Annotated in this window: 204 protein-coding genes, 1 tRNA gene, 4 pseudogenes and 1 riboswitch (1 of these 210 cut by a window edge); of the genes and pseudogenes, 152 read left to right on the forward strand and 57 right to left on the reverse strand. The window is 40.6% G+C overall.

From position 1 onward, the window contains the following. From C0213_00005 to C0213_00060, 12 genes are all read left to right on the forward strand, one after another. Positions 1-1,347 carry a chromosomal replication initiator protein DnaA gene (locus C0213_00005; protein ID AUX10891.1) on the forward strand — a complete coding sequence of 449 codons (1,347 nt, stop codon included), beginning with the start codon at positions 1-3 and terminating at the stop codon, positions 1,345-1,347. Positions 1,348-1,526: 179 nt separating this feature from the next. Beyond that, the gene (locus C0213_00010; GenBank protein ID AUX10892.1) at positions 1,527-2,666 is read left to right on the forward strand and encodes a DNA polymerase III subunit beta; all 1,140 of its coding nucleotides are present in this window, start codon (positions 1,527-1,529) and stop codon (positions 2,664-2,666) included. A gap of 242 nt (positions 2,667-2,908) precedes the next feature. Further along, positions 2,909-3,136 carry a S4 domain-containing protein YaaA gene (gene yaaA, locus C0213_00015; protein ID AUX10893.1) on the forward strand — a complete coding sequence of 76 codons (228 nt, stop codon included), beginning with the start codon at positions 2,909-2,911 and terminating at the stop codon, positions 3,134-3,136. Positions 3,137-3,142: 6 nt separating this feature from the next. Beyond that, entirely contained in the window at positions 3,143-4,270 is a 1,128-nt protein-coding gene (locus C0213_00020; GenBank protein AUX10894.1) for a DNA replication/repair protein RecF, read from the forward strand. Between the two features lie 51 nt (positions 4,271-4,321). Next, positions 4,322-6,283, forward strand: a complete 1,962-nt coding sequence (gene gyrB / locus C0213_00025) for a DNA topoisomerase (ATP-hydrolyzing) subunit B (GenBank protein ID AUX12776.1) — start codon at positions 4,322-4,324, stop codon at positions 6,281-6,283. Between the two features lie 47 nt (positions 6,284-6,330). Further along, complete coding sequence (locus tag C0213_00030) at positions 6,331-8,904, forward strand: DNA gyrase subunit A (protein ID AUX10895.1); 2,574 nt, start codon at positions 6,331-6,333, stop codon at positions 8,902-8,904. A 235-nt stretch (positions 8,905-9,139) separates the two neighbouring features. After that, positions 9,140-9,436 carry a 30S ribosomal protein S6 gene (locus C0213_00035; protein AUX10896.1) on the forward strand — a complete coding sequence of 99 codons (297 nt, stop codon included), beginning with the start codon at positions 9,140-9,142 and terminating at the stop codon, positions 9,434-9,436. Between the two features lie 38 nt (positions 9,437-9,474). Beyond that, positions 9,475-9,987 (forward strand): single-stranded DNA-binding protein, encoded by a 513-nt coding sequence (locus tag C0213_00040; GenBank protein ID AUX10897.1) that lies wholly within the window; start codon positions 9,475-9,477, stop codon positions 9,985-9,987. A 30-nt stretch (positions 9,988-10,017) separates the two neighbouring features. Next, positions 10,018-10,257 carry a 30S ribosomal protein S18 gene (gene rpsR, locus C0213_00045; GenBank protein AUX10898.1) on the forward strand — a complete coding sequence of 80 codons (240 nt, stop codon included), beginning with the start codon at positions 10,018-10,020 and terminating at the stop codon, positions 10,255-10,257. Between the two features lie 217 nt (positions 10,258-10,474). After that, positions 10,475-12,508: a hypothetical protein gene (locus tag C0213_00050; GenBank protein ID AUX10899.1), complete on the forward strand. Its 2,034-nt coding sequence runs from the start codon at positions 10,475-10,477 to the stop codon at positions 12,506-12,508. Positions 12,509-12,528: 20 nt separating this feature from the next. Continuing rightward, positions 12,529-12,981, forward strand: a complete 453-nt coding sequence (locus tag C0213_00055; protein AUX10900.1) for a 50S ribosomal protein L9 — start codon at positions 12,529-12,531, stop codon at positions 12,979-12,981. A gap of 129 nt (positions 12,982-13,110) precedes the next feature. Further along, positions 13,111-14,508 (forward strand): replicative DNA helicase, encoded by a 1,398-nt coding sequence (locus C0213_00060; GenBank protein ID AUX10901.1) that lies wholly within the window; start codon positions 13,111-13,113, stop codon positions 14,506-14,508. 232 nt (positions 14,509-14,740) lie between these two features. Here the strand turns inward: C0213_00060 and C0213_00065 are convergent, their stop codons facing one another. Further along, a complete protein-coding gene (locus C0213_00065; protein ID AUX10902.1) occupies positions 14,741-16,081 on the reverse strand; it encodes a Uric acid permease PucJ in 1,341 nt (446 codons plus the stop codon). 368 nt (positions 16,082-16,449) lie between these two features. Between C0213_00065 and C0213_00070 the strand changes: the two genes are divergently transcribed. The 9 genes from C0213_00070 to C0213_00110 all read left to right on the forward strand — a co-directional run bounded on the left by C0213_00070 (position 16,450) and on the right by C0213_00110 (position 23,664). Further along, entirely contained in the window at positions 16,450-17,190 is a 741-nt protein-coding gene (locus tag C0213_00070; protein AUX10903.1) for a 16S rRNA (guanine(527)-N(7))-methyltransferase RsmG, read from the forward strand. After that, positions 17,190-18,089, forward strand: a complete 900-nt coding sequence (gene noc, locus C0213_00075; GenBank protein AUX10904.1) for a nucleoid occlusion protein — start codon at positions 17,190-17,192, stop codon at positions 18,087-18,089. Before C0213_00070 ends, noc begins: the two co-directional genes overlap by 1 nt. 11 nt (positions 18,090-18,100) lie before the next feature. Then, positions 18,101-18,868, forward strand: coding sequence for a sporulation initiation inhibitor Soj (locus C0213_00080; protein AUX10905.1), 768 nt, complete (start codon positions 18,101-18,103; stop codon positions 18,866-18,868). After that, positions 18,858-19,733 carry a chromosome partitioning protein ParB gene (locus tag C0213_00085; protein AUX10906.1) on the forward strand — a complete coding sequence of 292 codons (876 nt, stop codon included), beginning with the start codon at positions 18,858-18,860 and terminating at the stop codon, positions 19,731-19,733. The genes C0213_00080 and C0213_00085 overlap by 11 nt, the downstream gene beginning before the upstream one ends. Before the next feature lie 18 nt (positions 19,734-19,751). Further along, entirely contained in the window at positions 19,752-20,000 is a 249-nt protein-coding gene (locus C0213_00090) for a DUF951 domain-containing protein (protein ID AUX10907.1), read from the forward strand. A 23-nt stretch (positions 20,001-20,023) separates the two neighbouring features. After that, a complete protein-coding gene (locus C0213_00095; GenBank protein ID AUX10908.1) occupies positions 20,024-21,124 on the forward strand; it encodes a redox-regulated ATPase YchF in 1,101 nt (366 codons plus the stop codon). Between the two features lie 17 nt (positions 21,125-21,141). Beyond that, positions 21,142-21,816 (forward strand): DUF1129 domain-containing protein, encoded by a 675-nt coding sequence (locus C0213_00100; GenBank protein AUX10909.1) that lies wholly within the window; start codon positions 21,142-21,144, stop codon positions 21,814-21,816. A 36-nt stretch (positions 21,817-21,852) separates the two neighbouring features. Beyond that, on the forward strand, positions 21,853-22,617 hold the full coding sequence (locus tag C0213_00105) for a lipase (GenBank protein AUX10910.1): 765 nt from the start codon (positions 21,853-21,855) through the stop codon (positions 22,615-22,617). A 378-nt stretch (positions 22,618-22,995) separates the two neighbouring features. Beyond that, complete coding sequence (locus tag C0213_00110; GenBank protein ID AUX10911.1) at positions 22,996-23,664, forward strand: haloacid dehalogenase; 669 nt, start codon at positions 22,996-22,998, stop codon at positions 23,662-23,664. On the opposite strand, the gene C0213_00115 is transcribed toward C0213_00110, so the two are convergent. Beyond that, the gene (locus tag C0213_00115; protein AUX10912.1) at positions 23,661-24,128 is read right to left on the reverse strand and encodes a ribonucleotide reductase assembly protein NrdI; all 468 of its coding nucleotides are present in this window, start codon (positions 24,126-24,128) and stop codon (positions 23,661-23,663) included. The genes C0213_00110 and C0213_00115 overlap by 4 nt on opposite strands. Positions 24,129-24,234: 106 nt before the next feature. Between C0213_00115 and C0213_00120 the strand changes: the two genes are divergently transcribed. Further along, positions 24,235-25,092: a hypothetical protein gene (locus C0213_00120; protein ID AUX10913.1), complete on the forward strand. Its 858-nt coding sequence runs from the start codon at positions 24,235-24,237 to the stop codon at positions 25,090-25,092. Between the two features lie 53 nt (positions 25,093-25,145). On the opposite strand, the gene C0213_00125 is transcribed toward C0213_00120, so the two are convergent. Together C0213_00125 and C0213_00130 are read right to left on the reverse strand one after the other, a co-directional pair. Then, positions 25,146-25,772 (reverse strand): hypothetical protein, encoded by a 627-nt coding sequence (locus C0213_00125; GenBank protein AUX10914.1) that lies wholly within the window; start codon positions 25,770-25,772, stop codon positions 25,146-25,148. An 11-nt stretch (positions 25,773-25,783) separates the two neighbouring features. After that, entirely contained in the window at positions 25,784-26,227 is a 444-nt protein-coding gene (locus tag C0213_00130) for a hypothetical protein (protein AUX10915.1), read from the reverse strand. Positions 26,228-26,341: 114 nt separating this feature from the next. Between C0213_00130 and C0213_00135 the strand changes: the two genes are divergently transcribed. Together C0213_00135 and C0213_00140 are read left to right on the forward strand one after the other, a co-directional pair. After that, the gene (locus C0213_00135) at positions 26,342-26,707 is read left to right on the forward strand and encodes an iron-sulfur cluster biosynthesis family protein (protein ID AUX12777.1); all 366 of its coding nucleotides are present in this window, start codon (positions 26,342-26,344) and stop codon (positions 26,705-26,707) included. Positions 26,708-26,816: 109 nt separating this feature from the next. Beyond that, entirely contained in the window at positions 26,817-27,677 is an 861-nt protein-coding gene (locus C0213_00140) for a DegV family protein (protein ID AUX10916.1), read from the forward strand. A gap of 48 nt (positions 27,678-27,725) precedes the next feature. Here the strand turns inward: C0213_00140 and C0213_00145 are convergent, their stop codons facing one another. The 7 genes from C0213_00145 to C0213_00175 form a co-directional block, all read right to left on the reverse strand. Further along, on the reverse strand, positions 27,726-29,069 hold the full coding sequence (locus tag C0213_00145) for a hemolysin (protein AUX10917.1): 1,344 nt from the start codon (positions 29,067-29,069) through the stop codon (positions 27,726-27,728). 230 nt (positions 29,070-29,299) lie between these two features. Next, on the reverse strand, positions 29,300-30,151 hold the full coding sequence (locus tag C0213_00150; GenBank protein ID AUX10918.1) for a 2,5-diketo-D-gluconic acid reductase: 852 nt from the start codon (positions 30,149-30,151) through the stop codon (positions 29,300-29,302). Positions 30,152-30,234: 83 nt separating this feature from the next. Then, positions 30,235-31,467 carry a DNA replication initiation protein gene (locus C0213_00155; GenBank protein ID AUX10919.1) on the reverse strand — a complete coding sequence of 411 codons (1,233 nt, stop codon included), beginning with the start codon at positions 31,465-31,467 and terminating at the stop codon, positions 30,235-30,237. A gap of 73 nt (positions 31,468-31,540) precedes the next feature. Then, complete coding sequence (locus C0213_00160; protein AUX10920.1) at positions 31,541-31,906, reverse strand: hypothetical protein; 366 nt, start codon at positions 31,904-31,906, stop codon at positions 31,541-31,543. Between the two features lie 93 nt (positions 31,907-31,999). Further along, positions 32,000-33,139: an MFS transporter gene (locus C0213_00165; protein ID AUX12778.1), complete on the reverse strand. Its 1,140-nt coding sequence runs from the start codon at positions 33,137-33,139 to the stop codon at positions 32,000-32,002. 63 nt (positions 33,140-33,202) lie between these two features. Further along, the gene (gene queG, locus C0213_00170; GenBank protein ID AUX10921.1) at positions 33,203-34,360 is read right to left on the reverse strand and encodes a tRNA epoxyqueuosine(34) reductase QueG; all 1,158 of its coding nucleotides are present in this window, start codon (positions 34,358-34,360) and stop codon (positions 33,203-33,205) included. Between the two features lie 24 nt (positions 34,361-34,384). Beyond that, positions 34,385-35,173, reverse strand: a complete 789-nt coding sequence (locus C0213_00175) for a protein-tyrosine-phosphatase (GenBank protein ID AUX10922.1) — start codon at positions 35,171-35,173, stop codon at positions 34,385-34,387. Positions 35,174-35,299: 126 nt separating this feature from the next. Between C0213_00175 and C0213_00180 the strand changes: the two genes are divergently transcribed. From C0213_00180 to C0213_00210, 7 genes are all read left to right on the forward strand, one after another. Then, positions 35,300-36,244 (forward strand): ion transporter, encoded by a 945-nt coding sequence (locus C0213_00180; GenBank protein AUX10923.1) that lies wholly within the window; start codon positions 35,300-35,302, stop codon positions 36,242-36,244. A gap of 115 nt (positions 36,245-36,359) precedes the next feature. Further along, a complete protein-coding gene (locus C0213_00185) occupies positions 36,360-36,833 on the forward strand; it encodes a universal stress protein UspA (protein ID AUX12779.1) in 474 nt (157 codons plus the stop codon). A 233-nt stretch (positions 36,834-37,066) separates the two neighbouring features. Beyond that, complete coding sequence (locus C0213_00190) at positions 37,067-37,561, forward strand: hypothetical protein (GenBank protein ID AUX10924.1); 495 nt, start codon at positions 37,067-37,069, stop codon at positions 37,559-37,561. Positions 37,562-37,790: 229 nt separating this feature from the next. Next, the gene (locus tag C0213_00195) at positions 37,791-38,729 is read left to right on the forward strand and encodes a 2-dehydropantoate 2-reductase (protein AUX10925.1); all 939 of its coding nucleotides are present in this window, start codon (positions 37,791-37,793) and stop codon (positions 38,727-38,729) included. A gap of 13 nt (positions 38,730-38,742) precedes the next feature. Then, on the forward strand, positions 38,743-39,210 hold the full coding sequence (locus C0213_00200; GenBank protein ID AUX10926.1) for a universal stress protein: 468 nt from the start codon (positions 38,743-38,745) through the stop codon (positions 39,208-39,210). 80 nt (positions 39,211-39,290) lie between these two features. Continuing rightward, positions 39,291-40,019 carry a hypothetical protein gene (locus C0213_00205; protein ID AUX10927.1) on the forward strand — a complete coding sequence of 243 codons (729 nt, stop codon included), beginning with the start codon at positions 39,291-39,293 and terminating at the stop codon, positions 40,017-40,019. Positions 40,020-40,104: 85 nt separating this feature from the next. Next, positions 40,105-40,320, forward strand: coding sequence for a hypothetical protein (locus C0213_00210; protein ID AUX10928.1), 216 nt, complete (start codon positions 40,105-40,107; stop codon positions 40,318-40,320). A gap of 89 nt (positions 40,321-40,409) precedes the next feature. Here C0213_00210 and C0213_00215 read toward each other — a convergent pair whose 3' ends face one another. Further along, complete coding sequence (locus C0213_00215; protein AUX10929.1) at positions 40,410-41,597, reverse strand: cyclopropane-fatty-acyl-phospholipid synthase; 1,188 nt, start codon at positions 41,595-41,597, stop codon at positions 40,410-40,412. Positions 41,598-41,761: 164 nt separating this feature from the next. Here C0213_00215 and C0213_00220 point away from each other — a divergent pair, with 164 nt between their 5' ends. Then, the gene (locus tag C0213_00220) at positions 41,762-42,775 is read left to right on the forward strand and encodes an AI-2E family transporter (GenBank protein AUX10930.1); all 1,014 of its coding nucleotides are present in this window, start codon (positions 41,762-41,764) and stop codon (positions 42,773-42,775) included. A 59-nt stretch (positions 42,776-42,834) separates the two neighbouring features. Here C0213_00220 and C0213_00225 read toward each other — a convergent pair whose 3' ends face one another. Next, complete coding sequence (locus C0213_00225) at positions 42,835-43,080, reverse strand: XRE family transcriptional regulator (GenBank protein ID AUX10931.1); 246 nt, start codon at positions 43,078-43,080, stop codon at positions 42,835-42,837. A gap of 169 nt (positions 43,081-43,249) precedes the next feature. On the opposite strand from C0213_00225, the gene C0213_00230 reads away from it, so the two are divergent. Then, on the forward strand, positions 43,250-43,447 hold the full coding sequence (locus C0213_00230) for a hypothetical protein (GenBank protein ID AUX10932.1): 198 nt from the start codon (positions 43,250-43,252) through the stop codon (positions 43,445-43,447). A gap of 103 nt (positions 43,448-43,550) precedes the next feature. Here the strand turns inward: C0213_00230 and C0213_00235 are convergent, their stop codons facing one another. After that, positions 43,551-44,603, reverse strand: a complete 1,053-nt coding sequence (locus tag C0213_00235; protein AUX10933.1) for a D-alanine--D-alanine ligase — start codon at positions 44,601-44,603, stop codon at positions 43,551-43,553. A 194-nt stretch (positions 44,604-44,797) separates the two neighbouring features. Here C0213_00235 and C0213_00240 point away from each other — a divergent pair, with 194 nt between their 5' ends. From C0213_00240 to C0213_00250, 3 genes are all read left to right on the forward strand, one after another. Further along, complete coding sequence (locus C0213_00240; GenBank protein AUX10934.1) at positions 44,798-45,238, forward strand: Hsp20/alpha crystallin family protein; 441 nt, start codon at positions 44,798-44,800, stop codon at positions 45,236-45,238. 123 nt (positions 45,239-45,361) lie between these two features. After that, positions 45,362-46,258, forward strand: coding sequence for a sodium ABC transporter ATP-binding protein (locus C0213_00245; GenBank protein ID AUX10935.1), 897 nt, complete (start codon positions 45,362-45,364; stop codon positions 46,256-46,258). Further along, positions 46,251-47,495, forward strand: a complete 1,245-nt coding sequence (locus C0213_00250; GenBank protein ID AUX10936.1) for an ABC transporter permease — start codon at positions 46,251-46,253, stop codon at positions 47,493-47,495. Before C0213_00245 ends, C0213_00250 begins: the two co-directional genes overlap by 8 nt. A gap of 103 nt (positions 47,496-47,598) precedes the next feature. On the opposite strand, the gene C0213_00255 is transcribed toward C0213_00250, so the two are convergent. Together C0213_00255 and C0213_00260 are read right to left on the reverse strand one after the other, a co-directional pair. After that, positions 47,599-47,961, reverse strand: a complete 363-nt coding sequence (locus C0213_00255; protein ID AUX10937.1) for a hypothetical protein — start codon at positions 47,959-47,961, stop codon at positions 47,599-47,601. Next, a complete protein-coding gene (locus C0213_00260; GenBank protein ID AUX12780.1) occupies positions 47,961-48,278 on the reverse strand; it encodes a PadR family transcriptional regulator in 318 nt (105 codons plus the stop codon). Before C0213_00260 ends, C0213_00255 begins: the two co-directional genes overlap by 1 nt. Positions 48,279-48,474: 196 nt before the next feature. On the opposite strand from C0213_00260, the gene C0213_00265 reads away from it, so the two are divergent. Beyond that, positions 48,475-50,370 carry a peptidase M13 gene (locus C0213_00265; protein AUX10938.1) on the forward strand — a complete coding sequence of 632 codons (1,896 nt, stop codon included), beginning with the start codon at positions 48,475-48,477 and terminating at the stop codon, positions 50,368-50,370. Between the two features lie 193 nt (positions 50,371-50,563). Next, a complete protein-coding gene (locus tag C0213_00270) occupies positions 50,564-51,181 on the forward strand; it encodes a maltose acetyltransferase (GenBank protein AUX10939.1) in 618 nt (205 codons plus the stop codon). Here the strand turns inward: C0213_00270 and C0213_00275 are convergent. Genes C0213_00275 through C0213_00290 form a run of 4 tightly spaced genes read right to left on the reverse strand, consistent with a single transcriptional unit; the run spans position 51,171 to position 54,608 of the window. After that, positions 51,171-52,337, reverse strand: a complete 1,167-nt coding sequence (locus tag C0213_00275) for a putative hydroxymethylpyrimidine transporter CytX (GenBank protein ID AUX10940.1) — start codon at positions 52,335-52,337, stop codon at positions 51,171-51,173. The genes C0213_00270 and C0213_00275 overlap by 11 nt on opposite strands. Continuing rightward, positions 52,327-53,001, reverse strand: coding sequence for a thiamine phosphate synthase (locus tag C0213_00280; GenBank protein ID AUX10941.1), 675 nt, complete (start codon positions 52,999-53,001; stop codon positions 52,327-52,329). Before C0213_00280 ends, C0213_00275 begins: the two co-directional genes overlap by 11 nt. Next, the gene (thiD, locus tag C0213_00285) at positions 52,994-53,806 is read right to left on the reverse strand and encodes a bifunctional hydroxymethylpyrimidine kinase/phosphomethylpyrimidine kinase (protein AUX10942.1); all 813 of its coding nucleotides are present in this window, start codon (positions 53,804-53,806) and stop codon (positions 52,994-52,996) included. The genes C0213_00280 and thiD overlap by 8 nt, the downstream gene beginning before the upstream one ends. Next, the gene (locus C0213_00290) at positions 53,799-54,608 is read right to left on the reverse strand and encodes a hydroxyethylthiazole kinase (GenBank protein ID AUX10943.1); all 810 of its coding nucleotides are present in this window, start codon (positions 54,606-54,608) and stop codon (positions 53,799-53,801) included. The genes thiD and C0213_00290 overlap by 8 nt, the downstream gene beginning before the upstream one ends. Positions 54,609-54,679: 71 nt before the next feature. Further along, positions 54,680-54,785, reverse strand: a riboswitch (TPP riboswitch). A gap of 228 nt (positions 54,786-55,013) precedes the next feature. On the opposite strand from C0213_00290, the gene C0213_00295 reads away from it, so the two are divergent. Continuing rightward, a complete protein-coding gene (locus C0213_00295) occupies positions 55,014-57,032 on the forward strand; it encodes a PTS N-acetylglucosamine transporter subunit IIABC (protein ID AUX10944.1) in 2,019 nt (672 codons plus the stop codon). A gap of 58 nt (positions 57,033-57,090) precedes the next feature. Here C0213_00295 and C0213_00300 read toward each other — a convergent pair whose 3' ends face one another. Together C0213_00300 and C0213_00305 are read right to left on the reverse strand one after the other, a co-directional pair. Further along, the gene (locus C0213_00300; GenBank protein AUX10945.1) at positions 57,091-58,035 is read right to left on the reverse strand and encodes a DUF1002 domain-containing protein; all 945 of its coding nucleotides are present in this window, start codon (positions 58,033-58,035) and stop codon (positions 57,091-57,093) included. Between the two features lie 99 nt (positions 58,036-58,134). Next, positions 58,135-59,283 (reverse strand): RDD family protein, encoded by a 1,149-nt coding sequence (locus C0213_00305; protein ID AUX10946.1) that lies wholly within the window; start codon positions 59,281-59,283, stop codon positions 58,135-58,137. A gap of 267 nt (positions 59,284-59,550) precedes the next feature. On the opposite strand from C0213_00305, the gene C0213_00310 reads away from it, so the two are divergent. The 10 genes from C0213_00310 (at position 59,551) to C0213_00355 (ending at position 70,311) form a co-directional block, all read left to right on the forward strand. Continuing rightward, complete coding sequence (locus C0213_00310) at positions 59,551-60,831, forward strand: adenylosuccinate synthetase (protein AUX10947.1); 1,281 nt, start codon at positions 59,551-59,553, stop codon at positions 60,829-60,831. A 169-nt stretch (positions 60,832-61,000) separates the two neighbouring features. Further along, entirely contained in the window at positions 61,001-62,311 is a 1,311-nt protein-coding gene (locus C0213_00315) for a guanine permease (protein ID AUX10948.1), read from the forward strand. Positions 62,312-62,434: 123 nt separating this feature from the next. Next, the gene (locus C0213_00320) at positions 62,435-62,893 is read left to right on the forward strand and encodes a hypothetical protein (GenBank protein AUX10949.1); all 459 of its coding nucleotides are present in this window, start codon (positions 62,435-62,437) and stop codon (positions 62,891-62,893) included. Positions 62,894-62,967: 74 nt separating this feature from the next. Continuing rightward, positions 62,968-63,630: a class A sortase gene (locus tag C0213_00325; GenBank protein ID AUX10950.1), complete on the forward strand. Its 663-nt coding sequence runs from the start codon at positions 62,968-62,970 to the stop codon at positions 63,628-63,630. A gap of 205 nt (positions 63,631-63,835) precedes the next feature. Beyond that, entirely contained in the window at positions 63,836-64,867 is a 1,032-nt protein-coding gene (locus C0213_00330) for a putrescine carbamoyltransferase (GenBank protein AUX10951.1), read from the forward strand. A gap of 39 nt (positions 64,868-64,906) precedes the next feature. After that, positions 64,907-66,268, forward strand: a complete 1,362-nt coding sequence (locus C0213_00335; GenBank protein ID AUX10952.1) for an amino acid:proton antiporter — start codon at positions 64,907-64,909, stop codon at positions 66,266-66,268. 16 nt (positions 66,269-66,284) lie between these two features. Further along, entirely contained in the window at positions 66,285-67,382 is a 1,098-nt protein-coding gene (gene aguA / locus C0213_00340; GenBank protein AUX10953.1) for an agmatine deiminase, read from the forward strand. A 15-nt stretch (positions 67,383-67,397) separates the two neighbouring features. Next, positions 67,398-68,333 (forward strand): carbamate kinase, encoded by a 936-nt coding sequence (arcC, locus tag C0213_00345; GenBank protein AUX10954.1) that lies wholly within the window; start codon positions 67,398-67,400, stop codon positions 68,331-68,333. 84 nt (positions 68,334-68,417) lie between these two features. Continuing rightward, on the forward strand, positions 68,418-69,521 hold the full coding sequence (aguA, locus tag C0213_00350) for an agmatine deiminase (GenBank protein AUX10955.1): 1,104 nt from the start codon (positions 68,418-68,420) through the stop codon (positions 69,519-69,521). A 1-nt stretch (position 69,522) separates the two neighbouring features. Then, positions 69,523-70,311, forward strand: coding sequence for a MurR/RpiR family transcriptional regulator (locus C0213_00355; GenBank protein AUX10956.1), 789 nt, complete (start codon positions 69,523-69,525; stop codon positions 70,309-70,311). A gap of 83 nt (positions 70,312-70,394) precedes the next feature. Here the strand turns inward: C0213_00355 and C0213_00360 are convergent, their stop codons facing one another. Beyond that, positions 70,395-70,964 carry an XRE family transcriptional regulator gene (locus C0213_00360; protein AUX10957.1) on the reverse strand — a complete coding sequence of 190 codons (570 nt, stop codon included), beginning with the start codon at positions 70,962-70,964 and terminating at the stop codon, positions 70,395-70,397. A 509-nt stretch (positions 70,965-71,473) separates the two neighbouring features. On the opposite strand from C0213_00360, the gene C0213_00365 reads away from it, so the two are divergent. Next, a complete protein-coding gene (locus C0213_00365) occupies positions 71,474-72,028 on the forward strand; it encodes a resolvase (protein AUX10958.1) in 555 nt (184 codons plus the stop codon). 142 nt (positions 72,029-72,170) lie between these two features. Here C0213_00365 and C0213_00370 read toward each other — a convergent pair whose 3' ends face one another. Both C0213_00370 and C0213_00375 read right to left on the reverse strand, forming a co-directional pair. Continuing rightward, a complete protein-coding gene (locus C0213_00370; protein AUX10959.1) occupies positions 72,171-72,692 on the reverse strand; it encodes a hypothetical protein in 522 nt (173 codons plus the stop codon). A gap of 110 nt (positions 72,693-72,802) precedes the next feature. Beyond that, a tRNA-Lys gene (locus C0213_00375) sits at positions 72,803-72,878 on the reverse strand. Between the two features lie 240 nt (positions 72,879-73,118). Between C0213_00375 and C0213_00380 the strand changes: the two genes are divergently transcribed. From C0213_00380 to C0213_00415, 8 genes are all read left to right on the forward strand, one after another. Further along, positions 73,119-73,832 (forward strand): DNA-binding response regulator, encoded by a 714-nt coding sequence (locus tag C0213_00380; GenBank protein ID AUX10960.1) that lies wholly within the window; start codon positions 73,119-73,121, stop codon positions 73,830-73,832. Positions 73,833-73,841: 9 nt separating this feature from the next. After that, positions 73,842-75,740, forward strand: coding sequence for a cell wall metabolism sensor histidine kinase WalK (walK, locus tag C0213_00385; protein AUX10961.1), 1,899 nt, complete (start codon positions 73,842-73,844; stop codon positions 75,738-75,740). Further along, complete coding sequence (locus tag C0213_00390; protein AUX10962.1) at positions 75,730-77,061, forward strand: hypothetical protein; 1,332 nt, start codon at positions 75,730-75,732, stop codon at positions 77,059-77,061. The genes walK and C0213_00390 overlap by 11 nt, the downstream gene beginning before the upstream one ends. Before the next feature lie 4 nt (positions 77,062-77,065). Next, the gene (locus C0213_00395; protein ID AUX10963.1) at positions 77,066-77,887 is read left to right on the forward strand and encodes a hypothetical protein; all 822 of its coding nucleotides are present in this window, start codon (positions 77,066-77,068) and stop codon (positions 77,885-77,887) included. A 34-nt stretch (positions 77,888-77,921) separates the two neighbouring features. Beyond that, positions 77,922-78,728 carry an MBL fold metallo-hydrolase gene (locus tag C0213_00400; GenBank protein ID AUX10964.1) on the forward strand — a complete coding sequence of 269 codons (807 nt, stop codon included), beginning with the start codon at positions 77,922-77,924 and terminating at the stop codon, positions 78,726-78,728. Between the two features lie 133 nt (positions 78,729-78,861). Next, positions 78,862-80,127, forward strand: a complete 1,266-nt coding sequence (locus C0213_00405; GenBank protein ID AUX10965.1) for a serine protease — start codon at positions 78,862-78,864, stop codon at positions 80,125-80,127. A gap of 530 nt (positions 80,128-80,657) precedes the next feature. Beyond that, positions 80,658-81,137, forward strand: coding sequence for a 23S rRNA (pseudouridine(1915)-N(3))-methyltransferase RlmH (locus tag C0213_00410; GenBank protein ID AUX10966.1), 480 nt, complete (start codon positions 80,658-80,660; stop codon positions 81,135-81,137). A gap of 139 nt (positions 81,138-81,276) precedes the next feature. Continuing rightward, the gene (locus tag C0213_00415) at positions 81,277-81,936 is read left to right on the forward strand and encodes a hypothetical protein (protein AUX10967.1); all 660 of its coding nucleotides are present in this window, start codon (positions 81,277-81,279) and stop codon (positions 81,934-81,936) included. A gap of 56 nt (positions 81,937-81,992) precedes the next feature. On the opposite strand, the gene add is transcribed toward C0213_00415, so the two are convergent. Further along, on the reverse strand, positions 81,993-83,018 hold the full coding sequence (add, locus tag C0213_00420; protein ID AUX10968.1) for an adenosine deaminase: 1,026 nt from the start codon (positions 83,016-83,018) through the stop codon (positions 81,993-81,995). A gap of 178 nt (positions 83,019-83,196) precedes the next feature. Here add and C0213_00425 point away from each other — a divergent pair, with 178 nt between their 5' ends. Together C0213_00425 and C0213_00430 are read left to right on the forward strand one after the other, a co-directional pair. Next, positions 83,197-84,531, forward strand: a complete 1,335-nt coding sequence (locus tag C0213_00425) for a guanine permease (GenBank protein ID AUX12781.1) — start codon at positions 83,197-83,199, stop codon at positions 84,529-84,531. Between the two features lie 9 nt (positions 84,532-84,540). After that, positions 84,541-86,325 carry an adenine deaminase gene (locus tag C0213_00430; protein AUX10969.1) on the forward strand — a complete coding sequence of 595 codons (1,785 nt, stop codon included), beginning with the start codon at positions 84,541-84,543 and terminating at the stop codon, positions 86,323-86,325. A gap of 193 nt (positions 86,326-86,518) precedes the next feature. Here the strand turns inward: C0213_00430 and C0213_00435 are convergent, their stop codons facing one another. Next, entirely contained in the window at positions 86,519-87,445 is a 927-nt protein-coding gene (locus C0213_00435) for an EamA family transporter (GenBank protein ID AUX10970.1), read from the reverse strand. 176 nt (positions 87,446-87,621) lie between these two features. Between C0213_00435 and C0213_00440 the strand changes: the two genes are divergently transcribed. The 3 genes from C0213_00440 to C0213_00450 all read left to right on the forward strand — a co-directional run bounded on the left by C0213_00440 (position 87,622) and on the right by C0213_00450 (position 90,788). After that, on the forward strand, positions 87,622-89,298 hold the full coding sequence (locus tag C0213_00440; protein ID AUX10971.1) for an aryl-sulfate sulfotransferase: 1,677 nt from the start codon (positions 87,622-87,624) through the stop codon (positions 89,296-89,298). A 33-nt stretch (positions 89,299-89,331) separates the two neighbouring features. Further along, on the forward strand, positions 89,332-89,874 hold the full coding sequence (locus C0213_00445) for a hypothetical protein (GenBank protein ID AUX10972.1): 543 nt from the start codon (positions 89,332-89,334) through the stop codon (positions 89,872-89,874). A 77-nt stretch (positions 89,875-89,951) separates the two neighbouring features. After that, on the forward strand, positions 89,952-90,788 hold the full coding sequence (locus C0213_00450; protein ID AUX10973.1) for a YitT family protein: 837 nt from the start codon (positions 89,952-89,954) through the stop codon (positions 90,786-90,788). Between the two features lie 216 nt (positions 90,789-91,004). On the opposite strand, the gene C0213_00455 is transcribed toward C0213_00450, so the two are convergent. Beyond that, a complete protein-coding gene (locus C0213_00455; GenBank protein AUX10974.1) occupies positions 91,005-92,228 on the reverse strand; it encodes an MFS transporter in 1,224 nt (407 codons plus the stop codon). A gap of 193 nt (positions 92,229-92,421) precedes the next feature. On the opposite strand from C0213_00455, the gene C0213_00460 reads away from it, so the two are divergent. Next, on the forward strand, positions 92,422-93,951 hold the full coding sequence (locus tag C0213_00460) for a hypothetical protein (protein AUX10975.1): 1,530 nt from the start codon (positions 92,422-92,424) through the stop codon (positions 93,949-93,951). Positions 93,952-94,132: 181 nt separating this feature from the next. Here the strand turns inward: C0213_00460 and lepB are convergent, their stop codons facing one another. Next, entirely contained in the window at positions 94,133-94,744 is a 612-nt protein-coding gene (gene lepB, locus C0213_00465) for a signal peptidase I (GenBank protein AUX10976.1), read from the reverse strand. Between the two features lie 412 nt (positions 94,745-95,156). On the opposite strand from lepB, the gene C0213_00470 reads away from it, so the two are divergent. Genes C0213_00470 through C0213_00485 form a run of 4 tightly spaced genes read left to right on the forward strand, consistent with a single transcriptional unit; the run spans position 95,157 to position 98,972 of the window. Continuing rightward, positions 95,157-96,410: a carboxylate--amine ligase gene (locus C0213_00470; GenBank protein AUX10977.1), complete on the forward strand. Its 1,254-nt coding sequence runs from the start codon at positions 95,157-95,159 to the stop codon at positions 96,408-96,410. Positions 96,411-96,418: 8 nt separating this feature from the next. Next, on the forward strand, positions 96,419-97,123 hold the full coding sequence (locus tag C0213_00475; GenBank protein ID AUX10978.1) for an aspartate racemase: 705 nt from the start codon (positions 96,419-96,421) through the stop codon (positions 97,121-97,123). Positions 97,124-97,132: 9 nt separating this feature from the next. Further along, on the forward strand, positions 97,133-97,840 hold the full coding sequence (locus tag C0213_00480) for a phosphoglycerate mutase (protein AUX10979.1): 708 nt from the start codon (positions 97,133-97,135) through the stop codon (positions 97,838-97,840). After that, positions 97,821-98,972, forward strand: coding sequence for a penicillin-binding protein (locus tag C0213_00485; GenBank protein AUX10980.1), 1,152 nt, complete (start codon positions 97,821-97,823; stop codon positions 98,970-98,972). The genes C0213_00480 and C0213_00485 overlap by 20 nt, the downstream gene beginning before the upstream one ends. Before the next feature lie 43 nt (positions 98,973-99,015). Here the strand turns inward: C0213_00485 and C0213_00490 are convergent, their stop codons facing one another. The 3 genes from C0213_00490 to C0213_00500 form a co-directional block, all read right to left on the reverse strand. Beyond that, positions 99,016-99,612, reverse strand: coding sequence for a hypothetical protein (locus C0213_00490; GenBank protein ID AUX10981.1), 597 nt, complete (start codon positions 99,610-99,612; stop codon positions 99,016-99,018). Positions 99,613-99,633: 21 nt separating this feature from the next. Next, entirely contained in the window at positions 99,634-100,116 is a 483-nt protein-coding gene (locus C0213_00495) for a MarR family transcriptional regulator (protein ID AUX10982.1), read from the reverse strand. A 171-nt stretch (positions 100,117-100,287) separates the two neighbouring features. Next, positions 100,288-100,782 carry a 2-Cys peroxiredoxin gene (locus C0213_00500; protein AUX10983.1) on the reverse strand — a complete coding sequence of 165 codons (495 nt, stop codon included), beginning with the start codon at positions 100,780-100,782 and terminating at the stop codon, positions 100,288-100,290. Between the two features lie 121 nt (positions 100,783-100,903). Between C0213_00500 and C0213_00505 the strand changes: the two genes are divergently transcribed. The 3 genes from C0213_00505 (at position 100,904) to C0213_00515 (ending at position 103,150) form a co-directional block, all read left to right on the forward strand. After that, positions 100,904-101,107: a hypothetical protein gene (locus tag C0213_00505; protein ID AUX12782.1), complete on the forward strand. Its 204-nt coding sequence runs from the start codon at positions 100,904-100,906 to the stop codon at positions 101,105-101,107. 110 nt (positions 101,108-101,217) lie between these two features. After that, positions 101,218-102,492, forward strand: a complete 1,275-nt coding sequence (locus C0213_00510) for a hypothetical protein (GenBank protein ID AUX10984.1) — start codon at positions 101,218-101,220, stop codon at positions 102,490-102,492. 94 nt (positions 102,493-102,586) lie between these two features. Next, entirely contained in the window at positions 102,587-103,150 is a 564-nt protein-coding gene (locus tag C0213_00515; protein AUX10985.1) for a guanylate kinase, read from the forward strand. Between the two features lie 52 nt (positions 103,151-103,202). On the opposite strand, the gene C0213_00520 is transcribed toward C0213_00515, so the two are convergent. Then, complete coding sequence (locus C0213_00520) at positions 103,203-103,391, reverse strand: hypothetical protein (GenBank protein AUX10986.1); 189 nt, start codon at positions 103,389-103,391, stop codon at positions 103,203-103,205. 289 nt (positions 103,392-103,680) lie between these two features. On the opposite strand from C0213_00520, the gene C0213_00525 reads away from it, so the two are divergent. The 7 genes and pseudogenes from C0213_00525 to C0213_00555 all read left to right on the forward strand — a co-directional run bounded on the left by C0213_00525 (position 103,681) and on the right by C0213_00555 (position 111,728). After that, the gene (locus tag C0213_00525) at positions 103,681-104,109 is read left to right on the forward strand and encodes a transcriptional repressor (protein ID AUX10987.1); all 429 of its coding nucleotides are present in this window, start codon (positions 103,681-103,683) and stop codon (positions 104,107-104,109) included. An 18-nt stretch (positions 104,110-104,127) separates the two neighbouring features. After that, a complete protein-coding gene (locus C0213_00530) occupies positions 104,128-104,604 on the forward strand; it encodes a cell surface protein (GenBank protein AUX10988.1) in 477 nt (158 codons plus the stop codon). Between the two features lie 35 nt (positions 104,605-104,639). Beyond that, complete coding sequence (locus C0213_00535; GenBank protein ID AUX10989.1) at positions 104,640-105,464, forward strand: hypothetical protein; 825 nt, start codon at positions 104,640-104,642, stop codon at positions 105,462-105,464. 15 nt (positions 105,465-105,479) lie between these two features. Then, positions 105,480-105,953 (forward strand): annotated as a pseudogene (locus C0213_00540) (hypothetical protein). A gap of 977 nt (positions 105,954-106,930) precedes the next feature. Next, positions 106,931-107,662: a hypothetical protein gene (locus C0213_00545; protein AUX10990.1), complete on the forward strand. Its 732-nt coding sequence runs from the start codon at positions 106,931-106,933 to the stop codon at positions 107,660-107,662. A gap of 10 nt (positions 107,663-107,672) precedes the next feature. Beyond that, positions 107,673-111,125 carry a hypothetical protein gene (locus C0213_00550; protein ID AUX10991.1) on the forward strand — a complete coding sequence of 1,151 codons (3,453 nt, stop codon included), beginning with the start codon at positions 107,673-107,675 and terminating at the stop codon, positions 111,123-111,125. A gap of 165 nt (positions 111,126-111,290) precedes the next feature. Beyond that, complete coding sequence (locus C0213_00555) at positions 111,291-111,728, forward strand: hypothetical protein (protein ID AUX10992.1); 438 nt, start codon at positions 111,291-111,293, stop codon at positions 111,726-111,728. A gap of 50 nt (positions 111,729-111,778) precedes the next feature. Here the strand turns inward: C0213_00555 and hflX are convergent, their stop codons facing one another. Next, a complete protein-coding gene (gene hflX, locus C0213_00560) occupies positions 111,779-113,050 on the reverse strand; it encodes a GTPase HflX (GenBank protein AUX10993.1) in 1,272 nt (423 codons plus the stop codon). 316 nt (positions 113,051-113,366) lie between these two features. After that, positions 113,367-114,536 (reverse strand): 1,3-propanediol dehydrogenase, encoded by a 1,170-nt coding sequence (locus C0213_00565; protein AUX10994.1) that lies wholly within the window; start codon positions 114,534-114,536, stop codon positions 113,367-113,369. A 225-nt stretch (positions 114,537-114,761) separates the two neighbouring features. On the opposite strand from C0213_00565, the gene C0213_00570 reads away from it, so the two are divergent. Continuing rightward, positions 114,762-115,649 carry an ROK family protein gene (locus C0213_00570; protein ID AUX10995.1) on the forward strand — a complete coding sequence of 296 codons (888 nt, stop codon included), beginning with the start codon at positions 114,762-114,764 and terminating at the stop codon, positions 115,647-115,649. 58 nt (positions 115,650-115,707) lie between these two features. Then, entirely contained in the window at positions 115,708-117,060 is a 1,353-nt protein-coding gene (locus tag C0213_00575; GenBank protein AUX10996.1) for an amino acid permease, read from the forward strand. Positions 117,061-117,111: 51 nt separating this feature from the next. On the opposite strand, the gene C0213_00580 is transcribed toward C0213_00575, so the two are convergent. Beyond that, positions 117,112-118,548 carry an amino acid permease gene (locus C0213_00580; GenBank protein AUX10997.1) on the reverse strand — a complete coding sequence of 479 codons (1,437 nt, stop codon included), beginning with the start codon at positions 118,546-118,548 and terminating at the stop codon, positions 117,112-117,114. A 215-nt stretch (positions 118,549-118,763) separates the two neighbouring features. Between C0213_00580 and C0213_00585 the strand changes: the two genes are divergently transcribed. The 4 genes from C0213_00585 to C0213_00600 all read left to right on the forward strand — a co-directional run bounded on the left by C0213_00585 (position 118,764) and on the right by C0213_00600 (position 124,097). Continuing rightward, positions 118,764-119,522, forward strand: coding sequence for a bacitracin ABC transporter ATP-binding protein (locus C0213_00585; GenBank protein ID AUX10998.1), 759 nt, complete (start codon positions 118,764-118,766; stop codon positions 119,520-119,522). Between the two features lie 14 nt (positions 119,523-119,536). After that, complete coding sequence (locus C0213_00590; protein AUX10999.1) at positions 119,537-121,357, forward strand: ABC transporter permease; 1,821 nt, start codon at positions 119,537-119,539, stop codon at positions 121,355-121,357. A 183-nt stretch (positions 121,358-121,540) separates the two neighbouring features. Beyond that, positions 121,541-122,956, forward strand: coding sequence for a glucuronate isomerase (locus C0213_00595; protein ID AUX11000.1), 1,416 nt, complete (start codon positions 121,541-121,543; stop codon positions 122,954-122,956). A 112-nt stretch (positions 122,957-123,068) separates the two neighbouring features. After that, positions 123,069-124,097, forward strand: coding sequence for a LacI family transcriptional regulator (locus tag C0213_00600; GenBank protein AUX11001.1), 1,029 nt, complete (start codon positions 123,069-123,071; stop codon positions 124,095-124,097). Positions 124,098-124,245: 148 nt separating this feature from the next. On the opposite strand, the gene C0213_00605 is transcribed toward C0213_00600, so the two are convergent. Then, positions 124,246-124,902: a histidine phosphatase family protein gene (locus tag C0213_00605; GenBank protein ID AUX11002.1), complete on the reverse strand. Its 657-nt coding sequence runs from the start codon at positions 124,900-124,902 to the stop codon at positions 124,246-124,248. 214 nt (positions 124,903-125,116) lie between these two features. On the opposite strand from C0213_00605, the gene C0213_00610 reads away from it, so the two are divergent. Next, positions 125,117-125,575, forward strand: a complete 459-nt coding sequence (locus C0213_00610) for a MarR family transcriptional regulator (protein AUX11003.1) — start codon at positions 125,117-125,119, stop codon at positions 125,573-125,575. A gap of 250 nt (positions 125,576-125,825) precedes the next feature. On the opposite strand, the gene C0213_00615 is transcribed toward C0213_00610, so the two are convergent. Together C0213_00615 and C0213_00620 are read right to left on the reverse strand one after the other, a co-directional pair. After that, positions 125,826-126,728 (reverse strand): prolyl aminopeptidase, encoded by a 903-nt coding sequence (locus C0213_00615; GenBank protein AUX11004.1) that lies wholly within the window; start codon positions 126,726-126,728, stop codon positions 125,826-125,828. Between the two features lie 73 nt (positions 126,729-126,801). Then, positions 126,802-128,640 (reverse strand): potassium transporter, encoded by a 1,839-nt coding sequence (locus tag C0213_00620; protein ID AUX11005.1) that lies wholly within the window; start codon positions 128,638-128,640, stop codon positions 126,802-126,804. 136 nt (positions 128,641-128,776) lie between these two features. On the opposite strand from C0213_00620, the gene crcB reads away from it, so the two are divergent. The 6 genes from crcB (at position 128,777) to C0213_00650 (ending at position 136,259) form a co-directional block, all read left to right on the forward strand. After that, a complete protein-coding gene (gene crcB, locus C0213_00625) occupies positions 128,777-129,184 on the forward strand; it encodes a fluoride efflux transporter CrcB (GenBank protein AUX11006.1) in 408 nt (135 codons plus the stop codon). Next, positions 129,181-129,528, forward strand: coding sequence for a chromosome condensation protein CrcB (locus tag C0213_00630; GenBank protein AUX11007.1), 348 nt, complete (start codon positions 129,181-129,183; stop codon positions 129,526-129,528). The genes crcB and C0213_00630 overlap by 4 nt, the downstream gene beginning before the upstream one ends. A 103-nt stretch (positions 129,529-129,631) precedes the next feature. Continuing rightward, positions 129,632-131,923: an ATP-dependent DNA helicase gene (locus C0213_00635; protein ID AUX11008.1), complete on the forward strand. Its 2,292-nt coding sequence runs from the start codon at positions 129,632-129,634 to the stop codon at positions 131,921-131,923. Positions 131,924-132,038: 115 nt separating this feature from the next. Then, the gene (locus tag C0213_00640; GenBank protein AUX11009.1) at positions 132,039-132,968 is read left to right on the forward strand and encodes a type I pantothenate kinase; all 930 of its coding nucleotides are present in this window, start codon (positions 132,039-132,041) and stop codon (positions 132,966-132,968) included. A gap of 230 nt (positions 132,969-133,198) precedes the next feature. Beyond that, positions 133,199-134,752: a glutamine-hydrolyzing GMP synthase gene (locus C0213_00645; GenBank protein ID AUX11010.1), complete on the forward strand. Its 1,554-nt coding sequence runs from the start codon at positions 133,199-133,201 to the stop codon at positions 134,750-134,752. Between the two features lie 139 nt (positions 134,753-134,891). Next, complete coding sequence (locus tag C0213_00650; GenBank protein ID AUX11011.1) at positions 134,892-136,259, forward strand: hypothetical protein; 1,368 nt, start codon at positions 134,892-134,894, stop codon at positions 136,257-136,259. Between the two features lie 46 nt (positions 136,260-136,305). Here C0213_00650 and C0213_00655 read toward each other — a convergent pair whose 3' ends face one another. Continuing rightward, positions 136,306-137,805 (reverse strand): hypothetical protein, encoded by a 1,500-nt coding sequence (locus tag C0213_00655; GenBank protein AUX11012.1) that lies wholly within the window; start codon positions 137,803-137,805, stop codon positions 136,306-136,308. A 59-nt stretch (positions 137,806-137,864) separates the two neighbouring features. Next, positions 137,865-139,829 carry a hypothetical protein gene (locus C0213_00660; protein AUX11013.1) on the reverse strand — a complete coding sequence of 655 codons (1,965 nt, stop codon included), beginning with the start codon at positions 139,827-139,829 and terminating at the stop codon, positions 137,865-137,867. Positions 139,830-139,992: 163 nt separating this feature from the next. On the opposite strand from C0213_00660, the gene C0213_00665 reads away from it, so the two are divergent. From C0213_00665 to C0213_00680, 4 genes are all read left to right on the forward strand, one after another. Beyond that, positions 139,993-140,403: a (deoxy)nucleoside triphosphate pyrophosphohydrolase gene (locus C0213_00665; protein AUX11014.1), complete on the forward strand. Its 411-nt coding sequence runs from the start codon at positions 139,993-139,995 to the stop codon at positions 140,401-140,403. A gap of 9 nt (positions 140,404-140,412) precedes the next feature. After that, the gene (locus tag C0213_00670) at positions 140,413-143,292 is read left to right on the forward strand and encodes a DUF3427 domain-containing protein (protein AUX11015.1); all 2,880 of its coding nucleotides are present in this window, start codon (positions 140,413-140,415) and stop codon (positions 143,290-143,292) included. 96 nt (positions 143,293-143,388) lie between these two features. After that, on the forward strand, positions 143,389-144,240 hold the full coding sequence (locus C0213_00675) for an acetylxylan esterase (GenBank protein AUX11016.1): 852 nt from the start codon (positions 143,389-143,391) through the stop codon (positions 144,238-144,240). Next, entirely contained in the window at positions 144,237-144,749 is a 513-nt protein-coding gene (locus tag C0213_00680; protein AUX11017.1) for a PadR family transcriptional regulator, read from the forward strand. Before C0213_00675 ends, C0213_00680 begins: the two co-directional genes overlap by 4 nt. A gap of 43 nt (positions 144,750-144,792) precedes the next feature. Here C0213_00680 and C0213_00685 read toward each other — a convergent pair whose 3' ends face one another. From C0213_00685 to C0213_00695, 3 genes are read right to left on the reverse strand one after another with little or no spacing between them, the layout of a single operon-like run. Next, the gene (locus C0213_00685; GenBank protein ID AUX11018.1) at positions 144,793-145,539 is read right to left on the reverse strand and encodes a sulfite exporter TauE/SafE family protein; all 747 of its coding nucleotides are present in this window, start codon (positions 145,537-145,539) and stop codon (positions 144,793-144,795) included. A 41-nt stretch (positions 145,540-145,580) separates the two neighbouring features. After that, positions 145,581-145,904 (reverse strand): hypothetical protein, encoded by a 324-nt coding sequence (locus C0213_00690; protein AUX11019.1) that lies wholly within the window; start codon positions 145,902-145,904, stop codon positions 145,581-145,583. Further along, positions 145,901-146,107, reverse strand: coding sequence for a transcriptional regulator (locus C0213_00695; GenBank protein AUX11020.1), 207 nt, complete (start codon positions 146,105-146,107; stop codon positions 145,901-145,903). Before C0213_00695 ends, C0213_00690 begins: the two co-directional genes overlap by 4 nt. A 118-nt stretch (positions 146,108-146,225) precedes the next feature. Between C0213_00695 and C0213_00700 the strand changes: the two genes are divergently transcribed. After that, on the forward strand, positions 146,226-146,930 hold the full coding sequence (locus C0213_00700; GenBank protein ID AUX11021.1) for a GntR family transcriptional regulator: 705 nt from the start codon (positions 146,226-146,228) through the stop codon (positions 146,928-146,930). A gap of 23 nt (positions 146,931-146,953) precedes the next feature. Here C0213_00700 and C0213_00705 read toward each other — a convergent pair whose 3' ends face one another. After that, on the reverse strand, positions 146,954-148,153 hold the full coding sequence (locus C0213_00705) for a starvation-sensing protein RspA (GenBank protein ID AUX11022.1): 1,200 nt from the start codon (positions 148,151-148,153) through the stop codon (positions 146,954-146,956). 271 nt (positions 148,154-148,424) lie between these two features. Here C0213_00705 and C0213_00710 point away from each other — a divergent pair, with 271 nt between their 5' ends. Together C0213_00710 and C0213_00715 are read left to right on the forward strand one after the other, a co-directional pair. Continuing rightward, positions 148,425-150,272, forward strand: a complete 1,848-nt coding sequence (locus C0213_00710) for a PTS beta-glucoside transporter subunit EIIBCA (GenBank protein ID AUX11023.1) — start codon at positions 148,425-148,427, stop codon at positions 150,270-150,272. Between the two features lie 181 nt (positions 150,273-150,453). Then, positions 150,454-151,409 (forward strand): annotated as a pseudogene (locus C0213_00715) (C4-dicarboxylate ABC transporter). Positions 151,410-151,461: 52 nt separating this feature from the next. Here the strand turns inward: C0213_00715 and C0213_00720 are convergent. Next, complete coding sequence (locus tag C0213_00720; GenBank protein AUX11024.1) at positions 151,462-152,757, reverse strand: serine dehydratase subunit alpha family protein; 1,296 nt, start codon at positions 152,755-152,757, stop codon at positions 151,462-151,464. Positions 152,758-152,777: 20 nt separating this feature from the next. Beyond that, positions 152,778-154,037: a hypothetical protein gene (locus C0213_00725; GenBank protein AUX12783.1), complete on the reverse strand. Its 1,260-nt coding sequence runs from the start codon at positions 154,035-154,037 to the stop codon at positions 152,778-152,780. A gap of 353 nt (positions 154,038-154,390) precedes the next feature. Between C0213_00725 and C0213_00730 the strand changes: the two genes are divergently transcribed. Next, positions 154,391-155,077 (forward strand): hypothetical protein, encoded by a 687-nt coding sequence (locus tag C0213_00730; GenBank protein ID AUX11025.1) that lies wholly within the window; start codon positions 154,391-154,393, stop codon positions 155,075-155,077. A 41-nt stretch (positions 155,078-155,118) separates the two neighbouring features. Here the strand turns inward: C0213_00730 and C0213_00735 are convergent. The 3 genes and pseudogenes from C0213_00735 to C0213_00745 form a co-directional block, all read right to left on the reverse strand. After that, positions 155,119-155,473, reverse strand: a pseudogene (locus C0213_00735) (hypothetical protein). Between the two features lie 62 nt (positions 155,474-155,535). After that, positions 155,536-155,865 (reverse strand): annotated as a pseudogene (locus C0213_00740) (transcriptional regulator). 76 nt (positions 155,866-155,941) lie between these two features. Continuing rightward, complete coding sequence (locus C0213_00745; protein AUX11026.1) at positions 155,942-157,636, reverse strand: glycosyltransferase family 8 protein; 1,695 nt, start codon at positions 157,634-157,636, stop codon at positions 155,942-155,944. A gap of 170 nt (positions 157,637-157,806) precedes the next feature. Between C0213_00745 and C0213_00750 the strand changes: the two genes are divergently transcribed. The 8 genes from C0213_00750 to C0213_00785 all read left to right on the forward strand — a co-directional run bounded on the left by C0213_00750 (position 157,807) and on the right by C0213_00785 (position 161,919). Next, the gene (locus C0213_00750; protein AUX11027.1) at positions 157,807-158,055 is read left to right on the forward strand and encodes a hypothetical protein; all 249 of its coding nucleotides are present in this window, start codon (positions 157,807-157,809) and stop codon (positions 158,053-158,055) included. Between the two features lie 58 nt (positions 158,056-158,113). Then, entirely contained in the window at positions 158,114-158,902 is a 789-nt protein-coding gene (locus C0213_00755) for a protein-tyrosine-phosphatase (GenBank protein ID AUX11028.1), read from the forward strand. 19 nt (positions 158,903-158,921) lie between these two features. Continuing rightward, positions 158,922-159,812: a KR domain-containing protein gene (locus C0213_00760; protein AUX11029.1), complete on the forward strand. Its 891-nt coding sequence runs from the start codon at positions 158,922-158,924 to the stop codon at positions 159,810-159,812. Between the two features lie 142 nt (positions 159,813-159,954). Continuing rightward, complete coding sequence (locus C0213_00765; protein AUX11030.1) at positions 159,955-160,206, forward strand: GlsB/YeaQ/YmgE family stress response membrane protein; 252 nt, start codon at positions 159,955-159,957, stop codon at positions 160,204-160,206. A gap of 18 nt (positions 160,207-160,224) precedes the next feature. Continuing rightward, complete coding sequence (locus C0213_00770; protein AUX11031.1) at positions 160,225-160,782, forward strand: alkaline shock response membrane anchor protein AmaP; 558 nt, start codon at positions 160,225-160,227, stop codon at positions 160,780-160,782. Positions 160,783-160,792: 10 nt separating this feature from the next. Beyond that, positions 160,793-160,987 (forward strand): hypothetical protein, encoded by a 195-nt coding sequence (locus tag C0213_00775; protein AUX11032.1) that lies wholly within the window; start codon positions 160,793-160,795, stop codon positions 160,985-160,987. A gap of 15 nt (positions 160,988-161,002) precedes the next feature. Beyond that, positions 161,003-161,431 carry an Asp23/Gls24 family envelope stress response protein gene (locus C0213_00780; protein ID AUX11033.1) on the forward strand — a complete coding sequence of 143 codons (429 nt, stop codon included), beginning with the start codon at positions 161,003-161,005 and terminating at the stop codon, positions 161,429-161,431. A 17-nt stretch (positions 161,432-161,448) separates the two neighbouring features. Further along, positions 161,449-161,919, forward strand: a complete 471-nt coding sequence (locus C0213_00785) for an Asp23/Gls24 family envelope stress response protein (GenBank protein ID AUX11034.1) — start codon at positions 161,449-161,451, stop codon at positions 161,917-161,919. A gap of 47 nt (positions 161,920-161,966) precedes the next feature. Here C0213_00785 and C0213_00790 read toward each other — a convergent pair whose 3' ends face one another. Beyond that, positions 161,967-163,406: a catalase gene (locus tag C0213_00790; protein ID AUX11035.1), complete on the reverse strand. Its 1,440-nt coding sequence runs from the start codon at positions 163,404-163,406 to the stop codon at positions 161,967-161,969. Positions 163,407-164,239: 833 nt separating this feature from the next. On the opposite strand from C0213_00790, the gene C0213_00795 reads away from it, so the two are divergent. From C0213_00795 to C0213_00820, 6 genes are all read left to right on the forward strand, one after another. Beyond that, positions 164,240-168,151, forward strand: a complete 3,912-nt coding sequence (locus C0213_00795) for a hypothetical protein (protein ID AUX11036.1) — start codon at positions 164,240-164,242, stop codon at positions 168,149-168,151. After that, positions 168,141-169,199, forward strand: coding sequence for a cell surface protein (locus C0213_00800; GenBank protein AUX11037.1), 1,059 nt, complete (start codon positions 168,141-168,143; stop codon positions 169,197-169,199). The genes C0213_00795 and C0213_00800 overlap by 11 nt, the downstream gene beginning before the upstream one ends. Further along, entirely contained in the window at positions 169,196-170,227 is a 1,032-nt protein-coding gene (locus tag C0213_00805; protein AUX11038.1) for a hypothetical protein, read from the forward strand. The genes C0213_00800 and C0213_00805 overlap by 4 nt, the downstream gene beginning before the upstream one ends. A gap of 323 nt (positions 170,228-170,550) precedes the next feature. Continuing rightward, on the forward strand, positions 170,551-171,408 hold the full coding sequence (locus C0213_00810; GenBank protein AUX11039.1) for a cell surface protein: 858 nt from the start codon (positions 170,551-170,553) through the stop codon (positions 171,406-171,408). Positions 171,409-171,513: 105 nt separating this feature from the next. Then, positions 171,514-171,927, forward strand: a complete 414-nt coding sequence (locus C0213_00815) for a hypothetical protein (protein AUX11040.1) — start codon at positions 171,514-171,516, stop codon at positions 171,925-171,927. A 737-nt stretch (positions 171,928-172,664) separates the two neighbouring features. Then, positions 172,665-173,669: a hypothetical protein gene (locus C0213_00820; GenBank protein AUX11041.1), complete on the forward strand. Its 1,005-nt coding sequence runs from the start codon at positions 172,665-172,667 to the stop codon at positions 173,667-173,669. A 115-nt stretch (positions 173,670-173,784) separates the two neighbouring features. On the opposite strand, the gene C0213_00825 is transcribed toward C0213_00820, so the two are convergent. Next, entirely contained in the window at positions 173,785-175,278 is a 1,494-nt protein-coding gene (locus tag C0213_00825) for a hypothetical protein (protein ID AUX11042.1), read from the reverse strand. A 364-nt stretch (positions 175,279-175,642) separates the two neighbouring features. Here C0213_00825 and C0213_00830 point away from each other — a divergent pair, with 364 nt between their 5' ends. The 5 genes from C0213_00830 to C0213_00850 all read left to right on the forward strand — a co-directional run bounded on the left by C0213_00830 (position 175,643) and on the right by C0213_00850 (position 182,868). Beyond that, positions 175,643-179,068: a hypothetical protein gene (locus C0213_00830; GenBank protein AUX11043.1), complete on the forward strand. Its 3,426-nt coding sequence runs from the start codon at positions 175,643-175,645 to the stop codon at positions 179,066-179,068. Between the two features lie 19 nt (positions 179,069-179,087). Then, a complete protein-coding gene (locus C0213_00835) occupies positions 179,088-180,116 on the forward strand; it encodes a cell surface protein (GenBank protein AUX11044.1) in 1,029 nt (342 codons plus the stop codon). Continuing rightward, the gene (locus C0213_00840) at positions 180,113-181,141 is read left to right on the forward strand and encodes a hypothetical protein (protein AUX11045.1); all 1,029 of its coding nucleotides are present in this window, start codon (positions 180,113-180,115) and stop codon (positions 181,139-181,141) included. Before C0213_00835 ends, C0213_00840 begins: the two co-directional genes overlap by 4 nt. 318 nt (positions 181,142-181,459) lie before the next feature. Next, a complete protein-coding gene (locus C0213_00845; GenBank protein AUX11046.1) occupies positions 181,460-182,344 on the forward strand; it encodes a cell surface protein in 885 nt (294 codons plus the stop codon). Positions 182,345-182,451: 107 nt separating this feature from the next. Next, positions 182,452-182,868 carry a hypothetical protein gene (locus tag C0213_00850; protein AUX11047.1) on the forward strand — a complete coding sequence of 139 codons (417 nt, stop codon included), beginning with the start codon at positions 182,452-182,454 and terminating at the stop codon, positions 182,866-182,868. 51 nt (positions 182,869-182,919) lie between these two features. Here C0213_00850 and C0213_00855 read toward each other — a convergent pair whose 3' ends face one another. Continuing rightward, complete coding sequence (locus C0213_00855; GenBank protein ID AUX11048.1) at positions 182,920-184,326, reverse strand: dipeptidase; 1,407 nt, start codon at positions 184,324-184,326, stop codon at positions 182,920-182,922. Positions 184,327-184,542: 216 nt separating this feature from the next. Between C0213_00855 and C0213_00860 the strand changes: the two genes are divergently transcribed. The 7 genes from C0213_00860 to C0213_00890 all read left to right on the forward strand — a co-directional run bounded on the left by C0213_00860 (position 184,543) and on the right by C0213_00890 (position 190,983). Continuing rightward, a complete protein-coding gene (locus C0213_00860; GenBank protein ID AUX11049.1) occupies positions 184,543-185,283 on the forward strand; it encodes a manganese ABC transporter ATP-binding protein in 741 nt (246 codons plus the stop codon). Further along, positions 185,280-186,134, forward strand: a complete 855-nt coding sequence (locus C0213_00865; GenBank protein AUX11050.1) for a hypothetical protein — start codon at positions 185,280-185,282, stop codon at positions 186,132-186,134. Before C0213_00860 ends, C0213_00865 begins: the two co-directional genes overlap by 4 nt. Positions 186,135-186,136: 2 nt before the next feature. Further along, positions 186,137-187,078 (forward strand): metal ABC transporter substrate-binding protein, encoded by a 942-nt coding sequence (locus C0213_00870; protein ID AUX11051.1) that lies wholly within the window; start codon positions 186,137-186,139, stop codon positions 187,076-187,078. 89 nt (positions 187,079-187,167) lie between these two features. Next, entirely contained in the window at positions 187,168-187,674 is a 507-nt protein-coding gene (locus C0213_00875; protein AUX11052.1) for a cysteine hydrolase, read from the forward strand. Between the two features lie 208 nt (positions 187,675-187,882). Beyond that, entirely contained in the window at positions 187,883-188,122 is a 240-nt protein-coding gene (locus C0213_00880) for a hypothetical protein (protein AUX11053.1), read from the forward strand. Between the two features lie 28 nt (positions 188,123-188,150). Further along, positions 188,151-189,566 (forward strand): MFS transporter, encoded by a 1,416-nt coding sequence (locus C0213_00885; protein ID AUX11054.1) that lies wholly within the window; start codon positions 188,151-188,153, stop codon positions 189,564-189,566. 403 nt (positions 189,567-189,969) lie between these two features. Beyond that, a complete protein-coding gene (locus C0213_00890; protein AUX11055.1) occupies positions 189,970-190,983 on the forward strand; it encodes a LytR family transcriptional regulator in 1,014 nt (337 codons plus the stop codon). A gap of 4 nt (positions 190,984-190,987) precedes the next feature. Here the strand turns inward: C0213_00890 and C0213_00895 are convergent, their stop codons facing one another. Next, positions 190,988-192,499, reverse strand: coding sequence for an ABC-F type ribosomal protection protein (locus tag C0213_00895; protein AUX11056.1), 1,512 nt, complete (start codon positions 192,497-192,499; stop codon positions 190,988-190,990). Positions 192,500-193,296: 797 nt separating this feature from the next. On the opposite strand from C0213_00895, the gene C0213_00900 reads away from it, so the two are divergent. From C0213_00900 to C0213_00920, 5 genes are all read left to right on the forward strand, one after another. Beyond that, entirely contained in the window at positions 193,297-194,688 is a 1,392-nt protein-coding gene (locus C0213_00900) for an amino acid permease (protein ID AUX11057.1), read from the forward strand. A 67-nt stretch (positions 194,689-194,755) separates the two neighbouring features. Continuing rightward, the gene (locus C0213_00905; GenBank protein AUX11058.1) at positions 194,756-195,841 is read left to right on the forward strand and encodes a YibE/F family protein; all 1,086 of its coding nucleotides are present in this window, start codon (positions 194,756-194,758) and stop codon (positions 195,839-195,841) included. Positions 195,842-195,843: 2 nt separating this feature from the next. Next, positions 195,844-196,620: a YibE/F family protein gene (locus C0213_00910; GenBank protein AUX12784.1), complete on the forward strand. Its 777-nt coding sequence runs from the start codon at positions 195,844-195,846 to the stop codon at positions 196,618-196,620. 331 nt (positions 196,621-196,951) lie between these two features. Next, positions 196,952-197,740 carry a hypothetical protein gene (locus tag C0213_00915; GenBank protein ID AUX11059.1) on the forward strand — a complete coding sequence of 263 codons (789 nt, stop codon included), beginning with the start codon at positions 196,952-196,954 and terminating at the stop codon, positions 197,738-197,740. 1 nt (position 197,741) lies between these two features. Next, complete coding sequence (locus C0213_00920; GenBank protein AUX11060.1) at positions 197,742-198,095, forward strand: hypothetical protein; 354 nt, start codon at positions 197,742-197,744, stop codon at positions 198,093-198,095. A gap of 60 nt (positions 198,096-198,155) precedes the next feature. Here the strand turns inward: C0213_00920 and C0213_00925 are convergent, their stop codons facing one another. Together C0213_00925 and C0213_00930 are read right to left on the reverse strand one after the other, a co-directional pair. After that, entirely contained in the window at positions 198,156-199,499 is a 1,344-nt protein-coding gene (locus C0213_00925) for a peptidoglycan endopeptidase (protein ID AUX11061.1), read from the reverse strand. Positions 199,500-199,784: 285 nt separating this feature from the next. Next, complete coding sequence (locus C0213_00930; protein ID AUX11062.1) at positions 199,785-200,792, reverse strand: hypothetical protein; 1,008 nt, start codon at positions 200,790-200,792, stop codon at positions 199,785-199,787. A 218-nt stretch (positions 200,793-201,010) separates the two neighbouring features. On the opposite strand from C0213_00930, the gene C0213_00935 reads away from it, so the two are divergent. The 13 genes from C0213_00935 (at position 201,011) to C0213_00995 (ending at position 214,639) form a co-directional block, all read left to right on the forward strand. Beyond that, on the forward strand, positions 201,011-202,429 hold the full coding sequence (locus C0213_00935; GenBank protein ID AUX11063.1) for a dipeptidase: 1,419 nt from the start codon (positions 201,011-201,013) through the stop codon (positions 202,427-202,429). Positions 202,430-202,713: 284 nt separating this feature from the next. After that, positions 202,714-203,256: an HTH domain-containing protein gene (locus tag C0213_00940; GenBank protein AUX11064.1), complete on the forward strand. Its 543-nt coding sequence runs from the start codon at positions 202,714-202,716 to the stop codon at positions 203,254-203,256. 144 nt (positions 203,257-203,400) lie between these two features. Next, positions 203,401-204,585: an acetate kinase gene (locus C0213_00945; GenBank protein ID AUX11065.1), complete on the forward strand. Its 1,185-nt coding sequence runs from the start codon at positions 203,401-203,403 to the stop codon at positions 204,583-204,585. Between the two features lie 14 nt (positions 204,586-204,599). Then, positions 204,600-204,845, forward strand: a complete 246-nt coding sequence (locus C0213_00950) for a hypothetical protein (protein ID AUX11066.1) — start codon at positions 204,600-204,602, stop codon at positions 204,843-204,845. A 174-nt stretch (positions 204,846-205,019) separates the two neighbouring features. Continuing rightward, positions 205,020-205,904 (forward strand): ribose uptake protein RbsU, encoded by an 885-nt coding sequence (locus tag C0213_00955; protein ID AUX11067.1) that lies wholly within the window; start codon positions 205,020-205,022, stop codon positions 205,902-205,904. A gap of 20 nt (positions 205,905-205,924) precedes the next feature. Beyond that, the gene (locus C0213_00960; GenBank protein ID AUX11068.1) at positions 205,925-206,320 is read left to right on the forward strand and encodes a D-ribose pyranase; all 396 of its coding nucleotides are present in this window, start codon (positions 205,925-205,927) and stop codon (positions 206,318-206,320) included. Between the two features lie 19 nt (positions 206,321-206,339). Then, positions 206,340-207,248, forward strand: coding sequence for a ribokinase (gene rbsK, locus C0213_00965; protein ID AUX11069.1), 909 nt, complete (start codon positions 206,340-206,342; stop codon positions 207,246-207,248). A 64-nt stretch (positions 207,249-207,312) separates the two neighbouring features. Further along, positions 207,313-208,335, forward strand: a complete 1,023-nt coding sequence (locus tag C0213_00970) for a LacI family transcriptional regulator (GenBank protein AUX11070.1) — start codon at positions 207,313-207,315, stop codon at positions 208,333-208,335. A 180-nt stretch (positions 208,336-208,515) separates the two neighbouring features. Then, the gene (locus C0213_00975) at positions 208,516-209,070 is read left to right on the forward strand and encodes a PadR family transcriptional regulator (protein ID AUX11071.1); all 555 of its coding nucleotides are present in this window, start codon (positions 208,516-208,518) and stop codon (positions 209,068-209,070) included. Further along, positions 209,067-210,626, forward strand: coding sequence for an MFS transporter (locus C0213_00980; protein AUX11072.1), 1,560 nt, complete (start codon positions 209,067-209,069; stop codon positions 210,624-210,626). The genes C0213_00975 and C0213_00980 overlap by 4 nt, the downstream gene beginning before the upstream one ends. Positions 210,627-210,721: 95 nt before the next feature. Further along, positions 210,722-211,411: a 2,3-diphosphoglycerate-dependent phosphoglycerate mutase gene (locus tag C0213_00985; GenBank protein ID AUX11073.1), complete on the forward strand. Its 690-nt coding sequence runs from the start codon at positions 210,722-210,724 to the stop codon at positions 211,409-211,411. Positions 211,412-211,938: 527 nt separating this feature from the next. Next, positions 211,939-214,062: an ATP-dependent Clp protease ATP-binding subunit gene (locus tag C0213_00990; protein AUX11074.1), complete on the forward strand. Its 2,124-nt coding sequence runs from the start codon at positions 211,939-211,941 to the stop codon at positions 214,060-214,062. A 40-nt stretch (positions 214,063-214,102) separates the two neighbouring features. Next, positions 214,103-214,639: a hypothetical protein gene (locus tag C0213_00995; GenBank protein ID AUX11075.1), complete on the forward strand. Its 537-nt coding sequence runs from the start codon at positions 214,103-214,105 to the stop codon at positions 214,637-214,639. Positions 214,640-214,710: 71 nt separating this feature from the next. On the opposite strand, the gene C0213_01000 is transcribed toward C0213_00995, so the two are convergent. Further along, positions 214,711-215,328: a DUF1361 domain-containing protein gene (locus tag C0213_01000; protein AUX11076.1), complete on the reverse strand. Its 618-nt coding sequence runs from the start codon at positions 215,326-215,328 to the stop codon at positions 214,711-214,713. A 466-nt stretch (positions 215,329-215,794) separates the two neighbouring features. Here C0213_01000 and C0213_01005 point away from each other — a divergent pair, with 466 nt between their 5' ends. From C0213_01005 to C0213_01045, 9 genes are all read left to right on the forward strand, one after another. Further along, the gene (locus C0213_01005) at positions 215,795-218,425 is read left to right on the forward strand and encodes a hypothetical protein (GenBank protein ID AUX11077.1); all 2,631 of its coding nucleotides are present in this window, start codon (positions 215,795-215,797) and stop codon (positions 218,423-218,425) included. Positions 218,426-218,808: 383 nt separating this feature from the next. Further along, positions 218,809-221,817 (forward strand): hypothetical protein, encoded by a 3,009-nt coding sequence (locus tag C0213_01010; GenBank protein AUX11078.1) that lies wholly within the window; start codon positions 218,809-218,811, stop codon positions 221,815-221,817. A 189-nt stretch (positions 221,818-222,006) separates the two neighbouring features. Then, positions 222,007-222,999: a choloylglycine hydrolase gene (locus C0213_01015; protein ID AUX11079.1), complete on the forward strand. Its 993-nt coding sequence runs from the start codon at positions 222,007-222,009 to the stop codon at positions 222,997-222,999. Positions 223,000-223,225: 226 nt separating this feature from the next. Beyond that, on the forward strand, positions 223,226-226,663 hold the full coding sequence (locus C0213_01020) for a hypothetical protein (protein AUX11080.1): 3,438 nt from the start codon (positions 223,226-223,228) through the stop codon (positions 226,661-226,663). A gap of 73 nt (positions 226,664-226,736) precedes the next feature. Next, the gene (locus tag C0213_01025) at positions 226,737-227,774 is read left to right on the forward strand and encodes a cell surface protein (GenBank protein AUX11081.1); all 1,038 of its coding nucleotides are present in this window, start codon (positions 226,737-226,739) and stop codon (positions 227,772-227,774) included. A 217-nt stretch (positions 227,775-227,991) separates the two neighbouring features. Next, the gene (locus C0213_01030) at positions 227,992-228,849 is read left to right on the forward strand and encodes a cell surface protein (protein AUX11082.1); all 858 of its coding nucleotides are present in this window, start codon (positions 227,992-227,994) and stop codon (positions 228,847-228,849) included. Positions 228,850-228,939: 90 nt separating this feature from the next. Next, positions 228,940-229,989, forward strand: coding sequence for a hypothetical protein (locus tag C0213_01035; protein ID AUX11083.1), 1,050 nt, complete (start codon positions 228,940-228,942; stop codon positions 229,987-229,989). Continuing rightward, on the forward strand, positions 229,982-230,401 hold the full coding sequence (locus C0213_01040; protein ID AUX11084.1) for a hypothetical protein: 420 nt from the start codon (positions 229,982-229,984) through the stop codon (positions 230,399-230,401). The genes C0213_01035 and C0213_01040 overlap by 8 nt, the downstream gene beginning before the upstream one ends. Positions 230,402-230,498: 97 nt before the next feature. Continuing rightward, positions 230,499-230,686, forward strand: the start of a protein-coding gene (locus C0213_01045) for a hypothetical protein (GenBank protein AUX11085.1). The gene runs 2,734 nt beyond the window's last position; the window shows 188 of its 2,922 coding nt (coding positions 1-188); it begins with the start codon at positions 230,499-230,501; the stop codon falls past the right edge of the window.

The following is a 230,686-nucleotide window of genomic DNA, read 5'->3' on the forward strand; positions in this document are numbered from 1 at the left end:
ATGCCTGATCTTCAGGAACTTTGGAATTATCTGCAAGAAAAATTCCAAACCGATCTAACCACGGTTGGCTTTAACGCTTGGATTAAAACCGCTAAGCCGCTTGCTTTTAGAGCTAACGAACTACTAATTGAAGTGCCTTCTGTCTTGCACAAAGAATACTGGGAAAATAATTTGGCGACTAAAGTCGTTGAAGGGGCCTATGAGTTTGCGGAAATCGAGCTGACCCCTATTTTTGTGTTACCTGGTGAATCTGACAACCTAACACCGCTTGAACCAGAAGAAGAACACGTCTTAACGAAGGCTGAAACGCCAACCTTTTTACGCGAAACGCATTTAAATAGTAAATATACATTTGATACGTTTGTCACTGGGAAAGGTAATCAAATGGCCCATGCTGCGGCCTTGGTGGTTTCCGAAGAACCTGGTGTCTTATACAATCCCCTCTTCTTATATGGTGGGGTCGGTTTAGGTAAAACCCATTTGATGCAGGCAATTGGTCACCAATTACTCGAATCAAAACCCGAAACAAACGTTAAATACGTGACGAGTGAGGCTTTTGCCAACGATTTTATCAATTCGATTCAAACAAAGAATCAAGAGAAATTTAGACAAGAATACCGCAATGTCGACCTTTTATTAGTGGATGATATTCAATTTTTCGCTGATAAAGAAGGGACACAGGAAGAATTCTTCCATACGTTTAATGATCTCTATAATGATAAAAAACAAATTGTGTTGACCTCTGATCGCCTCCCAAACGAGATTCCCAAGCTGCAAGAACGCTTAGTTTCTCGGTTTAAATGGGGGTTACCAGTCGATATCACGCCACCTGATCTTGAGACACGAATTGCGATTTTAAGAAATAAAGCCGATGCAGAACATCTGGAAATTCCAGAAGATACGCTCAGTTATATTGCTGGCCAAATCGATTCCAACGTCCGGGAATTAGAAGGGGCACTCGTCCGGGTCCAAGCCTACGCAACAATGCAAAACGCCGAGATTACCACCAGTCTAGCCGCTGATGCACTCAAAGGCTTGAAACTCAACGGTAAATCTAGTCAGCTTTCGATTGCCAAGATTCAATCGGTCGTTGCTAAGTATTACAGTTTAACCGTTGCCGATCTTAAGGGCCGTAAGCGGGTCAAAGAGATTGTCTTACCGCGCCAAATCGCAATGTACCTTGCCCGCGAGATGACCGACAGCTCTTTACCTAAAATCGGCCAAGAATTTGGTGGAAAAGATCATACAACCGTTATGCACGCTCATGAACGAATTAGTCAAAGTTTGACAACCGATCAAAATCTAAAAGATGCTATTTTGGATTTAAAGAACACGATGAAATCTTAAAAATGGGTTGTGGATAAAGCCAGCAGTTATCCTAAGGATTCCCCACATTTTATCCACAGGTGGAAAACTATGAGATTCTTAGCTTTTATTACTTATCCACAGGTTCCACAGGCCCTACTACTATTACTTTAAAATCTTTTAATATATATATATAATATTCATCCTCGGAGGTAGCACCTATGAAATTTTCAATTAACCGCGCCCTATTTATCAAAACACTCAACGATGTGCAACGGGCCATTTCAGCTAAAACAACGATTCCAATCCTAACCGGTCTTAAACTGGTCCTATCGCAAGAAGGCTTGACGTTAACCGGTAGTGATGCCGATATCTCCATTGAAGCCACTTTGTCAGCCACAGATGAAAAAAATCAATTAGTTGTCGAAGAAGTTGGCGAAATTGTATTACCAGCACGTTTCTTTAGTGAAATTGTTAAAAAATTACCTGAAGATCAAATGCGAATTACAGTTGGAAATAATTTCCAAACAACGATTCGCTCCGGTAAATCAGAATTTACCATCAATGGTTTAGATGCTAATAGTTATCCACACCTTCCTGAAATTGCAGGTCAAAATACCTTTAGTATCAGCACCGATGTTTTGAAACAACTCATTCACCAAACCGTCATTGCGGTTTCTAATCAAGAAAGTCGCCCAATCTTGACTGGGGTGCACTTGGTCTTAGCCAATGGCGAAATGTTAGCTGTTGCGACAGATAGCCATCGTTTAGCCCAACGGAAACTAACAGTTGCCCTTCCAAGCGATGCCAATTACGACGTCATCATTCCTGGTAAGAGTTTGGTAGAACTTTCAAGAACGCTTGCAGATGATGCTGAAGACGTTGAAATTCGGATTGCTGAAAACCAAGTCCTCTTCAAAGCTGGCAACTTAGCCTTTTATTCACGCTTGTTAGAAGGTAACTATCCTGATACAGCGCGCTTAATTCCAACTTCATCAAGTACCCAAATCGAATTCAACGCGCCAGTCTTATTGGCCGCTATCGAACGGGCGTCATTGTTATCCCACGAAAGTCGCAACAACGTTGTCCGTTTAACGCTCGATACAGAGGCGAACACCGCGATTATCTATGGTAATTCACCAGATGTGGGGAATGTTGAAGAAGCGCTTCAATTTGAAAACCTCACGGGTGAATCGCTTGAAATTTCATTTAACCCAGATTATATGAAGGATGCTTTACGGTCATTTGGCCAAACAACAATCGTGATTAACTTTACGGCTGCTTTACGACCATTTACCTTGGTCCCAAGTGAAGATCAAGAACACTACATTCAATTGATCACACCGGTCCGGACATTCTAAAATTAAATAACAATTCAAAAACGCCTCGATGAGAGGCGTTTTTTTGTGGACTAGAATTAAAATAAATTCGGTTACAGCGGTTTAAGATATTTCTAGTAGGAGAGGGGTAATTTTGTTAAAAACGCTGAGAAAGCATTTTAACCATGTTTATTTGTTTTTAGCGCTAAAAAAGTCTATAATTACTAGGTATAACGGATCGTTATTTTACCAGTAATTAATATCGTTAAGAATGGTGGGTTAATATGACACAAGAAATTAAACTTGAGGCTGAATTCGTCACATTAGGACAACTCCTAAAAGAAGCCGGCATTATTGAAACAGGTGGCAAAGCCAAATGGTTCCTAAGAGAAAATACGGTTTTAGTCAACGGCGAACCTGATGACCGACGTGGCCGGAAGTTATATCCAGAGGATGTCATTGAAGTCCCCGATAACGGCCAATTCATCGTTAAACAACAAGAAAGATTGTAGGTAGCCATGTATCTAAGCGAACTGCAGCTGAATCATTATCGTAATTATGAATCAGTTGATGTGCACTTTTCACCGGATACGAACGTCTTGATTGGTGAAAATGCGCAGGGGAAAACGAACTTACTAGAAGCAATCTACGTTTTAGCCTTGGCCCGCTCACATCGCACGAATACGGATCGTGAATTAATTCAATGGCATGAAGACTTCGCTAAAATTACCGGGCTGGTCCAGCGTGCGGCAGGGAAAACCCCGCTAGAGCTTGTTTTAAGCCAAAAAGGTAAAAAGGCGAAGGTCAATCATTTAGAACAGGCCAAATTATCACAATATATTGGTCAGCTAAACGTTGTGTTATTTGCACCGGAGGATTTAAACATCGTTAAAGGGTCGCCTGCTGTGAGACGGCATTTCATTGATATGGAATTTGGGCAGATGAGTAGCAAGTATCTCTATAATATTTCGCAATACAAATCAATTCTGAAACAACGTAATCAATATCTAAAACAGCTCCAACGGCGCCAAGCCAAGGACCTTGTTTATTTAGGTGTTTTATCTGATCAATTAGCGGCTTACGGGGCGGAAGTGACCGTGGCCCGGCGCCAGTTTCTCCAACAAATGGAAAAATGGGCCCAAAAATTGCACCAGGAGATTACCAAGGATCGGGAAGTCTTGACGTTTAAATATCAAAGTCAAATTCCAGAAGAGCAGTTAGATCAAAGTGTCGAAGAACTCTATCAACAATTTCAAACCTTGTATGAGAAACAACAAACCCGTGAGGTTGAACAAGGCACGACGTTGATTGGACCCCACCGCGATGATGTTCAATTTTTGGTCAACGATAAGGATGTGCAGGCCTTTGGTTCCCAAGGGCAACAACGGACAACCGCGTTGAGTGTCAAATTGGCTGAAATTGACTTGATGAAGGCCCAAACCGGGGAATACCCGATTTTATTACTGGACGATGTGTTGTCGGAATTAGACGATTTACGCCAAACACATTTGTTGAAGACGTTCCAAAATAAAGTCCAAACATTTCTCACGACAACTAGTTTAGAGAATGTAAAAAAAGAAATAATTGCGACGCCGCGCGTGTTTACAGTTACTAACGGGGTCGTTACAGAAGAACAGGCAGAATAGTTGGCATAATAAGACGATCAAATGGAGGTATTTTTCTTGGCAGATGATCAATTGAACAAAGAAACACAAGCCCAAATTGAGGCAAAAGAAGAACGGGCCAAATCTTATGATGCGAGCCAAATTCAAGTCTTAGAAGGACTCGAAGCGGTTCGTAAACGACCAGGGATGTACATTGGGACCACTAGTTCTCAAGGGTTACATCATTTGGTTTGGGAAATTATTGATAACGGGATTGATGAAGCACTCGCTGGATTTGCGACAGAAATTAACGTCGTCGTTGAACCTGATAATAGTATTACGGTGACTGATGATGGCCGGGGGATTCCAGTTGGGATTCAAGCCAAAACGGGTAAATCAGCGTTAGAAACCGTCTTTACGATTTTGCATGCCGGTGGTAAATTTGGCGGCGGCGGCTACAAAGTTTCTGGTGGGTTGCATGGTGTTGGGGCCTCAGTCGTGAATGCCTTGTCAACCGAATTAGACGCCGTGGTTACACAAGGCGGCAAGCGTTATTACATCGATTTCAAACGTGGGAAAGTTCAAACACCAATGAAAATGATTGGCGACGCACCTGAACATGAACATGGGACTAAAGTCCATTTCGTGCCAGATCCTGATATTTTCACGGAAACGACAATCTATGACGATAAAATTTTAACGACCCGGATTCGCGAATTAGCATTCTTGAATAAGGGCTTAAAACTAACGTTTACTGACAAACGGGCTGATACCCATGAAAAACTTGAATTCCACTATGAAGGTGGGATTAAGAGTTACGTTGAATTCTTAGACGAAAAGAAGGAAACCCTTCTTGATGAACCGATCTATGTTGAAGGCGAACAAAACGGGATTACCGTTGAAGTGGCGCTTCAATATACGAATGATTATCGGACCAATTTGTTAACCTTTGCCAACAATATCCATACCTATGAAGGTGGGACGCATGAATCCGGCTTTAAGACGGCCTTAACGCGGGTCATTAACGACTACGCAACAAAGCAAAATATCTTCAAAGCAAATGATGCGAACCTTTCAGGGGAAGACGTTCGTGAAGGGTTAACGGCTGTTGTCTCGGTTAAACATCCAGATCCTCAATTCGAAGGGCAAACTAAGACGAAGTTAGGGAATGCAGATGCGCGTTCAGTCACTGATCGGATGTTCTCAGATCACTTCACGAAGTTCTTGATGGAAAACCCATCAATTGCCCGTCAAATCGTTGATAAAGGCTCCTTGGCTGCCAGAGCACGTTTAGCAGCTAAACGTGCGCGGGAAGTTACCCGCAAGAAAAATGGTCTTGAAATCTCTAATTTACCTGGTAAGTTAGCTGATAATAGTAGTAAAGATCCTGAAATCTCAGAATTATTCATCGTCGAAGGGGATTCTGCCGGCGGTTCAGCAAAATCAGGTCGTTCACGTTTAACGCAAGCCATCTTGCCAATTCGTGGGAAAATCTTGAACGTTGAAAAAGCTAGCATGGAAAAAATCTTAGCGAATGAAGAAATTCGGACGCTCTTTACGGCCATGGGAACAGGTTTTGGACAAGAATTTGATGTCGAAAAAGCCCGTTATCATAAATTGATTATCATGACCGATGCCGATGTCGATGGCGCCCATATCCGGACGTTATTATTGACGTTATTCTATCGTTACATGCGCCCAATCGTTGAAGCTGGCTACGTCTATATTGCGCAACCACCTTTGTACCGAGTTAAACAAGGTAAGATGATGCGCTATATCGATTCTGATGAAGAATTGCAAGATGTCTTAGGCACCTTACAACCAAGTCCTAAACCAGAAGTCCAACGTTACAAAGGGTTAGGTGAAATGGATGCCAGCCAATTATGGGAAACAACGATGGATCCTGAAAACAGACGGATGCTCCGCGTTAACGTGGAAGATGCTGAAGAAGCAGACCAAATTTTCGAAATGTTAATGGGCGATCGCGTTGAACCACGACGTCTCTTCATTGAAGAAAATGCCGTATATATGGATCCAAAGAGTATTGATGCGTAGAAATCTACTGATCAATGAAGACTGACTGAGAGGGGTTTAATAGATTAATGGCAAACGAAAATGGCCAAGATGGTCGGATTGAAAACGTCAATTTATCTAAAACAATGCGTAAATCATTCCTTGAATACGCAATGAGTGTCATTGTTGCCCGTGCTTTACCAGACGTTCGTGATGGTTTAAAGCCCGTACAACGCCGTATTTTATACGGGATGAGTGAATTAGGGGTTACCCCTGAAAAACCTTATAAGAAGTCCGCCAGAATCGTTGGGGACGTTATGGGGAAGTACCATCCACATGGTGATTCAGCGATTTATGAAGCAATGGTGCGGATGGCGCAAGAATTTAGTTATCGTTACATGTTAGTTGATGGTCATGGGAACTTCGGGTCTGTCGATGGTGATGGCGCGGCTGCGATGCGTTATACCGAAGCCCGGATGAGTAAAATGGCTGTTGAAATGTTACGCGATATCAATAAAAATACAATCGATTATGTGCCTAACTATGATGAATCAGAACGCGAACCCGCTGTCTTACCAGCGCGCTTCCCGAACCTGTTAGTCAATGGGGCCACCGGGATTGCGGTCGGGATGACGACCAATATTCCACCGCATAACTTGGCTGAAGTGATCAGTGCCATCCATATTTTGATGGATAATCCTGATGCCACAACCGCTGACTTGATGGATGCTCTACCAGGACCTGACTTCCCAACTGGCGGGTTAGTAATGGGTAAATCTGGCATTCGCCATGCGTATGAATCCGGTAAAGGTACGATTACGTTGCGGGCCAAAGTCGATGTTGAAGTTAAGAAAAACGGCCGCGAACGGATTATCGTGACTGAAATTCCTTACATGGTCAACAAAGCAAAATTGGTCGAAAGAATTGCCGAATTAGCACGGGACAAGCGTCTTGAAGGGATCACCGATTTAAACGATGAATCCGATCGTGATGGGATGCGGATTGTGATTGATGTTCGCCGTGATATGAGTGCTTCAGTGATTTTAAATAATCTCTACAAACTCACACCATTACAAACCTCATTCTCATTCAACATGGTGGCCATCGTTAACGGTGCACCAAAAGTCTTAAGCTTAAAATCAATTCTTGAACACTACTTAGTGCATCAAGAAGAAGTGATTCGTCGTCGGACTGAATTTGATTTGAAAAAGGCTGAAGCAAGAGCCCATATCTTGGCTGGTTTGCGAATTGCATTAGATCATATCGATGCTATTATTCAAATCATTCGGAGTTCAAAGACAGGCGATACTGCGAAAGTCTTGTTAATGGAACGCTATGAGTTATCAGACAAACAAGCCCAAGCTATTTTGGATATGCGCCTCGTTCGTTTAACCGGTTTGGAACGTGACAAAGTTGAAAATGAATACAATAATTTGATGGCGTTGATCACTGATTTGAAAGATATCTTAGCCAAACCAGAACGGATTAAGAAAATTATTTATGATGAATTGTTAGAAATTCAAAGTAAATTTGGCGACAAACGTCGGACTGAATTATTGGTCGGCGAAGTCCTCAGTATCGAAGATGAAGACTTAATCGAAGAAGAAGACGTCGTGATTGCCTTAACGCATAATGGCTACATCAAACGCTTGCCAGCGAGTGAATTTAAAGTTCAAAATCGTGGCGGCCGTGGGATTCAAGGGATGGGTGTCCACGATGATGATTTCATCGAACATTTAATCTCAACTTCAACGCATGAAGTGCTGCTCTTCTTTACCAACACTGGGAAAGTCTACCGCGCTAAAGGGTATGAAATTCCCGAATACGGTCGCACAGCTAAAGGGATTCCAATTATTAATCTCTTAGGGATTAATTCGGATGAACGTGTTCAAACCGTGGTTAATATCGGTAAGGAAGTCAAGCCTGAACAAGCCTTGTTCTTCATTACCCGCTTAGGGACGGTTAAACGGACGGCCGTTGGCGAATTCGCCAATATCCGGAGCAATGGTCTAAAAGCATTGACCTTGCATGAAGATGATGAGTTGAGCAACGTCTTAATGACTGATGGGCAACAAAACATCTTTATCGGGACGCATAATGGTTACGCTGTTTCCTTCAGCGAAACAGCCGTGCGTTCAATGGGCCGGACAGCAGCCGGCGTTCGTGGGATTCGTTTACGCGAAGGCGACTATGTGGTTGGTTCTGACTTATTGATTCCGGGCCAAGAAATTTTAGTGATTTCTGAAAAAGGTTACGGGAAACGAACAGCCGTTAGCGATTACCCAATCAAGGGTCGTGGTGGTAAAGGGATTAAGACTGCCAATATCACTGAAAAGAATGGCCCATTAGCCGGGATTGCAGCAGTAACCGGTGAAGAAGACATTCTCTTGATTACTGATACCGGCGTCTTGATTCGTTTCAAGGTGGCTAACGTGTCACAAACTGGTCGGGCAACACTTGGTGTGCGCTTGATCCGCGTGGATGATGAAGCCAAGGTGGCAACCATGGCCAAAGTCGAAGCTGAACCAGATGAACCTGACACACAAAATGCAACGACTGAACCAACAGTGCCAACTGAAAACGTGACGGACGCTGGCTTAGCACAAGTTGATGATTTATTAGCCCGTGCTGAAGCGGATCAAAACGAACCAAATAACGACTAATTTAAAAAAATAAAAATCGTTTTTGCGTAATTACACTTGTAAGGATTAACAAGCGTGTTAGCAAAAACGATTTTTTTAAGTTTGTATTTACGTGCTATTTATGATAGACTTTTATCTTGTGAGTATCTGTGATTTAGGCACAGGGTCTAAATCGTGAGGCTAATAGTCATATTAGTCAGTTACTCCTTGTTCTTACACAGGTAAGAACCTAAAGTCCATAAGGAGGTGAACAGTCATGGCTCAATCAAAATACGAAGTTACTTATATCATCTCAACAACACTTGATGAAGAAAGTAAAACAGCCCTTGTCAACCGTTTCGACGGCATCTTAAAAGACAACGGTGCTGAAGTGGTTGATTCAAAAGACTGGTCAAAACGTCGTTTAGCTTATGAAATCAACAATCAACACGAAGGCATTTACCATATCGTAAATGTTTTAGCTGATAATGATGAAGCTTTAAACGAATTTGATCGTCTAGCTAAGATTGATGGCGCAATTTTACGTCATATGATCGTTAAACGCGAAGACTAATTTTGAATTGTAATATTGAATAGAGGGGAGCTGACAGAATGATTAATCGAGTTGTACTCGTTGGTCGGCTAACACGCGATGTTGACTTACGTTACACTTCTAGTGGTGCTGCAGTTGGGACTTTCTCAATGGCAGTTAACCGGCAATTCACGAACGCTAATGGTGATCGTGAAGCGGACTTTATTAATTGTGTCATTTGGCGTAAATCAGCGGAAAATTTCGCTAACTTTACTAAAAAGGGCTCATTAGTAGGGGTTGATGGCCGTCTACAAACTAGAAATTATGAAAATCAACAAGGTCAACGGGTTTACGTGACTGAAGTGGTTGTCGATAATTTCTCATTGTTAGAATCACGGACAACAACAGAGCAACGGCAAGGTGATGGCGCAAGTCAGAACTTTAATAGTAATCAAAGCAATGGTAGCCAACAATCTGGATTTACCAGCCCTCAACAAACGGGTAACGCACCAGCTGCAAATAACACTCAAGCCGATCCATTTGCAAATAATGGTCAAGCGATTGATATTTCGGATGATGACTTACCTTTCTAAAATAAACTGTTTTGGAAGGAGGAACTTTCAATGGCTCAACAAAGAAGAGGCGGCAACCGTCGTCGTCGTAAGGTTGATTTTATCGCTGCTAACCACATCGAATATATCGACTACAAAGACACTGATTTATTGAAACGTTTTATCTCAGAACGTGGTAAGATTTTACCTCGTCGGGTATCTGGTACAAGTGCTAAGAACCAACGTCGTTTGACAATTGCAATCAAACGCGCACGGATCATGGGCTTATTACCATTCGTTACAGAAGACTAAAAATTAATTTTAGAGTCATCAACCAAGTTCACTTGGTTGGTGGCTTTTTTAGTTTCCAAGAGGCGAACATGGGATTAAATTGCGGGCTGAGAGCGGTTTTTAATCGGCATTTGTGCTAGAATGAAGTATGATTCTTTAAGATTTAGTAAAGAACCAAGTTGTTCAAATCAAGATGTACTGCCTAAAATACTTGTTTCTTTAGAGTTAAGGAGTTTACATGAAAAATAAAATTAAGCAATTAAAATTACCGCAGTTTTTAGATGATGCGCGCTTGCGGACAGTAGCCCTAGTCTTGTTGGGACTCACTGTTGTCAGCCTGATTTTTGCAGCGATGTTAAATTGGCTGATCGCTTTGATTTTGTTCGTACTCTTAATTGGGACTTTAATCACCGTCTTATACGCGATTGAGACGGTCACGGAAAATACTGCCAAGTATGTCTCAGATTTGTCCTACCGGATTAAACGGGGCGAACAAGAGGCTTTAATTAAGATGCCCATCGGAATTTTGCTTTATAATGAAAAAGGTGAAATTCAATGGACTAATCCATTTTTGCAACAGTATTTAGGTAATAAGGAAGTACTGGGCAAGACAATTAAAGAAGTCGATCCAGAATTGGCTGAGTTAGTTGTTCAAAATGAAGATTCCAATGAAACCAAGCTGGTTCATTGGGGCGATAACCAATTCCAGATTATCATCCAAGAAAGTATCGGGGTGGTTTACCTCCTCGATATCACGCGTTATGCAGCGATTGAAGATCGTTATGAAGACGAACAAGTTGCAATCGGCCAAGTCTTTTTAGATAATTATGACGAAATCACTCAAACAATGGATGATCAGGCTATTTCTAATCTGAATAATTATGTTACTAACGAACTATCTCGTTGGGCTAATCAGTTCCAGATGTTCTTAAAACGGGTTGATGACGATCATTTCTTCGTCCTCGCCTACGCCAAGTCGCTCCACGCGGCTGAAAAAGAGAAGTTTAAGATTCTCGATGAGATCCGTGAAGAAACTTCAAAACAAAACTTCCCGTTAACCTTGAGTGTTGGCTTTGCCTATGGGGAATCTGATTTAGCCGTTTTAGCAACGACTTCTCAGAGTAATCTAGACTTAGCCCTGGGCCGTGGCGGTGATCAGGTGGTCGTTAAGGCCAACGATGGTCAAGCCCGGTTCTACGGTGGTAAAACCAACCCGATGGAAAAACGGACCCGCGTGCGTGCACGCATGATTTCGCAAGCCTTGCAGGAAGTTTTCAAGCAGGTCGATTCAATCTTTGTCATGGGGCATATTCGGCCTGATATGGATGCACTCGGTGCGTCCTTTGGGATTCGCCGGATTGCTGAAATGAATGGCAAGAAGTGTTATGTCGTGGTTGATCAAAATAATATTCACACCGATATTCAACGCTTGTTGGAAGAAGTTAAAGGCTATCCGGAAATTGCGGTCGAAGTGCTTTCTCCTGAAGAAGCAGTGGAAAAAGCAACAGCTAATAGCTTATTAGTAATGGTCGATCATTCTAAACCATCAATTACGATGGCACCTAAATTGTATGAGAAATTAGCGCAGCGGACGATTGTGCTTGATCACCATCGTCGTGGCGAAGAGTTCCCAGAAAACCCAATGTTGGTTTATATCGAACCCTACGCTTCTTCAACGTGTGAGTTAGTGACGGAAATGTTTGAATACCAACCACAAAACGTGGCCAATATTAATAAGTTTGAAGCAACCACGATGTTAGCCGGGATTACGGTTGATACGCAGTCGTTTTCAATGCGGACCGGGACGCGGACGTTTGATGCCGCTAGTTATTTGCGGTCTGTCGGGGCGGACGCATCAATGGTCCAACATCTGTTAAAAGAAAACGTCGATAATTATATTCAAAAGAATCATTTGATTGAAACCATTGAAATGGTTGAGGACAATATGGCATTATGTATGGGGGAAGACAATCGCAGTTATGATCCCGTTATTGCAGCCCAAGCAGCCGATACCCTCTTGTCGTTATCCGGCATTGAAGCGGCCTTCGTTATTGTGAAACGCCCAGACGGCATGATTGCCATCTCGGCCCGTAGTTTAGGGGACGTCAATGTTCAAGTGATTATGGAAAAATTGGGTGGCGGTGGTCATTTATCTAACGCAGCAACCCAATTGAAGGATGCGACGGTTTCAGAAGCCAAAGCTAAGTTATTAGCCGTTCTGGCCGAATTATTCGATCCAGAAGAAGCGGAAGAAAACGCAACTAACGATTAATTAAAAAGGTGGTAAACGTAATGAAAGTTATTTTTTTAGAAGACGTACGCGGTAAAGGTAAAAAAGGCCAAGTGAAAGACGTGCCAGATGGTTACGCACAAAACTTCTTAATTAAAAATGGTAAGGCTAAACCAGCCACCACAGCTGCTGTCAGTGCTTTAAAAGGCCAACAACACGCTGAAGCTAAGAATGCCGCTGCTGAATTAGCAGAAGCTAAAGTTTTAAAGACGAAGATTGAAGACGATAAAACAATTGTTGAAGTGAAGTCTAAAGCTGGCGAAGACAGCCGTTTATTCGGTTCAATCCCAAGCAAACAAATCGCACAAGCCTTAGAACAACAATACAAAATCAAAGTTGATAAACGTAAAATTGATTTACCAGAACCAATCAAAGCACTTGGTTATCGCAATGTTGACGTGCGGATTCACCCAGATGTAACAGCGACAATTCGGGTGCACATCGTCGCAGAATAAATTTTTCAATTGTCCAAAAGACCGTGATTGCAATCAAAGTCACGGTCTTTTATTATGGTGATAGTTGTATCCTGAGCAAAATTTAAGTAAACTAGATGCAATAACGCAAACGATCTAAAAGGAGATAAAATGGTGAATAATGAACTAATCGAACATACGCCACCGCAGAATAATGAAGCGGAACAGGCGGTTTTAGGCGCGGTTTTCATTAGTAGCGACGCATTAGTTGAAGCGATGGAATACGTGACTGCCGATGATTTCTATCGTAAGGCGCACCGCCTAATCTTCGAAACGATGGTCGAACTGAATGAACGGGGCGAAGGCATTGATGCGGTGACGATTAAGAGTGAACTTGACGCCCGCAACCAATTGGAAGATATTGGTGGGATTGGTTATTTGGCTGAATTAGCCGACGCAGTTCCCACCGCCGCTAACGTGGTTTATTACGCGAAGATTGTCTCTGAAAAAGCGATGCTTAGACGCTTAATTCAAACGGCACAAAATATTGTCGCCAAGGGTTACGCGCAAGATGAAGACGTAACCGATATCTTGGATACGGCTGAACAAGAAATCATGGCGGTTTCTGAACAGCAAAACAAAGCCGGTTTTAAATCGATTTCAGACGTTTTAACCACGTCGATCGAACATATCGATAAGCTCTATCAAGAAGAAGAAAGTATTACCGGCCTTTCAACCGGCTATCCCGATCTCGATAAGATTACAGCTGGTTTACATGAAGATGAATTGATTATCTTAGCAGCCCGTCCCGGGGTTGGGAAGACCGCCTTTGTCTTGAATATCGCACAAAATATCGGCAAAATGACCAACGAAAACGTCGCTATTTTTAGTTTGGAAATGGGTGCCGAACAATTGGTTAACCGGATGTTGTGTGCAGAAGGTAGTATTGATGCCAACCATTTAAGAACTGGTCAACTTGAAGAATCAGAATGGCAAAATCTGATTATTGCGATGGGCAGTTTGTCAAAAGCCAATATTTATATCGATGATACACCCGGCGTGAAAATGGCTGAAATTCGGGCTAAATGTCGGCGCTTAGCAAAAGAAAAAGATGGCATCGGCCTGATTGTCATTGATTATTTGCAGCTGATTGAAGGTTCTGGTCAAGAAAATCGGCAACAAGAAGTCTCAGCAATCTCACGGCAATTGAAAAAGTTAGCGAAGGAATTACGGGTTCCCGTGATTGCCTTATCTCAACTTTCTCGTGGCGTGGAACAACGTCAGGATAAACGACCAGTATTATCGGATATTCGTGAATCAGGTTCAATCGAACAAGATGCCGATATCGTGGCTTTCTTGTATCGTGATGATTATTATCGCGATGAACCAGGTGAAGACGGCGAAGATGGTGGCAGTCAACCAGCACCAGATCCGGAAAACGCGGATGTCGGTGAGGTTGAAGTGATTATCGAAAAAAACCGGGCCGGCGCGCGGGGCACGGTTAAGCTGTTATTTGTTAAAACCTATAATAAGTTCTCGTCGATATCGTACTCGCAAGGTGAATATTAAAAAGAGAGAGTATGTTTGAAACGGTTTGACTTTGAGCATTAGTACAGCTCGGTGAATAAGCGACGCAGTCGATTGTTTGCGGGACGTAGTTAACCGCAACAATATGCCTGAAAAAGCACGTTTAGATCAAGAGTGCGTCGTAACCTTCAGGATATGGGTTACAGAACACATTTTAAATAGGACGAAAAAAGCGTCAGACAAAAATTAATTTGTCTGACGCTTTTTTATGTGCTTATTGTTGCTGTTTTGCTGCAATTAATGAGCGATAGTTAACGAGGAGGTTTAAGATCACTGCTGTTAAACTACCGACAACTAAGCCGTTACCCAGAATGGTTTGCACACTAGCTGGTAAAGCTTGTAGTAAGGTTGGGTGAATAGCAATCCCAAGGCCCATACCGATTGAAAGGGTTGCAACTAAGAGGTTACGGTTGTCTTCAAGATCAACCTTGTGGAGCATTTTAATCCCTTGAATCCCAACAATCCCAAACATAACGACCATTGCGCCCCCTAAAACTGAGGTTGGAATAATCGTGGCAACCGCACCAATCTTAGGCAAGAGCCCTAAGAAGATGAGGAAGAAAGCTGAATAGTAAACAGGTTTCTTTGTTTTGATGCCTGATAATTGCACAATCCCAACGTTTTGAGAGAAGGTTGAATAAGGGAAGGTATTGAACAAGCCACCTAAGATTGCGGCTAACCCTTCAGCGCGGAAGCCGCGCTTTAAGTCATTACTTGTGATGTTACGACCGACGATTTCGCCAAGCGCGAAGAACACACCGATTGATTCGATCATCGTGGTTAAAGCTGCCAATGACATTGATGCGATTGACGTCCATTCAAACCGTGGCGTACCGAAGTAGAAGAGTTCTGGTAGTTTAAACCAGCTAGCTTGCCCAACTGGATCAAGTGAAACTAAGCCGACAGCAGCGCCGACTAATGTCCCACCGATAATCCCAATTAAAATCGCAATTTGTTGAATAAAGCCGCGGCCCCAGATACTAAAAATTAAAATCAGGACAATCGTTGAAAAGCCAGCGATTAAGTTTGGGACGCTCCCGAATGACTTAGCAGTAATATCGCCACCACCAAGATTTTGGAAGGCAACGGGAATTAAGGTGAAGCCGATTAAAGTAATCAATGAACCAGTAACGATTGGTGGGAATAGCCAGCGTAAGCGGGCAACCACCCCAGAGATTAAGAGGATGAAGACCCCCGCACCAATGATACTACCGTACATCACGTCAATCCCTAATTGACTGTTAGTCCCAATAGCCGTTAGTGGCCCGACGTATTCGACCGCACAGCCTAAGACGACGGGTAAAGCAATCCCGGTTAAAGGTGTTCGTTTTAATTGGAGTAACGTGGCAATCCCACACATGAAAATATCGACAGAGACAAGGTAAGTCATCTGTGCGGCGTTAAAGTGAAGTGCTGCGCCGACTAATAATGGAATTAGGACGTCACCAGAATACATTGCTAGAAGATGTTGCAGGCCTAAGATGGCCGCTTTAATATGAGAAAGCTTTGGAGCTGGTTCAATAGTACGTGCTGAGTCGGACTGGAAATCTGCCACAGGTGTCCCTCCATATCTATAGGTTAAAATTTATTTAATATCCAGTTTAGCACACGCTTTGGGTGACTTCAATTAGAATATGACTAAAAAACGAATATAATAATCGCATAAACTGGCGATAGTTCGCCTTTAATCAATATGGTAGGCGCCACATTTTGATAAAACTGCTTACTTACTGAATGTTAAAACGAATAACGCTATAAAATGTTCTTAATATTCGGAAAAAAGTTGTTCCACATGAAACGGAATCGATTGGTAGCCGTCCCTTGTTTTTTAGACTTACTTACGTTAAACTGAATTGTATACGTGAAACAATGAATGTTCCACGGATTCAGCACATAATTAGGTTAGTAATAAGAGGAGAAGCAATGACACCAAAGACATTTGTCGCGACATTGAAAGAACATCAAATTGATGTTTCACAAAAACAATTAGACCAGTTTGAAATTTATTTCGAACGGTTAGTGGCTACCAATCAAAACGTTAATCTAACGGCGATTACAGAAAAAGAAGCCGTTTATTTAAAACACTTCTTTGATTCGATTGCCCCAACCTTATATTTGGAATCATTGAGAACGATGCCCCTCAATATTTGTGATATCGGTGCCGGTGCCGGGTTCCCATCATTACCGATGAAAATTCTGTTCCCTCAATTAAAGGTGACGATTGTTGATTCATTAAATAAACGGATTCACTTCCTAGAAGAATTAGTGGCCGAATTAGGGTTAACTGATGTGACACTCGTGCATGATCGGGCTGAATTATTCAGCCAAGTCAAGCGGCCATATCGCGAACAATTTGATATGGTGACAGCTCGGGCGGTCGCACCGATGAATGTTTTAGCGGAATTCTGTTTACCAGCTGTTAAAGTGGGCGGCCAGTTTGTCGCTTTAAAGGCGAGTCAAAGTGATACCGAATTAGCGGAAGCTGCTTTTGCAATTGAGGCGTTAGGTGGTCAGTTAAAAGAAGATATCGCGTTTAACTTACCCGAAACTAACGATCCCAGACATTTAGTGATTATCGACAAGGTTCAATCAACCCCCGATAAATATCCACGGCGCGCGGGTGTGCCGGTTAAAAAACCATTAAGGGCTAAGGAGGAAAAATAATGGCAATTTCATTTTTTGGTAAGAAAAAAGAAGAGACAAGTACAAGTATTAATCAGGTGGTAATGGTGCCAGTTGCTGCGATTGTACCGAACCGGTTCCAACCACGGAAGGTTTTCAATACCGATCATATTAGTGAATTGGCAAGTACCATTGAACAACACGGCTTATTACAACCAATTGTTTTAAGAGAATATGAAGATCAAAAGTTTGAAATCATCGCTGGTGAACGGCGTTTTAGAGCTATTCAAACCTTAAAATGGGCGGAATTACCAGCAATCGTTCAAAAGATGGATGATCACGAAACAGCTTCAATGGCCTTGATTGAAAACCTCCAACGGGAAGAATTAACGGCAGTTGAAGAAGCAGATGCTTACCAAAACCTCATGAAGTTAAATGGCTTCACCCAAGCTAGTTTGGCTGAAAAAATGGGTAAGAGCCAATCATTTGTCGCTAATAAATTACGACTATTGAAACTCTCACAACCAGTTCAAGAAGCCATCATGAATCATGAAATTTCAGAACGTCATGGTCGGAGTTTGTTGAAATTAGATGAATTCAACCAACAAATGGTCCTACACCAAATCCTAGCGGAACAATTAACGGTTAAGGATACAGAAGCGCTAGTCGCTTCAATCATTAACCCAGAACCAGCCGTTGAAGAAGAAGCGACGGTTGTCGAAGAAGAAACAGCAACCACTGAAGAATCAACAGAAACACCTAAGAAGGCTGGCAAGAAGAAGGCGCCTAAGAAAGAAATGACGACAGGTGACACGAAAGTGGCTGTTAATACCATCAAAAAATCAATTGAATTGATTGAACAAAGTGGGATTCCAGTTTCAGCAGTCGAAGACGATCAAAAAGACGTTTATCGGATTACAATCGAAATTCCTAAGAAATAGGGAGGCACATTATGGCGCATGTTATTTCAATTGCAAACCAAAAAGGCGGGGTTGGTAAAACAACAACGACTATTAATTTAGCGGTTTGTTTAGCAGATGCGGGTCACCGAGTGTTAATCATTGATTCTGATGCACAAGGTAACGCAACGAGCGGTATCGGGATTCAAAAGTCACAAGTTGAAAAAGATATTTATGATGTTTTAGTCGATGAAATTCCCATTAAAGAAGCGATTTTGAAAACAAATCATCAGCACGTTGATATTGTACCGGCGACGATTCAATTAGCCGGTGCAGAAATTGAACTAACGGCCCAAATGGCCCGTGAAATGCGTTTAAAACTTGGTTTAGAAGCCGTTTTAAATGACTACGATTACGTTTTGATTGATTGTCCGCCTTCATTAGGACAACTATCAATCAACGCCTTTACGGCTAGCAATTCAATTTTGATTCCAGTCCAAAGCGAATACTATGCGCTAGAAGGCTTGAGCCAATTATTAAATACGGTCCGGTTAGTACAGAAGCATTTTAATCCGAACCTTGCAATTGAAGGGGTCTTATTAACGATGTATGATGCCCGAACAAACTTAGGGGCCCAAGTGATTGAAGAAGTGCGCAAGTACTTTGGCGATCGCGTTTACGATACAATTATTCCACGCAATACACGATTAGCGGAAGCACCCAGTCATGGGGTTTCAATCATTGATTATGATCCTAAATCTCGTGGGGCTGAAGTTTATCAAGAATTAGCCAAGGAGGTGTTAGCAGCTAATGGTCAATAAAAATGGTAAAGGACTCGGTCGAGGACTCGAAGCTGTTTTTTCAGCATTCGAGGGACCCAATAAGAATCGTGCGGATGAACTCGTTGAAGAGCTTGCCCTCGAGGATATTCGTCCCAATCCTTATCAACCACGTAAAACGTTTGATGAAGCAGCACTAGCAGAACTTGCTGCTTCCATTAAAAAATCTGGCGTTTTCCAACCGATTATTGTGCGTAAAAGCATTAATGGTTACGAATTAATCGCTGGTGAACGCCGTTTCCGCGCTTCTAAATTAGCTGGTAAAACTACGATCCCAGCCATTACCCGTCAATTCGATGAAGAAGCGATGATGGAAATTGCGGTCTTAGAAAATCTTCAACGGGAAGATTTAACACCGCTGGAAGAAGCACAAGCCTACGACACCCTTTTGAAGAAGTTAAACTTAACGCAAGCTGAAGTGTCAGAACGCTTAGGTAAGAGTCGCCCTTACATTGCCAACTACTTACGTCTATTGGGCTTACCAGCAGATGTTAAGCAATTGTTGCAAGAAGGCCAACTCTCAATGGGACAAGCGCGGACGCTTTTATCATTGAAGAAAAAGAGTCAAATTAGCGCCCTCGCTAAGCGGACGATTGCCGAAGGCTTAACGGTGCGCCAATTAGAACAACTCGTCAACCAAATGAATCAAACCAAAGCGGCTAAAGTCGCTAAGACTAAGATTAAATCACCTTACATTCAAGCGAGTGAAAACCAATTAGTCGATAAATTCGATACCAAAGTCAATATTGCGATGAACAGTAAAGGCCGGGGTAAAATTGAAATTGACTACGGCACGGTAGAAGATTTAAACCGAATCTTGGCTTTACTAGATGTCAATATTGATTAGATTAAGGAGACATTTGTAATGTATGCATTAGGCGATCTCGTTCAGATGAAAAAACAGCATGCCTGTGGGACCAATCGTTTCGAAGTGGTCCGTTTAGGGATGGATATTCGAATTAAATGTATGGGCTGCGGGCACGCGGTCTTATTGCCCCGCCGGGAATTTGAAAAGAAGCAAAAGAAAGTGTTGGTAGTAGCAGCCGATGTTGATGTAACAACGGAACCACATTATCAATTGTTGTCAAAAGGTCCCAATCAAACTAATTTTTAACGTAAAGGAAAGTGTAAAAAACTATGTCATTAACTGCAGGAATTGTTGGGTTACCCAACGTCGGAAAATCAACTTTATTTAACGCCATTACTAAGGCCGGTGCCGAAATGGCGAACTACCCATTTGCGACTATCGATCCTAACGTTGGGATGGTTGAAGTACCCGACAAACGTTTAGACCGGATTCAAGAAATTATTCCCGCTAAGAAGATTGTTCCAACGACTTTTGAATTTACCGATATCGCCGGAATTGTTAAAGGCGCTAGCAAGGGTGAAGGTTTAGGAAATAAATTCTTGGAAAATATTCGTCAAGTGGATGCCATCGTACATGTTGTCCGGGCTTTTGACGATGATAATATCACGTCGGTAACAGGGACTGTGGATCCGTTAGATGATATCGATACAATTAACCTAGAACTTAGTTTAGCTGACTTAGAAAGCGTCACAAAGCGTTATGCGCGGGTTGAAAAGATTGCTCGTACTAAGGACAAAGAAGCTTTGGCTGAATTCGAAGTTTTAAAGAAAATCAAACCCGTTCTTGAAGAAGGCGGCTCAGTTCGTTCAATCGAATTTAACGAAGACGAAGCTAAGATCGTTAAAGGTTTCTTCCTATTAACATCAAAACCCGTCCTATACGTTGCCAACATCGCTGAAGATGCGATGGCCGATCCTGATAGTGTTGATTACGTTAAACAAATTCAAGATTTTGCAGCTAAAGAAGGCGCAGAAGTAATTGCGATTTCAGCAAGAACTGAAGAAGAAATCGCCTCATTAGATGACGCTGATAAAGCTGAATTCCTAGAAGCAGAAGGCGTTACTGAATCAGGTTTGGATAAATTAATCCGTGCTTCATACCACTTATTAGGTCTTGCAACTTTCTTTACCGCTGGTGGCAAGGAAACCCGTGCTTGGACTTTCCGTCAAGGCATGAAAGCCCCACAAACAGCCGGTGTGATTCATTCCGACTTCGAACGGGGCTTCATCCGGGCCGAAACAGTCTCATTTGCTGACCTTGATCAATACGGTTCAATGCAAGCTGTTAAAGAAGCTGGTCGTTTACGGCTTGAAGGTAAAGAATACATGGTCGAAGACGGCGATATTATCGAATTCAGATTCAACGTTTAATTTGAGGAGGAGAACAATTGGCTAAGACAGAACCAGCAGTAGAAACAGAGCAAGTCGATGTTGATGCGCTCAGCAAACAATTAAGTAAGAAAAACGCGGACTATTTATTTAAATTCAAGCGTGCTTTAAAAGAAGAAGATGTTTCAGCCGAAAAACAAGCCGAAATGCTTGCTGAGATGTTACCGGAAATGCTTGAAGCACAGCACAAAGGACAACCCGCAACGCAAATTTACGGGCCAGTTAGCACAAAGATTAATCAACTGTTACATGCCCCAAAAGCACCCGTTAAAACGAGTTTAAAATTACAAATGCTGGATAATGCGTTGATTTTCTTAATTATGTATTTAGCTTTCAACGGGATTGCCGCGCAATTTTCAAGTAAGAACTCAAATGCAATGATTGGGATTACCTCAATCGTGATTACCGCTGCGATGGCCGGCGTTATCATGACCTATCCAATGCGCTATACACAAATGCCTAAAGAACAACGCCCACCATTTTGGAAGATGGCATTAATCGTTGTCGGTTTAACCTTGGCCTTTGTCGCTGCTTATGGGGTGACAATCTTAATTCCGGCCTTCATGAACCCCGTCTTACCAGCCTGGATTCAAATCGTGATTGCGGCATTATTAATCGTAGTCCGGATCTATATCAAACGTCGTTATAAGATTACCGGCACTTTCTTTGGGTAGTATTGCCCGGGAAATTAAAAAGAGGGAGACAGATGAATGATTAGTATCGAAGAACGCCAATTTGGCGCCGTTAGCACATTAATTGTGACGCCAAGTGGGCAAGAACAAACCTTGTTACCAACGGTATTTGTCTATCACGGTTGGACGCATCGTAAGGAATCTGAATTGATGTTGGCTAACTTTCTCGCTAAAGCAGGTTTTCGGGTTGTTTTACCAGATGCCAAATGTCATGGTAAACGCCACGGTAGCCAAATGTTTTCAGAGTTGATGTTTGAATTCTGGCAGATTGTGATGCAATCAGTCGATGAATTCGGGCCATTAGTTACCGCCTTACAAGCAGAAGGCTTAGTTGACCCAGAACGCCTGGGCGTCACTGGCACATCAATGGGGGGGATTACAACGGATGCCATTTTAGCCCGTTATCCCAACGTTAAAGTCGGTGTTGACAAGATTGGCTCACCAATGCCAGTAGCGTTTGCTAAATGGCAAACCAGTCAACTACCACAATCGATTCAAGAACGGTACCAAGATCAAATTGAAACGACACTCGCAGATTTGGCAGATTATGATTTAGCATTGAATGCCAGTCGTTTAGCGGGTCGCCCACTCCATTTTTATCACGGAACAGCTGATCCAATGGTGCCTTATCAATTTACTGCTGATTTCATCACGCAGATTACAGAAGATGAAACCCCAGCAACAAAACAAGTTACATTAACGACTGAAAATAACGGTCAACATAAAGTATCTGACGAGGCACAACTGGACACCGTCACATTTATGCAGGCTCATCTGAAATAAAAAATAGCTAGCGATTGAACCGATATTGGTCAACTGCTAGCTATTTTTATGCAAACAAAAAGCCGGTCTTGGGGGGACCGACTTTTTGCAGATCCGAAGATCTAAAAAGGAGTAAGGGTTCTACAGATTATTTTGGGGGGATAATCTGTACGGTGAAGCGCGCTTCACCAGTATTTTACTTTGGAGGAGTAAAATGAAAAAGTTAAGTAGTATGAAATAGAAAAGTATCGCTTTTCTATACTTGTAACTATAAGGGGTAAATGTGAAGATTTTGTGAAGCGCGCTTTATAGATTTATGAAAAAAAGGATAAGGAAAGTTTAAGGCTAAAATAGTATGCTAAAATAAAGTATATTCAAAGAGATTGAGGATGAAAACTGATGACAAAAGGAACCGTTTTATTTGATTTAGATGGTACGATTGCTGACTCACAAAAAGGGATTATTAATGCCTTAGAGTATATGATTGAGGAACTGGCTTTGCCAACGCAAACGACAGCCCAATTAATTAGTTTTATTGGGCCACCCCTTAACGAAACGATTATGAAGGTCTTTGGTTTGGATGAAGCGGCCACACAACAGGCGATTAAAACGTTCCAAGCATATTATGCGCCTAAAGGCTTATATGAAAATGAGCTTTATCCAGGGATGCACGAAACATTAGCCGCCTTGCAAGCCCAAGATTTACAATTAGCGATTGCAACGTCTAAACCGGAACCCTTTGCTAAGAAGATTATCGATCACTTAGAATTAACGCCTTATTTTAGCGGTGTTTACGGTGCCAGTGTTGATGAAACAACGCGGGTTAAAAAAGCGGACGTCATTACTTATGCGTTGGCAGAACTCGGTTTATCAACGAAGACCGAACCACTCTTGATGGTTGGTGATCGCCAAAATGATATCCTTGGTGCCAAACAAAATGAAATGGCAGCTGTTGGTGTCAGTTATGGTTTCGGGAGTATCGCTGAACTAAAAAAAGCCGGTGCGGTCCAAATTGTGACCCAACCGACTGATTTAATTACGACGTTACCCGCTAATTTGAAACTTTAGGCGTGTTTTTGCGCATTAGCGACTAATAACATGTAGATCCGACCAACATCGCGTGAGTTACCACGAAGTTCGTAATCCGCGATGAAGGGTGCGTTAAATTGTTCGGCATAGCGTTTGGCGGTTAAGCAGTATTGTTCGTTGAAATTACGATTACCGCTGCCAATCACGCCGTAACATAAATCAGCATTATGCCCATAAGCGATATATTCGCCTAAGCTGTTGGTCATCAATTCTTTGACGCCGTTGTCGATACCGTTACCACCATCCAAATAGGTGGGCACAAAAGCATAAAAGGGTGCTGTTTCATCTTTAAGAGGTGTGGCGTCTGAAATTTCGGTCAACTTAATCGTTGGTAGGGCCGGATTAGTGGTATGTTGTTGTTGGGCGTAGTCTTGCAAATCGGTAACAAATGAACGGGTATTACCGGCCAGCGAAATATATAAAATGGATAGATTAGTGATCATTGAAGTGCCTCCTGTGAACGATACTATATACTCACTGTAGCATTTAATAATTGATATGCCTAGTCTTAAAATTTAAGGATAACTGTAAAATCGAAAGGAAAATATAATGACCAATATGAGTCGACTGGACCAAACAACAAGGACGACAAGACCGAATAAGGGTCTTAGTCGCTTTCTGACTTTTTTAATTTTTTGCTGCGCTTTCTTTGGGATTGGCGGCATTATTTTAAATCAAACCGTCTTAAAAGAATCGTTTACCCAAGAACAACTTAATCAGCCGAAGACCTTGAAACTCGTGACAAACGAATTCAATACAGTTTTATTAGATGCGGCGCAAAAAAATGGTTTACCGCAATCGGTTCAAGTCCAATTGCTCTCAACCGCGGATGTTAAAACGGATATGACCAAGACCGTTAAGAATATCTATGCATTCAAGGATCGGCCATTAGACAGTGATCAAATGGTTGAACAAATGGCCGGGAATTTAACGGCAGCTATTCCTAGCAACCCCATTGAACAAGCGTTAGTCAAAACGGCGGTCGCCGCGGTTCAACCACCATTGAAGACGTATTTAAATGATCAAATTCAAACGCCGTATCTAACCCCAATGGTTTCTGAACTGGCCGTTATGACGAGTGTTGTTAACATCGGGATGTGGATTGCGATTATTATGGGAATCGTCTTATTAATCGTCCAATACGCGGTCAGTGGGAAGTTCCGCTACCTATTCGGGAGTTTAGGCGCAGCACTTGCTTGGAGTGGCTTATTCCTCCTCTTAGGGACTGAAACAGCTAAATTCAGTGGTTTGATTGAAGAAGTTGCCCAACGTGCCGGTGAGTTCAATACAGTGATTATTAACTACGCCACAAGCGTCTTGGATTATGCTTGGCAAGTCAGTTTGATCGCTTTGATTAGCGGCGTTGTTTTGTGGATTCTAGCGAAGATTTTCCAAAAGGTTCGTTAACCAAAAAGGGTGTGAGGACGAAAGTGACTTTCGTTCCCACATCCTTTTTTGCTTTAATAAGCCGTAATGATAATTTGGTGGTTGAGATAATTGGCCATGTAGATTTGTTGTAGTTCGTACCCTTGTTGGGCAATATCAGCGAGTAGCCAGTCTTCATCTTTGTCGATTAAACTTAATGCATCGGCGTTGATTTGCCCATCCATAATTAGTGGGTATTTAATCGTCGCGTCGCCTTTTTGAGTAATGGTCAGTTGGCCGTTTTGCTCTAGAATCGCCCGTTGAACGGTTCGAATATCACTAATCCCGGCAATTCTGAGTTTAAAAGCAAGGTCTTGGGCTGACAGGCTATTTTTGGCGGCGGTGCGGGCATCGATGCGGCCGTTAGTGATAATCGTTTGGGGCACACCAATCACCCAGCGTTTAATCCATTGATTGTGGGTGGTTAAAAATTTCATGGTGAAAACAATTAGTGTCCAGATTAAGAGTACCAAGAAAAATTGGATAAACGAGATATCGGCGTTATAAATCATACCGCCGACGATGCCGCCGAGGACGTAATTTTGAAGTTGATCGATGCCGCTAGAAGGGGCTAAGTTGCCCTTACCAGAGAGGTTAATTTGTAAAACGAGGCAAAAAAAGCCGAAGATTAATTTGATGGTAATATCTAAATAAGATGGCATGTGCTGACTCCTTATTGTTGGTAGGTTATTTTCGGGTTGATGAGCTGTGCTTTTTGGAGTTGATAACTGGTGAAGTTATTGTCGAAGACTACTTGATAGTAGTGCTGATGGACTTTGACGACCATGTTTTGTTGGAGCGAAGTGGCATTGACGGAGACCGATTTGACCGGGACTTTTTGTGCCTGAGCGATACTCTTCATAAACTGTGTCATCTGTGCTTGTTGCGAGCGCGCCGTATTGAGCTGCTCAACCCGCGTATATTGAATACCACCGAGCAAGACGCCGACTAAGACGAAGATAATCAAGAGATCTCGATATTTTGAATCGGATCGGTGTCGAAGGTATTGGACGAAGAAAATGAGAATTAGACTCCCAACGAGTAGTGAGAGTAAAATTTTAAAATAGAATTCGAAATCGTTTTGATTGATGAAATAAGAATAACGATAAAAAAGCATTCAAAGTGCCTCCTGGATAAATTTACTGACTTTAATTGTAGCATAGTCCTCAAGCATATAAATTGTGTAAAATCTAAATGGTGGTAAGCTAAATATATGAAAGGGATGATTAATATGGTATTAAAAATAACAGCAGCAGCTCAAGAGAAGATTCAAAAACAAATGACGACTAATCAAACATTATTACTTGATTTAAATGATGGCGTCGGTCCATTCTCAAAGGTTGGTTTTTGTTCATTAGATACTGATTTCCGGTTATTAATTGTACCAAATGATGCGGACTTAAAGAGCTATCCAGAAACGTTTGATTCAGAGATGGGCCCGATTCACTACAAAGCTTATACAGCTGACTATTTTGATGGTCATGAGGTTCTCGATTTAGATGAAAAACGCCAAGTATTAACCTTAGTTAATAATAGCGGTGTGGTTGATAACCGTGTGCCAATTATCGTTTTTGATCATGAAAAAATAACAGAATAAGGGTCATTTTAAAAAGCAGTGTCCAGAGGCGACACTGCTTTTTGCTTGCTTGTTATTTCAGGATTAAGGTGGGATAATGGCAAGAAATAGTGTTACAAAGGAGTCCTACATGAAAACGGCAATTGTAACGGATAGTGCTGCTTACCTTGATCCTGAGGTTGCGCAGGCCAACAAAATCATCGTTGTGCCAATCACAGTGATTTTTGGGCAACAAACTTATTTAGAAAATATTGAAATTTCAACCACTGAATTTTATGAAAAGATGCGCACGACCGATAAATTACCGACTACTTCTCAAATTACGATGGGTCAAATGCAGATGGTCTTTGATCAACTGATTGCAGATGGTTTCGACGAAGTCATCTGTATTCATTTATCGAGCGGAATTACGAGTTTTATCGATAATCTGCAAGCCTATGCTTGCCAAGTCGAAGGGATTACGGTTTATCCGTTTGATTCGAAAGTCACGAGTGCCGGCGAAGCTTTCCTAGCATTAGAAGCAGCGCGGCTAGTGGCCCAAGGCGAACACGCTGAAACCATCATGCCTAAATTAGCTACTTTACGAGAGACAATCGGTGTTTACTTCGTCGTTGATGATTTGAGTCATTTGATGCGGACTGGGCGGATTTCTAACGGGGCCGCTTTTGTCGGAAACTTATTACGAATCAAACCAATTTTAAGTTTCGACACAGCTGGTAAAATTGTGGCGTTGACCAAGGAACGAACGAAAAAACGGGCCTTTCAAAAAGTGTTAACCGATTTTGAAGCAGCCGTGGCCGCCGCTGATTATCCGATTCGCGCGTGCGTGATCGACGGGAATAACCCAGAAGAAAGTGCACAGTGGGTTGAAACCCTGACGGCTAAATTTCCCGGGATGCCAATTGAAACCAGTCATATCGGACCAGTTGTGGGGGTTCATACTGGTGAAAAGGTGATGGGCATTATATGGGGCCGCGATTATCTAATTTAAAGCGATTAAAAAGGCGTCGACAATTATGTCGACGCCTTTTTTTGACTTTTAAAGTGTTGTATCTGCACGTTGTGGATTGACGGAAACTTCAAACCAATCAATGTAGCCGCGGTTAAATTCGGCGACTGTTAAATCGAAGCGGTCAATTGAAACAACGAAATCTTGATGTAAGTCAGTGAAGTTTTCTAAGACATAACCGGCAACAGTTACGCTATCTGAGGCTTCAAAGGCTTCAATGTCTGCCTTGAAAAAGCGTTCAAAATCGTAAAGCGTGGTTTTACCACTAACGCGATAACGGTTGTCATCTTCTTTGATGATATATTCATCCGAAACGTCGTCGATTTCATCTTTGACAGTCCCGAATAATTCTTCGTAAATATCTTTATCGGTGACAATCCCACTCGTCCCACCGTATTCATCAACAACGACCACAATCGGTGTTTGTTTATTAATCATTTGGGTTAATAAACTATGAATGGGTGTTGTTTCAGGAACAGAGATGATTGAACGGAGTAATTTGCTAACGCGGATTGAATCATCAACTTGTGCTTGGCGCACCAGGTCGTAAGCGTAGACGTAACCGAGAATTTTATCTTTATCATTTTCAGCAACGACTGGAAAGCGACTAAAGCCTTGTTGGAGATAGTCTTTAACAACGTCTTTGACAGTATCGGTAATGTCGACGACGTATAAACTAGTTCGATCAACCATGACGTCTTTGGCAATTCGATCGTTAAAATCAAAGGCCCGTTGCATGTAAACTAAATCATTGCGATCCAATTCACCACCGCTGACGGCATTTTTAGAAAGGCTGATGATTTCAGCTTGTGATAAAACATCACTACTTTCGTCGGCAGGTGCAAAGCCAATTAATTTAACCACCCCGTTTGCCGAAACATTTAATAACCAGACGAATGGGTAGAAAATGATGTGACAGTAATGAAGCGGCTTAGCCACGGCCATTAGCATCTGCATTGGGATATCGATACTGATGTTCTTCGGTACAATTTCAGTGAAGACAACTTCTAAATAGGTTAGGACTAAAACCCCGGCGACTGCGCCGATAATGTGCAAGCCGCTCTCAGAGACAAGATGCGTCAAGCCCAATAAGTCAACTAACACTGTTTCGACAGTTGATTCACCAATCCACCCTAAGATAATCCCGGCAACACTGACCCCAACTTGCGTGGTTGAAAGATACTCATTGAGATTTTGAGTCATCTTAAGGGCGAGCTTCAATTTTTTAGGACTACCATTTCCGGAATGAATCGCATCTTCGAGGGCACTGGGACGTGTTTGAACGAGTGCGAATTCAGCAGCCACGAAAAAGGCTGCTAGAAAGAAGGTAACGAACATCACGAACAGATTGGTAAATATCTGACCACTTGACAATATAATTCCCCATTTCTTAAATCATTAATGCTATCTTACCATTTTCAGACCTGCAACGGTAAATAACGTCGGTCATAAGTCTGATTTTCTGATATATCATAATGAAAATACCATAATTAATGGTGGAGGTAAACTAAATTTTGTAAACTACTTTTTAAATTCGTTGTTGTTCATACAAAAAGAGCAAACAGCGTGTTGATTCACGCAGCTGCTCTTGAGCGAGGTTATCTTTAGAATGTTGTTGTATCAGGGTCTTTAGCTTTACCAACCACCCCATCGAGCTGATCAATGGTTTGCATGTCAGCGGGTGTTAGTTCAAAGTCAAATAGGTGCGTATTTTCTTGAATATAGTTGGCGTGAACTGATTTTGGTAATGGTAAGAAGCCATGTTGCAATGACCAACGCAGTGCGATTTGTGGAATTGAGCGTTGGTATTTAGCAGCGAGCGTCTTCATTTCTGGCACATCAAAAATCTTACCAGTCCCAAGAGGACTATAAGCTTCTAATAACAGACCGTTATCGCGCGAATATTGAACCGTTTCAGCTTCTAATTCACCAGGCGCTAAGAAGATTTGGTTGACCATTGGTTGCACTTTAGCAGTCTTTTTCAAGGCTTCTAAGTGGTGGGGCCGGAAGTTGCTGACACCAATCGCCTTGGCCTTACCAGCCTGATAAAGTTCTTCCATTGCTCGCCAAGTTTCAGCGTTAGCTGCTTCCCAGTTATCACGGAAATCAATTGGGTTGGGCCAGTGAATTAATAATAAATCAACATAATCAGTTTGCAATTTTTGGAGTGATTCTTCAAAAGATTGCATTGTTAAATCATAACTGTGATTAGCATTCCAAATTTTAGTTGTTAGAAAGAGGTCTTGCCGGGCAACACCACTTTCTTGGATAGCAGTACCGACACTGGCTTCGTTTTGGTAAGCTTGGGCCGTATCGATGTGGCGGTAACCCGCGTCAAGTGCGGCCTTAACGGCTTTAATGGCTGTATCGCCATCTGGTGTTTGCCAAGTTCCAAAACCAAGTACGGGAATCTGAACGCCGTTTGTTAACGTATAAGTCGTTGTTAATGTCGTCATTTAAAAGACACTCCTTTTTGAACTGAATTGATTACAAGGTCAATTTTACACTTTTGGCTTGTTTTTGAGTAGGAAAGTGTCTTTTATTGCCCGGGAAATGTGGCCGTTTGTAATGCTAATAATCGTTTTTGCAAGGCTGGGTCGAGCGCGTAGAGGTAAAGCCCGTTGCGCGCCCGGCTCATCAAGACGTAGAGACTATTGAGAATGATTTGGGTCTTAATCTGGTTTGGATTATCAAAGCGATTGGCCCCGGCAAAAGCCGCTTGATCCTCGTAGTATTCTGGTTTAATCAGTAGGCAATCTTGCGCTGGGTCATAACCAATTGAAGGGCCTAAAATGACGCCGGCATAGTTTAAATCGAAGCCCTGAATCGTATAAACCGAACCAACTTCATCAATGCTGTCTTCACGTTCCGCCCAGTAAGTCTTGGCGGTGGGTTGATACCGATCCCAGCGTAATTTGAAATGGGGAGCGGTCACGTAATGGTCGTGCGGATCATTGAGGGTGGCTGGAAAATCATAGGTCGCCAGTAACCGGGCCAAACCACTGTCTTGATTACGTTGACGAATAGCGGCATATAGTTGGGCTGCGTCTGCAAAAATTTTGAATTCAAAATGCGGATCTTGGGGTAAGGGCTTGATTTGCCGTTTGTGAAAGGCTTGTAACCACTGTTCGACCGAAGAGGTTGCCTGTATCCGAAACTGATGGTGCAGCTGTGCTAGTTGATAAGGCCCAGCTTGGAGTTTAGCGAGTAGCTGTTGTTGTTGCCAATAACTTTTGACCTTGAGGACTTGTTGTTCATCAAAAATGAGAATCGTAATCCGACTGTGCTTGCGAATCTCGTCTAACTGATTATCCTGTCTGAAGTGGTTATAAGGATCACTATGCGTCAACAAGAGGTGCGCTTCATCCACTAAAACGATATCGGCGCGGGTCGCTTGTTTGCTGGTTTGGTTGATAAAAGTTGTCGGCCGTTGAAAATCTTTTTTCAAGAGTGCGTTAGTTGGTTGAACGTTATTTTGGTAGAGTTTCAACATTTCTGGATGATTAACCAATAATTTGTTGTTGGTTTGGTACAACGGGGAAGTCGGTGTTTTGCGTGCAAGTTCTTGGAGCGTCGAGAAGACGCTGTTTAAAATCACACTTTTACCGGTTCCGGCGGCACCTTGAATCAAGAAAGTGGCATGATCTGCATTACGATTTTGTTCGCAAAAATTAATAATCGCGGTTTTGAGTTGCTGTTGCTCGGCAGTGAGTTGATTATCCGGGCGTGTCAATTTGTAGAGGGCGCTGTTTTGGCGCTGAGCATTAGGCAAAAATAGGACTTCTTTCTAAATAGCGTGCTAAAAGAACCCCTGACAATGTATGCCAGAGGTTCTTTAGTAGTGATTAATCGACAAAGACTAATTGGAATTCGTGTTTTGCTAAGTCGATATTGACTGAGACGTGGCGGTTTAAATCGGCCACAATTTGGTGGGCAAGGGTGACGCGTTCTTCGAAGCTCTGGGCATAGGCTTCAAAAACGGTGCCTTTAAAATTAAAGTTTTCAGTGATAAAAATCGCATCGGTCACAAATAGCAGATTATTTTCATCGTGGCGTGAACCAGCTTTTAAGGTCGTGTCGATGTAATGATACAAGTCGGTTGGATCGAAGTTTAATGGTTTTTTCAAGATTGGTTGGATTTGAAAGTCAGGTAAATCGTCAACCATCTGGGCATTGAGCGTCACTTGAGTTAGCGCTTGATATAATTTCATAATAGACACCTTCCTTAATGTGAATTAATAAGCCAAAACGAATTGGTTAACTCTAGTATAACATCTTGGGAAACGCTAGCGTGAATCATAACCTTAGCGTGTTGCTTTGGGCCGGTAGAGCACAAAATGAACGAGTAGAGCGGCGATTTGACAGCCAAGTGCTAGGTAACAAACAGCGGCCCATCCGCCGAGACTCCAAGCAAGGGCGCCAAAAAATGAGCCGGAAGCCCCACCAATGAAGTAAGCAAACATAAAGACTGTGTTATTACGACTGCTGGTGGCCTCACCTAAGGCTTGGACCCGGGTTTGGTTGGATACCTGACCACATTGATTACCGACGTCTAATAAAACGATCCCGAGCATCAGAACTGGTAGGTACTGACCCCAGAAAAGGAATAAGAGGTAGCTGACAGTCATCATTAAGAGGCCCACCGCGATGATAAACCGCGGCGTTTTTTGATCGGCAAAGCGGCCAATCACAGGAGCTGCAAGCGCACCAGCCGCACCGAGAATGGCTAATAAACCAACGGTGCCACTACCCAGATGATAAGCAGGACTCGCCATGTAAAAGACGAGCGTTGACCAAAAGATGCTGAGGGTTCCAAACATGAAGAAGCCGTTAATGGCCGCTTCGCGTAAAAGTGGCTGGGCGCGTACTAAACCAGGTAAAGAACTGATGGTTTGCCAGTAGCTAGGGCCATTTTTAGGGCGTGTATCTTTAGGTAATTTGATGGCTGCTAAGATAATCAGACAGCCAATCGCAATGACGGCTAAAAGGTAAACCCAACGCCAATTGACATAACTACTGATAATGCCACTAAAACTCCGAGAGAGTAAAACGCCCATTAAGAGGCCACTTAAAATCGTCCCGAGGACGGCGCCACGTTTTTGGGGAGCCGCTAGAACGGCCGCATAGGGAATGATAATTTGTGGGACGACTGAGGTTAAGCCAATCAGTAAGCCGGAAAGGGCGAATAAGATGAAGTTCGGCGCTAAAAAGGCGACTAACAAGGATAGCAACGATAAAATCAGCATCCGAAGGATTAAATGGTAACGACTCATGACATCGCCAAAAGGGACGATTAATAATAAGCCGAGGGCATAACCGACTTGGGTTAACATCGCGACCGTGCCAATGGCGCCAGTGTTAACGTGGAAAGTTTGGGCTACCAGGGATTGAATCGGTTGAATATAATATAAATTAGAAACGGCAACACCCGTGATAAAAGCCATCAAAAGAATCAATGGTTGTGTAAGTTGCGTCTGTTGTTGCTTATTTTGCATGTGTGATAGTGCCTACCTCTCTTCAAAACGTTCATTGAGAATTAATAATGCTTTGTGAAACTCGACTTGGGCTTCAGGTTCTTCTTCTTTATCAGCCGCTTGTTGCAAGAAATCTAACATCTCCGGCGTAACATCTCTGACCAATTGGCCCAATGCCCATGCTGCGGTTCCGCGAATAACCGGTCGGGGATCGTTATCGATTAACTGCAACAACTGTGGAATTGCGGTTCGGTCTTTGACGTTGGCCAGCGCGATAATGGCGTTGCGCTGAATTGGCTTTTTGCCCCGCCATGAACCAGATAAGTGGCCGAATTTAACTTTGAATTCTTTATTGCTGATTGTTAGCAATGGTTGTAACTCCGGCATTACTGCTTCTGGATCGGGTTCCATATCGGGATGGAAATGGAAGTCTTTGCCTTTATTAAAAGGACAAACTTGTTGGCAAATATCGCAGCCATAAATCACACTCCGAATTTTAGGCCGGTATTCTTCCGGCATAAAGCCTTTTGTTTGGGTTTGATAAGAAAGGCAGCGGGTCGCATTTAAGCGCCCGTCACCTAATAGGGCCTTAGGCGGACAATAATCGATACAGCGGGTACAGCTGCCACATTGATTGGCCATAGGGGTATCAGGTTCAAATGGAATGTTGGTGATGATTTCGCCGAGATAGACGAAGGACCCGAATTCAGGGGTAATCAATAGCCCATTAAGACCGATAAAGCCAAGACCAGCACGTTGTGCAACGGCGACGTCACTCAATTCACCCGTATCGACCATTGGTTTGAAAGTGACTTCATCATCCTCATCGGCAAGTGCTTTGATCGCGTCGATTAATTGAGCCATCTTATCGCGTAAGATATCGTGGTAATCAATACCCCAAGAAGCCCGGGCAAAACTACCGCGTTTGGCACCTGTTCTGGCGGGTTTGTTGTGAATCTTGGTTGGATAAGCCAGCGCGATGGCAATAATTGATTTGGGTTGGTCGAAAATCAGGTCAGGATAGAGGCGTTCTGCCAGCACTTTGTGTTCAAAACCGCTGGAATGGCCGTTTTTCTTTTGTTCGATTAAGCTGGCCTCTAAATAGTCAAAAGGCGCCGCTGAGGTAAAGCCAATTTTATCGATACCAATTTCTCGGCTGGCCGCGATGACTTGTTCTTTTAAAGTGGGCATAGTGGGACTCCTTATTTGTTTCGGTTACATTAAGTAAATTTTTTGTAAGTCGGTTAAATCGTGATCGGTTAATTGTAATTCGGTCTTGAGATAATTTTGAATTGTGCCGGATTCTTGGCGAATCGCCATTTGCGCGGTTTGGAGATAATCCAAGTGAACGGTCAGTAAGGATTGAACGCTTTGGTAAATACCTTGATCGGCTGTCTTTTGTTGGAGGCGTTGTAAGGACTTCTGCACAAAATCAGCCGATGCGAGGTTAGTGAGTAGGTAATCGGCTTGAATCGTCTCTGCGGGCACGTTAAGGGCGCTGAGCAAAAAGACAGCGGCCATGCCGGTCCGATCCTTACCAGCGGTACAGTGGAAAAGAGTTGTTTGATGATCTTGATCGTTGGCGAGTAGCAATTCAAAAAAGCGGCGGTAAGCTTGCTTGGAATGGGGTTGATTGATCAAGTTATCATAAACCTTTTGCATCCGCGTGTGGCCGCTGAGTGGGTCCTTGCTGAAGAGTTGGTAGAGTTCATCCTGACTCGCTGAATTGGCAGTTTCATCGACGGCAAAAACAGGGAGGAATTCGTAAGTCGCATTAGCGGGCAATCGATCCGGTGCTTTGGCTTGTTCATCTTCAGAACGCAAGTCAATATCATAGCGCAAACCGTATTGATCAAGATAATTTAAATCCGCATCGGTCAGGTGGGCTAAGTTGGCTGAGCGCAGTAATTTATGCCATTTAAGCGTGCGGCCATCAGTCGTTTGATAGCCACCTAATTCTCTAAAGTTATGGCCTTTTTCGAGTGGTAAAATCCGTTGTGTCATCTCTAAAACCTCCCTATTTTCTCATAGATTTATTGTAGCATATTTAATGCTTGGCCGACTTAAACGTGGCAAGCTAGTCGTTAAAACAGTATGATTAAACTGAAAAGTAATTGAGGGGGATAATGCATGATTGCTTATTACGAAATGACACCGGATGGCCAATTAAAACAAGGCTATTCTGAAAAAAATGCAGATTGGGTTCACTTTGAAACCCCAACTAAGCATGAAATGCACCACTTTGCAAAGAAGTATCATTTGCCAACGATGTTATTTGAAGTCGCTCAAGATATCGATGAGGTTGCCCGCTATGAAACGTTTACGACTGATACCGGGGAGCAACTGACCCATATTTGCTTATTAGTGCCGGTTAAGACGCAAGATTCTGAGTCACATACGGAATATATCACCAGACCATTTTCAATGATTGTGAATCAAGATAAGATTTTGACGGTCGGGCATCAGCAAGAAGATTTTTTTAATACCGTATTAAAAATGAAATGGCCAGATACTAAAATTGGAACGGTTGTTTTGAAAAGTATATCGATGATATATCATCAATATCTACTAGCTTTAGGTATTGTTAAACAACAAATTAATCAGTTAGAAGAAAATGTTCATTTTTCAATGCGCAATCAATTTTTGTATGCACTCAAAGCCCTGAAGAAGAGTGTGGTTTATTTGGATCTTGGTTTGAAGAGTAACCAGCAAATTTTTCCACAATTGGAAAAGAGTCCCCTATTTGATGAGGTGCCAGAAGAAGCAACGTTACTTTATCGAATTAACTTACAATTTGCTAAGTCAGATAAGGCGATTACGACTTATAAAGAATTATTAGAACAGTTGAGTGATTTATTATCGGATATTATTTCGAATCGCTTAAATTTAATCATGAAAACACTGACGTCAATTTCAATTGTGTTGACCATTCCAACCATTATTGGTGGTTTCTGGGGGATGAATGTCCCCGTACCGCTAGCCAATAGTAATAAAGGCTTTCTTTTGTTATTGGGGCTTTCAGGAATTGTGAGTGGCTTAGTCGGTTGGTGGCTAAAGAAAAAGGATTATTTCTGATATTACCGCTTAAGAAAACGCTATTCTTTTTGCTTGAATTGTCTGCGAAAGCGGTATATTCTTAAAGTAGTAACATTGCAACATTTGTGCATAAAGAGAAAGTGAGATGAACAGCATGGTTCAAGAATATAAGAGAATATTAGTACCAGTTGATGGTTCCGAAGAAGCTGAATTAGCCCTTAACAAAGCAGTCCAAGTGGCTAAGATGAATCACGCTCAAGTAGATATTTTAAATGTATTAGATACGAAACAATATGCAGGGAGTTATAGTGGCATGCTTTCTGGAGATGCTATTTTCCAAATCTCAGAAGACGCACAAAACTATCTCAATAGTTTGAAATACGATATTCAAACCAATGATAATTTGATGGACGTTGAAATCCACGTCCGTTTTGGCAATCCGAAGAATGTCATTGCACGTGATTTCCCATCAGAATACCAAACCGATTTAATTATGATGGGCTCAACCGGCTTGAACGCTGTTGAACGGATGTTAATGGGTTCTGTTACAGAATACGTTAACCGGACAGCGGTTTGTGACGTGTTGATTGTGAAGACTGACGTTAATAACAATCCCTACAAAAAATAATTTTTAAGTAATCAAAAAGCCATGACAGCACAAGTTGTCGTGGCTTTTTAACGTACTTTGGTAAAAAGGGGTTGTTGGTCTAGTCCCGGTTTATTCTTACTTGCAAGGTGCGGGCTTAATTGACGATCATCCCTAGCATCTGCAGGGAGAGACTGTCCCTTAAATCGCGGATGGTGTATGATGATAAGGAAGATTAAAAGTCTATTTTAGATAATTTAAAGGAGTACACAAAAATGGCACAAGATAACGTTCGCCAATTAGCGGATTGGTTAGAAGAAAACATGACGGCAATTATTGACCGTAAAGTAAGCCTGAATGTTTCAGAAATTTTTGCAGTATTAGATGGTTTTGGTGTTTTGAATAATCCAGTTGAAAAATACTTGGATATTACAGAAGAAACTTACTATCAATCCGAATCAGACCATAAATTAACCTTATCAGATGACCGTAAATTATTGATTGATGTTACTGACCGAATTATGGTGACTCACGTTGACGGCATTTTAGCCGATAACAAAGTTAACTTTGAATACAGTCACGAAGCAGTTTATGAAGATCAATATTTAGTGAAACGCGACCTAGAAGTCCTTACTTACGGTTTAGCCGTGATTGGCGCGGTTGCGGCGACTGTTAAACATAACTTAATTCAAGCGGACCTTTCTAAGGATGCTGTCTTGAGTCTGGCACTTGCTGCTCAAAATATTGCGAACTGGCAAGCAAATCAATAGTATATAAACGGAGTTGGGCCCAAAGTCACTTTTGGCCCAACTTTTTTAATACCCGCTAGTTGCTAAAAGTTTGCTGGGGCGATCATTCACCACTCTTTGTTAACCCTCAGGATATACTCGGATGGCACACTCTTTTTTATTTACCATCAATTAAGCGGTTTCTAGTGAAAAAAAACAAAAAATATGGCATGATTAAACAGTAAATAAGAGTTGAGGAGCTGTTGAATAAATGACAAAAATTGCAATTGCCGGTTCTGGTGCAATGGGCAGCCGTTTTGGCTACATGCTACAAGCAGCCGGGAACGATGTCGTCTTACTAGACAACTGGGGCGAACATGTTCAGGCAATTAATACCAAGGGTTTAACGGTGGCGATTGCGGGGCAAGACGTGCAACACGTTCAGATTCCAGCAGCCTTACCCACAGCGATTAAAGACGTTCAAGATGTGATCATCATCTTTACGAAATCGATGCAACTAGGGGCGATGCTCCAATCAATTAAACCGTTGATTGGTGAAAAGACCAAGGTCGTTTGTTTATTAAATGGCTTGGGCCATCCCGAAACGATTGAACGCTACTTACCCAAACATAATATCTTCGTCGGGATTACGTTGTGGACTGCTGGGTTAACCGGTCCCGGTGAAATTAGCCTCAGTGGTTCCGGTAGTGTTGAACTGCAAAATGTGGCGCCAGAAGCTAAGGGGGCGGCTGAAGAATTAGTCGCCATGTTGAGTGCCGCTGGGTTACAGGCCACTTATAGTGCTGATGTACTATTTTCAATCTGGCGCAAAGCTTGTGTAAATGGGACCTTGAATAGCCTTTGTGCCTTATTGGATTGCAATATTGCCCAACTTGGTCGGACGAGTCAGGTCAACGCACTATTAACTTCCATTGTGACTGAATTTTCAACAGTCGCAGCGACTGAAGCGGTTGATTTAGATGTGCCAACGACGATTGCGCATATCGATCAATTATTTGATCCGACCCAAGCTGGCGAACATTATCCATCGATGCACCAAGATTTAATCCAGCACCATCGTTTAACTGAAATTGACTACTTAAACGGCTACGTTGCGCGCAAGGGCCAAGAACGTGGCATCCCAACGCCCGTCAACCAATTGATTACGCAACTCGTGCATACTAAAGAAGCACTAGTTATCGAAAAATAAAGGAGACCTTAAAATGACCGAAAAACAACCTTTAAACATTGAAGTTACTTCAATGCACTACCAAAAACTATTAATCGCGATTGATGATGATGATCCAACGTCATCAAAACGCGCTTTTAACTATGCTTGTACCGTCGCTAAGATGTACCAAATTCCAATGGGGATTGTCAGCATCTTAGAAACGGGCGATTTAAATATCTATCAATCACTCTCACCAAACGTGGTCGCTAAACGACGGGAAGAAATTGCCGCGGACCTAGATATCTTCGTTCAAAAGGCCCAAGAATTCGGGGTGCAAGAAGTGACCCCAATTCTTGGTGAAGGGAATCCAGGTCACGTGATTGTTGAAGAAATCATTCCTGAATTTAAACCGGATCTTGTCATCTGTGGTTCAAAAACAAAACCTTCAAAACACCTAATCGGTACGCATGCGAGCTACTTATCTAAATATGCCCCTAGCTCAGTGATGGTTGTCCGTTAAAATTTTAAAAGCACCCAAACAATTTTTATTTTGTTTTGGGTGCTTTTTCAATTAGAATAGGATTATCAGGAGGCAAGACTATGGTAGAATGTCCACAATGTCATATTAAATACGGTCGTAAACTGCACCAGTGTCCAAATTGCGGTGCGGCTGCAATCAATCACGAGACGACCCAAACAGAAACAACCCAACTCAAGTATCACCAATTTTTACAGGCGAGTTGGCGCCAACCACTACAAACACCTTGGCGGTGGGTTAATCCGCAATTTGGCTGGATAACCTTTATCATCTTATTGTTACTTAATACGGCGACGATTAGTTTATTGATGGCGGGCTGGTCTGAACAAGTGGGGGCCGTGGCCGGTGTTACTGGGACCCAAGTGATTTTACGGCAACCAGTAGCACTATGGCCGCTTGAATTACGTTTGTTCTTGATTCAATTGGGTGGATTATTGGTTTTAGTGGGGACTGGGTACTTATTAAAACGGTATCTTTTAAAACAAAAAAATTTGCGCTTTGACCGCTATTTAACTGAAATCAGTGCTTACGGGAGCTTCGTCTTACTGCTAACGATGGCGGCCTTGTTGGTTACTTTTATGGCTGGTTTGATGGCGCTGTGGTTAGTTGTCATCTTACTGGTGTTGAGTTATCTCTGGTTGAACATGGCAATTGTTGTCAGTTTAATCCGGCAACCAATGGCGGGCTTTGATCAATTTTACACGGTCATCTTATTTGAAATTATCGTGCACTTGTTATTACTTGTGATGAGTAGTCAAGTGATTATGATGGGCCTTGCGAACCTTCTCTAAAAATAAAAGTGCGTATTTTGGTACACTTTTTGAAAAAGGGACTAATATAGAAAGTGTAATAAGAAATATTTAGGAGGCTTTTGCAATGGCAGTAGGTACAGCAACATTGGTTTTAGATATGAAGATGTCAGAGGCATTTGACTGGAGCGACGATGCAACAATCGTGAGAGACGCATTATGGGACCACTATATGGAATCAAATGGTCACAATACGGATCAAACCGTTGCCGCAATGAAACCTTACCTCAGCATGAGCGATTCAGAAGTTCGGACTAAAGCTGAAGCACTTTTAAAAAAATAACTGAAGACTAAAAAAGTCGCTATGAACAAGCAATTGTTCATAGCGACTTTTTGATTAAGTAAAGCGTGCTTATAGCACACACTTTTATTTTAGATATTATACATATAAGCGCGGGTCATTGGTAAGTCACGGGCACTAGCACCTTTAGAAACGAGGTATTGAATGACATCGATATTACCAGATTCAAAAGATGAGGCACAAGCTTGGAGATAAAGATCCCACATTCTCACGAATTCAAGACTCGTTTGTTGTTGGATTTCATCACGGTGTGCGTTGAAATTGGCATCCCAAATTTCCAACGTCTTTTGATAGTGGCGACGTAAAGGTTCCATGTCAGCAATTTGTAAGCCGGCATCGACAATGTGTTGCGTATTTTCAACCAAGCCTGGCACATAACCACCGGGGAAGATATACTTGTTGATCCAGGCGTTTTTGGCGCCCCCTTGTTGACGCGTAATGCCGTGAATCAGGGCGACGCCATCGTCTGTTAAGTAGTCGGCAACATCTTTGAAGTATTCAGCCAAGTTTTCTTGACCAACATGTTCAAACATACCGACACTTGTAATGTAATCAAATGGGGCGTGTTTTAATTCACGATAATCGACGAGTTCAACAGACGCAACGTCACCGAGCCCTTCTTCATTAATTCGTTGTTGAACAAAATTATATTGTTCTTGGCTTAAAGTAATGCCGACCACTTTTAAGTGATACTCCTTAGCAGCGGTTAACATCAATGTCCCCCAGCCACAGCCAATATCGAGCAATGTCCGATTAGGTTGTGGGTTGAGCTTTTGTAAAATATGGTGAACCTTATTGATTTGAGCAGTTTCCAAATCATCGGTTGGTTGTTCAAAATAAGCACAAGAATAAGTCATGGTTTTATCTAGCCAAAGTTGGTAGAAATCATTACCCAAGTCGTAGTGACTTTGGATATCTTTTTTGCTAGCTTTTTCTGAATGTGATTGTTTAGGTAAGAAGTGAATGTAACTGTGATTGCGCATAAAACTCTCTGAGCTATTGTAAGCAGCCGTTAGTAGTTTTTGAAGGGGGGCGTCACCTTTGCCTGTGACCTCGATATCGCCTGCCATATAGGCTTCCCCTAAGGCTAATGAAGCGTTGCTGGTTAATGATTTGATGGGGATGAGTTTTTTAAAAGTAATTGCTATTTCAGGCTCTCCGGTTCCGTAGACGTCAGTACTACCATCCCAAAAGTGGACAGCGACTGGAAAATCAAAAGAGTGTTGTAGTAGTTTCTTATAAAAAGTTTTTTCTAACATTCCGAAAATCCTTTCTAGGAAAAATTTTTTAATACCAAACCAGTATACGTTTATTTTAAAAATTATGTAAGTCATAACACTTATGTAAGGTTAGGTTTTTCATTATTCAATTGACGTGAAGTGTTGTAAAATGATGATATGTTTTTAAACAGGGAGGAAAACGAGTGACTTTATACCAACGCTTTGTAGCGAATCAACAATTACGGCGCCTAGTCGTTTTAATGGGCATGATTGGCGTTATTTTCGCAGTACGTTCGATGATGAATATTATTTTATTAACGTTCATTTTCACTTTTTTAGTAACCCAATTGGTGCGCCACATCCAACGTTATGTGCGGATACCGCCAGCAGCGGTGGTCGTACCGCTGTATATTTTAGTAATTTTACTGGTGTATTTAGGGGTGACCATTTACGTTCCCCAAATTGCGAAACAAACGATTAAATTAGGTGAAAGTGTCTATAATTTTTACCAGAGTCCATCGTTTGATGCCAATAAATTTATGCAGCTAATCAGCCAATACATGAAGCAATTTAATTTGACCGATCAGTTAAAACACGGTGTTTCAACCTTGGTTAACTATATTACTGGGATTGGTACGATGGGCGTCACGATTGTCTTGTCATTTATCCTCAGTTTCTTCTACACGATTGAACTAGATAAGCTACCACAATTTGGGCATCTCTTTTTGAAGAGTACGTATGGCTGGCTTTTCCAGGATATTGCTTATTTTGCTAAAAAATTTGTGAATACTTTTGGGGTGGTCATTGAGGCTCAAATTTTTATCGCAGTTGTCAACACGCTTTTAACGACAGTGACGTTAACGGTGATGAAGATGCCTAATATTCCGAGTTTGGCCATTATGATATTCCTATTGTCGATGGTACCAGTCGCGGGCGTCATTTTATCATGTATTCCGTTATGTATCATTGCCTTTTCAGTGGGTGGCGTGCAGTATGTGGTTTACATTCTGGTGATGATTACCGTCATTCACGCCTTGGAAGCTTACGTCTTGAATCCGCGTTTTATGTCGAGCAAGACACAACTACCAATTTTCTTCACTTTTGTCGTCCTCTTTGTGGCGGAACGGTTCTTAGGTACGTGGGGCTTAATTGTTGGGTTACCAATTTTCACGTTCTTCTTGGATGTCTTAGGGGTTAAAACGATTAAAACGAAATAACGAAAAAAGGACGCGGTATTAAGCCGGGTCCTTTTTGATTAGTTTAGCGTACTACTGATTTATGAAAGAGATTCGGGGCGGGTTAAGTTACTGTCGGCAATGATGACAGCGAGTTGATTGAGATCAACTTGTAATTCAGTCGCGATGATGAACAACGCTTTTAATGAAGGGGCAGCGCCTTTTTCCCAGCGGAAAATCATGGAGCTACTGACCTTAATATTGTATTTTTGCGTTAATAAATCGGCTAGCTGCCGCATCGTAAGATTCCGTGAAACCCGCTTATCATGTAATAGTTGTCCAAACATTAAATTCACCTTCTTACTCGCAATAAAAACTATAGTATTAAGTATATGACAAAATACGCTAAAAAGTTAACACTTTCGTACAAAATCGTTAATTGACAAGTTTATCTAGATGACGTAATATTCCTAATGTGGAGCAAAGTTTGAGAATATTCATTTGGGGGTGCCAAATTTGGCAGAAAAACTTTTTGTGTTATCAGGGTATTTAAAGAGTCATGACATCAAACAACAGGAAGTCGCTGATGTTTTAAATAAAACGTTAACAACTGCTAACCGTAAGATTCGCGGTAAAATTCCGTTTACCGTCAAGGAAATTCAGTTGCTACACGATCAGCTAGACGTACCGATTCTAATCTTCTTTGAGTCGTAGTTCCTAAAGAGGAATGATTAGTATTAAGTGGGGGTACTGTTAGTGCTTAAGGATATAAAAAAAACGATAAGCCTTTGGGATTATCGTTTTTTTTGTACACTGATTATTTTTCATTAAGTAAAGCTAATTTACCATTCACAATCATTTCACATAAATCAGGGTAGCTAATACCGAGGACTTCAGCTTCTTGTGGAATCAATGACAATGGGGTCATACCAGGTAATGTATTACCTTCGATGACGTGTAAGCCATTTTCAGGACTCCAGAAGAAGTCGATACGCGCATAGTTGGTTAAACCAAGTGCGTGCATAGCATCGAGGGCCATTTGTTTCATGGCTTCGTGAACGTCGTCTGGTAAGTTATTAGGTGGTGTGACGAATTTCGTTGTATTACCGGTTACGAATTTGTGTTCAAAGTCATACCAACCGTCATTAACTTCAATTTCAATGGCCGGTAATGGCTGGCCATTAATCACACCAAGTGAAAATTCGCGGCCCTTGATGAATTCTTCAATCAAGGCTTCATTGTCAAAACGTAAGGCATCTTCAACCGCTGGTTTTAATTCAGCTTCGTTGTGGACGATATGTGTTCCGACACTCGAACCGCCATTACTTGGTTTAACGACTACTGGGTAATCAAATGGGACTTCTGGCATTGGTTGCTGGCGATAAGCAGCCACGAAACGAGCTGTTGGGATATTGTTGAAAAGTAAGATTTCTTTAGAAACCTTTTTGCTCATCGTAATACCAGCGGCTAATGTATCACTACCAGTATAAGGAATTTCAAAGACATCGAGAACCGCTTGGACTTTACCGTTTTCACCATCGCCACCATGTAGTGCGAGGAACACGATATCAGCAGTTTTACAAATCTCTAAGACATTCGGACCAAATAGTTGGGTTGAACCGTCTTGGCGAAGTTTATTGATGGCATCATCTGTTAAGACTTCATCATCAATATCGTAATCTTTTTCAACTGGGTCAGATGAATAAAGCGAGTCAATTGTGGCACCGTCTTTTAATTCATTCCCTAAGAAAAGATCAACAAAGGCTACTTCATGGCCCTTGGTTTGTAGTGCGTGGGTAATCTTGTGTCCGGACGTTAGTGAAACGTTACGTTCAGTACTACGACCGCCCGCTAAGACAACAATTTTCATATGAATCGACCTCCGAATATTTTTGGAACCTTAAGTATAGCATAAAACGCTTAAGGCGGGAATTAAAATACTAAACGAGGGTGATTAATTATCCGTTTTTGGCACTCGCTACAATTGAGTGCTAAATACTTGCAATAAGCGACTAACACGTTAAAATAGAATTGTAATCAAGATAAAGAAAGGAAGTTTTAGAGATGGCAAACGAATTAATGGATCGTCGTCAAGATTGGTTAGATAGCTTGGTAGGGGATGACTTTTTCAAGAACTTCGGCAAACAATTCTTTGCAATGTCACCTGAAACTGACAACCTGTTGAAGACCGATGTGAAGGAAACTGACAAGGATTATCAATTAACAGTTGACTTACCTGGACTTGAAAAACAAGACATTCACGTTGATTATCAAAATAATACGTTAAAAATTAGTGCAAAACGAGATAGCTTTAACGATCATAGTGACTCAGAAGGAAACTTAATTCAAAGTGAACGTCACTACGGTCGCTTCAGCCGTCAATATTATTTACCAGAAGTTGATCGCCAAGCGATTAGCGCAAAATACGATAACGGTGTTTTACAATTAGTTTTACCAAAAATGGCGGAAGATACACAAGCTACCAGCCAAATTGAAATTCAATAATGAGTATTTCAGAGTCACCGATTTTAGTTGGTGACTCTTTTTTTGTGGTCAATAATAATAATGCGTTTTCGTGAGGGATATTGTATAGTTAAAGTAGTTAATAAATGTTGAGGAGGCATTAATATGCTAACGTTAACGCATCTTGAAAAAAGTTTTGGGGCGATGAAAGCTGTTGATGATGTATCGTTTACCGTTCAACCTGGCGAAATATTGGGGCTTATTGGGCAAAACGGGGCTGGCAAGACGACCACTTTTAGAATGATATTGAATTTTTTAACACCAGATAGCGGGACGATTTTGTGGCAGGGCCATGCATTTACCAGTCGTGATTACGATCAATTAGGTTACTTGCCAGAAGAACGGGGTCTTTATCCTAAGATGACCGTGGAACAGCAAATTTTATATTTTGCACAATTGCGCGGCCGAACTGCGGCGGAAATTAAACCACAGATTGACGAGTGGTTAGCACGCTTTGCTGTTAAGGGCCAACGTACCGATAAGATTAAGGATTTATCTAAGGGTAATCAACAAAAGGTACAACTGATTGCGACCTTAATTCATAAACCAGCGCTCATTATTTTGGATGAACCATTCAGTGGATTGGATCCTGTAAATGCAGGTTTATTAGAAGATGGTATTTTATGGTTGAAGTCGCAAGGCTCGGCAATCATTTTTTCAAGTCATGATATGACCAATGTTGCCAAGATTAGTGATCGAATTGTCATGTTGCGTAACGGGCAAGTCGTGTTATCCGGAAGTGTCGACGAAGTACGGGCGCAGTTCGGCCGCACCAAACTTTTCTTAGAGTCCCCCCTAACACAATCTGAATTGGAACAAATTGATGGTGTTTCACGTGTAACACGTCACGGACATCAGTTTGAATTAACCCTAGCTGACGAAGCGGTTGGCAAAGTGATTTTCGAGCGTGCGACACAAGCGGGCTACATACCGGAATTTAGTCAACAAGCCCCTAGTTTAGACGAAATATTTAGATTGAAAGTGGGGGAGCAACATGACTAAATTTAAAATTATTTTTAAACAGGTTTTCTTTAAAAATATTAAAAGCCCGGCCTATATCATCATGATTATCATGCCAATTATTCTATTGGGGGTCATCTTAGGGGTTGGCAAACTGATGGATCAATCTGCTGAACCAGCCAAGATTGCGGTGCTCAGTCAACAACCGGCTGAACAAGCAGCCTTGCAACAAATGAGAGGGCAAGATTATGTCATCGATCCGCAAATTAAGACGCAACCGCAAGCCGCTCAGGCATTAAAACAAGAAAAAATCGATGGTTATTTAGTTATTCAACAAGGTAATAGTCAATATTTCGAACGACAGGATAGCCGTGATTTTGATCCGAGTGGGATTCAAAATCAACTCAATGAAATGAATATTGTAACCCTTGCGCGGCAAGCGAATGTCCCAGCGGACCAAATTCAAAAGTTAACGACACCGATGACCATTAAATCGGTGACCGTTCAGTTTGAAGCGGGCCAACCAAAAATTGATCAGGCCAATCAAAAACAAGTTGGTGAAGGGATTTCATTAGCGATTACCGTCTTAATGTTTGTCTTCATCGTTAATTACGCGGGGATTATCGCACAAGAAATTGCGACTGAAAAAGGCTCGCGCATTATGGAAATCATTCTCTCGAGTGTCTCGGCGACCACCCAATTCTTTGCTAAAATTGCCGCAGTCTTAGCATTAGTTTTAACCCAGATTGTCTTTTACATCCTAATTGGAGTGGCGGGTTATCACTATTTAAAACAACAATTACCATTATCGGCAATTTTAAAACAAGTCGGGCCCAACCTCTGGACGCCACCGGTTTGGTATGCGATTAGTTTTCTAATTGTCGGGGTTTTACTCTATACGGTGATTGCAGCAATGCTCGGATCGGTTGTTTCGCGAATGGATCAAGTCCAACAAGCCATTTCACCGCTGTTGATTCTCAGTACGATTAGTTACATGTGCGGGTTCATCTTAACGACGCGCTCGGATATCGGCTTTTTAAAAGTCCTGAGCTATGTACCGCTCTTTTCACAAATTATGTTACCGGTGCGTTTTGCTAGCGGCGATTTAAGTGCGACCGCCGCCACGCTGGGTCTTGGCTTAGCGATTATCACATTGATTGGCCTTACCTACTTGGCGCTGATTATCTATCGTATGAACATTTTGGTTTATTCAGACAAAGGCGTGATACGCTCATTTATGCGGTCATTTACAATGCTGAAGGCGGAAAAACAAAAATAAAAAGGTGAGAATAGCAACTATGAGAACCTAATTTGGTTATAAAGAGTTAGCTAAAAAAAACGGAATTAGGACAAAATTTATTTTTGTCTCAATTCCGTTTTTTTTAGTGCTGTTGTCGATAATGATTAATTTTTTGATTGAGTTTGTCTTGGCGGGTTGCAAGCCAAGTATTGGCTACTTCGCGGACAATATCATTGGCAAATGCACCAACATCATTGCCGGTAATACTGAAGACATTTTGTTGATTAGCAACACCATCTTCAAACATCACTAATAACTCTTGCAAGGCGGCAAGCATGTTAGTACCCGCGTAATCTGAGAATTCCCATAAGTAACGTTCAATCTGTTTAAAAACAAATTGATAATCTGGCGGTAATTGAGTAATCCGCTTCTTGAAGGCTTGGTAATCCGCCTTTTCTTGGCGGTGATTTTTAGAAACACCGAGTAGTTTTAATAAAGTATCCATTATGATTGTTCCTCCAACTGGGCTTTAATGGTGGTCATTTTATCGGTTAGAAACAACCAGCGTTGCCAAAAGTCAGCTAGGGCCTGTGTCCCAGCGATATTTAAAGTGTAGAATTTACGAGCTGGTCCTTTTGAGGATGGCTTTTTTTCAACGTTGACGAGTTGATTTTTTTCAAGGCGCAAAAGAATGGTATAGACTGTCCCTTCAACGACATCATTGAATCCCAACTGATTTAGGGTTTGCGTGATCTCGTAACCATACGTTTCGCGATGACTAATGATTTCTAAAACGAGTCCTTCAAGCACCCCTTTAAGCATTTCTGTTAATTTATTATTCAAATGGCTCACCTACTTTGTATAACTTTGTACCGGTACATTGTATAACCGATTAGCGATATGGTCAATGTTTTTATTGAATTAAGTTGTTAGTCGTCAATAATTAAAGCGCTTAGACTACCGAAAAGAGGGGCATCAATGGTAGAATTGAATTAGAATCTGATTGAGGAGGATGACAATGACAAACGTTCGAATGCAAGATGATTTTTATGCGGCAGTGAATCAGGAATGGTTAAAAACGGCCGAAATTCCAGCTGATAAACCAGCAACCGGTGGCTTTGTGGCCCTGGTGGATGAGATCGATCAACAATTAATGACCGATTTTAAGCAACTTAAACAAACGGATAATGCTTTATTACAACACTTTTTAGATTATTATGCCCTAGCGGCCGACTTTAAAACACGGGATGAACTCGGGATTAATCCGATTTTACCGTTCATCGCACGGGTCCGTTCGATTAATAATTTGGCGGAATATAACCAAGGCTTGGCGGACTGGGTATTATCAGGGTTACCAACACCGTTTGGATTATCAGTGGATGCTGATATGAAAGATACAGCGCACCACGCTTTATACGCTGAAGCGGGGAGCTTAATCTTACCTGATAAAACGTACTACGAGGATGGTAACCAAAGTGCTGAACAATTATTAGCAGTCTTTACCGACATGATGGTCCAACTATTACAAAAGGTCGGCTTTGCGCCGGTTGTCGCGACTAAGACAGTTAAAGACGCGTTGGCTTTTGACCGCTCGCTGGCACCATTTGTGAAGAGCGCCGAAGAAGCTGCGGATTATGCAAAGTTGTATAATCCTAAACCACTAAGTGATTTTATCGCACAACAACAAACGATTGATTTCCAAAAGCTCTTCAGCCGCATTTTACCAGTGCAACCTGATAAAATTATCGTGACTGAACCAGCTTATTTTGAACAGCTCAATCAGTTGGTGAATGATGATCATTTTGACCAATTTAAGGCATGGTTACTCGTGATGACTATTCGTGATTGGAGTGGCTACTTGAACGAAGAAATGCGCCAAATTAGCTCGATTTATAGTCGCGCATTATCCGGTAGCAAGGAAGCAAAACCGCAACAAAAGAGTGCCTATTACTTAGCCCTTGGCATGTTTAACCAAGTCGTTGGGGATTACTATGGTCGCCGCTATTTTGGGGCAACCGCTAAGGCGGATGTCGAAGCCATGGTGAAAAAGATGATTGGTGTTTATCAAAGCCGTCTCGAACAAAATGATTGGTTAACCGCAGAAACCCGAGAAAAAGCGATTGTGAAGCTCAATCATTTAGGGATTCATGTTGGCTATCCTGAAAAGATTGCACCCATCTTTGAAAAATTGGTGACCGTCCCACAAGCCGATGACGGCACGTTATTTGAAAATACGGCTGATTTTATTCGGACGATTGAAACGGAAAACTTTGCTAAGTTGACGCAACCAGTTGATCGTGCAAAATGGGAAATGGGTGCGGCGACGGTCAACGCCTACTACTCACCTTCTAAAAACGTGATTGTGTTCCCAGCAGCTATTCTACAAGCCCCATTTTATAGTTTGCAACAAAGCAGTAGTGCTAATTACGGTGGGATTGGCGCGGTCATTGCCCACGAAATTTCACATGCTTTTGATAATAATGGTGCGCAGTTCGATGAATTTGGGAACTTGCATAATTGGTGGCAAGCAACTGATTTAGATCATTTTAAGGCTTTATCACAGGAAATGATTGCCGAATTTGATGGTCTAGCATTTGCTGATCAAAAGGTGAATGGCAAACTAACCGTTTCGGAAAATATCGCGGATGCTGGTGGCTTAAGCTGTGCGCTCGAAGCAGCTAAGGGCGAAGATGATGTTGATTTGGAAGCCTTCTTCGTTAACTGGGCCACGATTTGGCGAATGAAAGCCACACAACAATATCAACAATTACTATTAAATATCGATGTCCACGCACCAAATGCACTACGGGCCAACGTCCAAGTTCAAAATCTAGCGGATTTCTACACTACTTTTGATGTTCAATCTGCCGATAAGATGTATTTAGCACCGGATAAACGCGTCACGATTTGGTAAATTAAAAAAGTACGTTTAACGAGTGACGCTAAGCGCAGAAGACATTTTCAAAAAGCACGATTAAGAAAAAGTGCGTTTGAAATGGTTTAGCTTTGCGCATTAATGTCGAGTGTCAAAGTTTGGAAATCAAAAAGAGGCCGGAGACAAAATTACTTTTGTCCCGGCCTCTTTCATTGGAAATGGGGGATTTTGAATGACGGAAAAAGAACGAATGATTAATGGCCAGATTTACCGCGCGAATGATGCAGAACTGCGAGCAGATATGAAACGGGCCCGGGTTTTAACCCGTCTTTTTAACCAAACAACGGAGGAACAACAGGCTTACCGCCGCGAATTAACGCAACAATTATTCGCTCAAAGTGGCGCTGATTTATATATTGAACCACCGTTTCGCACGGATTATGGGTGTCAGACGACAATTGGTCAGCGCGTTTATATGAACTATGATTGTATTATTATTGATGTCGCGCCAGTCACGATCGGGGATAATGTTTTCTTTGGCCCTCGAGTTGGTCTATACACCGCCGGTCACCCTATCTCAGCACAAGGCCGGCGTGATGATTTAGAATATGGCAAACGAATCACAATTGGTAATGATGTTTGGATTGGTGGTAATACGGTCGTTAATCCGGGGGTGACGATTGGCAATAATGTTGTGATTGGTTCCGGCTCAGTGGTCACGAAAGATATTCCCGATAATGTCGTTGCAGTGGGGAATCCCTGCCGTGTATTACGACCAATTGATCAAGCCGAAGAGGATTATTGGGCCCGCGAAAAAGAACAGTACTTTTCAGAAATCGCTAATGACTAATTTTTCGATGGCCTACAACTTGAGCGAGACAGTATAAAATTAACCAGAGACAGATCATCAAAAGGACGGTTGTTCCCAGTGGAAAATCAAAGTGCTGCAAGCCATAATAGGCAATTGCCCCTAAAAGCCAACCACTAAAATTGATGGCAATTGGTAATCGGCGGTAGCAATAATTGAAGAAAACAATCGTATAGAGCGGTGTGAAGGCTGCACTTATTAGCGTGAGAAAGAATTCGTATTTGAAGAGTTGGTGATTCGCAATTAAGCCCAATCCAATCAGTGTGACGAGGATGCCCAATATATTTTCTGAATAACGTATTTTAGGGAACAGGTTTTTGAGATTAACACCAGCAGAATAGGCATCCAAAAAGGTTGTCGTAATGGTCGAGAAGATGATGATAAATAAAATTAAAAAGCCGAAGCGACTGGTTGCTAAAAATTGATTAAAATCAGCATAGCCAGTTACAATAACCGTTAAAAAGCCTAAGAAAAACATCATTAGACTACCAAGAAAGTAGCCGCTAGTACTCCATAACGAGAGTGCTAGTGGCTTTTTTGAATCCTTAGTATAATCGGCAATTAGCGGTAACCACGAAAGCGCCATTGCAATACTGAGCTCAATGGCAGCCCCGAAGCTCAGTGAATTGGTACTCAGATGAGTGGCGGGACCAGTAAATTGGCTAAGTTGCCAAAAAAGGCCCAGACAAGCAAACACTAAGAACAATACGATGGTGTTATTCAGTTTGAAAAAGAACTGGGTTTTAATTGCCAACCAAAAAATAATTAAGCCAGTCACGATGATGGCATTCATCAGATAGCTGAGCTGGGTCAGTTTAAGCTGCTGCATCGCTTGGGCGGCATTAGCAATCATAATCCCCGTCCAACCAACTAATTGAATGACGTTTAAAATCGCAAAGAGGATAAAACCGGCTTTGCCGTAAATCGGGGCCGTCAATTCGATTGCGTTTTGATGGCGCGTGCCACCGAGAAAACTAGCCGGTAATAGCAATAAAAAGGCCCCAATTAGATGACCGATGATAATGGCGAGACTGCCTTTGACGATCCCCAGGGGCGCAATGAGGGTTCCCGTGATGATTTCCGCAATTGAAATGGCCGCCCCAAACCAGAGTAGAAATTGATTATGATTAACTTTCATGATTATTCCCTTCTGAGATCTGCCAAAATTGGTTTAACGTTTGGACTGCTTGGGGGATATTTTTAGCTTGTGTAATGGCGGAAATCACAGCTGCCCCCGCGACACCGGTTTCCGCAATTTGCTGGCAATTTTTTAAACTGATGCCGCCAATTGCAACGACCGGTAATTGGCTAAGTTTTACGAATGCCTTGAGTTGTGCTAAACCGAGTGGTGTTTTGGCATCTTCCTTAGAATTCGTCGGAAAGATGGGGCCTACACCAATATAATCAAGCGTTGCTTGTTGATGACTGTTCAGAATTTCTTGAGCGGTATGACAGGATAGTCCGGTAATTAGTCCGTGTTGTTTGGCGACTTCAATTTTAGGCCAAGGATGATCGGATTGCCCAACGTGGAGTCCGTCTGCTTGCAAATCTAAAGCTAATTCTAAGCGATCATCGATAATAAACGGTACGTGATAAGTGTGACAAAGTGCTTGTGCTTTTTGGGCGTATTCGTACCGCATTGCGTCAGTTGGTAAGCTATTAGGCCCCTTATCTCTGAATTGGAAACAAGTAATTCCGGCCTGTAAAGCCTGTTCAAGTACCGGGAGAAAGTTTTTACGACCGGTATCTTGTGTACCAGCCACTAAATAAGTTTGGAGTATTTCCTGGGCAATATTAGGCATGGTTAACCTCCTGATAAGCCCAATGATTTGTAGGGCCGTGACCGTGGCCGACCGCAATTGGGTTGGCAATGGCCGCTTGAATGAAGGCTTTACTAATCTGAATGGCTTTTTTGAGGGGAACTTGTTTAGCAAGTTCGGCGGTTAAACAAGCCGAGAAGGTGTCACCGGTGCCGTGGGTGCGAACGGTCGCAATTCGTGGTGTGTTTAACCAGTCGTCACTACCGTCAGCGTAGAGAACGTAATCACAGGCTTGGTTATGGTTATCGAGATGGCCCCCTTTAATAATGATATTTTTAGCGCCCATTTTTTGCAGTTGCGTGGCGGCGCTTTTAAAATCGGCAGTTGTTTGAATTTTTCGACCAGTTAACACTTCTGCCTCGGGTAGGTTAGGCGTTAAGACCGTTGCCAAAGGTAAGAGTTCTGACCGCAAAGTGTCAATGGCGGTATCCGCTAGTAGAGAAGCACCACCTTTTGCAATCATAACCGGATCGAGTGTTAAAGGCCCAAAGTCGAAGCGCCGGAGGTTTTGGGCAACGACGGCGACGTGCTCAGCATCGGCGAGCATACCGGTTTTACAAGCGCGGATCTTAAAATCGGCTGCGAGCGATTCAAACTGTTTAGTGACTAGTTCGAGCGGTAATGGGAAGCTATCTTGGACGCCAAGCGTATTTTGGGCCGTGATTGCGACGACCACGTTGGTGGCAAAGACGTGGCGTTCTTGGATGGTTTTAATGTCGGCTTGCATACCGGCGCCGCCGCCACTATCTGAACCGGCGATTGTTAATGCTTGTGGAAAATTATTCATGAGTTAAAACCTCCGTGACTTGTGCATGGTTTTGAATGTCAGTTGCTGTAATGTTAAATAAACGGTCTAATAATTGCGGGTAAAAAGAACCGGGTAAAGGCGTTGGCATTGATTCGGCAACTAATTGCCCAGCAACGGCAAAGGTCGTTGCGGCTTCGATAGCAGCCTGATAGGGATTGTCAGGACTGACGGCGACAAACGCGGCGCAAAGACCAGTTAGCATATCACCAGAGCCGACGTGGACCTGGAAAAGTGGCGTGCCATTGGCAACTTTAGTTGTGTGTTGACCATCAGTGATGATATCGATTGGACCGGAAAGTAAGATGGTTGTTTGCTGTTTTCTAGCAGCTGTTTGGGCCACTTGGACGAGGTCAATTTCGCCGGTACCGGCATCAATACCATTCGCCTGCCAGTCTAAACCAGCTAGATAAGCAATCTCGCCTGCATTTCCGCGGATAATTTTGGGGGTCCCCAGTGCTAAGAGTTCATTGATAATTTTCTGACGATAATGAATTGAACCAACTGCGACTGGATCGATGACGACTGGTTTATTTTGGCGATAAGCTTCAGCCATTAAAGCCTTCATTTGGTGAATGGGCCCAGCGGATAGCGTTCCGATATTGATGCTGAGTGCCTGAGCAATGGTGACCATTTCAGGGGCTTCTTCAGGATCACTGGACATAATTGGGGACGCACCAATAATATTTTGAACATTGGCGACTTGATCGACCGTGACGCCGTTTGCGACGTTGGTGATAATCGGGTTAGCTTGTTTTATCTGATCTAACAGTGTGTTTGACATGCAAATAACCTCCCTTAAAATCAAAAAAACCACTTTTAGATGCACGAATGCATAGAAAAGTGGTGTTGGTTTAATAGAGAAAGGCACTTTCCTACGCAAGTCTGAACTTACAGGTTCAAAGGGATCAGGTTGTACAAACCTATCTCAGTTCTTCTAAGAACACCCCTAGTGCAAAGCGATTAAATTGTACCTTCAGTATACGGCAAATCGTTATTTTTGCAACCGTTTTAATTTTTGGATAATAATTAACACTATTATACGGTATAGACCAAAATATTTTTGAATTAAGAAACCGCTTTACTCCTTAGTTTTAAAGGTCTATACCAACTATTAAGCGCTTGCTTATCGTTTATATTAATGATTTAATATTGTTAACGAAATAAATGAATGAGTGGAGGATAACTTATGAAGAATTACTTACAACGAATGGGTCGTTCATTAATGTTGCCCGTTGCTGTATTACCGGCAGCCGCAATTTTGATGGGGATTGCTAACTGGGTTGGCAATGGCGATTCAAATGCAAACGTCTTTACAATTTTCCTAGCAGCTGGTGGCGGCGCAATTTTAAATAACTTGCCATTATTATTTGCCGTTGGGCTAGCCCTAGGGATGTCTAAGGATCAAGATGGGGCGGCCGCACTTGCCGGTTTAGTTGCTTTCTTAGTCCCTAAGACCATTTTAGCACCTGCTTCAATTCAAGCGATGCAAGGTTTATCAGATATTGCTAAGGTAAACCCAGCCTTTGGTAAAATCGAAGGTAATGTTTTAATCGGGATTATCGCCGGTTTAATTGCAGCTGCAATGTATAATCGTTTCCACAATGTGAAGTTGCCAATGGCGCTTTCCTTCTTTAGTGGAAAACGTTTGGTGCCAATTATGGCCGCAACAGCAATGATGGTTGTTTCAGCAATCTTATACTTTGTTTGGCCAGCGGTCTTTACTGTTTTAGTATCATTTGGGGAAGCAATTTCTAAATTAGGCTGGGTTGGTGCCGGTTTATACGGTTTCTTCAACCGGTTATTGATTCCAACCGGCTTACACCACGCCTTGAATTCAGTATTCTGGTTTGATGTTGCTAATATTAATGATATCGGTAATTTCTTGGGCGGTGCGAAATCACTTGCTGCCGGAACAGCCGTAATTGGTAAGACAGGGATGTACCAAGCTGGTTTCTTCCCAGTCATGATGTTTGGGTTACCTGCTGGGGCCTACGCAATTTACAAGAATGCTCGTCCAGAACGTCGTAAAGCAACAGCTTCATTGATGTTAGCGGCTGGCTTTGCGTCATTCTTTACAGGGGTCACAGAACCACTTGAATTCTCATTCATGTTTGTGGCATGGCCACTTTATGTCTTGCATGCAGTATTCACAGGAATTTCACTAGCCGTTGCTGCTTTCTTCCATTGGACAGCCGGTTTTGCATTTAGTGCTGGTTTAGTCGATTATGTTTTAAGTTTGAAAAACCCAGTTGCTAACCAACCATTGATGTTATTAGTTGAAGGGTTAGTCATGGCCGTTATTTACTACTTCGGTTTCAACTTTGCCATCAAGAAATTCAACTTGATGACACCAGGTCGCGAAGCAGAAGATGTGGTTGATGAAGATCCTGCTGGTGTTGAAACAGACGCTACTGACGACAAGTTTATGGTCCAAGCCAAACGGATCTACGCTGCAATCGGTGGCAAAGACAATATCAAAGTAATTGATAACTGTACGACACGTTTGCGTCTACAATTAGAAGATACGGCCAACGTTAACCAACCGGCTATTAAGGCCGCTGGGGCTGCTGGGATTAACGTCTTAGACAAAACCAATATTCAAATTATTATTGGGACAGAAGTCCAATTTGTCGCTGATGCCTTGAAAGAACTTTATAACCACAACACACCAATCGCAACCAGCGCACCAGAACCAGCTGCTGCACCAGTTGAAGCCCCTGTTGATAGTGATATCAACTCCGGTGAGACAGATGTCTTTTACGCAGTTGCCAACGGTGAATTGATTGATATTGAAAATGTTGATGATCCAACTTTTGCACAAAAGATGTTAGGTGACGGTTATGCAGTTGTGCCAACTGACGGCAAGATTGTCGCACCAGTTGATGGGACTGTGATGACAGTTTTCCCAACCAAACATGCGATTGGGATTAAGACGACTAATGGTTTAGAAGTCTTGGTGCACATGGGGATTGATACGGTTGAATTAAATGGCGCACCTTTTGAAGTCGCTGTTGAAGCAGGCCAAACAATCAAGCATGGTGACTTATTGGCAACCGTTGATCTTGATCAAATCGTTGCCGCTGGTAAGCAAACAGCGATGATGGTAATTATTACAAACATGCCAGCAGTTGCTTACATGAAATTCAATAATATGGGTCAATCAGTCCAAGCTGATACAGTTGCCGTAAAAGCAACCACTAAATAAGCAATCAAAAAACGCCTGACGAATTAGTTCGTCAGGCGTTTTTGTGTGGCATTAACCATTAGCCAAATAGGTTTTTAAAGAAGTTGCCAATACTATCGAATAGTTTTTGAATAAAGTTGCGGTTACTTTCAGTGTTTAATTTGTCGAAGACATTCTTAGCGTTACTTTGAATGTTGTCCATTAATTTACCGGCTTGGTTCTTAAAATCATCGGATTTAAGCGCACCAGAATCTTGAATTTTAACGAGTAAGTTGATGATTTGTGTTTTTTGGTTATTATTGATAATCGTTGTGAGGTTATTTTGTTCCAATTGGTTATTAACGATATTGGTAATTTGGTTAACGGTTAGGTTATCACCTTTGTTAGCCATGTCTTTTTTTGCGCCGGTCACGGCGTTATTGAGCTGTGAATCAGTGTAGCCGTCAGTCCCTTTGTTGGCCTGGGTAATATCGCTGAGGGTACTCATTTCATCTTGGGCGGCGGTGACTTGTGATTGATTTAAGCTTTCGCCATTTTCTGCAAAAGCAGCGTAAACACCGGCGAGCGCACCGGAACCGTCAATTGGAACGGCGGAAGTAACATAGATGGTTGCGTTTGTAACACCGGCGGTTAATGCCGCATTTTTATATTGGTTCGCCGTAATTGTTGTGATATTGTTCTTACCATTAAAATCGATAATTTTAACATTAATCCCGGTATTGCTGTTATTCTTTTGAATCAACGCACTAGAATAAACGTTGGAATTCGCGTTAAAAGTTTGTTGATTTTGATCAAGATATTTCACGAGGGTCGAACCGGTGACCGTTAATTCATCAGAATCGGTGATGTTAGCGGCGTTTTGAAGGGTCGAGAGGGTTTCTGATTTTTGCGTACTTGAAAGACTTGTTCCGAGTGTGGCGACGGGTTTATCCCAAGTATTACTGTCGGCAAAAACGCTGTGGGCGCTGAGGCCTAAAATAGCCGTCATGACGATTGGGAGAATGTATTTGAGTTTATTAAACATAATCGTAAATCCTTTCTCAGATATAAGATAACTTCATTATAGCTAATTTAAGAGGGAAAGTATGTTAATTTGCTAGACCTTTAGAATTAATCGGTTTTTTTAATTATTTTTTAAGGGATGCGTAGCTTGTGGCTGAATCAGACTCATTTCTTGGGTTTTGGTTAACTTCTCATAAAAGAGTTGGGGCTTTTTGAAAAGCCACGATAATAGGAAGTTGCCCATAAATAAGACCGGTGGTAAGGCCGCCAGTCCTCCCAGTAAAAGATAGATATCTAAATGGGTTTGACCACTAGCAACCAAGGCATCAATGGTGATGCGCCATAGTTGGAAACTAGGGAGGATAATAAAGAACAGTAAAAATTGGCGACTGAATATCCGCCAAGCAACGGCATTGTCAGCAGTAATTTTTAATCGTAAAATAGCTTTACCAGGTGTTTGACCGCGCCAGAAGACGGGCAGTAAGACAAAATAGAGTCCATTTTCTAAGCAGTAGTAGAAAACGTCATTACCAAAAGTTGGTAGTTTTAATAAACGCCAACTCGCTGTGACAATTATGCCAATTAGTGTTAGGAGACAATAGTCGATTCCCAGTGCTAATAAGCGGCGGAGATAGCCAACTTTTTGCCCATTGATGTAGGCCGCTTGATCAAGTGCATCGCGGGTCGGCAAGAAATAGGTTAATAAGGGGGCTAAGCCAAAGCCGATGAGCCCACCACTTGTGTTTAGCAGTAAATCATCAACGTCGAATAACCGATAAGGGCGCGGATAAATACCGTAGAGTCCTGACAGTTGGGTTAATTCGAAGAACAATGAGAGGCCAAAACTCAATAATAGGGTTTGTTTGAATGACGTCCGGAAGAAGTAACGGAGATAAACACCAAAGGGGATGGTTAAAACGATATTAAAGAGCGGTTGAATCGTCGCGGCTTGTTTAAGCGTTGCGAGATAGGTTGCCGGTTGATTCCAAACCCAGTGTGTCGTGTTAATAAATTCGCGGACAAAAGTAAACGGCACTAGATTATAACGCGGCGTTGTCAAATGAGCGACGACTGATTTTGGTGGTAATGGGAGTATAATAAGACAGTAGGCGGCTAATAGATAGAAGATAAAGCTGTAAATAACGAGGCTCCGCCAAAAGGTGATTGCGCCAAAACGCCGGTAATGATAGATTAAAACCGGAATTGTGAGGGCGATTGCGACAAACGGAAAAATGGTCGCTGCGGTGATGATATTATCGAGATATAACATTAGGCAACTCCTTGAAAGATTAAGATGGTTTAATTGTAGAGGGACAGTGAATGGATGTCAAAACGATAATTATTGTTCGTATTTAAAGCGCTGTTTTAAGATGGTGTAATCATCATTAAGATTTAAAACGTTAATTGGGTAGTGTTTATTAATAAAGTTCGTGTTTTAAGTTGATTTCAAATAGCTGAGTTGGTACAATAGCTTTTGTGAGTTTAGTACTTAAATATCAAGTTAAGTCAATTAACTTGAATAAAGGGGTTTATTCATATGACATCTGCAGTAGTAGTTGGAACACAATGGGGCGACGAAGGTAAGGGGAAAATCACCGACTTTTTAGGTCAGAATGCTGACGCAATCGCTCGTTATCAAGGTGGAGACAATGCAGGCCACACCATTAAATTAGGCGAAGATACTTATCATTTACAATTAATTCCATCTGGGATTTTTAACAGTGACAAGGTCAGCGTCATCGGTAACGGGGTTGTGGTTAACCCTAAATCACTTGTTGGTGAATTACGTGGTTTAGCTGACAAGAATGTGGATACAAGTCAATTGAAATTATCAGATCGGGCCCACGTCATCTTGCCTTATCACATTAAGCTAGATAGCTTACAAGAAGCTGCTAAGGGTGATCAAAAGATTGGGACGACTAATCGTGGAATCGGCCCAGCTTATATGGATAAAGCTGCCAGAAGCGGCATTCGCGTGGCTGATCTATTAGATAAAGAGTTATTTGCAACTAAATTAAAACAAAACTTAGCTGAAAAAAATGCCTTATTTACCAAGATTTATGAAGTTGAAGCTCTAGATTTCGACTCAATTTTTGAAGAATACTACCAATATGGTCAAGAATTAAAACAATATGTTTGCGATACATCGGTTGTTTTAAATGATGTTTTAGATCAAAAGGGCAACGTCTTATTCGAAGGGGCCCAAGGTATTTTATTGGATATCGACCAAGGGACTTACCCATTTGTAACTTCTTCAAATCCTGCCGGTGGCGTTTCAACTGGTTCAGGGGTCGGCGCTTCACGGATTGATGAAGTGGTCGGGGTTGCTAAAGCTTATACATCACGTGTTGGTGATGGTCCGTTCCCAACTGAATTATTCGATGAAACGGGCGATTTCATTCGCCAAGCGGGCCACGAATACGGCACTGTTACCGGACGTCCGCGTCGAATTGGTTGGTTTGATACAGTTGTCCTTCGTCATTCTAAACGGGTCGCTGGTTTAACCCAACTTTGCTTAAACTGTGTCGATGTTTTAACCGGTTTGAAGACGTTGAAGATTTGTGTCGCTTATGAATTAGATGGTGAACGTATCGATCGTTACCCAGCAAGCTTAAGTGAATTAGCACGTTGTACACCAATCTATGAAGAATTACCTGGTTGGGATGAAGATATTACGGGCGTTAAGACACTTGAAGAATTACCAGTCAATGCACGGCGGTATGTTGAACGCTTGCAAGAATTGGTTGATTTACCATTAGCCACATTTGCGGTTGGTCCCGATCGTGATCAAACCAATATTTTAAAAGCCATCTGGTAAGCACAACCTAAAAAAGGGTAAAAAAAAGAGAATGCAAAGTTCGTTTTCGAAACGCGTCGTTAAACGCGCCAACAAACTTTCATTCTCATGGGTTTGGCACCAGTCAGTATTATACACACATTACCACTAAAAAGATAGTGGGAAAATTAGTTGTTTTAGAGGAGTTATTATGGAAAAAGTAAGTCGGTTCTTCGGTATCGAAGCACAACATTCAACGGTTCAACGGGAAATTCTAGCCGGGTTCACCACGTTTATTTCAATGGTTTACATTTTATTTGTTAATCCAAGCGTTTTGGGTGCTTCTGGAATGGATAAAGGCGCCGTTTTCGCGGCAACTGCCTTAGCCAGTGCCATCGGGTGTTTCTTGATGGGCTTGTACGCTAAATATCCAATTGCAACAGCCCCCGCACTTGGGATTAACGCGTTCTTCAGTTATTCAGTCGTTATTGGGATGGGTGTTTCATGGCAAACAGCACTCGCAGGTGTTTTTGTCGCTTCATTGATTTTCATGGTAATCACCATTTTCAAATTACGTGAAATCATTATTGATGCGATTCCGCGCGATCTCAAATTAGCAATTTCGGCCGGAATTGGGATGTTTGTGGCCTTTATCGGCTTACATGGTGGTGGTTTAATCGTCGCCAACAAATCAACAGTTGTCGGTCTTGGGGACTTCTCACAGGGTACGACTTGGTTAACTGTTTTTGGCTTAATTATTACAATTATTTTAATGGTTAAAAAAGTACCGGGTGCGATTTTTATCGGAATGGTTTTAACGTCTATTTTAGGGGCGGTAACGGGTTTAATTAAATTACCCACTCATTTTGTGGCCGCAGCACCTAGTTTAAAACCAACGTTCTTAGCAGGTTTGAATCATATCGGGGATATTAATACAGTTCAAATGTGGGTGGTTGTCTTGACCTTCTTATTGGTGACCTTCTTCGATACAGCTGGGACCTTGGTTGGTTTAGCTGAACAAGCAGGTTTCATGAAGGACAACAAGATGCCACGTGTTGGGAAAGCTTTAATGTCAGATTCTTCAGCAATGTTGGCTGGTTCACTCTTGGGGACATCACCGGTGGGGGCCTTTGTTGAATCATCAGCCGGGATTGCCGTTGGTGGCCGGACTGGTTTAACAGCAGTGGTTACTGGGATTTTGTTTGTCTTTAGTTTATTCTTCTCACCACTGCTAACGGTGGTGACGTCACAAGTGACCGCACCTGCGTTAGTGATTGTTGGGGTCTTAATGGCGCAATCATTGAAGAAAATTGATTGGGAAAAATTGGAAATCGCGATTCCAGCCTTCTTAATTGTGTTGGGGATGCCGTTAACTTATAGTATCTCAGATGGGATTGCTTTAGGGTTTATCGTTTATCCAATCACGATGATTACGGCTGGTCGTCGTAAGGAAATTCATCCGATTATGTATGTGCTCTTTTTCGTATTCGTAATCTTTATGTATATTTTAAACGTCGGTTAAGCCGACTTAGCGGTTGATCCAGTGGATCAGCCGTTTTTTTGTTTCTTAATTTTTGGATAAAAGCGCGACGATTAAATTGTTTATTTGAGGTGAATCGCTTAAATTAAAGAGGAGGTGAGTGACATGAAAATTCAAATCCTATTTTTGAAATTAGTTTGTGGCTTAGCCAGTTTACCGCTAATCTTTATCGGGCTGATTGGGCCCCGCTTGACGCATAAAATTGCGCAGAACTTCCCCCAAATTCCAGGTGGCTTGTGGTTGGTTGTGATTTTGGTTTATGGGTCTTTGATCCTAGCGCTCTGGGGACTATGCCAACTTCAACGGATTTTACGCGAAGTCGATCTAGTCGGTCATTTTGGCCAACAGACACAACGAGCCCTCCGTCAAATTCAAAAAGTCGCCAGCATTAATGGTGCGGCTTACCTATTGAGTTTGCCGTTATTTTATTTAATCGCAGTTAAACAAGCGACGCCGGGTGTCATGTTGATTGACCTAGGATTGGTCGTTGCTTCACTTTCAATCGCAATTACCGCTAATTTATTTCGGAATTTGATGCATCCGGCAATTATTGTGGAAAAATAAGGCCTTTTAAAATGAGCAACCGCTTTGAGATGTGATACAATAAAATAAATCAGTAGTAAAGGGGATAAATTGTTGTGCAAAAAAAGACGAAGAACCGGCTCATTAATAGTCTACTGGCACTCTTATTGCTCATTGGTTTAATACTTGTTTTTATTGGCCCAATTCGCAATCAAATGGTTAAATCAATGGCTAACCACCGGATGAATACGGTGACGGCCGCTCAAATTAAGCAGAATCAACATAAAAAAGCAAATTTTGATTTTAATAGTGTTAAAACACTCGATACGAAGCAAATCGTCAGCGCCGCCGTTAAGGGTGATGTGATTGTTTTAGGGAAGGTTGCGGTTCCGAGCGTCGGCATTGCGTTGCCAGTCATGAAGGGTGTCTCAGAAGCGACCATGGCCCAAGGCGGTGGTACGATGAAACCTGACCAGAAAATGGGCGCGGATAATAACTACGCTTTAGCAGGTCATTCTTTTACCAACATCTTTTTACCATTGGAAAATGTTAAAGTCGGCGATATGGTTTATCTAACCGATTTACAAAATGTCTATTCATACCGGGTAAACGTTAAAAAGTCGATTGCCCCTGAAGAAGTCAAAGTGATTGATGATGTCCCGGGACATAAAATGGTCACCTTGATTACTTGTGACAACACAGTGCGTCGGTGGTGTGTCCAAGGCGAATTAGTGAAGACTGAAAAAGCGAATAAAACCAACTTAAAAGTATTTGGCTAATTAAAAAATAAAGACCTCAGTGCGGTAAATACCGCGACTGGGGTCTTTTTGTATGCTGTTAAAAGGGTGTATTTTGTTCCGCAAAATGGAACAAAATACACAACGATTTCGTCTAAACCGATAGTCGTCAAACCTATTTCAATTTGGCCGTGAAAAAATTATATTGTAAGCGTAGTCAAAAGAGATTAATTAGGAGATGGCCAATATGAAAAGAGATTTTATCGATACAAAGGATTATACACAAGCAGAAATTCAATATTTAATTGATTTAGGTTTACAAATTAAAAAGGATATCAAAGCCGGTGACTATCCACAATTATTAAGCAATCGCACATTAGGGATGTTATTCGAAGAATCATCAACTCGAACACGGGTATCATTTGAAACCGCAATGACCCAACTTGGTGGTCACGCTCAATACTTAGCACCTGGTCAAATTCACCTTGGCAGTGCTGAAAGTGAATCACTAGGCGACACCGCAATTGTTTTATCACGGTTAGTTGATATCTTGATGGCCCGCGTTGCAACTCACGACACAATCGAAACAATTGCGAACGCAGCCACAGTACCCGTTTTAAACGGGATGACTGATTACAATCACCCAACACAAGAAATTGGCGACATTATCACAATGGCAGAACATTTACCTGCTGGTAAGAAATTAAGCGATTGTAAAGTTGTTTTCGTGGGGGATGCCACCCAAGTCTGTGTCTCATTAATGTTTGTTGCTACTAAGATGGGGATGCAATTCGTTCAATATGGACCAAAAGGCTATCAAATCAAACCAGAAACCTTAGCAATCGGTCAAAAGAATGCCGAAGTTTCAGGCGGCAGTGTTTTAATCACAGAAGATGCCGATGAAGCTATGAAAGATGCTGACTTTGTTTATACCGATGTTTGGTACGGTTTATACGAATCACCACTTTCATATGACGAACGGATGGCAATTTTTTATCCTAAATACCAAGTTAATGATGAATTGATGGCTAAAGCTGCTAAACATGCTAAATTCATGCATTGTTTACCAGCTAACCGTGGCGAAGAAGTGACAGATAGTGTGCTTGATTCAGATGCTTCAGTTGCTTGGGACGAAGCTGAAAATCGTTTAACAGCCATGCGCGCATTACTTGTTTATCTCATGGCCCCAATTATCGATTATTCAGATGACACATTAAACAACTTAAAAGATCCAGCATTAAAAGACTTATTAAATAATCGAATTGATTCAACCAAATAGTCAGTAGACAATAGTTGATCAATAAATGAGGGTGACAATATGGAAAAGAAAAAGTTTAAACTATTTGATGCCGTATTAATGTCGGTAGTCGTTGTCTTAGTCGTTGAATCGGCTGCACCAGCTGCTGCAATCGGACCATCGCAATTCTTTTGGTGGGGTGCCTTATTACTGTTTTTCTTCTTACCGTATGGCTTAATCTCTGCGGAATTAGGGACGACATATGATGATGAAGGTGGCATTTATGACTGGGTTAAACGGGCCTTTGGTCGCAAATGGGGCGGAAGAGCAGCCTGGTTATATTGGATTAATTTCCCCATCTGGATGGCGAGTTTAGCGGTCTTATTCAACGAAGTACTGGCACAAATTTTTCAGATTAAGATAGCGACACCTGTTGGGATCATTATTGAACTCGTCTTTATCTGGCTTGTCACACTCATTAGTTGTTATCCAATTGCGGATAGTAAATGGATTTTGAATTTAGCTGCGGTTGCCAAGGTAGTTATTATGCTTAGTGTAGGGGCACTTGGAATCTATCATGCTGCTACGCAAGGATTAGCTAATGATTTTTCTGGGACAGCGATGTTGCCCAAATTTGATGCGACGAGTCTCGGGTATATCTCAGTCATTTTGTTTAACTTCTTAGGTTTTGAAGTGGTTGCAACAATGGCTAGTGATATGGAAAATCCTAAGAAACAAATTCCCCAAGCCATTATCTGGGGTGGTGTCTTGATTGCTGTCTTCTACTTATTTGCCGCTTTCGGGATGGGCGCTGCAATTCCAAGCAGTCAACTATCGACATCCGGTGGCTTAATGGATAGTATTTTACTATTGGTTGGTCATCATAATTGGTTTGTGGTTTTAATTGGCATTCTTTTTATGTACACACTAGCAGCCAACTTAATTTCGTGGTCAGCCGGCGTTAACTATGTTGCATTATATGCTGCTAAGAATAATGATTTACCCCGCGTTTTCCAAAAAACGAGCGCTAAAAATGGGATGCCAGTCGGGGCAACATTCTTAAACGGCATTATCGCAACGATTTTAGTAGTCGCCGCACCATTTATTCCCAATCCCAATATTTTCTGGGCTTTCTTCTCACTGAATGTGGTCGCTTTACTAGGGTCATATATGTTGATGTTCCCATCATTTTTAAAACTCAGAAAGATTGATCCAGATCGTAATCGGCCTTTTAAAATCCATGGTAATGCAGTGATTATCCGCTTGATGACTTACGTACCCTTAATTTTATTGGGCTTAACCTTAATCTTAACGGCGGTGCCATTAAACGGCAGTTACGCAGAGTTAAATAGTAAGTTACCAATCTTAATTGGGACGATTGTCACTATCATTATTGGAGAAATTTGTATCAGACACGCTGAAAAACAAGTTGATCAGAAATAGAAAGGAAGTTAGTACTATGAAAACATTACAAACATCGCCTAAAAAAGACGGTTACCGCATGCCCGGTGAATTCGAAGCTCACAAAGGCGTTTATCTTTTATGGCCAGAACGACCAGATAATTGGCGCGAAGGGGCTAAGCCAGCCCAAGCAACTTTTGCCAAAGTCGCTGAGACAATCGCCCAATTCGAAAGTGTGACCGTTGGCGTTAGTGATCGTCAATATACAAATGCCCGGCACATGTTGGCTGATAATATCCAAGTTGTTGAAATGTCGAATAACGATTCTTGGATCCGTGATTGTGGGCCAACATTTGTGGTCAATGACAAGGGTGACAGTCGGGGTGTTGATTGGACATTTAACGCTTGGGGCGGCCTTGTTGATGGCTTGTATTTCCCATGGGACAAGGATGACCGTGTCGCTCAAAAGGTTTGCGAAATCGAAGGTCGCGATCGTTATCGCTTGGATGATTTTGTTTTGGAAGGTGGTTCAATCCACGTTGATGGTGAGGGCACATTACTCGTAACCGAAGAATGCTTATTATCTGATGGCCGTAATCCACAACTTTCTAAAGATCAAATTGAAAGTATTTTGAAAGAATATCTCAATGTTGAAAAGATTATCTGGTTGAAAAAGGGAATCTACCTAGATGAAACAAACGGTCATGTTGATAACATCGCCAATTTCGTCAAACCAGGGCACGTTGTCTTGGCTTGGACCGACGATCAATCAGATCCACAATACGCAATTTCAAAAGAGAACTATGACCTATTGATCAATGAAACGGACGCTAAGGGCCGCAAGTTACAAGTTGAAAAATTATACTTGCCAAAACCAATTTTAATCACGGAAGCCGAAAGCCAAGGTGTTGATACAGTTGACGGGACGTTACCACGTTTAGCAGGGGACCGATTAGCTGCTAGCTACGTTAACTACTACACTGCAAACGGTGGGATTGTCTTTCCATTATTTAATGATCCAATGGATGAAAAAGCACAAGAAACACTTCAAAAATTATATCCAGATCGCAAGATTGTTGGTGTGCCAGCCCGCGAAATCTTATTAGGTGGCGGCAATATTCACTGTATCACCCAACAAATTCCGGCCGGTCGTTAGAATAGGGGTCTAGTGATGGCAAAAATCGTAGTAGCGCTTGGCGGCAATGCTATTTTAGCAAATGATGCCTCCGATACAGCACAAAAAAAGGCAGTCAAAGCGACTGTCAAAGAATTAATCAACTTTGTTGAAAATGGTGATCAACTAATCATTACGCATGGTAACGGTCCACAAGTCGGGAATCTATTGTTGCAACAACAAGCAGCTGACAGTGATAAAAATCCCGCAATGGCTTTAGACACTTGCGGTGCAATGACGCAGGGGAGTATTGGTTATTGGTTCCAAAATGCAATGCAGGAAGAATTAGCACTCAGAAAAATTGATAAAAGCGTGGTGGCGATGGTGACGCAAACCATCGTAGCAGCTGATGATCCAGCATTTCACCAACCCACTAAACCAATCGGGCCTTTTTACGAAGCAGCAGCGCTTAAAGGGCTTCAAGAAAAGCACCCTGATTGGCAAATGATGGAAGATGCCGGCCGTGGCTATCGGCGCGTGGTACCTTCACCACAACCTGTTGAAATTAAGGAATATCCGGCAATCAAGAAAGTGATTGAAGCAGGTATTATTCCAATTATCTCTGGCGGTGGCGGGATTCCCGTTGTTAAATCTGGTGATCAATTAATTGGCACCGAAGCCGTGATTGATAAGGACTTTAGTGCCGCTAAAATTGCGGAACTTGTTGAGGCTGATCAATTAATTATTTTGACCTCTGTTGGCGGCGTGTTTTATCGCTTTGGGAAACCAGACCAAGAAGAGATTTTTGATGTTACTGCTCATGAAATTCAAAAGCATATTGATGCCGATGAATTTGCTAAAGGCAGTATGATGCCTAAGGTTAAAGCAGCTGTTCAATTCGTTAAAAAAACCGGTAATCCGGCCGTGATTGGTGCATTAGATGATGTTCGCCAAATTATCACAGGCGATAAAGGAACCGTTATTCATCAGTAGTTTTCAAAGCAGCGACTAGTCGATTTTCTAGTCGCTTTTTGGGTTATAATCAAGCAATATGAGAGAGCAGAATGGAGTGGCACAATGAAAATCGTAGGGACTACCCCTAAAGAAGATCAATACTATCTACCAGCAGAAACAAAACGCCATCGTGAATCGATTATGATGTGGCCGGAACGTTCAGATAATTGGCGCAACGGGGCCAAACCGGCCCAAAAAACCTTCGCGGAAATTGCGACCATTATTAACCGTTACGAACCAGTAACGATGTTAGTTTCAAAAGAACAATATCAAAATGCGCGCTACGCGCTACCCGCAGATATCCGAGTGATTGAGATGAGTTATAACGATGCTTGGATTAAGGATATCGGCCCAACTTATTTATTAAATCAAAAGAATCAAATTCGGGCGGTTGATTGGCGTTTTAATGCTTGGGGCGGTTTAGTGGATGGCCTTTATTTTCCTTGGGATATGGACGATCAGGTTGCACAGAAATTATGTGAGTTAACCGGCATCGATTATTATCGTCTAGAGAATTTTATTTTAGAAGGCTGTGCCTTTCATACAGATGGTGAGGGCACGCTGATTGTAACTGAAGAGTCAATCCTCTCAGAAGGTCGCAATGGCACACTTACTAAAGCTGAAGTCGAAGCTGTTTTAAAAGCTTATCTAGGCATTGAAAAGGTGATTTGGTTAAAACTAGGCTATTTTATGGATGAAACCAATGGGGATGTTGATAATATGCTTAGTTTCGTGCGCCCTGGGGAATTGTTACTAACTTGGACGGATGACAAAACGGATCCACAATATGCCAGCTCAGAAGAAGCTTATCGCATTCTAGAAGCCGCGACAGATGCTAAGGGACGGCACTTTAAGATTCATAAGCTACAAATGCCTAAGCCGCTGTTTGCGACCCAAGAAGAAAGCGCAGGTGTTGATCCAATCAATGGGCTCTTACCACGCTATCCAGGTGACCGTTTAACTGCTAGTTATGTTAATTACTACGCGCTAAATGATGCGATTATCGTACCTGTTTTTGATGACCCCCAAGATACCGTGGCAATTCAAAAATTGGCGCAACTTTTCCCAGATCGCAAGATAGAACCAGTATACGCAAGAGAACTACTATTGGGTGGCGGGGATGTTCACTGTGTTGTTACGGCAGTACCTGCATATACGGAGGCTTAAAATGAATTTTTTTGAAATTATTAATGCGAATGTTGAGAAGTTAAATAAAAATGAACAGATTTTACTAGATTATGTCATTAAAAATATGGATGGCATTAAAAATCGTAGTATTCGTGAATTAGCCGCCGAATGTTTTGTATCGACGACGACGTTTTTACGCTTTGTTCGTAAAATTGGCTTCTCTGGTTATAGTGAGTTTATCACCGTTATTAAATATACGATTTTAAATCAGAATCAAACTGATGAAGTGAATCCGTTTGTGGTGAATCAAGTGGCTTACAGAGCTGAATATCTCAAGAATATTAATGAAACGGTCCGCGTCTTAGATAATGATAAGTTAAATGCAATTGTGACGTTAATGACAAAAAAGCCCAAGCTGTATTTTTTCGCAAAAGGTTTTAGTAAGTATGCTGCGGAATATATTGAATACCTATATACCTTAAAAGGCTTTATTGTAATCTTTCCGAAGAATTATGAACAACGCCAGCTTGCTTACCGAAATATTAATCGAGATGATATCTTGTTTGTTTTTAATTACGAAGGTGAAGATAAAGAATTAATTGAGATTTTGCAAATTATTGAACGCAAATGTCAATATGCAAAGTTAGTGTCAATTACAGGTGCCAATAATAATACGCTTCAAAATATGAGTGATATCAATCTTTATCTGTTTACAGACGAACTGTACCAGCATCAAGTTGAAATGACATCGCATGTTTCATTAATTGCCATTATGGAACTCCTGTTGTATCAATATAATGAAGTTGAAGAACAGCAAATTGTGCAGTGAAAAAATATAAAAAAGAAGCTTTCCCTAGATACTGGTCTAGAGGGAAGCTTCTTTTTTATTACCGGGGAAATAAAGCGGATGAATCAAAAAATAACCGTTAGTAGACTGCCTAGCACAAAGAGTAAAATCACTATCCAGATAATTTTACCGGCTGGATGGTTAGGATTAATTGTTAGTCCGATACCAACCACCTTAGGAATCAGAAAGGGTTGCTTAGTTCCAGGTTGCTTGGGATAAAATTGAGCAGTTTTAAAATAGCTTAAGATAACGAGGACTGTTGTAAAAATCAAGACGAAGAATCCCGTTAGCTGCTCATTAAATTGAGCTTTAAAGAAAATAGGGCCAAGGGCGATCATGATCAGCCCGGATAGGGTAAGTAACAAAACATAATCTAATAAATGCCCTCTTTTTTGTCGATTGATTAACTGGTAATCGTTAGCGACTTTATTGAGATACTGGGTATCTTTCTTCAACATATCGTCGAGCGATAAACCATACAAATTACTGATGGCGACTAACATCGGGACATCAGGATAGTTTTTGCCATTTTCCCAGTTCGAAATAGTCTGGCGGGTTGTGTGTAGTTGATTCGCGACGGCCTGTTGGGTTAAATGTAGAGCAAGACGGCGTTCTTTAAGTATTGTGGCTAGCATGACTAATCCTCCAAAGATTGTAATTAGTCTTAGTATAAGGAGATTGGAGCTGATTTAAAAGCAAGCGATATTTGCGAACCGTTAATGAAAAATAATTTATTCTTTTTGATTGTTAATAGTTGATTTTTAGAATAATATGGCTAGTATTTCAAAATATTTAATAATAATTGTGCAAAATTTAATATAGACCGTGCTTTTTGATAACGATTTTAAAGGAAACGACTATTAGAGTGCAATTTCAATGATTATTAATATTTTAATAAACTTGCTTAGAGATAATTCATAACAGGAAGTGTTTGGGCGTATAACTTTTACCGAGATGATGCCTGTGATAACTTATAGGTATAATAAAATATACAAAATAAAAAAATAATGTGTAACTAGAAGTAAAAGGCGTATCGATATAGTTCTTGAATGTAATGTTTACAAAATGTAAATATAACCCTTGCTAATCATCGCTCATCTTTTAAAATTAGTTTGTGCATCAAATTTTAGGAGGTAACACTATTATGAAATATGGCTATGCGAGAGTGTCTACAATGGGCCAGAATTTAGATACACAAATCGAGCAACTAAAACAGGCTGATTGTGACAAAATCTATTCCGAAAAATTTACCGGAACAACGACGGACCGGCCTAAATTTAAGCTGCTTCTTAAAAAACTGAAACCGGGAGATACTTTGGTTGTAACAAAATTAGATCGATTTGCCCGGAACACAATCGGCGCGCTAAGTATTACAAAAGAGTTGTTTGCTCGTAATATTAAGGTTACGATTTTAAACATGGGGACAATTGAAGATACGCCGACTGGTAATTTAATGCTGACGATGCTTAGTGCCTTTGCACAGTTTGAGCGAGATATGATCGTAACAAGAACGCAAGAAGGTAAGGAAGCTGCCAGAATGAAAAATCCAATGTATCATGAAGGTCGGCGACAAAAATATACCGATCAGCAAATTGAAAAAGCACTTAAAGATATTGAAAGAGGACTAACGTTCCAAGAGGTTAGTTTAAAAACTGGCATTAGTATCTCTACACTAAGACGCCGTGCCGTAAAGGCCTGACACAAAAGCCCGCTTATCTTTTCAGATAGGCGGGCTTTATTTGACGGATAATCTTTACTTAGATTTGATGGTTGAAATTTATACAAGCGAGGATAGGTCTAGGATGACTATTCTAATTTTTATGAGGGTCTCCATTTAATTATTATTTATATAGACCGATAATGGTTTGTAGAATAGCAATTATAGATGTAGTAATTGTTGAAATAGCAGCTATTAGCTTCCAAATGAAATCTCCACCAAATTTATGTGAAAGAGCAGAGAGTTTCTTTAAAATGATAAATATAAAATATGAGACAATTAGACAGCCTGTCAAAAGGGAATAATACGATACATAGCTTGACTGTTTAGACTTATAAAAAAAAGAAAATAGAATAATTGTTAATACGACTAGCATGAGATTCACAGCGATTCTTAAGAGAGACATAGTAGTATCTTTATCATTTGAAATGGCGATTAAAATACCAATAATTTCCACTGAAAGGAGGAAATGCATGCAGATAATAAGTAATATACTATTAGCTAGAGGGCTAGATTTAATTAGAGTAGAGATTGCTACACTAGGAACAAAAATAAGTGCATTGATAATTAATATATAGATAATAGAGAGAGCATTATTTTTGATAATCGTCTGTAGTGCTTTTAGAGTTGCTGTGATTTTTTTCATATGTGAAATACTCCGCTTGAAATTTTTGAATTGATTTAATGTGCTTATATTAATAAAAAAACAGTCATAACGATGCAATTGCATCATTATGACTGTTTATCATGTATACTTGATGGGTGGTCAGGGGATCGAACCCTGGACCCACGGATTAAGAGTCCGTTGCTCTGCCAGCTGAGCTAACCACCCATGTGATTTAATGTCTCATGCCTTACGACTTAAATATCATACCATAGGAATTAGCAATCTGTAAACAGTTTTTTTTATTTTTTTCAAAAAAATTGTTGTGGGAGTAAGTAGCAAGCGATTCAGGTCCTTTAAATATCGTTAATGACGTGTTTATAGCGGGCTTGAAAACGAGACCAGATTTTGAATTGCATTCTTAAAATGAGTATAATAGAAGACAAAGCATCCAAGGAGGATACTAAAATGGCTAAAAAAATATTGGTAGTTGATGATGAAAAACCCATCTCGGATATCGTTAAGTTTAATTTAACGAAGGAGGGCTATGATGTTTACACAGCTTATGATGGGGAAGAAGCACTGCAACAAGTAGAAGAAGTCGTACCGGACTTAATCTTATTAGATTTGATGTTACCTAAGGTTGATGGGCTTGAAGTCGCCCGCCAGGTACGCAAATCACACGATATGCCAATTATTATGGTAACAGCTAAAGATTCGGAAATTGATAAAGTGATTGGATTAGAATTAGGGGCCGACGACTATGTCACAAAACCATTCTCTAACCGAGAATTAGTCGCGCGTGTCAAAGCTAATTTAAGACGGCAAGGGTCCACTAGTCAATCTGATAAAGAAGCAAACGAAGAAAACCACGAAATTAATATTGGCGATCTCACGATTCATCCAGAGGCTTATATTGTGTCTAAAAGAGGTACAAAGATTGAATTAACACATCGTGAGTTTGAATTATTACACTATTTAGCTAAACATATTGGGCAAGTGATGACGCGCGAACATTTATTGCAAACTGTTTGGGGTTACGACTATTTTGGGGATGTCCGTACAGTGGATGTCACGGTTCGTCGTTTACGGGAAAAAATTGAAGACAATCCTAGCCATCCAGAATGGTTAGTAACGCGTCGTGGTGTTGGTTATTATTTAAGAAATCCTGAGCAGGAGTAAGTTTAACGCATGAATAAAAAAATTCGGTTATTCCAATCAATCCATTTCAAGATTGCAATTGTTTTTGTCTTGTTGCTACTAGTGACACTAGAGGTGATTGGGGCTTCATTTGTTAAGCAATTGGAATACCAAAATGTGAAAGATTTTAAGCAGTCATTACAGGTGACACCCTATGTTCAAAATCAACTAAGTAATGAGTTGATGAGTAATAGTGGTAACGCGAATAAGAATATCAAGGATATTATTGGTGATATGGGCAACTCTGCTGAAATTCAAGTTGTCGATAATAAAGGGACTATCCGGGGTGTTACCAATCTGAATAGTCAAAGTACTATTGGGCAGAAGACCCGTAATCCGCGTGTCAAGCAAGCAATTTATTCGGGGCATTCTGAACAAGAGGTCGCCTATAGTGAAAGTCAAGGCAGCTATTATACGGCGATTCAACCGTTAACTGACCCTAATGGTGATAGTAATACCGTAGTCGGTGCGGTTTATATCCGAGCCAGCATGGAAGAGGTTTATAAAGGGATTTCATCGATTACGGTTATTTTCTTAACCTCATCTCTTGTAGCAGGTTTATTAGGAATGGCCTTATCGATTGTTATTTCCCGGGCAATAACGCGTCCGATTGATGAAATGAAGAAACAAGCGATTCAGATGGCGCGCGGCGATTATTCTGGTCAAGTACGCATTTATGGGCAAGATGAATTAGGCCAGCTAGCGATTGCGGTCAATAACTTGTCAGTTCGGGTCGAAGAGGCGCAAGAGGCGTCTGAATCTGAGCGTCGGCGACTGGACAGCGTCATGAGTCACATGACTGATGGGGTAATTGCGACTGATCGGCGGGGGAATATTACGATTATTAATGAAACCGGTCAGGATTTCCTCAATGTGACGAGCGATGGTGTCTTAGGTCAATCGCTCTTAAAAGTGCTTAAAATTAGTGAAGAATATACACTTCGCGATTTATTAGAAACCCAACAAGTGATGGTCTTGGATTTTTCAGATCAACAAGATCATGACTTGATTTTGCATGTCGATTTTTCATTGATCCAAAGAGAAACCGGCTATATCACGGGCTTAGTCTGTGTACTGCATGATGTGACGGAACAACAAAAGAATGAGCGGGAACAGCGTGAATTCGTTTCAAACGTTTCTCATGAATTGCGGACACCGTTAACGAGTGTCCGGAGTTATATCGAAGCGCTCAATGATGGCGCTTGGCAAGATCCTGAAGTCGCGCCGAACTTTTTAAAGGTCACGCAGGAAGAAACTGATCGGATGATTCGGATGATTAACGATTTATTGAGTTTATCGCGGATGGACCAAGGGACCGCTAAAATGAATTTAGAATTTGTTAATTTAAACGAATTCTTTGGCTATGTGCTTGATCGGTTTGATATGATGATTAAACGGGATCAAGAACATGATAACAATGCAACGCCAAGAGGAACGGGCAAGTTACCAACGGATGATCCTAACAAAAAATACAGTATTACGCGGGACTTTACCAAGCGAGATTTGTGGGTCGAAATTGATACCGATAAGTTCATGCAAGTCGTCGATAATATTATGAATAATGCGATTAAGTATTCACCAGATGGTGGGGTGATCACTTGTCGCTTATTGGAAACTCACCGGCATGTCATTTTAAGTATTTCTGATCAAGGTTTAGGGATTCCACGTAAAGACTTAGGGAAAATTTTTGATCGCTTCTACCGGGTCGATAAAGCTCGTTCCCGTAAACAAGGCGGGACTGGTTTAGGTTTGGCCATTTCAAAAGAAGTTATCGAAGCGCATAATGGGCGTGTTTGGGTTGATAGCCAAGAAGGCAAAGGCTCAACATTCTACATTTCGCTACCATACGAACCAATTGATTCTGATGGAGGTGATTGGGATGAAATTTAATAGTTTTGTGATGCGAGTCATCCTGATTGCTTCAATCGTTTTGAGTATTATTTTATCTTGGAAAATCTGGACGAATAACACGCATTATGAACGACGGACAGATAGCCAAACAACGACTAAAGCGGTGAGTCGCAAGTCTGATCGCAAAATTAGCGATATCTTTTTACCAACGCAAATTCTGTGGCGGACCAATCAACAGAGTCAGCTCGTTTACAATTCAAAAGAAAGCTTAGTGCCCAAGTTGAAAGAAGCGATGAAATTGGCTAAATCAGCACGGTTTAAAGCGTCTAAGTTAAGTGAAGCCAATTATTATCAGGCGATTACGACTGATGATACATTGACCTTGTTGTATCCGGACAATATTTCGTATGCGGTCTTTAAAAAGGTATTTGATGACAGTAACAATCAATTGAGTCGCAATACGACCTTTAATCGCGTTAAAATAACGATGGGGACTAAGCCACAGCTGACATTGATGAACGATAAGAGTCACATGATTTACCAGACAACGATGCGTCAATTTTCAGTGGCGCAAGTCAAACAAATTTTAGATCACTCAGATGTGCATTTAAACGTTAAAGAGAGTCTGTTAAATCATAAACCGTTTATTTATGTGGCCGCTAATCAGTCACTTTTACCTTATAGTTATTTAGTGAACCAACAACCTGAAAATTATTATATTACAACCTTGTTGGATCAAAAGAATACGGATAATATTGATGCTAAAGAACAAGGTGACAACGTCATTTATACGGATGGTGCCAATAACGATTTATACAAGCGACTAACGATTAATCATAAAACAGGTGAAATTGCCTATGTGAAGTATGAAGATACCAAGTCACCGACAGGTTTAACAAAGAGTTTCGAGGCTAGTTTTGAGGCGTTGTTGAAGACGGGCAATTCATTATCCGGTATGCGTTTTTATAGCTATGATGAAGATACCAATTCGACGACTTATCGCACCTATGTAGAAGGCTTCCCAGTCTTTTACCAGACTAATTTTGGTAGTGTTAAGGTGCAGCTATTACCAACCGGTCAACGGGTCGATTTTTCAAATTATAGTTTACAAGTGCCAGTACCAGCGGGTGATAAGCCAGTTACTTTACCAAGTACGCAAGCTGTTTTAAATCAGATGACTAAAAATGGTTTCTTACTAGAGAATATTGACAATATCCAAGTTGGCTATGAGTGGACACAAGAAACAAGTAACGACCAAGTGATAGATCTTAATCCGACCTATTTTATTCAATATAAAGGTGCTTGGCGTAGTCTTAGTGCATTATTAGCACAGAAAGCAGAATTGACCGAAGGGAGCTAGACAAATGGATTTTCGCAGAATTGAAATGATTTTTATTGCCATTTTTATTGCGCTCGATATCTATTTGTTTATGTCGCTCAGTGGCAGCCAAACGACCAATTCGGCTTCTATTACGAATCGTTCGCAAACCAGTCAGATTTTAAAAGATTTAAAAGATGATCAAATTACGGTTAAGAGATTATCGAATCAAAAGCGGGAAAGTTATTACTTAGCTAGCCGCCAAGCGGATCAGACTGGGTTGGAAGCCGCGAGTGCTAAGTTAACTGGACAAACGGCGTCATTTGATAAATCGAGACTGACACTCACTAGCGTTCTCGATAAACCGTTGCGTTATAAAAAGGGACGGGCCACCTCAGTCATCAATGCCTTTTTGAAAGAGGGTAATAATGTTTACCAAGCGGATCAGTATCGCTATTCAAAAGCGTTATCGAGCAATCAACAAGCTGTTTATGTTCAAAAAGTCCCAGGTGGACAAATAATGGATGAACATGGGCAATTAATTTTTACATTAGATGATGGCCAAATTAGTCAGTATACACAAACCTATATTGATAAGGTGCAAATTCTACGTGAAAAAGAGATGACCAAGATCTCCGCACAAGGGGCGGTCGTTGATTTATACACGGATAATGAAATTCCGAATAACTCTAAAATTTTGTGGGTTCAACTAGGCTATAGCGCCCTATTAGACGCTAATAGTAGTACGGTTTATGTACCAGCATGGCAAATCGCCATTGAAAATAAGAGTACCAAAAACGTCGTCGTCAAGCGCATCAATGCGTTTACCGGCGCTTTAATGAAGAATCGTAGCGAAGTATCATCATAAGAATCAGTGAAAAAGCCAAGGGGATAGCGGATAAATGGTAGAAAAAGATGAAATGCGGGTTAGCGTCTTAGCCAGCAGTAGTTCAGGCAATACAACTTTTATTGAAACACCAACTCAAAAAATATTAGTCGATGCGGGAATGAGTGGCAAACGTGTTCAGGATTTAATGCATAGCATTGGTCGGGATTTAAAGGATGTCGATAGTTTGTTAGTGACGCATGAACATCGCGATCATAGCAGTGGTGTGGGTGTCTTAGCTCGTCGTTACGGGATCGATGTGTATGCCAATCAACCGACTTGGGATGCGATGGCGTCAATTATTGGCACCGTCCCTGATGAACATAAGCACGTCTTTGAGATGGGTAAAACAAAAACACTCGGCGATATTGATGTTGAAAGTTATGGGGTTTCACACGATGCCGCGGCGGCGCAATTTTATCAATTTCATCATAACAACCGGGCCTTCGCAATTTTAACGGATACGGGGTACGTTTCGGATCAAATCAGAGGGACTATCGAGAATGCGGATGCTTATTTGGTGGAATGTAATCACGATTTGGAAATGTTACGAATGGGTAAGTATCCTTGGTCGTTAAAACAACGGATTCTTAGCGATACTGGGCATCTCTCGAACGAAGATGGTGCTTCAGCCTTAATGGCTTTTATGGGGCAGCAAACCAAGCGTGTTTTCCTAGGGCATTTAAGCCAAGAAAACAATATGAAGGAGTTGGCCCACTTAACGGTGGCGTCAATTTTAGAACAACATGATTATGGTGTTGGCACGGATTTTGAAATTTTGGATACCGATCCAGCGATTGCAGACCCTTTATTTGTTGTTTAAGCATAAAAGCGTTAAAATACCGCTATAAAAACAATTTAAAATTCGTAACTTGTTCATGAATTTTTCAAATTTAAATTTTATGATAGAGATAATCAATAAACAGAATAAAATTAGAAAGTTTGGGTGATTTAGGATGAATCAAAATTCAGGATTAATGAAAACAGCAATTGTTGCGGTTATTTCAGCGTTGATTGGTGGTGGCGTAGCCTATGCCGGTTTTTCGAAAATGGGTAATGCCGCTAATGATGTCACGACTACCACACAAACACCTACCAAAGCTGGGGCCACTAAGATTAGTAATATCAAGGTTAACTCATCATCTCAAACAACAACGGCTTTCCAAAAAGTTAATACATCGGTTGTTTCAGTTGTGAACTTACAAAAACAACAACAATCAACTGGCGATTTGAGTGAATTATTTGGTTCAGGAAGTTTGAGTGGGAATAAGAGTAATGCCAAGAGCAATAGCAGTGATTTAGAAGAATCTAGTGAAGGCTCCGGTTTAATCTACGAGAAAAAAGATGGCAAGGCTTATATCGTCACGAATAATCACGTGGTTGCCGATTCTGATAAAGTTGAAGTTATTCTCAGTGATGGTACAAAATTAGAAGCCACTTTAGTCGGGACGGATGCAATCTCTGATTTAGCGGTCTTAAAAATCGATGGCGCCAAAGTGAAGAAAACAGCTACTTTTGGTGATTCAGACAGTATCAAAGCTGGTGAATCAGTTCTTGCAATTGGGTCGCCTCTAGGATCAGAATACGCAACTTCGGTTACACAAGGGATTATTTCAGCTAAGAAGCGAACAATTGATGTGACTGATGAATCAACCGGTCAAACAACTGGTCAGGCAACGGTTATTCAAACCGATACAGCGATTAACCCCGGGAACTCAGGGGGCCCATTAGTTAATATGGCTGGCCAAGTCATTGGGATTAATTCAATGAAATTAGCTTCGAATGGTGAAACCTCTGTTGAAGGGATGGGCTTTGCCATTCCAAGTAACGAAGTGGTTAAAATCATTAATCAATTAGTGGCTAACGGGAAAGTTGTTAGACCAGCGCTTGGGATTAGTGTGATTGATCTCACTAACATCTCATCAGCCCAACAATCATCAGTCCTTAAGTTACCATCCTCAGTTAACAGCGGAGTAGTTGTCGCTTCTGTCAGCGGAAATTCAGTTGCTAAGAAAGCGGGCATTAGTAAATATGATGTGATTGTCGGCCTAGGTGGTAAGACTGTTTCAAGTGTGGCTGACTTACACACTATTTTGTATAATTATGCGATGAATAGCACCACTGAAATTCAGTATTATCACAATGGCAGTTTGAAAAAAGCAAATGTTAAATTGACACAAGCTGCTTCAGATAACACAGCAACAACGAAACAAGCTAATTAAAAATGAAGAAGCACTGCCGGTATTCTCCGGGAGTGTTTTTTTTTGCTTGCAAATTAAAAAGAAGTTCGTCAAGGAGCCAAGGACGTGAATTGTTAAGTTTTAAAAAAGTCAATGTGGATAGTCAAAAAGCAATAACGGTAGCTTCTTGTGGATAAGTCTGTGGATTGTGGGTATAACACGGAAAAATAAGCCCCGATGTTATCCACAAGTTAATAAATGAAAAGTGGATAACTTTTTAAAATTAAAATAAATCGATCCTAAATACTGATTCTAAAGCATTTGAAAATGGATACACAGTAGTGCGAACAATTAAAAATCAGTGGATAACTTTTTTTATCAGAAAGCGTTGCAAAAATTGGGATTCGATTATTTAGTGGTTCAAAAAAATTAAACCACAAGACTTGGGACGAACACTTGTGCATATGTGGACAACTTTTGTGGATAACATGTACTTTTCGGTGAATTACTGTGAATAGCTTTTTTTTAGCATCGATTTCGCCTAAAATAGAAGTATTAGCTAGGAGGACGTTATGAATATCAAAATTATCACAGTTGGGAAACTGAAAGAAAAATACTTAAAGGCGGGCATTGCGGAATACGCCAAACGATTAAGTAAATTTTGTAAATTTGAAATCATCGAAGTGGCAGACGAAAAGGCGCCAGAATCTTTAAGCGAGGCTGAAATGACGACCGTTAAAGATAAAGAAGGCGAACGGATTTTAGCTAAGGTGAAGGATAAGGAACACGTGATTGTGTTAGCCATTCATGGTAAACAACGCGCGTCAGAAGAATTCGCAAAAGAAATTCAAAATTTGGCAACTTATGGCACATCGGATATCACCTTCATCATCGGGGGCTCACTCGGAACAAGTGATGCCGTCAATAAACGCGCTAACGATGCCTTATCGTTTGGCAAATTGACGTTACCCCATCAATTGATGCGGTTAGTTTTAACGGAACAGATCTACCGGGCATTTATGATTAACCAAGGATCGCCGTATCACAAATAAGAAAATTGAGAGCCCAGACAAATTTTGTCGGTGGTTCTTTTTTTATACTTGCTAAAGTGACATATTATGTCGGGATGATTTTATATACTTTAGTTATCGAGATGTGTAATCTCAATTAAGGTATTTGGGGGCTATTAGTATGAATAAGAAATTAATGATTAGTTTAGCAACGGCGACGCTTCTTTTGTTGGTGGCGTGTGGGCAACAGGCTGATTCTACGAAGACAAGCAGCAACAGTCACAAGACGGCGCAGTCGGAAAAACGGGCTAAAAAGCAAAGTGAATCAAAATTGCGGGCTCAAAGTAGCGCCAAAAAACAGGCTTCAAAAGCGTCTGCTAAAGCGATGAGCGAATCTCGTGAAAAGGCCGCGGTTGCAGCATCAACAGCAGCAGTTCAATCAGCTGAAGCGGCAAGTAGTGCAGCGGCTAGTGAACAAGCGGTATCGGCAAGTTCAGCGTCAGTTGCTCAACAAGCATCAGCAACGGCGGCTTCTAAAGTAAGTGAATCACAACAAGCAGCGAAACAAGCTAAGCAATCTGCGATTAAACCAGTCACGCAAGCAGAGGCGATTGAAGCTGCTAAGAAGGTATTTAATGGTATTGATATTATTGTTTCGCATAATGGCACTTTTAGTAGTCAACCTGATGGTTCAATGACGGCCCACGATTACTCTGGGGCACAAGGGGAGGATTTCTGGACCTTTACGCCGAATGCGGATGGCACGATTACGGTTCTTTCGAAGTTTGGCTCTGTCAAAGGTGGCGAACAACAAAGTCAAACGCATGTGGTGCCAAGATAAGCACTAACCCAAAAAGCGCGTTAAGACAATTTGTCTTAACGCGCTTTTTGAATATCTTATTTTTGTAAGTAATCTGCGACATAAGCGTCGATTTCTGCGAGGTAGGTTTGTTTTTGGAAATCACTAATCCACGCTGTTTCAAATGAGTTCTTTGCAAACTGAACAACTTGGTCAATCGTTAAGTCGTTTTTAGTAGCGATGGCTTCGTAATTATCGTTGATGTAGCCGCCAAAGTAGGCTGGATCATCAGAATTAATTGAGACTTTAACATTGTGATCAATCAATTCGAGAACTTCTCGATCCTTCATATCATCGGCAACAAGGCGGTTAGAAAGGGGGCAAGAGGTTAAGCCGATTTTAAGTTGTTCGACCCAGTCAACCAGGTCCGGATTTTCAACGATATTGGTACCATGATCGAGGCGTTCAACGCGAATGATTTCGAGGGCTTGTTGAATGTGTTGGATTGAGTCCACTTGATCGATATCGGCATGCATTGTAATCCGATAACCTTGAGCAACCGCATCACCGTATTCTCTAAGGAACTTCAATGGTGGATTGTGATGTTCGTCAGAGTCTAAACCAATACCAAGGATTTTAGCTTGGTAAGGTTTGGCAATTTCTAGTAGTTGGCGCGCTGACTCTGCGGAAAGATCGCGGAGGAAACACATGATTAAGTGGGCATCAACGTTGAAGGCGCGGGCATCGACACAGGCGCGATAAAAGCCATTCACAACGGCTTCAAAAGATATGCCGCGTGTCATATGAGCTTGGGGATCAAAGAACAATTCGGCATAACGGACATTTTCTTGGTGGGCCTTTTTCAAATAAGTTAACGCCAATTGATAGAAGTCAGCTTCAGTTTGTAAAACGTTCATTGCGGGGTAATAAACCGCAAGAAATGATGCGAGTGAGTTGAAGTTGTAGCTTGCTTGAACTTCTTCGATCGTACTTTGGCCGATATCAACACCATTTTTTTGCGCAAGGGCCAATTTCAATTCGGGTTCCAATGTGCCTTCTAAATGAAGATGTAATTCTGCTTTAGGTAAACCATCAATAAAGTCACGGGTTGCCAATTGTGTCATAAAATCTGCCTCCTAATGAATTAATAACTTGGCACTAGCATAACTTAAAAAAAATGCAATTTCAAGTTAAACACGAACTATTTAATTAAATAAAATAAAATTGTTCTTGAATAATCAAATGCAGTTTGGCATACTAGTGTTATTAATGATAAACGGGAGTGATTGGGAAATGGCACCAATGAAGCAATCAGGGATTCAAGCAGGCGCAGATCGCATGTTTAAGTTACAAGAGTCTGGGACAACAATGAAACGCGAAATTTTTGCGGGACTGACAACATTTGTCTCGATGGCTTATATTTTATTCGTTAATCCACAGATTTTAGGCGAAGCCGGCATGGATAAAGGCGCGGTCTTTACAGCGACCGCTCTTTCCGCAATTGTTGGTTCGTTATTAATGGCCTTTTTAGCCAATTATCCAATCGCGATTGCCCCAGGGCTTGGCGATAATGCCTTTTTCACGTATTCAGTCGTGATTGCGATGGGGATTTCTTGGCAAACCGCTATGGCCGGTGTCGTGGTCGCATCCTTGATTTTTATGGTGATTACCTTGTTCAAGGTTCGTGAATACATTATTGACGCGATTCCACATGACTTAAAACTAGCGATGGCTGCCGGTATTGGTCTGTTCATCGCGTTTGTCGGGTTACAAGGTGGCGGGTTAGTCGTTGCCAGCAAATCAACCCTTGTTCAAATGGGGTCATTCACAGTACCGACAACTTGGCTCACGATTTTCGGGTTAGTTGTGACCGGCGTATTGATGGCTAAAAAGGTAAATGGTGCCATCTTTATTGGGATGATTGCGACCACTATTTTAGGCTTAGTGACAAAATTAATTCCGTTACCAGCACAATTGATGTCAGTTGCGCCAAGTATGAAACCCACGTTTGGCGTAGGGATCCAACACTTAGGTGATATCAATCAACCACAATTATGGGCAGTCGTTTTAATCTTCTTATTGGTAGCGTTCTTCGATACTGCCGGGACTTTAATTGGTTTGGCAGAACAAGCCGGCTTCATGAAAAATGGTAAAATGCCCCGCATTGGCCAAGCATTGATGGCTGATTCTGTTTCAATGATGGCCGGTTCCGTAATGGGGACAACGCCAACTGCCGCTTATGTTGAATCATCGGCTGGGATTGCCATGGGTGGTAAGACGGGTTTAACTAGTTTAGTGGTTAGTGTATTGTTCGGGTTTTCGATGTTATTCTCACCATTGTTGACAGTCGTCACATCACAAGTCACCGCGCCAGTTTTAATTATCGTTGGTGTTTTAATGGCGAGCTCATTAAGTAAGATTGATTGGAGTCGCTTTGAAGTGGCGTTACCAAGTTTCTTAACAATCATCGCGATGCCATTGACTTACAACATTGCTTACGGGATTGCTTTTGGCTTCTTAGTTTACCCGGTGACAATGCTTGCTGCGGGGCGGCGCAAGGAAATTCATCCGGCCATGTACGCTTTATTCGTTGTTTTTGTTATCTTGTTGTACGTCATTAATATCTTACCGAAATAAAGGAGAACGATGATTATGTCAGACCGCTTAACGGCTTTTAAAGAATTAATTCAAGCTGGGGGTGCTAAACGGCCCGCAGACCTCATTATTAAAAATGGTCAGTTAGTCAATGTGATGACTGCCGAAATTTATCCGGCAGAAGTTGCTATTTACCAAGGTAAAATTGTCGCGGTGGATCCCGATGTTTCAGCATATCAAGGGACTGTAACGCGTGTGATTGATGCTAAACAACAATACATTGTGCCGGGTTTGATTGACGGTCACATTCATGTGGAATGTAGTAAGTTAAGTATGACGAGTTTTGCTGAAGCCGTTGTCCCCCATGGCACAACCAGTATTATCTCAGGGTTAGATGAATATATTTCAGTGATTGGTGTCGATGGTTTATCGGAAATTTTTAAAGAAGTTGATCAATTACCAATGCGTGTTTTCTGGGGCGCGCCCTTCAAGACCCCTTACACAATTCCAGCTTCTACCATCGCCGATAATATTGATTCAACGGTTCAAGCGCAACTACAAAAACGGTCTGACGTTTACGGCGTTTGGGAAACGGTGCGTGAAGCAGTTGAAACACTAGATGAAGATACCTTAAAAACATTATTGAGTGCCCAAGATAACCACGTACCCGTTTGGGGCTGTGCGCCAATGGCAACGGGCACTAAGTTGAATGAATACTTGATGAGTGGCGTCCGGGTCGATCACGAGAGTTACGACCACCAAGAATTATTGGAAAAGGTTCGCAAAGGGATTAACGTTGTGATTCGTGAATCATCAGTGACGCATTTCTTAGCTGAAAATATTCGCGCCATCACTGAAACAAACGGTCAGATTGCACGGCATGTCAGTTTTTGTACGGATGACGTTAACGCAATGGATATCGTCAATAAAGGTCATCTCGATCATTTAGTACGTTTGGCAATCGCAGCTGGGGTTGCACCAATGACGGCCATCCAAATGGCAACAATCAATAGTGCTGAAGCCTACCGCATTGATGATCAAGTCGGCTTAATCGCACCAGGGCGCAATGCGGATATCTTATTGGTTTCTGATTTGGAAGCTTTTGAGATTACCCGTGTCTTGGCTAAAGGTCAACCGGTGGCAACTGACGGGCACATCGATCAAAGTATTGAACGCCCGGTTCGCCCGGCTAGTTTAGCTAACACTGTTATCAGGGATGCCGTCCAAGCTAGCGACTTTGAATATCATGTAGCAGCAGATGCAAGCCAAGTCACTGTTCAAACGATTGCTAGCGAAGGGCCTTTTGTCCGCCATGCTAAGTCTAAGACATTAGCGGTTGAAGATGGGATTGTTCAAATCGATCCCGCTAAAGATGTGGCCTTGATTTCGGTCTTGGAACGTTTTGGTAAAAATGGCAACCAGTCACTAGGGTTCACTTCGGGTTGGACCCTCAAAAAAGGTGCGATGGCCTCGACCGCCGCACCTGATGATAACAACATCATCGTGATGGGGGTTAATCCAGACGATATGGCTTTGGCGGTCAATACGTTGATTGAACGCGATGGTGGCCAAGTCGTTGTGGCTGATGGTCAGATTTTAAGTTTCTTACCACTACCAATCGCCGGGATTGTCAGCGACGTAACGCCGGCCGAACTAGCCGTTCAAGAAGAAGGTATTTTAAAAGCCAGTCAAGCCATTGGAAGTGAAGTGGTCGATCCGATGTTTTATATGACGTTCTTACCAATCACGGCGATTCCCGATTTAGCCATTACTGATTTAGGAAACGTTGATTGTAATGAATTAAGACTATTCGACCCGATATTAACAATTCAATAATAAAAAGGGATCTGACAAAATAACTTTGTCGGATCCCTTTTTTTAATATTGAGGTGTTTTTAATTGGTTAAACGTGCTTTTTGAAACTGACTTCTGCGCTTAGCGTCACTCGTCAAACAACTGCTTACAGCAGTTATTCGCCGAGCTGTGCTAATGCTCAAAGTCAAACCGTTTCAAACGCACTCTTTTTTAATTAGGCGAGTGGTTGTCCGTCCGCTTCTTGGTAGCGTTGTAAGATGTAAATCGCAAGAATTACCAAGATGGCGCCACTCATTTCAACCCAACTGAATTTTGAGTGGAAGAAAATGATGCTGAGGACAAAAGTGATCACAGGTTGTACGGCATCCACGATACTGATTACGGTTGATGGTGCGAAATTTAAACTGTGTAATAAGCAAAGATAAGCAAAAACCGTTCCGATTAAAATAACCGCTAAGATTGCAAGAATCCCAGAACCATTTAAATGAGGTGGTGCTTGCCAGAAGGGGCGGTTGATGTTGAATAAAATCCCACTGATAAACATTCCCCAACCAAGCACTAGAATCGGTGACTTTTCATTGACGATGGGGCGTGGTAAAACAACGTAAAACGCTGCGGTAACCCCGGATAAAATCCCCCAGATTAAGGAATTAAACGGAATTGTCAATGTATGAATATTCCCTTTGGTAATTGAAAGGAAAACCCCTACTAAGGCAATCCCAAATGAAATCAAATCAATTCGATTAGGCCACTTGCGCACAAAGGCGAGCGTCCCAATTACGATGAAAAGTGGGCTCAAGTATTGCAAAATAGTAGCGGCTGCGGCGTTCCCAGTTTGAATACTCATGAAGAAGGTATATTGATTCCCCATAATCCCAAAAAGCGCGTAGGCGATTAACCAGGCTGTCAATCGCTTAGATTTGAAGATTGAGAAGATATCTTGTTTAAACTTAATTGCACCGATTAGTAAAAGAATTAGACCGGCACCTAAGGTTCTAACGGATAAGAACCAGGTCGCAGGGACTTTTTGTCCTTGCGAGATGAACTCGAGGATTGTCCCAGAGACACCCCAAAGTGCAGAAGCCATAGTTGCCCAAAACATCCCCTTAGCGATGTTTTGTGGCTTTAGTTGATTTGTCATTGCTAGCCATCCTTGTCATTTTTTTGTAAATCCATAACTATTTATTATAGGCTAAATGGGCGCGATATGCTATTTACAAAGACCATATTTTCCGAAAATATCTCGATAATTAATCATTAAATATTCACAAACAGACGCTAATATACTACTAATAAACAGATTACGAGGTATTGTGTATGAAAAAACGTCTGAAACAAGGGACCGTCATTCTGCTAGGCGTTATCTTAGTGGGACTACTCCTTTTTAAATTAGTAGGCAGTTCATCGTTATTTAACAAGAATATATTGAGTACGTCTCAGATTATCAAGAACATTGGTAGTCAGACAATCAAGACGCGACAAACGCGTCAGGAAAAATTAACGGCGACTTATAAAAAGGCACTTAACTCGGATCAATATACGAGCGCTAAGCCGTATGTTAAAGTCAATCCTTATGGCACGTCACCACTGAGTGCATTAGTGTTATTTAAAACTGACACTGCGACTAAGGTCACGGTAGAAGTGGTGGGGAAAACGGCTAAAACAAGTATTAAGAGTGAAGTTGGCAAAACCTACACCAAGAGTCACACTATTTCGGTTTTAGGGCTTTATGCGAACTATCAAAATAAGGTGCGCTTAACATTGACGGATAAAGCGGGCCATAAGACGTATCAAACAATTATTGTCAAAACTGCCGCTTTACCAAAAGCAATTGCTTCGATGTCACTGAAGGTCAAAAAAGCGGATAAGACGCAGATGTCAATTGGCAATAGTAGTCTAACCTTCCTTGTGCGTTCAACACAATATCCAGTTGGTGTGGATGCGGATGGTGAAATTCGGTGGTATTCAACCAACTATGTCCAACATATTTTTAAAGTACTCAGCAACGGACATCTTCTTTATTTAACGAAACCCGATAATAAAGATTTAGTCTACAATGATTTGTTGGAAACTGACTTTATGGGACGTGTTTATCGCGAATACCAATTCTCGACAGAAACGCGTAACAATGAATCAGCAAACGACAAAACCGAAACCACCATTATTCACCATGATGCGATTGAATTACCAAACCACAACTTATTACTGACAGTTTCGGATGGTGGTTCAAAATACGTTGAGGATACGATGGTCGAGTTATCCCGAAAGACGGGGAAAGTGGTCAAAGTGATCGATTTGAAGCGACTTTTACCAGCTGCGCTCTATGAGACCTATAAGGCAACTAAACGCTCTGATGGCAAGTTAGATTGGTTCCATCAAAATTCGATCGATTATGATACCAGCGATGATAGTATCGTCATTTCAAGTCGCAATCAGGATTTAGTCATGAAACTAGACTACAAGACATCTAAAATTAAGTGGTTATTCAGTAGTAAATCGGCTAGCAAGTGGCCGTTGAAGTACCGCAAACTATTGTTGAAAGCTGCCGACAGCCAAACAACCTTTACGGGTGGGCAACACGCCGCCACAATTTGGCCGACCGGCGAAGCGGACCAGAAACAACTGGTGTTATTCAACAATAATATGGCCGTTTCAAATGGCGATCAGAAGACGTCTGGCAAATATTCTGAGGGTGTCAGCTACTTAATCGACGAACAGGATAAGACGATTAAGAAGACCTGGTCCTACGGTAAAACATTGGGTAAAACGAATTTTAGTGAAGTAATCGGCTGTACACGCAAATTAACGAACGGTGATTACTTGATTGATTTTGGCTTTAACGATCAAGGCAAGACCAGTCATATCGTAGAGGTCGATCCCAAAACTAACAAAGAGGTCTATAATTTGACGTTTACCAATTTTACGACAATCGGTTATGCTTATCGGGCCGAACGGTTCTCTCTATATAGTCAGAATTATCAATTTAAGTTATGATAAGCTAAATGAAATTCAGCGGAGGAAAAAGGGATGCAATATATTGCCTTGTTGCGCGGTATCAATGTCGGTGGTCAACGAATGGTTAAGATGAGTTTGTTAAAAGCAGCTTTTGAAGCGGCCGGCTTTAACCACGTTAAAACGTATATTAATAGTGGTAATGTATTATTTGAAACACCAGAAACAAAACTGGCGGCGTTAGTGGCCATTTGTGATCGATTGATGACCACGACGTTTGGCTTTTCGGTCCGAATTGCAATTGTCACGGCACAAGCCTTAATCACTGCGGTCGCACAAGCACCGAATTGGTGGGGGACTGATCCCAACAGCAAGCACAATCTGATTGTTGCAATTGCGCCGCAAACCGGGCAATCTCTTAGCGAACAAGTGGGGCCCAGTAAACCCGAGTATGAACAAGTGGCTATTTGCGGGCAGTTTATTTTCTGGTCAGCGCCGATTAAGACCTATGGCCGTACACGCTGGGCCACGGTAACTAAAAGTGAGGCTTACCAATGGTTGACGATTCGTAATGCGAATACAGCTCGTAAGTTAGCCAGATTAGCCCAATCAGCGTAAGTAAGCATCAAAGTGGCATATTATTTGATATTCGTATATACTTATGGTAACAATCCAAAAAAGAAATGAGTGAAGCGATGCGTTTATCAAATTTGAAACAGACGATGCTGCAAATGGGTTTAATCTTAATTGCGTTAGAAATAATTGCGATTGGGATTCAACTTTTCTTTGCCCCCCACGAAGTAGCAGCCGGTGGGGCAACCGGTGTGGGAATTTTATTAGAGGAATTAATGGGCTGGCGAATTTCGACAGTGGTCTTGGTGATCAACATTGGGATGTTGATCTTAGCTTATTTTCTCCTCGATAAAAAAACCACGTTAAGAATTCTCTTTGGTAGTTTTATGTTACCAGTTTGTTTGGCCATCACCCCACAGGCGATGGTGGTTGAAGATAAGCTGTTGGCGATTATTATCGGGAGTGTGGTGTATGCTGCCGGAATCGCCTTGTTATATCGAATTGATGCATCTAGTGGCGGGTCAACCGTGCCACCGTTAATCTTTAAGAAGTATTTCAATATCAAACCAGCATTAAGCTTGTTGGTCGTTGATTTATTAGTTTGTTTTGCCAATGTTTTTGTTTCTGGTTTCGAAACCTTTATGTTAGCGACTTGTTCATCGATTCTGACATTGATTACGATGAATTACATCGAAACGGGCCTTAACCGAAAAAAAGTGCTCTACGTGATGAGCAACGAACAATTAGCAACTATTAAAGAACATCTGGTTGAAGAAGCTGATGTCGGCGTGACAATTTTTGACGTAACAGGTGGTTACTCTAACGAAGACAAGCAAATGTTGATGTTAGTGGTCGAAAATCAGGCTTACCAACACATCATTAATAAAATTCACGAAGTGGACCCGCTAGCATTTACGATAGTTGGTAACATAGCAGAAGTCCGCGGTGGCAGTTTATAAAAATAAGCGTGCGTTTAAACAATAAAAGGGTGTTGGGACAAAATTTATTTTTGTCCCAACACCCTTTTTTGATATCCGAATTTTTATAGTCTAAACGTGTTCTATAGGTCATATCCTTGTGGTTAACATCGAATGTCAAACGATTGCTTACAGCAATCATTCGCCACTCTCGGTTAATCCTCAGGATATACCCGACTTATATAACACTCTCTTTTTTTACAGATGGTTAAAATAGCGTTCTGCTTTTAAATTTTGGACGGTGAGCATCACGACGAAACTGATTAAATAGAGCGTCGAGATGAATAACATAACGATTAGAATGGAATAGTGATCCAGTAACCAACCGATAATGACGCTTGAAAACCCACCGACACAGCGACCAACATTCATGATGACGTTATTGGCAGTTGCCCGAACTTCGGCGGGGTAGAGGCGACTAACAATCGCCCCATAGCCGGCAAACATCCCGTTTGAAAAATAGCCGACAAGCGCGCCGACAATCAGGAGGCCGGTCATATTTTTAGGTAAGGTCAACACATAGACGCCGGCTGCAGAAGCGAGTAAGAAGCCGCTAAAAGCAACACGGGGGCCGATACGATCGAGAATCCAACCAAAGGTTAACATCCCGGCTGACATCCCGACAATCGTTGCGAGCATCCAGGTTGAAGAGCCAGCCATACTGAGGTGTAACTGTTGTTGCATCATTGTTGGTAACCAGTTCATTAACCCGAAGTACCCAGCGATTTGAACGACTGCCATGACCATTAAAGCTAACGTTTGGTGTGTTAATTGACGCGTTTTGAAGAGCGCCTTAATTTGGCCTTTAGGTCGTGCTTGGTCGGTGTCAAAGTTGCGACTTTCGACTAAATGATGCCGAATGAAGAAGGTGATAATCACTGGGAATAACCCGAATAGAAATAGTGCGTGCCAGCCGTATTGGGGTAATACCCAAGCGGCTAAGAGTGAGGCGGCAATCGCCCCTAATTGACCGGCAACACCGACGTATGACGAAACGCGCCCGAGTTGCTTTTTGGGAAAGCTTTCCGCAAGAACGGTCATGCCAATCCCATATTCACCACCGGCGCCAATCCCGGCTAAAAAGCGACAAAAGTAGATGAGGGTCAGTGAATTTGCGAAATACATTGCTGCCGTGGCAAAGGCGAAGATAAAAATCGTGTAGGTGAATGTCTTAATGCGCCCGATACGATCGGCTAAAACGCCAAAAAAAACGCCACCTAACAACATCCCGATATTAGTAATCGTTGCGATCAGTCCTGCTTGGGTACCGCTGAGGTGTAACTCAGCGATGATGGACGATAAGGCGAAAGACAAGAACATAACGTCCATGTTTTCGAGTCCGAACCCGGCGGTCGTCGAGGCGACCACCTTAGACTGGTAGCTTGTTAATCGATGTTGGCTGTGTGCCGTGATAGTTTTCATATTCAATTTTCCTCCAAAAAGGACGCTCTCTGTCGTCCCTTATTTTGCTTTGTGTCATTCTAGCACAGATTAAGTGCAAACCCAAGGTTAAAAAATAGAAAGCGGTTTAAATAAAGCGGGTAATTGATTGACGACACTGCCATAATCTTCTAGTATTAGAGGTATACCAGTGATTTATAAAGGAGGAGCGACAATGGCAACGAAGAAACGACATCATTTTACTTTTCCAAGCGCCTATACGGTGATCTTATTGGTCTTATTATTAGTGATGATTTTGACCTATTTCATGCCGTCTGGGAAGTACGCAAGTTTACAATATAATACCCAAAGCAATAATTTTACCATTACTAGCCCGACTGGCCGTGAATCAACGGCTCCCGGGACGCAAGCAACACTCAAGAAGTACCATGTTAATACGAGTTTAGCGAAATTTAAGGATGGCTCCGTATACAAACCCGTAGCGATCCCGAATACGTATCAACATTTGAAAAAAGCCAATACCGGCCTTTTGGGGGCGGTTAAGCAGTTCTTGAATGCGCCAATTCAAGGCTTGGCTGAAACAATCGATATTATTACCTTCGTCCTTATTTTAGGGGGAATTGTGGGCGTCGTGAATAAAACCGGAGCATTTGCGGCCGGAATGGCTGCCCTATCGAAGAAGTTAAAAGGCCGTGAAGCTTGGTTGATCGTGATTGTGACGAGTTTAATCGCACTGGGAGGGACCACTTTTGGGCTTGCCGAAGAAACGATTGCCTTTTATCCCATTTTAGTGCCCATTTTCATGGCGGCCGGCTATGACGCGCTGGTCGCAATCGCTGCGATTTATTTGGGTAGTTCAATCGGGACTATGGCGTCAACGGTGAACCCGTTCTCAGTCGTTATCGCCTCGAACACTGCCGGGATTAGTTTTACCGAAGGGATGGGCCTCAGAATCGTGATGCTCGTCATCGGAACGGCGATGTGTATCTTCTATACCATTCGCTATGCTGAAAAGGTGAAGAAGGATCCTGAAAAATCATTAATTTATAGTCAAAAAGCAGAATTAGAAGCTCATTTCTTGGGTGATCAAGAAAATAACGTCGTACCGAAGTTTGATTTTCGGAAGAAATTAATGTTAATCATCTTTGCGGTCGGTTTTGTCATCATGGTCTTTGGCGTTAAGGAATGGGGCTGGCTCTTCAATGAAATTTCGGCCTTATTCTTGGCTATTACCTTTATTTTAGCCTTTATTTCTGGCTTGTCGGAAAAAGACTTCGTGGGTGAATTTGTGGCCGGCGCTTCTGATTTATTAGGGGTCGCCTTGGTCATCGCCCTTGCACGGGGTGTGACGATTATTATGGAACAAGCACAGATTAGCGATACGTTACTTTTCTGGCTCAGCAATGGGGTTTCACACATGAGTGGGGTTATCTTCTCAACTGTGATGTTCTTCGTCTTCATCCTCTTAGGGTTCTTTATCCCATCGAGTTCCGGCTTGGCTGTCCTTTCGATGCCAGTCATGGCACCGTTGGCCGACGTGGTTGGCGTTCACCGCGATGTGATTATCAGTGCCTATAACTGGGGGCAAGGAATCATGTCATTTATCACACCAACTGGCTTGGTCTTAGCATCCTTAGCGATGGTCCATGTCACGTTCGATAAATGGTTGAAGTTTGTGCTACCATTGATGTTAGCCATTGGTCTGTTAGCGATGATTTTACTAGGCATCAGTGTTTATCTATAAAAAATAAAGAACCCGGACAAATTAATTTGTCCGGGTTCTTTTTGATATTTGAATATTGATAGTATAGACGTGCTTTTTGAAACTGACTTCTGCGCCTAGCGTCACTCGTCAAACAACTGCTTACAGCAGTTATTCACCGAGCTGTGCTAATGCTCAAAAGCTAACCACTGACAACGCACTTCTAATAGATTTTAAATTTCGTAATTGGCCAGTAGCGTAACTTAACGACGCCTTGGATTCCGTTATAAGCTGAGGCATCATCACTGATGAAGCCGACTTCTTTGTAACGACTATCCTTAGAAACGGTCCGGTTATCACCCATGACGAAGTAGTGATGGGCGGGGACTTTCTTTTGACCTAAAATATCTTTGAGATCGAAAGTGGGGCCGTTTGTTTTGGGATTGAGCGTGAAGTAATCTGAACCAGCGAGGTAGGTTGAAAAATCAGCCTTATATTCCTTAAGGTAAGGCTCGCTGACTTTTTTACCGTTGATATATAATTGATCGCGATCGAATCGAACCGTATCGCCAGGCATCCCGACGATTCGTTTGATGTAGAATTCCCCTTTAGCGTCAGGTGCTTTGAGAATGACGACATCGCCTCGTTTGAGTTTGGCGTGGCGCAGCGCGATGACCCGATCATTTTGTGTAAAGTTTGGTTGCATTGAAGGTCCAAAAACTTGTTCATTGGAAATCACGAAAGTTAATAATAACTGTGAAATACCCACCATGACAGCGGCTAATAGGACAATTTGTAATGTTGATTTCCAAAATTCTTTTGCTTTATTTGACATTTTGGCACATCCTTAAAATTCAGTACCTTCATTGTACTACAATCAAATACGAGATGACAACAAAGTCGTATAGTCACTTAACGATTAACGGGCCATCTTATGGATGCTTTGTCGTTCTTGGCGATCAGTTTGCGCCGCAGATTGATCGTTGATTGACTGGTTTGCAATTAAGTAACCGACACATACAATGCCAACTAATACTGCAAGTAAACGCGCTTTCTTTGACATAATAATCCCTCCCGGTAGATGATAAATTTAGTTTAGCATCGACAAAGGGTCCTCACCATCGAACGAGCTAACGAAATTAAAGCTCGCATGACAATTCTGTAATATTTATGAAAAGGTAAAGAGGATGTCTCTCGACAAGGCGTTCGTGGTATACTAGAGGCATTATTTCTAAGAGGTGAAAGTAATGCCAACAATTGAAGCTAATTTTACACCCGTATTACTCGGTAGTGATTTTAATGTTTATGGAATGGCACGCTCATTCTATGAATTAACAGGAAAACCCGTACAAGCTTATGCCGGCGCGGAGCTTGCACCAACGCGCTATACAAAAATCGTGGACGTGGAAATCACACCCGGTTTCAGTGAAGATCCCGTCTTCATTGAAAAGATGCGCGACTTAATTTTAAAATATCAAACACACACAGAACCAGTGATCTTAATTGGTTGTGGTGATGGTTACGCTGAATTAATTGCTAAACATAAAACAGAATTAGAAGCCGCCTTTATTTGTCCTTACATCGATTATGATTTATTAAAACGTTTGAATAACAAAGAAAACTTCTACCAAGTCTGCGAAGAATTCGATTTGCCTTATCCTAAGACGAAAACAATTACGCAACAAATGGTGCTTGATGGTCAAGTGGACCAACCTTTTGGCTACCCAGTGGCGTTAAAACCCGCTAACTCAGTTGAATGGTTAGATGTTCATTTTGAAGGTCGTAAAAAAGCATTCCGGATTCAATCACAAGCTGAATTCGATATGATTATTAAAAAAATCTACGATAATGGCTACACATCAGACTTGATTTTACAAGACTTCATCCCCGGGGATGACAGTCGGATGCGTGTTTTAAATGCCTATGTTGACCAAAATCACCAAGTGAAAATGATGTGTTTAGGTCATCCATTATTGGAGGATCCCGCACCATCAGCAATCGGGAATTACGTGGCCATTATGCCAGAATACAATGAGACAATCTACAAACAAATTCAAACTTTCTTGGAAGCCATCAAGTTCACAGGTTATGCCAACTTTGATATGAAGTACGATGAACGCGATCAAACTTACAAGTTATTTGAAATTAACTTACGTCAAGGGCGGAGTAGCTTCTTTGTCACATTGAATGGGTACAACTTGGCACAATGGGTTGTTAAGGATTACGTGACAGGCGAATTGAAGGACCAAGCAACGGTTTATGCCAATAAAGACAATGATCAAGCAGCGCTTTGGTTAGGTGTTTCAAAGGGTGTCTTTGAAAAATACGCCCGTGATAACGAAGATAAAACAAAAGCTTTAGCCTTAATTAAAGCTGGTCGTTATGGCACGACTTTCCAATATGCAAAAGATAACAACCCTAAACGTTGGCTATTAACGCAATGGATGTTACACAATTATCGTAAGAATTTCGCACGTTATTTTAAAGAAAATAAAGGGTGATTGCGACTATGAAACAGTTTTTTACAGTGCTTGGCGGTATGGGAACGGCGGCAACCGAAAGTTATATCAGACTTCTTAATCAACGGACACCAACGACTAAGGATCAAGATTTCTTGAATTATATCGTGGTTAACCACGCAACGATTCCTGATCGGTCAACATATTTAATGGACCATAGTCAACCAAGTCCGGAACCTGATTTATTGGAAGATATCCAACAACAAAGTCTTTTGAAACCAGCCTTTTTCGTGATTGCCTGCAACACAGCACATTATTTTTACGACGACTTGCAAGCGGCTGCCTCAGCACCGATTATTCATATGCCGCGGGAGACGGTCAAGAGTATTCAAACGACGTATCCAGAGGCCAAGCGAATTGGTATCTTGGGGACTAAAGGGACCGTCACTGATGGCATCTATGATGAAGCGTTGTTAGCTGAAGGTTATGAAGTGGTGAAACCTAGTCTTGATTTGCAAGAACGGACAATGGATTTGATTTTCAATGATATCAAGGGTCAATCACAGATGAAACCTGAAAAATATCATGCTATTTTAGCGGAAATGCAAACACAATGCGACGCGATTATTTTGGGTTGTACAGAATTATCACTGGCACAAGAATGGGCACCTGACCACGATTTTCCAGTAGTTGATTCACAATCTGTTTTAGTAGATCGGTCGATTGAATTAGGCCTTAAGTTACGTGAAAAGTGAGTTTAAGAAATGGCGAATTTAGTAATTGTTAGACACGGCGAGAGTGTTGCTAATCAACTGAAGACCTATACCGGTTGGTCGGACGTGGCGCTCACTGCAAAAGGGCAACAACAAGCCCAGCAAGTCGGACAGCAGATAAAAGACGCTGGCTTTCAATTTAGTCACGTGCACACGTCTTTATTAAAACGGGCAATTTTGACCAGTTACATTGTTTTAGAAGAACTCGATCAACTGGCGTTACCAATGACCAAGAGTTGGCGCTTGAATGAACGACATTACGGGGCTTTGCGTGGCTTGAACAAAGACACGACGAGAACCGTTTTTGGTGTCCACCAAGTAGCGCGGTGGCGCCGGAGTTATACAGCAGTGCCACCACTTTTAATTCGCTCATCGACAGCGCGCCGCTATCGCTTAGTGCCGCGCCAAAGTCGGCCTCGCGGTGAAAGTTTGGCGCAAGCGACTCAACGGTTATTGCCTTATTGGCAAGATCAAGTGGTGCCGGGCCTATTAGCTGGGCAAGATCAGCTGATTGTCGCGCACGGCTCGACTTTGCGGGCTTTGATTAAAGTCATCGAACAAATTTCGGATCAGGCCATTGATGGGGTCGAAGTTGCAAACGGCGAAGCGCTCTATTATCAATTTGGCACGGATTTAACAGTACTTAAGAAGGGACGACTAGCACTGGGTAGTGAAGCAGATGAAGAAAAAGAAAATTAATATCGCTTTAACGATTTGTGTTTTAGTATTAGGGGTCAGTTTAACTTTTTATTTTAGAAGACAGTTTGTTCGTCAGGCCCAGGCTTTATCCAACGTGCAAACGCAATTGAAGTTAACTAAAAAACAATTAGATATTCAGCGTGCCAAAGTCAACAGAAACGATATCGATGATCGGGTTGTTAACGAGTTAACGACACCCGAACAAGAATATCTAAAGCAACAGTTAGCAACTAATAATTTTAGTGGCACCATTTTAATCGTCCGCCATAACCATGTCATTTATCAAGGTGGTCGTGGATACGCAAATAGTGAACAATTTACGACGCCTAAAACGACTTATCAAATTGGTTCGGTACAGAAATCACTTACCGCAGCACTTGTCATGAAGGCTGTTGAAAAGGGGCAATTAAAATTAACAGATCGACTAAGTCGATTTTACCCTCAGATCCCTAACGCTGATAGAATTACATTACAAATGATGTTGGACATGCGTTCGGGCCTTTTTGAAACCACTGCACCTAAGGTGGTTCAAACCGATGCACAGCGTCTACAATTTGCCCTGAAGCATCTACAGGTAAAGAAGATTGGGCAACATGCTTATTCACCGGTTAATTATGTCTTGTTGGCGGGTATTCTAGAGCAGGTTACGCATAAAAGTTATAATTACTTAATGAAGCAACAAATCATTACACCGTTAGGCTTACAATCATTTAATTTCATGCCTAACTTTACAGACCCACAACATGCGACTGCTTACGCCTACCAAAAAAACGGAGCGTACGGTGCAGAAATAGAAGATCCAGCCTATATCTATACGCGTGAACTAGGGACCGGCAACCTCTATGCAACTGCTAGCAGTTTGTATCAAGTGGAAGAAGCGATTGTGCAAGGTAGGGTCTTTAAAGCGAAGTACTTACAGCAATTACGACACACTAACAATGGACAATATTCAGGTGGCGTTTATAATTATCGTGATTATTTCACTAGTCACGGTATTGAAGCGGGTTTTGAAAGCCATGTTCAGATGGCTCAAAATGGAGCATCAGGGATTATTTTGCTATCCAACCAATATAAATCGACTCCGTCGTTAGTCACGATGAGTAAACAAATTTATCAACGATTGCTAGTCTAAAAAAGAACGCCGAACAAAAATTATTTTTGTTCGGCGTTCTTTTTTATGCACTAGTTTTAATGGTTTGTTTAAAATGGCGGGCACCAATGGTGAATAAAGCGAAGCCAATGAGACAACCCACCCAGTTGAGAATAATATCACTGATAGCAAAAGTGCCTAAATAAAAGGCGTATTGAAGGACCTCAATGCCTAAAATGGTGAGTAAGGCGATGATATTGGTCTCGGTGAAGTTTGCTTTTAAACTATAAAGTCCACCGAGTGGCACGAAGTAGATAACGTTCAATAAAGCCTCTAAAATCGTGCGCCGATCATGACTGATAAAATCGAACGGATTTAAGCTGACAGCATGGTAAACACTGGCCTTTGTAAAGAGGACGATGAAAAGTAACAGAAGATAGACGCTATAAATCAAGTATCCATAAATCGGTGAAAGCCGTTTTAAGTCCCACTGAATCCATCCCAACCAAAGGGCGAGGGTTAAAAAGAGAATTAATAGAACGGTTGTCTTGGGAAATCTGGCCATCACACGCGTTAAGCGGGGATAACCCCAGAGTGTGGGTAAAACAATGCGATGGATGAAGGTTCTACTAAAGAGAAAAGCAAAAACCCCCGCCAGAGCATATTCTAATATTTTGCGCATGAGAACCTCCTAAATCATTTCTTAAAGTTTAGTGTGGTGCAAACGTTCTTTAAATTCAGCCATAAAATCGAAATTTTGAGTATCCGATAAGGTGTGCTCTAATTTGGTGAGGAGCTGATTAAGGGTCGCTTGTTCTTCACTTGAAAGGCTGCTGAATAGGGTTTCTGTAAATTCATCGCGACCATCAAAAGCTTCTTGGATAATGGCGCGACCGGCTGGTGTAATAAAAACGTGGGTTACACGTTTGTCGTGTTCATCAGATTGACGTTTGATATAATCTTTGGCAGCTAACTTATTGAGGCATTCCGTCAACGAAGAGGGGCGAATCGCCAAGGTTTGGGCAAGCGTGCTTTGCATTTGCCCATTTTGGTGATGGAGTAATTTTAAAATGCGAATTTGACTGACCGATTTATGATGGGATGAAAATTGCATACCATAATAATGGCGATAGTGATGAATGACTTTATTAAAGGTCTGGAAAAGATCGTTGCTAAGTGTCGTCATTGCGACTCCTTCAAGTTTAAATTTAAGTAACTGGTATAGGTATAATACGCCAAGCCCCAAGGCAAATCAATATTGTTCACCATATCACATCAGTCACGTGATAGGTTGAACAATCGGGTTAATAAAAAAACCACGACCAACATTGGTGTGGCTTTAGGTAGTCATGATAGATTAGTGTGCTGCTTTTAAAAATGCAAGTGCCGCTGCATAGTTCGGTTCGTCAGTTTGTTCAACGATTAATTCTTCGTAGCTAATTGTGCCATCTGCTTCGACAATTAAAATTGACCGTTGTAAGGTATTGTTGCTAGGCACATATAAATTGAGGGCCTTACCAAAACTTAAGGCTTCATCGGAGAGCAGTTGCATCAGTTGAACACCTTCAGCGGCACACCAGGCTTGTTGTTGTTCAACGGTATTGGTTGAAACGGTGTAGAAGTTGATATCTGTAAATTGATCAACGGCTTGGTTAAAATGCTTGGTTTGAATGCTGCAAACACGTGTATTGATATCAGGTACAATACTAATTAATGTTCGCTTACCCAATAATTCTTGGGTTGATCGTGTTTGGTTGTGGGCATCGACCAGTTCAAAAGCAGGTAATTGCTCACCAACTTTAGGTGGTGTCCCAATTGTCTCGAGTGGTTGGTCGTGTCTTGTAATTTGCATCTTAAAACCCCATTTCCTAAAAGATAGTTTTATTTTAAGCTGAAAGCGATTGAAACACAATCAAACGGGCTTGGGAGAAGTTATGATAAGCTTAGTTAAAATGAATAATGGGGTGGCTATGTTGGAAACTAAAAAAATTCAGGCGCTTTATGCCAAAAAGATGTTTAATCAGATTGTTAAAGAGGTAAATGTTAAGCCGTTAGCCTACGAAGTCGTTGATGCAAATGGAGACGAAACTGCCGTCTTAATTGGCCAGGCACAATGGGCCCGGATTCAGGAATTGTTAACGGTTAAAAACATTGATATAGCAGACACCGACTCGTGATAGTAACTTACTTGTAACAGTCCTGTAACAGTTGAATGATACACTATTAAACGGATAATAAATATAGACAAGATTAAATCATTTGAATATAAAAAACAGGAGTGGACAAAGTGAAAAAATTAGGTAAGTTAATGGTCAGTGCGTTAGCGTTGTTATCAATCAGTGCACCGGTTGCAATGAGCGTAGGTGTTGTTAGTGCCGATTCAGTAACAGATACAAAAGCTGCCATTACGAAAACTAGTGCTGAAAATGCCGCTTTGTTAACGAAATTAAATGCTGCTCAAAATAAGGTATCAGAAATCAATAGCCAAGTTTCTAACAAGGTAATTGCCATTGATGATGCTAAAGCCAATATCAAGTCAACTGACCAACAAATCGTTGCCCTTGATCAATCAATTGAAAAAGCTAAAGCTGAAGTACAAGCCCGCAAGAGCGTGATGAAGAAACAAGCCGTTGCCCTTCAAAAAGAAGCTGGGAACAGTGTTTCAGGAAACGTCTACGTTGATTTCATCGTCAACAGTGACAACTTCTCAGATATGATGAGTCGTGCATCCGTGGTGGGTAAGTTAAACCAAGCTAGCAAAGATGCGATGACAGCTGTGAGTGATTCAGAAAGTACATTGGCAACTTTAAAAACAACGCAAGAAACTAAAAAAGCAGATTTAGTTAAAACCAAATCACAATTAGAGGCTGATCAAGCTAAATTAGTGACTTTAAAAGACGATGCTGAAAAAGAACAAAAGAATTTTGAAACAGAAGTTGAAGGTCACAAAACACAATTGGCGAACTTACAAAGTCAATTAGACTCACAAACAGCGGCTGCTGTTGAAGCTGCCAAGCAACAAGCTGAAGCAGACAAAGCTGCTAAAGCCCAAGCACCAAAAACGGCAACAAAATCAGAATCAACAACAAGTGTTATTAAGAATGAATCATCAAATGATAGTAAGACAGAACCGGTATTAAATAATAATGCTGGCACAAAAACCCCAACTAACAACAATAACTCAGCTTCAAAAGCAACAACAAAACCAGTTGCGAATACAGGCTCATTAGTTTCAAACGCACTACAATTTATCGGCACACCGTATGCATGGGGTGGATCACAACCTGGTGGCTTTGACTGTTCAGGTTTAGTGATGTATGCAGCTAAGATGGCTGGTATCAGCTTACCACGGACATCACAAGCACAAAGCACACTTGGGACACAAGTATCATTATCAGAATTACAACCGGGCGACCTTGTTTTCTGGGGTGGCGTTGGTTCAGCACATCACGTTGGGATTTACATCGGTAACGGTTCATACGTTCATGCACCAGCACCTGGTCAAAGCGTAACAACCATGTCAATGCAATATTATAAACCTGACTTTGGCCGTCGAATTTAGTTAAGAAATCAATATTAAACAGAAAAAGTTTGGCTCTCCCTGAGAAGGAAGGGTCAAACTTTTTTAATTGAAATAGATGAAAAGTGGGATAAAAATGGTAGAAAAACAGTTACTAGTAATTACAGGCGCCACCGGTAGTGGTAAAACAACGGTTAGTCATTGGCTAACTAAAATGTACCAAATTCCCCAAGTCGTAACGCATACGACGCGGCCTAAACGGCATAACGAAGTCGATGGGGTAGATTACTATTTTGAAACTGAAGCCTCACTCGCCCAAAAACACTTGATTGAATCTGTAACCTATTCAGGTTATCAATATGGTTCTTCATATGAAGCGCTCGACTTAGCATGGGATAAGTCACCACTAATTAGCTTGGTCGTGGATACCAAAGGGGCCCAGACTTATCTGGAAACTTTTGGTAAACAAGTCACGGTCTTGTTTTTAACCGTGTCGGAAGCAACAGCTCTAATTAGTCGTTTAGAAAAGCGTAACGATTCACCAGAAGCTATTCAAAAACGGATTGCGAGTGCGGAATTTAAACGCGATTTAATGGTGTCAGGGCCGTTACATGATCAAGCACAAATTATTGTGAATGATGATTGGCAAGCAACGCAAAAGACATTAACGGCAATTATTGAACAGTTACGACAAGCATAAAAAAAGCCGCCCAAACATTGTTTTGGGCGGCTTTTATTTCAATACTTAGTGCTTAAGCAAGTTGTTGCTTGTTTGCACGGTTAGGTTGTTTCACTTTAAATGTTAATTTTTGGACAGCTTGTTCAATTGTAATACCACTTGCACTGATTTTTTCATTGTTCGTTGCAGTTGCGATAAATTTTTGAGTTTGCGTATCAAGTGAAACGTGATACCAATTATTAGTTTTGTTTTGTAATTGCATAATTAAAATCTCCCTTCAAATAACTAAAACACTGGTAGAAGGCCAATGAAGACGGTTTCCTAAAAACCATCTGAGTAATATCATAACGCTTGACCGGGTTAATTGCAACTATTTTTACTCGAGTTTGATTAAAATTTGTTAAAAGGGGAAATTGTTTTTCGTCACGGACCGTTATAAGAGCGTATAATAATAGTGTGTAGCAATTAAACCATTTAAAACTAAAATGACGACGATTAATGCTATAATCAGTTATTCTGAATAGCAGGTATTAAGAAAGGAATCGATTAAAATGAGTGAAATGACGACGGCGCTGGCCGTTTTAAAAGCAAACGGGTTTAAAATCACAAAGCAACGTCGCGAAATGTTGACTTATTTAGCGCAATACGAAAATCATTATATTCCAGTGACTCAAATTGACGATCATATGCGGTCGATTTTTCCAGGGATGAGTCACGATACCATTTATCGTAATATTAAAGATTTTGAACAGCTTGGCTTAGTCGAGCAACAAACTGAAGGCGAACAGGCCCACGTGAAGTATCAGTGTGATTTTGAACATCGTCATCATCATCACTTTATTTGTCGCAATTGTGGCAAGGTGATTGAATTGAAGATGTGTCCACTGGATTTTTTCAGTGATCAACTCCCCAACTGCCAAGTTGAAGGCCATCAATTTGAGTTATACGGTCTTTGTGAAGACTGTCAAGAAAATGAGTAGATAGGAAGGAAGAGTGTTATGGCATTTCATACGCCCCCAATCGTGCCGCCAGCAGCGATTATTTCATTAATTATTGCGATGAGCGCCACGAACGTCGTTGTTAATACTGTTAAACCGGTCGCTAATATTAAGACGGAGCAAAAGACGTCCGTTTCAGAAAGCTCACAAAGTGGTGTAAGCAGTAGTCAATCAGTGAGCCATTCAGAAAGTAATGAGACAACAAGTGCACAATCATCTAGCGAACCAGAAGAATCAGTATCAAGTAGCGCATCATCAACGGCAACGTCGACAGATCAAGAACAATCAAGTACAGAACATACGACGGAAACTAGCTCAAGTGACATGACTGATACAACGCAAAATGATGAACCAACCGATTCAAACGATACAACCAGCGATAATCAAACAACAACTAATAACAGTAGTAGCACAGCATCATCAACGGCAACGGTCCCTAATACGGCTAAAGCTACTAGTGGTAGTGCAACGCAATAGCGAACTGCTGTTAATATTGAAAGGCGGAATGCGCAATGCTATCTTTTTTGGATATCATTAATCATTATTTTGGCTACTTAAACATTAATAATCGGGTTAAAAACCGAATTTTTTCAATCATCTGTTTAATTGGTGATTTTTACTTATTATATAAGAGTATTTACTACTTTAGAGCACAAGCAATTGGACGAGGTATTACTAATCTAATTGTTTTTTTAGTGTTACTCTATTTTGCAGTGATGAATCTTTATTTTTATTATCGAGGGCGCAACGCGGTTGTCGATGTGTCACCATACGTTGAAAAAGCACTGGGTGGTGACCCAACGGCCCCCCATCCTTTAGCCGGACAAACCGCTAAACCTAAAATTATTTCCCAAGTTCAACCAGCAACGGGCTTATTTGAAGAAAAGGATTTGTTACCGGCACAATTAGAAGTCAATAGTGTGCATCAACAACAACTCGATCAATTAGTCGCCCAGTTAATTGAGGCTGGCTATATTAGCTTAAACTATGCTGGGTTAGCAGATACCGATATTTACGAGCAAGCACAGCATTTCCAACGGCCCATTTATGCGATTGGTGAACGAGTGGCCTTGCCTTTTTATGAGCTTAAACAAGAAGCTGGCCAATGGGTGGTTTATGGGGGGATTAATGCCATGGCCAAGGTCCCTTTGGCCATTATCAAATCAGTGGGATTGACGCCGATTCAGGAATTAACGGATCGTTACCAACTAGCGATTGCGCACACTTGGATTACTGGTGGGCCACATAAGATGGCTGGCCGTAGTGGGGTTGTTGAAGGTAGCGACCCTTACCAATTAATGGTCCAAATGGCCTATCAAAAAAAAGCTGAAATCTAATCTGGAGGAAAATGAGTGGAAATCCATAATGAATTTCTAGATTTGAATTATCGTTATCAATATTATTTGTTGGAATTGGTCGCAGATCATGGTGATTACTATCTAACGGTGAACCGCGCGATGAAGTTGTTGGGCTTATCTAAGTTTAAGCTTAGCCAATATGTGGAGACAGTTAATGCGGATTTAGCGGTGGTCAGTCCTGATAGTTACCTAAGAATTAACGGGGATGGGATCTTCGAAAGCGGTCATATTAGTGAATCAATCGTTCGTAAAATTCGACTCGACTACTTACAGCAATCTAACTTATTCAAGATGTTTGAATTTAGTTTATTGAATCCAGGCAAAAACGAAACCACTGACTTTTGTGACGCCCTATTCATTGGGAAAACTAAATTTTATGAATTACGGAAGGAAATGGCGGAAGTTGCGGATCACTTTAACCTCCAATTTAAAAAGAATCAGTTGGTTGGTCCTGAAATGCAGATTCGTCAGTTTATTTTTGAAATTTATTATAGTTATTTTAATGGGATTGAAAAACCGTTGGCGATATTCCAAGAGAGCGTCGATCAGATGTTAGCGACGCTGGGAAATCAATTTCAGATTAATTTATTACCCACCACAGTGACGAAGATAGAAATTTACCTTAAGGTTCAATCCTTACGATTACGCGGGAAAAATGATCTCACTGAACACTTGTTAGATCCTGACTTTAAGCTGCAACAGGCGCCGTTATGGCAACCAGTGCTGGACATGTTAACGACTAATTATCAGCTTTTGCGAGTACCATTAGAAGTGGAAGCAGAAGGTTTGCTGACGTTCTTATTTACTGAAAGTTACGTCCCACTTGAAATTGACTATTTAGCCCCCAATCTTAGAAATGGCGTCGCCCAAAAGACCAGCCAATTCGTTGATAAAGTTGAAAATATGCTGATGAAAGATGAAGCACATAGCCCCCAATCGCAAAGGGTTTTAGCTAATTTGGCTCATGATTTAGATCAAATTCACACGAAACATTTAACCTTTTATACAGAACCGACAACGTTTATTGATGAACAACAATTGACCTATTTTGCAGAAGCTAACCCGCTATTTCATCAAATTATTTTATTATTCACCACCAAGCAAGAAACGGATTTAGATTGGCGGAAACAAGCCAGTTTGTATTATGATTATATGTTTGCGTGCATCGAAAATATTCCGCTTGAAATACTAAAAGATCGCGTTTATATTTGTGTGGATTTCTCACAGGGCAAACTTTATAATCAATATATGAAGAAAACAGTCAACTACTTTAACAATCTGAATATCGAAGTGCAAACGACCGTTGATGAACGGACGGATCTTTATCTATCTGATTTTTATTCAAGCACGTTGACCTGCGAACAATTAATTTGGAAAAATCCGCCTACTATTTTGAACTGGCAACAATTTGGGGATCTAGTGGTCGCGATTAAGAAGGGGAAACTATGAAATCAGGCAAACAAATCCTCGCCCTAACAATTCTTAGTTTAGGCGTTTACCGTTTTTCACAAACATTTTTGGTGCAGCAAGTTCAAAAAGTATCAGCAGCCGATACCGCTGTTGGTAAAGAGAACTCGAATGCTTTAACGGGCAACGAATTGAATATTACAGTCAAGAACTATCCCACTAAGACAATCGAGTCATCATCAGATTCGTCATCTTCAAGTTCGTCTGTTCAAGTGGAGCAGCCGGTCTCAAAGACACAGCCCGCCCAACAGACAACTAATCAATCGCCAGTAACGGCGCAACAAGTACCTGCAACGCAACAAGATACCCATGAGACAAACGGTGCGGCGCAACAGCCGACTAATACAAGCGATAAAACAACGGCGCTAGAGGCTAGTGAACAAACTGTTCAGAACCAAGCTGAAACGACCGAATTAACAAAAACAACTACTTCAAAAAGTGTCAATAAACACGCTAAAAAAGCGATTAAAAAACACGCCAAAACAACGAAGCATGAACAAGAAACACAACAAGGGCAAGGTAATGCAAATCAGGATCGACATCAAGCTGATTTTCTCAAACACCATGCTCAGGTTGAAAAAGATATTGCAATGTTTCAACAAAGTATGAGCCCGAATACACCATCTGGTGGTGCCACAACTCAAGTCGGTGCCATCTTTGGTGCATTAGCAGGACAAGGGGTCTACGCTGTTCAAGACGAAATAGAATGAGGTGATAGAATTGAAGCAACAGCATTATTTTCGGAAATTAACAGTTATTTTGACAGTTGTTAGCTTAATGCTGAGCCTTTTAGATGTAGCGGCACTAGCAACAACAACTGATACTAAGAAACAATCTCCAATCGACTCTTTTGTCATTCGTGGGATTGACGATAATAAGCAGGCTGTTCCCAATGCTAAAATCAATTTGAAGTCGGTGAATGGTAAATACAACTATACATTAAGTTCTGACAATCGAGGTTTTTTTAAGACAGTTATTGATACATTGACTGGCCACACGGTGAGTGGCATTATGCCGGGGCAATATCACGTCAGTTCAGTTATAGACCCAACCGGTTATCGATTAACTCAGCCAGATGAATTGATTGAAATTAAGGAGAATGGTGATAACCTGTATCACCTATATTATACGGATGCCAGACAGGGGAATTTAGTTGTAAAGACCCAATTGCAAGATGGGACCCCTGTCTCCAATGTGGTTTTGATGGCAGTCAATCAGAAAACAAGTGAGAGTTATATTGGACCAGCTAGTGATGAGAACGGTTGGGCAGAATTGACGTTGCCGGCTGGACGTTATCAACTAAAAGTAGTTTCCCATCCGGAGGGCAGTGAGGCTCAGTGGGCGCCAACAGTTACCGTTAGTGCTAATCAATCTTTGACGACGACGGTAGTTTTTGCTAAGACTAGTGGCCAAATCACAACTACTGTAACGGATCAGACAACAGGTGCACCGCTTAAAGGTGTTCAACTGCAAATGCATTCGGATAAAGATAAGACGTACGAAAAAATAGGGACAACGGATGATCACGGTCAGGTAACTTGGACCAGTGTGCCAACAGGAGATTATCGGGTAATAGTTGCGAAAATGTTACCTAACTACCGGATTGTGGGTGCTAATGATCAAGTCGTAACAGTCACTAAAGATGAAACGGCCCAAGCGACGTTTAAGGCAATTAGTGAGTCTAAAACTCTCAAGATTAAGAGCCTCTCAGAATCAGGGATAGCAATACCGCATGTACGTTATCAAATTACGACGATGGCTAATGAACAACAGCGGACTGTCCAAACTGATGATAATGGGCAAGTAGCAATTGGTGAATTACCAGCAGGTCGCTATCAAGTTCGGGAAGTCAAGGTCCCAGATGGCTATCAATTAGCTGATATTTCCCAGGAAATAACGCTCAATCAAGCGACAACTGATATTTCATTTATTCATCAGATAGAACGGACTGATACTAGTCATGACGTTACTTTGAAGGCCGCTGACGCGCAAGGTAAACCATTGGCAGGCGTTCGTTTAAAACTCAAGCGAGTGGGTTCTAAAGAAAGTTATGAGCAAACAGTGACGACCACCGCGACTGGTAAAGTAACTGTGACAGCGATTCCGGTTGGTGACTATCAAGTAACCCAAGAAACGACTGTGGTAGGCTACCAGCCAACTACGCGTGTTCAGTCGTTGACCATCAGTAATGACCACCAAAACACAGTGGATTGGCAATTGCAACGAACGGTAGCTGATGTTACTTTTAAAGTTCGTGATGCGATCACCCAGCAACCGTTGGCGAATGCCGTTTTTTCGTTAACGACAGCGATACCGGCGGATAATGGACAAACGGTCTTTATCTCACAAAAAACGAATCAAGATGGTGAAGTAACAGTAAGCCAGGTCCCAACAGGGCAAATGACCTATCAACAAACCGCGACCACTGAGGGGTATGAACCGCTAACGACAGTTCAAACCGCAAATGTGGGCGCGAATGGTGCTCAGAATACCGAATTGATCGTTGAAAATCAGCGTTTAAAGGTGACTGAAGAACAACAAATCATCGTGCACAAAACCAATCAACAAGGACAAGGATTGGACAATGCAGGTTTTGAATTGACAAATCTGACGACAGGGCAGAAGCAAACACAAAAAACGACTGCCGGCCAATTACGATTTACGAACTTAAAACCTGGGCGCTATCAGATTCAAGAAAGACAAGCGCCTACTGGTTATCAGTTAGATCAAACGCCACAATTTGTAACAATTAAGGCACATGAAAGACGGCTTTATCAAGTCCGTTTTACCGACAAACGAGAAGTGACGGCGCCAATTAATCCGTTGCAAATTCGAGTTTTAGATAATCATCTTCAAGGGGTTGCTGGGGTTTTAATCCGGTTAACGGCTGAGCAACCAGATGATCAAGGCCAAACGGTTTGGGAATTGATAACGAATCGTTTTGGGCAAATTATTTTGCCTAATGCAAGTACGGGTCACTACCGTGTTGAAGTCTTGCAAGTACCGACTGGTTATCAATTGGCGTTTGAACAAGGACAATTAGAAGTCAGTCAGTATGGTGAAAATCAGCTACAATTACAGGCTAATCGCGTTGAGATGCCATTGCAGACTTTAACGATTAATAAGATAAATCTAAAAGGGCAGCCGCTATCAGGTGCTATTTTTAAAGTCGAGTCACTCCAAACTGGGCAGGAGACTAAAGTTGAAACAGATCAAAGCGGTCGGGCGACGTTAGCACATCAAAAACCTGGGCGTTATCGCGTGACTGAAGTAAAAGCCCCACTTGGTTATCGATTAGCGTCTAGTCCAAGAATTGTGTCATTGTCTGAGAAATCACCGCGAGCAACGCAACTGACGGTAACGGATGAAGCACAGATGGGTCAGTTATTGATTAAACATACAACTCAAAAGGGCGCACCGATTGCTAAAGCGTATTTTGAGGTTAAGGATCAAAGTGGTCGGGAAGTTGGTTATTATCAGACTGATAGTCAGGGCCAGATTAAATTAACCAAACTAGCGGTGGGCCAATATACGGTTCAAGAAATCAAGGCACCTGCTGGTTATGAGCTTAACCCAACAGTCAAGAAGGTTGTCATTACTGATCAAAAAACGGCGGTAGTTGCAATTAACGCCCAACCCCAAAAACCTGACGTTAAATACGGGAGCTTTTTGTTAACTGATAAGGACCAAAAAACGCAATTAGCGATTGCTGGGGCAACTTTCAGATTAGAGACGTTGACTGGCCAAGTTGTCCGCCAACAAATTATTGTAGGGGCAACTGGCCAGGTTGTGGTAGCGAACTTAGTTCCAGGTCAGTACCGGCTCGTACAAATTACAGCTGCTCCAGGGTACCAAAAACAAACTAAGCATCAAATAATTGAAATCAAACAAGCGACGCAGCTTGAACAAGTAACAATTGAAAGCCAGCAGTTACAAGGAACGGTTATCGTAAATCAAGTGGACGGTAATACGAACCAAGCGCTAGTAGGTGCGAAATACGAATTACAAGATCAAAGTGGCCGAGTTCTTATTGAAAACTTGAAGAGTGATGAACATGGGCAGGTTCGTATTACTCATCTTGACCCGGATACCTATCGCTTAGTCCAGGTATCGGCAACCAAGGGTTATGACCCGCTTAAAAAGCCAATCACCTTCACGATAACCAATCGCTAATCAAACTATTACGACTTTCAAAACATTGCCGAAGCTAATGATTAATGATTGTTTCGCGATATTTTTGAAATTTGAAAAAACCCCGAGATTTATTCAGTACTTGTTAGTATAGAATAAAGATAATCAAGTAAGGTTGTTAAAGCCGAACGAAGTGGGGTTATCAAAATGTCAGTATATTACCTAAATAGAAAAGATTCTGTAAACGAAATGATTAAGACCGTTCAAGCTGGTATGGCCAGTCTTAGTTATTTTGAACATCTAGAAGAAATTTGCCATAACGTTAATATCAGTTTAGACGATGCTATCTTATTACAACGGATTAATGAGATGACAACTGGGCGATATGTTGATGCACAAATCGTATTTGATGCGGGATTGGTCGAAGAAGACCTCTATCGTTTAAAGGATGCTGGCTGGCTCTTAGGCATGCGCGATAGCGAACGGACAAAACGCTACGTGATGTTAAGTCCTCGTGCGCAAAAAGCCTTAGAATCAATTTCATTGGCCTATGAACAAGATGGCCCGGTAATACCCAAAATCGATTCGACTGATATACAACGGATTATGCAAGCAGCTGACAAAGTATTTCAAAAATATCAATAATTAAAAAAATAGCGTCGAAAACAATTACTGTTTTCGACGCTATTTTTAAGCTATTCTTGAATATATTTTTGAACAGCGCCTAATAAATCGGGACTGATTTGTGCTCGGATTTTGGTACCTTCTTCTTCATAACTTTGTTCCAAAATATTGGCGCGCTCACTTAAGTAAGCGACTGCTTGGCCTTCTGTAAATGGAATAAGGAAATTAAGTGTTGGGTATTGTTCGAAGAGCTGCTTGTTGATTAAGGCAATCAAGGCATCGATGGCAACTTCATCACGCGCCGAGTAAACGATTTGGGTACCATCGACTTCAGGATAGCGGGTGTCTGGTTTTAAGTCAGCTTTATTGTATGCTTCAATAACCGGAATATCCTTAACCCCTAAGGAATCAAGGGTTTCTTGCGTTGTTTTCATCATGTCGAGGTAGTTAGGATCTGAATAATCGACAACATGAATCAAGAGATCAGCGCCTGCAGCTTCAGCTAGGGTTGATTTAAAAGCTTGTACTAAGTGATGTGGCAACTTAGTTACGAAACCAACGGTATCACTTAATAAGAATTTTTGTTTATTGGGGAGGACGATTTCACGAACGCTTGTATCAAGGGTTGCAAATAGCATATCCTTTTCAAAAACTTGCTTTTCGGGTGTATCTGGATTCAAACGTTGTAAAATACGGTTCATCGTTGTTGATTTACCAGCGTTAGTATAACCAACGAGGGCCACAACGGGGACGGCATTTTTAGTCCGTTGCCGGCGTTGAACCTCTTGTTGTTGATCGATTTGGGCTAATTCACCCTTTAACTTAGTAATTCGTTTCTCAATTAAACGACGATCTAATTCGAGTTGCGTTTCACCGGCCCCACGGTTAGTTGAGCCCCCGCCGCCTTGTTGATCTAGTTTATTTTCTGAAGGATGTAATCGGGGTAATTGATATTTCGCTTCGGCAATTGCAACTTGCAATTGTGCTTCTTTAGTCTTGGCACGACTAGCAAAGATTTCTAGAATCAATTGTGTTCGGTCAAGGATGCTCATCTCTAATTCTTTTTCGAGATTACGAATTTGCGATGGGGATAGTTCATCATTGACGATGATGATGTCAGCGTCAGCTTGAGCGGCTTCAGCCTTGATTTCTTGAACCTTACCTTTGCCGAAATAAGTCCGGTGACTGGCTTGGTCGATATTTTGACGTACTTCGCCAACGACTTCTAAGTTATCAGCGCGGGCTAATTCACCTAATTCACGCATAGTATAGTCAAAATTGGTTTGGCGATTGCTAACGCCAGTGATTAATACTCGTTTTTGTGCGATGGTTGTTTCTTGCATATGAGACTCCTTTTTTGGTTGACTTGGTCCCTTTTAAGGGAATCTTTTACATAAAAAAAGAAGCTGGTAGGCAGCTTCTTATCGTTAATTAGCAGTATTATAAAAATAGAGTCAATAGAAGCGCCCTTAAAAAAAGACCAAACAGTTATTCAATTATTAAACCTAGACGATCAAATTGAGTTGACATGTTGTTGACGCTCCTTTAAAAAATCTAGTCGGTTAAAACAACTTGATTAACGGCTGTTTTCCCCGTTAAGTGTAACATGAAACAAATAAAAAGCCAATCGCCAGCAAAAGACGGTTGGTTTTATTTAGATTATTCAGCGTCATACGCCTTTTGGAAGAGGGCGACGATTTCGGCTTTAGTTGCCTTGCGTGGGTTTGAAAAGGCATTGCCGTCTTTCAAAGCATTTTCGGCCATCATTTCGAAGTCGGCTGGGTTAGCACCGATGGCTTTGATGCTAGTTGGAATGCCAACATCAGCTGCCATTTGACGCATACCCTTAATCGCAAGTTCAGCGGCGTCTCTTGTTGAAAGGCCATCTGTCTTTTCACCCATTGCTCGGGCAAGGTCTGCGAAACGGTCGGGACAAGCGACAATGTTGAATTCTTCAACGATTGGTAATAAGAGCGCACAGCAGACACCGTGTGGGGCATCGTATTGACCGCCTAGTTGATGGGCCATGGCGTGCACGTAACCGAGGTCGGCGTTGTTGAAAGCCATACCGGCTAACATTTCGGCTTCGCACATTTTTGTCCGTGCTTCGATGTTATGGCCGTTGGCAACAGCTTCACGTAAGCTTTCTTCAATTAACTTAATTGCTTGGAGGCATTGACCGTCAGTAATTGCATTGCGGTTGGTTGAGACATAGGGTTCAATGGCTTGGACAAAAGCATCCATCCCAGTTGCCGCTGTTAATTTAGCTGGCACATCTAACATCAACATCGGATCATTAAATGAAACAAGGGGAATGTTCCGCCAAGAAACGACAACAAATTTAAGATGCGTTTCTTCATTTGTAATAACGCAGTGACGGGTTAACTCTGAGCCTGTACCGGCGGTTGTGTTGACGGCTAATAGTGGTGGTAGGGCGTTTTCCAAAGTTTCAATACCGGCTAATTTGGTAATATCATCGCCGTTAGTCAGTAAGATGCCAATCCCTTTACCACAATCATGAGCGGAACCACCACCGACAGTGATCAGACCGTCACAAGATTCTGCGAGGTATTGGGCTTTGCCAGCTTGAATATTACGGACTTTAGGATTAGGTTCAACACCGTTGAAGATACTATATTGAATCCCAGCTTGGTCTAATGAAGCAAGTGTTTGCGCAACTGGACCATTGGGAACACCTTCTAAAAAAGTATCAGTTACAATTAAAGGCTTAGTAATATTTAACATTTTTGTCCGCTCGCCAATTTTTTCAATGACGCCTGGGCCAAAGAAGTTAACGCTAGGCATTAAAAAATCAAAGTTTGTTTTCATAATGATGGTGCTCCTTATTCTGAATTATTTCACAATTAAATGGTACCGCTTTCTGATTGAGAAATCATCGGACATTATTGTGAAGTTGTCCGCTCTAAGTTAAATAGCAGTTCGTGGTATTTTATGTTAGAATGAAAGCGTTATAAAGAACGGTGTGCTGACTTTTTATATAAGTTAATAAGTTAACAATCGTTATCTTAATTTAGTGAATGGGGGGATTCATAAATGACAAAGTTAGCGCTAATTGATGCGGGGGGCGCTACCATCCGATACGCTCTATGGGATAACAATGCTCATGAATTAACAAAACAAGGAATGGTGACGACCCCTAAATCGCTAAATGCTTATTACGCGATGTTAAGTAAAATTGTTCGAACATATCAGTTGTCAAATCAGGTAGTTGGCGTGGGTATTAGTACGCCAGGTGCAGTTAATAAAGCAACTGGAATCATCGAAGGTGCTAGTGCCATCCCTTATATTCACAATTTCGAAATCCAAGGTGAATTAGAAAAAAGATTTGGGTTACCCGTCATGATGGAAAATGAAATTAATTGTGCCGCCTTGGCTGAATTAAAATGTGGGGCAGCGCAAGGTTTGCGGAATGTTTTATACATGGCTATTGATGCAGACGTTGGTGGCGCAGTGATTATTGACGGGCATATTCAACATGGTGCTCATCTGCTTAGTGGTGAGTTTGGGGCGATGTTAATGGCAGATGGGCGACCACTGAATGCAGTGGGAACAATTGCGCATTTAACGCACCAATATAATCAAAAAGCCCATGCACAATTGACCGGAGCGGAAGTTTTTGCCTTAGCGAGACAGGGTGATTTGCTCGCGCACCAGCTGACAACAGACTTGTATCGTTATTTAGCGCAAGCAGTTTATAATTTACAATATAGTTTTGATCCAGATGCCATTATTTTAGGGGGCGCTCTTGCCAAAATCGATTTTTTAGTGCCGAACATTGAACTCGAGCGCCAGCCATTATTAACGCAAGGAAAAATAGCGCCTTTAGCAACACCGCTTTTAATCAGTCAGTATCATTCTGAGGCTAACTTAATCGGTGCGCTCGTTGATTTTCAACAGCGTTATCCTCAAAAAATGCTTTAACTGTTATATGGTTTAGTTTAAAATATGATAACTAATGTTTTTTTATATCTAGGAAGGAGTGATTGATATCAAAACGCAAACACCACCCCAAGCATTAAATCGAACAGTCGGCTTTACGGCCGCCTTATCAACAGTAATGGGGACTGTTATCGGCGCAGGCGTCTTTTTTAAAGCATCATCAGTAACAGAGGTCACCGGCTCAACGGGGTTAACAATGTTAGCCTGGCTACTTGGTGGTATCATCACGATTTGTGCTGGTTTAACAGCTGCTGAGTTGGCAGCTGCGATTCCAGAAACCGGCGGCATGATGCGTTATATCGAGAGAACTTACGGTAGCGTCGCCGCCTTCTTACTAGGTTGGGCACAAACCACGGTTTATTTCCCGGCCAATATTGCAGCACTATCAATTATCTTTGCAACGCAATGTTTGAATTTATTCGGATGGGCGCCCAGCTGGCAGATTCCGGTTGCAGTGATTGTCGCAACGAGTTTAACAATTATGAACTTCCTCGGCAGTCAGGTAGGCGGCTTTGTCCAATCCTTTACGACCGTTTTTAAATTAATTCCTTTAGCCATTATTATTATTTTTGGGTTAATTAACCCGGGGACCAATGCAAGTCATGTCTCACTCTTTACCGTAGCGGGGACGGGCGCATCCAACAATGTCTTATCAGCACTGGGCAATGGGGTTTTAGCAACATTATTTGCCTACGATGGCTGGATTCATGTTGGGAATATTGCCGGGGAAATGCGCCATCCAGAAAAAGACTTACCAAAATCAATTTTGCTAGGTCTTTTTGGAACGATGGTGGTTTACCTCTTAGTTAATGCAGTCTTCTTATTAGTATTACCAATCTCACAGATTGCTGGTAACGAAAACGCCGCTGCTGAAGTGGCAGGTCATTTATTTGGTGGCTTTGGTGGGAAGTTAGTGACCATCGGGATTTTAATCTCAGTTTATGGCGCAATTAATGGTTATACAATGACCGGAATGCGCGTGCCATATGCGATGGCGACAGAACAACACTTACCATTCAGCAAGCAACTCAGCCGCTTATCAAAAGCGGGGGTTCCCATTTTATGTGGGATTTTACAATTAGTGATTGCAATTGGCATGATTTTTGTCGGGGGCTTTAATACGTTGACGGACATGTTAATCTTTGTCATCTGGATATTCTATGTGATGACCTTTGCTGCAGTGATTATCTTGCGCAAACGCGAACCAGAAATGAAGCGGCCTTACAAGGCAGTCTTATATCCAGTGGTGCCATTGATTGCGATTTTTGGGGGAACGTTTATTGTGATTAACACGTTATTCACGCAAACGGTCTTAGCCTTAATCGGATTAGGCATTACGTTGATTGGCCTACCAATCTATTACTACTTAGAAAAGAAATATCATCAAGCTTAAATAAAAAAACGGCTAAGACCTTGCAAAATAGCAGGTCTTAGCCGTTTTTAGTTAGGCTGTTTTTTTTCGTTGATATTTAGCGATTAATGGGAGGATGACCCCTAAGCCCATTAATGAAACGGAAACCACGACATTTAAGATCAATTCGTGGGTGTATTTAGAAGTGCCTGGCGTGGCATCTTGTGGGAAGATACTGAAGATTGTCCCTAATGCGGTGATAAGCAAGCACCAGAAACCAACAATGATCGCCCAGGGTTTGTTTTTGATGTACGTGTATTCTGATGGGTATTTGTCGCTGTTAAAGCGAACCCGTAAGAAGGCCACGAAGATGAAGCAAGTAACAAATGGTGAGACGATGCCGTTAATGTTCAATAACCAATTAAAGATATCGTTGATGGCTGGTAAGAAGGCACTTGAAGCTAGCACGAAAGTACAAATCCCAGTGGTTAACCAGTAACCGTTGATTGGTAAGCCTTGCTTGTTAGTCTTTGTGAGGGCCTTAGGCAAAAACTTCTTAGCAGTGTCAGATAAGAAGATGCGGGTGCCACCATCGAGTAACATCGCCAGTTGAGCGCCCATGTAGATGGCTTGTGTAACAGCGAAGATATAGAGCAAGACTTTGCCCATATGGAATTGTTGACCGAGGGCTAGGAAGGCGTAGTAAGAACCGTTCATTTTTAAATCGTTAGGTAAGTGGTTGGCATCGAAGAAGACCCCAATCGCAAATGAACCGAAGATGGTTAAGAAGGCTGTCATTAAGGCGAGGGCCATCATGGCTTTAGGGAAATCTTTTTTACCATCTTTCATTTCGCTGACATAGGGTGCAACTAATTCGGCGCCGTTCATAGCGAAAATTAAAAGGCCGATAGTTGAGAAGTAATGTAGATCGAACTTAGGAATAAAAGTATGCCAGTTCATTGGTTGGGTGGCGATGTGGGCGCCGTTAAATAGACCGGCAAATGTCATGAGAACGAATAAAATCGTCATGATAAACATTGCCCCACCCCCGACAATACTGAGGACTTGCAATGACGCTGTAAATTTATGTTGGAAGAAGATGAATAAAATGGTGATAGCCGCTGTTAAGAGCGCGAATGTGGCCCGTGACAACTTATCTTCAATATTACCGTTCCCCATGATAATCCAGAAGAAGGAAACAACCATTGAGTTGGCAACATCGACTAAGTAAGGCAAGCTGGCAACCCAATAACACCAAGCAGTGAGGTAACCCCAAACGTCCCCACTGGTGTGGCGCATCCAACTGGATAAGCCGCCGCCATCTTTACTGAAAGCTGAGCCTAAATGACCAACCATTAATTCATAAGGTAAGACATAAGCGAATAATAGCACGATCCATGAGAAGACAACTGCCATCCCTTGGTTTTGGAAGTTATAAATAATATCATCGAAACCAATTACCGTGACAAAGTCCATTAAAGCGAGGACTTGCCAGGTAATGTATTTCTTTTTTGGTTCAATTTCATCCATTACAAAAATACCCCTTTTCTGAAAATAGCAATGTTCCTATTATAGTCAAAGTTAATTAGGAAGACAAAATTTTTTTGATGTTTCACATGAAATTTTAAAAAATCCATCTTACAAACTTGTTATTTCAAATTAACAAATTGTCATTTCAAAAACGGGCGGCAATCAATCTAATCCGATATACTAGTTGTATTAATTAAATTTGGAGGCATTTAACTATGGATACACCAACAGTTGTTAGCGTAAAAGATGTACAAAAAACGTACGGTAAAGCTAACGAAAAACAATATACAGCTTTAAAAGGCGTGACCTTTGATGTGCAACGTGGCGAATTCGTCGGCATTATGGGTGCTTCTGGTTCAGGGAAAACGACGCTTTTAAATATCCTATCAACTTTAGACAAACCAACCGCCGGTGAAGTGAAAATTAATGATCAAGAAATCAGTCGCTTAAAAGGCAATGCATTAGCCGACTTTAGAGCCCAAGAAATTGGCTTTATGTTCCAAGATTTTAACTTATTGGAAAACTTAACAGCTTATGAAAATATGGCATTACCATTGACGCTCCAAAACGTGACTGGGAAAAAGGTCCGTGAAAAAATCACCACAATTGCCAAAACATTGTCAATCGATGCGATTTTAAATAAATATCCTACTGAATTATCAGGTGGACAAAAACAACGGGTGGCTGCTGCTCGGGCTTTAGTGCATAATCCTGCGATTCTTTTTGGGGATGAACCAACCGGTGCGCTTGATTCTAAGAGTGCCCGCGAATTATTGGATACCATGGCCCAATTAAATGAAGAACAACGCGTTTCAATTTTATTGGTGACCCATGATCCATTCTCAGCCAGTTATTGCCAACGGATCCTCTTTATCAAAGACGGCCAAATTGGACAAGAATTAGTGCGTGGTGATAAGCCACGTGAAGCCTTTTACCAAGAAGTTTTAGATACATTAGGAACATTTAATCACTAGGAGGAAGACTAAATATGCTATGGAAATTATCATTAACTGGCATTAAAGGCCGGTTTAAAGACTATTTAGTCCTTTTTTCAGGTCTAATTATGTCGAGTGCCATTTTTTACATGTTTGAAGCATTAGCGACTAATAAGGATTTTGTGACGAGTAATTCGCCAATTAGTATGGCGGCAATTGTCTTCCAAATTGGTTCTGTGTTGCTCGGCATTATCACACTAGTCTATATTATCTATGCCAATAGCTTCTTGATGAGTATGCGGCGCCGGGACTACGGGATGTTCATGATGTTGGGGGCCAAAGGTCGTAAGATTGCTCAACTAATTGCGGCTGAAACGCTTGTGATTGGGACGGCTGCCACGTTAATCGGGACGGCGATTGGGATTGGTTTAACGAAAGTTGTGAGTCAATTCTTACTTTCGCGGTTAGACATGCACATTAAACATTTCTCACCATTTTACTTACCGGCAGTCATTGCGACGTTGCTTTTCTTCATCGTTTTGTTCATTATTGCGGCGGTCGTTAATCAATATCAATTATTGAAGACCCCTGTTTTGCAATTACTCCATGATGATCAACAACCAAATCGGATTAAAGAAAACAAAGTGGCGCGTCTGATTCAAATCGTGCTAGGACTCGTATTCTTAGCAGTTGGTTATTACATGATGACGGCAATCGCGACGTTCCAAGTGATGGGCTTAGTGATCGCATTAGTGACCATCGTGCTAGGCACCTACTTCCTATTTAACGCCTTTTTCGGGTGGTTATTGATGCTCTTAAAGCGCAATGAAAAGATTCGTAATAAAGGGTTAAATAACTTCACGTTAGCGCAATTGAGTTTCCGGATTAAAGACTACACGAAAATGTTAGCTTTAGTGGCGATGCTTTTTGCACTTGCATTGGGCGCGATTACGGTCGGAATTGGTTATCAAAATGAAATTCCCAAGATTGCCGATTCAGCTTCGGCCTATGATGTTGTTTTAAACCAACCCACCCAAAAAGCTTTAAAACTGACTAAAGAGCTTAAAGATGTTAAACAAACGGCAACCTATCAAGTGAAAGAAGATAGCAAAACCGTTTATTATCGAACAGAGCAATTTAAACAAACACCGCTATTAACCATTGAATATGGTAAAACGGGTAGCCTTTCTTCTGAAACGAAGGTGCGTCAAGTTCCATTGCGTGAGCTTCAAAAAGGGGATAATTATCTCTTCAGATCAATTCAAGTACCAAGTCAAACGGCCAAAGCAGTTAAACTTGTTTCTAATGAAGCCTTTGCGCAAATCGCAAGTTCAACGAAGATTGTTAAGACTTACGACGTGCAGGACTTTAGTGCTAATTTACCAGTTATCAAGAAACTATACCAAGAACAACTTAAAGCTAATCCAGAATTGAAGGCCAACTCACAAGTTGACAGTAGTAAGTACGCTAGCTACAAGATAGCCAACGGGTTTTTCAGTGGTCTTGAATTTATGGGCTTCTTCCTCGGGATTGCTTTCTTAGCAATGCTAGCTAGTTGTTTAATGTTCAAGATTTTGTCAGGAGCCGCTAGTGATGTCAAACGTTACACGATGTTGGCTAAAATCGGCGTACGTCAAAATCTCTTGAAACAATCAATTGCCAAAGAAATCGGCGCCCTGTTCCTATTACCAGGAATTGTTGGCGTTGTGCACGTCTTGTTCGGCTTGCAGATGTTCAAAGAACTGATGATTGATCCGTATAATCAAATCTGGATTCCATTCAGCATTTTCATCGTATTATACGCCGTGTATTACGTCATTACGACCTGGTTATATCGCGGGATTGTTTTAAAAGAAACCAAATTTGGTGAATAAATAAAAAGACTAATTAAGCGCAGCTATCAGCCTGCTTAATTGGTCTTTTTTTATTGGTAGGAAGGATTGACAAGCATTGTTGAAAGCGCTATATTGATGATGTTAAGGAAAATTCGCGCGGTTTTCTTTTTTATTTCGAATACAATGTTAACGATAACATAAATAGCGAAGGAGCGTTATGATATGCAATTATTAGATGACGATTTTCTCTTAGACAATGACATGGCCAAGACGTTATACCACGATTATGCAGCGCAAATGCCGATTATCGACTTTCACTGCCATTTGAATCCTTCAGAAATCTATCAAAATAAGAATTACACCAACATCACTCGCATCTGGTTGAACGAAGGGACCTATGGTGATCATTATAAGTGGCGCTTAATGCGGGCTAACGGCGTTGATGAGAAGTATACCACTGGTGATGGTGACGATTATTTGAAATTTATTGAATGGGCTAAGACGATCGAAAATGCCTATGGTAATCCCCTTTACGAATGGACACATTTGGAATTACGCCGTTTCTTCCATATCGATGAACGCTTGACCGCTGAATCAGCACCCCGTATCTGGGAAAAGGCTAACCAACTCTTACAAACAGACGACTTCAAGCCACGGCAATTGATAAAAAATTCAAATGTACAAGTAGTTTGCACAACCGATGATCCCGCTTCTGACTTACAATATCATCAATTATTAAAACCGGAAGAAGCTGCCAACGGCTTTAAGACGTTACCAGCAATGCGTCCCGATCAATTGATGCAAATTGATCGGGATGGTTTTGGTGATTACTTGAAGACGCTTGGAAAAGTGGCTGGAGTTGAGATCCATGATTTTGCAACGATTGTAACAGCTTTGACGCAACGCTTTGAATTTTTCAATGAAATGGGTGGGCGCTTATCGGATCATTCGCTACTGACCTACAATTTTGAAGAAGCGACTCAAGCGGAATTGGATGCGATTGTTGCTAAAGGGATCAATAATTCTGCACTCAGCGAACATGAAATCAATCAATATTTGACGATGTTGTTAGAAGCTTTGATGAAACTTAATACGCAATTCAACTGGACGATGCAATTCCATATCAATTCGGATCGCGATTTAAACCGCCCAATGTTTGCTAAAATTGGACCAGATACAGGTTATGATGCTGTTGGCACACAACCTGACATTGTTAAACATATCAGCGCACTCTACACAAAGATGCAACAAACAGAAGATGTTCCTAAGACCATTTTCTATTCATTAAACAGTAATGATTGGTTAGAATTGGCAACGATGATGGGCTGTTTCCAAGGCGGAACCACGCAAAAATTACAATTAGGCGCCGGTTGGTGGTTCAATGATACGGCTGAAGGGATGACCCAACAGTTACAAGTCTTCGCCCAACAAAGCCTCTTACCACACTTTGTCGGGATGCTGACGGACTCTCGGAGCTTTCTATCATATCCCCGCCACGAATACTTCAGACGTGTTTTATGTAGCTTCTACGGCCGTTTAGTAGAACAAGGTCGTGTGCCTAACGATCCTGCAGAATTAGGGCGTGTTGTTCAAAATATTGCCTATAATAATGCGCACGATTACTTCGACTTTTTCTAAGCGTAGTGAGTTGGAGCCTTCGATGATTTATCGAAGGCTCTTTTTTATATGCAGTGTGCGCAATGATTTCTGGTACAATGTTCTAAGAGCGTACAGAAAGGAAGCATGCGGCGTGAAAAAGGCTGATAAGACAACGGTCACAATTCGAACGATTGCACAACTTGCAAACGTCTCGCATATGACGGTTTCACGAGCACTAAATGATAGTGAGCTGGTAAAACCAGCCACCAAAGAGAAAATTTTAGCAATCGCCAAGGAGATCGGCTATGTCCCCAATATTAACGCGAAGAGTTTAGTAACAAATCGTTCTTATATGATTGGGATTTTCTTTACCAATCTTGAAACGGGGACGTCCAACAGCTTTATGACCGATGTGGTGGCTCAAGCACAAGCAGTGTTGCCCAAAAGTTACTCACTTTCAATTAATAGTGTTGCCAAAGCAACGGCGGGCCAGTATATCTCAATAAATAATTACGACGGGATTATCGTCATTAGTCAGTCCAAATCTGATTATGAGTTTATTGAATATGTGCATAACTTAGGCTTACCGTTAGTTGTTTTGAATCGAGTGATTGAGCGAGATGATATTAATAATTATGCGATTGGCGACCGCTTAGGTGGTCAGTTGGCAACTAATTATGCCATCCAAATGGGCCATCGCAAATTGGCTTTAATTCGGGGGGTTGATTCATTTGAATCATCGGTACAGCGGACTAAGGGCTTCATGCAGGCGACTGAGGCTAATGGGATTGAAGTGGACCCAACATTGATTAAAAGCGGTGATTATCGTCCCGAAAGTGGGCATGAACTGATGCGGGAGATTCTCACTAGTGGTAATATACCAACTTGTGTTATTTGTGAAAATGATGATATGGCGGTTGGTGCGATTAGCGCCTGTGTTGAACTTGGTTATCAAATCCCGCGCGATATTTCATTTATTGGTTTTGATGATATGGCTTATGCTAAATTTATTACCCCTTCATTGACGACAGTTAAAAAGCCGACTGCCCAAATTATTGAAATGGGTGTGGCTAAATTAATGGCGATTGTCGAAGGCCAACAATCAGATGTTGAGCAAAAGATTGTTGATCCAGAAATGGTGATCAGACAATCGGTAGTTAATTTATATCAACGGAACTAAAGCGTGTGTGCCATAAATCGGGTATGCCCTGAGGATTAACCGGAAGGATATGACCGATAGAACACGTTTAGACTATCAATATTCGGCGATTAAAAAGGGGTCTGGGACAAAATTTACTTTTGTCCCAGACCCCTTTAGTAATCGTATTTTAAAGCGTTAATTCATTGTAACTTTGAACCGTTACGCCTTCATCAGTGAGAACGACTTTTGTGATACTGCCGTTCATTGGACTGACTGTCACGTCAAATTGACCATCGCCAAATTTACCAACGATACTACGAATGGTTGTACCATGGCTGACCATCAAGACGTTGTCACCATCTGAACATTCTGAGCGGATTTGTTTGAATCCTTTACCAACGCGAGCCCAATATTCAGCCGCATTTTCAGCGTCGTTAAAAGGATCAGCTTCTTTCATGAAGTCTTTAGAAGCGTCGAGCGAATATTTAGTAATGATTTCTTGGAAAGTTTTAGCATCATGGCTAGCGCCCGTCATGTACCAAGCCTTAGCTGAATCTTCACCTTCGTAGTAGCCGTAGAATTCTTCGCGGAAATGAGGGGTAATTGTGTAGGGTGTATCGAGATAGAAACTCTTTTTAAGAATAATTTTAGCTGTATCCATCGCGCGACTGCGATCACTTGAATAAGCCTGGGCGAAGTTCACCTTTGAAAGTTGTTTGCCGGCTAGTTCAGCATCTGCAATGCCTTTTTCGGTAAGGGGTGAATCGGACCAACCTTGCATCCGGTTGTAGCGATTAAAATAGGTTTGCCCGTGACGAACTAAGTAGAGTGTAATGCGTTTCATGTAATGACCTCCATCGAAAGCTTTAATTAATTCTATTCTAGCATAGATAGCGCTTCATTTTCACATGAAACAAAGTTATCGCTATTATCGGGCGAATGGTTTCTGCTGAATGAGCGTATATCTTTAAAAGTTGTAACATGTATGCTATTTTTTAGTAATATTATATTTTACGAAAGTAGAATTTTAATAACGTTAATAAAAGGGATGGTTTCTAATGGCAAACGAAGTAACTGCTAAGATCAGTGTGGATCAGTTTAATGAATGGTACCTTAAAATTGGTCAAATTTATCATAAAATTAATCATATGACGGTGAGCCATGACTTGAGTTACGATCAATATTTAATTATGCGAGAACTGAAACGAATTCCGAGTGTTGAAGTGACCAAATTATCACGGTTATTTGATATTACGAGTCCGGCAATTTCACGCAAGGTCAATGTTCTCTATAAAAAGAAGCTGATTACGAAAAAACGGAGCGACATTGAAGACCAACGTAAAGTATTTATTTGTTTAACACCGTTGGGTGAACAAGTTATTGCTGAATTAGAAACTGATTTTGAAGCGCTCTTTAAAGAAATGATCGGTGATATTAACCAAGAATTAGCGCCTCTTTTTGAAAGTACCGACTGTTTTTATAACTATCTTTCAAAAAAAGCGAATCAGCAAGCTTAACTGAAGACGTAAAAAAAGCACCTAAGCTATGATGAAAATCCGCTGGGCAATGATTACGGTGGATTCTCACTAAATCCTAGGTGCTTTTTTGGTGTCAAACTTTAAAAATGAATGGTTTGAATAGACGCGTTAAACGTGCTTTTTGAAACAGCTTCCTGCGCTTAACTAAAAAATGGTAATGATGGTTGAAAAACACCATCATTACCATTTTTGTATTAATGCTCAATTACTAAACATGCCAGCTAGCACGCTAGTCTTTGAAGTTGCCACTTTCTACGTCTTTGATGAATGTCTTCAAGTGATCGAAGTATACCGGGGCGTTATCAATCATGTGATGATGACCACCATTTGGTGTTGTGACCAAACGGGCATGTGGAATCTTTTCAGCCATGATCTTAGCGGTTGCGATTGGCATTGTTTCGTGTTCACCAAATGTGATTAACGTTGGGACCGTAATCTTGTGGAGTTGGTCACGGAAATGCCAGTCCTTCAATTTACCAGTCACAACGAATTCGTTGTCACCTTGGAAGACGCCATAGACGTCGGTGGCCATTGTTGGGATTAAATGTGAGATAGCTAATGGTTGTTTACGATCAACGTAACCAGCATTTAACTTGTCAACAAGTGCTTGGTATTCGTCGTTATCGTAATCATTCTTAGCTTCACAGGCTTGCATGAATTTTAATTGTTCAGGAGTCATGATGTCTTCGCGAATTTTGTTGATGTTGGTTACATATTCGTCGATTTCATCGACCATACTTGAGATAATCGCACCCTTCAAGTGTTGGCCATATTTAGCAGCGTACATTTGAACTAATGCGCCACCCCATGATTGACCGATTAAGTAGAAGTTGTCGATGCCGAGTTTTTGGCGGACTTCTTCAACTTCGTCTAGGAAGTAGTCGTAAGTTAATAGTTGGTCATTGCCTGGTTTTGAGTAATCAGGTTGATCAGAATAAAATGAACCAAGTTGGTCGTACATGTGTACTTGCACACCAAGATCAGCTAATTCCTTACCGAAGTTTTCCCAGTATTCGTGATTGCCACCAGGGCCACCGTGTAAGCAAAGTAAGTGAATATCGCCTGTTCCTTGCGTGTTCGTCCACAAATGATAACCATTATCCAATGTGAGGATCGTTGTTCCTTGTTTCATATCTGCACCATCCTTTAATTATGATAGTTTCATTATAAACCTATTAAAGGAAATGTGCGAGGGTTAACAAGGATTAGTTGCGGGTTTCTAATTGCCGTCTAATCGCTGGTACAGCTTTTTTGTTACCGGTTAAAATCAAGTGATCGTTTAAGTGAATTTGCGTGTCACCGTGGGGCATAATCAGCTCTTGATCGCGGTAAATTCGGCTAATAGTAACTTGGTCCACAAATGGTAAGTTGGAAATCTGTAAGCCAGTGAAGCGTCGGTTTTGAACGGTGACTTCAAAGAGGCCCGCATCAGTATTATCGATAATTTGAAGCGTAGAAGGTGTTTCAATCAAACTTCGAAGAAGACTGATATTGGCTTCATAAGTATTGAAGACCTCAACACCTTGTTCTTTAAGATGATCGTATTTTTCATCTAAAATATTTTTAGCTTCAAAACGCGCAATAATCCGTGGCACCTTGGCTGTTAGTGCTAATTGGGCAAGACGGTAATTTTGTTCATGGTTCAGATAACCAAGAATTAGAATATCCGCATCAAAAGCACCAGTCGCAACTAGGCTGTCTTCACTGAGATCTGGCAATAAAGTCAGGTCGGCGGCACTGTGGTAGATTTCGTAATTACTTTGATTATCAGTGAAGAGCTGTGTGGTGTAAAGGCCATTTGATAGCTGTTGGGCAATGGGAATCGTCATAATATTGGCCCCAATAAATTTAACCCGTTTACGCGGTAAATCCTCAGGGGTTGGTTGGTAAAAACGATTGAAGAAAATTGGACCGAGGATACAACTTAAAATGGCCGCTAAGGTGAAGGCCCCGGATTGTTGTGACGTAATCACTTTTAAATTTAAACCGACTGTTAAAATTGGCAGGACTAAGGTGATGGTAGTGGCACTTAAGAAAGTCCCGGCAAGCGCGTTAGTCTTTTTAAAGCGGCGCTTGAGAATCCAGTAAGTCGCGGCTTTAGATAGCATGAACCCAATAAAGAAAAAGGGAATCAATGACAGTGATTTAGGATCTTTTAAAAGTGCAGGGAGGTCCAACTTGGCACCGGTCATAATGAAGAAGATGGGGATGAAAAAACCATAGCCGATGGAGGTTAATTTATCGGTTGTTTCTTCGCGCGGTCGTAGTAATTTCATGACCATCCCGGCTAAGAAGGCCCCTAGAATACTTTCGGCGCCGACTTCTTCGGCAATTGACACGAGTGTGATGATTAAGAAGAAAGCCAAACGGATATCGAGTTGTGTGGTGGATTTATCAATGCGGGCGAAGAAATGGTAGACGCCTTTGAAGCGGACTAATAAATAAATCGCAGCAACAAAAATCAATGATAAGAGCCAGAGACTTTTCGAACCCGGGTTGTTGAGGGCTGAATAAACCGTCAGTGCGACCAACGGAATAATTTCACCCAACACCGCAATCAAGAGAATTGTTTGGCCGAGTGGTTGGCTAAGCAGTTCTTTTTCCTTGAGCGCGGCAATCACGACACCCAGGGCAATCGTTGAAAAGAGGATGGTTGCCAGGCCAATATCTTTGAAGAGGCCACTCCAAGCGAGTAAACCACTTAAACCAAATGAAATTAGTAAGATAAAGGCGAAACTGATAACCGCTAATTTGACCGGACTCGGTTGAACTTTTAATTGGGGGTCAGCTGGTGCGGGTTGTTTTTTAAAGAGATCAAAATCAATTTCCATCCCACTTAAGAAAATCAAAACGGTCACGCCAAGTGTTGAGAGTTCCGTTAAAGTTGGGGTGGCGACGATTAAATGAAAGCCACTCATCCCTAAAATAATCCCAACGATAATTTCAGCAACAGCAGTGGGCAGATATGTCATTTTAAATTTAGCCATTAGAAGCGGCGTCATTAAAGCCGCCAATAAAACAATGACAAGTGCAAGGTTAGTCATGACTAGAATCCTTTCGAAATACAAAGTTGTTTAAGAGGATACACTAGATACTTTAAAAATTAAAGGTCAATTTACAATTCGGTCAAACTTGGTTAGTATGGAAGGAATAAAAACAAGAAGAGGTTAGGTCACGATTATGAAAATAAAAGAGAGTTTAGCCGTTGGTAGCTTTGCCTTTTTCGGTGGTATCTTGCGTTATTTAATCGGATTGGTATTGAATCAGCCAACTGGGTTTCCGTCTGGGACTTTATGCGTCAATTTGATTGGGGCGTTTTGCCTACCTTTTTTGATGCGCTATATCGTGGCACGCTTACATTTGAGTGACCAATTGGCCTTGGCAATTGGGACCGGCTTTTTCGGGGCCTTTACGACGTTTTCGAGCTTTAGTGTTGATGCGATTCGGCTAGTAAATCACCAACAGTGGTCGGCCTTTGCTTGGTACGTCGGAATCAGCATGGTTGGGGGCGTCTTGTTGAGTTTATTAGCGGATTACTGGGCGGTTCGACTGACCCAGCGCACTGAAGAAGAGGGGGACGGACAATGACCATTTTATTAGTTGGCTTTGGTGCAGCGCTGGGGGCCATTTTGCGGTATCAATTGACGCGAATTGGGAATCACATTGCTAGTGAATTCCCACTAGTCACTTTTTTAATTAATTTGACCGGGAGTTTTTGTCTGGGTTGGTTGACCGCGTCTCAGTTGAGTCAGCCGATGACGCTCTTTTTAGGTGTTGGTGTGCTCGGTGGTTATACGACTTTTTCAACCTTAAATAGTGAGTTAAGCCAATTGTGGTTTCGACGCCGGTATCATATCTTCTTGGGCTACTGGTTTTTGACCTATGGCCTGGGCCTTTTAGTGGCCGCTGCCGGCTTTTACGCTGGTTTATAGATAACTAACAGATGGCAATATTCGGTAAGCGATTGACTCGCACTCATGTGAATTAAGTGTTAAACTGGTAGGGCTATTTATTTAAAATAGGGAGGCATTTGCTTTGACTGACGTACAGAAATCATTGGAACAAAGCCGATTAACAGAGATTATTGGTTTAATTAAAAAAGCTGAAACCCATTTTGAAGGGGCTGTTAAGCGCGCAAAATCGGAAGAAAAAGAAATTAACGAGAACTTCTTCAACGATGTTCGCCTTAACTTCAACAACGATTCCGCGATGACTGAAACCGCCGTTTCGATTGAACAACAGCGGCAAATGCTACAAGAACGCAATCACTCGTGGCAACAATCTTCACGGCAATTGGCAACCTTGCAAAAGATGGAAAAGACGCCGTATTTTGCCCGGGTTGATTTTCAAGAAAAGGGTGAACCTAAATCCGAATCAATTTATATCGGTTTAGGCTCATTTACGGATACCGACGATCATTTCTTAATTTATGATTGGCGGGCACCAATTTCATCAATTTACTATGAAGGTAAGACGGGTGCGGTGACGTACCAAACACCAGACGGCCCGCAAGATGTGAATATCTCACTTAAACGCCAATTCTTAATTGAAAATGGCCAAATCAAGGCCTTATTTGATACGCAAGAAACGATTGGCGATCAAATGTTATTAGAAGTGTTAGGTGAAAAATCCGATACGCAGATGAAGAGTATCGTCACGACGATTCAACGTGAACAAAATCAGATTATCCGTAATACCGATGCTGATTTGTTATTCGTTCAAGGGGCAGCTGGCTCAGGGAAAACATCAGCTATCTTGCAACGCATCGCGTTTTTACTCTATCGCTATCGGGGCAATTTAGATTCGAGCCAAGTGATTATGTTCTCGCCTAACCAATTATTCAACGACTACATCGCAGATGTGTTGCCTGAATTGGGCGAACAAAATATGATTCAAATGACTTACTTCCAATATGTGGCCCGCCGGTTACCCAACATGGCCGTCCAGAGTCTTTTTGACCAATTCGAAACACCGGTTAACGAAACCGATGGTCGGATTAGTCGCTTAAAAGAAAGTCTCGTCTTTTATAAGGCTGTTAAAAAATACGCTGCGCATCTTGAAAAAGCCGACATGCGCTTCCGCGATATGAAGGTCAAGGGCCGCGTCTTGATTACAAAAGAGCATATCAGCGAGGTTTATTACCGTTTCAATGAAAACTATCATCTTGGCAATCGGTTAGATGCCACTAAAGAAAGCTTATTGCGGACATTGAGCCACAAGGTTGATCATGAAACCAAAGCTGACTGGGTGACTGAACAAGCCGAAAATATGAGTGATGAAGAAATCCGCGAATTGATGTCTGGTAAAGATTTCAAGACGGGTGATGCTGAAAGCAAGTTTATCGCCAAGCAAATCGTGTTAGAGGCCTTCAAACCGGTTCGCCGGTCTATTCAACGTAATCGCTTCTTAAGCATCCAGGCGCAATATATTCACTTCTTACGGGTTGTGCCACAACTTGTGAAGTTAGCCGACTTCGATATTACAGAAGAGCAATGGCAAGACCATGTTACCCATTTCGTCGCGCAATTGAAGGCTAAGCAGATGACGTTGCAAGATGTCACGCCATATCTTCATCTCTACGATTTGATGACAGGTAAAAAAGGCGAACGGGATATGCGCTTTGTCTTCATCGATGAGATTCAAGACTACACGCCTTATGAATTGGCCTTCTTGAAGCTCCACTTCCCTAAGGCCCGCTTCACATTATTGGGCGATTTGAACCAAGCGATTTTCACTAAGGGCAACAGTACAAATCTCTTGCAACAAGTCCAACAATTATTTGATGCCCAAAATACAAAAGTGGTGCAATTAACACGTTCATACCGGTCAACACAACAAGTGACTGACTTTACCAAGGGCTTATTAAAAGGTGGTCAAGCCATCGAAGCCTTCAATCGCGTTGGCGATAAACCAAACTTGTTTGTGCGCCAATCAGAAGCTGAGCTAGTGGCTGATGTCAACCGCCAATTAGCAGCAAATGAAGCCGACAAATTGTCGACAGCGATCATTACCAAGACTTTGGTGCAAGCCCAAGCATTGACGAAGATGCTCAAGGAAACAGGTACGAAAGTCACCTTGATTCGTTCCGAAAACCAACGCTTAGCAGCCGGGACATTAGTGGTCCCAAGTTTCTTAGCTAAAGGTTTGGAATTTGATGCCATTATTGGCTGGCAAATCAGTGCCGCTAACTACAATCATGAAGATCAACGGCAGTTGCTCTACACGATTTGTTCAAGAGCAATGCATCGCTTGACCTTGTTAGCAACTGATGCACTTTCACCGTTGATTGATAATGTCGATCCAGAAAAATATACATTAACCAAATAACGAAATAAGTGGGGCTAAGACCAAAGTAATATTTTGTCTTAGCCCCACTTTTTAATATTAATTATGGTAAAATGTAACCGTTTAGCAGTTAGTTAAGCCCTGGGAGGATTAAAGCATGAAAAACGAGATGAACTATTATGAAATCTCGCGAGAAGAATGGCGTTATTTTCACGGCCGTGGCGAAAAATACACCGCCATTACGGACGATGAATTACAGCAAGTCAGCGGCTTAAACGACCGCATCTCGTTAACGGATGTTAGTGACATTTACGTCCCACTCCGTCATCTATTACAAATGAAGTATGAACAATTCCAAGAAAATCAAATTAAGCAGTCTGAATTTTTAGAAATCAAACCGCACAAAACACCATTCATTATCGGCATTGCCGGTAGTGTCGCGGTCGGTAAGAGTACCACCGCGCGGCTATTGCAGCTATTACTGAGTCGGGTTTATCCGGATAAGACGGTTCAAATGATTACGACCGATGGCTTTTTATATTCGACTTCTGAATTGAAGCAAAAAGGGATTCTCGATAAAAAAGGCTTCCCCGAAAGTTACGATATGCCACAGTTGATTAGTTTCTTGAACGCTGTGAAAAATAATGTGGCGCCGGTTAAAGCGCCCAAGTATTCGCATCAAATTTACGATATTATTCCGGATGAATTTGATATCATCGACGATCCGGATATTTTAATCGTCGAAGGAATCAACGTTTTACAATTGCCGACGACCGAACAAATTTATGTCAGTGATTTCTTTGACTTTTCAGTTTACGTGGATGCCAATCCAAGTTTAATTGAGAAGTGGTTCTTAGAACGTTTCGACCTCTTGTTAGATCTCGCGAAGGATGATCCAACGAATTACTATTATCCTTATGCGATTAGTGATCGCGCTAGTGCCTTTAAGATGGCCCGGCGTGTCTGGCGCGACATTGATTTACGTAATTTAACAGAGTATATTTTACCAACAAGAAACCGCGCTGATTTAATTTTGCATAAAACGCGACATCACCTAATCGATAAGGTATTTCTACGAAAATATTAATGATAGAATGAGTTTTTTCACAGGAATGGCTGTCATCCATTGACGTTTTCATGATTAATCAGTAGAATAGATACATTATAGTTTGACTAGTGTTATGAATCTAGCAATTTGGTGTTACTTGTTCACTAATTTCGATTTACGGGCCAGTCGTCAACGACTGGTCCGTAAACCGCCAATTAGACCACAAGTAGCCCACACCAAATTGCTTTTTAAAAAAAGGAGTGAGTTGTTTGGCCCAAAAGGACATGCAAGATTTCGATAAGATTATCGTTTTAGATTACGGTAGTCAGTATAATCAATTGATTACACGTCGTATCCGTGAATTCGGGATTTTCTCTGAATTGTTGCCTAACACGACAACAGCAGCAGAAATCAAGAAGATCGCCCCTAAAGGAATTATTTTCTCTGGCGGCCCAATGAGTGTTTACGATGATGGTGCCTTTTCAGTTGACCCCGAAATTTTCGAACTAGGGATTCCAATTCTCGGTATTTGTTACGGGATGCAGTTGATCAGTTTCAAAAATGGCGGTAATGTTGAAGCATCAACAGAACGTGAATATGGTAAGGCTGAAATTACAGTGACTGACAAAGACAGTGACTTATTCAAAGGTCTTCCTGAAAAACAAACAGTATGGATGAGTCATGGTGATAAAGTGACTGCAATTCCAGAAGGTTATGTGACAGTTGCTGAAAGTGATAACACACCATTTACAGCCATCGAAAACCGCGACAAACATATTTACGGGATTCAATTCCATACTGAAGTGCAAAACACTGAATTTGGGAACGATATCTTGAAGAACTTTGCATTTGGCGTCTGTGGGGCCCAAGACAACTGGACAATGAACGATTTCATCGACATGCAAATCGAAAAGATTCGCGAACAAGTCGGTGACAAGAAGGTCCTTCTTGGTCTTTCAGGTGGCGTTGATTCTTCTGTTGTTGGGGTGTTATTACACCGCGCAATTGGCGACCAATTGGTCAGCATCTTTGTTGATCACGGCTTACTTAGAAAAGGCGAAGTTGAACAAGTGATGGAAAGTCTGGGCGGTAAATTTGGCTTGAACATCATCCAAGTTGACGCTAAAGAACGTTTCATGAGCAAACTCGCTGGCGTTTCTGATCCAGAAAAGAAACGGAAGATTATTGGTAACGAATTTATCCAAGTGTTTGACGAAGAAGCAACTAAGTTAAACGGGATTGACTTCTTAGCGCAAGGGACTTTATACACTGACATTATTGAAAGTGGTACAAGTACTGCGACAACCATCAAATCACATCATAACGTTGGTGGTTTACCAGAAGACATGCAATTTAGCTTAATTGAACCTTTAAATACATTATTTAAAGATGAAGTTCGTGACCTTGGCGAAAAATTAGGCATGCCATATGAACTCGTATGGCGCCAACCATTCCCAGGTCCTGGCCTTGGGATTCGGGTCCTTGGCGAAGTGACTGAAGATAAATTGAAGATTGTCCGCGATAGTGACTTAATTCTCCGTGAAGAATTTGCACTCGCTGGCTTAGATAAAACTGTATGGCAATACTTTACAGTCTTACCAGGCATCCGTAGTGTGGGTGTCATGGGTGATGGCCGGACATACGATTACACAGTTGGGATTCGTGCCGTTAACTCAATCGACGGCATGACCGCCGACTTCTCACGGATTCCATGGGATATCTTGCAAAAGGTTTCTGTCCGAATCGTTAACGAAGTCGATCACGTCAACCGGATCGTGTACGATATCACGAGCAAGCCACCTTCAACAGTGGAATGGGAATAGATTCCCAATTAAAAACACCGCAAGTTGTTTCGACAACTTACGGTGTTTTTTTGTACAATAATTCAGGCTTTTAACGTCAGGTCTTTGAAATCAGGCGCCATATACGGTACTATCTAATCAATGAAAGTAGGGATAACCGATGGTAAATGGCAAACAATTAGAAACCAGTGAAAAGATTAAACAAGGACTCGTTTTTGCGGTCGCAAAACTGATTCAAATCTTACCGCTGATTGGCTTAACGATGTTACATAGCGGTCATACCGCGGCATCTTATATGCCGTATATCTTATTTTATACCGCATTGAAAACTGGGCTATTATTCGTAAATAGTCTGGGTCACGTACAGAATTCGTTTAAAATAACTAGTATCAGTATGTTATTAGCTGCGGGAGCTTCATTCGTATTAGCCATTTCGCCGTGGTTATATTTAACGGATATTGCGGCCTTTATTTTGGGCGCTAGCGCCAGTGTGATTATGCCGACTTATGAAGGTGTTTATTATCATGAGCGGGTAGTCTGGAAATGGCATTTGATGGGGACCGAGATTAAAACGTTATTGACTTTTAGCTTAGTAACGGTTGGTCTATTGACCATCGCTAGTCATTTTTCATATCGGTTAGTTTTTATTGTCATCATGCTATTTGTATTGATTGGCTTCATTGGCATGCAACGCTTCGAACCGTTTGTGAAGCAACTTGATGAATCGGTGTTTGTGGAACAAACCAAGTCACTTAATAACTTGGAACTGTTTGTCTGGGCAACTACGATGGCTTTTGCGCTGAGATATCTGCGCCTTTTTGAAGCCCAATTTGTCTGGTTATTAATTACCGTTGCTGTCATTGGGTTAGTCGCGCTAGTCTTGCGAGTGATCATCACGCGTGGCACTAAAACGAAGATGCCAGGTTGGATTTTGATTGCGGCCTTAATTAACGGCGCGTTTGAAACATTCTTAATGCTCTATATTTTTGTCGCGATTCAAAATCAGGGTTTGATGATAGGCGCCTATGTCACTTACGGTGCGGGGATGATTTTAGCTCAAGTTATTCGAAAGAGCGTACAAAGGCGCTTTTCGAAGTTATCAGATTTAAAAGTCCAACTGTTGGGTTTTGTGGTGGGGGCTTGGTTGATGATTACGCCGCATCTAATTTTATTAGGCATCTTATTGATTAGTTTCTTTGGCAGTGCCAACAGCATTCTTTTGAATCACCGCGCTTATTACACTGGCGTCACAACGCCCGCGCAAACCTTAATCGTTAAATATCGGAATACGTATCTCGGTAGTATCCTCATGCAATTTATTTTGATTATCGGCTTGATGGGCTTAGCCGTAATGCGGCAACAAGACATGACGACCGTGATTGCCCAAATCAGTGGCAGTGTCGCAATGTCGGACACCACCAGCCAGTTGATTCACCTAGCCGGTCTGATTAGCGTCGGTTTGCTGACGGTGATTGCCGGATTGGCAGGCAGATATTTACCAGCGATGGATGAAAATCCGCTAACTTAATGGATAAAAATAACGGTCCTGGATAGGGACCGTTATTTTTTTGGAATTATTTATCGAGAGTGGCATTTGCGGTTACTTTTAAAATAGATTCGTATCTATTAATTTCAGAGTATTTTGAACGTGCGCAAAAATGAATCCATTGATCTAATTTAACATTAATACGTTCATTACGAAGTTTAGTAATAATATCTAAATAATTTATTAGTATTTCATTGAAAATATCTTGTTTAAAAACTGTTTGGTTGTCGATAGAAAGATAGGATGAGAAAAACTGATCTACATTAATGCCAAGTGTTTCTTTTTCTTTTTTTGTAAAGAATTTTTTTGAATTTTCTAAAATTAAAGAAATTGTTCGCGAAACAGCAGGTAGGCTAGATTCCTTTTGAACAGCGAATAATTGTAAAAGAATGATTTTTAATTCGCGAATATTTAACTCTAGTTCATTTCTATCTTTATAGAAAGCTACATCTTGAATTAAATAAGCTGCATTCTCAATATTAGTTTTATCAGCACTTAATATGTTATTTTTGAACAGTGGCAAAAGATTTTCAGAAAATGAAGTTGTTATCTTTAATATCCCAGGTAATAAAAGCATCGCTCTACTATCATCATCTGATTTTAAGTCCGAATAACAGTTAGATAATATTTGTTTCATTTGTGGTGTGAAAAATTGCTTGTTTATTTTTTTAAGGATAGCTTCTTTGATAAAAACAATCATTGCCGCTAAATCTGATATATGAGAAAACAAAGTATCGGTTTCATATTTTTTGCAGAGCTTGTATTGACTGCTCCACCAAATCTCAATATTTATAACTAATTTAGTATAGATCTTCTGATCATAAGTTGTTTTAGTTAATAAATTACGAAATTCATTTAATTGAGTTTGGAGGTTAGTGCCGATAGCAGCACTAGTTGAAGAAAAACTTTCGTTGAACGGAGTGTTCATAAGTTCTTTTAGGTAATATATTGAGAAAGATTTTTCGTTAACCAGTTGTGTTACCGCATAAGATTTAAGATAAGTTTGAAATATCTCATCATTATTAGATAACATTGATTTAGCAAGTTCACGTACTTCGGGATGTTCTAAAATATTGAGGGTTGATGATTCTTTAAGAACCAGCAGTCTATTCCAAGATGCTAATCTAACAGATATTGGTAGAGATTTATTTTTTAAATAGGTTAGGATTTTATTTAAAGTATAGGTAGAAGAGGTTATGACGATATTATCAATTTTTATGTCGTTTTCGTTAACTATTTGTAGTGGTTCGAAAGTAAAGTAATTATCCAGTTTAATGCTCTCTAAATTCGTTCCACTTTCTCCAACCATAGGTAGATTAAATAATCTATTTATAAAGATTTCTAAGTCTTTTCCGTGTTTTTCATGGAGTACTCTTGAAAAACAAGTTGAAAATATTTTACGCGCATTGATTTGAAGTAAAGTCCAAATATTATTAGAAGAGTATAAAGTTAATAAACTTTCCTCAAGATTAATACGTTGCGCTTTATTAAGAATGAAATAAAGGCGAAACAACCCATCAAGTACCATCGAGATATTTTTGGTAGATTTATTCTTTAATGCATTTGTGAGAAATAAGTATAAGCTATCTATTTGTTCCGTTTGAGATTATATATTTGCTCCTTTGAGAAAAAAACATTTAGTTCTTTTTGCTCAGCAAAATAAAACACTTTTTTCTGAGAGTATTTAGGATAGTATTTAAATAAATATTTAAGAATATCTAGTCTATGATTTTCATCAATTCCTATTCCATAGTCATCATGTAAGGTCATTAGGAAGAAAGCATCTGCAAGATCAGATATACCATAATTTCCCATATAATGAGAAACTATGGTTTTTCCATCAAAGTCTTTAGTACGTTCAACTGCATTTGGTATTTTTTCTCTTTTGAAATTTGAAATATATTCAATTGTAGTAGAGGGGGAACAAAAATTTTGATCTAATTCTATTAGACGGTTGAAATAATTTTCATTATAGTATTGATTTTCATATTTCTGTAAAAGTGTTAAAACCACACCTTCAACAGAACGTGCAAAGAAATTATTTGCACTGATTGATTGTATTTGACGTGCAGTTTGAAGAACGTGTTTGAGTATAGATAAGGCTTCATCAGATTCATCAATACTAAAAAGAATACAGGCTTTTTTTATAAGGAAATCGAGAGATTGTGTATCATTTTTCCAAGAATCTACTTGTTCTTTAATTTTTTTATCACTTAGTGAGTCCTGGTACCACAGAATTTTCTGATAACTCAATTCATTTTTCTGACTACTATTTAGCTGTTTATTGGATAATAATTCGGCGTATTTTAGAAAAACATCATTACCATCTAATCGATATTCTCTAATCAAGAATAGTATTATATCAATAATATTATGATTGTAATTTGAGGCATTTATAATAAGTGCTTCGAGAGATGCCTGTTGATATTTAGAAATTGGAATTCTATAATTTTTTAGTAACCATACTAATTCGAATGCTAAATTTTCTTTAATAGATGTATCGTTTTCATTTTTTAAACGTATAAAATAGTTATCAATTATTTGAGGCATCAATTGTCGATTTGATATTTTACTAGGCATAATTAACCAACCGGGATAAGTTTTTCTATTATTCTCAAGTAGCGCTATTAAATCTTTAGAATTAGGATTAGATTGGTTAGCCCAAGGATAATTGGTATGAGGCCATCTACGTTCATCTATTTTGGGATTATCCGAAAAGAACTCAAATAATTCTTTGAAAAATTCGGGATATTTGGAGGTTGAATCCTTAAAAATATTTTTGAAGTCCAATACTGTAATATTTTTTTGGGATAAAAACTTCAACGATTTATTTATATTTAGGCCTAACATAAATATTTTAGGACGATGATCACCTAGGGCATTAGAAACCCATTCTATCCAGTTTTTAAAATTTGGATCGTCACCAGAAAAACCTATTAAAATCATTGTTGTTTCCATTATAGATTGTTGAACCATGTTTACAAATGGGGCGGATTTTGTTGGGTACTCATTGTAACTTTTTTGTGAAAAGACAAAAGGTCTGTTGGAAGGGAAAGAACCGTGAAGTTTTACAATTCTAGGAGAAGTAGACCCAGGAATATCGTGAATATCATGAATAATTTGATACTGTCGAGTGAAGATGTTCTTTGAGGCGCGTTCAAGTAAAGTATCATAGTTAGTTGTGTAGATGTCTGAAAAGGGAAGAGATAAAAGATCAGCGAATAAGGTATTAGGCTCATAATTTTCATCAGGGATTTTAGTCTTTAATAGATTCTCTAAACTAATTATTCCAAATCTTTCTTCATATACATCGCCTAACTCAAGTACAGTCATATCTTTATACTTTTCTTTGTCGCCTAAGGCGTGTAGTAAGTCTATACGCAAATTATCCCAGAGAGCCATAGAAGGTAAGCTATCATCTATTTTTGTGGCATTTCTACTAAAACCAGCTCCTACCATAATTGATACTCTACTTTTACCATCAGCTGTCCATAATTTTTTTCGGATATCCTCTAGTAGTTCATAATCCTCAAAATTTTTTTTATTAATCAAGTATATTCTCCCCCTAATAATATTTTATAGATTGTTAATTAAATTATATTCTATTTGTTACTGGATGTGTATTTAGTGCATTTTATTAAGTGGTATTGGTTGGATTAATTAATAATGCTATATTTATAGTAAATACTTAAATCGTTTATATGAGGTGTTCTACATGAAAGATATCTATGTCGTTGGTGCTGCAATCATCAAAGATAACCAAATTCTATGTACCAAACGGGCTACTGATCGGATTCTTGGAGATTTATGGGAATTTCCGGGTGGCAAGATCGAACCGGATGAGGCGCCGGAAGCTGCTTTGGTGCGAGAATTAAAAGAAGAGTTGGGTGCTGATATTTTAGTGGGGCCAGCAGTTGCAACTGATGTGCACCAATACGATTTTGGCAACGTTCATTTAACGGTTTATTATGCACAGTTCACAAAGGAAAGTTTTGGACTAGTAGCGCACAGCCAGATGAAATGGTGTCATCAATCTGAGTTGGACCAATTAACCTGGGCACCGGCAGATGTGGCAGCTATGCAAGCCATTCAAAAACAAGATTTGAGTCAATTAACGTTCAAGTAGGGAGCAGTTATGACGGATTTACAGACTGAATTACAAAATTCAGCTTTAGCAGGATTGGTTGATAAAGAGCGCTATATTTCTCAGGACGAATACCTGCCGAAGTTATTATTTAACACGTCAGAAGACCATGTTAAGACGCATTTGGATGAAGAACTGATGACTTGTCAGCGCTTCACTTTTGCCGTGGCTTTCATTACTGAAGCGGTCTTAACGATGTTGAAGCCTAAGTTAGCGGACCTCGCCTTAAAAGGCGTCACGGGCCGTATTTTGACGTCTAATTATTTGGGCTTTAATAATCCCAAGGTGTTTAAAGAACTGTTGAAAATCCCAAATCTCGAAGTACGGGTTTTAAATCAATCGGATTCATTTCATGCTAAGGGCTATATCTTTGATAAGGGTGAATACCAATCTATGATTATTGGGAGCTCGAACTTGACCGAAACCGCGTTGATTCGTAATTACGAATGGAACTTAAGAATTACTTCATATGAAAATGCGGCGTTAACTGATCAAGTTATCAATGAGGTCGAACAGCAATGGCAACGTGCAGCAGCATTAACACCGGAGTGGATTACAGATTATGAAGCTGATTATCAAACGATTGTTTTTAATCGTCAGAAAAACGAACCGATTGAAACTGTCGCTGAAGAGTCTGCGGACTACATTGCGATTACACCTAATCATATGCAAAAAGATGCATTGAAATCATTAAATTTTCTACGGCATGAAGGCCATCAAAAAGCATTAATTGTTTCGGCAACCGGGACCGGGAAAACTTATTTGGGCGCGTTTGATGTCAAACATGTGAGCCCTAAAAAATTCTTGTTTATTGTGCATCGTGAACAGATTTTGAAGAAGGCTAAAGCTAGTTTTCATCAGGTCTTAGGTGGTGATTGGTCTGAATACGGAATCTTATCCGGTAATGAAAACCAGCGAGATGCGCGGTATTTATTTGCGACGATTCAGACGTTATCTAAGGAAAGTACATTATCGCAGTTTGATCCTGAAGAATTCGACTATATCATGATTGATGAAGCGCACAAGTCAGGTGCCAGCAGTTATCATCGGGTGATTGATTACTTTAAGCCACGATTTTTATTAGGGATGACTGCGACACCTGAACGAACGGATGATTTTAATATTTATGAGTTGTTCGATTACAATTTAGCCTACGAAATTCGCCTTCAAGATGCTCTGGAAGAAGACATGTTAGCACCATTTCATTATATTGGTGTAACAGATTACGAATTAAACGGCGAAATTGGTGAGGAGAAGACACCGTTACAGAACTTGGTTTCCTCTGAACGAATGGATTATGTCGAACAACAGTTAAATTACTATGGCTATTCTGGTGATCAGGTTCATGGGTTAATTTTCTGTAGTCGTAAAGATGAGGCCAAAGAAGTGGCGCGGATTATGACGACTAAAGGCTATCCTTCAGTGGCTTTGACCGGTGAAGATAATGTTGATTATCGAGAACAAGTCATTCAAGACTTTGAAGCTGGTCGGTATCAATACATTGTGACAGTTGATATTTTTAACGAAGGGATCGATATTCCTTGTATTAATCAAGTTGTGATGTTGCGGAATACGCAATCCAGTATTATCTTTATCCAGCAACTAGGCCGTGGCTTGCGGAAGTTTCCACGTAAAGATTTTGTGACGGTGATTGATTTTATCGGGAACTACAAGAATAATTATTTGATTCCGATTGCTTTGACGGGTGACCATTCACGAAATAAGAATAGTCTGCGTAGTAAGTTGAGTACGGATCAAATTATCGGAATGTCGACGATCAATTTTACCGAAGTTGCCAAGCAACGAGTATATGATTCGATTAATAATAGTAATTTGACTGAATTGAAGCAGTTACGCGATGATTATCAAGACTTGAAGAAACGTCTTGGCAGAATGCCGCTGTTGTTCGATTTTACAACGCACGGTTCGATTGATGGCTCAGTGCTGATTGCTAAATATGACAACTATTATCAATTCTTGTTGAAGATGAAAGAAGATGTTCATCTTAACAGTTATGAAGATACGGTGTTAAGAATGTTGTCTAAAGAGTTATTAAATGGGATGCGAATTCACGAGCTATTATTATTGAAACTCCTGTTTGAAAAAGATGGGGTAGTATCAGTTGATGATTTCAAAAAGGCTCTCGAGCAAGTAAACGCTAGAGTGGATCAGAAGACGTTAGATTCGATGCTATCAGTATTAAACTTAAAGTTCTATCAAAAAACAAACCAAAAGAAGTATGGTATGGAACCATACGTGATGTTATCGAATAACGAGTATTACTTAAATGAGGAAATTTTGCGGGCTTATCAAAGTAATCTGAATTTTGATAACCTAGTTGATGACGTGCTAGCAACAGGGCTATTTAAAGCAGATGATTATGATCAGACTCAACCATTAACAATTGGGAAAAAATATACAAGAAAAGATATGTGTCGACTCTTGGGATGGGAAAAAGATTTATCAGCAGTTGTTAATGGCTACAAGTTAGCCTACAATACGTGTCCCTTATTTATTACCTATACAAAATCACAAGACATTGATGATGGTATCAAGTATGAAGATGAGTTTTTGAACAGCCAGATAATGCGTATGTTTACTCGAAGTCCACGGAAATTAGATTCACCAGAGGTTCAAGCAATGGTTCAAGGCAATGCATCCGGTGTATTAATGATGCCACTATTTGTAAAAAAGAGTGATGATGAGGGTAGCGACTACTATTATCTAGGGCTTGTTAACATTGATCAGAAGTCATTGCGTCAAGAATCGATGCGAAATAAAAAAGGCAAGACAGTTCCAGTTGTTACAATGAATTTAATTCTAGAAAAACCGGTTCAGTATAATTTGTATTTGAATTTAACGAAGAATTGAGAAAAGAAAAACCAATTTAAATCTAAATTGGTTTTTCTTTTTGCGTTCATAGTCTAATTAGACTATACTATGAAAATCAGTTTCAGGAGGGTTTTTATGATGAAGTCAATTTTATTAATCGGTCAGTCAAATATGGCTGGGCGAGGTTTTATTCAAGATGTGCCGGTATTGCGGCACGAGCGCGTGAAGATGTTGCGCAATGGGCGCTGGCAAATGATGGCCGAACCAATTCATTTTGATCGGGAAGTTGCGGGTGTTGGGCCGGCAGCATCATTTGCGGCGGCTTGGGTCCAGGCGCATCCGGATGAAGAATTAGGTTTAATTCCGTGTGCTGAAGGGGGCAGTTCAATCGATGAGTGGGCGAGTGACGAAGTGTTGATGCGCCACGCGATTGCTGAAGTCAAATTCGCACAGGAATCTAGCGAGTTAATTGGCGTTTTATGGCACCAAGGGGAAAGCGACAGTCTAAAAGGCGGTTATCAAACATATGCTACCAAATTAACGGCGGTTTTTAGTCATTTACGCCAAGCATTGGGTCAAGCAAACTTACCCATTATTGTCGGGCAATTACCAGATTTTTTAGGCCAAGAAGGGTTCGGCGCTAGTGCGACAGAATTCAATGACATTAATCGGGAAATGGCGAACGTGGTTGCGCAAGATCCCCATAGTTATTTAGTCAACGCCGCCGAATTAACGGCCAACCCTGATGGCATTCATATCGATGCGGCCTCACAACGGCGCTTTGGCCTGCGTTATTACGCGGCTTTTGCCAACCAAGAGGATGTCCTCGCAGTACTGCCAGATGAAGCTGCTCAATTAGAAGCACTTTATCAACGACCAGAAACCCCGCAGGAAAAGATGTATCGCTTGAGTCGTACTTTCGCACTTGGCCAAATGAGCTATCCAGAATTCATCGCGCAGTTAACGGGTGAGGGGACTGCCAAATGATTCAGTTTCTAATTTTGGGTTTATTGAAGAAAAAGCCAGGTGCTTATGGCTACGAATTATTAGCTGATATGGAAAACAATTATTTCGAGTTCTTTTTGAACTTTACGAAGGGTTCTTTTTACTACAATTTACAACAATTAGCGGAAAAGCAATTGATTGAAAAAATAGTGGATGATGCCAGTGATAAGCGCGAGAAAAATCGCTATGTGCTGACGGCGGCGGGAGAAGCGGCTTTTGAAAAACAGTTCGCCCATTATGGCGGGCAGAATAAGCCGATTACTTTCCCATTTTACACACCACTACTATTCACTGATCAAGTTGAACCAACGCAAATGCGCGAACTCTTGCAGAGCCAAATTGCACAAACTAAGGAAAAAATCCAAGCGATTGAAGCGGCATTAAATACCGCAACCAATCTGCAACCGATGTTTATCAAAATGATGGCCAATTCAAAACGACATCACGAGGTCAATTTGGAATGGTTGCAGGAACAATTAAATGAACAATAAAAAAACTGACAACACAATCTTTCGATTTGTGTCGTCAGTTTTTTTAATAGGCTTGCATAAACAAACTAACCGCTAGTCCTAATGCGGCGATGCCAATCCCAATTTTGGTTAGGCGTTCTGGTAGTAGACGGACGATGATGGGGCCAATCAGGCCGCCAATCAAAAAGCCGATGCCAAGGGGCAAGACAAGGCCCCAATTGATGGTCGTTTGAAGCGCGTAGACTAGTGTCGCGATACAGTTTGCAAGGCCCATCGTCAGATTTTTGGTGGCGTTGTATTCTTGAAACGGCGCTTGGCTGATGACTGAGAGCAACGATAGCATCAAGACGCCAGAAGCAGCCCCGAAGTAGCCGCTGTAAACGCCGACTAAGAAAACACCGAGCCAAGCGAGGCTAACTTGCCATTTAGCGGGTTGACCAACTTGGAGATGGCGGGGTAAGAGGATTAAAATACCGGCAGATAAAATGAAAAAGGGCACAATTTTTTGGAATGTTTCTGCTGGAATTTTAAAGAGTAATAAGGCCCCCACAATACAGCCAATCAAGGTTAGCGGTAAAAGTGTGATGAGTTCCCGTTTTTGGTGTTTCAATTCCTTGCGTGAAGCCAGTGACGCGCCAACGCCGGTGAAGATTAAGCCTGCGGTGTTGGTGACATTGGCTGTGACTGGTGGTAACCCCAGTGCGAGTAAGGCAGGGTATGAAACGAGTGATGCGAGACCGCCGACGGTACTAACGATGCCGGCTGCCACGCCAATCAGAATTAATGTAAGACTCAATTGGATAAATGACATGAATAAGGCGCTCTTTTCTATAACGAATTAACGTTTTAATATTATAAGACTTGATCGTAGTAACGGTAGGCGCAATATTCAACGGGATACTTGAGTGCGTAGATGTAAAAAGCATCGCTGACAGCGTCACTGATGGTCATCATTTCGCTACCACCATCAGTTAGTAAGAAATAAGTCATGGCCAGTGCCAGTAAAATAACGATTGAATCAAGAAAAATAGCCATCACCTTAGCGGCTTTGATGGTGATTAATTGCCAACGTTCATCGTTCTGGTAGGCCCGCGACTTATTGTGTTTGAAGTGAAGATCTAAAAAGATGAAAACTGCTAACAGCATAATCAGAATTAACATGATGAGTTGCTTCATTTTGAATCCTCCTCTGGTGAAAAGACGGTTGTTATTTCGACCCCAAAGACCTGCGCAATCTTAAAGGCGAGTTCTAATGAGGGTGTATATTTATACTTTTCGATTGAAATCACGGCTTGCCTAGAAATACCGGTCCGTTCGGCGAGGTCAGCCTGGGTCCAGTTCCGCTCGGCGCGTAAGACTTTAATGCGATTTTGAATCACGTAACGAACTCCTTCCATAATGTAATGAACTAGTTACTTTTAGATTGTAATGAGTTGGTGACATTTTGTCAATTTTATTTTGTGATAGAATTAAAACAAAAGCCCCTAAGGAGAAATCATGAAGAAGAATGAGTTTATCATGCAGGATCTACTTAGTAAGATTTATCAAAATCAATTCAAAGATGGTAAAATTCCCAATCAACGTGAGTTAGCGCAAATCTACGGCGTATCGCGATATACGGTTCAAGAGGCGATTAAAAGTTTGGCTGAAATTGGCGTTATCAAGGTTGTTCAAGGTTCGGGCATGTATGTCTATGACAATTTACGGAACAATACGATGATTTATAATTCGCTAACGAGAACACCATATGGCCGTATCCGCTCGAAAATGATTTCTTTGGAACAAGCGATGTCGACCTTAGAGGAGCAACAAATTTTCCAACTAGAAGAACCCGCACTGATTTGGACATTCAAGCGTCTGCGAATTGTCGATTATAAGATTGAACAAATTGAAATTTCGAAGTTACCGGTGACGCTTTTCCCCGAGTTATCACAAGAAAATGTTGAGCATTCAATTCAAAAGTATGTTCAAAATAAGGGTTACCGTATCTCCCATTACATTACGAGTTATCAACCAATCGCTGTTTCAAAAGCAGAATCGGAACTACTTTTATGTAAGAAGGGGGCCCCTGCGATGCGGATTACTAACCGTTGTTTATTAGAGGATGGTCGGGTTTATGAATACAGCCAATTAACAGCGATTGATTATGATTGTACCTACATTACACCGTTCAATAAAAAAACACATCAGAACCGACAATGAGTCGTGTCTAATGTGTTTTTTTATCATGGTGTCACAATTGAACCGTCAGGGATGCGACTTTGTGTCCATTCATGTGGTCGGTAAACGATGGGGAATTCTGCCGCCATTGATTCGTCGAAATCGACGCCAATCCCGGGGCGTTCGATTGGATAGAAGTAACCGCCCTTAGCTTGAGGAACATGGCTAAAGATTTTTTTAGTATTTTCAGGCACCTCGATATTCTCCTGAATAGCAGCGTTGTGTAGATGAATATTAAGATGGGTATTAACTGCCAAACCGATTGGTGTAATGTCAGATGGTGTATGCCAAGCGATTTGAATACCAAAATTATCGCACAGATGTGCTAGCTTGAGGGCGGGGGTGATACCACCGATTTGAGAGACGTGGGCCCGCATATAATCAATTTGGCGTTTTGTAATAATCGCCTGCCATTCCATTGGATTATTGAATAGCTCACCAGTCGCAATTGGGACTGCACTTTGGGCCCGGATGGTTTCTAACCAAGCATTTTGTTCGGGTGGTAAAAGATCTTCCAAGAAGAATAAATGATATTTTTCTGATTGTTTAGCAAATTGCACAGCTTGATTAGGGGTGAGACGTTCATGAACATCATGCAACATTTGGAATGAATGCTTATATTTTTGATTGATTGCTTCAAACATTTCTAACGTGGTGTCCATGTATTGTTGTTGGTTAAAATAAGAGCCTTGAATGGGATTGTCAGGTGTTTTTAAATGAGTTGCATTACCGCCATAAAAGCCGAGTTGGCAACGTAAGTATTGATAACCTTCAGCCGTAAATTTATCGATCTCAGCATATAGATCATCTAGATTATCAGCTACTGCGTGCGTGTAGGCCGGGATTGCTGTTCGCGATTTACCGCCTAGTAATTGGTAGAGGGGCATATTGGCTAGCTTACCTTTAATATCCCAAAGCGCCATATCAACGCCGGAAATGGCATTGTTGGTAATTGGACCATTGCGCCAGTATGAATTAACGGTCATTACTTGCCAAAGATCTTCAATTTGATTAGCGTCCCGCCCAATTAATAATGGTTTCAAATATTCTTCAACAACGGTTTTAACCGCTAAGGGGCGAAATTGAAAAGTGGCACACCCAACACCAGAGACACCTTGGTCAGTTTCAACTTTAACAACTACTAAGTTATGACGATCTGGTTTAATTGCAAATGCTTTAACGTCCGTTATAATCGTTTCTTGCATAATTATTCCCTCGGTTTCTTCAATTAAGGTTACTTGATTAATATCATTGAACCATCTTTTGGATAGCGCTGTCAATTTGGACTAAATAAAACGAGTTAATCGCATATAAAACAGTCCAATTTTACATAAAATGGTTTGATAATGCTTATTTATCAACGTTTATATATCGAATAACGTTAATTAGGACTGATATTATTACAACAAAAATTATGCTATCATTTCATTTGTAAGCGAAACCAAAATGCGCAAAATAATAATAGAGGTGATAGCATTGAAACATGAAGATATCGCAAAACAGATTATTGAAAATGTCGGCGGTAAGGAAAATGTTAATAATGTCTGGCATTGCATGACGCGTCTTCGATTTAATCTTAAAGATCAAAGTAAGGTTAATTATGATGCGTTAGAAAAGATGCCAGCAGTAGTTGGGACTAAATATCAAAGTGATCAGCTACAGATTGTTATTGGAACAAACGTTGAAGAATACTTTAATCCAGTTGCTGCTTTATTAGGGATTAATAACAGTGAAGAAACCAACCAGCCTACAGAGAAAAAAGGATTAGTGTCACTCTTTATGGATACTGTCTCTGGCGTTTTCGGACCAATTGTACCGGCGATTGCTGGTGCAGGGATGATTAAAGGGCTAATGGCCGGTTTGGTGGCTTTAAAAGTAATATCAGGTGAAACACCAACTTTCCAAATTATCGATATGTTAGCCAGTGGTGTTTTCACATTCTTGCCATTTTTCGTAGCGGCTTCAGCTGCTAAAATTTTTAAAACCAATCAATATTTAGCAATTGCGATTGCGGCGACATTACAGTTTCCAACAATGACCGCGGCGGCCGCAGCCGGAAAGATTTCTCAGTTTGTGATTTTTGGCTTCTTGCCGGTACCGGTTTTCAATTATGCTGGGACGGTTATTCCAATCATCTTTGCGGTATTAGCGTTAAGTTACATTTATCGTTGGGTTGATAAATTATTGCCAGAAGTCCTCAGAACGGTATTTACACCAACGTTTTCACTTTTACTGGCCGGTTTAGTAACACTTGTTGTAATTGGGCCTATTGGTATTCATTTAGGTAATTTATTGGCAGCGGGTGTTAGTTGGTTATTCACGATTTCACCGGTTTTAGCTGGTATTATTGTGGGTGCTATTCGACCAATCGCAATCTTAACCGGTCTGCATCACGCGATGACACCAATTGCGTTACAAAATTTTGCCAACCAAGGTTATGATATGTTGATGCCAATGATGTTTATGGCAAATATGGCGATTACTGGTGCCACTGCAGCAATCTATTTCAAAGTTAAAACAAAAGAAGAAAAATCAATTGTAGTTTCCTCAGCTGTTTCTGGTTTATTAGGGATTACAGAACCAGCCTTATTCGGGGTTTTAACGAAGTATAAGAAAGCTTTTATTGCAGCAACCGTTGGTAGTTCGGTTGCCTCAGCATTCATCAGCTTCTTCGGTGTTCGCATTTACGGTTACATCTTATCAAGTATTTTCAGCTTACCAGCTTATATTGGTAAATACTTTGTCTTTGCAATTATGGGGATTATCATCGCCTTAGTATTGTCATTTACCATTGCTTATTTCATGATTCCCAATCCACAACCAGAAGAAATTAAAACAGCTGAAAGAAAAATTGAATCAACAGTAACGTTATCAGCTGTAGCAGACGGTGATTACGTGGCTTTAGAAGATGTTAACGATAGTGTTTTCTCAACAAAAATGGTCGGGGACGGCTTTGCAATGGTTTCGACCGACGGCAGTGTCTATTCGCCCGTTGATGGCGTTGTGACAACTATTTTCCCAACCAAACATGCTATTGGGATTACGACCGATAATGGTATTGAAATATTAGTACACATGGGGATTGATACAGTTGCACTTGATGGACAAGGTTTTACAATTTTCGTAGCGGTCGGTGATCGCATTGCAGCTGCACAAAAAATCGCTCAGATGGATTTAGCAATTCTACAGACTGCTGGAAAAGAAACAGATATCATGGTGGTTATTACCAACATGGATAAGATTGCAAAACTAGTTGGTGAAACCAATATTGAAGGGTACCATACACATGGAAATCCAATTGAGGTTGGTGAGTTAGTAGTTTAGGATTAAAAAGAAGTGTCATTACAGTACATCTGTAATGACACTTCTTTTTAACTTTCAGGGACATGACTATAAATGCCAGATAATCTTGTATTCAACTTAGATTATGCTAAAATAATGATGAAGTGATATTGTTATAATAATCACAATCAGTGGCGGTGATTGGTGGTGGAGGGTGGCGGTATTGATGAAAGAAATGAAAGCGTTCTTAAAGCGCGTGCCATTACCGATGTGTGGTCTGATTTTAGGTTTAGCTGCGCTAGGTAATCTATTATTTATTGAAGGTTATGCGACTTCATCAGCAGTCTTTTTTGTGATTGCGCTGGTGATGATGGTACCGGTGTTACTTAAAATAATGATAACGCCTCGACAGGTTTTGGCAGATTTGAAGAATCCAATTGTGGCCTCGGTAGCACCGACATTTACGATGGCCGGGATGCTGATTTGCACATTCTTAAAACGGCTCGTACCGATGTTTTATTTGATTAATTGGCTGTGGTTAATGGCAGTTGGGCTGCATTTTATTCTAATGCTCTATTTTGTGATGGTCCATATTTTACCCGATAAGCTAAAATTCGCTAATATTTATCCGAGCTGGTTTATCACATTTGTTGGGATTGGGGTTATCTCGAATACGGCAAAAATTTTTGCGCTAACGTTAGGAAAAATCATGATTTGGGTCGCATTAGCGCTGTATTTTATCTTATTACCGGTTATTTTGAAGCGAATTAGTCAGTATCGCCAAATGAAAGAAGGCACGTGGCCCTTGATTACAATCCTGGCGGCACCAGGTTCTTTGTGCTTATCGGGTTATCTAACCGTGATAACTGATAAGTCCTTACCATTCATTATTTTTTTAGTGATCTTGTCCCAAACGTATACTTTGCAATCCTGTACTTTTTTAAGACGATGCTAAAAGTGAAATTTTATCCAAGCTATGGCGCCTTCACGTTTCCAATGGTGATTACTGCCACAGCGATGAGTAAAACCTATCAATTATTTGCCGACAATCCTGCCATTGCAGAACTGCTTAGAGTACTGATGGTGTTCGAGACCTGGGTGGCAGTCTTGATTGTTTGTTATGTATTAATCTGTTATCTTAATTATTTTGTGCAACAAGTGAAGTATCAAGGACATTGATTAGTCTAAAAAACCGTCTTTAATGCCAATTGGGGCACTAAAGACGGTTCTTTTATTTATTAAGCATAATGTCCAAAATGACAGGATCTGTTTCACGGAGGCCTTCTGTTCCTAGCCGTCCGATGCCGTGAATGGTCTCATCAATTGTTGGGCAGACAAGCCCATTGCTATTTGGAATGACGATTCCTTGCAGGGCGAGGTTAACGCCACGGTACATCGAGGAAACGGCGGTGGCGACTTTCATGGCACAAGCACAACCGGCCCCGTCACAAATCATCCCGGCTGCATCGCCAGCCATGTTTTGAATCGCATGACAGGCATCTTCGTAAGTCCCATCATAGAGATAAACCACACCAGCCGCCGCACCCATTGCGGCCGAATCAGTCGCGCAGAAGGCTGATAAGACGGGCAAAAATGAGTGAATGTATAGGGCGGTGAGATGAGACAAAGTTTGTGCCCGGATTAGTTGTTCTTCGGTCGCCTGAACAGCATCTGCCGCTACACTGACCGGAATGGTAGCTGTGATGCCTTGATTGCCGGAACCAGAGTTGGAGATCGCAGGTAATTGCGCGCCACCCATGCGCGCATCTGAAGCCGCGGCCGCATAGGCAATCATCCGATTACCAAGATCATTTTCAGTGCCAGAACCAAAATGATTGCGTTTGGCACCATTAATCGATTGGCCGAGTTGCAGGCCATAGTCATGTGTAAAGCCATCTTGGGCAAGCGCTAAATTAAGGTTATGCGCCTCTTTCATGAAACGAATATGGGCTAGGGGTTCGTGCATCGCAAAATCCCAGACGGCTTTAAAATTCATAGTTTGTAGAAATTGTTTTGACTCAGAGCTCGCGTGAGCTGCGGGGCGGGGATGATCAATTAAGATTTGGTTATCTTTTTTTAAGGAAAAGATATTGGTATGACTGCCAGCAATCGCAACGGTGGCCGTGTTTTCAAGGTCTTTAATGGTTACTTCGACGTATAAGTCGTCAGGGACGAGCGCTGTTTTGGCGGTCACTTTGCCAGAATGTGCAAGCGCTGTAATGGTTGGTAAGTCTGTGGCGTGCAGGCCTTCGATGACGCTGAGACCAGCTGCTGCATCACCAGCAATTGCCCCCGCGGCCGCAGCGACTAATAAACCAGGTTCGCCAGTACCAGGTACCATAACTGCTAAGGCATTTTTCATTACGTTTGGCGAAACGCGCACTTCAATTGACTGAATGTCACGATTAGTTAGCTGCGCCATACAAGTTGCGGCACCAAAAGCAACGGCAATCGGTTCAGTACAACCAGTAGCTGGCACGACACCATCTTTGAGCGCTTGGATAAATTGATTTGATTGTGATGACATAATAATCACTCCTTATTTTTTTAAATGAATGCTAAGAATGGCGAGATCATCAATAGAATACCTGTAAAAATAATAAGATATAGGCTAGGCCCCTTGAGTTTATTAAGAGCGGGCACCCGGTAGACGAGATAAACCGGGATTAAGCAACCAATCATCCCGAAAATTGGTGAACATAATGAGGTAAAACTTAAGACGGGGGCGTTGAGTAAGATTGCACTCCAAGAAACCAGAATAGCGAAGATTAAAATACCGAAGCTGAGCTTCTTTTTATTAATCTTATGTTGCGGCATAATCCGATGTAAGATATTAACAGCAATTCCCTGACATGCTTCATGGAAGCCAAGAAAGACACCGAAGAAAGCTGTCATAACAGCAAAAATATTTAAAATGAAGCTGAGAATTTTAATCGAATTACCATTCATATTCTGAGCAGCAATTGCGAGTGTCGAAATATTTTTCTCGTAGGCTTCAACTGCTTGGTCATGACCTAAAGCAAGATTAAATGAAATAGCATAGAAGAAGACCACGAAAAATAGCGTGAAAAAGGCAATATTCATAGCACGAATTGATTTATAGCGTGCAACTTCAATATTTTTATTGTGGGATCTAAACGAAATAACCATTGGTGATAAGGATTGGAGGAATAAAATAGAAGTGAGTGTGAAGGGGAGCAAGATGATCGTTTGTTTAATTAAATAACCTAAATCAGGGAATGCTGCAACGTTTCTAAGATCCCAATGTTGGACCATCACAACACCGAGGACAAAGACAATGATTAGTTTCGTACAAACCATAAAGGATGAAATTTTGAAAAGTAATTTTTCCGCACGAGAAGCAATCGCGACGAGCAAACAAATAACGATCAACCCATAAAATGGGTTATTTGACCAGACTGTTTTAGTGACATGAAAGGAACGTAAAAATGAAGCGCTATCATTTGTGATCGCAGTGGAATAAACAAAGACCCAGATTAGTAGCATTAAAAAGTAGAGAACACCTAGTAGAAAGCCCCAATTTTTACCCAAATAACCACTGATAACACTAGGATAGTCTTCACATTTTTTAGATTCCGCTAAGGTATTGATGAATAATTTTTGGAATAAATACATAGCAGGATAAGCAATCACGGCTGAAACTAAGAAAACCCAGAGGCCAACTAAACCGACTTTAACAGGTAAAAAAACAATGCCGGCACCGATTGCCATACCAATACTCATAAAAACCCAGCCCCAGTCTGTTCCGTCAAACTTAGTGGCCGACTGCCATTCTGTCAAAGACATGCCGGCTTTATCAGCATGCTTCTGGGCTCTCGAAAGATGTGGTGTTGTTTGTGTAGTTGTTTCCAAATTGCTCACTCCTTCATTAATTTTGAGTTTAATAAATAATTAGTAATTATTTAGAATAGTGTCGCCATTTCTTAAAAGTAACAGAAATCGCACTAATATTAGGCACATCAAGAATTAATAACCGGTTTTCAAACACGTATAATCATCCTCTCAAGTATTATAAACAAAGTATACAACTGAGCAAACTATTTTACAATAATAATTTATTATTATAATAAATATTTGTAATTCATAAAGAAATTAAGTATCATAAAGAATACTAAGAACAACGCTATTGTGAATGGAGGATGGGTTTGATGGTTAGTGAGTTAGAGAGATATCAAGGATTAGTTCATTTTTTAGGCCAAGTTTTAGGTAGTAATTATGAAGTTGTTTTACATTGGATTAATCAAGATGGTTCATACTATATTGCAGCGATTGAGCATGCTGAAATTAGCGGACGCAATTTAAATTCTCCAATCACGGGTTTCGCGTTAGATTTAATTAGGGATAAAATATATCAAAAACAAGATGCTGTGGTTAATTACAAGGCTAGTAGTGATAAAAACCAACAAATTCAAGGATCTACTTATTTCATTAAGGATGATCAAGGCGTTTTATTGGGTTTGTTATGTATTAATTTTAATGCACAACCGTATTTAGCGGCGATTGATAATCTTATTAATCTTGCTAATTTGGATTCATTACTGGCATCAGTACCTACAGTGGCTAGCGAGCATCCACAACAACACCAAGTTGTTACAAATGAAGAAGTACTCCACTCAAGTGTTGAAGAAATTATTTATACGGTGGTAGCGCCCAATACACTGCAATCAGGGATTAAGTTAACGCAGGATAAAAAAATTGAGATTTGTCGAAAATTAAATCAAAAAGGTATTTTTAAAATTAAAGGTGCATTATCAAAAGTTGCTGAGATACTAGGAACTTCGGAACCTAGTATCTATCGATATTTAAAATTAATTAATCAGTCATAAATAAAAACAGCGCCACCGAAAATATTGGTGGCGCTATTTTTTTACGAAATACTTTTTAAATCGCTAGTATCTCCCGGATGGCCTTCTTCAAAAGATGTGATTTTAAATTCAGGAAAACGGGTTTTGAATTTATCCGAAACGAAGATGTTGTCGGCTTGGTAACGGGGGGAGCAGTTCTTGGAGTTCGCGGCTATTTTGATTGAAGAAGCTTGCTAATTTGAACTGCCACGTTTTAATAACCGAATAAGAAATCGGTTGGTGCGTGATTTCTTGAATCAGTCCGACTAAGCTCCTGTAAGTAATGCTGTCGGCACAAGGGAGATGCCATGTTTGGCCATAAGCATCGGTGGTATTACCGATTAAAACCATGGCCCGGCTAGCATCCGGTGTCCAGATTTGAACGGTTCACATATCAGAATTCATAGGTAAACCGGCTGTGAAATAGACAATTTCGCTCCTTATTTTGTGTGGGTGGTCATAATTGGGGTGACTTTATCGAGAAATTGCTTGAGTTTTACAATTTCGGTTGTGTCGTGATTGAGGTAATAAAAATTCTTCGTGCCTTCTGCGCGATAGTCGATTAGTTTGGCATCCTTGAGGACTTTGAGATGGTGTGAAACCGCAGGTCGCGATAAGCCGGTTGCTTCAGTGAGTTAGCTGATTTGTAGCCCGTCACAATCACTTTCCTCTAACAAGCGGATGATAATGGCTTGGTGTTTTGGATCACCTAAGGCAATTAAAAATTGACTAACATTGGTTAAGTCTTGTTTTAATGCTTTGTCAACGATAGTGGATTATGATGTGCAATTCACACACAAAACCCCCACTAGATTGAACCTAGCAGGGGGTTTTATAGCATTAATTCTATAAGCTAATTTGTGTGTTTTTTGAAAAAGGGATGATAGACGCTTGGCGTTTTGGTTTGAGGAAGCGGTGGCGATAGTAACGATATTGTGGGGTGAATGGGTGGGTAGATACTGCATGCCAAGGCTTCTCGTGACCACAGAAGTGGACGATTGCTGGGGCCTTTTTGGCTTCAATAAATTGTTGTTGTAACCGTTGTGGGGGTGTGATCTTATCCATGATGATGTTGGTTTGGGCATTCCATTTAGGATGTAGATGCAGCCATTGATCATGTAAAACAGCATTCAGTGCATCTTGATCATGGAAGCGTAACTTCTCTGGATGATGGTTAATGAAGTCTAAAGTTTTCTCAGTGATGGCTTGTTGACGCCATTTCTTAAGATCCATTAGCATCATGCCGGAGTTGAAATACCGCGTACTGTGACACTTAATGGCCATTTTTTCGAGGCGCTGATGGAACCCGGCGTCTTCAACCGCAGCTAGCGGGAACTCGCCTAAATCAATATTCCAAAGGCGTTCAAGGTTAACGTTACATAGAGCATCACAGTCTAAATAAAGCACGCGATCAATGCCGTTTAGCACTTGCGGGATTAAAATCCGATAATAAGCTGATTTTAAAATCCGATCACTTTCTACGATATTGGCCAAGAGAGCCTCATCAACTTTGAGAAAAGTTAAATCGGCATTAAAAGCGGCAACCACCTGTTTTAATGGTATTTTGTCTGCTTCAGTTAAGTGGTCTTCTAACACATAGAAAGAATAGTGGCGTTGTGTGTCATTGTGATTCAAAATCGAAGCATATAAAATCGCCAAGGGTTCAATAAAGGCAGCATTAACAGCTGAGACAATGTTAATGCTGTCTTTTTTTAATGCGCCTAATTGTTGACTATACGCTTGGTATTGCGCTAAAAATGGATGTTCTTTCAACGTATTCCAAGGTTTATTGTGCGTTGTAAAATGAACGATTTTAGGTTGCGCAATAGCTTCGTCAAAAAGTTTTTTATAAGTGGCATTAATTGGCTGATGTTTGCGGAAGATGAGTGAATTTTGTACATTCCAAGCGGGATGCAATAATTGAACCTTACCGGCTAAAATGGCATTCAAAGCGTCTTGATCGTGGAAAATAATTCTCTCAGGATGCTGATTGATAAACCGTAGCGTTAATTCACTAATTTGATTTTCTTCCCAACGGAAGGTGTCAATTAACATCACGCCAGAATTGAAATAAATGTTACCTGATTTTTCAGGGGAAACACCTAGTCGTGGTAGTGCTAGAGCTTGCCCAGGATCAATAATTGCGCCAACAATATTAGTCCCTAAATGGCTTTCATAAAGTGGCGTAATATCGGTTTGGACAAGAATATCGACGTCTAAGTATAAAACGCGGCTAATCCCTTTGCGTAATAGTATTTGGGGCGCAAGAATGCGGTAGTAGGCCGTTTTATTAATATGGTTACTTTCAGGACAATTTTTTAAAAGTTGTTGATTTATTTTAATAAAATCGACCTGATGTGATTGCTTGGTAATTTGTCGCACCAAACACTTGGTTTGTGGTGTGAGTTCATTATCGAGAATAAGAAAATGGACAGTTGTCTCAGCAGGAATATGCGCCAATATCGACTTAATCGCGATTAAAAGCTGGTCGGCATAATTATTATCTGCTGCGAACATAACATCGATCGTTTTGATAATCATCAACCCCTTTTAGAATAGTGATACAAGTTAATTTAAACAACTTGAAATTATTTTGTAAAGGTAAATGATTATGCTAAATATAACCCAATCAGAATAGTTGAGAAAAATCAAGTTAATATTTTATAGTTAAACTGTAGCGCTACTAAAAAAATTATGGAAGGACGTTTGCTATGTTGAAAGAAGTGCCAATTAAAAAAGTGAGACTAGGTAGAAGTACAGTTAAGACGCCGGATTTGAGTTTGATGATTGAAAAACAAGAATCAAAATTAAATTGCTTTCTAGAAGGTGTTACTGATTTAGAATTGGCCATCTTAAAAGCGAATAATGGCGAAGCACTTCTAGAAGGAAAATGGGGACCTTTGACAGTCGATCGAGTTGGCAATGTTATTAAAAACCAAACGATTAAACCCTATATATAGCAGTAACGAAGCGTCATAAAGTTGATAGTAATAGCGATTATTCAGAGAGGACGAGTAGATGGTTTCGAGAATCTTACCGATTGAAAACGGGCATAACTTCAGAGAATTAGGGGGTTACCCAACATTAGACGGCAAAACGCTAAAAACAAAACGCCTACTTCGAACAGCTAATTTAGCTGATCTTAGTCCCAAGGATCTAGCGCTTTTAAACAGTTATAACGTCTCAGTGGATATTGATTTACGCTCCAAAGATGAGCGACAACAAGCACCGGATAAAGTACCAGTCAGTGCTAAATATAAATCTGTCCCTATTTTCAAAGAAGACCAAACCGAAAGTACAACAACTGAGGCGGAACTCTATCAGCGCTATACAAACAATCCACTTGGTGGCCAAATGCAAATGCAAAAGGTCTATCAAGAATTAGTTCAAGATGAACACTCGATTAAGATGTATCGTCAATTTTTTGAAATATTACTCCAACAGTCTGCGGATAATCAGGCAACGCTGTTTCATTGTACGGGTGGTAAAGATCGAACGGGGATGGCCGCATATTATCTTTTGAATGCGCTAAACGTCCCTGAACCAGTTATTCGCCAAGACTATTTACTGACAAATACTGCCTCGCAACAACATATTGCCCAACGCATGTCACGATTAGCGGCTAAGCACGCTTCCAGTGGCTTTATAAAAAGTACACACGCTTTAATGAGTGTGCAATCCGCTTATTTAGACACCGCAACAACTACGATTAAGCAAAATTGGGGTTCTACGCAGAATTATTTACAGACCGCTTTAAAATTAAGTAAAAGTGATATTAATCAGTTAAGAGCAACCTATCTAAATTAAGTCAGGAAAGGTGATATTAATGGTCAAAGCAGATTTGAAAGACCCCCGTGAGTTATATAAAGTATCCGGATTTGAGGAGCAAGAACAACCAGCCCCAGCACTACAAGGCAAAATGCGGCCGAAACCCGATTGTGGTGAGGCAGATTATCAAGGGCGTGAGCAATTGATGAATCGCAAAGTCCTGATTACAGGTGGCGATTCAGGAATTGGCCGCGCAGTAGCAATTGCATTTTCACGTGAAGGTGCGGATATTGCTTTACAGTATTTACCTGGTGAAGAAAGTGATGCTAATGAAGTCGCGGGGTTAATTGAATCAGCTGGTCGTAAGGCAGTTTTAATCCCGGCTGATTTTAAAATGCAAGAAGCACCGCAACAAGTGGTAGCCCAAGCAGTGGCACAATTAGGTGGTTTGGATACAGTTGTGTTGAATGCCGCCCAACAGATTGCCCATCCAACGCTTGAAGACTTGCCCATCCAACAAGTACGGGATAGTTTTGAAATTAACGTGGTGGCAATGTATGGCATTGCTAAAGCGGCGATTGCCCATATCCCAGCTGGTGGTAGTATTCTAACCACCACCTCGATCCAAGGATTCAATCCAAGTTCACAACTCTTAGACTATGCCGCAACTAAAGCCGCTATTAGGAATTTTACGATTAATCTCGCCCAACAATTAGCAGATAAAGGGATTCGCGTTAATGGTGTCGCACCGGGCCCAATCTGGACGCCACTCCAATTAGCGCAAGGCCAGTTAGAGGGTGCATTACCAAAATTTGGACAGAATACACTTTTAAAAAGAGCAGGCCAGCCAGTTGAAGTCGCTCCAGTCTATGTATTTTTAGCTAGCAATGCTGCCAGCTATATTACCGGACAGATATACGGGGTGACCGGTGGCGAATCAATCAACTAAATTGTCAATTTATCTGCTTATATTATTTATAAAATTAATAAGCGTATACTTTTACAAAACAATGTTGAACTTGTTACATTTAGGTAGTACAAGTAGTCGATAGAATGTCGATTATAATAAATAGTATGGAAGGATGATTATTATGTTACATTGGTTATGGGTTTTAATTATTGGGGCTTTAATTGGTATTATTGCGGGGGCTATTACAAGTCGTGATTTACCCGCTGGTTGGATTGGCAATATCGTAGGGGGCCTTGTCGGTGCCTGGTTAGGTCAATCATTATTTGGTAGTTGGGGACCCCAACTAGCAGGTATGGCGCTAGTACCTTCAATCTTAGGTGCCGTAATCATCGTATTCTTAGTATCAATGCTATTTTCACGTAAGAAATCCTAAAGTAAAGGAGCAGATACCATGAACAAATTGACAAAAACGGTAATCGGCTTAGCCAGTTTTCTGGGATTATGTCAGGTAGCATGGTTCATTTTGCTCGTTTATCCGCTAGGACTAGCAGATCAACAAGCCATTAACTTTAACTGGCTGTCAGAAGAGTGGATTAGCAATATAGGGCTGGGATTGGGCGTTATTAGTGGTCTGGTTTTTCTTTATTTATTATTACTAGCAATTTTTAGTTTGCCAAAGAAACGACAGATGATTATTAAAACCAATCAAGGGGAATTAGCTTTATCGCGTAAAGCGGTTGAAAAAACAATTTCCCAGGCAATAATTGAAAAACACCGTTTGAAGGATGTTTATGTCCAGACCGTTTTTAAAGGTCGACAACCAAAGGTTAGTGCAGACATTCAAGCAAAAGTGCTTGATAATCGGGACATTGATCAACAAGCCAGAGCGGTGAAGGAAACAGCACAACAGGCACTAAAAGAAGTCTTTGACATGCCCATTAAATCAGTAAATGTTAAGCTTGCGCCACTTGTTCATGATCAAGGTCGGACGCAAAGTAAAGTGATTTGAGGTGAAACAAATGAAACGTTCTTATTGGGGCTTTATTGCAGGCGCTGCATTAGCGGCAATATGGATTGGCTTTGGATTTGTGAGCCTAATTTTAATTTTGATTGCCGGTCTGATTGGCTACATTGCAGCAAGTTTAACGGGATCCAAAGATGATTTAGAAGGTTTTAGAGCACAAGTCAACCGCGTATTAAGACAAGATAAATAATGGAGGTGCAGCAAAATGGTAGAACAAGCACATTTAGATGACGTATTAGCAAACAGCAAGTTAACGTTCGAAGATGCTGTCATTGCAAAAATTGCTGGTAAAACAGCACAAAATATTGATGGGTTACTATCAATGAATGGCAACTTTTTCAGCGATATCGCTGATCGATTCAGAACTGATAGCGATCCTACCAAAGGCATCAGTGTTGAAGTCGGCGAAAAACAAGTGGCGATTGATATGACTATTATTTTGGAATATGGTCGCAACGCGCGCGACGTATTTGAACGCTTAACGTCGGCTGTCACCGAAGCTGTTGAATCAATGACGGGATTGAGTGTTGTTGAGGTCAATAGTCATGTTAGTGACGTTATGACTAAGAAAGAATGGCAACAACAAGGTAGCAACGCTAAAAAGAGCGATAACGACGACAAAAGAGTTCAATAAAAAATTAAGAAAAGGGGATTAAAATAATGGATAAGCCAAACAAACCAATGGATAAGATGATGGACAAACCTAATAAGGAAACACCAGATCATAACGCACAAATTGAAAAAGAATTAAACTTTTCAGACGGTGTGATTGAAAAAATTGCCGGACAAACTGTTCATGATATCGATGGTGTCTTAGAATTATCAGGTGGTATGATGAGTCAATTAGCAGATCGTTTCAGAGATGAAGCAGATCCAACTAAAGGTGTTGATGCAGATATTGACGATCAAGAAGTGACAATCGAATTAGATGCCATTTTGGAATACGGTAAATCAGCCCCAGATATTTTTGAACAAACAACCGATCAAATTGCCAAGTCTGTGCATAAGATGACCGGTTTAAATGTTACAAAAATTAAAATGAATGTTTCTGACTTGTTGACTAAGAAAGAATGGGCAGCAAAACAAGAAGCAGGCAAAAAAGATAATAAAGATAACGAATAAAAAATAGGTGGTCCTCAATGGGACCACCTATTTTTTTGTGCTCGTCGTTATTCAAACTGTGCTAAATCTAAATTTAATGCGGTTGCGACGCGTCGACCGTATTCTGGATCAGCTTGGTAAAATTGTTTAACTTCGCGAATTTGAATTTCTGGTTTAGTTACTTGACCAAGATTCATGCGAATATTTTCGATTAAACGGGTTTGTTCATCAGCGGATAGTAGCCGATAAAGTTTGCCAGCTGCTGAGTAATAATCGGGATCGGTAGAGAAGTTGCCAGTTGTACCAGAGAGTTGATCACCATGAATCTTAGCTGCTGGGACTTCAGTGGGTCCATCTTGACTGTTTGGTTCGTAGTTAACGCCCGTTTCTTGGTTTTGGGCCATGGCACCGTCGCGTTCGTAATTATGAACAGGGACTTTTGGTCGGTTGATTGGCAGTTGTTCGTAGTTGGCACCAAGTCGGTAACGTTCCGCATCCTTATAACCAAATAGTCGACCTTGGAGTAATTTGTCCGGTGATGCTTCAATTCCAGGGACTAAGTTAGCTGGTGAGAAGGCCAATTCTTCGATATCTTCGAAGTTATTCGTTGGATTTTCATCGAGGACCATTTGACCGATTTCGATTAACGGATAATCCTTTTGTGAAATAACCTTGGTAACATCAAAAATATCTTGGGGATAATTCAAACCAACTTCATAAGGGACGAGTTGGACGGCGACTGTCCAACTGGGATAATCGCCAGTTTCAATTGCGTCGAATAAATCATTTTGAAGGTAATCAGTATCCTTACCAGCCAGTTCATCGGCGAGTTCGTTGCTGAGATTATGAACGCCTTGGTTCGTCTTGAAATGATATTTAACCCAGAATTGTTCACCTTGTGCGTTGACCCATTTGAAGGTGTGGCTACCAAAGCCGTGCATCATCCGGTAACTGGCAGGAATCCCGCGGTCACTCATGAGAATCGTAACTTGATGGACAGATTCGGGTGACAGGGACCAGAAATCCCATTGCATATCTTGGCTACGGGCATGTGTCCGAGGATCACGTTTTTGTGAATGAATGAAATCGGGGAATTTTAGTGGATCGTTGACGAAGAAGACCGGCGTATTATTGCCAACAATATCGTAATTGCCTTCTTCCGTGTAGAATTTAACGGCGAAACCACGAACATCGCGGTATGTATCGGGATAGCCGGCTTCACCAGCGACTTGAGAAAAACGAGTGATAAGCGGTGTTTTTTTGCCGACGCCACTGAAAACAGCAGCTTTGGTGTAGGCGCTCATGTCTTTTGTGACCTTGAAATAACCTTTAGCGCCGGCACCTTTGGCGTGAACCACTCGTTCAGGAATGCGTTCGCGGTTAAAATGGGCGAGTTTTTCGAGTAATTGATAATCTTGGATTAAGACGGGGCCGCGTTGGCCGGCAGTTTGCGAATGTTGATTGTCCGCCCATGGTTGCCCTTCGTTAGTCGTTAGTTGATTTGTCATAATATTTGACCTCCTAAGAATAGTTTAAAAACTAGGAACACACTAGAAAAGAATTGTGCGCAACTTACCTAGTCACTATAGGACTTTCAACCGCGAATCGTCAAATGAAAGTGCTTGCTCAAAAAATACTAAAAAACGGTTAACTACAACTAATAATTTCTCAATAGAAAAAAATTCCTAGATTGTCTATATTAAGAATAATAATGCAATAATTAATTGATAAAGAACATTTGATGAGAATAAAAAAGGAGTGCCGAGTAGTTATCACACGGCACTCCTTTTTTATTCTATTTAATCTAGCTTTGTGAATATTATTTACTAATAATATTTACTCGGCTGAGTTATCAATTCATTTTGATTTATTTTCTGCTATCAACCTTTTGAAGGGTTTCTATCGGGTCGTGGCAGTAGAGATTTAGCACTTTATCATGCCAATAAGTTCACAACTTCTGAGTTATGAACAATTCTATTTCACTTAAGATAATATCGTATAGTTAGAAAATAGTCAATACTATTAATTTAAAAAACATGATTACAGTAGCTTTATTTAACTATCATGAATATCTAATTGTTATTATCAATTAGATATTTCGTAAAAGTTCATAACTCAGGAGTTATGACACTCTCTGTTGTGCTACCTAAAGCTGATATTTATCGGTTTTTCGATTGGTGGTTAATATATTATTGTTTGTCTGCCGTAAGTATAAATGTAGTTAATCGATACCTGATTATTGATTCGATTATCCAAAAGGACACGTAGTCAATTTAGTTTTTTATCATCGTCAATGATTTCTCGGGAGGGATAAAATGTGACTTTAAATAAACGAAATATAATGTTCAGGTTGTTGTTGCTAGCAGTAATGGGTATACAACTGATTGTTACTACCGGAACGAGTCTTGCTGAAAGTAGTATCAAAGTAGATTCAGATCTTGCATTAACATCGGATCAGGAATTATCTAATGAAAAACAAATTGTAATTAGGGTGAGCGATCAGTCAAAAGCGCAACGTGATTTAGGGTTAACTATACCAGAGGGGGCCACATTTGATCGCACAACTAGTAATCAATTAAACAAAAAATCAGCGTATACGGCTATCCTTGATCAAAAAAATAATTCCAATCAAGTTATTTTAAAACAAACAGCACAAACAGCTGAAAATATTGAGAACGATTCGGTAAATAGACAAGCAACAACGTCCAAAAAAGAATACTTATTAGTCTTTAAACTAAAAGATACTAGTATATTCGCTAAACAACAGTTGAAAGTGACAACAATAATGGATGGTGTTCACTATGAATCTAAACCACTATTGCTGAAAGATATCGTTGGAACAGATGGTGTTCAACGACAAACTAGTTTGTCGAAGGAGGATACACCTCAAATAACCTTTAATCTAAATCAAACAGAATATATCGTTGGAGATACCATCCAGTTAAAAGTTGATCTTAATGCTAGTGAGATCAATGAGCCTCTCTATATTAATCTTGGCAATAAAGCAATACTAACGCCGATAAAAATATCTAGCGATAACAGGGATATTAACTTTGAATCACAAAATAATCAGAATACAGGGAAGAACATTTTAAAGATTTCCAGCAACGAACCGATAAAGAAAGATTTTACGCTACTAGTAAAAGCGACAACAGTTGGGAAGGTTGATATTACGGCTTCTACCGAAATTGATCATTTAATTTCGAAGACAGCTACTGTTAAAGTGATTGATAACCCAACATCAAAAGCATTGGCAATTAATCCCAATACTTTTGATGACGGTATTCCTAATTGGGTTCAAAAGACAAAAACAGAGGTCGGAAGTAAGGCTTTTCAAGGAAGTACAAGTCGATTTCTTAATTATACCTTCGGTGGTGTGAATGGCGGAATTGATGCAGAAGCAGATTCAAAAATTTCTAGCTACAATATTCAGGGCAGCCAGATTAATATCTTTATTAAAGATAACAATAAAACAATCGGCGCTTTTTTTAAGGGAGAAGACACTAGTAGTAAAGCAGTAAGAACATCAACCGGGTTTGGGATTGTTTTCGAACCAAATGAAAGTAATGATGGACCTAAACAAGCTATCTTAGCTAACAAGTTAACAAATAAGGCATATTTTGTCGGGCATGATAGCGAGGGTAACCTTGTTAGCAAAATAATGGGGCAGTTTGAACGTAATGGGAAGACGTTAATTGCTGAAATTCTATTGCGGCCTTCACTATCAGGTACTACTGCGGTTCAACAGGAGCTTTATTTGAAAAATGACACAACTCAATCTGTTTCTTATGGGACCTTTATTGGTCAAGATACAATGTTAAACGGTAATGATAAAGTACCAATGTCATCAATGGGCAATAACGCAGGATTATATATCACTCAAAACCCCTATAAATTGGCTATCAATATGAAGGTTCCTGATGGACCAACTAATTATGCGGCACAAACTTGGACTAGGAGAAATCCGTGGTTTAATGGGTTCACACCACGTAATTTTTCTGGAACGGGCTTGGAACAAAAGAATTTAGAAGAGGGTTACACAGTTTTAAAAAATTCCGATACTTCATATACAGCCAAGTGGCCTTTTGCGACCTTGGCCCCTGGTGAATCACAACATTATCGTCAAGATATAGGGATTACTAAAGCCCCTGACGTGGCACCAGAAGCTTATAAAGAATATCAAAATGAAACCAGTACTGATGGGAGTAATAGACCAGGCGATAATATAAAATTTACATTACGTGCTCATAATTCGGGATTGGATTCTTCTTGGAGTGATGTTTCGTTTAGTGATATTATTCCGTCCGAATTTCAAATTGATACAAATTCAATAAGGTTAATAAATCAAAGCGGTCAAGAAACAATCGTTTCACCGTCAGCTTACAATGAAGTAACTCGGGAGTTGAAAGTTACAGTTCCTAACAGTATTAAAGATAACCAGTGGGTTAGTGTCACATTTGAAGCGAAGGCTTTAACCACAGCTTCTGGGCGAACTGTTCGTAACACTGTCAATGTTGTTGGTATAGACAGTAATGTTAATCAACAAGAACGTTCAGCAAGTGCGATAGTCGATGTACCGTTTATCAAAGTACAATTACCAGAATTAACAAAAAAAGTAAAAAATATTTCTAGATTAGATGCGAAGTATGCTACTGAAACAGAAGCAAGTATTGACGATAAAATTGGTTATAAATTAGTTTTCACTAACACTAAATCGGAAGAAGTACCAGAGGCTATTATTGAAGATCCGCTCGATTCGGATCTAGATGAACCAAGCGCGGTTCATGTTAGTTATAAAGATTCAAATGGGAGTGAGGTGAGAAGCGAAGACTTAACCTTTGTTGGTGATCAATTAATTTTAAAAGCTATCCCAGCGAATGGAAGTGCAGTGTTAACTTTTGAAACAATTATCCAAGACACTAAAAAGACCGTTATTAATAATACAGCTATGGTTGCTGATGTTAAATCAAATGTCGCTAAAGTTAACGTTATCAAAAAAACACCGCCAACCTTAATTAAGGAAGTTAAAAATATAACGAAATCCGACGCAGATTATATGACAGAAACAACGGCTGAAGTTGACGATGAGATTGAATATCGGATACAAATTGTTAACACTGCCTCAGGCGATATTAAACCGGGTGCGATATTAAAGGATGTTTTTGATGCTGACTTAGGAGATATTCAACAAATTAGAATTGATTATTTGGATAAAGATGAAAAAATAACTGCGACGCAAACCACTGACTGGGCTAATAATCAGGTTATCTTGGATCATGGTATTCCGACTGTAGGTCAAGGTATGGCGATTGCTTATGTCAAAGCCAAAGTAAAAGAGACTAATAAATCGGTGATTAATAACAGTGCTAGCCTAGCCACTGATTTTGGAACTGGGGCTTCTGAAAAAGCCAAATTAAATATTAAACAGTCTAAAGGCCGGATTGTTGTTCGCTATCGAGACCGAAAAGATGAAAATCATAAATTAGCTGAAGATGAAACCTTTGATGGCAAGATTGGTAACACTAAACTAGTGCAACCCAAAGTTATTCCAGAAACAGACGGTAATTGGACCGTTGTTGACTCTTCTGATATGACTAATCCAGATTGGGGCTCAACCACGAAACCTGATTGGACGTTGGCGCATGATTATACCGTCACATATGCTAAAGATGAACAAGTGATTACCTATCGTTATGAGGAATCGCATATTGGCATTATTGCTGATAAACGCTGGGATTTTGGTAAGTATGATACGACTGGCACTGACCGAAACTATTATCTAAAAGCTAAAACTAAAGACAATCAAAAACAATCTTATGCTGTCGGTGTTGAGGACTACTATACCTCTAAAGGTTGGACTTTGAATGTTAAACAAGATGATCAGTTCCATACCAATGCTAATGAAAAGATTGCTGGAGATCAAAAATTTTTAGATAATGCCGTCTTAAATTTCCATAATGGACAGGTTGCCTTAAAAGAAAGTGATGACGTAGGCGCAACCGCACCAGTTTCTATGTTAACTTCTGAGTTTGAGTTAACACCAAAAGGAGAGGCTGTTAACCTGATGACCCATACGAATAAGACACCTGATCCCGGTTATTATGCAGCTCACGGTTTTGGGATTTGGGAGTATCAATTTGGGGCTTCAAAACAGGCCGACTACAGTATTGGTTTACGAGTACCTAAAACAACAAAACGTTATCCACGACAATATACGAGCCAGTTAACTTGGTCATTGGTCATTGCAGAATAATAAAACGAGGTGTGTACTATTGAAATTCATTGGACGCCTAATAGCGCTAAGCCTAACGTTATTGGGACTGACTATACTACAAGCTAATCAAGCACAGGCAGATGTTAAAACTCAAAATGCCGATTTCGAAGTTCAACCGATTTTGCCAAATGAACAAGAAAATCAAAGCTTAAACTATTTTGATTTAAGCTTAGCTAAAGGCCAACGAAAAACAATTGAAATGCGGATTCAAAATTTTACCGATCATAAAATTACTGTGTATTCCGATTTAAGAAATGCAATGACTCAGGTTGGGGGTGGTGTTGACTTCCAAACAAATACTAAGGGTCTTGATTCAAGTTTAGCACATCCGTTTAACAAAGTAGCGACGCTAGAAAAGAAGAGTCAAAAAATTGATTTAGCGCCTCAACAAACAAAAATTTTAAAAGTTAATATCAAGATGCCTGAAGAACAGATTAACGGCATGGTTTATGGTGATTGGCACTTTATTGAGTACATGAATAAGAAAGGTGGCCAATCATCAGTTTCAAGTAATTATGCCTATTCTGTAGGCGTTTCATTAAGAGGGCAACATTATAAAGTTTACCCGGAATTGAAATATGATAAGACTGAAGCAATGTTATATCGTCGCCACCCAGCTATGGGTGTTAAAATTCGGAATACCCAGCCAATGGTTATTAATAAAGTGACCGCCAAGGCTGTTGTTTCTAAAGAAGGTTTATTCAGTTCAAAACATGTTTTTAACATGAGTAAGCAATCAATCGCACCAAATTCAGTTTTAACAATGCCAATTTCTTGGGATTATGACCAACTGAAACCAGGAAAATATACTGTTGAGACGGTCGTTACGGGTCAAAATCTATGGAATAAATTACCAATGAATTGGCATTTCAAAAAAAGTTTCACAATTAAGGCTGATGATGTTAAATCTATTAATAACCAAGCACTCAAGAAACCAACGAATACATGGGCCTATGTCGCGACGGTTAGTGGGATTTTAATGTTAGTATCAGCAACTGGTTTAGTGAAAGTGTTGAGAAGGTCATGAAAAAGCACATCGTGCTAATTGGTTTAGTACTTGGTTTTTGGCTGTTGGTGTTCCATCGGTCTGTACAATCCGTCTCAGCCGAAACTTCGGATGCCACGCAAAAAGTCACTTTTATGATTTATCCAGAACTACCAAAAGAGAACCTAGGTGGTAGGAAACTTGGTTATTTTAATCTTAGATTGAAGCCTAATACTGAGAAAACTGTAAAAATTAAAGTGATGAATCCAACTGACAAAACAATAACTGTCAAGACAAATGTTAGAGATGCTCAAACTGCTGACAATGGGCGAATTGACTATTTGTCAGCAAAACCGATTCCTAAGCATATCTTGCCACAACCAGGTAGCCAATTCTTAATGGTTAAGCCCCAGTTAACGGTTAAACCGGGTGCAGAAAAATGGTTAACGATTAAAATTAAAATGCCCAAAAACTCGTTTAAAGGTAAAAAAGCAATGGCGATTAATTTATCGGCAATGGGCCCAACTGGGGGCAGCATTAACAATCGTTACGTCTATGCTGTTGGCGTTACGCTAAATGGAATCAACGTTACTAAAAAGCATTTAAAACGCCTAGAAATGCCGATAATGAAAGCTGGTTTTGTCCATAAAAAAGCTGCCTTACAATTTAAAATGGTTAATCCTGATCCTGCTTTCCTAAAAAAAGGACAATTATCAATTAAATTAACGAATCAAAAAATTGGTTTCTTTAACTATCAGTTGGTCCAAAAAAAAATGCACATTGCGCCAAACTCTAAGTTTGATGTGAACTTGATGCTTGGCGGACAACGCTTAGTACCCGGAAAGTACACCATGGTCGCTAAATTTAAGAGCGACCAGTACCAAAAACAGATTAAAAAGAGCGTAAAGATTACCAAAACAGACGCTGAATATATTAATGAACGTAATTTAGATTATCAGCGGCGTCGAAAAGTAGTTTTCTTATTCGGAGGGATCTGCATACTACTTATCATCGGAACTATCTATTATGTAAAGGTCTATCGAGCTAGGAGTAAGCAAAATGATGAATAAATTAATCAATAAATACAGTTACAAAAAAGTGAAATGCGGCTTAATTGCTGTGACCGTTGTTTTAACACTCTTGTTTATTGTCAGTTTAGTTTTTGCGATTATTAGTCAGATTAATTTCAATACGTATACGACAATTACTATGTAATGGTTGACTGGCTGCGCTGACTTATTAATGTTACAGAGTTATCAGCCATAAAAATTACCGCCTTGTTTTAATCAATAAAGCTGGGCAGTTGCAATACCTAATTTAGTTATAATCGTACCTGAGGTACGTTATAAAAACCGTGCCACTTGGCACAATTAAATAAAGGGAGGAATTTCAAATGAAATTCACAAAATTAACAAGTGCAGCTTTAACAGCTGGCACCATCTTAAGTATCTTAGCACCAACTGCAACTTTTGCAAAAACGGCAGAAGGAGACGCCAACGCCAATGGTGGGACGGAACTACCAATGACTGACAAGACAACTGTTGGGATTTCATTTGGTGATAACAGTGACAATGGTAATACTGGGTATTTACGTTTACAAATGGTTCCCCACGTACTAGACTTTGGTAACCATACAGAATTCTTAGCACAATACCCAACCTTTGACGCAACTGGCCACAACGTAAGTATTAACTCAAATGACCGTCATGCTTCATATGATAATTCAGATACAAATAAGACGGCTGTTTTAAATACTGAAGATGGTAAGTTAAAAGATGTTAAGGGTAAAGCATGGGCTACAGTTGTTGATAAACAAGAAACGCGTGAAAATACAACAGAACCTACTGATAATATTAATGGCGATTGGGATTTAAAGGTTAAATCAGATGACGTTTTAACTGCCAATAACGGTGAAAAAATTTCAAATGCTAATTTAATGCTTAAAGATACACAATATGGTCGGACTGGTGAAGTTTTCACATTAACTAATGAAGACCAAGATAAGGGTTATGTTGGTGCTGGCGATAAAGATGTATCAGATTACAGCAAGAATATCTCAATTCCATTAGATGCAGCTGGACAAAATGTGAAGGTTGCTCATGCAGCAACAGCTGAAGGTCAAGGGGCGAACGTATTTGGTTGGGATCGTTCAAATATTAATTTGACGTTACCAAAAGATACAAAGGTAAGTAATGCCGTGTATACAGCTCATTTAACATGGACATTGTCAACAGGTGTTACTACAGCCTAGAACGGATATAAAAAAGGAATTCTGATGTATTCAGAATTCCTTTTTTTATAATATTTAATAACAATGTTAAATACAATAGCGTAATAAAATGAAGGAGTGATTACCATGGTTGATAGAATGATGTCTTTTTTTGAAGAACTCCAGCGATTGGATAATGCCTGGAGAGCATTAAATCAATTAACTAAAGAGTACGAAATTTCTTTTGAGCAGTTCATGTTGTTGAAAAGAATATCATTGGAAAAGCGTATTACCCCAACGGCGTTAAGCGATGAATTGAAAATATCAAGACCGGCAGTTAGCCGTAAAATTAATCAGTTATATCGAAATGAATATCTAAACAAAATCCGCTCCTTTGAAAATGAAGATCAAAGAATAGTAGAACTTGAAATTTCTAATAAGGGCAATAGAATAATGGCAGAGCTGGATAAAAGGTTTGATGAAAAAATACCAGATATAGATTTTCCAACTCAGAAAATTACCGAAACTGTGAGTCTGCTAAGGAAAATCTCAAGGGATTAGACAATTGTTTAGTGCGGCTAAATCTATTTCTACTTGTAGTAATACAATATTTGTATTAGAGACGATAATTAATTACTGTTCCGGTCCTAAAAACGATATGGAAGAACATTATAATTGGACTGCTTTGTCCTTTTTGAATGAACATATTAAATAGACAACTTATACTGATGGTTATTGTAACCTGTGTTGTTTCTAATTGATTATTGGGTTTAGTTATAATCAAAATTACGAGATCTATCGTGCCAACGTGACAGTGTTTGATCAATCACTAAAATAACTTAAACCAAAGATAAACCCGTTATATAGTTACCTTTAAATCATTAAAATATATTAGCGGGATTAAATGGTTCTAAAAATATCAACTTATAAACAATTAATTTATATTCAATTTTAATTATTGTTAATATAAGTTGATTGCATTGAAAGCGATTTATAATTTTGCTATATTGAATTTAACCCAAAAAGTAAGGAGTGATCCTAGAACAAAAAATAATTATCTTTTAAAATCTGTAACTAGTCTATCTCATCATTCATAATCTGTATTGTTTCTAACTTATCTTAGCAGAAGTCTATTATCGAAATTAAAATGTTAGTAGGGTTCGAGTTTAAATGAATTGAAGTAAATCAGTTTTAAAAATGGTGGGTACAATTTATTGATTTGAATTAAGTAATATATCAAAATCATATTACTCAATAGTTAACGATTTGAACTATGAAAATTTTAGGAGGTTTCAAGTATGAAAAAATCCGTAATTTCTATAGGTGGTGTCGCAGTACTTATTGCAGCGACTTTTAGCCTGTGGCATCTTAAAACACCTCAACAAACGAATGCAGAACCAACACATTCGAAGGTTCAATATCCGAGTGAAAATCTGATTAAAAATAACTTATGGGTTCTTCCAGACGATCAGCTTAAAGATGATTCGAATGAAATCGTTTTACTTGTTACTGGTGCAAATAATACAGGTTCCGGCGCCTGGGCTTGGAGTTATGCTGCACAATTACCTAAACAAAACTATATACCAGTGACCATCACACTTCCGAATATGAACAGCGCTGATTTAAACTACTCTGGTAAATTTGTCTATGAGGCAGTAGCGCAATTGCACAGAGATTATCCACAAAAAAATATCAATATCATTGCACATAGTTTAGGCAATTTAGCGACTTCATGGGCTTTGCATTATCGACCAACCTTCATGGCTAAACATGTTAAAAATTATGTTGCCTTAGGGGCACCATTTAAAGGAATCCAAAGTGCAGGCTTTGATAAAATGCCGGCGCTTACATCAAATGGTCAGGCGCAAGTCCCGATTAATTTCCAAGTAAAGGCGGGCTCGGAGTTTGTTAAACATATCAATTCAACGCCGTTCCCAAAACCAATAAGATATTTATCCATCATTTCACAGACCGATGAAGTTGCCGCAGGGCAGTCACCAGAACATATGGCCTCATTCCCTAAAGGAACTGAAGGTGAGACAGTTACGCCGCAAGCAATCTATCAAAAACCTGATATGCTATTAGGTCATGTTGAAGAATTAGCCGATAATGGTATTTATGAAATCGCGACTAGCTTCTTAGAAAAACGTGAGATTAATCTAGCTGCAGCGGATCAAAAATATTATCCTGAGATGCAAAAACCAGGACTAGATCTCACGATTTTATACGGCAACACTAAATCACATACTGGGGATGCCAAAAAAGTAGAACGTGAACCAATTAGCACCGACATCATTGAATGAAACTATTAGTAATGCTGGTTTAAAGAATTTTTACATTTTAAGAAATAAAAGAGCATCAGGAAAGTTAGATTTTCATCTAATCTTCCTGATGCTCTTTTTGTTTGATAGTCCTTTGTTAGTAGTATTTAGTAACACAATCATGATGTACTGTTTTGTAAAAGGTTTTGCTATAAACCTGTTGTAGTACGGTACTGAGTAAGGTTGACCAATCATGTGGATTGAAAATATTGTTGAACAAGAAAAAGTCCCCCTGCAATGCTTCAGCATTTTCGTAACTATCCGAGACAATGAAATCTGCTTGATCAATTCGATCGGTAAAAGTGATTGCCGAGCCAAAAACATTTTGTAAACTCTCACTGATCATATTGGCAGCATAGAAGTTTTTCGTATATTGGACGTTAATTTTCAGTGGCTTAATTTGGACATTGTAATCCAACAAGAAGAAAAATAATGAGTATAACATGTTCCCCATGGTGCTATCTAGTAATTTAGGATAAGTTTTGGCTTCTTCGGAGAGGAAGGATTTTAAGGACTTAAAGACGGGATCGGCGTTAATGTTTTCTTCTTTGAAGGCCGACATGGAGATACTGAATTCTAGAAATCCGGTGACATCAACGGAGATGAATTCGAGGTAGATGAGCGTCACTACAAGATAGTAAAACGATTCAAGGAAGTGTGTTTCATTTTGTTCAAGTTTAAAGGCAACGAAGAAATGTTGTAGCAATTGTTGCACGTCATTTGTAAAAGCCGTGTCAAGGGCTAAAATCGCTCTGGAAATGGCGATTTTCTCTGCTGATGTGTCGTAATTAGCAACTAATAAGCGTAATAAAAAACCGAAGAGCGCAGATTCATCTTGCAAAACTTGTTCAGAAAAACCGGGTAATTCGATGACGATTGGATTAGTGTCGTTGACTGCGGTTAGTAATTGACGCAATTTGGGCGTTAGGGTGACGGTATTTTTTTTCTGGATTAAATCAAAATAAGTGACAGTCTTTAATAACTTAAGTTGGTGACGTTGTGAAAAACTCAAGTGGTCTTTAACGGTGAGTGAATATTGGGACTGATTCGTGACAAAATCAGGCAATACATTTCCGCGATAAATGGCATTGTAGGTATAAACCATCAATATTCTGATATGGAGTGGTTCACCAATAATATTTTGACTACTTCTGAATGAAATTGAAACATTGAAATTTTTAAAATAGTGTTTCAGCGGTTTAATCGTATTTTGAATCGTAGAGGGGGAAAGGTTGGTAGCTTCTGCCAAAGCTTGGATCGAGCTAAAATTATTTTTAAAAAGGGCATCCATTACTTGGAACTTAGTTGTCCGTACGATATAGGTGAAACGGAGTCTAAAAATAGTTGCACTAAAGGAACGGCCTGCAGGATAGACTACGCTATATTGATTATCAGTTGTGATCAACTTTATTTTGGGGTCTAACTCAGTGAGATCCTGTTGAATTTCTTTGAGGTAGCGGATAGCTGTAATCTTTGTAAGCGAAAATTGTAACATAATCTCTTTTAATGTCGGGGAAGTCTCGGCATTCTCAATATATTTAAATAATTGTAGTAGTGTGATGGCTTTACTTGATAAGAAAAAATCCTTCATTGCTCGGCACAACCTAACTTTTAACGATTTTAGTTAATGAGTTAACTAATTGCACTTGATAGTATCAGAATAAATTTAAAATGACAAATTGGCAAGATAGTTGCTTACCGTAAACAGTTATAGGGGTAAATATCAACAGGAAACTGTTACTTATGGGTAACAGTTATTTGCTTTTTGGCAAACAGTTACCATGTTATTCTTTGTTTATCGACAATGTACACGTGGTTAATTATTTATCTGCAATTTAGTAGCGCGGGTTATTGGTTTGACTGCATAGGTTGTAGTGCGTAAATACTTTAGTTAGCTGTTGTCATTAGCAATTTCTTGGGAGGGATAGAACGTGACTTTTAATCAACGAAATATAATGTTCAGGTTGGTGTTATTGCTGGTAATGAGTCTTCAAATCATCGCCACGACCGGAACAAGTCTTGCTGAAAGTAGTATTAAGGTAGATTCAGATCTTGCGTTAACGTCGAACCAAGAATTATCTAATGATAAACAAATCGTGATTAAAGTGAGCGACCAAGCAAAGGCACAACGAGATTTAACGTTGACTGTACCGGATGGTGCAATATTTGATGTAACTGCCACAGAGAAATTGAATCAAAATCCGACCTATTCAGTCGAATTTGATCCAAAAGACAAAGCAAAACAGATAACGCTAAAAGAAATTATTGGAGATGAACAGAAACCATCTGCTAGTGCATCGACTGTGAATAATTCACTTAAATCAGTTGCTAAAAAAGATTATTTATTAGTTTTTAAAATTGAGAACAGTACAACGCTTAGCGAGCAACAATTGAAGTTAGCAACTGTGATGACCAGCAGTCATTATGAATCTGAGCCACTCATTTTTAAAGGAATTATTCAGGCCAGTCAATTTTCTAAGGAAATATTAGAACAGAAAACGGCCGCCAAAGAAACAGAGTCACGGTATGCCAATAGTCGAGCTTCAACAGAATATTTACCAGTACCAGATGATACCGTTCCAATGTCAGGGGTTTTAACCCAACAAGTTGGGACAAGTCCGATATATGACAAAGAAAATGATGTGTTACAGATTACAAATAGAACTGGACAAGTAGGTGGTATCTGGTCAAAGAAAAAACTGAATTTTAGTAAAGATTTTGTATATGATTCATACATTTACCTAGGTAATCAAACAAGCAATGCCGCCGATGGGATAACGTTTACCTTTCAAAATGATCCGCGAATGTCTTCAACACCCAAGAAAGTAATTGCCGGTGGTGGTTTCGCGTTAGGTGTTTACGGGAACTCCAGTAATAGTCGCAATGGTTATGTCAAAAATGCTTTATCCATTGAGTTTGATACGTATATGAATACAGGTTCACGTGATCCAATTGATAAGGAAGTTAATAGTAATAATGGCAAGGGGCATATCGCAATTGTGATTCCTAAAGCAAAAAATAATACAGCTTCTGGGAATCACATTAATCCGCAATATCCAAGTGATTATTTATCGAATGGTAAGTGGCGTCGATTTAAAGTAGCGTGGGATGCAACACATAAAGTAATGACTTATGGATTAGAGGGACTTGATGAGCAAACTTATCAATTTGAGCCTTCAAAAGTTTTTGGCGCGAATGAAGCATATTGGGGCTTTACAGGTTCTACTGGGAATAAAAGTGCTCTGAATGCAGTCGCTATTTCAGAAATTCCACAAAAAGGATCTCAATTATTAAAAATAAAAGATGAACGAACACAAGAAGTTATTACTGATTTGGGACAAGTAAGACCAGGCGATTCATTAACATATGAATTAGATACTAAATATATTGATGGTCCTGAGGATTGGAGCGATATATTTATTAAATTATTATTGCCAACAGGGATCAAGTACGTTCCTGGAACAATTACATCTGATGGTGCTGTGGTTAGTGACGGTGGTAATGTCAGTGGACAGACATTAAATGTGCCTATTGGCGATTTAAAAACGGATCAAATAAATAAATTGAAGTTTAGCGCAAAAGTTACGAATGATATTGCAGACGGGACTAAATTACTTAATCGTGGTCTTGCCTATAATACGGATTTTGGGGTTCAAAGTAATTTAGTAACGTTACAGATTGATAAGCCGGCGGATCCGGTTCTAACAAAAAAAGTTAGAAATGTTTCAGAGGATGAAAAAGTATTTAAAGATGAAACTAGTGCTTATAAAGATGATACGGTCGAATATGAAGCGGTCGTTAGTTTGGATCCTGGCAAAGATTTATCAGGTGCTATCTTCAAAGATGCAATTGACAATAATTTGACTTTATTGAAGAACGAAATACAAATGCAAATTGGGCAAGAGGATGGTTCCTGGGGGGCTCCCCAGAATGTTGCGATTGAGCCAAGTACTGGAGAAATTAAATTAGCAGAAGCGGTTAAAAAACCAACAAAGATTAGATTTGCCTTTAAAGCGACAATTAATTCTGATAGTAAATCGGAAATCGATAATACTTTCTCACTAATTAGTGGTAGTTATGGTGGACCATGGCATTCAAATGTCGCGAAAGTAAAGGTAGGAAAAAAAACACCCCCCACAGTTATCAAAGAGGTCAAAAATTTAACCAAGGCTGATGATGATTTTGCACCAGAAACAGAAGTTGAAGTTGATGATCAAGTTGAATATCGAATCCAACTGGTTAATCTGTCATCGGTTGATACCAAAGGAGGGACCGTTCTAAAGGATGTTCTAGATCCGGACTTAGGCGATATTCAACAAGTTAAGATTGACTATCTCGATAAAGATGAAAATATTACAGCTACTCAAACTGCGGATTTAACGGATGATCAGGTGACATTGGATCATGTTCTACCGGCTGCGGGCCGGGGGATGGCAATTGCTTATATCAAAGCAAAAGTCAAAGAAACCGATAAGTCAGTTATTAATAATCAAGCTAGTTTAACAACTGAATTTGGTAAAGGCACTTCTGATAATGCCAAATTGAACATTAAGCAAAGCAAGGGTCGAATCGTGGTTCGTTATCGGGATCGCAAAGATGAAAATCACAAGTTGGCCGAAGATGAAACCTTTGATGGCAAGATTGGTGACACTAAACTGGTGCAACCTAAAGTGATACCAGAAACAGACGGTAATTGGACCGTTGTTGACTCTTCTAATATGACTAATCCAGATTGGGGCTCAACCACGAAACCTGATTGGACATTGGCCCACGATTATACCGTTACTTATGCCAAAGATGAACAAGTCATTACTTATCGGTATGAAGAATCTCACATTGGCATTATTGCCGACAAGCGTTGGGATTTTGGTAAACACGATACAACAGCGACTGATCGTAATTACTATCTAAAAGCGAAAACTCAAGATGATAAAAAACAACCATATGAAGTCGGTGTTGAAGATTACTACACTTCTAAAGGTTGGACACTCAATGTTAAACAAGATGATCAGTTCCATACCAATGCCAATGAAAAAATTGGTGGTAGCCAAAAATTCTTAGATGATGCTGTGTTGAACTTCCACAACGGTCAAATTGCTTTAAAAGAAAGTGATGATATTGGCTCAACCGCACCAGTTTCTAAGTTAACTTCTGAATTTGAACTGGCACCTAAAGGCGCGGCAGTTAATTTAATGACGCACACCAATAAGACACCTGATCCTGGTTACTATGCCGCACATGGCTTTGGGATTTGGGCTTATCAATTTGGGAATGCCCAACAGGCTGATTACAGTATTGGTTTGAAAGTGCCTAAAGCAACAAAACGATTCCCAAGACAATATACGAGCCAATTAACTTGGTCACTAGTAATCGCAGAATAATAAAACGAGGTGCGTACGATTGAAATTTGTTAGACGTTTAATGGTATTGAGCTTGGCGTTTGGGGGCTTGATGCTCTGTCAAATGACACAGGTTCAAGCTGCTGCTCAAACTCAAAAAGCGGACTTTGAAGTGCAGCCCATCTTGCCAGATGAACAAGAGGATTTAAGTTTAAATTACTTCAACATGAGTTTGGCGCAGGGACAAACTAAAAAACTCGAAATGCGGATTCAGAACTTTACGGATCACGCGATTACGGTGCATTCCGACTTAAGAAATTCGATGACCCAAGTTGGTGGTGGCGTTAGTTTTCAAGCTAACACTAAAGGGTTAGATCCAAGCTTGAAAGTACCGTTCACTAAAATTGCTAAATTAGATAAAAAGAGCGAAACCATTAAATTGGCAGCGCAAGAGACTAAAATTCTTAAAATGACGGTTACAATGCCGGAAGATCGGACAAGCGGCATGATTTATGGCGATTGGCATTTTATCGAATATCTTCATAAAAAAGGTGGCCAATCATCAGTTGGTAGTAACTATGCCTATTCAGTAGGCGTTGCGCTGAAAGGTCAGCACTACAAGGTATACCCCGAATTGAAATATGACAAAACCGAAGCCATGATTTATCGGCGACATGCTGCAATGGGGATTAAGATCCGCAATACACAACCAATGGTCATTAATAAGGTTAGCGCCAAGGCAGTTGTTTCTAAAGAAGGGCTCTTTTCTTCTAAACATGTTTATACAACTAGCAACCAATCTGTCGCCCCTAACTCAGTGTTAACCCTACCGATTTCGTGGGATTACGAACAGTTGAAACCAGGAAAATACACGATTGATACGGTCGTTCAGGGTCAAAATCTCTGGAATAAGTTGCCGTTGACTTGGCGCTTCAAAAAGAGTTTCACAATTAAGGCCGATGATGTCAAAAACGTTAATGCACAAGCGCTTAAAAAACCAACGAATAAGTGGGCTTATGTGGCAACTGCCAGTGGGGTCTTAATGCTCGTTTCGGTTACCGGTTTGATTAAAGTATTGAGACGCTCATGAAAAAACGATGCTTAATAATCACCATAATGCTCGCTTTTTGGGCCTTGATGCTTCAACAGCAATCACAGTTTGTTATGGCGGCATCTGCGGATTCAAAACAGAAAGTAACATTTATGATTTATCCAGAAATACCAAAGGATAATCTTGGGGGGAATAAACTTGGCTACTTCAATCTTAAGTTAAAACCCAAAGCTGAGAAGACTGTGAAAATTAAGATCTTTAACCCAACGGATAAGCCGATTACGGTTAAGGTCAGTGCCAAAGATGCACAAACGGCAGATAATGGCCGGATTGATTACTTATCGGATAAACCGGTGGCAAGAGAAATACTGACCGACCCAGGGAGTCAGTATCTACGTTTCAAACCGAGCGTGGTGGTCCCACCTAAAGCACAAAAGTGGGTGAAAGTAAGGATTAAAATGCCGGCCACTGCTTTTAAAGGGAAAAAAGCGCTCGCGATTAACTTAGCGGCCATGGGGCCCACAGGGGGCAGCATCAACAACCGTTATGTATATGCAGTTGGCGTTACTTTAAATGGGATAAAGTTACCACACAAAGAATTGCATCATTTACAAATGCCTACGATGCAGGCGGGATTTGTTGATAAACAAGCAGCCTTACAGTTTAAAGTGAATAATCCCGATCCGATTTTTCTCAAAAAGGGTCATTTATCAATTAAGTTAACCAATCAGAAGTTAGGCTTTTTCAATTACAAGCTAGATTTGAAAAAAATGCACATCGCACCTAATTCGACCTTTAACGCCAATTTGTTATTGGGTGGCAAACGATTGGTAGCAGGACGCTACACCATGGTTGCTCACTTTAAGAGTGATCAGTATCAATGCCAAATTAAGAAAAACGTTCAAATTACTAAAACGGATGCGCGCTACATTAATGATCATAATCCGGATTATCAAAAAAGGCGCCGTATCTTACTAACTGCTATTACTATCTGCGTCTTATTAGTGGTGATATCAATTTATGACATTCGGAAACATGGAAGTAGGGATTCAAAAAATGATTAATAAATTAATCGATAAGTATAACTATTCAACTGTTAAATATACGTTCATTGCACTAACCACACTGACGACCATCTTATTTCTGGTGAGTCTAGCCTTCGCAATTGTGAGTTACATCAATTTTAATACGTATACCACACTCACAATGTAAGACAGTACTGGCTGCGCTGATCATTAGTTTGTGATTATCAGCCGTAAAAATACCCGTCAAATTAGCTAATCATTTGACAGATGGACCATCTAAATTCGTTATAACGACACATAACGTGTCTTATAAAAAACGTGCTCAGAGCACAAATTATATCTAGGGAGGAATTTCAAATGAAATTCACAAAATTAACTAGTGCAGCTTTAACAGCCGGCACAATCTTAAGCATTCTTGCACCAACAGCAACATTCGCTGCTACACCAGAACACGATGCCAATGCTAATGGTGGCACAGAATTACCAATGTCTGACAATACTGAAGTTGGGATCTCATTTGGTGATAACACTGATAACGGGAATACTGGCTACTTACGTTTACAAATGGTACCGCACGTACTAGATTTTGGTAACCATACAGAATTCCTATCACAATACCCAACATTTGATGCTACTGGCCATAACGTAAGTATCGATAGCAATGATCGTCATGCCTCATACAAAAATACAGATACTAATTTAACAGCAACTTTAAATACGGAAGATCCTAAATTAGAAGATGTTAAGGGAAAAGCATGGGCAACAGTTGTTGATAAACAAGTCACTCGTGAAAATAATGATCCAGAAGGCGAAACTGCTAAAACAACAAAGAAGAGTGGTACATGGCAATTAAAAGTTAAATCAGATGATGTTTTAACAGCAACTAACAACGGTGAAACAATCAATAATGCTAATCTATTGCTTAAAAACACTGCTTATGGTCGGACATTAGATGTTCCTAAATTGACAAATGAAGCCCAAGATAGTGATTTCCAAGCTGATACAACTATTGATAATAGCGACGTATCAACAATTACGAACAACGTGTCATTATCATTAGATGGTAAAGGTGAAGAAGTTCTAGTTGCTGATGCCGCTGATTCTGAAGGTCAAGGTGCTAACGTCTTTGGTTGGGATCGTTCAGACATCAACTTAACATTGCCAAAAGATTCAAAAGTTGGTAATGACATCTATACAGCTCATTTAACATGGACATTATATACAGGTGTTCAAGCTTCATAATATAGCGCTGAAAAAAGGATTCTGGCTATCCAGAATCCTTTTTTAGCAAAACAGATTAACACGACTAAATATAGCGATATGTTAAGAGGAATGTGAGGTGAATATAGATGGTTAAGAATACATTAGTCTTTTACGAGGCAATTCAGCAGTTAGATAATATGAGAAGGGCCCTTAATGAGCCATGTGAGGCATATCATATTTCATTTGAACAGTTTGTTTTGATGAAACGGATTGCGGTTGCAGGTGGGATTAGACCAACAAAATTGAGCGAAGACTTGCATATCTCAAGAGCAGCGGTGAGTCGTAAATTAACGCAACTTTATTACAGCAACTATTTGTCTAAAGAACGTAGTGGTGTTAATGAAGATCAGCGAGTGGTTATAATTGCATTAACAACAATTGGTGAAAATGTTGTTAAAAAGATAGACCAATTTTACCAGACTAAGTTGGCAACACTCACGAAACCAGTAGAAAAAGTACAGGCAACTGCGGAAATTTTTGAAACGTTGAGTCAAATAGATTAAGAAAAAATGAGCTTCAGACAATATTTGTCTGAAGCTCATTTTTATGACCAATTAGTCATTCAAGTTATAACGTAATTTCATGTGTTCTGAGCCTGAAATCACCATTTCGCCTAATAGTTTTGTTTGGCGTTGAAGAGATTCTGTTGCTAGTTTGTTATTAGCTTCTTCCAAGAAGGCAACGGCATCTTTTTGACCGTCAAAGGCTTTGTCAGTTGCGTTTTGGATTTCGTGATAAGCGCTCATTGCTTCTAATTCGAAGGTGTTGCGCATATCAACGTAGAAGTCATAGTCGGTATCACCAAGTAAGGCGGTTGTACAGCTTAACCAGTACATATTATTAAGGTCGAATGTTCCGGTCGCATTCTTGTATGATTCCGGTGTGTCATTAACGTTGGCGTAGAATGGTACAACTGTATTGAAGGTGTTAGCACCATAAGCTAACCAGTGAATACCAGCGATTTCAGCAGGCACGTTGTTGCGAACTTGTAAAATGTGCACATTGTGATTCCGGTTAATCCCGATAGGACGGAAGCGTGTTTTAACGTCTTCTGGTGCGCTACCGTAAGGATCATATTCCGTATTTTCAAAGTGGGCGCTCAAGACAAATTTAACGTCTTCGATTGAAATTTTACGGTTGGCATGGCAGATGAATGGTAAATCATGGTCCATTGGATCTTGTTTAATTTCTGGGTTGAAATATTGTTGACCATACCAAGTACGAGGGTTGTTATAAACGGTATCTTTGATGGTTGCACTACCGAAAATGTGACGGAGGTTGTAACCTTCAAAGTCAGGATTTAAGTGATTATCATCAATTAAGGCTTTTAAATCAGCTGAGCAAAGTGTGTCGGCTGAATCAAAATCAAAGTGGTCGATGTTCATGCGGTTAGGGGCAACTACGTAGGCATCATCCGGGATGCGAACAGCAGCCCAGTGATGACCACCGATTGTTTCCAGCCACCAAACACTGTCTTGATCAGAAAAAGCAATCCCGTTTGGTTCGTATGTGCCGAATTCTTCGAGAAGCGCGCCTAAACGTTCAACCCCTTCTTGAGCACTGTGGATGTAAGGTAAGACTAAAGTAACGATATCTTCTTCACCGATACCACCGGCAACGAGTGGGTCTAATCCTTGAATACGGGGGTTAGTGGTAATTGTTTCAGTTGCTGACATTGTGACGTTTTCACTGTTAATCCCAGCCGCTGGCCAGATGCCGTTTGTGAGTAATGAGTTAGGAATTGATGTGTAACGCATTGGGTTATCAGGTAATTTGATTTGCACACCACTGATCACGGCTTGGTAATCGCGTGGTTGATCTTCAGGATTGACGACAACAAAACGTTGAGGATCTAGCGCTTCGTGACCATCATCATTTCGAGAAATCATTGTTGACCCGTCGATTGAAGCTTTCTTGCCGACTAAGACTGTCGTACATGAACCCTTAATTGGTTTTTTCATTATTAAAACACTCCTTATCGATTAATTACTACTAGTATAGCGCTTTTGAGGGTGAAAGTGTGGGATTTAAGGTGAATTCATGTGAAAAAATTATTAATTAAATCAAATGTTATCTTTAATATTTTTAGCCTAGACTAAAATATTTGTTAATTGCATTAAAATCAGTTATGCTGATAGATGTAAAGTTAGGTTTACCTAAAAGAATGGAGGCTCTTTATGTTAACAGTTAAGAACCTCACCGTTGCTTACGATGACACACCAGTATTTACTGATGTTGCCGTTCACTTTGACGCAGGCAAAATCACTGGCATCATTGGACCAAACGGTGCAGGCAAATCAACACTCATTAAAGCAATATTAGGGTTGGTTAAAGCACAGCAAGGCTCAGTTTTATATCAAGGGAAATCAATGCGGGCTGTCCAAAAACAAGTTGCATATGTTGAACAGCGAAAAGATTTGGATTTAAATTTTCCAATCAGCGTTTTTGATGTTGTATTAACGGGCACGTATGGCAAGTTAGGTTTGTTTCGCGATCCAGGCAAGCAGGCAAAAGCGGCCAGTCGAGCAGCACTAGAACAGGTGGCCCTCGCTGATTTTGAACGTCGCCAAATTGGCCAGTTATCAGGGGGCCAATTGCAACGGGTTTTCGTGGCCCGCGCAATTGTACAAGAAGCGGAGATCATTATTTTAGATGAACCCTTTGTCGGCATTGATTTACAAAGTGAGACGGCAATCATGGCCATTATGAAACAGTGGCGGGATGCAGGGAAGACAATTATTGTCATCCATCATGATTTGAACAAAGTGTCACAGTATTTTGACGATTTAGTGGTTATGAATCACGGTATCGTAGATTATGGTCCGACTGATCAAGTGTATAATGCCCAGAATATTGAGCGCGCATTTAGTGCCGACTTATCGGCCGTCTTGTTTGAAAAACAGGAGGTAGACCAATGACCAGTATTTCAGCATTTATGGGCGCATTAGGGCGCTACGAATTTTTACAAAGTGCATTATTAACCGCCATTATGGTTGGGATTATGTCGGGGGTTATCGGAAGTTTCATTATCTTGAGAGGGATGTCCTTGATGGGCGATGCGATTTCGCATGCCGTGTTACCTGGCGTGGCCGTTGCCTATATGTTAGGGATCAACGTGCTGGTTGGCGCATCCGTATTCGGCATTCTAGCGGCGGTCTTGATTGGTTTTGTCGCGACCCACAGTAAGATTAAGACGGATACTTCGATTGGGGTCGTCTTCAGTGCGTTTTACGCATTGGGCTTTATCCTGATTTCGATGGCAGAAAGTGCGACGAATCTCCATCATATTTTATTCGGTAATATTTTAGCAGTGAGTGATCAGGATATTATGACGACTGCGATTGTGTTAGGGATTGTCATCTTATTTGTTTCCTTCTTCTATAAGGAATTATTGATTACCTCATTTGACGAAACCTACGCCAGAACTTACGGGCTTAAAACGCAAGTCTTACATTATGGCTTGATGTTGGTCTTAACGTTAGTAACGGTTTCAGCGTTACAAACGGTCGGGATTATTCTGGTAGTGGCGATGCTAATTACACCTGCTGCGACGGCCTTTTTGTGGACTAATAAACTCGTGACGATGCTCTTTTTATCAGCTAGCATAGGGGCCGTTGCGGCGATTAGTGGGCTGTATTTCAGTTATACCTTCAATTGGGCGTCTGGCCCGGCAATTGTCTTAATGGCCGCTGTTTTGTTCGCGATTTCGTTTATCTGCGCACCCAAGCAAGGCTTTTTGAAATGGCGTTCAGCTAAGGGAGGGCAATAACGATGAAAAAAATACTCATTACTTTATTAACCGTCGCTGGCATTATTGGTGGTGTGTACGGTTTTATTCACCAACGGGCACAAGCTAAAATACAAGCTAATAGTCAGCACACCAAATTACGAGTTGTGACCACCAATTCAATTTTAGAAGATATGGTCGCCAATGTTGGCCAGGATCGAATCGAATTGTACAGTATCGTTAAACGAGGGACCGATCCCCATGAATATGAACCCCAACCAACTGATATCTCCAAGGCAACCGATGCCGATGTGTTATTTCATAATGGTTTAAACCTTGAAACGGGTGGCAATGGTTGGTTTAAAAAGTTAGTGTCAATCGCACATAAAAAGTTTGGGGAAGACGTTTTTGCGACGACTAAAGGGATCAAGGTCCAACATCTAACGACCAATAAGGACGAGCCAGATCCACACGCGTGGTTGGATTTGGCCAATGGCATGCAGTATGTTGAAAATATAACGGTTGCCTTGCAAGCTAAGGATCCTAAAAATGCTGATTATTACCGCCAAAATGCGGATCAGTATATTGCGCGATTAGAAAAATTACATGCAAAGGCCCAGACGCAATTTGCTGATATTCCGGAAAAACGGCGCGTATTGGTGACTTCTGAAGGTGCTTTTAAATACTTCGGAGCAGCTTATGGCGTGACCCCAACTTATATCTGGGAAATCAATACGGAATCGCAAGGGACACCAACCCAAATGAAATCGGTCCTTGCCAAAATTGCGGCAACAGATGTTCAGAGTTTGTTTGTGGAAACATCGGTATCGCCGAAATCCATGGCTAAAGTTGCCCAAGAAACGGGACTACCAATCTATGCAAAAATCTTTACGGATTCCTTGGCGCAAAAAGGAAAACCGGGCGATACCTACTACACAATGATGAAGTGGAATATCGATAAGATCCATGCCGGGATGAGCCATTAGTAGAATCACTAGCTTATGATACGATTCACCTAAAATTTAGTGGTATAAAATGGTATCCTTTTTAAAAAGAGTATTGGGTGGGATTATGGATGGTGGATTTGGCAGATTGTTTATTAGTGATTGATTTACAAAATGGGGTTTGCAAAGGTAAACAACCGGTTGCTAATTTTAAACAATTGATTGAACAGGTGAATGCTAGAATTGAAATTTATAAAGCGAATAAGCGACCAATAATTTTTGTCCAGCATAATGATACAACCTTATTAGCACCACAATACGCTTGGCAACTAGTGCCAGAATTATCCGTGCCAGCTGATGCGCAATTTGTGCAAAAGACCCATGCTAATTCATTCTGGCAAACCAATCTGCAGGTTTTATTAGAACAAAAGCAAATCCATTCACTAGAAATTTGTGGTGCGCAAACTGAGTATTGCGTTGATACAACAGTCAAGGTAGCCCACAGTCTGGGTTATCAATTACAAATGGTTTCAGGACTTTCGACGACCGTTGCTAATTCATTGATGACAGCAACACAAACAATCGCCTTCTATGAAGATATTTGGGCGGATCGATTTTTAACCTTAATTGAAGGCTAATAAAAAGGGTTTCTCTTTCGAGAAACCCTTTTTATTTTGGCAAGGTACTAAATTTAAACAAACTAATGAAATTATCATTAACCGTTTACATTTTAGTAAAAGTTTAGTAAAATGAATTTGTTAGCTGAAGAATGCGTTTACACCGCGATTAGAGATCACGCTTAAACGGTTTCCGGCTAAAAATCTATTTTAGAAAGAGGCTATTAGAATGAATGATAATAAATTAACCATCGATGCAGATCAATTTGCAGCAGCCATTATCGCCGGAAATCCGAAGCAAACAAACGAAGACAACAAGGTTTATATTAAACGTCAATTGACGTTATATCTTGAATCCGTTTTATTAGCAAACGATTTTAATTCATTAGAAGAAAACCAGTTTGGTACAGCCAAGGAAAAGCAACGCCAAGCTATTTTAGAAAAGATTATTGAACATCGTTATCACTAGTTTTAAATTAAATGAAAGGAATTGAACAATGAAAAAACTAAAAGACATCAAACAGTATAGTTCATATGCATTCGGGGCATTTGGCCACGATGCTTTCTACGCAACACTTAGCACTTATTTTATGATTTTTGTTACTAGCCAATTATTCGATACAAAAAATGCCGCTTTTAATGCTAAAATGATCGGTTATGTCACTTCCATGATGGTTGTCATCCGGATTGTTGAAATCGCCTTTGATCCACTTATCGGTGGGGTAGTTGATAATACCCGGACACGTTGGGGGAAATTTAAACCTTGGTTACTAATTGGTTCATTAATTAGTTCTGTTGGTTTAATCATGATCTTCACGAACTTCGGTGGTTTAGCAACAAACAGCCCTTATTTATACTTAGTTCTTTTTGCAATCGTTTTCGTTATTTTGGATATCTTCTATTCATTTAAAGATATTGCGTTTTGGTCAATGTTACCGGCTTTAACCGTTGATTCAGAAAAACGGACGAAGTTTGGGGCTATTGCTCGTTTTGGTTCAACGTTAGGGGCCCAAGGGGTCATCATCGTTATTGTGCCAATCGTGGTCTTCTTCTCACAAATGTTTTCAGGGACACATGGTAGCGAACAAACTAGCGCTGGTTGGTTAGGGTTCGCCGTTGTTATCGGGGTTGTCTCATTCTTAGGTGCTTTAGCAACAATTATCGGTACTAAAGAAGAAAAGAGTGCTATCCGTGAAAATACTGAAAAGATTCGTTTCCGCGATGTCTTCAAAGTAATCGGTAAAAATGATCAATTAATGTGGTTATCATTATCATATTTCTTATTTGCCTTTAGTTACGTGATTACAAATTCACTTTTAATTTACTACTTCAAATATGTCATGGGCCGCGCTGCAGCCTTCTCAACAGTTGGTGTGATTACCGCTATTTTAGGGGTTATCTCAGTTGCCTTATTCCCAACATTAGTATCATTGATTCACCGTCGGGCCATCTATCTTGGCGGGATTGCCATGATGATGCTTGGCTACATTCTCTTCTTATTTGCTGGTAGCAACTTAGTGGTTGTCTTAATCGCAGTTGGGTTATTCTTCTTCCCATACCCACTTGTTTTCTTAGCAGCCTTAATGACAATTACTGATAGTGTCGAATACGGTCAATTGAAGAGTGGGACACGTAACGAATCTGTTACGTTAGCCGTTCGTCCATTATTGGATAAATTAGCTGGGGCCTTTGCCAACGGTGTTGTTGGGTTTGCCGCAATTCACGCAGGCATGACAGGTAACGCTAAACCAAGCGATATTACAAATGGTGGTTTATTACAATTCAAGACATACATGTTCTTTGTACCAATGGCTTTATTAATTGTTTCTGCTTTAATCTTCATGGCAAAAATTAAATTAACAGAAGCAAAACACGCAGAAATTGTCAGCGAATTGGAAAAGAAATTAGACTAAAAAAAGAGTGCGTTATAAGGCGTAATGGTCTGAGGATTAGCATAGATTGGTGAATGAGCGCTGAAAGCGATTGTTCACCAATCGTCGCTAAACGCAGGACCATGTCTTATAAAAGCACGTTTAAAAAAAGAGTGCGTTCAAAGCGGTTTGAGGCTGAGCATTAGCTGAGTGTTGTGGATAACCAGCAGAGCTGGTTGTTTGCAATACGGTGCTAAGCGCAAGCGTCAGCTTTGAAAAGCACGTTTAAACAAAAAGTTCCCATCCTAATCAGGTGGGAACTTTTTTGGATCCTAAAATAATAAAAAAGCTTAAAAAGTATTAAGTTGGCTTAATAAAACGACCATCTTTAACGGTTTTTAATATACTCGAATAGGAGATTAGTAAACAGATAGGAGTCGTTATTTTGAAGAAGTTAAAGATTGTATTAGGAGTTATCGGGGTTATTTTAGTAATTGGTGGGGTTTTTTACAAAATAAAAGAAAATCAAGCAATCCATGCGATTAAAACCCAAAACAAACAGGTTTCCAATCGAATTAATCAGGATAAACCTATCTCATTTTTATTATTAGGGGCCGATACAGGCTCTGACGGGCGTGTCGATCGCGGCCTCTCGGATTCGATGATGGTCGTTACGTTAAATCCTAAAACTAAGAAAACCTTGGTTTATTCCATTCCGCGGGATTCGCTCGCCGAAATGGTTGGCAGCAAGACTAAGAATGTTCAAAAAATTAACGCAGCCTATGAACTAGGAAAAGCGAAGATGGCCAAAAAAACCGTCAGTGAATTTATCGGTGTGCCAATCGATTACTCGGTCACGATTGATATGGGCGCGCTCAAGGAACTGGTTAATTTTGTCGATGGTGTTGATGTTAAAACGAATATCGATGTGAGTTTCGATGGTCAGACAATCAAAAAGGGCCGCCACCATCTGAATGGTCAGCAGGCCCTAGTTTATACACGAATGAGATACCAAGATCCCCGTGGTGATTATGGTCGTCAGTTACGCCAACAAGAAGTCTTGCGCGGGGTCGCCGATAAGATTCAAAAGCCCCAGTACTTAGTCCATCTATCTGGCTTGATGACTAAATTAGGCAAGCATATCAGTACAGATTTAACCGCTGATCAAACGAAAACGTTAATCAAAAATTACCACCAATGTGGGATTAATATTACGAGTGGTCAAATCATCGGGAAAGAAGCTTGGATTAACGGCAGTTCTTATCAAGTGATTGCGACCGATAAATTGCAAGCAACGTCTAACAAACTTCGTGAGAGTCTCGAGTTACAAACCAAAACGTTAAGTAACACGGAGACTGAATTAAATCAATTAAACACAGCGTTCTTTAAAGACAATACTAATAAGACGTTTAATACTGATGGCTTAAATACGACTTATTATTCAGATAATACGTATTAGTTAATTAGCGCGGGATCAATTGATAACGTTGGCTAGCAACACCATCGATAAAATCACGGTCATGTTCAATGAACAAGAGCGTTGGTCGGGTTTGGGCAATTAATGTTTGGAGTTGTTCGCGGGTAATGACATCCAGATAGTTCAGCGGTTCGTCCCAGACGTAGAATTGCGCCTCCTCACAAAGTGAGCGGGCGAGGGCGGCCTTACGTTTTTGGCCCATGCTCATCGTTTCAAGCCGGTGGTTGAATTGTTCCCGCTCAAAACCCAGTTTGCGTAAAGTTGAGAGTAATTGTTCAAGTGATACCTGCTTGGCGGCTGCAAAGTCAGCTAATGAGCCGCTGAGTTGCGCGAAATCTTGCGGCAAATACGACACCTTAATCTGTGGGGCAATGGTTAATTGACCGCTAGTTTGATGGTGGGTTTCAGGAAGGGCGAGTAAGGCTTTGATAAAGGTCGATTTTCCGGTACCATTAGCCCCGGTTAGCGCCACTTGTTGGCCGGCCTTTAATTCAAAGGACAACGGCTGATTTAGGGCGCGGCCATCTTGTTCAAGCACTAAGTCGGTTGCGGTTAGGACGATTTGTTGCGGCTTTAAAGGCTGATTGTTGATCGTCAGTGGTGCGGTAATTTCAACGTTTTTGAGCAGACTTTGCTTTTCAGTAGCCGCTTGTTCACTACGGGCGGTGATGGTTGTGGCGCGCTTCATTACCTTAGCGGCGCGGTGTCCAATAAAGCCCTTGTCGAGATTGGCACTTTCATTTTTGACACTCGCCGCATTTTTACCACGTTCAGCCTGTTGTGACCACTGGGATTTTTGTTGGGCTGTTTGATTTAACCGTTTAATTTCACTTTTGAGCAGGCTGTTTTGATGTTGTTCAGATTGGGTCTGCTGTTCCTGGGTGGTCTGCCAGGTCTGGTAGTCACCTTGTTGGACGGTAATATCTGCTCGGTTGATTGATAAGACGTGATCGATGACTTGGTTTAAAAAGTACCGATCATGACTGATGACGATAAAGCCTGTTTTTTGTTGTAAATAGTGGGCGACGGTATCGCGACCATCTTGATCGAGATGGTTGGTTGGTTCATCGATCAGTTGAAAATGGTGTTCATCGATGAATAATAACGCCAAGAGCGCCTTAGTTTGTTCACCGGGACTCAGCGTGTTGAACGGTTGCCAGAGACAGTCGAGATCAACTTTGAGTAAATTGAGTTCCCGTTCAATTTGCCAAAAAGTACTGTCATCTAATTGACCGAGCGTCATTAGAACGTCGCGGGCTAGTTGACTGGGATCAGCGACGGTTTGTGGAAAATAGTGAAAATCTAGATCAGTTATCAATTGCCCGTCAAAGTCTAATTGACGTTGGAGTAATTTTAACAGCGTTGTTTTCCCCCGGCCATTGCGCCCGATTAAGCCTAAGCGCCATCTAGCATCGAATTGAAGTGTGACGTCTTTGAAAAGAGGCGTCGCTTGATCTAGATAGTTGAATGTTAATTGTTTGAATTGAATTGTGCCCATTAATATCACCTCATAAATTTAAATGAGATTGGTTGGTTGTCGTTTTGCATGCACAAAAAAAGACGCTACTGAGGGCGTCTGTTAACAAGTCTGGTTTTTTACCGGCCCTGAAAATAAACGCAAGCTAGCTCTAACGACAATCAGAAATAAACGGTCCCCAAACGTGGGGCCATTTAGTACCAATCGAGTTGTCAGAAATTTAGCCTGCAATTTTCAATGCCAGTCACATCCTTTGAATAAGTTGTTTTAAATTCTAGCAGATTCCTTTTGAAAAAACAACTGCTTAAAAAAGGCTTTACAATTTTGGGTGTCTTGGCTATACTTAGAAACTAATAATAACAAGGAGGTTTTATCATGATGACAATGCAACGAGTTGCCTTTAACTTTTTCTTTAAGAAACCCAGAATTCGACTGGTTGATTAAGGGAAGAGATTGTCTATTACATGATAAACCTTAATAAACTGGAAGATGACTGGGTAACCCGAGTCATCTTCCTGGTGGAGCTCACTAGTGAAGACTAGTGGGCTCCTTTTTTTGTTATTAGAAAAAGAGTGCGTTTGAAACGGTTTGACTTTGAGCATTAGCACAGCTCGGCGAATGACTGCTGCAAGCAGTTGTTTGACGAGTGGCGCTAAGCACAGAAGTCAGTTTCAAAAAGCACGTTTAGAAAAGAGTGCGTTTGAAACAGTTTGACTTTGAGCATTAGCCCAGCTCGGCGCTCAAGGTTAACCGGAAGAATATGGGTTACAGAACACGTTTAGCACCACCAAATAAAGCATCGAAAGGGCGTTTTGCAGATGGGATTAGGGGCAAGATTATTCAGAAAAGAGTCACTTGAGCGTTATCTTCAACAAGATCAACGCTTAGCTAAAACATTAACGGCGAAGGATTTAATTGCGTTAGGCGTGGGGGCAGTCATTGGGACTGGGATTTTTATTTTACCCGGCACAATTGCCGCGTTGCACAGTGGGCCAGCCATTACGTTGTCATTTATGATTGCGGCGGTCGTTTGTGCAGTGGCCGCAATGTGTTACGCCGAATTTTCATCGGCATTACCAGTCGCGGGGAGTGCGTATTCTTACGGCAATATTATTTTTGGGGAACTGATTGGTTGGTTACTAGGTTGGGCATTATTCTTAGAATATATGTTGTCAGTCGCGGCCGTTTCAACCGGCTGGTCGGCGTACTTTGTCTCTTTTATTGAAGGTTTTGGGGTCCACATTCCTAAAGCAATCACAGGGTCATTTAATCCGGCCCAGGGGACTTATGTCAATCTGTTCGCCGTCTTAATTGTGCTTTTAATTTCAGCATTATTGATGACTGGGACGCGTTCGTCGACACGTATCAATAATTTGATGGTGATGATTAAAATCGGCGTTGTCTTACTATTCTTAGTCGTGGGAATTTTCTATGTGAAGTCGTCTAATTGGCAACCATTCATGCCATTTGGCGTTAGTGGGGTTTTCAAAGGGGCCTCATTAGTATTCTTCGCTTATTTAGGCTTTGATTGTGTCTCGGCTTCAGCAGCGGAAGTAAAAAATCCACAAAAGAATTTACCAATTGGGATTATTGGGACTTTAGTGATTTGTACGTTATTATATATTTTAGTTGCTTTTGTTTTGACTGGGATGGTGTCATATCGTGAATTAAACGTGGCTAACCCAGTCGCCTTTGCCTTACAAGTCGTGCACCAAAAATGGTTTGCAGGCTTATTATCACTTGGCGCTTTAGCCGGGATGTTCACGATGATGCTAACGATGACTTACAGTAGTTCGCGGTTAGTTTATTCAATTGGCCGGGATGGTTTATTACCCAAGATGCTCGGTAAAATTGAACCCCGTCACCAAACACCAATCAACAGTGTCTGTGTAGTGACCGTGATTATCGCGACACTAGGAGGGCTCGTTTCATTAGATCAATTAACAAATTTAGTGAATATTGGGACGCTGATTGCCTTTTTCTTCATGTCCATTGGGGTGATTCCATTGCGTAAAAGAAAGGATATTCCGAATAAAGATGGTTTCAAAGTACCGCTTTATCCTTGGCTACCACTATTATCCGGCTTACTTTGTTTATTCATGCTATTCGAATTACCAGCAGTTACTTGGTTGGCAGCCGGCATCTGGTTTATTTTAGGCTTAATTATTTATTTCAGCTACGGTTTAAAACACAGTCGGTTAAATGATTGATTAAATTTGCGATAAATGTTTGGTGATTAGCAGGCAAACCGCTACAATATAATCTGAGGTGACAACTGTGAAACATAAACGCTTATGGCTGGCGTTCGGGGGCTTGTTGATCTGCATGATTGGGATTTTAGCAACATACCATGACGCAACACGCTACCAACAACCGTTGATCCAAGTGACGGCTGTCAAAACGATTCAAAAAACAAACACAATGGATGATTACCAGAATCAAGATACCGAAGTCCAGCAAAAAGTAACGGGGCGGTTCTTGAATACCAAGCACAAAGGGCAGACAATTCAGCTGCAAAATACCTATTCTAAATCACTGGCTGATAGTTATCGGTATTATCAGGGCCAGCAAGTTTTCTTGCATCATGACCAAGAACGCCATCAATGGCGCTTAAGTGAACCTAAGCGTGATACAGTGCTGGTAGCTGTAATCGTGGGGACCTTTAGCTTATTACTTGTAATGATGCCTAAGCGGGGATTAATGACCATTTTGAGTGTTGTCGTGAACCTTGTGTTTTTCATCATCGCACTCCACTTTAACGCTGCTACTGGTGGTCGCTGGTTGTTGCCATTGATGTGTGGGCTTGCGGTAGTTTTAACTGGTCTGACGTTATTGTTGGTACTCGGACCGAATCGGCAAATGTTGGTGTCATTTGGCGCGACAATTGGGGCTACGTTCTTGGCATTATTATTGAGTGTTATCCTGTTAAAAATCAGTGGCGATCAAGGGTTACATTATGAAACAATGGATTATGAGCTCCAACCCTATAAGACGGTTTTCTTGGCGGAAGTGGTGCTAGGGATCTTAGGCGCTGTGATGGATGAGGCGACCGATATTTCATCGTCACTCCAACAGTTAGCTTTTGAACAACCAAATGTGACAAGAGGTCAACTCTTTCATTCAGGGTTAGCGATTGGTCGAGAGATTATTGGCCCACTCGTTAACGTCTTATTCTTCATTGTGATGGCCGAAGCTTTTCCGATTATTTTATTGTATTTGAGAAACGGGAACACAATTGCCTATACGTTATCGCGTACGATGACTTTGGGCTTCACACAAACGGTGATTAGCGCAATCGGCATTACCTTGGCTGTGCCGGTGACGAGCTTGTTAGCAAGCCAGTTAGTGGAGGTGTGTCGCTGATGATGTTATTAACGGGTGTTTTATTACTACTATTAATACTAGTCTGTGGTTGGCAAGGATTAACCATCTTTTTCAGTCTTGGGTTGAACTTCGTCGTTATCATTTTAGCGTTGGTCTTAATTGCTGGTGGCTTTAATCCCTTAGTGGTCAGTGGGCTGTTGAGTCTGATCTTGCTGGCGACATCGATCTTCATGAATACGAAGCAACCTTTAACGGCTAAGACAGCGTTTGTGACGTCGTTATTGGTTGTGTTGGCATTGTTAGTCGTTATCGTCCCAATCAGTCACTGGGCAGCAACCTATGGCTTTGGGGCGGAAGATGCTGAAGAGATTGAAGGCTTTGGTCTAGCAATTGGGTTATCATTTCCGCAAGTTGGAATGATTATGACGGTTTTAGCCAGTTTAGGTGCAATCGCAGAAACGAGTATTGCAGTTGCCAGCGGGTTGGTTGAAATTTTGGAATATGATGAACAGATGGCCCCGGCACCTTTGTTTAAAGCCGGCATCGCGATTGGTGAGAAAATTATTGCGACGGCCTTCAACACACTGTTCTTCAGTTTCTTCGGGAGCTTCCTATCATTAACGATTTGGTTCATCCAATTGGGGTATCCGCTCGCTAAAATATTAAATCATAAAATTTTAATTGGGGAGATATTAACGTTGCTAATCGGGGTAATTGGCGTAATAGCAACAGTTCCCATCACTAGTTGGTTGGTGAACCGCTTTAGAAAGTCACCAATAACACAAACATCACTTGAAAAAAAAGTCAATTCAGATTAGAATAATAGAATATATGCATGAAAGGAGGAAATGCGAAATGTCACAAAACTTACATGTTAGTGTTTCTGGTAACCGTCGTCCTATCAACCAAAAGAATGCTAAAAAACGTAATGCTGAAACAGCAGCTGTATTGAACTTCTTGAAGGAACGTAAATCAGCAAAATAATTATAATGAATTATCAAAATAATTTTAAAAGACCATCTGAAACCGACTTGTAAAAGTGGCTTTCGGATGGTCTTTTAATGTGCTCTGTTATAAGCGGTACCATTTTGGTAGAATAATGTTGTTTGATAAAATAATTAACCTAATAGATGGGGGCGTGTTAGTTTAATGAAAAAGTTATGGGGAAGTTATGGGGTGACAGCCGTTTTGCTAATTGTGATTGCTGGCAGTTTGGGGTACAGTTATCACTTAAATCAGCAGTACCAGGCTAGTGTACAGAAGCGGCTGCAAACTGAAAAGACGCAGGAAAAACAAGCAGCGGAAATGAAGGCACAAAATAAGGCAATTCAGGAAGCTAATGAAGACGTTCAGGTGGCTCATGCCAAACAAGCCGCAACGGATAAAGCACATTTTGAGAAAGTCCAGGCTGACTTTGAAGCTAAGGAATCCGCGTTTATTACGTCGCAAGGCGGTATACCATCAGTAGCAACCAGCTTTAAAGCATTACACGTTGGCACTGCACAGATTACAGAATTTGAGAATGAAGAGCGGGCTAAAAAAAATCAAGCGCAAACTGATGCAAAACAGCTTTTCGATCAACTTGCTTCTTTAGATAATGCGCAAATCGCTCAAGCTAAGCAAACACTTGCGAATGAAACAACACAAATAACAGATTTAACAGAGCGGATTAATAACCAAATCACTTTGCACACAGCCTTAAATCAAGAAATCGATAAGATTATTGTGAGCTCCGATAAAGCACTACAGAATATAAAGGATGCAGACGGTGACCAAGAAAAAATTAGATTGGCCTTTGATTATGATAATCCACACGATCCAGTGAATGCCTTGAAGGATGATGTTGGTCCAACTGTTGAGGAATTTGCAGCTAGGGAAATTGGCATGAAAATTAACAATTCAGATTTCGAAAATTACTTAGAACGTGAGGGTCAATAAAATGAAAATGACTTTAATTAATAGTGGTTTAGCAGTTGTTGCGGTTATATCATTAGCATTTATCCCAATGGCAATGAATCGTGCACCACAGCAGACTGCCAAAGTGGCGTCAGTTAAACAAGTTAAGCGTACTAAAGCACATTATCAAAATCAATATGCAAATCAGGAAAAAATATTAACCGATGCTGGAGCACTGATTGATCAAAAAATAAGTATTAATCAAAAAGAATCTAGTAGTATGGCGCAATTAGCGCAATTGAGACAAACGAAAGACGATAAAACATCAACTGTTATGGATAATATTCGAGCGATTAAAGAAGGGCAAGAAGCTGCTTCCGATAGCGACGAAGATTAAAATAGGCAAAAAAAAGAACCGCTAATGTTTAAAATTAGCGGTTCTTTTTTGCCTTGATAATTAGAATACGCGTACTGCGAATGAAGGCATGAAGTAACTTGAGATTGTACCAATCTTAACTGATTCGCCAGGTTGTGGTGCGTGAACGTATTGGCCACCACCGATGTAGATAGCATCATGGTATGATGCACCAGCGCCACCCCAGAAAATGATATCGCCAGGTTGTAAGCTGTTAAGTGATACGCGTTGACCAGCACCTTCTTGAGCAGTTGTGATACGGCCCAATGAAACGCCAGCACGTGAGTATGCATATTGTACTAAACCAGAACAGTCAAGACCAACACCAGGTGTTGAGCCGCCCCATACATAAGGTGTACCAATTTGTGACAATGCTGCATTGATAACTGTTTGAGCATTACCGCTTGTTTGAGCAGGTGCTTTTGGTGTTTGGGTAGGTGTTGTTGCTGTTGTATTAGAACTTGAAGCTGTGTTTGTTGTATTTTGAGTTTGTGTTTGAGTTGATGATTGTTGTTGAGCAGGAGCACTTTGTTGTGTTGAAGCTGATTGTGCAACAGGTGCTACTGAAGTGCTAGTTTGTGATGTTTGCGTTTGTGTTTGCACTTGAGTTGCTTGGCTTGTTGATGTTGAAGTTGCAACTGATGATTGTTGTTGAGCAGGTGCAGTAGGTGTTGTTGATGATTGTGAAGCAGCAGGTGCTGGTTGGGTTGTTGATGTTTGAGCAGCTGATTCAGAAGTTGCAGTTGTAGCAGCAGGTGTTGTCGTAGTTGTTGAAGCTGCTGGTGTTGTTGTAGCAGTTGTTGTTGCAACTGGTGTAACAGCTGGGGCATCAGTAATCGGTGTGACGCCGGCTAAGCTAGGGTTGTTTAAAACAACGTAGCTAGAAGGCACCCAACCTTTGTTTTCTAATTGATACCATGTAACGCCGTTAGCTGTTTTAGAAGCAATGACGTTTTGTGTCTTACCATAAGTTAAGTAAGCGCCAGTTGGTTGAGCAGCAGTTGTGTTTGTCCAGATTGTTGTTGCACCAGACTTGTAGTTAACTGTGATCGTGTCTTTAGCAGCAGGAGCAGCAGTTGTAGCTGCTGGTGTTGTTGCACCTGTTTTGACAAATTCGCCGGCAACCCATTCGTTATCAGCTAATTGATACCATGTTTGACCGTAAACTTGTTTTGTATTTTTGATTGTAACGTTTTGGTTGTTTGTTAAGTAACGTGTAGGTTTTTGACCAACTTCAGGACTTGTCCAAACAGTTGTAGCACCGTCTGCGTAGTTAACTGTCCCTGTAGTAGCAGCTTGAGCTTCATTAGCTTGGATACCCATTAATGCAAGACCAGCTAAACCAACGATACCAGATGATAAATAAGTCATTTTTTGTTTTTTCATTGTGATTGAAGTGCTCCTTTGAAGTTTGTTTTTAGACGTTTAAGTTTGTTTTAATTTATCGTGCCCAATAAGCATATCATTCTAACGTGACAAACATGTTACATAATAGTTAGCACGGTGTTACAAGTTTCTTAAGATGTCAGGATTTAAAAGACTAATTGACAGATTATGTTAAAAAGGTAGCGTTTAATAACGATCTTTTATAAATAATGTTCGTATTTTACTAATAAATAGAGGCTATTGAAATATTTCAATAGCCTCTATTTATGTTACAGCTAGATTAAATTATTGTAACAAAGCATCAGATTGTGATTGGGTTGTAATTTGATTATCACTTGCTGATGAGTCTGATTGTGTACCGTTCGTACTATTATCAGTAGCAGCAGTGCCATTATTATTGTCACTGTTAGCAGGCGTACTATTTTGAGTATTAGTAGCTGAGTAACTTGTGTTGGTTGTTGGTGTTGTGGGCTGCGTGTAATTGTTGTTAGTTGTCGTTTGGTTGGTTGTAGCAGCCGTATTATCGACTGTATTATCAGTTGATTGTGTTGTTTGATCAGTAGTTGTTGTGTCAGTTGCTGAGCTACTTTGGCTAGTAGCCGTTGATGAGGCACTAGCGCTATAACTATCAAACTGGGCCTTAGCTTCCTTGATCAGTTTTAAGTAGCGTTCTTTAAATTTCTTGTGAGTTGTTTTTTCAACAAGCGCTTTAGAGTAGGTGAAATCTTCAGTTGTTAAAGTGGCGGGAATTGCCGTGTGATCGCTGTTGGTAAAGAGGTTATCAACAGCGGTCATTGCTGCTTGTTGGGCCTTAGCCTCTTTATAGGCGGCTAATTTTTTGGCATCATTGGCATAATCTGATTCTGCACCAAGTTGCAAGCCATCTTTGACAATCCCATCGGCATCGAAGAAGTCGCTATCTTTGGTCTTTTTAGTTTTTTTCTTAGTTTTTTCGACGGGAGCGCCAGTATCAATTCGTTTTAAATCTTTTTGAGCCGCTTTAAAAGCGGTTTTTGATTTACTGGATAGGGCACTCATATAGAGATTATCTGAAATTTTATGATCTAATTTTTGAGCTGATTCGATAATCTCGTTTTTCTTGTTAGCGGTTAATTTTGCGGGCTTTTTATGATTGGCATCAGCGTAAAGTTGGTTGACCTTTTGAACATACTGCTCGATTTGATCCTCAGTCTTAGTTGCGGCGGCAGGGACCGTCGTTTTATTCTGACAACCGGCTAGAATCACGAAACAACTAGCCATGAGCATCAACAGAACGTGTGTTAATTTTTTCATTTTGAAACCACCTTATTGTTAGGATACTTAATCTATAATATATCATGAAAAGATTGTCCAAACATAAATTAATGAAGAAACTCTAATTTTTGTCTAGCGTAATAATTGTTTTAGAAAATCTTATGAATATGGGTATACATTCGACCGAGGCGGGCGTACACTAAGAGTATCTTTATGAGAATAATTTAATGTTCTCTAAATCAAAAGGAGCGATAGACATGGAATCAGCTTGTACAACAATTTTAGTTGGTAAAAAAGCATCACTTGACGGCTCAACAATGATTGCCCGTAATGATGATACTTTTATGCCTTTAACCCCCCAACGGTTTTATATGAATCCGGCAGTAAAAGGCCGTAAGGGTGAAAAAATTAAATCTTGGTTGAACGGTTTTGAAGCAACTTTACCAGAAGATGGTTATCGCTGGCCAGCGGTTCCTAATGTGGATTACAAGAACAAAGGTTATTATGACGAAAGCAGTATTAATGAAGTTAACGTTGCGATGAGTTGTACTGAAAGTACATATGGTAACGAAAAGTCATTGGCCTATGATCCATTGGTTAAAGATGGTTTAGACGAAGATTGTATGCAAGCAATGGTTGCGCCTTACATTAACTCAGCACGTGAAGGGGTTAGCTACCTTGGTAATTTGATCAAACAATATGGTTCACCTGCAGGCAATAGTGTCTTGTTCAGTGATCATGATGAAGTGTGGTATATGGAAATTGTTACTGGCCATCTCTGGTTAGCACAACGGATTCCAGATGATGGGTACGCTGTAGCCGCAAACCAAGTTGCTATTCAACAAGTTGATTTTAACGATACTGATAACTTTATGTGGGCGGAAGGTATTCAAGAATATGTTGAAAAACATCACTTGAATCCAGATAAGACGGGTTGGAACTTCCGTCATATCTTCGGCACAATGAACGAAAAAGATCGCCACTACAACACACCGCGTGTCTGGTATGCACATCACTTATTTGATGCTGAATTTGACATGTCACCGGAATCAGCTGATTTACCTTTTATTCGCAAAATTGAACACAAGATTAGTGTTGAAGATATCGAAATGTTACTTGGCTCACACTATAACGAAACAGAATTCGATCCAATGGGCCACGGCGCTGATGCTGACAAGTATCGCTATCGTCCCATTGGTTTAAACAGAACGCAAAATGCGCATATCTTACAATTGCGCAATGACGTCCCTAAAGAACAAGCAGCGATCATGTGGATTACTTTAGGCATGCCAACTTACACACCATTCATTCCATTCTTTACGAATGCCAATGACACGGATCCTAGTTTCAGCGAAACACCAATGAAGTGGGATATTAATAGTGCTTATTGGATGTATCGGACCATCTCAGTCTTGGTTGAAGGCCACTACAGTCAACATATTCAAGGCAACGTTGATTATCTAACGAGTTGTAAACAAGAATTACGGACAATGGTAGACAATATTGAAGAAGCGGCTAAAAACTATCAAGGCGAAGCCCTTACAAAATATTTAACGGAACAAAATTATTTAATTGTTAAAACCATGAAAGATAAAGCAATGGGGATGATTGGGGAACTCGTCATGTCAGGAATTAATTTATCTAAATTGACATTTAATATGGATCGCAATCTCTAATAAGGTTAAAAAGGCGGACGACTAATCGTTATTAGTCGTCCGTTCTTTTTGTGTCATAATACCAAAATGATAGAATATTTAATATGAAAGTTGAAGATGATTATCACTGCAATAATTGGCTCTACAATATAATTGCCGAACATTAACTGACTTTGTACCAAATTAATGAAAACAGGTACTTTCTTTTTTGAAAGAATATGCTACTATGGTTGTTAGCAATCAAATTAAAACCATTAATTATTCTTGACCCTCATCACTTGTATTTATAAAAAGGAGATTCAATTATGTCATCAAAGATTACGGGGAAATATTCTGAAGACTGGGAAGTTATCACCCATCTATCACTCATTTATCGTTGGGTTATCAGCAATCTTAGCGATTTTGTTAGTGGGGAAAGTTTGAATTATAAAGTATCATTTGATCAATTCTTGATTATGTATGAAATCGCCACTAACGACGATTTAACGGGTAGCAAATTAGCTAAAACAATGAGTGTTAGTCGTTCTGCAATCTCACGTCAATGTCGCTTACTTAAAGAAAACGGCTACGTGGTTGAAGAACATTTACAATCAGATCAACGGGTTAAATTCTTGAGTTTAACTAAACAAGGACAAGATGTTTTAGATCGCTTAGTTAGTCGTTATGTACAAAAGTATCAAGAAATCGAAACACAAATGGGTCGGGAAAAAATCGATGGCTTAATTCAATTTATCGACCAATTCTATTTAGACGTTATTGAACCTAGTGATTACCACGATAATAAAATGGGCCGTTCATTCTTAGAAAAAGTCCAACAAATCCAATCAGACGACCAAATTGCCAAATAAATAAATCAAAAGGGACCCTTCGCCAAATTCATTTTTGGTGGCGGGTCCTTTTTTAGGTGTTATTAAATCAAGGGTTGTAACTTCCTGTGAAATTGCTTACAATTGTGGCATGAAGGAATTACTTATAGATTGGGAGACGATAACATGGAAAAAATTCTAGCAATTAACGCGGGCAGCTCAACACTAAAATGGCAATTATTTGAAATGCCCAGTGAAACAGTTATCGCCAAAGGGATGATCGATCGCTTAGGTTTATCTGATTCGGTGTTTACCGCTAAATATGGTGACAATCAAAAATTTAAAGAAGTCCAAGATGTGACCACTCACGAAATGGCAGCAACGCTTTTACTGACACGCTTAAAGGAATTAGGGATTGTCAGTCATTTGGATGAAATTACCGGTGTGGGCCACCGAGTAGTTGGGGGCGGTGAAGCGTTCAGCGATTCAATGGTTATCAATCCGGTGGCATTGGACGAGATTAATCGCCTGGCAGAATATGCGCCATTGCATAACCCCACACAAGCTTATTACATCAAGATCTTTACGACCTTGCTACCGGGTGTGCCACAAGTAGCGGTTTTTGACACCTCTTTTTACAGTACCTTGGCACCCGAAAACTATTTATACAGTATTCCGCAAGAATATTACCAAAAATATGGCGCAAGAAAATATGGCGCTCATGGGACCAGTCATCGTTACGTTGCCCATCGTGCTGCTGAAATTTTAGAAACGCCGTTAGAATCACAAAAAATGATCACCCTTCATTTGGGGAGTGGCGCTTCAATTACCGCGGTCCAAGATGGTCATGCCGTTGACACTTCAATGGGCTTCACACCACTGGCTGGGATTACAATGGGCACACGTTCTGGCGATATTGATGTTTCTTTAGTTGCTTTCTTAGCAAAGAAATTAGAGATCACAATGCCCGAAATGATTGACATTTTAAATCACAAATCAGGCTTGTTAGGTATTTCAGAACTTTCACCAGATATGCGTGATTTGGAAGAAACCGCCGATACACGGCCACAATCAGCATTGGCGTTATCAATCTTTGTCAACCGCGTTGTTAAATATGTCGGCTCATACGTTGCTTTAATGAACGGCATTGATACGCTAGTTTTCACTGCTGGTAGTGGTGAAAACGGGAGTGAATTACGGGCAGATATTTGTAAACATCTTGCTTGTTTTGGTGTAAAATTGGACGAAGAGAAAAATAATGTCCGCAGCCAAGAACGGATTATTAGTGCTGATGATTCGAAGGTCAAAGTTTTAATTGTCCCAACGAATGAAGAATTAATGATTGCCAGAGATGTCATGCGGTTAAAATAATGGAGTGATTGAAGATGGCGCAAAAACCATTATCTGAATTTGAAGTTGATATTCCAAGATTAAGTGCGCGACTTGAGGCCCAGCCAACTGTGAAAACTTTTTTTGATGCCTTAACCCCCGGGTATCAACGGGAATGGGCGCGCTATGTTTACGGCGCTAAGGCTGAAGAAACACAACAACGACATTATGCTGATATGCTGATGATTTTAGAAGCTGGTTACAAATCAAAACGCGGGTATTCACAAGCTAAGAAAAAATAAATTTAAAAAAGATTAATTGGGTGGAAACGGTGCCTGATTAATCTTTTTTTATGTTTAGGTTGTAAACCGTTTTCAAAAAAGGTTGAATTATCGAAAAAGGTCATTTATAATAATCATCAAGATAGTTAGTAAAACGTTTTACTAATTGATTAAATAGGCTTGGAGGAAATTATAATGAACGCTGTAAATATCTTAATCGGCTTAATGCCGATGATTGGCTGGGGGATTTTCCCAGTGATTGTTGGTAAAATTGGTGGTAAACCAGCGAGTCAAATCCTGGGGACCACTTTTGGGACATTAATTCTAGCAATTGTCGTTGCCATTTTCCGTGGGACACCAATTCCTGAAACCAAAACTTTCATTTTCTGTTTGATTTCAGGTGCATGTTGGGCACTGGCACAAATTATTACTTTCCACGTTTTCGAAACAATGGGTGTTTCTAGAACAATGCCGATCACAACTGGCTTTCAATTAGTTGGGGCATCTTTGTGGGGAGTCTTCGTTCTAGGTAACTGGTCAAGTTCACAATCAAAATTAATCGGTTTTACAGCGATTGCATTAATTATCATCGGCGTTTATCTCACCGCTTGGAGCGAAGATAAATCAAGTGCTAGCAAGAGTGGTGCGGTTAAGGGCATCTTGTTGTTATTAGTCGGTGAATTAGGCTACTTAGGTTATTCAGCCTTTCCACAAGCAGTTAGCGCTGATGGTTTCCAAGGCTTCTTACCACAAGCTATTGGGATGACAATTGTCGGCATTATCTTCGGCTTAACCCAAACTAAAAAAGATTATAAACCATTTAAAGAAGCAACTTCATATAAGAACATCTTCAGTGGGTTCTTCTTCGCTTTTGCGGCATTAACTTACTTGATTTCAGCACAACCATCTGTCAACGGTTTAGCAACTGGGTTCGTTCTATCACAAACCAGTGTTATCTTTGCGACAATTGGTGGGATTTACATCTTAAAAGAAAAGAAATCAAAAAAAGAAATGATCGCCGTAATGGTTGGTTTATTATTAGTCTTGGTGGCAGGTTCTGTCACAGCATTTATTAAATAAAAATAAGGGAGATTGGTGTCATGAGAAAAACTAAGGTGATTAACACACAAATTTCGAGCGTTATTTCAGATATGGGACATTTCGATACATTAAGTATTGGGGATGCTGGTATGCCAGTACCAGCTGGTACGAAGAAGATTGATGTGGCCATTGAAAATGGTGTACCGAGTTTTATCCAAGTTTTAACAAATATCTTAAGTGAATTAGAAGTGCAAAAAGTTTACTTAGCAAATGAAATTAAAACAGCAAATCCAGAACAATTAGCGGCGATTAAAGCTTTAATTGGGGAGACACCAATCGAATTTATTGATCATTCACAAATGAAACAAGACTTAAATAAGGCCAAAGCATTTGTCAGAACAGGTGAAATGACACCTTATTCCAACATTATTTTAGAAAGTGGCGTTGTCTTTTAACAACCAGGAGGGTATTCAAATGAAAAAAGTAATCGTATTAGGTTCAACCAATGTCGACACAATTTTAAACGTTCAACGTTTTCCACAACCTGGCGAAACGTTAGCAATGGATGGCCGCGCAGTTGCTGGTGGCGGTAAAGGTGCTAACCAAGCAATCGCAGCTGTTCGTTCAGGTGCCCAAACAGCTTTCATTAGTAAGGTTGGTAAAGAAGGTGCCGCTGATTTCATGATCGACACGTTCAAAAAAGACGGGATGAACGTTGATCACGTGCGCTGTTCAGAAACAGCTGGGACAGGCCAAGCTTATATCATGGTTGATGCTCAAGGTCAAAACAGCATCTTAATTTACGGTGGTGCTAACCAAGACGTGACTGTTGAAGATATTCACGAAGCAGAAGCAGCGATTAAAGAAGCTGACAGAATTGTGGCGCAATTCGAAGTGCCAATTCCTGCCATCATTGAAGCTTTCAAGATTGCCCGTGCAAACGGCGTTCAAACAATTTTGAACCCAGCACCTGCCATCAAGAATATTCCAGCCGAATTATTAGCAGTGACGGACATGATTGTCCCTAACGAAACTGAAGCCGAAATTATCACTGGCATTAAAGTGACTGACGAAGCTTCAATGCAAGCCAACGCTGAAGCAATGTTCAAATTAGGTATCAAAGTGGTCATTATCACGGTTGGTTCTAAAGGGTCATTCTATGCAACACCAACTGCAACTGGTTTTGTCCCTGCCTTTAAGGTTAACGCAGTGGATACAACAGCTGCTGGTGATACTTTCATCGGTGCGTTAAGTACAAAACTTGAATTGGATTACAGCAATATCGAAGCTGCGATGACTTATGCCAATAAGGCGTCATCAATTGCCGTGCAAACTAAAGGTGCACAAAATTCAATTCCATACGAAAAGGATATTCAGTTATAATAGATTAAAGGGCGCTCATGGCTTAGTCGGCTGTGGGCGTTTTTAAATGATAGCGGGTTTTACAATGGGGGAAGTTAACGTGGTACGAAAAGTAACGATTAAAGATGTCGCTGCCTTGGCCCAAACATCGGTGACAACTGTTTCACTAATTTTAAATAATAAGGGTCAACGCTTTAGTGCAGAGACGATTGCCCGGGTAAGAGCAGCGCGTGAAAAACTCAGCTATGAACCGGATTATTTTGCCCAGAATATGGTCAATAAGGAAACCAAAACAATTGCGGTTTTAGTACCGGATATCAATAATCCTTTTTTTAGTCAGTTTATTCAAGGGGTTGAAGAAGTCGCCTATCAGTACGATTTTATTCCGTTGATTTATAGTGCGGGCCAGAATAATCAGAAGGTTAATTATTATCTGAAAGAGCTGGTCCGACGAAATGTCGATGGGTTTATTTTGGCGGTTTCACATATTGAAGAAGAAACGCTAGAGGGCCACTTGAAACAACGTAAAATACCGTATATTTTGTTAGATCAATCGGAAAAACAACATCAAAGTGATGAAATCGCTGTGGCGGATACCGAAGGCGGCCGAATGGCGGCTAATTATCTAATTGGAAAAGGGCATCGTCAAATTGGGATCGTGTTGCCAGAACAGCGGGCTTGGAATATCGAGCAGCGTTTTATTGGGTACCAAGCAGCCTTGGTTAGTCAGCAAATCACGGTTAATCCGGATTGGCAAATAACGACCCCCTTATCTAAAGAGGGGGGCTATCAAGTGGCCCAACAGGTGATTGATAGTGGGGTCTCTGCGGTCTTTGCCGTCAATGATGAGTTGGCGATTGGCTTAGCACGGGGGTTAGCCGAATTAGGTCATGCGGTACCAGAGTCAATTTCAATTATTGGTTACGATGATATTGATTGGTGTGAATACGTCACACCGCGACTAACCACTATTAAACAACCGATTTTGGCGTTGGGCCAAGAAGCGACCCGCTTGTTGTTAAATCGGATTGAAAAACCCACGTTAGGGATGCAACAAAAAATGTTACCAGTTGAATTGGTTGAACGAGATAGTGTTCAAGCGCAATAAAAATTAAATTACGGACCAAAAAGTACGGGCGACACTAGGCTTGGCAATTTGCCAACCGAATGTGGGCCGTCTTTTTTTGTGCTTTATAAAAAAAGCTTGCAAATATGTCGGAAAGAACTATACTTAATAAGTCTTAAAGACCTGTCGGAAAGACCGATTGAAAAGTGAGGTTATGAGGATATGTATGAATTGCTGATGTTATCAGCCTTAATGAGTCGGAATATGTCGGGCTATAAGTTGCGGATTATCTTGGAAAATGCCATGCTGCCCAGACGGAAAATCTCAAATGGGGTTTTGTATCCGTTGTTAGATAAATTGGAAAACAAAGGCTGCATTGGTTTTGATGAAGCTGATCAGGATTCACGGGGCACAAAGATTGCGCACATCACGGAAGAAGGCCGGCGCTATTTTGCTGAATTAATGGCTAAACCAGTCGCTCATGATGCGAAGTGGGATGACGCTTATCGCTTTAAGATGCGCGGAATGCACTATATCGATTCCGAAGAACAAATCAGCATTTTACAAGACTACCGCAATGAGTTAGCTGAAGATTTACATGTCTATCTGGGTGTCAAAAACCATCTAACAGATTTGCGGGATGAAGAGGGGACCAATACTAATTATTATCAGTGGCAGGTTCGCTCAATGGATTTTGTAATCACCACGCTTAAAGCAAAGGTCGACTGGCTCGAAGCCCAAATAAAAGAGATCGAGAAAATGGAGATAGTAAAATGAAAAAAACAACAAATCGTTGGATAGCGCTGGTCGCTATGAGCCTAGGGGTCTTTATGGGACTACTAGATGTCACCGTCGTTAATGTGGCTTTGCCCAGTATGGCGGTTGATTTTAAAACCACTTTCAGTAACTTACAATGGGTCTTGAACGCCTATACGTTAATGTATGCGGTCAGCTTGTTAATTGTTTCCAAATTAGGGGACATGTTCGGGCGCAAGAAAATTTTTATTATGAGTATGATTTTATTCACGGCCGCTTCTGTCGTTAACGGACTGGCACCAAACTTATTGGTATTGGATATTGGTCGTGCGGTTCAAGCAATTGGTGGCTCTGGGATGATGAGTTTATCGATGGCGCTAGTGGCATCGAACTTTGAAGGGCGTGAACGGGGAACAGCACTGGGGATTTTAGGCTCCGTCATTGGTTTTTCAACTGCCATCGGACCTTTGGTGGGAGGCTTTTTAGTCGAAAGTTTCGGTTGGCCATCAATTTTCTTCGTCAACTTACCAGTTGGGATTATTTCGGTTTACTTAGTGATTCGGAATGTTAAAGAAACACCAGCATATGGTGCAGGCGAATCAATCGATTTTATGGGGATGTTTTTATCAGCAATTGGTTTATTCTCCGGGATTTATGGCTTAATTCAAAAAGAACAACACATGCACTGGGCTTGGACCGACATGCGGATTATGGGGTGGTTAGTCGCTGCCGTGTTGATTCTAGCGCTCTTCGTTTTTGTGGAATTGAAAGCCAAAGCACCAATGATGAACTTGACGTTACTGACAAATCGCCATTTCGTGGGTGTTGTGATTTTGGCCTTCTCATTAGGGGCTGGCATTTTCGCCTTAGCCGCTTATCAAACGAGTTTGATGCAAAACTATATGGGATATTCAGCCTTTTCAACTGGTGTGCATCAATTACCAATGAGTCTATGGTCACTTGTCTTGGGACCATTCACCGGGGTATTAGGTTATAGATTTGGTAAAAAATGGCTGATTGCTTTTGGGTTTACAGTCTCGGCACTCGGTTTATTAATCTTTAGACAAGTGACCACGACCGATTTTACTTACATGCAATTATTACCGTTGCTTGCGCTAACTGGGTTAGGGAATGCGATTATCAATCCAATGATCAATACAGCGGCGATGGACAATATTAATCCTCAAGAAATCGGAATGGCCTCCGGTTTGTTGAACGTTTTCCGTCAAATTGGGATTACCGTGGGGGTCGTGATTCTCGGATTGTCACAAACAAACGCCTATGAGAGTAGCTTAAGTACTGGCTTTAGTGGGAGTTCAATCCCAAAGGCGGCAGCAACTGGGATTCACCAAGCATTAGTCGAAGCGGGTGCTTTTTCAGGGCATGCAATCGCATGGGGGCAGCAATTAGTGAAGACGCCGTATGCTGCCAAGGTGCAACAAATGGTGATCACAGCCTTTGACAAAGGGATGATCGCTGTGGTCACGACGTCCTTAGTTTTAATGGTAATTGCCATTTTAGCAGCACTCTTCTTATTAAAAGAAACAAAAAGTGTCGATCAAAAACCCCAAAAATAAAGTTCATTATTTTCTGAAAAGATAAGACTGTAAATTGTGATGAAAACAGTGTAAAATGGACAGAGTAAAAATAAAAAAAGTGAGGTTACTTACACATGGCTAAATTAGTTTTTATTCGTCACGGACAAAGTGAATGGAACTTATCAAACCAATTCACTGGTTGGGTTGATGTTAACTTAAGCGAAGAAGGCGTACGCCAAGCTCAAAACGCTGGTGCTTTATTGAAAAAAGAAGGCATCCTTTTTGACCAAGCTTACACATCAGTATTGACTCGTGCCATCAAGACATTACACTATGCACTTGAAGGTTCAGACCAATTATGGATTCCTGAAACAAAATCATGGCGCTTAAACGAACGTCATTATGGTGCATTACAAGGCCAAAACAAAGCTGAAGCAGCTGAAAAATGGGGCGACGAACAAGTTCACATCTGGCGTCGTTCATACGATACACTTCCTCCACTATTGGATGCAAGTGATGAAGGTTCAGCAGCAAACGACCGTCGTTACGCACACTTAGATCCAAAAGCGATTCCTGGTGGCGAAAACTTGAAGGTTACTTTGGAACGTGTTATCCCATTCTGGGAAGACGAAATCGCTCCAAAATTAATCGATGGCCAAAACATCATTGTTGCAGCTCACGGTAACTCACTACGCGCCTTAACAAAATACATTGAAAACATCTCTGATGAAGACATCATGGACGTTGAAATGGCAACCGGCGAACCAGTTGTTTACGAATTAGACGAAAACTTGAATGTTGTAAGCAAGAAGAAATTAAACTAATATAGTGCGGTTGGTTGCGGTTAGCAACTGAGCATTAATAAAAAATCACCTTAATCTTGGTTTTAAGATTAAGGTGATTTTTAGATTAAGCGGAAGTTGTTGCAACCAGAAGCACGTTTTAAAAGAGTGCTGACTCGAACGGTTGGTTTCTGAGTATAGTGTAAAATAAGCGCCTATCATCTGAACTTTTGATGATAGGCGCTTATTTGTAACTAGACGGAAGAAGCTAGGGAGGAAGCACGTTTTAGCTTACTCAAATAGGCTAGTCCCTTAGGGGATTAGCCTATTTTTTTGCTTAAAAGTGGCTATGCTAAATTTGTACACTAAAAAGTAATACCGAGTGTGCCTGTTTAGTGAAGTTATGCACTACCCATCAACTTTGAAGATAGTTAACCGCTAAAACTTCGTAGCACTTTTCTTGCTCGAGTGCTAAAAAGTGTTATAATAGAACCATAAGCAAAATGATTAGGTTATTGATAAGATAGCCGCTAGTCATTTAATGTTTAATATAATGGAGGTGCAGTTGTATGGCAAATATGTACGGAAATGATCCTTTTTTTAATAATGATATGGATGATATCTTCAATCAAGTTTTCAGAAGAATGGGTAATTCAGAGTCAGCGCGATATGTGATTAACGGACGAGAATTATCACCGGATGAGTTTGCTCAGTATCGGGCAACTGGTAAATTACCTAATCGAGAAAAAGAAATTGAAATTAAGCAAAATGGTGAACATGCCCTTAAAAAAGGTGGCATTCTTGAAAAATTAGGTCGAAACTTAACCCAAGAAGCACGGGATGGTTTATTAGATCCTGTGATTGGCCGGTATAATGAAATTCAAGAAACAGCTGAAATATTGAGTCGCCGGACTAAAAATAATCCCATTCTAGTTGGGGATGCAGGTGTTGGGAAGACCGCAGTGGTTGAAGGATTAGCACAAGAAATTGTGGCTGGAAAAGTACCGGAAGCCATTAAGGATAAAGAAATCTATTCAATCGATTTGTCCTCACTAGAAGCTGGGACACAATATCGTGGTTCATTTGAGGAAAATATTAAAAATTTAATTAAAGAAGTAAAAGCAGCCGGCAACGTTATTCTCTTTTTCGACGAAATTCATCAAATTTTAGGGATTGGTTCAACTGGTGGCGAAGATGGCGGCAAAGGGTTAGCCGATATTATCAAGCCAGCTTTATCACGTGGTGAGTTGACGGTCATCGGTGCGACAACCCAAGATGAATATCGCAACACGATTTTGAAAAATGCTGCATTAGCAAGACGATTTAACGATGTGCTGGTCAATGAACCTAGCGCAGCAGATACGGTTAAAATCTTACAGGGGATTAAAGGCTTGTATGAAAAACACCATCACATTGAACTACCAGATGACGTTTTGAAAGCGGCCGTTGACTATTCTGTTCAATATATTCCACAACGGACGTTGCCTGACAAGGCAATCGATTTATTAGATATGACTGCGGCTCATTTAGCAGCTAAACGCCCAGAAACAGATAAAGCTAAATTGGCGGCTGAACTTAAACAATTAGAAGCTGATAAAGCCGCAGCTGTCGAAGCGGAAAATTATCAAGCTGCTGAAGCGCTAAAAGTTAAAATTGAAAAAATTAAAGCGCAATTGGCAACCGATGATCAGCATGCGGCAGAAGTGATTGCGACTGTTGATGATATTGCGCAATCTGTTGAAAGATTAACCGGCATCCCGGTTGCCAAAATGGGGAGCAATGATATTCAACGCTTGAAGAACTTAGGCCAACGCTTAAAAGATAAGGTCATTGGGCAAGATGAAGCTGTTGAAATGGTAGCGCGGGCTATTCGCAGAAATCGAGCAGGTTTTTCGGAAGGTAATCAACCAATTGGGAGCTTCTTATTTGTTGGTCCAACTGGGGTTGGGAAAACCGAATTAGCAAAACAATTAGCCTTAGATATGTTTGGTAACAAAGAAGCGATTATCCGTTTGGATATGAGTGAATATGCTGACCGGACAGCTGTTTCCAAATTGATTGGGACGACAGCTGGCTATGTTGGGTATGACGATAACTCTAATACTTTAACCGAACGCGTTCGTCGTAATCCATATTCAATTGTCTTGTTCGATGAAATTGAAAAAGCTGATCCACAAGTTTTAACGTTATTACTACAAGTGATGGACGACGGTCGTTTAACGGATGGTCAAGGGAACGTAATCGACTTTAAGAACACGGTGATTATTGCGACATCTAATGCCGGTTTTGGCAATGAAAAATTAACCATGAATGACCAAGAAGATGCTAAATTATTAGATAAGTTAGCACCATACTTCAGACCAGAATTCTTAAACCGTTTTAACGGGATTGTTGAATTTACGCATTTAACGAAAGCTGACTTATCACAAATTGTGGATTTAATGTTAACCAATGTTGAACAAACATTAGCTAAAAAAGAATTGACCTTAGTTGTTTCAAAAGAAGCTAAGGATTGGTTGATGGAAGAAGGCTATGATGAAGCAATGGGAGCTCGTCCATTGAGACGGGTTATTGAACAACAAATCCGAGATAAAGTGACTGATTTTTATCTCGACCATGCAGATGTCAAAGACTTAAAGGCCGATTTAGTTGATGATCAAATAGTCATTCAGGCAGCTGACTCTGAAAACTAAAGATTAGCGGTTTAAAATTTTTACGGAAGAAGTCCTCAAGATGTTATCAAAGAATATTTCAAATAAGTTACGCCAAGCGACTGGTGTGAATGGTTTATTGTCCTTAATTTTAGGCTTATTAATCCTGTTTTTACCCGGACAATCAGCCATGGGTGTCACGGTGATGGTAGGGGTCGTTTTTATTATTATCGGGCTATTCGACATCCTCTCTATTTTTAAAGAGGTTGATGAAAATACATGGGTTCGACTAGGACACTTGCTCTTAGGCCTTTTGTACCTGATTGTTGGGATCTTTGTCTGCGTTAATTTAGCTGCCAGTGCGACCTACTTATTCTTACTAGTCGGGATTTTTGTAGGAATCACGTGGTTGGTAGAAGGCTTTGTGGAACTGGGCACAGTACAATTAGCAGTTTCTAAAGGTTGGACAATATTCTCTGCCGTTTTGAGTATTGTTGCAGGGATTATTCTTCTGATGACACCACTTTACGGTGCAGTCATGCTTTGGACGTTACTAGGCGCCATTTTAGTCGTCCTTGGTATCTTTAAAGTCGCGCATTACTTAGCTTGGCAAAAGTAATCGCATGTAAATATTGAAAAAGGCCCCTCATACTGGTTGCTCAACCAGTATGAGGGGCCTTTTGTATTGGATTACAGGTCATCGCTTTGTGCCAGTTGATAGCCCATTAACATCAATATCAGTTGTAGGATTGAAAATGCAATGACGAAAATCCAAAAATCAGATTGATTCAAGATGCTAAACACACTTGAAAGCGTTGTGTGCAATTGGTAGAAAACGTCCCAGGAGTTAATCCGTAAAAAGCGGCCAATATAAATGGCAACGGAGGAACAAACACTCAAAATACCGAAGGTCACGGCTTGATTAATGAGGCGTTGATGGTTGGGGATAAACAGTGGATAAAGGATGAAGAGACTTGTCAGTCCTAAGGTAACACCGATAAAAATTCCACCAGCTAAGATCGCGTATTCCACAAATTGGAAGGCGGTACTCAAGCCAACCCCAATGGATGACAGGTGACTGAAATCAGTAATCATATAGAGCGCGTTGGGGAAAAAGAGGAGCCAAATCGCTGCGATTAAGTAGCGCCAACGACTGGTTTTAAATAACCGACAAAGTAAACTCAGATCAAACGGTACTAGCGCTAAAATGATGTTCCAAATTAAGAAGGCAAACCGACTTTGATAGAGTAAAATCAACGCGAAAAAGAGCAGGATAATAGCATGAATCGTCAGAACTTTTTTGGACAAAGGAAACACCTCCCGTTTTTTCTAAATATTAATAGTATAGCGTGAAATTAGCGCTTAAAACGTTAAACTTTGGTTAAAGCATTGTTTTTAATAGTGGTTTAAGTTGGGATGAATAAAAAATTTTTTTGGCTATCAGTGAGTGAGGAGCTATAACAATAGTTGTCACAAATTGGGGCGGAAAAGGAAACATGTCTAGGGTGAATTATCTGAGTTGTGTTTTTATGGAAAGCTAATCCGCGTTACTGATGCTAGTAACCCTTTAGAATAACAGATGTTTTATAATTTGTGAGAGGGGGTGCAAATTATAAGTAAACGTGAAATGTGTTGCCTATAAACGTTATTAGATCAACGTTTATACTGGTTTTTTCAACTTGTATTAACGGCTGCTTTGGGATAAACTCAAGACACGTTAAGGTTATACACTAATTTAAGTGCCACTGGTGAATGAGCCGCTAGGAGGTATATCATGAAAAAATGGTGGAAACTGCTATTCATAGGGATGATGGTCGTATTGGGCATGGCTATTTATTATCAAACAGTAAACGATAAAACGATAGCAGTTGCCGTCCACAAAAGTAAGTCATTACAAAGAGCTGTTGAAGGCTCAGTTGATTTACGCAAATTCTTTTTCATTCAAGCACCTCCCTATGCCGGTAGTGACGCACATGTAGACCAAAGTGATGATTCAATAGCGGTTATTACGGAGGATCAAACGAAAAAACTAGGGATTTTATGGTCCAAAAAACAGATCGATTTAGACATGCCATTTACCTTAGAATCTAAATTGTATTTTAATTCGAAAAATAATACACCAGCTGATGGCATGGCAATCGTATTACAAAACGATCCGGCACAAATCAATGCTTATGGGACTAATGGTTCGGGGCTTGGCTATTCCGGCGGCGATACAGGCACGTATTATATAAAAAATGCGGTTGCGCTCGAATTTGATCCGTTTACCAATTATTCAGCAGATACGTATTTAAAAAAGCCACATATGGCCTGGCGAATTCCTAGCGCGAAATTTCAGGGGGGCGACGACCATAAGGGGGTCCAATTTTATGATTTTGCGGCAATTAATAATAAATGGTTACCGCTAGAATATAAATGGCAACCGGATAGTAATTTAAAGTCTGGTACGTTGCAGGCAACTTGGAATGGCCTGACAACGACCTATAAAATCGCTGATTATCCTACCCATTTTAAAGGGCGCAAAGCATTCTTTGGATTTACCGGCGCAACTGGCTGGGAAAGTGTGAAACAAGCTATCCAGTTCACCGATTTTAGGAACCCAGGACCAGCTCTAATAGTGAAAAAAAGTGTCTTCGATGCAAGTGGTCAGGCGATTGACAAGCAAGATGTTGCTGAGGGCGATACGCTCCATTATGCGATCGAAGCTGCCAATAATAATGGGATGGACGAGACCGCAGGGGCGACTTTCATAGATACGATTCCGGCTCTGACGACTTATGTTCCTGGATCAGCACGTTATCTTGTTAAAGATAGTGCGGGTATTATTAAAAAACAAGTTAAATTGGATGATGCGTCTATTTTTAAAGATGGCAAACTGGAATATAGTGAACAAGATGGGATACAGGCTAAGACCAAGGGGGAACTTGATTTTGCGGTCAAGGTAAAGTCGCAATCGGGTGGCCAAACGATTAAGAATAGTGCGACTGTTTTTGATTTTATGGGTTTAGGTCGCTTAACCGATGAAGTGACTAATCCGGTTGCCTTAGCTAAAATTGGGCCAGTTACACAAACGGTGGCAGATGTAACGGATAAAGGGCTGCCGGATGAAAAAGAAATCAATGCGAGTCGAATTGGGGACCAAATCCGTTATACTTTTAAAACTAAGATAGAGGGCGATTCAAAAGCTGTTTTACCAGGGATTGACCTCCTTACCGAGGAGAATGCCACTGTCCATAAAGATGCAGGTGGTCAATTGGATGCTAATTCTTTAAATGATTATCCTAAAGAATATCGGTTAAATGATGGTAATTGGCAACCGCTCCCGCCTCAAGCTGATATGAAAGATGGCGGGGTTCATCTAACGATTTTACCCACAGACGGGGTTACGATTCATGGTGGTGATGTGGTAGAAATGCGCTACTCTAAAAAAGTCACCGCGATTCCGCCATTCAATCATTATTTTTATAACGAAGGGGTCTTCAACATTGGGTTATCGGCTGCTGATCTTGGGATGTCTGTTAAGAGTAATACGACACGATTTAAGCAAGGACTAGGCAAAGTCATTTTTAGATACATTGATCGCCGTAACCAACAAGCAATTGGTGATCGTGAGATAACCGTTACTGGTCCCATAGGTCAGAAAATATCGGAGTTAACAACTGCTGAAACGAATGGCCATCAAGATCCCAATAAAATTCGACCGGCGTATATTGCGGGGTACGTTCCGGTCGATTATACGGACCAGTCGGATTTAACGACGGCGCAGTTTTCAAAAATCCAAGATATTGATCCAGTAATTGATGGCCAAGAGATGGTTTATACGTTTCGTTATGAAAAATCGCGTTTAGAGATGCAAGCTCCCGCAGAGATGTCATTTGGAACAGTGTCCAATACGCCAATCGATCGGGTTTATTATCTACCGAGTCAGAAAGTAGGAAACACCAAAACGCCCTATGACATTAAAGTGGCAGATTACTGGGGGGTTAATAGTTGGCATTTATCGGTGCAACAAGCCAAGCAATTTACTGGTATTAATCCAGAAGGACAGCTAAAGACCCTAGATGATGCTCGCTTATCTTTTGATTATGGGATATTCACGACGCTTCAAAGTTCTGGCAATACAGCCAAAGATGATGTTGAAACGCATGATAAATTTACATTAATACCAGGTGGTGCTGCGACCGAACTCATTACTTATCATAAAAAGGGGCATTATCTCGGACCGCAACAAGATAATACTGGTAACATGCAATATGATTTACCGGGTTATTCTGTTTACCGATATCAATTTGGCGATCAACAAACAATGGACTATAGTATTGGGCTCCGCGTACCAGGGACGACCAAACGCTATCAAACGAGTTATTCAACAACATTACGGTGGAATTTAACAGTTGCGCCATAGTAAAAAAGGCCCATCCTGAGCTTAAGGAGTGGGTCTTTTTTGGGGGGCAGGGTAATTATAAAAATGGATTAAACAAGAATGCTGTTTTTTTAATAGTAAATTAAATTTAAAAATAATAACAACCAACTAAGGGACTAAAAATAAATTCGGTTCATTTTAAGTCGGAATATCGGTGATAATAGTTTGCCGATAAACGTTTTACGAAGCTGTTTTTAGAGCACTTGTAACAATAGGGTTTATACTTTATACTGTTAAATGTGAACGGGGATTATGTGATGTAAGTGCAATGTTATTTAATTAAAAATTAATTTATATAATATTTAACAAGCGCTGCTATTGTCGATAGTGTTGCAATAAAAACGATAAGTAAGAGGTGTTTTTTGATGAAGAAGTTAGTAGCGTGGCTAATGATGTGCTTTATGCTAGTCAGTTTATTGATTGTCAAAAATGGTGAAGTCGATGCTATTCAAAAAAAAGATACTAAGACTGATATTAGTTTAAATTCGAATTCAAGCGTCGTTACAAGCTCGAGAGAAGGATCGGAATCTAGCCTAAGTTTAAAATCAGAATCGGTCTATCACGGGCAAGAATCTTCAAAAGAAGAGGCCAATTCGAGTATTTTTAGTAAATCGACATCTTCAAGTGATTTACCAAGTATAGAAAGCGTCAAAGACTCTCAAAATCGCTTGACTCAAATAAAAAAAGGGAGTACCAAAGCAACCGCGATTGATGATGGTATTCATGACTGGACACCAACTGTTCAGACAGATATTGAGGGATTTAAAATTGATAACGATAAAACTTTGAAGTATACTTTCGGAAATGACGATGGTACGTTAACTTCGGGGGATACTAGTGGTGGGAATATGCTTCCGAAATTTAATATTTTTCTTGATGATAACGGCACAATTGTCGAATCTGTCTATTTAGCCAAACAAGGGATGCCAACTTCTTATGATTTTGGATTACAGCCGGATAGAACCTCTGATGAAGTGACGATTGATGGAAATAGTGTTGTAAAAAGATTTATGTCATATGAATTTTATAAAGGAACGACAGATGCCGGAAAGATTGCACTGAAAGTGGTTGGAGAGATTAATACTGATAATGGTCACTATCAAGTTGAACTTTTACTGAGACCGGCAGATGAACAGCCAGTTATTCAGCAAGAAATTTATATTATGAATTTGGACAGTCAAACATATGAAAGTGGTGTTTTTTTTGCTAAAGATTCTCAGGTCGCGGGGAATGATTATGTTCCGGTATTTGCCCAAGCTAATAATGCGGGAATGTATCTAGAGACTGATTTATATAAGATGTTTATGAATATGAATATCACTGATGGGCCTAAGCATTATTCAGCTGCGGTTTACACCTCGACTGGCGGCCTCAGTGGTTCTATCTTTGGATTAAAGGGCTATGATTCGGCTGATTTTGATAGTGGTGGGGCTGATAATAGGAATCTAGCAGAAGGTGATACGATTTTTGATGCCGGCGATTCTACCTATAGTAATAAATGGGGATGGACGGAATTTAAACCAGATGAAGTGAATCATTTTAGAACCGATTTAGGGATGGTTAGCAAGGGCGTTGTTGTGCCCGCTGCTGCGGTTTCTTACCAAAATAATACAAGCCAAGATAATGAAAATCATATTTTAGATGAGCTAACTATCAAATTGAAAACGCATAATATCGGATTCGATAGTGATTGGGATGAGGTTCAAGTGACCGGCCCGATTCCAGAAGAACTAGATATTGATAAAGATTCAATTAAAGTTGAGAATAATGCCGGGGACACGCTAGATCTTGACGCTAGTAGCTATAGTGAAAAAAATCGTAAAATAACGGTTAAGTTACCACAAGCTTTGACCGATAATCAATGGGGAACCGTTGTATTTAATGCTAAGATTAATAAGAAAGCTTCAGGGGAGACAATAACTCAGAAGATGCATTCTGAGGGTGGTTCAACAGTTTTCAGTAAGGCAACAGCTGAAAAAAAGATACCGGTAGTATTGTCGCCAACCGATTTAGAAAAAAAGGTTAAAAATGTAACTGAAAAAGAAACGGAGTATAAAAAGGAAATAGTTGGACATGCGAAAGATATTTTAGAATATCAGGTGAGATTAACAGTTAGTCCCAAAGGAACAGATATGGTGAATGCAATTTTAGGGGATGACTTAGCTAATAAAAAAATAACATTAGTTCCCGATTCGGTAAAGTTAGAGTATAGTGACAGCACAACTGAAACGCCTAAAAATGTTACAAGTGTTGCGCTGAAGAAGATGGTACCTGGAGAATTTGTAATATTGACCTATCGTGCGAAGATTAATGAAGATGCCATCGTTGATAAACCGATTAGAAATACCATCACGTATATAGGAGAACAAGCCAATACTGGGGCAACAGGCAATCAAGATGAAGCGATTGTTAATGTTGAAAAGCCTAAGATTAGTAAGATTCATTTCAGATATGTCAATCGAGCTATGATTAATGCGGATGGCACGTATCATGAAAATGCGGAAATTGGCGATAAAAACATTACAGTGACTGGTCAGATCGGGGATGACGCTTCTAAATGGAAAGATGATGGCGCAATTGTCGATGGTGGCCAAGATCCTGATAAGATTCGGCCGGCCTATATTGAAGGTTATACACCGGTTGATTATTTGATTAATGATCGAACAACGCCAGAAGCAATCATGGCAGATCTTAATCCAATAATTGAGGGTGATGAGACCACCTATACCATTCGTTATGAAAAAATAAGGTTAGCGGTGACCGCACTTCCTACTAAGATGAACTTTGGTAAATTTTACGATACACAAAGTGATCGCACATTCTACTTACCAGCGATGACAGCTAACCCGCGTGAGGGTGACCGGTACCAGAAAACGCCATATGGTATTGAAGTTACAGATTATTGGGGGATTAAGAGTTGGGCGCTAACGGTAGAACAAAAGCATCAATTCCAAGGAGTTTATAAACCAAAGAATCAAGTCGCACAAACTGTGACGCTTAAAGATGCTAAATTACAGTTTAATAATGCGCAGTTTACCATCGCACATACAGAAGATAAAGAATCACCATCTGGTGAAAAAGATGATGTAACGTCTAAGAAAAACTTTGAATTAGCCCCGGGGGCAGGGCCTAAAGAAATTGTTGAGTACGTTAAAAATGGGCAATACCTAAAAGATAAGGATGAAAATGGTAAAGAAATGGATAATACGCAAGGGATTGTCTACGATCGTCCGGGTTACTCAGTTTATAAATATCAATTTGGTGATGAAAAATCAAGTGATTATAGCATTGGCTTACACGTTCCAGGGACGACCAAACGCTATCAAACGAGTTATTCAACAACATTACGGTGGAATTTAACAGTTGCGCCATAGTAAAAAAGGCCCATCCTGAGATTAAGGAGTGGGTCTTTTTTGGGGGGCAGGGTAATTATAAAAATGGAAAAAATGGGGATTTTACAGGGATATTATTTATTTTTTAAATGGTGAATTAAAAAACGTGTAATTGTCATAATAATGAGCGTGCTAGCATAGACCCTAGTAATGATTAAAGGGGAAATGACAATGTGTACAAGTCTCACTTATTCAACCGTTGATGGACATCATTTTTTAGCAAGAACTATGGATTTTTCATTTGAATTAAATGGTAATCCATTATTTTTACCGCGCCAATATCAATGGCAACCAGTTTTAGAAAAGCACGCCGTTCAAAATCAATATGCGTTGATGGGCGCCGGAGCCAAACTAGGTGACCAATATTTGGTTGCTGATGGGTTTAACGAACATGGATTAGGGTGTGCTGAGTTATATTTTGCGCATGAAGCAATCTATGAACCACAACCAGTATCTGATAAATTGAATTTGGTAGCTGAAGAATTTATTGTATGGGTTTTAGGTAATCATCAAAGTTTAGAAGAAGTGGCTGCTGATTTGGATAATGTTCGGATTATTGAGAGTGATCAAGGCGTAATGGGCGCCAATCAGCCACTCCATTGGATATTATCAGATCGTTCTGGTAAAACAATGGTGATTGAACCCCGGGGAGCTGGGCTTCAGTTAATTGATGATCCAGTCGGGGTGATGACCAACACACCAGATTTAGATTGGCATCTTAAAAATTTGAGTAATTATTTGAATTTACAACCCCAACCCTTTACTGAGCGGCCATTTGGTAATTATCAAGCAGGTCCTTTTAGCCAAGGAACGGGCACACAAGCGTTGCCGGGTAGTTATACACCACCAGATCGGTTTGTGCGGGCTGCTTATAGTCGGCAATATATGCCTGAAGCTAATAACGTGTCTGAAGGTGTTAACCATATTTTGCATATCTTAGATAACGTCACAATTCCCAAAGGTGTTAATATCGGTTCAGGTGGCAGTTCAGATTATACCCAATATCAAGGCATCAGCGGACTCAATAATTTAGCCTATTATATGGTCAATTATGATAACCGTCATGTTTATCAAACTAATTTAACCAGTGATCTTATCGAGAATCAAAAAGAACCGCTGATATATGTTTTGCCACAAGGACAGCAAAATACACTGCTCAATTAATTAAAATAATTAAGCCGATATCTGGAAAAACAATTCTAGATACCGGCTTTTTGTGTGCGTGAATTATTGTTGATAACATAGGCTTTTTTCAAAAATTTAAATTGGTATTTGAATTTTAAACAATAATTACCACCTGTTAAATGATAGTGTATTAATTGAATTATGGATTAATTAAATTGGTAAGAGATGATTGAGGTGATACGTATTGAGGCTATTTAAATTATGCATGACTTTATTATTAACGGTAAATGTGTTAGCGAGTTCGGTGATGATGACTGAAGTAAATGCTGTTGAAGCGCCTGCTAATGCGTCTTCGGAAACGATCACTAAAATAGCTCAGGACGCTATTTCAGGTTCAACACCAACTAAACAATCAAATAGTGTCATTCAAAAAAAGGCGGCTTCAAGTACGGAAACACAAACCATAACGCCAGCAACGTCAGAAAAAAAAGCGACGCTACTTGAAGCACCGCAGACTAAAAAAACTAGCCAACCCCAAAAGCAGCAACTTGATCAACGAGCAGGCACCAGTTTGGGAACAGTCACCTGGTATATCGATGATACAACGGCGACCTTACATTTATCAGGCGGTGTATTGCCGGATAAAGTGGCTAATGATACTAATACACCTTGGAATTTCCCTAACTCGCCTTATATTGCGCGAATCGCGCATATCAGCATTGACGGTGAAATCACAGCCAAAGATGTCTCCTATATGTTTTGGGGATTGACCAACTTAACAACGGTTCAGGGGTTAGCTAACCTAAAAGGGGCCACTAATTTTAAGATGTTATTTGCCAGTGACAGTGCGCTGCAATCAGTTGACGCGACTAACTTAGATTTTTCAAAAGTAACGGCAATGAGTTCGATGTTTAGCGACTGTGAAAACCTAGTATCAGTTGGCGACACAGCAAATTGGCAGCTTGGGCAAGTCACCACAATGGCGAGTAGCTTTAGAGGTGATAAAAAATTAAATCAGCTGAATAGTACGAATTGGGACACTGCTAATATTCAAAACATGAATAACACATTTTACAATTGTACGGCCTTAACGAACTTAGATGTTTCAAAATGGCAGACGACAAAGATGACTAATCTGGGGAGTACCTTTTCACAATCGGGCATTACTGCTTTAGATGTTTCAAATTGGGATACGAGTCACGTTACTAATTTAAGTAGTACTTTTCTGAATACTAGTATTGCCGAACTAGATGTTTCGAATTGGGATACAAGCCAAGTGACGACAATGGACAGAACTTTTGCAGGATGTTCAAGACTTGAAACCTTAGATGTCTCAAAATGGCAGCTCGGCAAAAATACATCGTTGTCTTACACGTTCAGCGGTGATCAAAGATTAACGCAGTTAGACGTTTCTAAGTGGCAAACCGCTAATGTGACGAATATGGCTTCAACATTTTCCGGGACTGTCGGTGTTAAGACTTTAGCGGTTAAAGATTGGCAGACCACTAAAGTGACAACTATGGCGGGCATGTTTGCCAATAGTGGCGTTGATCAGTTAGAAATTGCTGATTGGGATACGAGCAACGTCAAAAGTATGCGATTAATGTTTGATGCGACGAAGTTAAGAACGCTTGATTATCCTGATTGGAATACCGCTAGTGTAACCGATATGAGTTATATGCTGCGTGGGATGACGAAATTAACAGATGCTTATTTCACGAATTGGGATACGAGTCAGGTAACGAATATGGGCGGCATGTTTTTGAATGATCAACAATTAGCGCACCTGCGGTTGGGACCCAAATTTAAATTCTTAACGAGTACCTCAACCGGACCATCATTAGCAGAACCCAGCACTGAAACACCCTATTTTGGGAAGTGGCAACGACATGATGCAAATGATAATCAAGTTGGGAATACCTATACATCAGCAGCGTTAATGGCCCAGTATGATGGGACGACTGTTCCAACGGGTGATTATTATTGGGCCGTTGCAACGCCACCAACGATTACCAAGTTGGTACGCAATGTGACAGCCGATGGCAATAACGCCCCATTTAAGACGGTAACAACGGCTCAAATGGGTGACCTAGTTGAATATCAAATCAATATCACCCAGCCAAATGGGCAAAAATTAGATCGGGGTGCGGTCTTTGAAGATGTACTTGATTCACATTTAAAACTGGATAGTAGTAAAGGGCTAATGATTGCGTATGCGACCGCCGGTAGCGATTTTGATATGTTCCAATTGATTAACTTTAATGATCAATGGCAATTTGCAACGGGGCAGACGATGGAAATTGGACAAAAGGCACAAGTCAAAATTAAGGCGACAGTAGCCGACGATAGTGTGCCAGAAATTGATAATCTTTTCAAATTGGTTTCCGGGAGTTACGGTGCCGGTACCATTTCAAACACTGCTATCGTTCACGTTAAGAAACCATTGAAGCTAACTAAAGCGGTTAAAAATGAAACAACGAACACAAACTGGGCTACCAAACAGGATGTGAGTCCGGGTGATCAAGTGGGCTTTACGCTCGATTATCAAAACACGACGGGCGCCACTAGCAACCAGATAACTTTCAATGATCCGTTGGTCACCAATGAACTGACGTATCAAACGGGTTCACTAAAGGTGACCTATCAAGATGGAACGACTGAAACTGTCAGCGATGCGGCGCAAACTCAATTTGCAACCACGGGTAAATTAACGTTAACCAAATCGTTAGCGAATTATGAAGCCGTTAAACTTAGTTTTTCAGCAACGGTTAATCCATTGGTTACATCAGGAACAACCTTGCACAATACGGCAACGGTGACCGCGGATAACGTTAGTCAACCAGTTACCTCGAATACAGTTGATATGAACGTGGTCCAGTCAGAACATCAATTAACCATTCGGTATGTTGATTTAGATGAGGATCTTAGCCATCCAGCTAGTGCGGGGACTCAAATTGCCGCGCCGATTACGGTGTCTGGTAAAACTGGCACAGCTTTATCAACCCTTTTACCAAGGCAGCAAGTCGCCCCTAAGGTGATTGAGGGCTACACGATTTATTCAGTTAGTGAAGATCCAGATTTAAAACCGGAGAATTGGCAAAAAGCTTATCGCGATGATCCTCAAATTGGTGATCAAGATCGAATCATTACTTACGGTTATAAAAAGGCAATGTTATCGATTGATGCACCCAGCAGTTGGGAATTTGGTGATTATAATAATAAACCCATGGACCGGACGTATTATTTAAATCATAATCATGGCACGCCACAAGCAGTGACGGTCACCGATAATTATGGCGTTCAAAATTGGCAATTACAGGTTAGCCAAGCCAAACCGTTTGTTGATAGTGAACAACATGAGTTAACCGATGCAAAATGGGTCTTTTCAAATGGCAATGTTAAAACACTATCGAATACCGATGCGGGGACGGTCACTAATAATAGCGACCATTTCACATTGGCATCAGGTCAGAGTGCCACTTTAATGACAATGACTAAGAGTGGTCACTTTCAATCCGATTCACCGGATACCAGTGATCGCGACAATCCCTATACCCAAGTTGGACAAGGGCAGTGGGCTTATCGCTTTGGTGACGAAAAAAGTGCCGATTATAGCATTGGCTTAAATGTACCGGCAACTACTAAACGGTATACCGGTCATTATCGAACGAAATTAACGTGGTCATTATCAGTTGGCCCATAGTAACACTTGTTTCTTGGGAGGAACAATCAAATCAGAATAGCTTGGCAATTAAAAATAGGGTTGAGTGATAAAAATGCGATTAAGAAAATGGACAACAGGTTTAGCAGTCGGGCTGTTCGGCTGGCTATTATTGGCTAGCAATCAGCCAGTTTCAGCAGCACAGGAACATATCGATTTTGAAGTTGAAAAAGTTAAATCGAACCGCCAAGTGGATCAAGAAAATCGTTTTTTTGATTTAGGAATTGAACCGGGTAAAAAAGAAACCATTCAGGTTTTGGTTCATAATTTCAGTGATAAAAATATTAAAGTTCATTCAGAGATTGATAATAGTTTGACGCAACAAGGTGGGGGGATTATTTATCGCCCCACGAAAGACGGCATTATCAAAGAAACGGCGCATACATTGATGGATGTTGCTAAAGTTCATCGGGCGGATCGAGTGATTACGCTAGGCCCCAATGAGGTCAAAAAGGTGAGTGCGACGATTACGATGCCAAATGAACAAACCAAAGGGATGATTTACGGCGCTTGGCATTTTATTGAATACGGGCAAAAAGAAGCTGACGATCATTCGAGTATTTCCGGGAATTACGCCTACAATATGGGAATTGTTCTGCGCGGTAAGCCTTACGAGATTTACCCAGAGTTGAAATATCAAGGGGTTAACCCAACCGTCAGAAATGGGCATCCAGCGTTAGGGATTCAGTTGAATAATACCAAACCGATGGCCATCAAGAATGCTAAGGTGAAGGCTGTTGTTTATAAGAATGGCTTCTTTAAAGATAAACGCGTTTATGAAACAGACAGTGTTGATGTTGCCCCTAATTCGCAGTGGACTGTGCCAATTTCATGGGCATTCGATCGATTGAAACCCGGTCGTTATAACATTTCCATCAGTGTTAAAGGTAATAGTTATTGGAACCAATTACCAATGAGTTGGCACTTTAGAAAGAAAATTACGATTAATCAACAACAAGCCGATAAGATTAATCAAGCTTCAGTGAAGAAACCCGTTAATAAATGGGCGTATGTCGCGACTGCTAGTGGCGTTTTGATGCTTGTTTCATTCTGGTTTGTCTATCGGGTATTGAAATTAACAAGGGGGCTTTAAACGTGCAGCACTTAATTACAAAATGGGGCCCTAAAAAGGCTCGCTTGGCAACCTTCATAGTCTCAGGGGGCTTAACAATTTGGTTTGTACTGACCCTCTATCTTGCCATTAAATTTTATTTAGACTTACAAAAAATCACGATTATTACAATGTAACAAGTTACGGGGGATGGGTGGGCAGCGAAAGAAAATATAGTTAAAAAAGGGAGGAATTTCACATGAAATTCACAAAATTAACAAGCACAGTTTTAACAGCATCAACATTATTAGCAATTCTAGCACCTGCAACAATCGCTAGCGCTGCAACACCAAAAGACGACGCAGCAGCTAATGGTGGTACTAAGCTACCAATGACTGACACAACCGATGCTGGCATCTCATTTGGTGATACACATGATAACGGCAATTCAGGCTACTTAAGATTACAAATGGTACCAAAGACATTAGATTTTGGGAACCATGCTAAGTATGACGCAGCACACACAAACTTTGATGCAACAGGTGCTAACTTAGGCGTTGTTGGTAATGACACACATGCTTCGTACGACCAACAAGATAGCAATAAAACAGAAACATTAACAACGAGTGATGCTAAGTTAAAAGCGGTTCAAGGGACCGCTTGGGCAACAGTTGTTGATAAACAAGTTGAAAATCCAGAATTAGCTGCTGCTACACCAAAGGCTAATACAGCAGGTGACTGGAAGTTAACTGTTTCAGCTGACGGCGATGGTCTAAAAGCTGGTGGACACACAATTGCAGATGCTAACTTAGTATTTGGTAATACAAAATACGGTCGGACAGCTGATATCTATGGTTTAACAAACCAAGATCAAGATAATGATGGTTATACAGCTGCTGGGACAACAGATGCAACATATGCAAAATCAGTTAGCTTGAACTTGAGTACACCAAATGAAGAAAAAGTGGTTGGGACAGCCGCTAAAGATGCTGGCGATGGTGCTAACGTCTTTGGTTGGAACCCAAGCGATATTCGTTTAGCTTTAAACGGTTCAAACGATGTGGCAACTGGTGAATATCACGCTGGTTTAACATGGACATTAAACACAACAATCTAAGCTGACATATCAATTAAAGCATCATGAAACCAGGCTATGTTTGGGAGATAGCTTGGTTTTATACATAAGTGATTAGAAAGGAAGGCTGATATGTTTAAACGTTTGAATGGGTTGTGGTTTTGCTTATTAGTCGGTTTATTAACCGTTCAAACTAGCAGGTCAGTCTTTGCCAAGAGTGATGGGATGGCAATCCCAGCCGAGCAGAAGGCGACATTCATGTTAAGACCAGAATTACCCAAAGATAATCTGGGAGGGAAGCAGCTAGGGTACTTTAATCTGAATTTGAAGGGTGGACAGCAACGGACTGTATTTTTAAAAGTCTTTAACCCAACTGCCCAACCGTTGATAATCTATGGGCACGTCAAAGATGCGACCACTAATGATAATGCGACGGTTGATTATCTAGGTAACAATCCGATTGATCGGCAGTTATTAAAACGGCCGGGAAGTCAATGGGTTAAGGTAGCACGAGCAACAAAAATACAGCCCAATGAAACAAAAAGGTTAAAAGTTACAATTAAAGCTCCCGCCAAAGGTTTTAAAGGGCAAAAAGCAACGGCAATCAATTTAAGTACCAACCAATTGGCGCAACAAAATGCTGTTGAAAATCATTATGTCTATGCAATCGGGTTAATCTTAAACGGCCAAAAATTAACGGCTAAGGAACAACAGCCACTGCGTTCTACTGATATTAAGACGCGTTTTGTGAAACAAAAGCGGGCGGCGATTAGTGTTGCCATTGCCAATCCGAACCCAGCTTATCTGAAATCAGCGACCATTAACGTTGATTTACAAAATCAACGATGGTCGTTGATTCGTTATCAAGATAAAAAAACAAACCGCAAAATTGCACCAAATTCTCGCTTCTATGAAGATGTCCCACTAGGTGGCAAGCGATTAGTAGCGGGCGTTTATCGGATGACGCTAACAATTAAAACAGCGCACAAGCGACAGATTATTCATAAGAATGTCGCAATTAGTAAGGGCCAGGCCCGCTACGTCAACCGAAATAACGATCAATATTTAAAATATCGCAATCTACTAGTGTTGGGCGGATTTGTGATTGTTTTATTAGGCGTTGTTGCAGGCTATCGGATTTTGAAAGAAAAGCATAAGAAGAGAGATGAGCACGATGATTGAGAGTGAACGAAATCAATATTTAGAAGGCTACCAATTATTAACAAGGTTAGAAAATGGTTTAAATACGATTGCTAAACGGCATGGTGTGAGCTTCAGCCAGTACTTAATTATGAAACAAATTATTGAAAATAATTGTAATGAACCGTCATTGTTGGCACAAGCCTTTGCCATTTCGAGACCAGCGATGTCTCGAAAACTAACAGTCCTATTCCGTAGTGGCAAAATCGTAAAATTATATAATCTTAAAGATGAAGACCAAAGGGTAACGAGTTTGCAAGTTACTGCAGACGGTAAAGCTATTGTCACTGCTTTAAATAATGAATATGACGCTATATTATTACCTTACAGTCAAAAGAGTGATGCCTTGATGGCGCAATTCATCACCATTTCCAATCAGATATTAAGAAAATAATTAATGAAGTATGAGAAAACTTCATAAAACAATAATTTACTCAATTAAATTACTGGTGTAAAATATTAATGGCATATTAAGGAGTGGAGGGACCGAGTTGTATCGAAAAAAATGGCTTAATAAAATACTAGTATTAGGATTAACGTTATTTTTCGTAGGATCAGGTTTGGCATGGGAAGTTACTCAGAGCGATGCTACAGAGGCCACTGATAACAGTGTCGCAACTACTAGTCAGTCAGGTAGTAACACTAATAGTGTCGCAAGTCGCGAATCAAGCGATACACT

It is taken from the genome of Latilactobacillus sakei, assembly GCA_002953655.1.
Classification (GTDB): domain Bacteria; phylum Bacillota; class Bacilli; order Lactobacillales; family Lactobacillaceae; genus Latilactobacillus; species Latilactobacillus sakei_A.

Bases quoted from the DNA above. Each gene is read 5' to 3' on its own strand.
- C0213_00605 (AUX11002.1), bottom strand. From the start codon at position 124,902: ATGAAACGCATTACACTCTACTTAGTTCGTCACGGGCAAACCTATTTT.
- C0213_00795 (AUX11036.1), top strand. From the start codon at position 164,240: ATGTTCAGGTTGTTGTTGCTAGCAGTAATGGGTATACAACTGATTGTT.
- C0213_00565 (AUX10994.1), bottom strand. From the start codon at position 114,536: ATGAAAACAAACTTTGATTTTTTAATGCCTAGCGTTAACTTCTTTGGC.
- C0213_00820 (AUX11041.1), top strand. From the start codon at position 172,665: ATGAAAAAATCCGTAATTTCTATAGGTGGTGTCGCAGTACTTATTGCA.
- C0213_00610 (AUX11003.1), top strand. From the start codon at position 125,117: ATGGCAAACGAAGTAACTGCTAAGATCAGTGTGGATCAGTTTAATGAA.
- C0213_00555 (AUX10992.1), top strand. From the start codon at position 111,291: ATGTCAGTATATTACCTAAATAGAAAAGATTCTGTAAACGAAATGATT.
- C0213_00235 (AUX10933.1), bottom strand. From the start codon at position 44,603: ATGAAAATTGTTGTCTTAGCGGGCGGTCGTAGTACTGAACGTAACGTT.
- C0213_00860 (AUX11049.1), top strand. From the start codon at position 184,543: ATGTTAACAGTTAAGAACCTCACCGTTGCTTACGATGACACACCAGTA.
- C0213_00535 (AUX10989.1), top strand. From the start codon at position 104,640: ATGCTATCTTTTTTGGATATCATTAATCATTATTTTGGCTACTTAAAC.
- C0213_01005 (AUX11077.1), top strand. From the start codon at position 215,795: ATGAAAAAATGGTGGAAACTGCTATTCATAGGGATGATGGTCGTATTG.
- C0213_00110 (AUX10911.1), top strand. From the start codon at position 22,996: ATGACAAAAGGAACCGTTTTATTTGATTTAGATGGTACGATTGCTGAC.
- C0213_00355 (AUX10956.1), top strand. From the start codon at position 69,523: ATGAATTTTTTTGAAATTATTAATGCGAATGTTGAGAAGTTAAATAAA.
- C0213_00105 (AUX10910.1), top strand. From the start codon at position 21,853: ATGATTAGTATCGAAGAACGCCAATTTGGCGCCGTTAGCACATTAATT.
- C0213_00495 (AUX10982.1), bottom strand. From the start codon at position 100,116: ATGACGACACTTAGCAACGATCTTTTCCAGACCTTTAATAAAGTCATT.
- C0213_01030 (AUX11082.1), top strand. From the start codon at position 227,992: ATGAAATTCACAAAATTAACAAGCACAGTTTTAACAGCATCAACATTA.
- rbsK (AUX11069.1), top strand. From the start codon at position 206,340: ATGAAAAAAGTAATCGTATTAGGTTCAACCAATGTCGACACAATTTTA.
- C0213_01025 (AUX11081.1), top strand. From the start codon at position 226,737: ATGCGATTAAGAAAATGGACAACAGGTTTAGCAGTCGGGCTGTTCGGC.
- C0213_00290 (AUX10943.1), bottom strand. From the start codon at position 54,608: ATGTCAAACACACTGTTAGATCAGATAAAACAAGCTAACCCGATTATC.
- C0213_01035 (AUX11083.1), top strand. From the start codon at position 228,940: ATGTTTAAACGTTTGAATGGGTTGTGGTTTTGCTTATTAGTCGGTTTA.
- C0213_00725 (AUX12783.1), bottom strand. From the start codon at position 154,037: ATGTCTTTGACAGAATGGCAGTCGGCCACTAAGTTTGACGGAACAGAC.
- C0213_00810 (AUX11039.1), top strand. From the start codon at position 170,551: ATGAAATTCACAAAATTAACAAGTGCAGCTTTAACAGCTGGCACCATC.
- C0213_00545 (AUX10990.1), top strand. From the start codon at position 106,931: ATGAAATCAGGCAAACAAATCCTCGCCCTAACAATTCTTAGTTTAGGC.
- C0213_00620 (AUX11005.1), bottom strand. From the start codon at position 128,640: ATGACTAACCTTGCACTTGTCATTGTTTTATTGGCGGCTTTAATGACG.
- C0213_00405 (AUX10965.1), top strand. From the start codon at position 78,862: ATGAATCAAAATTCAGGATTAATGAAAACAGCAATTGTTGCGGTTATT.
- C0213_00955 (AUX11067.1), top strand. From the start codon at position 205,020: ATGAACGCTGTAAATATCTTAATCGGCTTAATGCCGATGATTGGCTGG.
- C0213_00245 (AUX10935.1), top strand. From the start codon at position 45,362: ATGCTAACGTTAACGCATCTTGAAAAAAGTTTTGGGGCGATGAAAGCT.
- C0213_00175 (AUX10922.1), bottom strand. From the start codon at position 35,173: ATGACACAACGGATTTTACCACTCGAAAAAGGCCATAACTTTAGAGAA.
- C0213_00700 (AUX11021.1), top strand. From the start codon at position 146,226: ATGAAGAAGAATGAGTTTATCATGCAGGATCTACTTAGTAAGATTTAT.
- C0213_00130 (AUX10915.1), bottom strand. From the start codon at position 26,227: ATGCTTTTTTATCGTTATTCTTATTTCATCAATCAAAACGATTTCGAA.
- C0213_00475 (AUX10978.1), top strand. From the start codon at position 96,419: ATGAAACAGTTTTTTACAGTGCTTGGCGGTATGGGAACGGCGGCAACC.
- C0213_00655 (AUX11012.1), bottom strand. From the start codon at position 137,805: ATGGTACTTGATGGGTTGTTTCGCCTTTATTTCATTCTTAATAAAGCG.
- C0213_00980 (AUX11072.1), top strand. From the start codon at position 209,067: ATGAAAAAAACAACAAATCGTTGGATAGCGCTGGTCGCTATGAGCCTA.
- C0213_00270 (AUX10939.1), top strand. From the start codon at position 50,564: ATGACGGAAAAAGAACGAATGATTAATGGCCAGATTTACCGCGCGAAT.
- C0213_00765 (AUX11030.1), top strand. From the start codon at position 159,955: ATGTTACATTGGTTATGGGTTTTAATTATTGGGGCTTTAATTGGTATT.
- C0213_01020 (AUX11080.1), top strand. From the start codon at position 223,226: ATGACTTTATTATTAACGGTAAATGTGTTAGCGAGTTCGGTGATGATG.
- C0213_00920 (AUX11060.1), top strand. From the start codon at position 197,742: ATGAAAATGACTTTAATTAATAGTGGTTTAGCAGTTGTTGCGGTTATA.
- C0213_00580 (AUX10997.1), bottom strand. From the start codon at position 118,548: ATGGATGAAATTGAACCAAAAAAGAAATACATTACCTGGCAAGTCCTC.
- C0213_00240 (AUX10934.1), top strand. From the start codon at position 44,798: ATGGCAAACGAATTAATGGATCGTCGTCAAGATTGGTTAGATAGCTTG.
- C0213_00530 (AUX10988.1), top strand. From the start codon at position 104,128: ATGGCATTTCATACGCCCCCAATCGTGCCGCCAGCAGCGATTATTTCA.
- crcB (AUX11006.1), top strand. From the start codon at position 128,777: ATGAAAATAAAAGAGAGTTTAGCCGTTGGTAGCTTTGCCTTTTTCGGT.
- C0213_00730 (AUX11025.1), top strand. From the start codon at position 154,391: ATGGGTTTGATGGTTAGTGAGTTAGAGAGATATCAAGGATTAGTTCAT.
- add (AUX10968.1), bottom strand. From the start codon at position 83,018: ATGACACAATTGGCAACCCGTGACTTTATTGATGGTTTACCTAAAGCA.
- C0213_00755 (AUX11028.1), top strand. From the start codon at position 158,114: ATGGTTTCGAGAATCTTACCGATTGAAAACGGGCATAACTTCAGAGAA.
- C0213_00040 (AUX10897.1), top strand. From the start codon at position 9,475: ATGATTAATCGAGTTGTACTCGTTGGTCGGCTAACACGCGATGTTGAC.
- C0213_00895 (AUX11056.1), bottom strand. From the start codon at position 192,499: ATGGGCACAATTCAATTCAAACAATTAACATTCAACTATCTAGATCAA.
- C0213_00180 (AUX10923.1), top strand. From the start codon at position 35,300: ATGATTGCTTATTACGAAATGACACCGGATGGCCAATTAAAACAAGGC.
- yaaA (AUX10893.1), top strand. From the start codon at position 2,909: ATGACACAAGAAATTAAACTTGAGGCTGAATTCGTCACATTAGGACAA.
- C0213_00630 (AUX11007.1), top strand. From the start codon at position 129,181: ATGACCATTTTATTAGTTGGCTTTGGTGCAGCGCTGGGGGCCATTTTG.
- C0213_00685 (AUX11018.1), bottom strand. From the start codon at position 145,539: ATGTCATTTATCCAATTGAGTCTTACATTAATTCTGATTGGCGTGGCA.
- hflX (AUX10993.1), bottom strand. From the start codon at position 113,050: ATGCAAGAAACAACCATCGCACAAAAACGAGTATTAATCACTGGCGTT.
- C0213_00265 (AUX10938.1), top strand. From the start codon at position 48,475: ATGACAAACGTTCGAATGCAAGATGATTTTTATGCGGCAGTGAATCAG.
- C0213_00250 (AUX10936.1), top strand. From the start codon at position 46,251: ATGACTAAATTTAAAATTATTTTTAAACAGGTTTTCTTTAAAAATATT.
- C0213_00185 (AUX12779.1), top strand. From the start codon at position 36,360: ATGGTTCAAGAATATAAGAGAATATTAGTACCAGTTGATGGTTCCGAA.
- C0213_00430 (AUX10969.1), top strand. From the start codon at position 84,541: ATGATTATGTCAGACCGCTTAACGGCTTTTAAAGAATTAATTCAAGCT.
- C0213_00960 (AUX11068.1), top strand. From the start codon at position 205,925: ATGAGAAAAACTAAGGTGATTAACACACAAATTTCGAGCGTTATTTCA.
- C0213_00440 (AUX10971.1), top strand. From the start codon at position 87,622: ATGAAAAAACGTCTGAAACAAGGGACCGTCATTCTGCTAGGCGTTATC.
- C0213_00940 (AUX11064.1), top strand. From the start codon at position 202,714: ATGTCATCAAAGATTACGGGGAAATATTCTGAAGACTGGGAAGTTATC.
- C0213_00745 (AUX11026.1), bottom strand. From the start codon at position 157,636: ATGATTATCAAAACGATCGATGTTATGTTCGCAGCAGATAATAATTAT.
- C0213_00705 (AUX11022.1), bottom strand. From the start codon at position 148,153: ATGCAAGAAACGATTATAACGGACGTTAAAGCATTTGCAATTAAACCA.
- C0213_00085 (AUX10906.1), top strand. From the start codon at position 18,858: ATGGTCAATAAAAATGGTAAAGGACTCGGTCGAGGACTCGAAGCTGTT.
- C0213_00945 (AUX11065.1), top strand. From the start codon at position 203,401: ATGGAAAAAATTCTAGCAATTAACGCGGGCAGCTCAACACTAAAATGG.
- arcC (AUX10954.1), top strand. From the start codon at position 67,398: ATGGCAAAAATCGTAGTAGCGCTTGGCGGCAATGCTATTTTAGCAAAT.
- C0213_00815 (AUX11040.1), top strand. From the start codon at position 171,514: ATGGTTGATAGAATGATGTCTTTTTTTGAAGAACTCCAGCGATTGGAT.
- C0213_00720 (AUX11024.1), bottom strand. From the start codon at position 152,757: ATGTCATCACAATCAAATCAATTTATCCAAGCGCTCAAAGATGGTGTC.
- C0213_00970 (AUX11070.1), top strand. From the start codon at position 207,313: ATGGGGGAAGTTAACGTGGTACGAAAAGTAACGATTAAAGATGTCGCT.
- C0213_00520 (AUX10986.1), bottom strand. From the start codon at position 103,391: ATGCAATTACAAAACAAAACTAATAATTGGTATCACGTTTCACTTGAT.
- C0213_00165 (AUX12778.1), bottom strand. From the start codon at position 33,139: ATGGCTTTTATCACGGGTGTTGCCGTTTCTAATTTATATTATATTCAA.
- C0213_00485 (AUX10980.1), top strand. From the start codon at position 97,821: ATGAAGAAAAAGAAAATTAATATCGCTTTAACGATTTGTGTTTTAGTA.
- lepB (AUX10976.1), bottom strand. From the start codon at position 94,744: ATGTCAAATAAAGCAAAAGAATTTTGGAAATCAACATTACAAATTGTC.
- C0213_00930 (AUX11062.1), bottom strand. From the start codon at position 200,792: ATGAAAAAATTAACACACGTTCTGTTGATGCTCATGGCTAGTTGTTTC.
- C0213_00195 (AUX10925.1), top strand. From the start codon at position 37,791: ATGACAAAAATTGCAATTGCCGGTTCTGGTGCAATGGGCAGCCGTTTT.
- C0213_00435 (AUX10970.1), bottom strand. From the start codon at position 87,445: ATGACAAATCAACTAAAGCCACAAAACATCGCTAAGGGGATGTTTTGG.
- C0213_00445 (AUX10972.1), top strand. From the start codon at position 89,332: ATGCAATATATTGCCTTGTTGCGCGGTATCAATGTCGGTGGTCAACGA.
- C0213_00680 (AUX11017.1), top strand. From the start codon at position 144,237: ATGATTCAGTTTCTAATTTTGGGTTTATTGAAGAAAAAGCCAGGTGCT.
- C0213_00360 (AUX10957.1), bottom strand. From the start codon at position 70,964: ATGCTAGCCACAATACTTAAAGAACGCCGTCTTGCTCTACATTTAACC.
- C0213_00400 (AUX10964.1), top strand. From the start codon at position 77,922: ATGGTAGAAAAAGATGAAATGCGGGTTAGCGTCTTAGCCAGCAGTAGT.
- C0213_00790 (AUX11035.1), bottom strand. From the start codon at position 163,406: ATGACAAATCAACTAACGACTAACGAAGGGCAACCATGGGCGGACAAT.
- C0213_00515 (AUX10985.1), top strand. From the start codon at position 102,587: ATGGTAGAAAAACAGTTACTAGTAATTACAGGCGCCACCGGTAGTGGT.
- C0213_00500 (AUX10983.1), bottom strand. From the start codon at position 100,782: ATGCAAATTACAAGACACGACCAACCACTCGAGACAATTGGGACACCA.
- C0213_00255 (AUX10937.1), bottom strand. From the start codon at position 47,961: ATGGATACTTTATTAAAACTACTCGGTGTTTCTAAAAATCACCGCCAA.
- aguA (AUX10953.1), top strand. From the start codon at position 66,285: ATGAAAACATTACAAACATCGCCTAAAAAAGACGGTTACCGCATGCCC.
- C0213_00215 (AUX10929.1), bottom strand. From the start codon at position 41,597: ATGTTAGAAAAAACTTTTTATAAGAAACTACTACAACACTCTTTTGAT.
- C0213_00030 (AUX10895.1), top strand. From the start codon at position 6,331: ATGGCAAACGAAAATGGCCAAGATGGTCGGATTGAAAACGTCAATTTA.
- noc (AUX10904.1), top strand. From the start codon at position 17,190: ATGGCAATTTCATTTTTTGGTAAGAAAAAAGAAGAGACAAGTACAAGT.
- C0213_00670 (AUX11015.1), top strand. From the start codon at position 140,413: ATGACGGATTTACAGACTGAATTACAAAATTCAGCTTTAGCAGGATTG.
- C0213_00365 (AUX10958.1), top strand. From the start codon at position 71,474: ATGAAATATGGCTATGCGAGAGTGTCTACAATGGGCCAGAATTTAGAT.
- rpsR (AUX10898.1), top strand. From the start codon at position 10,018: ATGGCTCAACAAAGAAGAGGCGGCAACCGTCGTCGTCGTAAGGTTGAT.
- C0213_00570 (AUX10995.1), top strand. From the start codon at position 114,762: ATGACAAAGTTAGCGCTAATTGATGCGGGGGGCGCTACCATCCGATAC.
- C0213_00985 (AUX11073.1), top strand. From the start codon at position 210,722: ATGGCTAAATTAGTTTTTATTCGTCACGGACAAAGTGAATGGAACTTA.
- C0213_00830 (AUX11043.1), top strand. From the start codon at position 175,643: ATGTTCAGGTTGGTGTTATTGCTGGTAATGAGTCTTCAAATCATCGCC.
- C0213_00095 (AUX10908.1), top strand. From the start codon at position 20,024: ATGTCATTAACTGCAGGAATTGTTGGGTTACCCAACGTCGGAAAATCA.
- C0213_00460 (AUX10975.1), top strand. From the start codon at position 92,422: ATGGCAACGAAGAAACGACATCATTTTACTTTTCCAAGCGCCTATACG.
- C0213_00875 (AUX11052.1), top strand. From the start codon at position 187,168: ATGGTGGATTTGGCAGATTGTTTATTAGTGATTGATTTACAAAATGGG.
- C0213_00320 (AUX10949.1), top strand. From the start codon at position 62,435: ATGAAAATTCAAATCCTATTTTTGAAATTAGTTTGTGGCTTAGCCAGT.
- C0213_00310 (AUX10947.1), top strand. From the start codon at position 59,551: ATGACATCTGCAGTAGTAGTTGGAACACAATGGGGCGACGAAGGTAAG.
- C0213_00595 (AUX11000.1), top strand. From the start codon at position 121,541: ATGCAATTATTAGATGACGATTTTCTCTTAGACAATGACATGGCCAAG.
- C0213_00675 (AUX11016.1), top strand. From the start codon at position 143,389: ATGATGAAGTCAATTTTATTAATCGGTCAGTCAAATATGGCTGGGCGA.
- C0213_00990 (AUX11074.1), top strand. From the start codon at position 211,939: ATGGCAAATATGTACGGAAATGATCCTTTTTTTAATAATGATATGGAT.
- C0213_00010 (AUX10892.1), top strand. From the start codon at position 1,527: ATGAAATTTTCAATTAACCGCGCCCTATTTATCAAAACACTCAACGAT.
- C0213_00115 (AUX10912.1), bottom strand. From the start codon at position 24,128: ATGATCACTAATCTATCCATTTTATATATTTCGCTGGCCGGTAATACC.
- C0213_00615 (AUX11004.1), bottom strand. From the start codon at position 126,728: ATGAAACAAGGAACAACGATCCTCACATTGGATAATGGTTATCATTTG.
- C0213_00425 (AUX12781.1), top strand. From the start codon at position 83,197: ATGAAGCAATCAGGGATTCAAGCAGGCGCAGATCGCATGTTTAAGTTA.
- C0213_00840 (AUX11045.1), top strand. From the start codon at position 180,113: ATGAAAAAACGATGCTTAATAATCACCATAATGCTCGCTTTTTGGGCC.
- C0213_00005 (AUX10891.1), top strand. From the start codon at position 1: ATGCCTGATCTTCAGGAACTTTGGAATTATCTGCAAGAAAAATTCCAA.
- C0213_00950 (AUX11066.1), top strand. From the start codon at position 204,600: ATGGCGCAAAAACCATTATCTGAATTTGAAGTTGATATTCCAAGATTA.
- C0213_00090 (AUX10907.1), top strand. From the start codon at position 19,752: ATGTATGCATTAGGCGATCTCGTTCAGATGAAAAAACAGCATGCCTGT.
- C0213_00455 (AUX10974.1), bottom strand. From the start codon at position 92,228: ATGAAAACTATCACGGCACACAGCCAACATCGATTAACAAGCTACCAG.
- C0213_00900 (AUX11057.1), top strand. From the start codon at position 193,297: ATGGGATTAGGGGCAAGATTATTCAGAAAAGAGTCACTTGAGCGTTAT.
- C0213_00125 (AUX10914.1), bottom strand. From the start codon at position 25,772: ATGCCATCTTATTTAGATATTACCATCAAATTAATCTTCGGCTTTTTT.
- C0213_00410 (AUX10966.1), top strand. From the start codon at position 80,658: ATGAATATCAAAATTATCACAGTTGGGAAACTGAAAGAAAAATACTTA.
- C0213_00380 (AUX10960.1), top strand. From the start codon at position 73,119: ATGGCTAAAAAAATATTGGTAGTTGATGATGAAAAACCCATCTCGGAT.
- C0213_00200 (AUX10926.1), top strand. From the start codon at position 38,743: ATGACCGAAAAACAACCTTTAAACATTGAAGTTACTTCAATGCACTAC.
- C0213_00870 (AUX11051.1), top strand. From the start codon at position 186,137: ATGAAAAAAATACTCATTACTTTATTAACCGTCGCTGGCATTATTGGT.
- C0213_00855 (AUX11048.1), bottom strand. From the start codon at position 184,326: ATGAAAAAACCAATTAAGGGTTCATGTACGACAGTCTTAGTCGGCAAG.
- C0213_00880 (AUX11053.1), top strand. From the start codon at position 187,883: ATGAATGATAATAAATTAACCATCGATGCAGATCAATTTGCAGCAGCC.
- C0213_00305 (AUX10946.1), bottom strand. From the start codon at position 59,283: ATGTTATATCTCGATAATATCATCACCGCAGCGACCATTTTTCCGTTT.
- C0213_00260 (AUX12780.1), bottom strand. From the start codon at position 48,278: ATGCTTAAAGGGGTGCTTGAAGGACTCGTTTTAGAAATCATTAGTCAT.
- C0213_00150 (AUX10918.1), bottom strand. From the start codon at position 30,151: ATGACGACATTAACAACGACTTATACGTTAACAAACGGCGTTCAGATT.
- C0213_00080 (AUX10905.1), top strand. From the start codon at position 18,101: ATGGCGCATGTTATTTCAATTGCAAACCAAAAAGGCGGGGTTGGTAAA.
- C0213_00395 (AUX10963.1), top strand. From the start codon at position 77,066: ATGGATTTTCGCAGAATTGAAATGATTTTTATTGCCATTTTTATTGCG.
- C0213_00205 (AUX10927.1), top strand. From the start codon at position 39,291: ATGGTAGAATGTCCACAATGTCATATTAAATACGGTCGTAAACTGCAC.
- thiD (AUX10942.1), bottom strand. From the start codon at position 53,806: ATGAATAATTTTCCACAAGCATTAACAATCGCCGGTTCAGATAGTGGC.
- C0213_00060 (AUX10901.1), top strand. From the start codon at position 13,111: ATGGTGAATAATGAACTAATCGAACATACGCCACCGCAGAATAATGAA.
- C0213_00295 (AUX10944.1), top strand. From the start codon at position 55,014: ATGAAGAATTACTTACAACGAATGGGTCGTTCATTAATGTTGCCCGTT.
- C0213_00845 (AUX11046.1), top strand. From the start codon at position 181,460: ATGAAATTCACAAAATTAACTAGTGCAGCTTTAACAGCCGGCACAATC.
- C0213_00925 (AUX11061.1), bottom strand. From the start codon at position 199,499: ATGAAAAAACAAAAAATGACTTATTTATCATCTGGTATCGTTGGTTTA.
- C0213_00585 (AUX10998.1), top strand. From the start codon at position 118,764: ATGGATACACCAACAGTTGTTAGCGTAAAAGATGTACAAAAAACGTAC.
- C0213_00865 (AUX11050.1), top strand. From the start codon at position 185,280: ATGACCAGTATTTCAGCATTTATGGGCGCATTAGGGCGCTACGAATTT.
- C0213_00850 (AUX11047.1), top strand. From the start codon at position 182,452: ATGGTTAAGAATACATTAGTCTTTTACGAGGCAATTCAGCAGTTAGAT.
- C0213_00135 (AUX12777.1), top strand. From the start codon at position 26,342: ATGGTATTAAAAATAACAGCAGCAGCTCAAGAGAAGATTCAAAAACAA.
- C0213_01040 (AUX11084.1), top strand. From the start codon at position 229,982: ATGATTGAGAGTGAACGAAATCAATATTTAGAAGGCTACCAATTATTA.
- C0213_00995 (AUX11075.1), top strand. From the start codon at position 214,103: ATGTTATCAAAGAATATTTCAAATAAGTTACGCCAAGCGACTGGTGTG.
- C0213_00825 (AUX11042.1), bottom strand. From the start codon at position 175,278: ATGAAGGATTTTTTCTTATCAAGTAAAGCCATCACACTACTACAATTA.
- C0213_00225 (AUX10931.1), bottom strand. From the start codon at position 43,080: ATGTTTGGACAACTATTACATGATAAGCGGGTTTCACGGAATCTTACG.
- C0213_00280 (AUX10941.1), bottom strand. From the start codon at position 53,001: ATGCCTAATATTGCCCAGGAAATACTCCAAACTTATTTAGTGGCTGGT.
- C0213_00160 (AUX10920.1), bottom strand. From the start codon at position 31,906: ATGAAATTATATCAAGCGCTAACTCAAGTGACGCTCAATGCCCAGATG.
- C0213_00330 (AUX10951.1), top strand. From the start codon at position 63,836: ATGAAAAGAGATTTTATCGATACAAAGGATTATACACAAGCAGAAATT.
- C0213_00335 (AUX10952.1), top strand. From the start codon at position 64,907: ATGGAAAAGAAAAAGTTTAAACTATTTGATGCCGTATTAATGTCGGTA.
- C0213_00415 (AUX10967.1), top strand. From the start codon at position 81,277: ATGAATAAGAAATTAATGATTAGTTTAGCAACGGCGACGCTTCTTTTG.
- C0213_00975 (AUX11071.1), top strand. From the start codon at position 208,516: ATGTATGAATTGCTGATGTTATCAGCCTTAATGAGTCGGAATATGTCG.
- C0213_00190 (AUX10924.1), top strand. From the start codon at position 37,067: ATGGCACAAGATAACGTTCGCCAATTAGCGGATTGGTTAGAAGAAAAC.
- C0213_00300 (AUX10945.1), bottom strand. From the start codon at position 58,035: ATGTTTAATAAACTCAAATACATTCTCCCAATCGTCATGACGGCTATT.
- C0213_00760 (AUX11029.1), top strand. From the start codon at position 158,922: ATGGTCAAAGCAGATTTGAAAGACCCCCGTGAGTTATATAAAGTATCC.
- C0213_00775 (AUX11032.1), top strand. From the start codon at position 160,793: ATGAAACGTTCTTATTGGGGCTTTATTGCAGGCGCTGCATTAGCGGCA.
- C0213_00390 (AUX10962.1), top strand. From the start codon at position 75,730: ATGAAATTTAATAGTTTTGTGATGCGAGTCATCCTGATTGCTTCAATC.
- C0213_00640 (AUX11009.1), top strand. From the start codon at position 132,039: ATGAAAAACGAGATGAACTATTATGAAATCTCGCGAGAAGAATGGCGT.
- C0213_00780 (AUX11033.1), top strand. From the start codon at position 161,003: ATGGTAGAACAAGCACATTTAGATGACGTATTAGCAAACAGCAAGTTA.
- C0213_00020 (AUX10894.1), top strand. From the start codon at position 3,143: ATGTATCTAAGCGAACTGCAGCTGAATCATTATCGTAATTATGAATCA.
- C0213_00055 (AUX10900.1), top strand. From the start codon at position 12,529: ATGAAAGTTATTTTTTTAGAAGACGTACGCGGTAAAGGTAAAAAAGGC.
- C0213_00935 (AUX11063.1), top strand. From the start codon at position 201,011: ATGGAATCAGCTTGTACAACAATTTTAGTTGGTAAAAAAGCATCACTT.
- C0213_00470 (AUX10977.1), top strand. From the start codon at position 95,157: ATGCCAACAATTGAAGCTAATTTTACACCCGTATTACTCGGTAGTGAT.
- C0213_00210 (AUX10928.1), top strand. From the start codon at position 40,105: ATGGCAGTAGGTACAGCAACATTGGTTTTAGATATGAAGATGTCAGAG.
- C0213_00915 (AUX11059.1), top strand. From the start codon at position 196,952: ATGAAAAAGTTATGGGGAAGTTATGGGGTGACAGCCGTTTTGCTAATT.
- queG (AUX10921.1), bottom strand. From the start codon at position 34,360: ATGCCCACTTTAAAAGAACAAGTCATCGCGGCCAGCCGAGAAATTGGT.
- C0213_00885 (AUX11054.1), top strand. From the start codon at position 188,151: ATGAAAAAACTAAAAGACATCAAACAGTATAGTTCATATGCATTCGGG.
- C0213_00120 (AUX10913.1), top strand. From the start codon at position 24,235: ATGACCAATATGAGTCGACTGGACCAAACAACAAGGACGACAAGACCG.
- C0213_00480 (AUX10979.1), top strand. From the start codon at position 97,133: ATGGCGAATTTAGTAATTGTTAGACACGGCGAGAGTGTTGCTAATCAA.
- C0213_00370 (AUX10959.1), bottom strand. From the start codon at position 72,692: ATGAAAAAAATCACAGCAACTCTAAAAGCACTACAGACGATTATCAAA.
- C0213_00525 (AUX10987.1), top strand. From the start codon at position 103,681: ATGAGTGAAATGACGACGGCGCTGGCCGTTTTAAAAGCAAACGGGTTT.
- C0213_00590 (AUX10999.1), top strand. From the start codon at position 119,537: ATGCTATGGAAATTATCATTAACTGGCATTAAAGGCCGGTTTAAAGAC.
- C0213_00450 (AUX10973.1), top strand. From the start codon at position 89,952: ATGCGTTTATCAAATTTGAAACAGACGATGCTGCAAATGGGTTTAATC.
- C0213_00665 (AUX11014.1), top strand. From the start codon at position 139,993: ATGAAAGATATCTATGTCGTTGGTGCTGCAATCATCAAAGATAACCAA.
- C0213_00910 (AUX12784.1), top strand. From the start codon at position 195,844: ATGTTATTAACGGGTGTTTTATTACTACTATTAATACTAGTCTGTGGT.
- C0213_00050 (AUX10899.1), top strand. From the start codon at position 10,475: ATGAAAAATAAAATTAAGCAATTAAAATTACCGCAGTTTTTAGATGAT.
- C0213_00770 (AUX11031.1), top strand. From the start codon at position 160,225: ATGAACAAATTGACAAAAACGGTAATCGGCTTAGCCAGTTTTCTGGGA.
- C0213_00805 (AUX11038.1), top strand. From the start codon at position 169,196: ATGAAAAAGCACATCGTGCTAATTGGTTTAGTACTTGGTTTTTGGCTG.
- C0213_00275 (AUX10940.1), bottom strand. From the start codon at position 52,337: ATGAAAGTTAATCATAATCAATTTCTACTCTGGTTTGGGGCGGCCATT.
- aguA (AUX10955.1), top strand. From the start codon at position 68,418: ATGAAAATCGTAGGGACTACCCCTAAAGAAGATCAATACTATCTACCA.
- walK (AUX10961.1), top strand. From the start codon at position 73,842: ATGAATAAAAAAATTCGGTTATTCCAATCAATCCATTTCAAGATTGCA.
- C0213_01015 (AUX11079.1), top strand. From the start codon at position 222,007: ATGTGTACAAGTCTCACTTATTCAACCGTTGATGGACATCATTTTTTA.
- C0213_00490 (AUX10981.1), bottom strand. From the start codon at position 99,612: ATGCGCAAAATATTAGAATATGCTCTGGCGGGGGTTTTTGCTTTTCTC.
- C0213_00690 (AUX11019.1), bottom strand. From the start codon at position 145,904: ATGAAGCAACTCATCATGTTAATTCTGATTATGCTGTTAGCAGTTTTC.
- C0213_00070 (AUX10903.1), top strand. From the start codon at position 16,450: ATGACACCAAAGACATTTGTCGCGACATTGAAAGAACATCAAATTGAT.
- C0213_00750 (AUX11027.1), top strand. From the start codon at position 157,807: ATGTTGAAAGAAGTGCCAATTAAAAAAGTGAGACTAGGTAGAAGTACA.
- C0213_00035 (AUX10896.1), top strand. From the start codon at position 9,140: ATGGCTCAATCAAAATACGAAGTTACTTATATCATCTCAACAACACTT.
- C0213_01010 (AUX11078.1), top strand. From the start codon at position 218,809: ATGAAGAAGTTAGTAGCGTGGCTAATGATGTGCTTTATGCTAGTCAGT.
- C0213_00315 (AUX10948.1), top strand. From the start codon at position 61,001: ATGGAAAAAGTAAGTCGGTTCTTCGGTATCGAAGCACAACATTCAACG.
- C0213_00650 (AUX11011.1), top strand. From the start codon at position 134,892: ATGGTAAATGGCAAACAATTAGAAACCAGTGAAAAGATTAAACAAGGA.
- C0213_00140 (AUX10916.1), top strand. From the start codon at position 26,817: ATGAAAACGGCAATTGTAACGGATAGTGCTGCTTACCTTGATCCTGAG.